At 64.2% G+C, this 230,686-nt stretch carries 203 protein-coding genes, 1 tRNA gene, 1 other RNA gene and 1 riboswitch (1 of these 206 cut by a window edge); of the genes, 83 read left to right on the forward strand and 122 right to left on the reverse strand.

Annotated features, from left to right (window positions below):
• Positions 1–95, forward strand: a 95-nt coding sequence (locus RFN30_RS19625) for a formate--tetrahydrofolate ligase (RefSeq protein WP_182576241.1), incomplete at its 5' end; no start/stop codon positions are given.
• 309 nt (positions 96–404) lie between these two features.
• Here RFN30_RS19625 and RFN30_RS19630 read toward each other — a convergent pair.
• From RFN30_RS19630 to RFN30_RS19670, 9 genes are all read right to left on the reverse strand, one after another.
• Positions 405–1,034, reverse strand: coding sequence for a sarcosine oxidase subunit gamma (locus RFN30_RS19630; RefSeq protein ID WP_320263737.1), 630 nt, complete (start codon positions 1,032–1,034; stop codon positions 405–407).
• Entirely contained in the window at positions 1,027–4,035 is a 3,009-nt protein-coding gene (locus RFN30_RS19635) for a sarcosine oxidase subunit alpha (protein ID WP_320263964.1), read from the reverse strand. Before RFN30_RS19635 ends, RFN30_RS19630 begins: the two co-directional genes overlap by 8 nt.
• 47 nt (positions 4,036–4,082) lie before the next feature.
• Positions 4,083–4,391, reverse strand: coding sequence for a sarcosine oxidase subunit delta (locus RFN30_RS19640; RefSeq protein WP_320263738.1), 309 nt, complete (start codon positions 4,389–4,391; stop codon positions 4,083–4,085).
• A 16-nt stretch (positions 4,392–4,407) separates the two neighbouring features.
• Positions 4,408–5,661, reverse strand: a complete 1,254-nt coding sequence (locus tag RFN30_RS19645; protein ID WP_320263739.1) for a sarcosine oxidase subunit beta family protein — start codon at positions 5,659–5,661, stop codon at positions 4,408–4,410.
• Positions 5,662–5,745: 84 nt separating this feature from the next.
• Positions 5,746–7,089, reverse strand: coding sequence for a type III glutamate--ammonia ligase (gene glnT, locus RFN30_RS19650; protein ID WP_320263740.1), 1,344 nt, complete (start codon positions 7,087–7,089; stop codon positions 5,746–5,748).
• Between the two features lie 32 nt (positions 7,090–7,121).
• A complete protein-coding gene (locus RFN30_RS19655; RefSeq protein WP_320263741.1) occupies positions 7,122–8,450 on the reverse strand; it encodes an FMN-binding glutamate synthase family protein in 1,329 nt (442 codons plus the stop codon).
• A gap of 8 nt (positions 8,451–8,458) precedes the next feature.
• Positions 8,459–9,196 carry a GltB/FmdC/FwdC-like GXGXG domain-containing protein gene (locus RFN30_RS19660; RefSeq protein WP_320263742.1) on the reverse strand — a complete coding sequence of 246 codons (738 nt, stop codon included), beginning with the start codon at positions 9,194–9,196 and terminating at the stop codon, positions 8,459–8,461.
• A gap of 5 nt (positions 9,197–9,201) precedes the next feature.
• The gene (locus RFN30_RS19665; protein WP_320263743.1) at positions 9,202–10,101 is read right to left on the reverse strand and encodes a class II glutamine amidotransferase; all 900 of its coding nucleotides are present in this window, start codon (positions 10,099–10,101) and stop codon (positions 9,202–9,204) included.
• 430 nt (positions 10,102–10,531) lie between these two features.
• A complete protein-coding gene (locus RFN30_RS19670; protein WP_320263744.1) occupies positions 10,532–11,257 on the reverse strand; it encodes a helix-turn-helix domain-containing protein in 726 nt (241 codons plus the stop codon).
• A gap of 380 nt (positions 11,258–11,637) precedes the next feature.
• On the opposite strand from RFN30_RS19670, the gene RFN30_RS19675 reads away from it, so the two are divergent.
• Entirely contained in the window at positions 11,638–12,651 is a 1,014-nt protein-coding gene (locus tag RFN30_RS19675; RefSeq protein ID WP_320263745.1) for a putative sugar O-methyltransferase, read from the forward strand.
• 201 nt (positions 12,652–12,852) lie between these two features.
• Here the strand turns inward: RFN30_RS19675 and RFN30_RS19680 are convergent, their stop codons facing one another.
• Positions 12,853–13,530 (reverse strand): GntR family transcriptional regulator, encoded by a 678-nt coding sequence (locus RFN30_RS19680; RefSeq protein ID WP_320263746.1) that lies wholly within the window; start codon positions 13,528–13,530, stop codon positions 12,853–12,855.
• A 139-nt stretch (positions 13,531–13,669) separates the two neighbouring features.
• Here RFN30_RS19680 and RFN30_RS19685 point away from each other — a divergent pair, with 139 nt between their 5' ends.
• The 9 genes from RFN30_RS19685 to RFN30_RS19725 all read left to right on the forward strand — a co-directional run bounded on the left by RFN30_RS19685 (position 13,670) and on the right by RFN30_RS19725 (position 22,860).
• Complete coding sequence (locus RFN30_RS19685) at positions 13,670–14,257, forward strand: amino acid synthesis family protein (RefSeq protein ID WP_320263747.1); 588 nt, start codon at positions 13,670–13,672, stop codon at positions 14,255–14,257.
• Entirely contained in the window at positions 14,250–16,049 is a 1,800-nt protein-coding gene (locus RFN30_RS19690) for an alpha/beta fold hydrolase (RefSeq protein WP_320263748.1), read from the forward strand. Before RFN30_RS19685 ends, RFN30_RS19690 begins: the two co-directional genes overlap by 8 nt.
• Entirely contained in the window at positions 16,046–17,083 is a 1,038-nt protein-coding gene (locus RFN30_RS19695) for an LLM class flavin-dependent oxidoreductase (protein ID WP_320263749.1), read from the forward strand. The genes RFN30_RS19690 and RFN30_RS19695 overlap by 4 nt, the downstream gene beginning before the upstream one ends.
• Positions 17,084–17,093: 10 nt before the next feature.
• Positions 17,094–18,569 carry an aldehyde dehydrogenase gene (locus tag RFN30_RS19700; protein WP_320263750.1) on the forward strand — a complete coding sequence of 492 codons (1,476 nt, stop codon included), beginning with the start codon at positions 17,094–17,096 and terminating at the stop codon, positions 18,567–18,569.
• 66 nt (positions 18,570–18,635) lie between these two features.
• Positions 18,636–19,640, forward strand: a complete 1,005-nt coding sequence (locus RFN30_RS19705) for an ABC transporter substrate-binding protein (protein WP_320263751.1) — start codon at positions 18,636–18,638, stop codon at positions 19,638–19,640.
• Between the two features lie 59 nt (positions 19,641–19,699).
• A complete protein-coding gene (locus tag RFN30_RS19710) occupies positions 19,700–20,560 on the forward strand; it encodes an ABC transporter permease (RefSeq protein WP_320263752.1) in 861 nt (286 codons plus the stop codon).
• 1 nt (position 20,561) lies between these two features.
• Complete coding sequence (locus RFN30_RS19715; RefSeq protein ID WP_320263753.1) at positions 20,562–21,362, forward strand: ABC transporter permease; 801 nt, start codon at positions 20,562–20,564, stop codon at positions 21,360–21,362.
• On the forward strand, positions 21,359–22,438 hold the full coding sequence (locus RFN30_RS19720; protein ID WP_320263754.1) for an ABC transporter ATP-binding protein: 1,080 nt from the start codon (positions 21,359–21,361) through the stop codon (positions 22,436–22,438). Before RFN30_RS19715 ends, RFN30_RS19720 begins: the two co-directional genes overlap by 4 nt.
• A 29-nt stretch (positions 22,439–22,467) precedes the next feature.
• Positions 22,468–22,860 carry a DAK2 domain-containing protein gene (locus RFN30_RS19725; protein ID WP_320263755.1) on the forward strand — a complete coding sequence of 131 codons (393 nt, stop codon included), beginning with the start codon at positions 22,468–22,470 and terminating at the stop codon, positions 22,858–22,860.
• A 39-nt stretch (positions 22,861–22,899) separates the two neighbouring features.
• Here the strand turns inward: RFN30_RS19725 and RFN30_RS19730 are convergent, their stop codons facing one another.
• The 6 genes from RFN30_RS19730 to RFN30_RS19755 form a co-directional block, all read right to left on the reverse strand.
• Positions 22,900–23,499, reverse strand: a complete 600-nt coding sequence (locus RFN30_RS19730) for a TetR/AcrR family transcriptional regulator (RefSeq protein ID WP_320263756.1) — start codon at positions 23,497–23,499, stop codon at positions 22,900–22,902.
• A gap of 115 nt (positions 23,500–23,614) precedes the next feature.
• Entirely contained in the window at positions 23,615–24,139 is a 525-nt protein-coding gene (locus tag RFN30_RS19735) for a hypothetical protein (RefSeq protein WP_320263757.1), read from the reverse strand.
• Positions 24,132–27,014 carry a sarcosine oxidase subunit alpha family protein gene (locus RFN30_RS19740; RefSeq protein ID WP_320263758.1) on the reverse strand — a complete coding sequence of 961 codons (2,883 nt, stop codon included), beginning with the start codon at positions 27,012–27,014 and terminating at the stop codon, positions 24,132–24,134. Before RFN30_RS19740 ends, RFN30_RS19735 begins: the two co-directional genes overlap by 8 nt.
• Entirely contained in the window at positions 27,011–27,280 is a 270-nt protein-coding gene (locus RFN30_RS19745) for a sarcosine oxidase subunit delta (protein ID WP_320263759.1), read from the reverse strand. Before RFN30_RS19745 ends, RFN30_RS19740 begins: the two co-directional genes overlap by 4 nt.
• 14 nt (positions 27,281–27,294) lie before the next feature.
• Positions 27,295–28,548 (reverse strand): sarcosine oxidase subunit beta family protein, encoded by a 1,254-nt coding sequence (locus RFN30_RS19750; RefSeq protein ID WP_320263760.1) that lies wholly within the window; start codon positions 28,546–28,548, stop codon positions 27,295–27,297.
• A gap of 296 nt (positions 28,549–28,844) precedes the next feature.
• Positions 28,845–29,924, reverse strand: a complete 1,080-nt coding sequence (locus RFN30_RS19755) for a helix-turn-helix transcriptional regulator (protein WP_320263761.1) — start codon at positions 29,922–29,924, stop codon at positions 28,845–28,847.
• Between the two features lie 199 nt (positions 29,925–30,123).
• Here RFN30_RS19755 and RFN30_RS19760 point away from each other — a divergent pair, with 199 nt between their 5' ends.
• Together RFN30_RS19760 and RFN30_RS19765 are read left to right on the forward strand one after the other, a co-directional pair.
• Positions 30,124–30,564 carry a hypothetical protein gene (locus tag RFN30_RS19760; protein WP_320263762.1) on the forward strand — a complete coding sequence of 147 codons (441 nt, stop codon included), beginning with the start codon at positions 30,124–30,126 and terminating at the stop codon, positions 30,562–30,564.
• A gap of 113 nt (positions 30,565–30,677) precedes the next feature.
• Entirely contained in the window at positions 30,678–31,163 is a 486-nt protein-coding gene (locus tag RFN30_RS19765) for a hypothetical protein (RefSeq protein WP_320263763.1), read from the forward strand.
• Between the two features lie 102 nt (positions 31,164–31,265).
• Here RFN30_RS19765 and RFN30_RS19770 read toward each other — a convergent pair whose 3' ends face one another.
• Positions 31,266–32,663 carry an iron ABC transporter permease gene (locus RFN30_RS19770; RefSeq protein WP_320263764.1) on the reverse strand — a complete coding sequence of 466 codons (1,398 nt, stop codon included), beginning with the start codon at positions 32,661–32,663 and terminating at the stop codon, positions 31,266–31,268.
• Positions 32,664–33,516: 853 nt separating this feature from the next.
• On the opposite strand from RFN30_RS19770, the gene RFN30_RS19775 reads away from it, so the two are divergent.
• From RFN30_RS19775 to RFN30_RS19785, 3 genes are all read left to right on the forward strand, one after another.
• On the forward strand, positions 33,517–34,260 hold the full coding sequence (locus RFN30_RS19775; RefSeq protein ID WP_320263765.1) for a CHAP domain-containing protein: 744 nt from the start codon (positions 33,517–33,519) through the stop codon (positions 34,258–34,260).
• Positions 34,261–34,309: 49 nt separating this feature from the next.
• Positions 34,310–35,476, forward strand: coding sequence for a caspase family protein (locus RFN30_RS19780; protein ID WP_320263766.1), 1,167 nt, complete (start codon positions 34,310–34,312; stop codon positions 35,474–35,476).
• 107 nt (positions 35,477–35,583) lie between these two features.
• The gene (locus RFN30_RS19785; protein ID WP_320263767.1) at positions 35,584–36,342 is read left to right on the forward strand and encodes a pseudouridine synthase; all 759 of its coding nucleotides are present in this window, start codon (positions 35,584–35,586) and stop codon (positions 36,340–36,342) included.
• A 266-nt stretch (positions 36,343–36,608) separates the two neighbouring features.
• Here the strand turns inward: RFN30_RS19785 and RFN30_RS19790 are convergent, their stop codons facing one another.
• Positions 36,609–37,190 carry a histidine phosphatase family protein gene (locus RFN30_RS19790; RefSeq protein ID WP_320263768.1) on the reverse strand — a complete coding sequence of 194 codons (582 nt, stop codon included), beginning with the start codon at positions 37,188–37,190 and terminating at the stop codon, positions 36,609–36,611.
• Positions 37,191–37,317: 127 nt separating this feature from the next.
• Complete coding sequence (locus tag RFN30_RS19795) at positions 37,318–38,652, reverse strand: dicarboxylate/amino acid:cation symporter (protein ID WP_320263769.1); 1,335 nt, start codon at positions 38,650–38,652, stop codon at positions 37,318–37,320.
• A 234-nt stretch (positions 38,653–38,886) separates the two neighbouring features.
• Here RFN30_RS19795 and RFN30_RS19800 point away from each other — a divergent pair, with 234 nt between their 5' ends.
• The 3 genes from RFN30_RS19800 (at position 38,887) to RFN30_RS19810 (ending at position 42,604) form a co-directional block, all read left to right on the forward strand.
• On the forward strand, positions 38,887–40,752 hold the full coding sequence (locus RFN30_RS19800; RefSeq protein ID WP_320263770.1) for a sensor histidine kinase: 1,866 nt from the start codon (positions 38,887–38,889) through the stop codon (positions 40,750–40,752).
• Entirely contained in the window at positions 40,749–42,098 is a 1,350-nt protein-coding gene (locus tag RFN30_RS19805) for a sigma-54-dependent transcriptional regulator (protein ID WP_320263771.1), read from the forward strand. The genes RFN30_RS19800 and RFN30_RS19805 overlap by 4 nt, the downstream gene beginning before the upstream one ends.
• Positions 42,099–42,256: 158 nt before the next feature.
• A complete protein-coding gene (locus RFN30_RS19810) occupies positions 42,257–42,604 on the forward strand; it encodes a hypothetical protein (RefSeq protein WP_320263772.1) in 348 nt (115 codons plus the stop codon).
• A gap of 9 nt (positions 42,605–42,613) precedes the next feature.
• Here the strand turns inward: RFN30_RS19810 and ggt are convergent, their stop codons facing one another.
• The 3 genes from ggt to RFN30_RS19825 all read right to left on the reverse strand — a co-directional run bounded on the left by ggt (position 42,614) and on the right by RFN30_RS19825 (position 48,135).
• A complete protein-coding gene (gene ggt / locus RFN30_RS19815; protein WP_320263773.1) occupies positions 42,614–44,353 on the reverse strand; it encodes a gamma-glutamyltransferase in 1,740 nt (579 codons plus the stop codon).
• Between the two features lie 293 nt (positions 44,354–44,646).
• Complete coding sequence (gene rhaI, locus RFN30_RS19820) at positions 44,647–45,939, reverse strand: L-rhamnose catabolism isomerase (protein WP_320263774.1); 1,293 nt, start codon at positions 45,937–45,939, stop codon at positions 44,647–44,649.
• Positions 45,940–46,032: 93 nt separating this feature from the next.
• Positions 46,033–48,135, reverse strand: a complete 2,103-nt coding sequence (locus RFN30_RS19825) for a bifunctional rhamnulose-1-phosphate aldolase/short-chain dehydrogenase (protein WP_320263775.1) — start codon at positions 48,133–48,135, stop codon at positions 46,033–46,035.
• Between the two features lie 188 nt (positions 48,136–48,323).
• On the opposite strand from RFN30_RS19825, the gene RFN30_RS19830 reads away from it, so the two are divergent.
• The 7 genes from RFN30_RS19830 (at position 48,324) to RFN30_RS19860 (ending at position 55,473) form a co-directional block, all read left to right on the forward strand.
• On the forward strand, positions 48,324–49,133 hold the full coding sequence (locus tag RFN30_RS19830; protein ID WP_320263776.1) for a DeoR/GlpR family DNA-binding transcription regulator: 810 nt from the start codon (positions 48,324–48,326) through the stop codon (positions 49,131–49,133).
• Positions 49,134–49,188: 55 nt separating this feature from the next.
• Positions 49,189–50,184, forward strand: a complete 996-nt coding sequence (gene rhaS, locus RFN30_RS19835; RefSeq protein WP_320263777.1) for a rhamnose ABC transporter substrate-binding protein — start codon at positions 49,189–49,191, stop codon at positions 50,182–50,184.
• Positions 50,185–50,266: 82 nt separating this feature from the next.
• A complete protein-coding gene (locus tag RFN30_RS19840) occupies positions 50,267–51,826 on the forward strand; it encodes a sugar ABC transporter ATP-binding protein (RefSeq protein WP_320263778.1) in 1,560 nt (519 codons plus the stop codon).
• A complete protein-coding gene (locus RFN30_RS19845) occupies positions 51,823–52,800 on the forward strand; it encodes an ABC transporter permease (protein WP_320263779.1) in 978 nt (325 codons plus the stop codon). The genes RFN30_RS19840 and RFN30_RS19845 overlap by 4 nt, the downstream gene beginning before the upstream one ends.
• Positions 52,797–53,798 carry an ABC transporter permease gene (locus RFN30_RS19850; RefSeq protein ID WP_320263780.1) on the forward strand — a complete coding sequence of 334 codons (1,002 nt, stop codon included), beginning with the start codon at positions 52,797–52,799 and terminating at the stop codon, positions 53,796–53,798. Before RFN30_RS19845 ends, RFN30_RS19850 begins: the two co-directional genes overlap by 4 nt.
• The gene (gene rhaM, locus RFN30_RS19855; protein WP_320263781.1) at positions 53,798–54,112 is read left to right on the forward strand and encodes an L-rhamnose mutarotase; all 315 of its coding nucleotides are present in this window, start codon (positions 53,798–53,800) and stop codon (positions 54,110–54,112) included. The genes RFN30_RS19850 and rhaM overlap by 1 nt, the downstream gene beginning before the upstream one ends.
• Positions 54,109–55,473, forward strand: coding sequence for an FGGY-family carbohydrate kinase (locus tag RFN30_RS19860; protein ID WP_320263782.1), 1,365 nt, complete (start codon positions 54,109–54,111; stop codon positions 55,471–55,473). The genes rhaM and RFN30_RS19860 overlap by 4 nt, the downstream gene beginning before the upstream one ends.
• Before the next feature lie 19 nt (positions 55,474–55,492).
• On the opposite strand, the gene RFN30_RS19865 is transcribed toward RFN30_RS19860, so the two are convergent.
• The gene (locus RFN30_RS19865; protein WP_320263783.1) at positions 55,493–56,749 is read right to left on the reverse strand and encodes a D-amino acid dehydrogenase; all 1,257 of its coding nucleotides are present in this window, start codon (positions 56,747–56,749) and stop codon (positions 55,493–55,495) included.
• Positions 56,750–56,865: 116 nt separating this feature from the next.
• Entirely contained in the window at positions 56,866–57,861 is a 996-nt protein-coding gene (gene galE, locus RFN30_RS19870; RefSeq protein WP_320263784.1) for a UDP-glucose 4-epimerase GalE, read from the reverse strand.
• Positions 57,862–58,139: 278 nt separating this feature from the next.
• On the opposite strand from galE, the gene hemA reads away from it, so the two are divergent.
• On the forward strand, positions 58,140–59,417 hold the full coding sequence (hemA, locus tag RFN30_RS19875) for a 5-aminolevulinate synthase (RefSeq protein WP_320263785.1): 1,278 nt from the start codon (positions 58,140–58,142) through the stop codon (positions 59,415–59,417).
• 11 nt (positions 59,418–59,428) lie between these two features.
• Here hemA and RFN30_RS19880 read toward each other — a convergent pair whose 3' ends face one another.
• Entirely contained in the window at positions 59,429–60,595 is a 1,167-nt protein-coding gene (locus tag RFN30_RS19880) for a pyridoxal phosphate-dependent aminotransferase (RefSeq protein WP_320263786.1), read from the reverse strand.
• Between the two features lie 112 nt (positions 60,596–60,707).
• Entirely contained in the window at positions 60,708–61,127 is a 420-nt protein-coding gene (mscL, locus tag RFN30_RS19885; protein ID WP_320263787.1) for a large conductance mechanosensitive channel protein MscL, read from the reverse strand.
• A gap of 337 nt (positions 61,128–61,464) precedes the next feature.
• Here mscL and RFN30_RS19890 point away from each other — a divergent pair, with 337 nt between their 5' ends.
• Positions 61,465–64,950, forward strand: coding sequence for a PAS domain-containing hybrid sensor histidine kinase/response regulator (locus RFN30_RS19890; protein ID WP_320263788.1), 3,486 nt, complete (start codon positions 61,465–61,467; stop codon positions 64,948–64,950).
• A 13-nt stretch (positions 64,951–64,963) separates the two neighbouring features.
• Here RFN30_RS19890 and RFN30_RS19895 read toward each other — a convergent pair whose 3' ends face one another.
• The gene (locus RFN30_RS19895; protein ID WP_320263789.1) at positions 64,964–65,599 is read right to left on the reverse strand and encodes a TetR/AcrR family transcriptional regulator; all 636 of its coding nucleotides are present in this window, start codon (positions 65,597–65,599) and stop codon (positions 64,964–64,966) included.
• A gap of 87 nt (positions 65,600–65,686) precedes the next feature.
• On the opposite strand from RFN30_RS19895, the gene RFN30_RS19900 reads away from it, so the two are divergent.
• Both RFN30_RS19900 and RFN30_RS19905 read left to right on the forward strand, forming a co-directional pair.
• The gene (locus RFN30_RS19900) at positions 65,687–66,343 is read left to right on the forward strand and encodes an O-methyltransferase (RefSeq protein ID WP_320263790.1); all 657 of its coding nucleotides are present in this window, start codon (positions 65,687–65,689) and stop codon (positions 66,341–66,343) included.
• A 129-nt stretch (positions 66,344–66,472) separates the two neighbouring features.
• Positions 66,473–66,730 (forward strand): hypothetical protein, encoded by a 258-nt coding sequence (locus tag RFN30_RS19905; protein WP_320263791.1) that lies wholly within the window; start codon positions 66,473–66,475, stop codon positions 66,728–66,730.
• Positions 66,731–66,808: 78 nt separating this feature from the next.
• Here the strand turns inward: RFN30_RS19905 and RFN30_RS19910 are convergent, their stop codons facing one another.
• Both RFN30_RS19910 and RFN30_RS19915 read right to left on the reverse strand, forming a co-directional pair.
• Entirely contained in the window at positions 66,809–67,468 is a 660-nt protein-coding gene (locus tag RFN30_RS19910) for a response regulator transcription factor (protein ID WP_320263792.1), read from the reverse strand.
• A 120-nt stretch (positions 67,469–67,588) separates the two neighbouring features.
• Positions 67,589–68,026, reverse strand: coding sequence for a hypothetical protein (locus tag RFN30_RS19915; protein WP_320263793.1), 438 nt, complete (start codon positions 68,024–68,026; stop codon positions 67,589–67,591).
• 114 nt (positions 68,027–68,140) lie between these two features.
• Between RFN30_RS19915 and RFN30_RS19920 the strand changes: the two genes are divergently transcribed.
• Positions 68,141–68,491: a DUF952 domain-containing protein gene (locus RFN30_RS19920; protein WP_320263794.1), complete on the forward strand. Its 351-nt coding sequence runs from the start codon at positions 68,141–68,143 to the stop codon at positions 68,489–68,491.
• Entirely contained in the window at positions 68,488–69,567 is a 1,080-nt protein-coding gene (locus RFN30_RS19925) for a quinone-dependent dihydroorotate dehydrogenase (protein ID WP_320263795.1), read from the forward strand. Before RFN30_RS19920 ends, RFN30_RS19925 begins: the two co-directional genes overlap by 4 nt.
• Here RFN30_RS19925 and RFN30_RS19930 read toward each other — a convergent pair.
• On the reverse strand, positions 69,564–70,901 hold the full coding sequence (locus RFN30_RS19930) for an MATE family efflux transporter (RefSeq protein ID WP_320263796.1): 1,338 nt from the start codon (positions 70,899–70,901) through the stop codon (positions 69,564–69,566). The two genes, RFN30_RS19925 and RFN30_RS19930, sit on opposite strands and share 4 nt — an antisense overlap.
• Positions 70,902–71,023: 122 nt before the next feature.
• Here RFN30_RS19930 and RFN30_RS19935 point away from each other — a divergent pair, with 122 nt between their 5' ends.
• Positions 71,024–71,926: a histone deacetylase family protein gene (locus RFN30_RS19935; RefSeq protein WP_320263797.1), complete on the forward strand. Its 903-nt coding sequence runs from the start codon at positions 71,024–71,026 to the stop codon at positions 71,924–71,926.
• An 11-nt stretch (positions 71,927–71,937) separates the two neighbouring features.
• Here RFN30_RS19935 and RFN30_RS19940 read toward each other — a convergent pair whose 3' ends face one another.
• Positions 71,938–72,201 carry a DUF6460 domain-containing protein gene (locus RFN30_RS19940; RefSeq protein WP_126085936.1) on the reverse strand — a complete coding sequence of 88 codons (264 nt, stop codon included), beginning with the start codon at positions 72,199–72,201 and terminating at the stop codon, positions 71,938–71,940.
• Between the two features lie 142 nt (positions 72,202–72,343).
• Here RFN30_RS19940 and RFN30_RS19945 point away from each other — a divergent pair.
• Positions 72,344–72,417: transfer RNA gene (locus RFN30_RS19945), tRNA-Gly, on the forward strand.
• 339 nt (positions 72,418–72,756) lie between these two features.
• Here RFN30_RS19945 and RFN30_RS19950 read toward each other — a convergent pair.
• The 4 genes from RFN30_RS19950 to RFN30_RS19965 all read right to left on the reverse strand — a co-directional run bounded on the left by RFN30_RS19950 (position 72,757) and on the right by RFN30_RS19965 (position 78,883).
• Positions 72,757–73,290 carry a hypothetical protein gene (locus RFN30_RS19950; RefSeq protein ID WP_320263798.1) on the reverse strand — a complete coding sequence of 178 codons (534 nt, stop codon included), beginning with the start codon at positions 73,288–73,290 and terminating at the stop codon, positions 72,757–72,759.
• Positions 73,291–73,521: 231 nt separating this feature from the next.
• Positions 73,522–76,980, reverse strand: a complete 3,459-nt coding sequence (locus RFN30_RS19955) for an AAA domain-containing protein (protein WP_320263799.1) — start codon at positions 76,978–76,980, stop codon at positions 73,522–73,524.
• Between the two features lie 461 nt (positions 76,981–77,441).
• The gene (locus tag RFN30_RS19960) at positions 77,442–77,786 is read right to left on the reverse strand and encodes a protamine-2 (modular protein) (protein ID WP_320263800.1); all 345 of its coding nucleotides are present in this window, start codon (positions 77,784–77,786) and stop codon (positions 77,442–77,444) included.
• Positions 77,787–77,893: 107 nt separating this feature from the next.
• On the reverse strand, positions 77,894–78,883 hold the full coding sequence (locus RFN30_RS19965) for a LysR family transcriptional regulator (protein ID WP_320263801.1): 990 nt from the start codon (positions 78,881–78,883) through the stop codon (positions 77,894–77,896).
• Positions 78,884–79,175: 292 nt separating this feature from the next.
• Between RFN30_RS19965 and chvE the strand changes: the two genes are divergently transcribed.
• From chvE to araD1, 4 genes are all read left to right on the forward strand, one after another.
• Positions 79,176–80,246 (forward strand): multiple monosaccharide ABC transporter substrate-binding protein, encoded by a 1,071-nt coding sequence (chvE, locus tag RFN30_RS19970; RefSeq protein ID WP_320263802.1) that lies wholly within the window; start codon positions 79,176–79,178, stop codon positions 80,244–80,246.
• A 190-nt stretch (positions 80,247–80,436) separates the two neighbouring features.
• Positions 80,437–81,972 carry a multiple monosaccharide ABC transporter ATP-binding protein gene (gene mmsA, locus RFN30_RS19975; RefSeq protein ID WP_320263803.1) on the forward strand — a complete coding sequence of 512 codons (1,536 nt, stop codon included), beginning with the start codon at positions 80,437–80,439 and terminating at the stop codon, positions 81,970–81,972.
• Positions 81,969–83,261 (forward strand): multiple monosaccharide ABC transporter permease, encoded by a 1,293-nt coding sequence (mmsB, locus tag RFN30_RS19980; protein ID WP_320263804.1) that lies wholly within the window; start codon positions 81,969–81,971, stop codon positions 83,259–83,261. Before mmsA ends, mmsB begins: the two co-directional genes overlap by 4 nt.
• A gap of 208 nt (positions 83,262–83,469) precedes the next feature.
• Positions 83,470–84,459, forward strand: a complete 990-nt coding sequence (araD1, locus tag RFN30_RS19985; protein WP_320263805.1) for an AraD1 family protein — start codon at positions 83,470–83,472, stop codon at positions 84,457–84,459.
• Positions 84,460–84,627: 168 nt separating this feature from the next.
• On the opposite strand, the gene RFN30_RS19990 is transcribed toward araD1, so the two are convergent.
• On the reverse strand, positions 84,628–85,395 hold the full coding sequence (locus RFN30_RS19990; protein WP_320263806.1) for an ABC transporter substrate-binding protein: 768 nt from the start codon (positions 85,393–85,395) through the stop codon (positions 84,628–84,630).
• A gap of 93 nt (positions 85,396–85,488) precedes the next feature.
• Positions 85,489–86,583 (reverse strand): 2'-deoxycytidine 5'-triphosphate deaminase, encoded by a 1,095-nt coding sequence (locus tag RFN30_RS19995; protein WP_320263807.1) that lies wholly within the window; start codon positions 86,581–86,583, stop codon positions 85,489–85,491.
• Between the two features lie 212 nt (positions 86,584–86,795).
• A riboswitch (SAM riboswitch) is annotated at positions 86,796–86,873 on the forward strand.
• Between the two features lie 55 nt (positions 86,874–86,928).
• Between RFN30_RS19995 and RFN30_RS20000 the strand changes: the two genes are divergently transcribed.
• On the forward strand, positions 86,929–88,116 hold the full coding sequence (locus tag RFN30_RS20000) for an O-succinylhomoserine sulfhydrylase (protein WP_320263808.1): 1,188 nt from the start codon (positions 86,929–86,931) through the stop codon (positions 88,114–88,116).
• Positions 88,117–88,159: 43 nt separating this feature from the next.
• Here the strand turns inward: RFN30_RS20000 and RFN30_RS20005 are convergent, their stop codons facing one another.
• Positions 88,160–89,305: a ceramide glucosyltransferase gene (locus RFN30_RS20005; protein ID WP_320263809.1), complete on the reverse strand. Its 1,146-nt coding sequence runs from the start codon at positions 89,303–89,305 to the stop codon at positions 88,160–88,162.
• 221 nt (positions 89,306–89,526) lie between these two features.
• Between RFN30_RS20005 and apaG the strand changes: the two genes are divergently transcribed.
• Positions 89,527–89,919, forward strand: coding sequence for a Co2+/Mg2+ efflux facilitator ApaG/CorD (gene apaG / locus RFN30_RS20010; RefSeq protein WP_124996092.1), 393 nt, complete (start codon positions 89,527–89,529; stop codon positions 89,917–89,919).
• A 196-nt stretch (positions 89,920–90,115) separates the two neighbouring features.
• Here apaG and RFN30_RS20015 read toward each other — a convergent pair whose 3' ends face one another.
• From RFN30_RS20015 to RFN30_RS20025, 3 genes are all read right to left on the reverse strand, one after another.
• Positions 90,116–91,147, reverse strand: coding sequence for an Hsp33 family molecular chaperone (locus RFN30_RS20015; protein ID WP_320263811.1), 1,032 nt, complete (start codon positions 91,145–91,147; stop codon positions 90,116–90,118).
• 108 nt (positions 91,148–91,255) lie between these two features.
• Entirely contained in the window at positions 91,256–92,167 is a 912-nt protein-coding gene (gene argF, locus RFN30_RS20020) for an ornithine carbamoyltransferase (RefSeq protein WP_320263812.1), read from the reverse strand.
• Positions 92,168–92,182: 15 nt separating this feature from the next.
• Positions 92,183–93,382: an aspartate aminotransferase family protein gene (locus RFN30_RS20025; RefSeq protein WP_320263813.1), complete on the reverse strand. Its 1,200-nt coding sequence runs from the start codon at positions 93,380–93,382 to the stop codon at positions 92,183–92,185.
• 356 nt (positions 93,383–93,738) lie between these two features.
• Here RFN30_RS20025 and RFN30_RS20030 point away from each other — a divergent pair, with 356 nt between their 5' ends.
• On the forward strand, positions 93,739–94,257 hold the full coding sequence (locus tag RFN30_RS20030) for a GcrA family cell cycle regulator (RefSeq protein WP_320263814.1): 519 nt from the start codon (positions 93,739–93,741) through the stop codon (positions 94,255–94,257).
• 147 nt (positions 94,258–94,404) lie between these two features.
• Here the strand turns inward: RFN30_RS20030 and RFN30_RS20035 are convergent, their stop codons facing one another.
• The 3 genes from RFN30_RS20035 to RFN30_RS20045 all read right to left on the reverse strand — a co-directional run bounded on the left by RFN30_RS20035 (position 94,405) and on the right by RFN30_RS20045 (position 97,636).
• Positions 94,405–95,415, reverse strand: coding sequence for a magnesium and cobalt transport protein CorA (locus tag RFN30_RS20035; RefSeq protein WP_320263815.1), 1,011 nt, complete (start codon positions 95,413–95,415; stop codon positions 94,405–94,407).
• Between the two features lie 121 nt (positions 95,416–95,536).
• Positions 95,537–96,262 (reverse strand): phosphate signaling complex protein PhoU, encoded by a 726-nt coding sequence (gene phoU / locus RFN30_RS20040; RefSeq protein ID WP_320263816.1) that lies wholly within the window; start codon positions 96,260–96,262, stop codon positions 95,537–95,539.
• 108 nt (positions 96,263–96,370) lie between these two features.
• Complete coding sequence (locus RFN30_RS20045) at positions 96,371–97,636, reverse strand: ATP-binding protein (protein WP_320263817.1); 1,266 nt, start codon at positions 97,634–97,636, stop codon at positions 96,371–96,373.
• 190 nt (positions 97,637–97,826) lie between these two features.
• Between RFN30_RS20045 and ppk2 the strand changes: the two genes are divergently transcribed.
• Positions 97,827–98,732: a polyphosphate kinase 2 gene (gene ppk2 / locus RFN30_RS20050; protein WP_320263818.1), complete on the forward strand. Its 906-nt coding sequence runs from the start codon at positions 97,827–97,829 to the stop codon at positions 98,730–98,732.
• A gap of 68 nt (positions 98,733–98,800) precedes the next feature.
• Here the strand turns inward: ppk2 and RFN30_RS20055 are convergent, their stop codons facing one another.
• The 3 genes from RFN30_RS20055 to RFN30_RS20065 all read right to left on the reverse strand — a co-directional run bounded on the left by RFN30_RS20055 (position 98,801) and on the right by RFN30_RS20065 (position 101,203).
• Positions 98,801–99,547 (reverse strand): enoyl-CoA hydratase-related protein, encoded by a 747-nt coding sequence (locus RFN30_RS20055; RefSeq protein WP_320263819.1) that lies wholly within the window; start codon positions 99,545–99,547, stop codon positions 98,801–98,803.
• An 11-nt stretch (positions 99,548–99,558) separates the two neighbouring features.
• Complete coding sequence (locus RFN30_RS20060; protein WP_320263820.1) at positions 99,559–100,197, reverse strand: acyl-homoserine-lactone synthase; 639 nt, start codon at positions 100,195–100,197, stop codon at positions 99,559–99,561.
• A 274-nt stretch (positions 100,198–100,471) separates the two neighbouring features.
• Complete coding sequence (locus RFN30_RS20065) at positions 100,472–101,203, reverse strand: LuxR family transcriptional regulator (protein WP_320263821.1); 732 nt, start codon at positions 101,201–101,203, stop codon at positions 100,472–100,474.
• Positions 101,204–101,448: 245 nt separating this feature from the next.
• Between RFN30_RS20065 and RFN30_RS20070 the strand changes: the two genes are divergently transcribed.
• Positions 101,449–102,294 carry an ABC transporter substrate-binding protein gene (locus tag RFN30_RS20070; RefSeq protein WP_320263822.1) on the forward strand — a complete coding sequence of 282 codons (846 nt, stop codon included), beginning with the start codon at positions 101,449–101,451 and terminating at the stop codon, positions 102,292–102,294.
• 13 nt (positions 102,295–102,307) lie between these two features.
• Here RFN30_RS20070 and RFN30_RS20075 read toward each other — a convergent pair whose 3' ends face one another.
• A complete protein-coding gene (locus RFN30_RS20075) occupies positions 102,308–102,721 on the reverse strand; it encodes a tellurite resistance TerB family protein (RefSeq protein WP_320263823.1) in 414 nt (137 codons plus the stop codon).
• Between the two features lie 201 nt (positions 102,722–102,922).
• Between RFN30_RS20075 and RFN30_RS20080 the strand changes: the two genes are divergently transcribed.
• A complete protein-coding gene (locus tag RFN30_RS20080; RefSeq protein ID WP_320263824.1) occupies positions 102,923–104,572 on the forward strand; it encodes a lysine--tRNA ligase in 1,650 nt (549 codons plus the stop codon).
• On the opposite strand, the gene RFN30_RS20085 is transcribed toward RFN30_RS20080, so the two are convergent.
• The 10 genes from RFN30_RS20085 to RFN30_RS20130 form a co-directional block, all read right to left on the reverse strand.
• The gene (locus tag RFN30_RS20085) at positions 104,535–105,419 is read right to left on the reverse strand and encodes a thermonuclease family protein (RefSeq protein ID WP_320263825.1); all 885 of its coding nucleotides are present in this window, start codon (positions 105,417–105,419) and stop codon (positions 104,535–104,537) included. The two genes, RFN30_RS20080 and RFN30_RS20085, sit on opposite strands and share 38 nt — an antisense overlap.
• Before the next feature lie 10 nt (positions 105,420–105,429).
• The gene (locus tag RFN30_RS20090) at positions 105,430–106,071 is read right to left on the reverse strand and encodes a S24 family peptidase (RefSeq protein WP_320263826.1); all 642 of its coding nucleotides are present in this window, start codon (positions 106,069–106,071) and stop codon (positions 105,430–105,432) included.
• Between the two features lie 268 nt (positions 106,072–106,339).
• On the reverse strand, positions 106,340–107,260 hold the full coding sequence (locus tag RFN30_RS20095; RefSeq protein ID WP_320263827.1) for a sterol desaturase family protein: 921 nt from the start codon (positions 107,258–107,260) through the stop codon (positions 106,340–106,342).
• A 192-nt stretch (positions 107,261–107,452) separates the two neighbouring features.
• Positions 107,453–109,672: a 3-hydroxyacyl-CoA dehydrogenase NAD-binding domain-containing protein gene (locus RFN30_RS20100; protein ID WP_320263828.1), complete on the reverse strand. Its 2,220-nt coding sequence runs from the start codon at positions 109,670–109,672 to the stop codon at positions 107,453–107,455.
• Positions 109,673–109,687: 15 nt separating this feature from the next.
• Positions 109,688–110,896 (reverse strand): acetyl-CoA C-acetyltransferase, encoded by a 1,209-nt coding sequence (locus RFN30_RS20105; protein ID WP_320263829.1) that lies wholly within the window; start codon positions 110,894–110,896, stop codon positions 109,688–109,690.
• A 33-nt stretch (positions 110,897–110,929) separates the two neighbouring features.
• Positions 110,930–112,102, reverse strand: a complete 1,173-nt coding sequence (locus tag RFN30_RS20110) for an acyl-CoA dehydrogenase family protein (protein ID WP_320263830.1) — start codon at positions 112,100–112,102, stop codon at positions 110,930–110,932.
• 52 nt (positions 112,103–112,154) lie between these two features.
• Positions 112,155–113,951, reverse strand: coding sequence for an acyl-CoA dehydrogenase (locus RFN30_RS20115; RefSeq protein WP_320263831.1), 1,797 nt, complete (start codon positions 113,949–113,951; stop codon positions 112,155–112,157).
• Between the two features lie 229 nt (positions 113,952–114,180).
• Entirely contained in the window at positions 114,181–114,642 is a 462-nt protein-coding gene (locus RFN30_RS20120; protein ID WP_320263965.1) for a MerR family transcriptional regulator, read from the reverse strand.
• Between the two features lie 252 nt (positions 114,643–114,894).
• Positions 114,895–116,034 (reverse strand): acyltransferase family protein, encoded by a 1,140-nt coding sequence (locus RFN30_RS20125; protein WP_320263832.1) that lies wholly within the window; start codon positions 116,032–116,034, stop codon positions 114,895–114,897.
• Between the two features lie 5 nt (positions 116,035–116,039).
• Positions 116,040–117,089, reverse strand: a complete 1,050-nt coding sequence (locus RFN30_RS20130; RefSeq protein WP_320263833.1) for a hypothetical protein — start codon at positions 117,087–117,089, stop codon at positions 116,040–116,042.
• A gap of 410 nt (positions 117,090–117,499) precedes the next feature.
• Here RFN30_RS20130 and RFN30_RS20135 point away from each other — a divergent pair, with 410 nt between their 5' ends.
• The 5 genes from RFN30_RS20135 to RFN30_RS20155 all read left to right on the forward strand — a co-directional run bounded on the left by RFN30_RS20135 (position 117,500) and on the right by RFN30_RS20155 (position 126,110).
• The gene (locus RFN30_RS20135) at positions 117,500–121,621 is read left to right on the forward strand and encodes a peptidoglycan-binding protein (RefSeq protein WP_320263834.1); all 4,122 of its coding nucleotides are present in this window, start codon (positions 117,500–117,502) and stop codon (positions 121,619–121,621) included.
• Positions 121,622–121,813: 192 nt separating this feature from the next.
• A complete protein-coding gene (locus tag RFN30_RS20140; RefSeq protein ID WP_095814174.1) occupies positions 121,814–122,731 on the forward strand; it encodes a sulfite exporter TauE/SafE family protein in 918 nt (305 codons plus the stop codon).
• Positions 122,731–123,525 carry a TIGR02186 family protein gene (locus tag RFN30_RS20145; protein WP_320263835.1) on the forward strand — a complete coding sequence of 265 codons (795 nt, stop codon included), beginning with the start codon at positions 122,731–122,733 and terminating at the stop codon, positions 123,523–123,525. Before RFN30_RS20140 ends, RFN30_RS20145 begins: the two co-directional genes overlap by 1 nt.
• Before the next feature lie 176 nt (positions 123,526–123,701).
• Positions 123,702–124,958, forward strand: coding sequence for an Hsp70 family protein (locus RFN30_RS20150; protein WP_320263836.1), 1,257 nt, complete (start codon positions 123,702–123,704; stop codon positions 124,956–124,958).
• 219 nt (positions 124,959–125,177) lie between these two features.
• Positions 125,178–126,110, forward strand: a complete 933-nt coding sequence (locus tag RFN30_RS20155) for a Vgb family protein (protein ID WP_320263837.1) — start codon at positions 125,178–125,180, stop codon at positions 126,108–126,110.
• Positions 126,111–126,198: 88 nt separating this feature from the next.
• Here RFN30_RS20155 and RFN30_RS20160 read toward each other — a convergent pair whose 3' ends face one another.
• Together RFN30_RS20160 and RFN30_RS20165 are read right to left on the reverse strand one after the other, a co-directional pair.
• The gene (locus RFN30_RS20160) at positions 126,199–127,107 is read right to left on the reverse strand and encodes a LysR substrate-binding domain-containing protein (protein WP_320263966.1); all 909 of its coding nucleotides are present in this window, start codon (positions 127,105–127,107) and stop codon (positions 126,199–126,201) included.
• Between the two features lie 54 nt (positions 127,108–127,161).
• Entirely contained in the window at positions 127,162–127,308 is a 147-nt protein-coding gene (locus RFN30_RS20165; RefSeq protein ID WP_320263838.1) for a hypothetical protein, read from the reverse strand.
• Between the two features lie 77 nt (positions 127,309–127,385).
• Here RFN30_RS20165 and RFN30_RS20170 point away from each other — a divergent pair, with 77 nt between their 5' ends.
• The 3 genes from RFN30_RS20170 to RFN30_RS20180 are packed head-to-tail and all read left to right on the forward strand — an operon-like array spanning position 127,386 to position 131,991.
• Complete coding sequence (locus tag RFN30_RS20170) at positions 127,386–130,316, forward strand: molybdopterin oxidoreductase family protein (RefSeq protein ID WP_320263839.1); 2,931 nt, start codon at positions 127,386–127,388, stop codon at positions 130,314–130,316.
• Positions 130,313–131,047, forward strand: a complete 735-nt coding sequence (locus RFN30_RS20175; RefSeq protein WP_320263841.1) for a 4Fe-4S dicluster domain-containing protein — start codon at positions 130,313–130,315, stop codon at positions 131,045–131,047. The genes RFN30_RS20170 and RFN30_RS20175 overlap by 4 nt, the downstream gene beginning before the upstream one ends.
• 11 nt (positions 131,048–131,058) lie before the next feature.
• Complete coding sequence (locus RFN30_RS20180; RefSeq protein WP_320263842.1) at positions 131,059–131,991, forward strand: dimethyl sulfoxide reductase anchor subunit family protein; 933 nt, start codon at positions 131,059–131,061, stop codon at positions 131,989–131,991.
• A gap of 4 nt (positions 131,992–131,995) precedes the next feature.
• On the opposite strand, the gene pdeM is transcribed toward RFN30_RS20180, so the two are convergent.
• The 5 genes from pdeM to RFN30_RS20205 all read right to left on the reverse strand — a co-directional run bounded on the left by pdeM (position 131,996) and on the right by RFN30_RS20205 (position 138,271).
• The gene (pdeM, locus tag RFN30_RS20185) at positions 131,996–132,712 is read right to left on the reverse strand and encodes a ligase-associated DNA damage response endonuclease PdeM (RefSeq protein WP_320263843.1); all 717 of its coding nucleotides are present in this window, start codon (positions 132,710–132,712) and stop codon (positions 131,996–131,998) included.
• Between the two features lie 18 nt (positions 132,713–132,730).
• Entirely contained in the window at positions 132,731–135,253 is a 2,523-nt protein-coding gene (locus RFN30_RS20190; RefSeq protein WP_320263844.1) for a ligase-associated DNA damage response DEXH box helicase, read from the reverse strand.
• A 228-nt stretch (positions 135,254–135,481) separates the two neighbouring features.
• Entirely contained in the window at positions 135,482–136,342 is an 861-nt protein-coding gene (locus RFN30_RS20195) for a C40 family peptidase (RefSeq protein WP_320263845.1), read from the reverse strand.
• Between the two features lie 30 nt (positions 136,343–136,372).
• Entirely contained in the window at positions 136,373–136,723 is a 351-nt protein-coding gene (locus RFN30_RS20200; protein WP_192250149.1) for a MarR family winged helix-turn-helix transcriptional regulator, read from the reverse strand.
• A gap of 183 nt (positions 136,724–136,906) precedes the next feature.
• Positions 136,907–138,271 (reverse strand): leucyl aminopeptidase family protein, encoded by a 1,365-nt coding sequence (locus tag RFN30_RS20205; RefSeq protein ID WP_320263846.1) that lies wholly within the window; start codon positions 138,269–138,271, stop codon positions 136,907–136,909.
• Positions 138,272–138,391: 120 nt separating this feature from the next.
• Here RFN30_RS20205 and RFN30_RS20210 point away from each other — a divergent pair, with 120 nt between their 5' ends.
• Entirely contained in the window at positions 138,392–139,219 is an 828-nt protein-coding gene (locus RFN30_RS20210; RefSeq protein WP_320263847.1) for a tetratricopeptide repeat protein, read from the forward strand.
• A gap of 198 nt (positions 139,220–139,417) precedes the next feature.
• On the opposite strand, the gene RFN30_RS20215 is transcribed toward RFN30_RS20210, so the two are convergent.
• From RFN30_RS20215 to RFN30_RS20255, 9 genes are all read right to left on the reverse strand, one after another.
• Positions 139,418–140,434 carry a type II secretion system F family protein gene (locus RFN30_RS20215; protein WP_320263848.1) on the reverse strand — a complete coding sequence of 339 codons (1,017 nt, stop codon included), beginning with the start codon at positions 140,432–140,434 and terminating at the stop codon, positions 139,418–139,420.
• 13 nt (positions 140,435–140,447) lie between these two features.
• A complete protein-coding gene (locus RFN30_RS20220) occupies positions 140,448–141,461 on the reverse strand; it encodes a type II secretion system F family protein (RefSeq protein ID WP_320263849.1) in 1,014 nt (337 codons plus the stop codon).
• A 131-nt stretch (positions 141,462–141,592) separates the two neighbouring features.
• Positions 141,593–143,092 (reverse strand): TadA family conjugal transfer-associated ATPase, encoded by a 1,500-nt coding sequence (locus tag RFN30_RS20225; protein ID WP_320263850.1) that lies wholly within the window; start codon positions 143,090–143,092, stop codon positions 141,593–141,595.
• A gap of 30 nt (positions 143,093–143,122) precedes the next feature.
• Positions 143,123–144,406: a CpaE/TadZ family protein gene (locus tag RFN30_RS20230; RefSeq protein WP_320263967.1), complete on the reverse strand. Its 1,284-nt coding sequence runs from the start codon at positions 144,404–144,406 to the stop codon at positions 143,123–143,125.
• Between the two features lie 30 nt (positions 144,407–144,436).
• Entirely contained in the window at positions 144,437–145,174 is a 738-nt protein-coding gene (locus RFN30_RS20235; protein WP_320263851.1) for a CpaD family pilus assembly protein, read from the reverse strand.
• A gap of 14 nt (positions 145,175–145,188) precedes the next feature.
• Positions 145,189–146,718: a type II and III secretion system protein family protein gene (locus RFN30_RS20240; RefSeq protein WP_320263852.1), complete on the reverse strand. Its 1,530-nt coding sequence runs from the start codon at positions 146,716–146,718 to the stop codon at positions 145,189–145,191.
• Positions 146,715–147,527 (reverse strand): Flp pilus assembly protein CpaB, encoded by an 813-nt coding sequence (gene cpaB, locus RFN30_RS20245; RefSeq protein WP_320263853.1) that lies wholly within the window; start codon positions 147,525–147,527, stop codon positions 146,715–146,717. Before cpaB ends, RFN30_RS20240 begins: the two co-directional genes overlap by 4 nt.
• 267 nt (positions 147,528–147,794) lie before the next feature.
• Entirely contained in the window at positions 147,795–148,313 is a 519-nt protein-coding gene (locus RFN30_RS20250) for an A24 family peptidase (protein ID WP_320263854.1), read from the reverse strand.
• A 158-nt stretch (positions 148,314–148,471) separates the two neighbouring features.
• Positions 148,472–148,651: a Flp family type IVb pilin gene (locus RFN30_RS20255; protein WP_126085995.1), complete on the reverse strand. Its 180-nt coding sequence runs from the start codon at positions 148,649–148,651 to the stop codon at positions 148,472–148,474.
• 355 nt (positions 148,652–149,006) lie between these two features.
• Here RFN30_RS20255 and RFN30_RS20260 point away from each other — a divergent pair, with 355 nt between their 5' ends.
• The 3 genes from RFN30_RS20260 to RFN30_RS20270 all read left to right on the forward strand — a co-directional run bounded on the left by RFN30_RS20260 (position 149,007) and on the right by RFN30_RS20270 (position 150,926).
• Positions 149,007–149,429: a pilus assembly protein N-terminal domain-containing protein gene (locus RFN30_RS20260; RefSeq protein WP_320263855.1), complete on the forward strand. Its 423-nt coding sequence runs from the start codon at positions 149,007–149,009 to the stop codon at positions 149,427–149,429.
• A gap of 138 nt (positions 149,430–149,567) precedes the next feature.
• Positions 149,568–150,173 carry a TadE/TadG family type IV pilus assembly protein gene (locus RFN30_RS20265; protein ID WP_430699067.1) on the forward strand — a complete coding sequence of 202 codons (606 nt, stop codon included), beginning with the start codon at positions 149,568–149,570 and terminating at the stop codon, positions 150,171–150,173.
• A gap of 132 nt (positions 150,174–150,305) precedes the next feature.
• Complete coding sequence (locus RFN30_RS20270) at positions 150,306–150,926, forward strand: TadE/TadG family type IV pilus assembly protein (RefSeq protein WP_320263856.1); 621 nt, start codon at positions 150,306–150,308, stop codon at positions 150,924–150,926.
• A gap of 3 nt (positions 150,927–150,929) precedes the next feature.
• Here RFN30_RS20270 and RFN30_RS20275 read toward each other — a convergent pair whose 3' ends face one another.
• Positions 150,930–151,802: a phosphate/phosphite/phosphonate ABC transporter substrate-binding protein gene (locus RFN30_RS20275; RefSeq protein ID WP_320263857.1), complete on the reverse strand. Its 873-nt coding sequence runs from the start codon at positions 151,800–151,802 to the stop codon at positions 150,930–150,932.
• 199 nt (positions 151,803–152,001) lie between these two features.
• On the opposite strand from RFN30_RS20275, the gene RFN30_RS20280 reads away from it, so the two are divergent.
• From RFN30_RS20280 to RFN30_RS20330, 11 genes are all read left to right on the forward strand, one after another.
• Complete coding sequence (locus tag RFN30_RS20280; protein ID WP_320263969.1) at positions 152,002–153,249, forward strand: phosphopentomutase; 1,248 nt, start codon at positions 152,002–152,004, stop codon at positions 153,247–153,249.
• Positions 153,233–154,123, forward strand: a complete 891-nt coding sequence (mutM, locus tag RFN30_RS20285) for a bifunctional DNA-formamidopyrimidine glycosylase/DNA-(apurinic or apyrimidinic site) lyase (protein WP_320263858.1) — start codon at positions 153,233–153,235, stop codon at positions 154,121–154,123. The genes RFN30_RS20280 and mutM overlap by 17 nt, the downstream gene beginning before the upstream one ends.
• A 40-nt stretch (positions 154,124–154,163) precedes the next feature.
• A complete protein-coding gene (locus RFN30_RS20290; protein WP_320263859.1) occupies positions 154,164–154,937 on the forward strand; it encodes an enoyl-CoA hydratase in 774 nt (257 codons plus the stop codon).
• A 172-nt stretch (positions 154,938–155,109) separates the two neighbouring features.
• On the forward strand, positions 155,110–155,376 hold the full coding sequence (gene rpsT / locus RFN30_RS20295; RefSeq protein ID WP_124996039.1) for a 30S ribosomal protein S20: 267 nt from the start codon (positions 155,110–155,112) through the stop codon (positions 155,374–155,376).
• A gap of 830 nt (positions 155,377–156,206) precedes the next feature.
• Positions 156,207–157,751: a chromosomal replication initiator protein DnaA gene (gene dnaA, locus RFN30_RS20300; RefSeq protein ID WP_430694683.1), complete on the forward strand. Its 1,545-nt coding sequence runs from the start codon at positions 156,207–156,209 to the stop codon at positions 157,749–157,751.
• A gap of 416 nt (positions 157,752–158,167) precedes the next feature.
• Positions 158,168–159,286, forward strand: a complete 1,119-nt coding sequence (gene dnaN, locus RFN30_RS20305; RefSeq protein WP_320263861.1) for a DNA polymerase III subunit beta — start codon at positions 158,168–158,170, stop codon at positions 159,284–159,286.
• A 67-nt stretch (positions 159,287–159,353) separates the two neighbouring features.
• Positions 159,354–160,526 (forward strand): DNA replication/repair protein RecF, encoded by a 1,173-nt coding sequence (gene recF, locus RFN30_RS20310; RefSeq protein ID WP_320263862.1) that lies wholly within the window; start codon positions 159,354–159,356, stop codon positions 160,524–160,526.
• Between the two features lie 92 nt (positions 160,527–160,618).
• A complete protein-coding gene (locus tag RFN30_RS20315; protein ID WP_320263863.1) occupies positions 160,619–161,371 on the forward strand; it encodes a molybdopterin-synthase adenylyltransferase MoeB in 753 nt (250 codons plus the stop codon).
• 4 nt (positions 161,372–161,375) lie between these two features.
• Positions 161,376–161,864: a GNAT family N-acetyltransferase gene (locus RFN30_RS20320; RefSeq protein ID WP_320263864.1), complete on the forward strand. Its 489-nt coding sequence runs from the start codon at positions 161,376–161,378 to the stop codon at positions 161,862–161,864.
• Positions 161,861–163,114 carry an aconitase X gene (locus RFN30_RS20325; RefSeq protein WP_320263865.1) on the forward strand — a complete coding sequence of 418 codons (1,254 nt, stop codon included), beginning with the start codon at positions 161,861–161,863 and terminating at the stop codon, positions 163,112–163,114. Before RFN30_RS20320 ends, RFN30_RS20325 begins: the two co-directional genes overlap by 4 nt.
• The gene (locus RFN30_RS20330; RefSeq protein WP_320263866.1) at positions 163,111–163,521 is read left to right on the forward strand and encodes an aconitase X swivel domain-containing protein; all 411 of its coding nucleotides are present in this window, start codon (positions 163,111–163,113) and stop codon (positions 163,519–163,521) included. The genes RFN30_RS20325 and RFN30_RS20330 overlap by 4 nt, the downstream gene beginning before the upstream one ends.
• Positions 163,522–163,523: 2 nt before the next feature.
• Here RFN30_RS20330 and RFN30_RS20335 read toward each other — a convergent pair whose 3' ends face one another.
• Positions 163,524–164,525, reverse strand: a complete 1,002-nt coding sequence (locus RFN30_RS20335; RefSeq protein WP_320263867.1) for a 2-hydroxyacid dehydrogenase — start codon at positions 164,523–164,525, stop codon at positions 163,524–163,526.
• A 169-nt stretch (positions 164,526–164,694) separates the two neighbouring features.
• Between RFN30_RS20335 and RFN30_RS20340 the strand changes: the two genes are divergently transcribed.
• Positions 164,695–165,252, forward strand: coding sequence for an SH3 domain-containing protein (locus RFN30_RS20340; RefSeq protein ID WP_320263868.1), 558 nt, complete (start codon positions 164,695–164,697; stop codon positions 165,250–165,252).
• Between the two features lie 53 nt (positions 165,253–165,305).
• On the opposite strand, the gene RFN30_RS20345 is transcribed toward RFN30_RS20340, so the two are convergent.
• The gene (locus RFN30_RS20345) at positions 165,306–165,674 is read right to left on the reverse strand and encodes a DUF4260 domain-containing protein (RefSeq protein WP_320263869.1); all 369 of its coding nucleotides are present in this window, start codon (positions 165,672–165,674) and stop codon (positions 165,306–165,308) included.
• 10 nt (positions 165,675–165,684) lie between these two features.
• A complete protein-coding gene (irrA, locus tag RFN30_RS20350) occupies positions 165,685–166,116 on the reverse strand; it encodes an iron response transcriptional regulator IrrA (RefSeq protein WP_320263870.1) in 432 nt (143 codons plus the stop codon).
• Positions 166,117–166,360: 244 nt separating this feature from the next.
• On the opposite strand from irrA, the gene fabA reads away from it, so the two are divergent.
• The 4 genes from fabA (at position 166,361) to RFN30_RS20370 (ending at position 170,704) form a co-directional block, all read left to right on the forward strand.
• Positions 166,361–166,876: a 3-hydroxyacyl-[acyl-carrier-protein] dehydratase FabA gene (fabA, locus tag RFN30_RS20355; RefSeq protein ID WP_027165888.1), complete on the forward strand. Its 516-nt coding sequence runs from the start codon at positions 166,361–166,363 to the stop codon at positions 166,874–166,876.
• 127 nt (positions 166,877–167,003) lie between these two features.
• Positions 167,004–168,224: a beta-ketoacyl-ACP synthase I gene (gene fabB / locus RFN30_RS20360; protein ID WP_320263871.1), complete on the forward strand. Its 1,221-nt coding sequence runs from the start codon at positions 167,004–167,006 to the stop codon at positions 168,222–168,224.
• Positions 168,225–168,236: 12 nt separating this feature from the next.
• Entirely contained in the window at positions 168,237–169,049 is an 813-nt protein-coding gene (fabI, locus tag RFN30_RS20365; protein WP_320263872.1) for an enoyl-ACP reductase FabI, read from the forward strand.
• Between the two features lie 101 nt (positions 169,050–169,150).
• Positions 169,151–170,704, forward strand: a complete 1,554-nt coding sequence (locus RFN30_RS20370; protein WP_320263873.1) for a putative bifunctional diguanylate cyclase/phosphodiesterase — start codon at positions 169,151–169,153, stop codon at positions 170,702–170,704.
• Between the two features lie 120 nt (positions 170,705–170,824).
• Here the strand turns inward: RFN30_RS20370 and RFN30_RS20375 are convergent, their stop codons facing one another.
• The 10 genes from RFN30_RS20375 to rimP all read right to left on the reverse strand — a co-directional run bounded on the left by RFN30_RS20375 (position 170,825) and on the right by rimP (position 183,139).
• The gene (locus RFN30_RS20375) at positions 170,825–171,835 is read right to left on the reverse strand and encodes a class I SAM-dependent methyltransferase (protein WP_320263874.1); all 1,011 of its coding nucleotides are present in this window, start codon (positions 171,833–171,835) and stop codon (positions 170,825–170,827) included.
• Positions 171,836–171,910: 75 nt separating this feature from the next.
• Positions 171,911–174,061, reverse strand: a complete 2,151-nt coding sequence (pnp, locus tag RFN30_RS20380; RefSeq protein WP_320263875.1) for a polyribonucleotide nucleotidyltransferase — start codon at positions 174,059–174,061, stop codon at positions 171,911–171,913.
• Between the two features lie 383 nt (positions 174,062–174,444).
• Positions 174,445–174,714 (reverse strand): 30S ribosomal protein S15, encoded by a 270-nt coding sequence (rpsO, locus tag RFN30_RS20385; RefSeq protein ID WP_027165894.1) that lies wholly within the window; start codon positions 174,712–174,714, stop codon positions 174,445–174,447.
• A 191-nt stretch (positions 174,715–174,905) separates the two neighbouring features.
• The gene (gene corA / locus RFN30_RS20390; protein ID WP_320263876.1) at positions 174,906–176,000 is read right to left on the reverse strand and encodes a magnesium/cobalt transporter CorA; all 1,095 of its coding nucleotides are present in this window, start codon (positions 175,998–176,000) and stop codon (positions 174,906–174,908) included.
• 104 nt (positions 176,001–176,104) lie between these two features.
• Complete coding sequence (truB, locus tag RFN30_RS20395; protein WP_320263877.1) at positions 176,105–177,064, reverse strand: tRNA pseudouridine(55) synthase TruB; 960 nt, start codon at positions 177,062–177,064, stop codon at positions 176,105–176,107.
• A complete protein-coding gene (gene rbfA / locus RFN30_RS20400; RefSeq protein ID WP_320263878.1) occupies positions 177,065–177,484 on the reverse strand; it encodes a 30S ribosome-binding factor RbfA in 420 nt (139 codons plus the stop codon). It lies immediately after the preceding gene.
• Positions 177,485–177,608: 124 nt separating this feature from the next.
• Positions 177,609–180,182, reverse strand: a complete 2,574-nt coding sequence (infB, locus tag RFN30_RS20405) for a translation initiation factor IF-2 (protein ID WP_320263879.1) — start codon at positions 180,180–180,182, stop codon at positions 177,609–177,611.
• A complete protein-coding gene (locus RFN30_RS20410; RefSeq protein WP_320263970.1) occupies positions 180,179–180,829 on the reverse strand; it encodes an RNA-binding protein in 651 nt (216 codons plus the stop codon). The genes infB and RFN30_RS20410 overlap by 4 nt, the downstream gene beginning before the upstream one ends.
• A gap of 32 nt (positions 180,830–180,861) precedes the next feature.
• Entirely contained in the window at positions 180,862–182,460 is a 1,599-nt protein-coding gene (nusA, locus tag RFN30_RS20415) for a transcription termination factor NusA (RefSeq protein WP_320263880.1), read from the reverse strand.
• Between the two features lie 46 nt (positions 182,461–182,506).
• Positions 182,507–183,139: a ribosome maturation factor RimP gene (gene rimP / locus RFN30_RS20420; RefSeq protein ID WP_320263881.1), complete on the reverse strand. Its 633-nt coding sequence runs from the start codon at positions 183,137–183,139 to the stop codon at positions 182,507–182,509.
• Positions 183,140–183,322: 183 nt separating this feature from the next.
• Between rimP and RFN30_RS20425 the strand changes: the two genes are divergently transcribed.
• Positions 183,323–183,589 carry a hypothetical protein gene (locus RFN30_RS20425; RefSeq protein ID WP_320263975.1) on the forward strand — a complete coding sequence of 89 codons (267 nt, stop codon included), beginning with the start codon at positions 183,323–183,325 and terminating at the stop codon, positions 183,587–183,589.
• Between the two features lie 113 nt (positions 183,590–183,702).
• Here RFN30_RS20425 and RFN30_RS20430 read toward each other — a convergent pair whose 3' ends face one another.
• The 20 genes from RFN30_RS20430 to RFN30_RS20525 form a co-directional block, all read right to left on the reverse strand.
• Complete coding sequence (locus RFN30_RS20430; RefSeq protein WP_320263882.1) at positions 183,703–184,212, reverse strand: GNAT family N-acetyltransferase; 510 nt, start codon at positions 184,210–184,212, stop codon at positions 183,703–183,705.
• A 3-nt stretch (positions 184,213–184,215) separates the two neighbouring features.
• Positions 184,216–184,515: a type II toxin-antitoxin system TacA family antitoxin gene (locus tag RFN30_RS20435; RefSeq protein ID WP_320263883.1), complete on the reverse strand. Its 300-nt coding sequence runs from the start codon at positions 184,513–184,515 to the stop codon at positions 184,216–184,218.
• Positions 184,516–184,647: 132 nt separating this feature from the next.
• On the reverse strand, positions 184,648–185,349 hold the full coding sequence (gene trmB, locus RFN30_RS20440) for a tRNA (guanine(46)-N(7))-methyltransferase TrmB (protein WP_320263884.1): 702 nt from the start codon (positions 185,347–185,349) through the stop codon (positions 184,648–184,650).
• Positions 185,350–185,354: 5 nt separating this feature from the next.
• The gene (metK, locus tag RFN30_RS20445) at positions 185,355–186,620 is read right to left on the reverse strand and encodes a methionine adenosyltransferase (RefSeq protein WP_320263885.1); all 1,266 of its coding nucleotides are present in this window, start codon (positions 186,618–186,620) and stop codon (positions 185,355–185,357) included.
• Between the two features lie 167 nt (positions 186,621–186,787).
• Positions 186,788–187,210 carry a helix-turn-helix domain-containing protein gene (locus tag RFN30_RS20450; protein WP_126086026.1) on the reverse strand — a complete coding sequence of 141 codons (423 nt, stop codon included), beginning with the start codon at positions 187,208–187,210 and terminating at the stop codon, positions 186,788–186,790.
• A gap of 139 nt (positions 187,211–187,349) precedes the next feature.
• Positions 187,350–188,939 (reverse strand): apolipoprotein N-acyltransferase, encoded by a 1,590-nt coding sequence (gene lnt, locus RFN30_RS20455; protein ID WP_320263886.1) that lies wholly within the window; start codon positions 188,937–188,939, stop codon positions 187,350–187,352.
• Positions 188,940–189,036: 97 nt separating this feature from the next.
• The gene (locus RFN30_RS20460; protein WP_320263887.1) at positions 189,037–189,507 is read right to left on the reverse strand and encodes a VOC family protein; all 471 of its coding nucleotides are present in this window, start codon (positions 189,505–189,507) and stop codon (positions 189,037–189,039) included.
• A 12-nt stretch (positions 189,508–189,519) separates the two neighbouring features.
• On the reverse strand, positions 189,520–190,596 hold the full coding sequence (locus tag RFN30_RS20465; RefSeq protein ID WP_320263888.1) for a hemolysin family protein: 1,077 nt from the start codon (positions 190,594–190,596) through the stop codon (positions 189,520–189,522).
• A gap of 27 nt (positions 190,597–190,623) precedes the next feature.
• On the reverse strand, positions 190,624–191,121 hold the full coding sequence (gene ybeY / locus RFN30_RS20470; RefSeq protein WP_320263889.1) for an rRNA maturation RNase YbeY: 498 nt from the start codon (positions 191,119–191,121) through the stop codon (positions 190,624–190,626).
• 11 nt (positions 191,122–191,132) lie between these two features.
• Positions 191,133–192,125 (reverse strand): PhoH family protein, encoded by a 993-nt coding sequence (locus RFN30_RS20475; protein WP_320263971.1) that lies wholly within the window; start codon positions 192,123–192,125, stop codon positions 191,133–191,135.
• 136 nt (positions 192,126–192,261) lie between these two features.
• Positions 192,262–193,671 (reverse strand): tRNA (N6-isopentenyl adenosine(37)-C2)-methylthiotransferase MiaB, encoded by a 1,410-nt coding sequence (gene miaB, locus RFN30_RS20480; protein ID WP_320263890.1) that lies wholly within the window; start codon positions 193,669–193,671, stop codon positions 192,262–192,264.
• A 154-nt stretch (positions 193,672–193,825) separates the two neighbouring features.
• Positions 193,826–194,626: a lyso-ornithine lipid O-acyltransferase gene (gene olsA, locus RFN30_RS20485; RefSeq protein WP_320263891.1), complete on the reverse strand. Its 801-nt coding sequence runs from the start codon at positions 194,624–194,626 to the stop codon at positions 193,826–193,828.
• Positions 194,627–194,653: 27 nt separating this feature from the next.
• On the reverse strand, positions 194,654–195,148 hold the full coding sequence (rimI, locus tag RFN30_RS20490) for a ribosomal protein S18-alanine N-acetyltransferase (protein WP_320263892.1): 495 nt from the start codon (positions 195,146–195,148) through the stop codon (positions 194,654–194,656).
• Positions 195,148–195,864, reverse strand: coding sequence for a tRNA (adenosine(37)-N6)-threonylcarbamoyltransferase complex dimerization subunit type 1 TsaB (tsaB, locus tag RFN30_RS20495; protein ID WP_320263893.1), 717 nt, complete (start codon positions 195,862–195,864; stop codon positions 195,148–195,150). The genes rimI and tsaB overlap by 1 nt, the downstream gene beginning before the upstream one ends.
• An 81-nt stretch (positions 195,865–195,945) precedes the next feature.
• Positions 195,946–197,064: a DUF1513 domain-containing protein gene (locus tag RFN30_RS20500; RefSeq protein ID WP_320263894.1), complete on the reverse strand. Its 1,119-nt coding sequence runs from the start codon at positions 197,062–197,064 to the stop codon at positions 195,946–195,948.
• 409 nt (positions 197,065–197,473) lie between these two features.
• On the reverse strand, positions 197,474–198,553 hold the full coding sequence (locus RFN30_RS20505) for an imelysin family protein (protein WP_320263895.1): 1,080 nt from the start codon (positions 198,551–198,553) through the stop codon (positions 197,474–197,476).
• Positions 198,553–200,148, reverse strand: coding sequence for a di-heme oxidoreductase family protein (locus RFN30_RS20510; protein WP_320263896.1), 1,596 nt, complete (start codon positions 200,146–200,148; stop codon positions 198,553–198,555). The genes RFN30_RS20505 and RFN30_RS20510 overlap by 1 nt, the downstream gene beginning before the upstream one ends.
• A gap of 12 nt (positions 200,149–200,160) precedes the next feature.
• Positions 200,161–200,646, reverse strand: a complete 486-nt coding sequence (gene bfr / locus RFN30_RS20515) for a bacterioferritin (RefSeq protein ID WP_278204948.1) — start codon at positions 200,644–200,646, stop codon at positions 200,161–200,163.
• On the reverse strand, positions 200,612–200,923 hold the full coding sequence (locus tag RFN30_RS20520; RefSeq protein ID WP_320263897.1) for a (2Fe-2S)-binding protein: 312 nt from the start codon (positions 200,921–200,923) through the stop codon (positions 200,612–200,614). The genes bfr and RFN30_RS20520 overlap by 35 nt, the downstream gene beginning before the upstream one ends.
• A 63-nt stretch (positions 200,924–200,986) precedes the next feature.
• The gene (locus RFN30_RS20525; RefSeq protein ID WP_430699069.1) at positions 200,987–202,291 is read right to left on the reverse strand and encodes an imelysin family protein; all 1,305 of its coding nucleotides are present in this window, start codon (positions 202,289–202,291) and stop codon (positions 200,987–200,989) included.
• A 443-nt stretch (positions 202,292–202,734) separates the two neighbouring features.
• Between RFN30_RS20525 and RFN30_RS20530 the strand changes: the two genes are divergently transcribed.
• Entirely contained in the window at positions 202,735–203,982 is a 1,248-nt protein-coding gene (locus RFN30_RS20530; RefSeq protein ID WP_320263899.1) for an NAD(P)/FAD-dependent oxidoreductase, read from the forward strand.
• On the opposite strand, the gene RFN30_RS20535 is transcribed toward RFN30_RS20530, so the two are convergent.
• The gene (locus RFN30_RS20535) at positions 203,979–205,256 is read right to left on the reverse strand and encodes a 4-aminobutyrate--2-oxoglutarate transaminase (protein WP_320263900.1); all 1,278 of its coding nucleotides are present in this window, start codon (positions 205,254–205,256) and stop codon (positions 203,979–203,981) included. The two genes, RFN30_RS20530 and RFN30_RS20535, sit on opposite strands and share 4 nt — an antisense overlap.
• A gap of 254 nt (positions 205,257–205,510) precedes the next feature.
• On the opposite strand from RFN30_RS20535, the gene RFN30_RS20540 reads away from it, so the two are divergent.
• Genes RFN30_RS20540 through RFN30_RS20550 form a run of 3 tightly spaced genes read left to right on the forward strand, consistent with a single transcriptional unit; the run spans position 205,511 to position 210,818 of the window.
• A complete protein-coding gene (locus RFN30_RS20540; RefSeq protein ID WP_320263902.1) occupies positions 205,511–206,647 on the forward strand; it encodes an efflux RND transporter periplasmic adaptor subunit in 1,137 nt (378 codons plus the stop codon).
• Complete coding sequence (locus RFN30_RS20545; protein WP_320263903.1) at positions 206,644–207,717, forward strand: efflux RND transporter periplasmic adaptor subunit; 1,074 nt, start codon at positions 206,644–206,646, stop codon at positions 207,715–207,717. The genes RFN30_RS20540 and RFN30_RS20545 overlap by 4 nt, the downstream gene beginning before the upstream one ends.
• Complete coding sequence (locus RFN30_RS20550; RefSeq protein ID WP_320263905.1) at positions 207,717–210,818, forward strand: efflux RND transporter permease subunit; 3,102 nt, start codon at positions 207,717–207,719, stop codon at positions 210,816–210,818. Before RFN30_RS20545 ends, RFN30_RS20550 begins: the two co-directional genes overlap by 1 nt.
• Before the next feature lie 224 nt (positions 210,819–211,042).
• Here RFN30_RS20550 and RFN30_RS20555 read toward each other — a convergent pair whose 3' ends face one another.
• The 11 genes from RFN30_RS20555 to ffs form a co-directional block, all read right to left on the reverse strand.
• Complete coding sequence (locus RFN30_RS20555; protein ID WP_320263906.1) at positions 211,043–211,789, reverse strand: ABC transporter ATP-binding protein; 747 nt, start codon at positions 211,787–211,789, stop codon at positions 211,043–211,045.
• Positions 211,786–212,646 carry an ABC transporter ATP-binding protein gene (locus RFN30_RS20560; protein WP_320263907.1) on the reverse strand — a complete coding sequence of 287 codons (861 nt, stop codon included), beginning with the start codon at positions 212,644–212,646 and terminating at the stop codon, positions 211,786–211,788. The genes RFN30_RS20555 and RFN30_RS20560 overlap by 4 nt, the downstream gene beginning before the upstream one ends.
• Positions 212,643–213,569 carry a nickel transporter permease gene (gene nikC, locus RFN30_RS20565; protein WP_320263909.1) on the reverse strand — a complete coding sequence of 309 codons (927 nt, stop codon included), beginning with the start codon at positions 213,567–213,569 and terminating at the stop codon, positions 212,643–212,645. Before nikC ends, RFN30_RS20560 begins: the two co-directional genes overlap by 4 nt.
• Before the next feature lie 193 nt (positions 213,570–213,762).
• Positions 213,763–214,830: an ABC transporter permease gene (locus RFN30_RS20570; RefSeq protein WP_320263910.1), complete on the reverse strand. Its 1,068-nt coding sequence runs from the start codon at positions 214,828–214,830 to the stop codon at positions 213,763–213,765.
• Between the two features lie 18 nt (positions 214,831–214,848).
• Positions 214,849–216,477 carry an ABC transporter substrate-binding protein gene (locus tag RFN30_RS20575; RefSeq protein ID WP_430699070.1) on the reverse strand — a complete coding sequence of 543 codons (1,629 nt, stop codon included), beginning with the start codon at positions 216,475–216,477 and terminating at the stop codon, positions 214,849–214,851.
• Positions 216,478–216,744: 267 nt separating this feature from the next.
• Positions 216,745–218,022, reverse strand: coding sequence for a lytic murein transglycosylase (locus tag RFN30_RS20580; RefSeq protein WP_320263912.1), 1,278 nt, complete (start codon positions 218,020–218,022; stop codon positions 216,745–216,747).
• A 188-nt stretch (positions 218,023–218,210) separates the two neighbouring features.
• Positions 218,211–218,816, reverse strand: coding sequence for a recombination mediator RecR (gene recR, locus RFN30_RS20585; RefSeq protein WP_320263913.1), 606 nt, complete (start codon positions 218,814–218,816; stop codon positions 218,211–218,213).
• A gap of 206 nt (positions 218,817–219,022) precedes the next feature.
• Complete coding sequence (locus tag RFN30_RS20590) at positions 219,023–220,000, reverse strand: cell wall hydrolase (protein ID WP_320263914.1); 978 nt, start codon at positions 219,998–220,000, stop codon at positions 219,023–219,025.
• 217 nt (positions 220,001–220,217) lie between these two features.
• Positions 220,218–220,541: a YbaB/EbfC family nucleoid-associated protein gene (locus RFN30_RS20595; protein ID WP_320263915.1), complete on the reverse strand. Its 324-nt coding sequence runs from the start codon at positions 220,539–220,541 to the stop codon at positions 220,218–220,220.
• A gap of 18 nt (positions 220,542–220,559) precedes the next feature.
• On the reverse strand, positions 220,560–222,377 hold the full coding sequence (locus RFN30_RS20600) for a DNA polymerase III subunit gamma/tau (RefSeq protein WP_320263916.1): 1,818 nt from the start codon (positions 222,375–222,377) through the stop codon (positions 220,560–220,562).
• Between the two features lie 106 nt (positions 222,378–222,483).
• Positions 222,484–222,580: signal recognition particle sRNA small type (gene ffs / locus RFN30_RS20605), an RNA gene on the reverse strand.
• Between the two features lie 181 nt (positions 222,581–222,761).
• Here ffs and RFN30_RS20610 point away from each other — a divergent pair.
• Genes RFN30_RS20610 through RFN30_RS20620 form a run of 3 tightly spaced genes read left to right on the forward strand, consistent with a single transcriptional unit; the run spans position 222,762 to position 224,473 of the window.
• The gene (locus RFN30_RS20610; protein ID WP_320263917.1) at positions 222,762–223,181 is read left to right on the forward strand and encodes an HIT domain-containing protein; all 420 of its coding nucleotides are present in this window, start codon (positions 222,762–222,764) and stop codon (positions 223,179–223,181) included.
• A gap of 33 nt (positions 223,182–223,214) precedes the next feature.
• Entirely contained in the window at positions 223,215–224,156 is a 942-nt protein-coding gene (gene nudC, locus RFN30_RS20615; protein ID WP_320263918.1) for an NAD(+) diphosphatase, read from the forward strand.
• A 14-nt stretch (positions 224,157–224,170) separates the two neighbouring features.
• The gene (locus RFN30_RS20620; protein ID WP_320263919.1) at positions 224,171–224,473 is read left to right on the forward strand and encodes a Dabb family protein; all 303 of its coding nucleotides are present in this window, start codon (positions 224,171–224,173) and stop codon (positions 224,471–224,473) included.
• A gap of 267 nt (positions 224,474–224,740) precedes the next feature.
• Here the strand turns inward: RFN30_RS20620 and RFN30_RS20625 are convergent, their stop codons facing one another.
• Both RFN30_RS20625 and RFN30_RS20630 read right to left on the reverse strand, forming a co-directional pair.
• Positions 224,741–225,604 (reverse strand): prephenate dehydratase, encoded by an 864-nt coding sequence (locus RFN30_RS20625; RefSeq protein WP_320263920.1) that lies wholly within the window; start codon positions 225,602–225,604, stop codon positions 224,741–224,743.
• A gap of 26 nt (positions 225,605–225,630) precedes the next feature.
• Positions 225,631–226,359 carry a 3-deoxy-manno-octulosonate cytidylyltransferase gene (locus RFN30_RS20630; RefSeq protein ID WP_320263921.1) on the reverse strand — a complete coding sequence of 243 codons (729 nt, stop codon included), beginning with the start codon at positions 226,357–226,359 and terminating at the stop codon, positions 225,631–225,633.
• Positions 226,360–226,552: 193 nt separating this feature from the next.
• Here RFN30_RS20630 and RFN30_RS20635 point away from each other — a divergent pair, with 193 nt between their 5' ends.
• The 3 genes from RFN30_RS20635 to RFN30_RS20645 all read left to right on the forward strand — a co-directional run.
• Positions 226,553–227,218, forward strand: coding sequence for a c-type cytochrome (locus RFN30_RS20635; protein ID WP_320263922.1), 666 nt, complete (start codon positions 226,553–226,555; stop codon positions 227,216–227,218).
• Positions 227,219–227,376: 158 nt separating this feature from the next.
• Positions 227,377–229,275 carry an extracellular solute-binding protein gene (locus tag RFN30_RS20640; RefSeq protein ID WP_430699068.1) on the forward strand — a complete coding sequence of 633 codons (1,899 nt, stop codon included), beginning with the start codon at positions 227,377–227,379 and terminating at the stop codon, positions 229,273–229,275.
• 14 nt (positions 229,276–229,289) lie between these two features.
• Positions 229,290–230,686, forward strand: the 5' portion of a protein-coding gene (locus tag RFN30_RS20645) for an extracellular solute-binding protein (protein WP_320263923.1). The gene runs 466 nt beyond the window's last position; the window shows 1,397 of its 1,863 coding nt (coding positions 1–1,397); its start codon is at positions 229,290–229,292; its stop codon lies beyond the right edge, outside the window.

Below are 230,686 nucleotides of genomic sequence, written 5' to 3' on the forward strand. Positions count from 1 at the left end.
GCGGCGAGATCATGACCATGCCCGGCCTGCCCAAGGCCCCGTCCTCGGAAAAGATCTTCCTCAACGAGCAGGGTCAGATCGAAGGCCTGTTCTGAGGAAATCCGTACTCCCCAAGACGCTAGACCACGGAGCGCCCTTCAAGTCTTGGCACATCGTGCCAAGACTTTCTTTTTTGAGCGGTTGCCAGGATGCCCGCTAGTCCAAAGCACGCCGCGCTGAAACGGGTTCAGGCGACGCGCTTTAAGTCTTCGTTTTTATGTATGTCGTTTTCGCAAAACCGCTGCGCAGTTTTACGCGGCATGCATGTCAAGCAGTGACAGCGCCGCTGCGCGGTCAATGCGCAGCGGCGAACAGCCACGTCGAAACGGGTTTTGTCTCGGTAAAGGTGCGATCGGCTCGGCAGACTATGCGGCGTGAGCCAACGACGCCTGAACCCCATACTCAAGGGCGGAGTCCAGGATCGTATGCCAAAGGCTGTCGGCGAAGCTGGTGAAGACAAGCATGTTGAAGATGGCGTGCCCGTCCGTGCTATCCGCCCCGCGCCATATATTCATCGCCGTGTGGTCGATCGAGGTTGTCGCTGCGGCGCCCGGAGGGAACGCCCTGTCATCCAGATCCAGCGAACAAAACTTCGCCAGCGCCTGACGGACGCGGGGTCCGCCAATCCGGATCAGGCAGCGCCCATCTGACTGGTCGGAGAGCGACGCGACGCCGGCGAAGGCCTCTGACAATTTGACAAATTGATCCTCTGCCGATCGCGCAGAAAAGGCGATGAACTGGTCCGGGCCCGACCAGATCAGCGTAGCGTGCCGGCCCACTGCGGCACTGGGAGAGGTCGGAGGCTGGATGCCGAACACCTTCTTGGCTGCCTTCGCGGTCTCGGCCGCTCTGCCACGCCGCGTCATGACCTGAACCAGGCTGATGTCGCGCACCTCCTCCAGCGTAACGCCCACTTGCGGACCGGTCACGCCGTGGTGACCAGGGACGAGCGCGCTCTCCAGCGGCGATTGGGTGTTCCAGGAAAATTCAGCCACGCTGGCGTACTCCTTCTGGATCGTAGAAGACGGGGCTGCAGATCTCGGCCTCATAGTCCTCGCTCCGCAGGGGATCATGGATGCGGACGATCTCACCAATTCGCTCGCGCCCGCGTTCGACCAGACCAAGGCCGATCCATTGGTCAAGCATCGGCGAGAAGCAGACCGATGTGACGTAGCCTTGGTCTGTTTGCGGACCTGGGATCGCCCCTTTGGGTATGACGTGTGCGCCAGAGCGCAGGCGGCGTCCTCGGTCGAGCGGCTTTATGCCGACGACAACCTGGCGGTTCGGGGCCGTCAACGCCTCGCGCCCAGCCATCACGCGACCGACAAAATCCTTCTTCTTCGACATCATCTTGCCGAGGCCGAGATCATCGGCCGTGGTTGTGCCGTTGAGCTCGGGGCCGGCGACATGCCCCTTCTCGATGCGCATGACGCCGAGCGCTTCGGTGCCGTAGGGCGTCACGCCGTAGGGCTTGCCGGCTATCATCAGGTTCTCGGCCATCGCCGCGCCGTAGCGGGCCGGCACCGAAATCTCGAAGGCCATTTCGCCGGAGAACGAGATGCGGAAAAGGCGAGCGGTCACGCCTCCCCGCAGCTTGACCTCGCGGACGCCCATGAACGGGAAGCCCTCATTGGTCAGATCCTCCGACGGGTCGACCAGAGCCTGCAGCAGTTTGCGCGTGTTCGGGCCTGCGATGGAGAATTGCGCCCACTGGTCGGTGGCACTGGTCAGCTGCACGTCGAGTTCCGGAAACAGCACCTGCCGGCAGAATTCGAGATGCTGCATGACCGGACCGGCCTTGGCCGTGGTCGTCGTCAGGAAGTAGTGGTCTTCGGCCAGACGGGAGGTCGTGCCGTCGTCCATGACGATGCCGTCTTCGCGCAGCATCAGGCCATAACGCGCCTTGCCCACCGCGAGCGACGAAAAAGCATTGATATAGACACGATCAAGGAAGACGCCGGCGTCTGCTCCGCGCACGTCGACCTTGCCGAGCGTCGAGACGTCGCAGAAACCGACACCGTTGCGCACGGCTTTGACTTCGCGGGTCACCGATTCCAGCCAGTCCTTCTCGCCGGCGCGCGGGTACCACTGCGCGCGCTTCCACAGCCCGGTGTCGACGAACACCGCGCCCTGTCTCGCGGCCCAATGGTGCGACGGCGTCAGCCGCGTGGCATGGAAATTCTCGTCGCGATGGTGGCCGGCGAACGCGCCTATGGCGACGGGCGCGTATGGTGGCCGGTAGATTGTCGTGCCGGTCTCGGGAATGGTGCGACCGCTGGCTTCCGCCATGATGGCGAGGCCATTGATGTTGGACGTCTTGCCCTGGTCGGTAGCCATGCCAAGCGTGGTGTAGCGCTTCAGATGCTCGACGCTTTCAAAGCCTTCCCGCTGGGCCAGGGTCACGTCGGACGCTGTAACGTCGTGCTGGAAGTCGACGAACGCCTTGCCCTTGCCTTTGACATGCCAGAGCGGCGCTATGGCATAGGCCTCATCTTCGGCTGTCGATGCCTCGCCCGGGTTCCCGGCGGCACCGCATTCGGACGCCGCCTTGGCGCCCGCGGCATGTCCGTCGCGAAGGCAGGCGCCGAGCGAGAAATCGCCGTTGGCGGCACCGGCCATGGTCATCCCTATTGGCGCCTCGCCCGGCACGAAGGCCGCGATATCCTCGCGCCAGACTGGCTTGCCGCGGTGGAAGCAAGACAGACCCACATTCGGGTTCCACCCTCCCGAAACGGCAAGGCAGTCCGTATCGATACGCTGCGTCCGGCCGTTCTTGTCTGTCACGGCGATGCCGCGCACGCCGTCGACACCGCCCTTGACGTCGGATACGACCCCGGCCAGCACACGCAGATCGTAAGTATCGACGAGCCTGCCGTATTGCGACGGCGCCTCGCCGCGGGGATCGACCACCGCTGCGATCTCCGCTCCGGCCCGATGGATAGCCTCGACGGTACGCCAGCCGTCATCATTGTTGGTGAACACCGCCACGCGCCTGCCCGGCAGAGCCGCGAAACGATTGACATAGGTGCGGACGGCGGATGCCATCATCACGCCCGGCCGATCGTTGCCCGGGAAGACAACCGGCCGCTCGATCGCCCCCGCAGTCACCACGGAACGCTTGGCGGCAATGCGCCAGAGCCGCTGCCGGACCTGGTGCGGACCCGGCGTCGGGACGTTGTCGCTGACGCGCTCGAGCGCGGCGTAGGTGCCGCCGTCATAGACGCCGAACAGGGCCGTCCTGGTCATCACCCGGACATTGGGCAGAGAAGCGAGTTCGCGGCTCGCGCGACGCAGCCATTCCCTGGCGTCCAGGCCATCGATCTCGCCGCCGTCGCTGAGCAAGCGACCGCCGAGCAAGGTATCTTCCTCAACGAGAATGACGCGCGACCCGGCGCGGCCCGCGGCAAGCGCCGCAGACAGGCCCGCGGGCCCACCCCCGACGACGAGCACGTCGCAATGGGCCCAGGCCTTGTCGTAATGGTCCGGATCAGGCAGTTCGGCGCTCTTGCCGAGACCAGCGGCGCGGCGAATCATCGGCTCGTAGATCGACTCCCAGAACTTCGCCGGCCACATGAATGTCTTGTAGTAGAAGCCGGCGACGAAGATCGGTGCGAACAACTGGTTGACCGACATGAAGTCTCGACGCAGCGACGGCCAGCGGTTCTGGCTGTTCGCGATCAAGCCGTCATAGAGTTCCTGCGTGGTCGCTCGCGTGTTCGGCTCGCGCCGGGCACCGGGGCGCATCTCGACGAGCGCGCTCGGCTCCTCCGACCCGGCCGTGACGATGCCGCGCGGGCGATGGTACTTGAACGAACGCCCCACCAGCTTGACGCCGTTGGCGATGAGCGCGGAAGCCAACGTGTCGCCGGCAAAACCGGTCATGGCCTTGCCGTCGAAGGAGAACCGCAGCGGTGACTGGCGGTCGATCATGCCGTCGTTGCGCAGCCGGTGCGATTGGCTGGCGGGCGTGACGCTCGCGCGGACGTTGGCCTCCATCGGCGCGGTCCTGGCGAGAGGTTCGGATTGGGAATAGCCCGACATGGTCATTCTCCTGCCCGCGCCGCCAAGGCAGCGCCCGCGCCCGGAGCCGCCGTCACGGAAATAAACTCATGGGTCACGGTATTGCGCTCGGCTACAAGCCACGAACGGCAGCCGCCGCCGTGATACCAATATTCGCGCATGACGCCCGCCAGGTTGTCGCGCAGGTAGACGTAGTCGTAGAAGGCATCCTCGACACGTTCGGGACTCTCCCCGCCATCGACGGCGAAGTTGGGCCGCTCGGGCGAGGCATCGCCAAGATAGGTGAACTCGCCATTCTCGCGTTCACCGCAGAAAGGACATGCAATACGCATTCCGCCAGTCTCGCTTTCAGTGGAGGTTCGGCTGGGCGCCCTGGCCCTTTTCGTCGATCATCGCGCCGCGGCGGAACCGGTCGAGCCGAAACAGCGCTGCTTCGGGATGTGGTTCGTCGCGCGCAAGAAGATGAGCGAAGACCAGTCCCGATGCCGGCGTCGCCTTGAAGCCGCCATAGCACCAGCCCGCGTTGAGGTAGAGGCCGTCCACCGGCGTCTTGTCGATGATCGGCGTGCCGTCCATCGACATGTCCATGATGCCGCCCCACTGCCGCAGCATGCGCACGCGGCCGATCATCGGCATGATGGCCATGCCGCCCTCGCAGACATCCTCCATGACGGGCATGTTGCCGCGCTGGGCGTAGGAATTGTAGCCGTCGAGATCGCCGCCGAAGACCAGCCCGCCTTTATCCGACTGGCTGACATAGAAGTGGCCGGCACCGAAAGTGATGACGCCCGGGATGAGCGGCTTGATAGCCTCGGAGACAAAGGCCTGCAGCACGTGGCTTTCGATCGGAAGCTTCATGCCGGCCATCGCGGCGACCCGCGACGAAGAACCGGCGACCGCCATGCCGACCTTGCCAGCGCCGATCCTGCCGCGCGAGGTCTCGACACCGGTCACCTTGCCGTTGGCGTCGCGCACGAAACCGGTGACCTCGCAATTCTGAATGATGTCGACGCCGCCTTCACTGGCGGCACGCGCATAACCCCAGACGACGGCATCATGGCGGGCGGTGCCTGCGCGCCGCTGCAAGAGACCGCCCATGATGGGGAAGCGGGCATTGTTGTAGTTCAGGAACGGCAGTTCCTTGCGGATCTGCTCGGCGTCGAGCAGCTCGGCATCGATGCCGTTGATGCGCATCGTGTTGCCGCGCCGCGCGAAGGCGTCGCGCTGCGCATCGGAGTGATAAAGGTTGATGATGCCGCGCTGGCTGACCATCGTGTTGTAGTTGAGGTCCTGCTCCATGCGCTCCCACAGCTTCATCGACAATTCGTAGAAGCCGGTATTGCCGGGAAGGCCGTAATTCGAGCGGATGATGGTGGTGTTGCGGCCGGCATTGCCGGAGCCGATCCAGCCCTTTTCCAGTACGGCGACATTGCGGATGCCGTACTCGTGAGCGAGGAAATAGGCCGTCGCCAGTCCGTGGCCGCCACCGCCGATAATGACCACGTCGTAGCGGCTCTTGGGTGCCGGGTCACGCCACGCCCGCGTCCATCCTTTGTGGCCGGACAGCGCCGCCTTGGCGAGTGAAAAGATCGAATATTTCATCGCATGTATTCCGGCGAAAAAGTCACGTCTTGCGGGTCAGCGCCCGATCGGAAAATCGGGCGCCGACCCTTAGCTGGCTACCGGTTAGACATCCAGCGTGTGATCACGCTCCCACTGGGTGAAGTGCGAGGCGTAGGAGTTCCACTCCTGGGTCTTCAGCTTGATGTAGGCAGAGGAAAACTCCTCGCCCATCGCCGCCTTCAATTCGGCGTCATCGTCATAGGCACGAAGCGCATCGAGCAGATTGAGCGGGAGCTTGGCGCCGTGCGTGACGGTATGTCCGTCCTTGTACATGTCGATGTCGCTGCGCTGGCCCGGATCCGCCTTGGTGCGGATGCCGCTGAGGCCGGCAGCGATGATGGCCGCCTGCATCAAGTAAGGGTTGGCGGCACCATCCGGAAGGCGCAATTCGAAGCGGCCGGGGCCGGGCACACGCACCATGTGGGTCCGGTTGTTGCCGGTCCAGGTCACCGTGTTCGGCGCCCAAGTCGCGCCGGAAACGGTGCGCGGTGCGTTGATGCGCTTGTAGGAATTCACCGTCGGATTGGTGATCGCCGCCAGCGCCGAGGCGTGCTTCATGATGCCGCCCAGGAAGTGCCTGCCCTTTTCCGACAGACCCAACTCCATGTCCTTGTCGGCGAAAGCATTGGTCTTGCCGCCGAGATCCCATACCGAGATGTGGGCATGGCAACCGCTGCCGGTGAGGCCCTGGAAGGGCTTCGGCATGAAGGTCGCGCGCAGGCCGTGCTTTTCGGCGATCGACTTGACCATGAACTTGAAGAAGGAATGCTTGTCGGCCGTGGCCAGAACGTCGTCGAAGGCCCAGTTCATTTCGAACTGGCCGTTCGCATCCTCATGGTCGTTCTGGTAGGGCTGCCAGCCAAGGTCGAGCATGGCGTCGCAGATTTCGGCGATGACGTCATAGCGGCGCATCACGGCCTGCTGGTCGTAGCAGGATTTGGACGCCGTATCGTATTCGTCGCTGATGTGCTTGCCGTCGGGCGTCACAAGGAAGAATTCCGGCTCGACGCCGGTCTTGACGCGCATACCCTCCTTGGCGGCTTCGGCAACGAGCCGCTTCAGGGTGTTGCGCGGCGCCTGGGCGACGCCCTTGCCTTCCATCAGGCAGTCGGAAGCAAGCCAGGCGACTTCCGGCTTCCACGGCAGCTGTATCACCGACGAAGGGTCTGGCACCGCCAGCATGTCGGGATGCGCGGGGGTCAGGTCAAGCCAGGTCGCGAAGCCGGCAAAGCCAGCACCCTCCTTCTGCATGTCTGCGATAGCCTGCGCCGGCACCAGCTTCGCGCGCTGGCCGCCGAACAGATCCGTATACGAGACCATGAAGTACTTGACGTTGCGAGCCCTTGCGAACTCCTGGAGATCAGCCCCCTCAGACTGATCGATTTTGGCTTCAAAGGCCTTGTTCATTGTCTACTGCTCCCATTCTTCCGGTTTTGTTTTTAGAAGCCGCCCTGCCCTGGTACCCAGCTCGTCCCCGCGAGCGGCACACCGGCCATGGCCGCTGCTTCGATCGAAAGGGCGCAGAGGTCTTCCGGCTCGAGATTGTGCAGGTGATTTTTGCCACAGGCGCGGGCAATCGTCTGCGCCTCGAGCGTCATCACCTTTAGGTAGTTCGCCAGTCGCCGCCCGGCGACGACCGGGTCGACGCGCTTCATCAGCTCGGGATCCTGTGTGGTGATGCCCGCCGGATCCTTGCCCTCATGCCAGTCGTCATAGGCGCCGGCGGTCGTGCCGAGCTTTTGGTATTCGTCCTCCCAGCGCGGATCATTGTCGCCGAGCGCAATCAACGCCGCGGTGCCAATCGATACGGCATCGGCGCCAAGCGCGAGCGCCTTGGCCACATCCGCGCCGTTGCGGATGCCGCCGGACACGATGAGCTGCACCTTGCGATGCATGCCGAGGTCCTGCAGGGCCTTCACCGCCGGCCTGATGCAGGCGAGCGTCGGCTGGCCGACATGTTCGATGAATACTTCCTGGGTGGCGGCCGTACCGCCTTGCATGCCATCGAGCACCACGACGTCGGCTCCGGCCTTTACTGCAAGCGCTGTGTCGTAGTAGGGCCGCGCGCCGCCGACCTTGACATAGATCGGCTTTTCCCAGTCGGTGATCTCGCGAATTTCGAGGATCTTGATCTCGAGGTCGTCGGGACCGGTCCAATCCGGGTGACGACAGGCCGAGCGCTGATCGATGCCCTTCGGCAGCGTGCGCATTTCGGCGACGCGATCGGAGATCTTCTGGCCGAGCAGCATGCCGCCACCACCCGGCTTGGCGCCCTGGCCAACGACGATCTCGATGGCGTCGGCGCGGCGAAGGTCACGCGGGTTCATCCCGTAGCGCGACGGCAGGTATTGATAGACCAGCGTTTTGGAATGGCCGCGCTCCTCTTCGGTCATGCCGCCGTCGCCGGTGGTCGTCGAGGTGCCGGCGATGGTTGCGCCACGCCCGAGCGCTTCCTTGGCGGGGCCGGAGAGCGAGCCGAAACTCATGCCCGCAATCGTGATCGGGATCTTCAGTTCGATCGGTTTTTTGGCATGGCGCGAGCCCAGCACCACGCTGGTGTCGCAGCGCTCGCGATAGCCTTCCAGCGGATAGCGCGAGATCGAGGCACCGAGGAAGAGCAGGTCGTCGAAATGCGGGACCTTGCGCTTCGCGCCGGAGCCACGAATGTCGTAAATGCCGGTTGCCGCCGCGCGTCGGATTTCCGACATCGCGTACTCATCGAAGGTCGCTGACTTGCGCGGCGTCGTCGGAGGATTGTGGTAGGTCATGTTCGCCCTCAGTATGCGTCAGCGTTGTCGATGTTGAAATTGTAGAGCGTGCGGGCCGAGCCGTAGCGGGTGAACTCTTCCGGCTTGGCATCCTTGATGCCGGCACGATCGAGCAGATCCTGCAGGAGCGCAATGTGCTCGGGACGCATCTCCTTTTTGATGCAGTCCGCGCCCAGGCTCTTGACCTTGCCACGCACGAACAGCCGCGCCTCATAGATCGAGTCGCCGAGCGCATCGCCGGCGTCGCCCAGCACCACCAGGTTGCCCGACTGGGCCATGAAGGCCGACATATGGCCGATATTGCCACGCACAACGATGTTGATGCCCTTCATCGAGATGCCGCAGCGCGACGAGGCATTGCCCTCGATGACGAGAAGGCCTCCGCGACCGGTGGCGCCGGCATACTGGCTGGCGTCGCCTTTGACCACGATCGAGCCCGACATCATGTTCTCGCCGACGCCCGGGCCTACAGAGCCGTGCACGGTGATGGCGCCGCCGGCATTCATGCCGCCGCAGTAATAGCCGACATTGCCCCGGACATCGATGGTGACCGGTTGGTCGACGCCGACGGCGACCGAATGACTGCCTTTCGGGTTGAGCACCTCCCAGGCGGTCTCATTCGAGCCCGGAGCGAGATTGTGCAGCGCATGGTTCAGCTCGCGCAGCGAATTTTCGCCGAGGTCGAAGACGCGCTGCGCGAAGTTCACTTCGCGCGATGGCGCTGTCGCAACGTTCGAAATATTCATGATCCTCAATGCTCCCAGAAATAGACAGTGGACGGCTCCGGCTCCCAGACCCTGGCTTCCTCAATGCCAGGCAGATTGGCCAAGGCGCGGTATTCCGAACCGAAAGCGACATACTGGTCGGTCTCGGCCATCACGGCGGGCTTGCATGCGATCGGATCGCGGACCACGCCGAAGCCGTTCTTGGTGCCGACCACGAAGGTGAAGAAGCCGTCGAGGTCGTCGAGGCTGCTCTGCAGCGCCTCGCCGAGATTCTGGCCGTGGGCGATCTTGGACGAGAGATAGGCGGCCGCGACTTCGGTGTCGTTCTCGGTCTCGAAACGCATGCCGTCGCGGATCAGCTCACGGCGAAGATTGTTATGGTTCGACAGCGAGCCGTTGTGCACGAGGCACTGGTCCGGGCCGGTCGAGAAGGGATGCGCGCCCAGGGTGGTTACGGCGGATTCGGTCGCCATGCGCGTGTGGCCGATGCCGTGGCTGCCGGTCATCTTGGTCAAGTCGAACCGCTTGACCACATCGGCCGGCAGGCCGACTTCCTTGTAGATTTCTATCGCCTCGCCGGCACCCATGACACGCACATTCGGGCGCAGTTCGGCGATCGCGGCGCGGGCTTCGTCGAGCTTGCCGGCGGGGATGTCGAGGACGGCGTGGGTCGACTTCACCGTCGACGAAACCATGGTTCCGATCTTCTTGCCAAGCTCGGCTTCGAGACCCGGGAAATCCGCCGCGGGAGCCGCAGACTGGATGGTGATCTTGGCACGCCCCTTTCCTGCTGCGCCGTCATAAATGGCTATGCCGGCGCTGTCGGGACCGCGGTCGGTCAATGAGACCAGCATTTCCGACAGAAGGGCGCCCAGCCGCGGCTCAAGTGATTTGTCTTTCAGAAAGAGTCCAACAATCCCACACATCCCGGTCACCTCGATTGATTGTTACCTGCTGCAATGCGTAGCAGGTTCCCAATCGCAATTCAACTGTCATGAATTTTTTTTTCCTGTAGAAAAACATTGCCGCTTCAGATGGAAGGAGGTCCGGGCAATCCTTTTCAGTGGCCGCAGGTTCGGCCGGGCACGCTCGGCATGTCGGTGCGGGGGCCGCCACGTCAGGTGTCGAGGAAGCCGCGGAAATTCAAGCGCCCGGCGGCGGTCGTCCGGATGCTCAAAGGCGTCGACTTGATGGCCAGTCGAGGCGCAACACCGCGCGTCCTCTTGGATCCGCAAGGGACGCCAAAAGTGTCTTGATTTTGCGCGTGACGTTTTCCGAACTGCCGGCTGGAGTCATTCGCCAGTCGCAGAGTTCAAGGCGAGCAATACCGCGGGAAATCGCTTCTGGCGGGCTCCATCAGCCTTTTCCGCGCCCGCGGGCATAGGAGATGATCGACAGGTATCGGATCGGCAAGTGCGTCAGTTCTTCGGGGCCGTGCGGCGCATCGGCATCGAAGAACAGACTGTCGCCCGGGGTCATGCGGTAGAGATTGCTGCCATGGCGGTAAACCACCTCGCCTTCCAGCATGTAGAGGAACTCCATGCCATCATGCTGAAAGGTCGGGAAGACGTCGGAGTCTTCAGTCAGCGTAATGAGGTAGGGTTCGACAACAACGCCGGTATCCGAACCGATATGGCCCAGCAACGTATACTGATGTCCGGCGCGCGTGCCACGCCGTTCCACGTCCACACCCGATCCGGCCTTGACGAAGACGGCCTTGCGCTCTTCCTCGAAGCTGCGGAAGAACGCGGTAAGCGGCACCCCGAGCGCGTGCGACAACAACTTCAGCGTGGTCAATGACGGCGAGGTGATGCCATTCTCGATTTTGGACAGCATGCCGAGTGAGAGGCCTGTGGTCACGGCAAGGTCGGCGACGGTAATGCCGAGCTTCTTGCGAAAGGCGCGGACCTCGTGGCCAATCGCGACCTCGAGCACGTTCTCGCGCATATCGCGAACCGCGTGGGGATCCTGAACGAAGGGGGTGCTGCTGCTGCGCGGCAACGCGCTAACTGTCGCTGCACCCGATGATTTGACGGGAGCCGGCGACCTGCCGTTTTTGCTTGCTGCTTGAGTCTTCGCCATGTCGTTTGCCGCCCGCTGATTCCATTTTATTTACTAACAGTAAACATTTTCGACACGAGGCACAACCGCGGATATTCTGGCGATAGATCGCAAGCACCCAGAATGGCCCGGCAAGCGGGTGGCTTAAGCGGGCTATCAGATCGGCGGTGTTTGTAGGTCAGCGACATTGATACACCGTGGGCCGTTTCCCGGAACGACGTCGCCAGCAGACAGGCGCACCGGCTGCGCAGCAAGCCGCCGCATGGCGGCATTGACAAGCATACGGGTAAAGCCCAGGACCAAGTCCATGGCGTTTACTTTTCCAAGGTCGCGGAAGTTGTGCTTTCTGCTCTGTTGAAGCATTGTCTTGGCTGCGCGGGGAGATTGCGCGGGGTGGGGGAATGACTGAAAGCTTCCGTGCGACGCTGCATTCGATGGTCGACGAGATGAAGGCGGCACCCGAAGTGATGCAGCCTTCGAAATTCTGGCAGGACTTGAACCGGCGGCATGCCGAGCGCACAACGTCGGCCGGAATCGCGAATTTCAAACGCACGCTGGCCAAGGACTATTTCACCTGGATGCGGGTTCTGCCTTGGGATCCTCAAATCCGTTTCCTGGTCGGCCACCTTCCGCTCGTAGCTTCAATCCGGGCCGCGCTTGGAGTCGTAACTCCGTTCAAGCACCGCCATATTCCGTTGCCCGAGGGCTTCGCCCTGAACTTTCTCACCCGACTCGTCTGGCAATATGCCCAGCAGGAATATCCGGAAGAAATTGCGGCCCTGTCGGAGCCATCAGTCGGCAATCCGCCGGAAATTCGCATCGGCGGAAGGCTCGTTTCTCAGGATCTTGCCAATTCAATCCTGGAATATAAATCGATCGAGTCGGCCGTGACGGGAACTGTCTGCGAGCTCGGTGGCGGCTACGGTCGAACAGCGTTCGTCATTGCCTCGCTGCATCCGACCGTCAGGTACATCATGGTCGACATCCCGCCTGCTCTCGGGGTCGCCCAGGAATATCTCTGCCAACTGTTTCCGGACAGGAAGCACTTCCGCTTTCGTCCCTTCGACAATTTTGAAACGGTTCGAGAGGAATTCGAGGCATCCGCGCTCGCCTTTCTGCTGCCTCATCAACTTGCGCTTCTGCCTGATTCCACCGTCGACCTGTTCATCAACATCTCATCCCTGCACGAAATGCGGCTCGACCAGATCGAATATTATCTGTCGGAGATCTACCGCCTTGTTCGTCCGGGAGGACACTTTTACCTCAAGGCCTGGAAGGTCTCGAAGATACCATTCGAAGAAATCGTCATACGGGAGAGCGACTATCCGTTGGAACGTTGGGACCGAGTATATCGCCGGTCCCCGAAGGTACAGTCGAGCTTCTTTGAAACCTTACTTCGAAAACCCAGGATTTGACGCGGGCGCTCGGTCACGAGGCCACCGCGTATTGCCTCAACATCGGCTGCAATCAGCTGGCCGCGTCGAACCTGGTGTCCCTCGGTCACCGCATCGGCTTTGAGCGCTCCTGCTTGGAGCAGGTAGCGACGGACCGCTCTAACTATTTGTTTTTACGCAATTCCGGACGGAAAACCGTTACACACTTTTCCTGGATTTGCTCTAGAGAGGGTCAAGGCGCAGTTTGTCCCGCGCGATCTTCCAGGCGGATTCGACATGCCGCCGAGCCGCGGCTTCGGCCTCCTCCGGCTTGCGCGCCCGGATCGCATCCATGATCGCGTTCATCTCGGCGATCGCCGGCTCGCGCCGGTTCGCCGAGGCGATCGTCATCGAGCGCAGCTGGTTGATGCGCACGTTGAGCCCGCTGACGATCTCCCAGGCGACGCGCTTGTCCGCGGCCTCGAACAGCGCCTCGTAGAATTTCGTCGTCGCGCGCATCACCGCCGGCGGCTTGCCCGAGGCCCAGGCTTCGAAGAGCTCTCCGAGGGCATGATCCAGTATCGCCAGTTGTCCATTGGTCGCCGTTTGCGCGCAGGCGCGCGCCGCGATCCCTTCGAGCAGGGCTCTGAGCTCATAGATCTCGTCGGTGCGGCCGAGATCCGGCTTGGCCACTGCCGGACCGTGGCCGGGGATCATCTGCACGAGACCCTCAGCCTCCAATTGCCGCAGAACCTCGCGCACAACCGAGCGGCTGACGCCGAGCTGGTCGCACAGCGGCCGCTCGACCAGCCTTTCGCCGGGCTGGAAGTGAAAATCCATGATGGCCTCGCGCATACGTTCGAGAGCCAATGTTCTCAAAGTTTTGGCGCTGCGATCGATGCGAAGCGTGTCGTCCTGCATGCCCTTGCTCCCTGCGCTGGCCACGAAAACAGATTCCATGGCCGGTTGACAAGGTATTTGGTGCTCCATAGTATGGTATACCATAATACGATATAGGAAATCGCGCGCTTTTCTCACGCGTCGCCCGAAAGAGGTTTCCATGCAGCCAGCCATTCGCAAGCTAGTCACCTACAGCGAGAACACGCTGATCGAAGGCGGCAAGGCAGCACCCAGGCCGCTGCGTCTGATCGGCGTCGCCGCGGTGCTGACGAACCCCTGGGCGGGTCTCGGCTTCACAGAGGACCTCTCGCCCGAGATCCGCGCCTGCGCGCCGGTGCTTGGAGAAATCCTGACCCGCGAGATCATCGCCGCCGCCGGTTCGGGCGAGGCGATCGAAGGCTACGGCAAGGCTGCCATCTGCGGCACGTCTGGCGAGATCGAGCACGCCTCCGCGCTGATCCACACGCTGCATTTCGGCAACCATTATCGCCGGGCCGTCGGCGCCAAGACCTATCTCGCCTTCACCAACCTGCGCGGCGGGCCGAACACGCCGATCATGATCCCGCTGATGGACAAGAACGACGAAGGCCGGCGCTCGCATTATCTGACGGTGCATTTCCAGATCGGCGACGCACCCGCACCGGACGAGCTGGTGGTGGCGCTCGGCGCCTCGATCGGCGGCCGGCCGCATCATCGCATCGGCGACCGCTACCAGGACCTCAAGGAAGTGGGCGACCTGCATGGCTGATGTCGCCGCACGTGAATGGACACGGGCCGCCGCGCCGGACGGCACCAGCTTCATCCGCGCCGGATCGGGCGCGCCGGTGCTTCTCATTCACGGCGTCGGCATGAACGCGGCGATCTGGCAGCCGCAGATCGAGCGGATGGCCGATCGCTGGCACGTCATCGCCATCGACACGCTCGGTCACGGCCGTTCGCCGCTGCCGCCGCAGGCGCCGGAACTGGCCGACTATGCCAGGCAGGCGATCCGGCTGCTCGATCATCTCGGCCTCAAAAGCGTGTCGGTCGTCGGTCACTCGATGGGCGCGCTCGTCGCGCAGGAGCTTGCGCTGCTCGCGCCGGAGCGCGTCGACCGCATCGTCTCGCTCAACGCCGTGTTTCGCCGCCCGCCTGAGCTCGCCGAAGCCGTTCGCGAGCGGGCCGCGGCGCTCACCGGTCGCGGCGACGCGGCAGGTGCCGCGCAGACCATTGCGCGCTGGTTCGGCGATCCTGTTCCGGCCGAGCTCATGGCGGCGGCTGCGAAGACGGCGGCGGCGTTGGGCGAGGTCGACCCCGAAGGCTATGCCCGCACCTACCGCCTGTTCGCCCGCGCCGACAGCGATCACGCAGACCGCCTGCAGACCTTGGCCATGCCTGCCTTGTTCATCGCAGGCTCGCAGGACAAGAATTCCTCGCCGGCAATGTCGGCCGCCATGGCCAGGCTTGCGCCGCATGGCCGCTGCACCGTGCTCTCAGGTCAGAGGCACATGATGGCGGTGGCGGCGCCCGATCTCATCACACGCCACATCGTCGATTTCCTCAACGAAGGTGAAAGCCTGGAGCAAGGCGATGGAGCCCCGGCGGATGCCGGCTTCGACAGCGGCGAGTTCCGCCGCGCGCTAGGTTCCTTCCTGACCGGCGTCACCATCGTCACCACGATCGGGCCGGAAGGCGAGCCGCGCGGCTTCACCGCCAATTCCTTCACCTCGGTGTCGCTCGATCCGCCGCTGGTGCTGGTCTGCATTGCCCACAAGGCGCTCGGGCATCCGGTGTTCGCGACATCGAAGAGCTTCGCCATCAACGTCTTGAACGAAAGCCAGAAAACAGCCTCCGGCATCTTCGCCTCGAAGGCAGCGGATAAATTCGCCTCGGTCGACTGGCGCCCGGGGCAGACCGGTAGTCCGATGCTCGACGGCTCGGTGGCAACCTTCGACTGCGACATGGAGCGGCTGGTCGAGGCGGGCGATCATTCGATCCTCATCGGCCGCGTCCGCGACTTCCAGCACAATTCCGCGCAGCCGCTCGGCTATTGCCGCGGCGCCTACATCACGCCCGGCCTCAGCCAGGAGGCACTGGCCGCCGCCCAGCCCGGCACCGATGTCGGCGCCATCCTGGAGAACGGAGGCCGTATCCTGTTCCTGGAAACGGCGGACGGCTTCCTCGAACTGCCGCGCGGCCGGGGATTGGGCTCGGCAAGCGACGGCAAGAGCCTCAACGGGCTTCTGGCCGCAAAGGCCATCGAGGCGCAGCTCGGCTTCCTCTACGCCGTCTGGGACGATGCTGGAAATCAGTCGCGCACGCATGTCTACTATCGCGGCACGTTCGACGTGCCGGCCTCCAGCGATCGCGGCATCCGGCTGATCGACATCGACGCGATCGGCGGCTTGCAGATCGCCGATCCGGCGATCCGCTCGATGCTGGCGCGCTATGTGCGCGAATGCGCCGAGGATGTGTTCGGCGTCTATGTCGGCAACGAGGTCGAAGGCCAGGTGCGGCCGCTCGCCAGGACCGCCGCCTTCAATACAGGTGACCAGGGATGAAGTTCTCGCTCTTCGTGCATATGGAACGCTCGGACCTCGCCAAGCCGCATTCGGAATTGCTGAGCGAGCTGGGTGAGCTGGTGCTGCTGGCGGAGGAGGCAGGCTTCGAGACCGCCTGGATCGGCGAGCATCATGGGATGGAATTCACCATCTCGCCCAATCCGTTCATCAACATCGCTTACCTGGCGGGCAAGACCAGCCGCATCCGCCTCGGCACGGGAACCATCATCGCGCCGTTCTGGCACCCGATCAAGCTCGCCGGCGAGGCGGCAATGACCGATGTCATCACCGGCGGCCGGCTGGATGTCGGCATCGCGCGCGGCGCCTACAGCTACGAATACCAGCGCGTCTTTCCGGGGCTCGACGCCTGGGGCGCCGGCCAGCGCATGCGCGAGATCATCCCGGCAATCCGCGGCCTCTGGGACGGCGATTTCGAGCTCGCGGGCGAATTCTGGCAGTTCCCCTCGACCACCTCCTCGCCCAAGCCGCTGCAGAAGCCCTACCCGCCGATCTGGGTGGCGGCACGCGATCCGAACTCGCACGACTTTGCGGTGGCCAACCAATGCAACGTGCAGGTCACGCCTCTGGCCTCCGGCGACGACGAGGTGGCGAGCCTGATGGAGCGCTTCAACACCGCCTGCGCCGCCCATCCCGAAATCCCGCGCCCCGAGATCATGCTTTTGATGCACACTTTCGTCGCCGAGGACGCGGCCGATGCCGACCGGCTGAGCCAGGATCTGTCGAGCTTCTACTGCCAATTCGGCGCCTGGTTCCAGAATAAGAAGCCGGTGCACCAGGGCATATTGGAGCCGCTCACCGCCGACGAGATTGCCGCCATGCCGCAATATGCGGCGGACAAGATGCGCCAGAACCTGGTGATCGGCGAAGCGGACGAAGTGATCGCGCGGCTGAAGGCCTACGAGGCGCTCGGCTACGACCAGTATTCGATCTGGATCGACAGCGGCCTTTCGCACGAACGCAAGAAGAAATCGCTGCAACTGTTCATCGACCGGGTGATGCCGGCCTTTCTCTGATCGCGAGCCCATGACCGACGCTCTCTTCAGGAATTTCATCGACGGCCGCTTCGACGAGCCGTCGGCAAGCTTCGACAGCGTCGATCCGTCGACGGGCGCGCCATGGGCGAAGATGCCGGCGGCGAGCGAAGCCGATGTCGACCGCGCCGTCGAGGCGGCGCACCGCGCGTTGCGCTCCGGCCATTGGCGGACGATGACTGCGACCGCCCGTGGAAAACTGCTGGTCAGGCTCGGCGACCTCGTCGCCGCCAATGCCGGACGCCTGGCCGAGTTGGAGACGCGCGACACCGGCAAGATCATCCGCGAGACCCGTGCGCAGATCGCCTATGTCGGCGACTACTACCGCTACTATGGCGGGCTCGCCGACAAGCACGAAGGCGCGCATGTGCCGATCGACAAGGCGGATCTCGACGTCACCATCCGTCGCGAGCCGATCGGCGTCGTTGCCGCGGTGGTGCCGTGGAACTCGCAGCTCTTCCTTTCGGCCGTCAAGCTCGGCCCGGCGCTGGCCGCGGGCTGCACGGTGGTGCTCAAGGCTTCCGAGGACGGCCCGGCGCCGCTGCTCGCCTTCGCCGAGCTGGTCAGCGAAGCCGGCTTTCCGGCCGGCGCTGTCAACATCCTCACCGGCTTCGGGCAGGAGTGCGGACGGCGCCTGACCAGCCATCCGCTGGTCTCGCGCGTCGCCTTCACCGGCGGTCCGTCGACGGCGCGCGCCATCGTCAGGAACACGGCGGAGAACCTCGCCTACACAACGCTCGAGCTTGGCGGCAAGAGCCCCGTCGTCGTCTTCGCCGATGCCGATCTCGACAGCGCCGCCAACGCGGTCGTCGCCGGCATCTTCGCGGCGACGGGACAGAGCTGTGTCGCCGGCTCGCGCCTGCTCATCGAGCGCTCGGCGAAGCAAGAATTCCTCGACCGCCTGAAGCGCAAGGCCGAAGCGATCCGCATCGGCGACCCGCAGGATCCGGCCACTGAAATGGGGCCGCTCGCGACCGCGCGCCAGCGCGATCGGATCGAAAGCATTGTTGCCGATAGCCTGGCCGACGGCGGCCGGCTGATCACCGGCGGCGCGCGCCCCAAAGACAGGACGGATGGATTCTACTACGCGCCGACGATCATTGAGGCCTCGGATCAGGCCCTAGCCTGCGTACGCGAGGAGCTGTTCGGTCCGGTGCTCAGCGTGCTTTCCTTCGACACCGAGGCCGAGGCGCTGGCTTTAGCCAACGACACGCCCTTCGGCCTCGCCTCCGGCGTCTTCACCTCAAATCTCGGCAAGGCGCACCGCATGGCGCGCGACATCCATGCCGGCGTCGTCTGGGTCAACACCTACCGCGCCGTGTCGCCGCTCGTCCCCTTTGGCGGCTACGGCCTGTCGGGCCTCGGCCGGGAGGGCGGGCTGGACGCCATCCGCGATTACACGCGCTCGAAATCGGTCTGGATCAAGACCTCGGACGAGCCGATCCCCGATCCCTTCGTCATGCGCTGAGAACGGCATGGCGAGGGTGCACTGACAAGAACAAGAAACGGAACAGAGAAATCAGAGGAGAATGACATGAAACTGATCTTAGCCGGCGTCCTCGCCGGGCTGCTTTCGGCGACCGCCGCCAAGGCCGATGAAATGGTGTTCACCAGTTGGGGCGGCACCACGCAGGAAGCGCAGACCAAGTCCTGGGCGGAGCCGTTCGCGGCAAGCTCCGGCATCAAGGTGCTGCAGGATGGCCCGACCGACTACGGCAAACTGAAGGCCATGGTCGATGCCAAGAACGTCACCTGGGACGTCGTCGACGTCGAGATGGACTTCGCCATCAAGGCCGCCAAGGACGGGCTGCTCGAGCCGATCGACTTCACGGTCGTGCCCAAAGACGGCCTAGACCCGCGCTTCAGCAACGAACAGGCCGTCGGCAGTTTCTACTATTCCTTCGTGCTGGCCTGGAACAAAGGCGCCGTCTCCGGCGAACCGGCAAGCTGGGCCGACATGTTCGACACCAAGAAGTTTCCCGGCAAACGAACCTTCTACAAATGGTCGGCACCGGGCGTGATCGAGATCGCGCTTCTGGCCGACGGCGTGCCGGCCGACAAGCTCTATCCGCTCGACCTCGACCGCGCCTTCAAGAAGCTCGACACGATCAAGTCGGACATCGTCTGGTGGGGCGGCGGCGCGGAGTCGCAGCAGCTGATCGCTTCCGGCGAGGCGGTCTTCGGCCAGCTCTGGAACGGCCGCGTCTTCGCGCTGGAAAAGGACGGCGCCGATGTCGGCGTCTCGTGGAACCAGAACCTCACCGCCGCCGACGTTCTCGTCGTGCCGAAGGGCGCCAAGAACAAGGACAGCGCCATGAAGTTCCTCGCCACTGCCAGCAGCCCGACCGGCCAGGCGAAATTCGCCGAAGCGAGCGGCTACGCGCCGATCAACACCAAGGCCAAGGCCGAGATGGCCGCGGACGTCGTCAAGGGCCTGCCCGACGCCCATGTCGACGGCCAGATCAACCTCGACATGAACTACTGGGCCGAGCATCGCGACGAGATCGCCACGCGCTGGTACGCCTGGCAGACCAAGTAGCCGCCACGACAGGAGCGGGGCGCGGGCGACCGCGTCCCGCTTGAAACACGGGTCGTTCCATGACGGGAAACGCTTTCAGACGCCAGTCCATCGCCGGCCTGCCGGCCGGCAGCGCCGGTGGCTTGCCGGCGCTCACCCTGGTCGGCCTGTTCTTCATCGTGCCGGTGGTCGCGCTCTTGCTGCGCAGCGTCACCGATCCCGAGCCCGGGCTGCAGAACTACGCCGCGCTGTTCGGCAGCGGCACCTATGTGCGGGTGTTCCTCAACACTTTCCTGGTGGCTGCCGTGGTCACCGCCGTGACCATCGTTGTGGCGTTTCCGGTCGCGTGGATGCTGGCAATCATGCCGCCGGCGCTCGGCTCGATCGTCTTCGGCATCATCATCCTGTCGATGTGGACCAACCTTCTCACCCGCACCTATGCGTGGATGGTGCTTTTGCAGCGCACCGGGGTCATCAACAGGGCGCTGATGAGGCTCGGCGTCATCCATGAGCCGCTGCCGCTCATCAACAACCTGACCGGCGTCACCATCGGCATGGTCTACATCATGCTGCCCTTCATGATCCTGCCGCTGGTCGGCACGCTGCGCGCGATCGATCCGATGACGCTGCGCGCCGCCGCCCTGTGCGGCGCGAGCCCGTTTCAAGCGTTCCGCCGCATCCTGCTGCCACTGTCGCTCCCCGGCATCGCCGCCGGCGGGTTGATGGTCTTCGTCATGTCGCTCGGCTATTTCGTGACGCCTGCCCTGCTTGGCGGCACGTCGAACATGATGCTCGCCGAGATGATCGCCCAGACCGTGCAGTCGCTGCTCAACTGGGGGCTCGGAAGTGCCGCCGCCTTCGTGCTGCTCATCGTCACCATGGCGCTCTACGCGATCCAGCTGCGCATGGTCGGCGCCAGGCGCCTCGGCGGAGGGCTCTGACATGCTGCTCGACTACGACCGGCTCGGATGGCTGCGTGCGGGGCTTGCCGGCTTCACCGCGCTGGTCGCCGCTTTCCTCCTGCTGCCGGTGGTCTTCATCATCCTTTTGTCGTTCGGCTCGTCGCGCTGGCTGGCGTTTCCGCCACCCGGCTGGACGCTGAAATGGTATCAGGAACTGCTTGCCGACCCGGCCTGGATCGACGCCGCGCTGACCAGCGCCAAGATTGCCGCCATGGCCGCCATCCTCGCAGTGCTGATCGGCCTGCTCGCCTCCTTCAGCCTGGTCAGGGGCGAGTTTCGCGGACGCCAGTTCCTACGCGGCCTGCTGCTGACGCCGATGGTGCTGCCGGTCGTGGTCTTCGCCATCGCCATCTATGCCTTCTTCCTGCGCATCGGGCTCGCCGGCACCACGGTCGGCTTCGTCATCGCTCACACCATCCTGGCGCTGCCCTTCGCCATCATTCCGATCGCCACCGCGCTCGAAGGTTTCGACAAATCCATCGAGGACGCGGCGATCGTCTGCGGCGCCAGCCCGCTGCAGGCAAGGCTCAGGATCACCCTGCCTTCGATCCGCATCGGCATCTTCTCGGCGGCGATCTTTTCCTTCCTCGCCTCGTGGGACGAGGTGGTGGTGGCGATCTTCATGGCGAGCCCGACGCTGCAGACCTTGCCGGTCAAGATCTGGGGCAGCCTGCGCGCCGATCTGAGCCCTGTCGTCGCCGCCGCCTCCAGCCTGCTCGTCGGCCTGACGCTCGCCCTGATGATCGTGACCGCACTCCTTCGCAGAAGACTGTCCAGATGACCCAGCCATTCCTGTCCATTCGCGCGGTGAGAAAGGCGTTCGGCGCCTTCGTCGCCGTCCATGACGTCACCATCGATGTGCCCAAGGGCGAATTCCTGACCTTCCTCGGCCCGTCCGGATCCGGCAAGTCGACGACGCTTTATGCGATCGCCGGTTTCCAGGACCCGACCTCCGGCGACGTGCTTTTGGAAGACAAATCGCTCCTTGCGGTGCCCTCGCACAAGCGCAACATCGGTATGGTCTTCCAGCGCTACACCCTGTTCCCACACCTGAGCGTTGCCGAGAACGTCGCCTTTCCGCTGCGCGTGCGCGGGCGACCGGACAGCGAGGTGAAGCGCAAGGTCGCCGACATGCTGGCGCTGGTGCGTCTGGAAAGCTTCGCGGGCCGCTATCCCGGCGCGCTGTCCGGCGGCCAGCAGCAGCGCGTGGCGCTTGCCCGCGCGCTTGCCTACGATCCGCCGATCCTCTTGATGGACGAGCCGCTGTCGGCGCTCGACAAGAAACTGCGCCAGGAAATCCAGGCCGAGATCCGCCGCATCCACCGCGAGACGGGCGTCACCATCCTCTACGTCACGCACGACCAGGAGGAGGCCCTCCACCTTTCCGACCGCATTGCGCTCTTCAAGGAAGGACGCATCGAGCAGGTCGGCACCGGTGAGGACCTTTATCTGAGGCCCGCAAGCGAGTTCGTGGCCGGCTTCATCGGCAATTCAAATTTCCTGCCGGCGGAGCATCTCGAAACCGAGAACGGCACGGCCAAGATACGGCTGGCAGACGGCTCGATCATCAAGGGCGTGAAAGCGACACATGCGCTTGGCCGCGGCCAGAAGGCCAGGCTGATGGTGCGGCCGGAAGCGTTCCGCCTGACGCCCATGGAGGGAAACGCATCACTTGCCGTCGAGATCGTCGACACGGCCTTCTTCGGCGACCGCCGGCGCGTCATGGCCCGCACCGGGTCGGGCGACGAGATCGACGTCAGGCCGACTTCGGATACCGCCGAACCGGGCCGCGCCGACGCCGCTGCGGGCCGGCAGATCTTCTTCGATCCCGCCACGGCATTCCTGTTCCCGGCCTAAAATCCGGTCGGGTCTTTACGACCGGGGATTTGAAAGTCCTTTTCGGTGCCTTCTCCGGACCGCTCTACGCGACCGCGCTTCTGCGCGCCGCCGGGGGTCCGCGCGCATCGATGCCGAGCGGCGAGTTGCGGACCGTCATTGCTGCGATGCGCGACGGCATCGTCCAGCCTGGCAAGGCGGAACCCGGACAGAAGACAATGCTCGATGCCTGGGCTCCGGCCGCGGACGCGGCAATCGATGGCCAGAATGCCGATGCCATAGCCGCCGCAGCCCACCAGGGCGCGGAAGCGACACGCGATATGATCGCGACCGTCGGCCGCGCCGCGCATCTCGGCGAACGCTCGCTGGGTCATCCGGACCCCGGCTCGGTTTCGGCCGCGATGCTGGTCGAAGAAATCTGCAACGCGATGAAGACCGGCTGAGCCGAGCCGTCTGCCGGCCATTGATGCGACGCGCCTTGCTCAATTGCGGGTCCGCGACAGCACCTTTTCGGCGAAGGCCTCGACCTCGCCCGCGCCAGGTTCCTTGCCGGTGTGCGTGAGCAGGTAGGCCGGCGTCAGGAAGAGACGGTTGCTCACCGGCTCGACGATCTCGAGCGAGTAGTAGCCGATCTGCGTGAAATACAGCACGCGAGCCCGCACGAAGGCTTCCGTGTCGGCGTAGCCGTGTCGCGAAAACATTGCCCGGATGGCGTCGACCCGCGCATCGTCCTCCTCGGTCACGATCCGATGCACGTCGGCTGACTGGCGCGACCAGGCGCGCACGGCGAAATCCAGGCGCGGATTGAACAGCGATTCATCCAGCCAGCACTCGAAGACATTGAGCACGGCCTCGGTTATCGACGCGGCGGGCCGGCCGGCCTGCTCGACGATGAAGCGGGTGTTGTTGTTGCGCCAATGGTCGAGAAGCTGATCCAGCAGGTCCTGGCGGCTCTTGAAATACCAGTAGAAGCTCGACCGGGAGACGTTCAGCTTCTGCCCGAGCGCTAGCACGCGCACCGCCTCGACGCCCTCGGAGATCAGCGTCTCCAGCGCGAGCCTCATCCAGTCATCGCGCGTCACCTTGGTGTTTCCGGTCAGACCGGACCGCCGCACGACGTCATCAGCACTGGAATCGGAAAGCATAGCGAACCGGCCAAGATTTAGACGCCGGCTAGATAGACGCGAAACCGCGCCACTACAATCCTGATGCGTGTTCGAGCCATTCCCACAGATAAGGCGCGAAGCCGCGATCGACATGGAGCCGGGCACGATCGGGGTTGCCAAACCGGTAGAAAAGGACATTGACGCCGGCAAAGAGGATGGAGGCCGAGCGGCTTGCCTGCCCCGGATTGAGCGCCGTGGCCCTGGCGACCAGACCGGCCAGAGCCGGCCCCTCGATCTCGAACACATGCAGCCCGGCATCCATGACCGAGACCGCGAAGCCGGCCTCGTGCCAGCCGGCCGCGATGGGAAATGGCCGTTCGCCCGCAGCAAGAATGCGATCGCGCGCGATCCGGACCATGTAGCTGTCGCCGCCGGCAACCGCGCCGGCTCCGACGCCCCCACCCGCGAGACCGGAAGCCTGCGACCAGGCCGTCAGGTCGCCGCTGACCAGAAGCTGGTTCAGCCCGCCCAACGTGCGCACGCTGATGCCGTCCTTGTTCAGGACCGCGGTGGTCCAGTCGGGCGCTGCCGGCCATTTTTCGGCAAGATTACGCATGCAGGCGGCTCCCTTCCGGATCGAAGGCGCAGGGTGCCACTATGGTGGCCTGCCGCACGGCGCCGAGATGTTGAACGTCGATCGTCTCGCCATGCCGCGTGGCGCCGCGCTCGATGAGCGCCAGGGCAACCGGGCGCCGTAGGGTCGGGCTTTGATAGCTGGAGGTGACGAAGCCGATGCTTCTGAGGCGGCCCGCGCTTTTCTCCACGCCATGCGCGCCGGTCGCCAGCGGCGCCTCGCCGTCGCGAACCGCCAGGCCGACAAGCTGATTGCGATCGGTTCGGTTCGCCGCTTCGGTGAATAGCGAGCGCCGGCCGACGAACTCACCTTTACGTTTGGTGCGCGGTCCCGCCACGCCCAGGTCGTGCGGCATGATGTTGCCGTCGGTGTCCTTGCCGATGACGATATAGCCCTTCTCGGCGCGCAGGATCATCAGGGATTCGAGCCCTAGCAGCACGGCGTCGAACGCGCGGCCCTCCCGCTGCAAGCGCTCCCACAGCGCCTCGGCCCGGTCGGCGCGGATGGAGATTTCGTAGCTTCGGTCGCCGGTGAAGGAGACCCGGACGATGCGCACCTCGTCGCCGGCAAAGCGGCCGGCGGCCACAGCCATGTGCGGCAGGCTGGCATCGTCCAGCGCGGCACCAAGGTCGAGCGCCTCCATCAGCCCGCGCGCGTTCGGACCCGAAACGGTCAAGGTGGCGCGTTGCGCGGTGGCGTTGTGGATATAGACCGCATCGCGGCCGAAACGATCCTGCCGCCACTCTTCCAACCGGGCATGGACGGCGGCGACATGCGACGACGAGCAGGAGACGATGAAGCGGTGCTCATCGAGACGAACCAGCACGCCGTCGTCGAAGACAACGCCATTTTCCGACAGCATGAAGCCGTAGCGGCAATGGCCAGGCTTCAGGGTCGACATGGTGTTGTAATAGATGAAATCGACGAATTCGGCCGCGCGCGGGCCGATGACCTCGATCTTGCCGAGCGTCGAGCCGTCGAAGAGCGCGACGGACTGCCGGGCGCGCCGCGCTTCCTCCTGGATTGCAGCCCTGGCTTCGCCGCTTCCATAGAAGGCGGGCCTCAGCCAGCCGCCATATTCCTGGAACACGCCGCCTGCTGCGCGATGGTTTGCCTCCAGCGGCAAGCGGCGGATCGGGGCGTGCATGCTGCCCCGGCGCGCTCCCGCCAGGCTGGCAAACGGCACCGGCGTGAACGGCGGCCGGTAGGTCGTGGTGCCGACCTCGGGGATGGCGCGGCCGGTGACATCGGCCAGCAGCGCCAGACCGTTCAGGTTCGACGTCTTGCCCTGGTCGGTCGCCATGCCGAGCGTGGTGTAGCGCTTCAGGTGCTCGACGGAGACAAAATTCTCCCGCGCTGCAAGCTCGACGTCCTTGGCGGTGACGTCGCTCTGGTAGTCGATCCAGACGCGGCCCTTGCCCTTGGGCTTCGGCCACAAGCCGACAACACCCAGCGTTGCTTCCGCTCCCGTGCTCTGGAGCACCGGCGAAGACGAGGAACCGAACGCATCGAGAGCCGTCACGCCGCTGGCCAGGGTCTCGGAAAGCGACACCGTGCCGGCCATGGCGCCCGCCACGCCGATCCCGCCCACAGCCTTTCCCGGAACGAAAGCCGCGAACTGATCGCTCCAGGCGAGCTTGCCCTTTGCCTGCGAGAACAGGTGCACGGTGGGTGTCCAGCCGCCGGAGACGAGCACGCAATCGGCCGCGAGACGCGTGCCGTCGTCGAGCAAGACGCCCTGGACAGCATCGTGCCCGCGCGCCGCTGCCACCAAACGCCCCGCCAGGACGCGAACACCGGTCCTTGCCTGCGCGCCGCGCTCGTGCCGGCAATCGACCACCGTTACCGAGGCGCCGGCCGCGGCGAGCGCCGAAGCCGGCTCGTAGGCGCTGTCGTTGTTTGTCGCGACCACGATCTGCCGGCCCACAAGCACGCCCTGGCGGCGCAGATAGCTAAGTGCAGCATCGGCGGAGAGTATGCCAGGAAGGTCGTTATTGGCGAACGGGACCGGCCGTTCGATCGCGCCCGTCGCCAGCACGATGCGTCGCGGCCGCACGCGCCACAGCGTGTCGGGCCGGCCGTCGCGATGCCGCTGGTTCAGCGCGATCAGGTTGTGATCGTAGAGGCCGAAGGCGGTCGTTCCCGTGAGCACGAGCTGGCCGCCGCTCTTCAGCCTGGCAACCGTTGCCTCGACCCACGCAGCCCCCTCGACACCGTCGACTTCGCCCGCGCGGTGGCGCAGCGACCCGCCGGGATGCGTCCGGTCATCGACCAGGACCACCGAGTGTCCGGCCGCCGCTGCGCCGGCAGCCGCGGCGAGGCCTGCCGGTCCGGCGCCGACCACCAGGACGTCGCAATGGTGGTTGATCTGGTCCGCGACCTGACGCGGCTTCCAATCGCGGTCGACGACACCAAGCCCGGCCATGGCGCGGATGCGCGGCTCGAACAGGTGCCAGTCCGGCCACATGAAGGTCTTGTAGTAGAAGGCGGCGGGCAGGAAGCGGGCAAAACGGTCGAGCACCGCGTTGCGGTCGGCCAGCGCCGTCGGCGACGCGTTGACGCTCTTGACTACGATGCCGTCCCTTGCTTGCACGGTCGTCGCTCGCGCATTCGGCACGCGGCCGTCGGGGCTCTCGACATCGACCAATGCGTTGGGTTCCTCCACACCGGAGCCCCAGATGCCGCGCGGCCGATGGTATTTGAAGCTGCGGCCGACAACGGCCTGGCCGCTCGCGAGCAGCGCAGAGGCGATCGTATCGCCGGCAAAGCCCTCGACGCGCCTGCCGTCGAAGGTGAAGGTCAGCGGACGGGCGCGATCGATGTCGCTGCCGCCATCGGCGAGACGGGACGCGCTCATGCGCCGTGCTCCGCTTCGCCGAGCACGGAAGAGCCCGAGACCTTGTGATTGACGCTGTCGCGGCTCATCGCGAAGAACTCACCGCAGGTCAGATGCACCCAGATCTCGCGGGTCGGCCCCTTCGGATTGTCGCGCATATGGAGATAGCCGGCCCAGCGCTCGGCCGTCACGTCGCCGCCGTCGGGCCTGAGATTGCCGGCCTCGCCGCCATAGTGAAACTCGCTTTCTTCGCGCGGCCCGCAGAACGGGCAGGGAAAGAGCTGCATCTTTTTCTACACCTTCAATGGGCAATGCCGGAGCCGGCAGCCTCGTCGATCAGCCGGCCGCGGGCGAAGCGGTCGAGATCGAAAGGCCGGCTGATGTCGTGGTGCCCGCCGGTGGCGAGCAGATGGGCAAGCAGCGTGCCGCCGGCGGGGATCGCCTTGAAGCCGCCGGTGCCCCAGCCGCAATTGAGGAAGAGGCCGGGCAGCGGCGATTCGCCGATGATGGGCGAGGAATCCGGAACCACGTCGACGATGCCGGCCCATTGCCGCATCATCTTCAGCTGGCCGAAGATCGGGTACATGTCGAGCATGCCGGCGATCACGCCTTCCAGCACCGGCAGGTTGCCGCGCTGGCCATAGGACGGGATGCGGTCGAGCGCGCCGCCGATGACCAGCTCGCCCTTGTCCGACTGGCTGACATAGACGCCCGTATCCGGCGAGATCACCACCGTGTCGAGGATCGGCTTGACCGGCTCGGACACGCAGGCCTGCAGCGCGTAGGAATTGACCGGCAGCCGGAACCCCGCCTTCGCCGCCAGCACGGACGAATGGCCGGCCACCGCCATTCCCGTGCGCTCGGCCCGGATCGCGCCGCGCGAGGTGACGACGCCGCGGCAGCGCCCGTTCTCGATGATGAAGTCGGTGATCTCGCAGTTCTGGATGATGTCGACGCCGAGACGGCTTGCCGCGCGCGCGTAGCCCCAGGCAACGGCGTCGTGGCGCGCGGTGCCGCCGCTCGGCTGCCAGGTGCCGCCATAGGCCGGGTAGCGGGCATCCGGGCTGAAATTGTAGATCGGCACGACGCGGCGCACGTCCTCGACCGAGAACAATTCGCAGTCGATGCCGTTGACCTGGATGGCGTTGACGGATCGCGCCGCGGTTTCCATTGCCGCTTCGCTGTGTGCTAGCGTGAGGATGCCGCGCGCGGAAAACATCACATTGTAGTTCAGGTCCTTCGACAGGGTCTTGTAGAGGCTGTGGGCCAGCCCGTAGATCGCCGCGCTCTCGGGATAGAAGTAGTTGGAGCGCACCACGGTGGTGTTGCGGCCGGTGTTGCCGCCGCCGATCCAGCCCTTCTCGAGCAATGCCACGTTGGTGACGCCGTGGTTCTTGGCGAGGTAATAGGCGGTGGCGAGGCCATGGCCGCCACCGCCGATGACGATGGCGTCATAGCGTGGCTTCGGCTCGGGCGAGCGCCAGGCCTTCTCCCAACCCTTCTGGCCGGCGAGGCCTTCCTTGAAGAGTGAAAGCGCCGAATAATGTCTTGTCATGAACTCAAGCCTGCATCATCCCGTGACCGACATTGCAATGGCGCGAAGGAACGTCGAGACGTCATATCGGTGGCGCAATATCGAGCTGACGCAATCGACTCGCCCCGCCCTCGAAAATCCATGATCCATTCCGTTCCGCCGCGGATCGACGAAGGCCCGTCAACCTTTCGCGCAGCGCGAACTTAGCTTGAATGGACACCTGTGTCCATTAGGTGCGGACATAATCCGCAATCTGCCCCGCGGCAAGATCTGCGGCCGCTGCGAATGAAGGGCCACTACACGCTCGACGGTGCTGATCACTGCGCCTGCGACACCAGCGGCTGCATCGTCTTCAGCATGGCGACGAGCTGGCTCTGCTGGTGAGTGCCGGTTTTCTGGAAGACGCGCTCGAGATAGGTGCGGGCGGACTTGACGGTGACGCCGTGCCGGCTTGCGGACTGAGCCAGCGTGAGACCGGCCGCCAGATCGGTCGCAAGCCGCGCTTCCGCCGGCGTCAGGTCGAACAAGGCGTTGAGAAGGCTCGCCGACGGTACGAGCGCGCTGGGTTTGACCGGCGTCGCCATCACCAGGATGTCGGCATTGCCGAAGATGTCGTGCGCGGCGCGTCGCAGCGGCAGGAGATGGATGACGAAGGGAGCCTCGTCGCCGATCTTGGGCACGGGGATGGACCCGACCGCATTGCCGGATCGGCCCACGGCCTCCTGAAACAGCCGGTTGGCGTCACGGTCGGCGATCGCCAGTCCGCCATGGGCCACAGGCAGGAACGCCGCGTCCAACCGGTCCAGGTGCGGGTTTGTCGCCACGACCCGCCCGTTCGACGAAAGCACAGCGGCCGGCAGGCCGAGCAGGTTGAGCGCCGAGGCCGTCGCTTCCGCGCGCTCAACCCTCAATCGCCCGGCAACCAGGCTGGCCCTGGCCAAATGAGGCCTAAGCCCATCGAGCCGATCGACCTCGCCATGCTCGTAGCCGCCATCCTTGATCCACTTCTGGAATACGAATGTCGCAAGCTCGCCGGTCGGCATGGGGATGGCGGTGCACAGATGGGCGCCGATGCCGAATTGCCTCAGCATGATGCGGGCCGGGTCGCGCTCGATCTCCTGCGAGCTCATGAAGTCGTCGACGCGCACGAAGCTTGCCGGCTGCAGGCTGCACATCTTCTGGACACTGTCGCAGAATTTCCAGAAATCGCCCTTGACGAACTCGTCGAACAACGCCCGCAGATTGTCCAGCGTCGTTCCGCGCGGCGGGCTGTCATCGCTGAAGAAGAAAACCTGCGCGCTGGCCGAGTTCGACAGCTCGCTCGCCTTGTGGAGCACGTGGTTCCACCGCTCCGGAACGAAGGCAGCCTCGTAGACGAGTTCAATCAGGTCGATCATGATTGCCGTGCGGATCGATATGAGCGCGAAGGTGCAGACAGCGGCCAGTATCTGTCGCCGGCGTCCCGATCTCAAGCCGGAGCGGGACAGGCCCTCGAGATGAAATGCATTTGCGTGTATCGGGCCGATGGCGGATTTCATTTGCTTGGTGATCCCCCATCGATAGGGCAAACTGCCTGCCGGGCTGTCAGGAGGAGAAATGAGAGCACGCGCAGCGACGGTCGGAGACCTCGAGGATGTTTTCCGTGGCCTGTCCAAGCGAATGTCGGACGAGTACCTGGCGGCCGGCAAGGACAGCAAGGCCGCTTACGACAATCTGATGATGAACCTGAAGGAAGGCCGGGCGCATGCGCTGATCGAGGGCGACAAGGCCGTCGCCATCATCGCCTGGCATGAGCACGGCGACGCGGCCGACACGCTGTTTGCCGCACAGGAAGACTTCTTCAGAGCGACAACCGTTCGCTTCTGCAGGCGTCACATCCGCCACATCCAGGCGCTGGCCGGCAACCTGCCCATACACTCGCGCAGCTGGCTCCATGAACCGGATGTCGCGAAATGGTTCCGGGTCATCGGCTATGTCGAGCGCGGACAGGAGAACGGCGCTACCCTGTTCGAGCTGCCGCCCTCTCCCAACGGCTGAGGCGTTCCGGTTATCTCTTGCGCCAGCTTGCACCGCGCGGCAATTGGCGGGATGGTATGGAAGGCAGCCGGGGGCGCTGGCACGCCGGAGATGCATGGCTGCTGGAAATCGAAATGGTGCGCGCTTGTCTGGCCTTTGTCGCCCTTGTTGCCCTGGTGAGGCCAACAGAAGCCGGCGAGCGCCTGGCTCATCTGCTCGACCACGCCGATCTGGCATCCTCTTATTCGGGTGAGTCCGACCTTGTGACCGCCTATGCGACCGGAATGGCCCGCTACCGTCTTCAGCTCATGGCGCGTACCGGCACGGCCAACCTCGCCACTCCTCTCGAACCTTCGGCCTTGCGGCCGGAGTTTCGCCAGCGGACGTGGCGCTCGGCCGATGGCAGCCTGCTGCAGGGCTTCGCCGGCAAGGGCGGCTTTCGGCTGACCATCGGCAACTGTCTTGCCCGCATCTGCGCGGCCAGCGAATGCAGCGAGGCCGGCTGGCCGGTCTATGCCTGCAGCGACGGCCGCAAGCGCAAGATGTCGGTCAAGAGTTTCGTGACGGCAACCTTCGACGGCGTCCCTTACCGGCGGCTGAGCGCTCCGCCGGAGCCGTGACTTCCCCGCGCTGCTCGCGCCTGCAAAGGCCAGCAGCCCACTTCATCCAAAACCCTGCCGGCATGGCGCGCTGACACGACCGTCTCTGTTGGAGACGAGCGATCAGCGGCGGCGCAATAGCCACATCAGCACCGGACCGCCGATGAGCGTGGCGACGAGACCGGCCGGGATCTGGCGCGGGAAGATCAAGCTGCGGCCGATCCAGTCGGCCAGGACCATGATCAGCGCCCCGGCAAGCACGGCGCCGACGGCCCGCGGCAAGGCGCGGGCAAGGCCGAGGCGCGGTGCCAGATGCGGCGCCATCAGACCGATGAAGGTCAGCGGCCCGACGATCAGGGTAGCGGCGGCGGTGAGCGCGGCGACCATAAGCAGCATCAGCAGCCGGGTGCGGGCCACATCGACGCCGAGCGAGCGCAGCGCCGGCGCACCCAGCGGCAGCATGTCGAGCCAGCGGACGAACAGCGGCGTCGTCAGCAAAAGGCAAAGCGCGACCGACGCGGTCAGCACGGCCGAGCCTTGATCGACGCCATAGGTCGAGCCGGTCAGCCAGTTGATGAGCAGCATGGCGCGCGGGTCGCCGGTGGCGGTGAGCACCAGGATCAGCGCGTCGAACAGCGCCGTCAGCGCGACGCCGGCAAGCAGCAGCCGCTCCGGCGCGTAGGCGGCACGGCGGCCGATGGCGAGAACGGCAAGCAAGGTGGCGAAGGCGCCTATGGCGGCAGCCGCGGTCTGCGCGGGACGACCCGGGTCGGAGACGGCAAACATCGCCACCACCATGCCGAGCGCGGCACCGGCGCTGATGCCCAGCACCTCCGGGCTCGCCATCGGATTGCCGGTCAGACGCTGCATTATCAGCCCGGCAAGCGCCAGCATGGCGCCGGCGGAAAGCGCCGCAAGCACGCGCGGCCAGCGCCAGGACAGCAAGGGCCGCAATTGATCACCGAAGGAAAAGCTCCACCCGCCCGGCCCGGGTCCGCAAAACAGGGCAAGCACCAGAACCACAAACAAGGCAAGGCCGATCGCCGCCAGCAGGGTGCCAGGGCGCCGTATCCTGGGCAGGCGCTCCGCGGCGAGCAGCGGAAATTCGGCGCCGAGGCTGAGGCGCGGCAGCAGCCACAGCAGCAGCGGCGCGCCGAGCAGCGCTGTCATGGCGCCGGTCGGCAACAGGTCGCCCTGCGGGCCGGTCGCCAGTTGCACCGCCTGATCGGCGGCCCATAGCAGCCCAGCGCCGAGCAGCGGCGCCATGACCAGCCGCTGACCAAGCCGGCGCGCGCCGCCGATACGGGCGAGCGCGGCGGCCGCAAGGCCGACGAAACCGATGACGCCGACGGCCGCGATGACGAAGGCAATGAGAGCCACGGCCATGCCGAGCCCGGCGAAGCGGTAGATGCCAATTGGCACGCCAAGGCTGCGCGCACCGTCGTCCTCGAGGCCGAGCAAGGTCAGCGGCCGCGTCATCAGGCCGATCGCCAGGGAGGCAATGCCCAGACGCGGAAGCATCGTGCTGGCCGAGCGAGCCGGCGCCCCAGATGCGCGAAGCCCGTGCAGCCTCCTAGTCTAAAATCTCGCCAGCTCGCTTGAGGTGTTATATTCCTCCGAGCGGATTGCCTCTGACAACCTTGCAAATTTGGTGAGCGCTGTCTGTACTAAACCGGGAGTGGACTATCGACATCCTACAACTAAAGCTCCCGTTCGACTGTGCAATTTCAATCGTCTGGTGGATTGATCCGCCGTGGTGATCATCCCATTCTCGCTCCAATCCATTTCTAGTCCATTTGAATGGAGTAGACCCACCAGAATTATCTGATCCAGGTGTTATGTCGATGTGTTCGTGACGCGGCCCGCGAGGCGTGTTCCCATCGAGGCTAGAGTGAGCAAAAAGCCTACCTTGTGATGATACGTATATCGCCTGCGTCCAAACCAACACTATTGTATGCCGTCCCTTATAAATCTTCTCGGTATACTGCACAACAATGGAATGCCCTCGCATTTTACTTTGCAACGTTTCCTGAGCGGATACAGGAACGAGCATCGCAAGAAATAGGGCCGCAACTGCATACAACTTAAACCGAGGCATGGAAAACTCCGATAACCCCTCTATGTGAGATATACACCGGTAGTTCGCTCATCACAACGAATGGCAAATGTGCGGCCTAGACACCGGACACCGGCGAAGTGCTCAGCACCTAGTCGACCGACGCCAACACAAGACAGACCTCGTGCGGTCAACTCGATTTTCTAAAGTTGTGAAATGCCATATAGTACCGCTTGGCGCTGCTCGCGCCAGATAGCGATCTCTTTCGCGTGCAACTACCGCTTTGATTTGCCCCTGCAGTTGTGTCGGAGGACAACCATGTGGACACGTCGCTCGTTTATCGCGCAATCCGGGTTAGCCTTGGCAGCGATCGCATCCGCTCGCGCGGACGATGAGACCTGGTCGTCTGTGCTCGCCAAAACTATCAATACTCGAAACCCGATCACGCTTGGCCGAATTCTTCTGCCACCTTCCTCCCCTCTTTGGCAGGAAGCGCACCAGCAACTTGATCAAGCATCCAAAGCTCGAAATCCATACAGTATCGCAAAATATTTTGTTACCTCACTTCCGGCGAAATTTCAAACCGCCTGGCCAGAGCCAAACCCCGCACATCCTACTGTTGCGAACCCGTTGATTGTTCTTTTCTTTCTATCAACCAATACTCAACCGGTTGGCGACAAGACACCCTGGTGCTCTGCATTTGTGAACTGGTGTCTGCAGAATGCCTCCCCAAAGTTCGCAGGCACAAACGACTCAGGTTCTCAATCATTTGTTAGAAATGGGGGATGGGGTACGGAAGTTTGGAACAAAGCAGACGTTTGGCCGCCCACTGAGGCGCGCCGTGGCGACGTAGCCGTTTTTACCGACAAGTCGGATCCAGCCCATGGACACGTTGCTTTCTTCGATGGCGCGACTCCTCACCAACCGAATCACGTTGATGTCCTTGGCGGAAATCAATTCAACCAGGCAGGCCTGCATACCTTCAGTTTGAAATCCTTGGGTATCCACAATAACTTAGAACTCGTATCCATTCGCACGGAGAAAGGTCTCCGTGATGTATAAATCCAGATCCTATGGGTCTGTAATTATATTGTCATTACTGTTCATAATTATGAACACGCGCTATACTACTGGCGCAGGTGACACTGAGGCGAAATGGAGCACCGCTCCTACATATGAGACCAAGAGCAATCGGTCGACATCGTTAATTATCAGGGATTCGTCCGGAGTTGACCGAAAGATATATGATGAGAGTTACGCCGTTCTTTTTGTAGAAGAGCATTATTCCAATGGTTGGTCACCGCCAATCACGCAAGGAGAGCGAAGCACTGCCCTCATCAAGAGAGCTCTCGAATTACGGGGCTATCACGTTTTGGTTTGGCGCGACCTGAAGGGCGAGCAATTCCAAACTACGCTGAACGAAATACTTTCAAATATCGGCTACAGAAATGGAGCGCGTCTCTTTTTTTACTATTTCGGCCACGGAACCGCGTTAGGGACGGTCGACGATGACGAGGGACCTCGGACTTTTTTGGTGCCCATTGACGCGGCAGACCCTAACGTCGATCAACAGGCATTTTACAGGTCAGCAATTCCAATTTCCCGGTTAACTGAAATTGCTTCGGCAATGACCCTTAAACATGCCTTCTTTGCCCTTGAAGCTTGTAATGCCGGCGGCATCATCTCGACTCTTGGTTTACCACCACCACCGAACGCTATGGGCTATATCTTTGGCGAGACCGTAAAGAAGCATGTTCGACAATTTCTCACAGCTGGCAACGAGCGGGAGGAGGTCCCATCCGGAATATTCAGCGCTCTGCTGGTGGGGGCGTTTGACGAAGGCAGTCGAAACGGCGATGGCTATGTTACCGGATATGATGTGATCTCCTACGTCACCCGCCATACGCCGCAATATACTAAGGATTTTCCCCTAAATCCCGCGTATGGATCTCTTCCTCCAACAGGGGGAGGGGATATGATAATTGGCCCGTCGATAGCCAAACTCGAACCTTCTGTGGAAACAGACGTCCGACCAGACAAATCGGGGGTTACTTTGCCGTCCACAAGCCAGAAATTGTTGCAACCGCTGCGCACTTCTAAGCCGGCTCCAGCTACGAGGCAGCATCTGAGCCCTCAGTTGAGTCATCGGACTAAGCACAAAGAACGAGCAGCTACTCGAACTATACCGTCTAAGCCAGCCTCGTCGGCGACAAATGTCACGAAGTCAAAATCCTCTGGGAATTGCTTTAGGTTTAATGGTCAGAACTTTTGTGAGTAGGCTGAGCTCTCATAAGTCGATGTAGTTTTCCGAATCCACCTCCGCGCACCATTTTCTTTCCGTCCAATTTACTTCGGTGGATCGCTCTGGCAAGAGAGCGCAAGGTCATGGCACTACGACAATCATCAGAGACCGGTAGGCGACAAACGGGTAAACCCAAAGTCAGCCTCAACCGCGCGCTGTCGAAGCTCGGATTCTGCTCGCGCAAGCAAGGCGAACTGATGATCGCCGAGGGGCGCGTGCGCGTTGCCGGCAAGGTGGCGCGCGACCCGTCGCTGCGCGTCGATCCGGATCGCGATCGCATCACGGTCGATGGCGTGCAGATCGCCGCGGAACGAAAAGTCTATCTGATGGTCAACAAGCCGCGCGGGCTGGTCACCACGCGCGACGATCCCGAAGGGCGAGGCACCGTCTATGACTGCCTCACCGATTTAGAGCTGCCGTTCGTCTCGCCGGTCGGCCGCCTCGACAAGGCGAGCGAAGGCCTGCTTTTGATGACCAATGACACGCGCTGGGCGAACGCACTGCTCGATCCCGCCTCGCATGTCGCCAAGACCTATCACGTGCAGATCGCCTCCATGCCGGACGAGGCGATGCTTGAGCGGTTTCGCCAAGGCGCTGTCGTCGATGGCGAACTACTGACCGCAAGCTCGATCGCGCTCCTACGTAGAGGCGGACGCACGTCATGGCTGGAGATCGTGCTCGACGAGGGCCGCAACCGTCAGATCCGCCGCCTGCTCGGCGCCTTCGACATCGAGGTGCTCAGGCTGGTGCGGGTGGCGATCGGGGATCTGCAGCTCGGCGATCTGGCGAAAGGCAAGGCGCGGCATTTGACGGCGGAAGAGCTGGCGATGCTGGCAGCCTAACAGCGGTTCCCGTGACGTCCTATGAGCGTTGCCGGCGGAGGAGCCTTGAAACGCACAGCGCCCCCCTCTGTCCTGCCGGACATCTCCCCCACTTGGGGGGAGATCGGACGTCGCCGCGGCTTTCGCCAATCGCCAACGTCACAGGATCGAGCGGGGCGCCAAAGCTGCCAATCTCCCCCCTTGTGGGGGAGATGTCCGGCAGGACAGAGGGGGGCGCGAAGGATCACGACAGATCTCCCCTTGCGCCGCCGCGTTCCTCGCCGGCGCTACCTCTGGTTCCACCGCCGGATGACGGGCTCAGTCAGGTCGTGCTCGTAGCCGAGGATGCTGAGGCTCGCGGTATCGAGCACGAAATGCTCGGCGCCCTGCGGCGGCAAGCCGATCCAGCGCGCCGCAAGCACGCGAAGGAAGTGCGAACTCGAAAAGATGAGCACATTGCCGGCCACCGGTCGGAGTTCGCCGATGATCGCATCGGCCCTGGCGCCGACGTCGGCGGCCGTCTCGCCATTCGGGCAGCCGTCGCGGAACAATTGCCAGCCGGGGCGCACGGCAAGGATTTCCTTGGTCGCGACGCCTTCATAGGCGCCGTAGTCCCATTCCTGCAGGTCGGCCTTCTTGACCGCATTCGCGCCGAAGCCGGCGAGGCGGCAGGTGTCGAAGGCGCGCTGCGACGGGCTCGACCAGACCGCCTGGAAGGTCACGCCTTTGAGACAATCGGCGACGCCGCGCGCGGCCTCTTCGCCCTTCGCGGTCAGCGGAATGTCGGTGCGGCCGGTGTGCCTGCCCGAGGCGCTCCATTCGGTCTCGCCATGGCGGACAAGATAGATTTCGGGAAACGCGCTGCTCATCCGCCGCCCTCACGCTTGAATGCGCCGGCAAGGATGCCGGCAGGCGCCACCCTAGGCGGCGTCCGGCAAAAAGAACAGGCCGCGGCGAAGCCACGGCCTGCACAGGCTTGGGAGGATGGGTTGTCTGTCAGGCTGGCTGCAAACCGCCTGAGAGCGAGAGATCGGCTTCTTCCGGCAGCTGGCCGGCCATGGCGGCGGCGAACTGCTTCTGGTCGAGCTCGCCTTCCCAGCGCGCCACGACGATGGTCGCAACCGCGTTGCCGACGAAGTTGGTAAGCGCGCGGCACTCCGACATGAAGCGGTCGACGCCGAGGATCAGCGCCATGCCGGCGACCGGCACCGAAGGCACGACCGACAGCGTTGCGGCCAAAGTGATGAAGCCGGCGCCGGTGATGCCGGCCGCACCCTTGGAGCTCAGCATGGCGACCAGCAGCAACAGGATCTGGTCGCCGAAGGTGAGCGGCGTGTCGGTCGCCTGCGCGATGAAGAGCGCTGCCAGGGTCATGTAGATGTTGGTGCCGTCGAGATTGAAGGAATAGCCGGTCGGGATGACGAGGCCGACTACCGAGCGGTTGCAGCCGGCGCGCTCCATCTTGGCCATCAGGCCGGGAAGCGCTGCCTCCGACGACGAAGTGCCGAGCACGAGCAGCAGCTCTTCCTTGATGTAGCGGATGAGCGCCAGGATCGAGAAGCCGTTGTACCATGCGACGGCACCCAGCACGACCAGCACGAAAAGCAGCGACGTCAGATAGAAGGTGCCGATGAGGAAGGCGAGGTTGGCGATCGTGCCGATGCCGTACTTGCCGACGGTGAAGGCCATGGCGCCGAATGCGCCAATGGGGGCCGCCTTCATCAGGATGGCGACGAGGCGGAAGATCGGCGACGTCAGCGCCTGCAGGAAGTCGACCACCGGGCGGCCGCGTTCGCCGACGAGCGCCAGCGCCACGCCGAACAGCACCGAGAAGAACAGCACCTGCAGGATATCGCCCTGGGCGAAGGCGCCGGTGATGGTGTCGGGGATGATGTTCATCAGGAAGCCGACGATCGTCGTGTCATGCGCCTTCTCGGTGAAGGTCGAAACCTTCGAGGCGTCGAGCGTGGCGGGATTGATGTGCATGCCGGCGCCGGGCTGGACGACGTTGGAGACGATGAGGCCGACGATGAGCGCCAGCGTCGAGAAGACGAGGAAATAGATCATCGCCTTGCCGGCGACGCGGCCAACCTTTTGCAGGTCGGAGACGCCGGCGATGCCGGTCGCGACCGTGAGGAAAATCACCGGCGCGATCACCATCTTGACCAGCTTGATGAAGGCGTCGCCAAGCGGCTTCAGCGAGGCGCCGATATCGGGATAGAAATGGCCGAGCAGGATGCCGGCGGCGATCGCAGCCAGGACCTGCACATAGAGATGCCGGTAAAAGGGAATTTTGCCGCGCGGTTCCGCGGCAGCGATTGCCGTCTGCATGATGTCCTCCGTTCGGCCCCGATCGAGAAGCTCGACCTCCCGGGGCGTTTGACCTCCACAGCCTCGCGGCTGCTGCGGAAGCACTTGCAACGCGCGTGCCAGATTCCGCTTCGAAGTGCGGGGCGTTGATTCTGTTTGGTTTTTTGACCGAACGATCTATCACTTTCGAGAGCGCAGTGCGGCAATCCGCATAGGTCGAATTGTGCTTTGTGCGAAATCATGCACAAATGCGCCATGCTGCAACGCTCCGCCGCTGCCCTCGCCTCGACGCCCGAACTGCTCGCCGGGCGGGCGCGGCGCGCCTGGCTGCTGTTTGCGGGAATAGCGCTCTTGATTGTGCTGGCAGCGCTGTACGGCGCCGGCCTCTACGGCCGCTCGACCGAGATCGAGGCGCTCTCCGCGCAAGGCCGCACCGATGCCAATCTCAAGGTCGCGCTGCTGCGCGCGGTGCTGGAAAATCCGCGCGCGCTGCCGCTGCTTCTGTCCGAAGACCAGCAGGTGCATGACGCGCTCGTCCAACGTAGCCCCGCTTCGATCGACGTGCTCAACCGCAAGCTTGAAGGGCTGGTATCCGGCACCAAGGCTTCGGTACTCTATGTCACCGGCACGGATGGCTTTGCGATCGCCTCCAGCAACTGGCGCGAGCCGGTCAGCTTCGTCGGCAACGACTACGGTTTTCGCGCCTATTTCTCGGGCGCGATGCAATCCGGCACGGCCGAATATTTCGCGCTCGGCAATGTCAGCAAGCGCCCGGGCCTCTACATCTCGCGCCGCGTCGATGGCGCTTCGGGACCGCTCGGCGTCGTCGTGGTCAAGATGGAGTTCGACCAGCTCGAGGCCGACTGGCACGAGGCGAACCGCCCGGCTTATGTCAGCGACGAGCATGGGGTGGTGCTGATCACCAGCGTGCCTTCCTGGCGCTTCATGACGACGGCGCCGTTGGCCGCTCCGGTCACGGCCGACATCCGCGCCAGCCAGCAGTTCGGCGAGGCGCCTCTGGTGCCCTTGCCGATCACGAGGCCGCAAACGCTCAGTGCCGATATCGCGCTCGTCCACACCATCACACCTGGCGGCAGCGACGCGGAGTATTTGCGGCTGTCGACGGCCGTGCCCTCGACGCCGTGGCGGCTCGACTATCTCGTCCCAGCGGAGGCGCCTATCGCCTCGGCCCAGCGCGAAATGCGGCTCCTGGCGCTCGGCGTCCTCGTCCCGCTCCTTGCGTTTGCCGCCTATCTGTTGTGGCGCCGGCAATCCGCGCAGATGCGGATCGCCGCCGAGCAGGCGGCGCGCGCCGAGCTCGAGCGCCGCGTCGTCGAGCGCACCCAGGATCTGAGCCTCGCGCGCGACCGTCTGCAGGCCGAGATCGCCGACCATCGCAGCACCGAGGCGAAGCTGCAGATCATGCAGCAGGAGCTGGTGCAAGCGAACCGCCTTGCGACCCTCGGCCAGGTTGCCGCCGGCGTCGCGCACGAGATCAACCAGCCGGTGGCGACCATCCGCGCCTATGCCGACAACGCGCGCGTCTTCCTGGAGCGCAAGCAGAGCGCGCCGGCAGAAGAGAATCTCGGCGCGATCGCGGCGCTGACCGAACGTATCGGCTCGATCACCGAGGAGCTGAAAGCCTTTGCCCGCAAGGGCCGCACCGCGGCCGAGCCGGTCGAATTGCGGGGTGTCATCGAAGGCGCCGTCGTGCTGCTCAGGAGCCGCTTTGCCGGCAGGCTGGACGCGCTGGCGATCACGCTGCCGCCGCCGAGCCTCAAGGTGATGGGCAACCGGCTGCGGCTGGAGCAGGTCCTGATCAACCTGTTCCAGAACGCGCTGGAAGCGCTCGAAGGCCGCGACGGCGCGCGGGTCGAGGTCTCCGCCGCGGAAACCGCCGATGGCGTTGCGCTGATCGTGTCCGACAACGGGCCGGGCATCCCGCCGGGAATCCTTAAATCGCTGTTCACGCCCTTCAACACCTCGAAGGAAAAGGGCCTCGGGCTTGGGCTCGTCATCTCCAAGGACATAGTCGCCGACTATGGCGGACGCATCGAGGTAGCGAGCAGCGGCACCGGCACCCGCTTCACCATCCATCTCTCCAGGACTGACACGGCATGACCAACGACAATCCGGTCATCCTGATCGATGACGACAGCGACCTGCTCAAGGCGACAAAACAGACGCTGGAACTCGCCGGTTTTGCCGTGTCTGCCTTTTCCTCGCCAAGCGAGGCCCTCGCCGGCCTCGATGCCGCTTTCGCCGGTGTCGTGGTGTCGGACATCCGCATGCCCGAAATGGATGGCCTGCAGCTCTTCGACCACGTGGTCGATCTCGACCCGGATATCCCCGTCATCCTCGTCACCGGGCATGGCGACATCGCCATGGCGGTCAAGGCGATCAAGGATGGCGCCTATGATTTCATCACCAAGCCTTTTGCCGCCGATCGGCTGGCGCAAAGTGTATGGCGCGCGGCGGAGAAACGTCGGCTGGTGATGGAGAACCGCGCCCTACGAGAAGCGGCCGAGCAGGCGCAGGAGAGCTTGCCGCTGATCGGCCAGACACCGGCGATGGAGCGGCTGCGCCGTACGCTCAGGCAGATCGCCGACACCGATGTCGACGTGCTGGTGACCGGCGAGACCGGCTCGGGCAAGGAAGTGGTGGCAAGCCTGCTGCACCGCTGGAGCCGCCGCGCCAAGGGCAATTTCGTGGCGCTCAATTGCGGCACGCTGCCGGAGACGGTGATCGAAAGCGAATTGTTCGGCCATGAGGCCGGCGCCTTCACCGGCGCGCAGAAGAAGCGCGTCGGCCGCATCGAGCATTCGAGCGGCGGCACGCTGTTCCTCGACGAGATCGAAAGCATGCCGCCTTCGACGCAGGTGCAGATGCTGCGGGTGCTGGAAATGCGCGAGGTGATGCCGCTCGGCACCAACGAGGTTCGGCCGGTCGACCTGCGTGTCGTTGCCGCCGCCAAGGTCGATCTCGGCGACGCGAGCCAGCGCGGCAATTTCCGCGAGGACCTCTATTACCGGCTGAATGTGGTGACGCTGTCGATACCGCCGCTGCGCGAGCGGCGGGATGACGTGCCGCTGCTGTTCGGCTATTTCGCCGAGCGCGCCGCCGCCCGCTTCCATCGCCCGGTGCCCGCGGCGCCGGCCGCCGTCCAGCGTCATCTGAGGGAACATGACTGGCCCGGCAACGTCCGCGAGCTCGCCCATTTCGCCGAGCGCCTCGTGCTCGGACTGGAGGAGATCGGCGGCAGCCCTTCCCCTCAGCCGGCCGAATCGGACGCCGCCATGCCCTTGCCGGAACGGCTGGAGCGCTACGAGGCCGAGATCATCCGCGAGACACTTGGTCGCAACGACGGCGACGTCCGGCGCACCATCGAGGCGCTCGGCATCCCGCGCAAGACCTTCTACGACAAGCTGCAGCGGCACGGCATCGTGCGCAGCGATTTTTCCAGATAGATCAAGCTTGTGGAACCCGATCCGACCCCAGACCGTTGAGGCTGTCCAGGAAACCGTGGCACGTTGGCACCAGCCGTGCGGCGAACGCAGGACCGCGATGGCGTTGCCGGTTGCCATTGGCAAGCGTTGATGGTTTGTTGCCGCTCAGCGGAGAACGAATGATGCGCGAATCCCTCGGTCAAGACGAATACGGCTCGGCCAGCCCCTTCGATCCGGACGATCTGCCGAATCTTAATGCCATGGGGCCGGCGATGGGTAGCGGCAATGATTTCGAGAAATACGCCGTCGCCGTCATCATCGTGTTCGGCGCGCTGATCATCGGCGGCCTGATGGCTGCCTCCATGACCTTCGGCCACCGCAACGGCTTCCTGTTCGCGTTAGGTGGCGCCACCGCCGCCTGGATTTCGGGCAATGCGCTGCTGCTCGACCGGCCGCGCATCTATGCACTGTTCGTCGGTATCGCCGCCGTGCTGCTGATCGCCTCGACCATCACCCTGGTGGTTTAAGAAGCCAATCTAATAGCCCAGCGCCTCGCCGGATGCGGCACGGCTGTCGATGGCGCCGTTGTAACGCGCGCCACCACCCTTCTCGATTTCACCCAGACTCTTGCCGCCGACCACGATGCCGGCGGCCTGGCCCCAGGTCCGGTCGCTGAGATCGAGGTGATAGCCCATGCCGGCCAGCAGCCTCTCGGTGTCGGGCGACAGCCCGAAGGGCTCGACATAGACGACGTCCGGCAGCCACTGGTGATGGATGCGCGGCGCGTCGATCGCTTCCTGGATGTTCATGCCGTGATCGATGACGTTGACGATCGCCTCCAGCGTGATGGTGATGATGCGCGACCCGCCCGGGCTGCCGATGACCATGAACGGCTTGCCGTCCTTGGTGACCACGGTGGGGCTCATCGAGGAAAGCGGCGTCTTCTTCGGCTGGATTGCGTTGGCCTCGCCCTGGACCAGCCCGTAGAGGTTGGGCATGCCGGGCTTCTGGGTAAAGTCGTCCATCTCGTTGTTGAGCAGGATGCCGGTGCCGTCGGCGACCACGCCGGCGCCGAAGGAGTCGTTGAGCGTATAGGTCACCGCGACCGCGTTGCCGTCCTTGTCGATGATCGAATAGTGGGTGGTTTCATTGCTCTCGCCGAAACCCTTGGGCATCAGATCCTTCGACACGCCGGCGCTGAACGGATCGATCTTGTCGCGGATGTCCTTGGCGTAGCCTTTGTCGAGCAGTTTTGAGACCGGATTGTCGACGAAATCCGGATCGCCCAGCGCCAAGTTGCGGTCGACATAGGCATGGCGCATCGCCTCCACCATGACATGGATCGTCTCGGCCGAGCCGGCGCCGAGATAAGACAGCGGGTAGCCTTCGAGCACGTTGAGGATTTCGCAGATGATGACGCCCCCCGAGCTCGGCGGCGGCGAGGAGATGATCTCGTAGCCGCGATAGGAACAGGTCACGGGCTTCAGCTCGCGGAGCGCATATTGCTCGAAATCGAGTTTGGCAAGGATGCCACCCTTGGCGCCGCTCGCCTTGACGATGGCGTCGGCGATGGCGCCCTTGTAGAAAGCGTCCGGACCTTTCTCCGAGATCGCCGATAGCGCGGCGGCGAGGTCGGACTGGGTGAGCCGCTCGCCGATGCCGTAAGGCTTGCCGTCCTTTTTCAGGAAGATGGCTGCGGCGGCCGGATCCTTCGCCAACCGGTCGGCGTTGTCCGCGAACGAAGCTGCGTCGCCCTGATCGAGGACAAAGCCGTCCTTGGCAAAGGCAATCGCCGGCGCGATTAGGTCCTGCCTGGAGAGCGTGCCGTATTTCTCGCGCGCCATCTCGAAGCCCGCCACCGAGCCTGGCACGCCGACGGCGAGGTAACCGTCGAGGCTGGCGCCCTTGATCGGCTTGCCGTCCTTGTCGAGATACATGGTCTTGGTCGCGGCAAGCGGCGCGCGCTCGCGAAAATCGAAGAAGGTCGAGCGGCCGTCTTTCAAGCGGATGGTCATGAAACCGCCGCCACCGATATTGCCGGCATTGGGGTAGACGACGGCCAGCGCATAACCGACCGCGACAGCCGCATCGACCGCATTGCCGCCCTTCTTCAGGACATCGACGCCGACCTCTGTGGCGAGATGCTGGGCGGTCACCACCATGCCGTGCTCACCCTTGGCGGGAGCAGGCGAAGCGGCGAAGACGGCTGTCGATGGCGGGAAGGCAAAAGCGAACGAAAGGCTGACGGCGATCAGCGTCCGGCGGGTGAGATGCATGGCGGGGCTCCGGGCGGGGGGACGCCTAGGAAAGACCGATGAGGTGGGTGAGTCCAGCCAATAGTGACGGTTGGCGATCCTTCACACCCCCCTCTGTCCTGCCGGACATCTCCCCCGCAAGGGGGGAGATTGGCAGCTCCGGCTGCCGCACTCTTCCTGCCACGTTGGCGGTTGGCGAAAGCGGAAATGACATCTGATCTCCCCCCTTGTGGGGGAGATGTCCGGCAGGACAAAGGGGGTGCTCAAGCGCCGCCCTCGCCGGTGGTCGATCTACGGAAACGCCTAATTAGGATCTACACAATCCCGCCGCCACCGCCGGCAACGGCGGGCCGCTCCGCCGCGACCTTCGCCCGGTAGCCGGCCTCGCGATAGGCGGCGACCGGATCGATGGCGCCGCCGGTTCTGAGCCGCGCCATGGCAAGGATTGGCTCGACATCGGTGCGGTAGGCCGCCTTCAAGGTCTGCGTCGCCATCAGCGCGTCGTTCGCTTCCTGGAAATCTTCCAGCGCCCTCCGATCCACCAGCAGCGCCTGCGCATAGGTGCGCTGCACCTCGACGGCCGACAGCATCAGGCTTTCGATCGGATCGGTGACGTTGTGACTCTGGTCGAGCATATGAGCGGGATTAAAGCCCTTGGCGCCGGAAAGCTCGGCATCGACCAGCTCGTTGAAGACCAGGAACAGCCGGTAGGGATCGATCGACCCGGCATCGAGGTCGTCGTCGCCATATTTGGAATCGTTGAAGTGGAAGCCGCCCAGCTTGCCGAACTGGATAAGCCGCGACACGATCATCTCGATGTTGACGTTGGGCGCGTGATGGCCGAGGTCGACAAGGCAGAAAGCCTTGTCGCCAAGCTCCTTGGCGATGATGTAATTGGTGCCCCAGTCCTGCACCACCGTGGAATAGAAGGCCGGCTCGTACATCTTGTGCTCGGTGAACAGCCGCCAGTCGTCCGGCAAGCCGGCGTAGATTTCGCGCATGGCGTCGAGATAGCGCTCGAAGGCCTTGGCGAAGTTGACCTGGCCGGGGAAGTTCGAGCCGTCGCCAATCCACACCGTCAGCGCCTTCGAGCCGAGCGTCCTGCCGATCTCGATGCATTCGAGATTGTGCTCGACCGCCTGCCGGCGCGTCCCGGCATCTGAATGCGACAGCGAGCCGAACTTGTAGGAAAGCTTCTGATCCTTGGCGTCGGAGAAGGTGTTCGAGTTCATGGCGTCGAAGCCGAGGCCGAAGCGCGAGGCCGCCTGCTTCAGACGGTTCGGATCGGCCTTGTCCCACGGGATGTGCAGCGAGACGGTCGGCGTCGCCTGCGTCAGCTGGCTTATGACGGCACAGTCCTCGATCTTGTCGAAGATGTCGCGCGGCTCGCCGGCGCCGGGGAAACGGGCAAAACGCGTGCCGCCGGTGCCGACGCCCCAGGACGGGATCGCCACGCCGAATTTTTCGACCTTGTCGCGGATCGCGTCGATAGCGATGCCGCGCCGGTCGAGACGCTCGCCGAGCGAGGCGTAGTCGCGTTCGAGATCGGTCTTGCGCGCCGCGTTGTGCCTGGCGACGAGGTCGGCGGAGATGATGGTTTCGGACACTGCACTTCCTCCCTGTACTCGTTCGGCTGGCGCCGCCCCTCATCCGCCCTTCGGGCACCTTCTCCCCGTGGAACGGGGAGAAGGGAAGCACCTCTAGCGCGTAAAGCTCTGCGCGTTGCCGGCGTCGACATTGATGATGTTGCCGGTCGACTTGGCCGACATGTCGGAGGCGAAGAAATAGATCGCTTCCGCAATGTCTTCCGGGAACACCGAGCGCTTCAGCATCGAGCGCGAGCGGTAGTGCTCCTCAAGGTCGTCGGTCGACATCTTGTAGGCGGCGGCGCGCTGTTCCTTCCACTCGCCGCTCCAGATCTTGGAGCCGCGCAGCACGGCGTCCGGATTGACGACATTGACCCTGATCTGCGCTTCCGCGCCTTCCAGCGCCAGGCAGCGCGCCAGATGGATTTCCGCGGCCTTGGCGGTGCAATAGGCAGCTGCTTTGGGCGAAGCGGCGAGGCCATTCTTGGAGGCGACGAAGACGACGTTGCCGCCGATCTTCTGGGCGCGGAACAGCCGGAAGGCCTCGCGTGACACCAGGAAATAGCCGGTCGACAGGATGTCCATATTCTTGTTCCACAGCGCCAGCGTCGTCTCCTCGATCGGCGCCGAGGAGGCCAGACCCGCATTGGAAACCAGAATGTCGATGCCGCCGAATTCGACCGCGGTCTCAGCGAAACCAGCGGTCACCTGGTCCTCCAATGTCACGTCGATCCGCACCGGCCGGACGAAATCCTTGCCGTAGGCTTTCGCCAGCTCTTCATGGGCGCCGGCGAGCGCGGCCTCATCGATATCGGCGAGCACCACGCAGGCGCCTTCGCGCAAAAGCCGGTTGGCGGTGGCGCGGCCGATGCCGCCGGCGCCGCCGGTCACCAGCGCAATCTGGCCGGCCAGCGCCTTCGGCCTCGGCAGGCGCTGGAGCTTCGCTTCCTCGAGCTGCCAATATTCGATGTCGAAGGCCTCCTGCGCGGGCAGGCCGACATAGGACGAGACCGTCGAGGCGCCGCGCATGACGTTGATGGCGTTGACGTAGAACTCGCCGGAGATGCGCGCCGTCGCCTTGTCGCCGGCGAAGGTGAACATGCCGACGCCGGGCATCAGGTAGACCACGGCGTTGGGATCGCGGATGGCGGGCGAGTCCGGATGCTTGCAGCCGTCGTAGTAAGCCTGGTAGCCGACGCGATAGGCGGCGATGTCGTCGCCGAGGCGCGCGATGACGGCATCGACATCCGGCTTTGCCGGATCGAACTCGATCACCAGCGGGCGGATCTTGGTGCGCAGGAAATGATCGGGGCAGGACGTGCCAAGCGCCGCCAGCGGCCGCAGGTCCTTCGAATTGACGAATTCGAGCACCGCCGGCTGGTCGTCGAAATGGCCGAGCTTGTGGCTCTTTTCGGAGATCAGGCCGCGAATCCGCGGCATCAGCTTCGCGGCAATGGCGCGGCGCGTCGGCGCATCGAGCGACTTCACCGCCTCGCCGCCGAAGATCGCCTTGCCCTCAGCCTTGCGCTCGAACCAGTCGATCGCCTGGTTGATCACCGAGATCGTGGTTTCGTAGCACTCCTTCGGCGTGTCGCCCCAGGTGAACAGACCATGGCTCTCCAGAACCACGCCCTTTGCCTCTGGGTTTTCAAGGCAGAATTTCTCCAGCCACAGGCCGAGCTCGAAGCCCGGCCGCTTCCAGGGCAGCCAGCCGATGGCTTCGCCGAAGACCTCTTTCGTGATCGCCTTGGAATCCTTGGCGGCCGCGATGGCGATGATGGCATCGGGATGCATGTGGTCGACGCAAGCCTTCGGCACGAAGGCATGCAGCGGCGTGTCGATCGAGGCCGCGCGCGGGTTGAGGTTGAAGGTGCAGTGGGGCAGATAGCCCACCATCTCGTCTTCGTGTTCGACACCGCGATAGAGGCCCTTCAGCGCGCGCAGCTTGTCCATGTAGAGCGTGGCGAAGCCGTCGAGCTTGATCGAGGCGCTGTCGCCGCCTGAGCCCTTGACCCAAAGCACCTCGACATCCTCGCCGGTCAGCGGGTCCTTCTGGCGGACCTTGGACGAGGTGTTGCCGCCGCCGTAATTGGTGACGTGCTTGTCGGAACCCAGCGTGTTCGAGCGATAGACCAGCAGTTCGGGACCACTCATCCCTTCGGCTTTTGCATCGTCCCACAGATTGGCGAGGCGCGAGCCGGAGCGCTTGTCGAGCATAGGTATCCTCCCTTGGAGCGCGGATAATGCGCTCCTCTTTTCTCGCAGGGAATGTCTACGCAAGCAGCCTTCTTGTCAATCACAAACGATCAATATCGATCATATTGCATTGCACAATGAAAATATGTGATCGGAAATGATTGACACTGCGCGTTTTCTGGTGCCTGATGGTCTGGCAGGGAGGAACCATGCACGAAAAAGAACGCCACAGGATCATTCTGTCCGCCGTCCAGGAAAAACCTGTGGTGACGGTGCAGGAGATGGTCGACCTGACGGACTCCTCCGAGGCGACGATCCGGCGCGACATTGCGGCCCTCCACGTGCAGAAGCGTCTGCGCCGGGTGCGCGGCGGCGCCGAGGCGATCTCGCCGCCGCAATTCATCGGCTTGGCCGGCCGGCCCTTCTCGGTCAACGAGACGCTCAACGCCGCGCAAAAGCGGGCGATCGCGCGGGAAGCGGTGAACCTGTGCAAGGACGGCGAGCCGATCATCATCAACGGCGGCACCACCACCTTCCAGATGGTGCATTTCCTGACCGGCCGCCGCATGCCGATCTTCACCAACTCGTTCCCGATCGCCGAGCATCTGCTCAAGCATTCGAAGAACACGGTGATGCTGTCCGGCGGCACGATCTACCGCGAGCAGAACATCATCCTGTCGCCCTTCGACAATGACGTGACGCGCAATTTCTATGCGCGGCGCATGTTCATGGGCGCGCAAGGCTTGGGACCGCTCGGGCTGATGGAAGGCGATCCGTTGCTGATCCAGGCCGAGCAGAAGCTGATCGACCAGGCCGACGAGCTGGTGGTGCTGGTCGACTCGTCGAAATTCCGCATGCGCTCCAGCCTGATCTTGTGCGGGCTGTCGCGCATCGCGACCGTGATCACCGACGACGGCATCGAGGACCGCGAGGCCAAGATGCTGGAGACAGCGGGCGTGGCGCTGGTCGTCGCCCGCAAACAGTCAAGCGACAAGGAAGAATCTTCACTGCAGGCCTGAGGAGAACTCGCGCCCGCAGCGGCGATGGAATGCAACGCTCAAGGGAGGATATTCGATGAGCTTTTTGAAGAAACTGCTGGTCACGGCGGCCTTTTCCGCCGCCATGTTCGTGAATGCCGCCTACGCCGAGAACGTCAAGATCGCGCTGGTGGTGAAGTCGCTCGGCAACGGCTTCTTCGACGCCGCCAACAAGGGCGCCGAGGAAGCGGCCAAGGAACTGGGCGATGTCGACGTCATCTACACCGGCCCGACCAAGGCGACCGCCGAAGCGCAGATCGAGGTGATCAACTCGCTGATCGCCCAGAAGGTCAACGCGATCGCCGTTTCGGCCAATGACGCCGACGCGCTGGTGCCGGTGCTGAAGAAGGCGATGGATCGCGGCATCACCGTGATCTCGTGGGACTCCGGCGTCGCCAAGGAAGGCCGCCAGGTCCACCTCAACCCGTCCGACACCAACCTGATCGGAGAGACGATTATCAAGCTCGCCGCCGACTACCTGCCGGAAGGCGGCGACGTCGCAATCCTGTCGGCCTCCTCGACCGCAACCAATCAGAACGCCTGGATCGAAGCGGCCAAGAAGGTGCTGCCGGAGAAGTTCCCGAAGATCAAGCTGGTCGCCACCGTCTATGGCGATGACGATTCGGCGAAAAGCACCGACGAAGCCAAGGGCCTGCTGAAGTCCTATCCGAACCTCAAGGCGATCATCGCACCGACCACCGTCGGCGTCGTTGCCGCCGCGCAGGTGGTGACCGACGAGAACCTGATCGGCAAGGTCAACGTCACCGGCCTGGCGCTGCCGTCGGAGTTCAAGAAGTTCATCGACAACGGCGCATCCCAAGCGGTTGCGCTGTGGAACCCGATCGACCTCGGCTACTCGGCGATCTATCTCGCCCATGATCTCGCGGTGAAGAAGGAAGAGGCCAAGCCCGGCGCCACGCTGTCGATCGGCCGCGTCGGCAAGGTGACGCTCGACGACACCAACTCGGCTGCGATGGCTCCGCCCTTCCAGTTCGACAAGACCAACATCGAGAAGTTCTCCAAGATCTATTGATACTGGTCGACTTCAAGCTCATGTGGCGGGACAATTGTCCCGCCACATCTTCAAACGGACCTTCTTAGGGCCTGATACGGATATGGACACGACAGCCCAGCGCAAAGTGGAGACGGAGCGGCCCGAGCCTTCGGTTCCGGCCCAGAGCGTCAGCCCCCGCCTGACGCTTTCCGGCATCTCCAAGAGTTTCCCTGGTGTGCGTGCCCTGCACAATGTCAGCCTGTCGCTCTATCCGGGCCAGGTGACGGCGCTGATCGGCGAGAACGGCGCCGGCAAGTCGACGCTGGTCAAGATCATGACCGGCATCTACCAGCCCGATTCAGGCGAGATCAGCATCGACGGGCAGGCAACGACGCTGCCCAGCGCCCATGCCGCCTTCGGCCACGGCATCACCGCCATCCATCAGGAGACGGTGCTGTTCGACGACCTGTCGGTCGCCGAAAACATCTTCCTCGGCCACGCGCCGCGCACCCGCTTCGGCACCATCGATTGGCGCACGATGCGCAAAAATGCGCGCGAGGTGCTGGAGACGATGCGCGCCGGCCATATCGACGCCGACGCGCGGTTGAAGGACCTCGGCATCGCCAACAAGCATCTGGTGGCGGTGGCGCGCGCCATGTCGATCGATGCGCGTATCGTCATCATGGACGAGCCGACCGCCGCACTTTCGATGAAGGAGATCGAGGAACTCTTTCTGCTCATCGAATTCCTGAAGAGCGAAGGCAAGGCCGTGCTCTTCATCAGCCACAAGTTCGATGAGATCTACCGCATCGCCGACCGCTACACCGTCTTCCGCGACGGCGAGATGGTCGGCGAAGGCCTGCTCAAGAACACCGGCCAGAACGAGATCGTGCGCATGATGATCGGCCGCAACGTCGACCACATTTTTCCGCGGCGCGAGCCGAGGATCGGCGCGCCGGTGCTTTCCGTTTCCGGTCTGTCGCACCCGACCGAGTTCGACGACATCGGCTTCGAATTGCGCAAGGGCGAGATCCTCGGCTTCTACGGCCTTGTCGGCGCCGGGCGCAGCGAGGTGATGCAGGCGATTGCCGGCATCACCCACACCAGCCGCGGAACCATTTCCCTGGACGGCCAGACGATCGCGCCGAAATCGGCAGCGGATTCGATCGAGGCCGGCATCGTCTATGTGCCCGAAGAGCGCGGCAAGCAGGGCGTGGTGATCGGCCTGCCGATCTTCCAGAACGTGTCGCTGCCTTCCCTTGCGCGCACCTCGAAGTCCGGCGTGCTCAGGCTGGCGGAAGAGTTCTCGCTCGCCCGCTCCTACACCGAGCGGCTCGACCTCCGCGCTTCCTCGCTCAGCCAGGATGTCGGCACGCTTTCCGGCGGCAACCAGCAGAAGGTCGTCATCGCCAAATGGCTGGCGACGGCGCCCAAGGTGATCATCCTCGACGAGCCGACCAAGGGCATCGACATCGGCTCCAAGGCCGCCGTGCACGGCTTCATGGCCGAGCTGGTCGCGCAAGGCCTCTCGGTGATCATGGTGTCGTCGGAACTGCCGGAAATTCTCGGCATGTCGGATCGGGTCGTGGTCATGCGCGAAGGCCGGATTGCGGCGACGTACGACAACAAGGACCTCGACGCCGAGACGCTGGTGCGGACCGCAGCGGGGATCGCCGCATGAAGAACTTCCTCAAATATCGCGAAATCTGGCTGCTCGCCGGCATCGTCGTGCTGATCGGGCTGATCTCGACGCGCTTCCCGGGCTTTGCCGATCCGGCCAACCTGCGCCAGGTGTTCAACGACACCTCGATCCTGATGATCCTGGCGCTCGGCCAGATGGTGGTGATCCTGACACGCTCGATCGACCTGTCGATGGCGTCCAACCTTTGCTTCACCGGTATGGTGGTGGCGATGCTCAACGCCGCCCATCCGGCAATCCCGATCCCGGTGCTGATCGTCATCGCTTTAGCCATCGGGCTGGTGCTCGGGGCGATCAACGGCCTGCTGGTCTGGCGGCTGAACATCCCCTCGATCGTGGTGACGCTCGGCACGCTCACCATCTATCGCGGCGCGACCTTCGTCGTCTCCGGCGGCGCCTGGGTCAATGCCGACCAGATGAGCCCGGACTTCATCAATTTCCAGCGCGCCGCCTTCCTCGGCCTGCCGGTGCTGTCGTGGATCGCGCTTCTGGTCATCGCGCTGTTCTTCCTGGCGATGACGCGCACGGCGATCGGCCGCTCGATCCATGCCATCGGCGTCAACCCGACCGCTTCGGTCTATGCCGGCATCGATGTCGGCCGCACCAAATTCATCGTCTTTTGCATTTCGGGCATGATCGGCGGGCTCGCCGGCTACTTATGGATCTCGCGCTACGTGATCGCCTCGGTCGAGGTCGCCAACGGCTATGAGCTCAACATCATCGCCGCCTGCGTCATCGGCGGCATCTCGATCGCCGGCGGCATCGGCTCGGTCGGGGGCGCGGTGCTCGGCGCGCTGTTCCTCGGCATCATCTCCAACGCGCTGCCGGTCATCAACATCTCGCCCTTCTGGCAGATGGCGATCTCGGGCAGCGCCATCATACTGGCCGTGGTGCTCAACGCGCGCGGCGAGCGCCGGCAGGGCCGCATCATCCTCAGAAAGGCGGAAGCGGCATGACCGACACCCCTGCCCCGCGCCATATTCCCGACCGGCTCGACAAGCCGCTCTCGTCAGCGATCTTTTCCTGGGAGGCGCTGCTCGTCGTCATCGCGGTTCTCATCTTCGCGGTGAACAGCTTCGCCTCGCCCTATTTCCTCGACCCGTGGTCGCTGTCGGACCTCACCTTCAACTTCACCGAAAAGGGTCTGATCGCGCTCGCCATGGCGCTGTTGATCATTTCCGGCGAGATCGACCTGTCGGTTGCCGCGATCGTCGCGCTCGCCTCGACGATGATGGGCATGGCGGTGCAGGCCGGCGCCGGGACGCCGGTGCTGGTAGCGATCGGCATCGCCGTCGGGCTCGGCTGCGGCGCCTTCAACGGGCTGCTGGTCACAAGGCTCGGCCTGCCTTCCATCGTCGTCACCATCGGCACGATGAGCCTGTTCCGCGGCATCGCCTTCATCATCCTCGGCGACCAGGCCTACAAAGGCTATCCGGAGAGCTTCGCCTTTTTCGGCCAGGGCTATGTCTGGTGGGTTTTCTCGTTCGAGCTGGCGCTGTTCCTTATAGCGGCGCTGATCTACTGGTTCGTGCTCCACCGCACGAGTTTTGGGCGCAAGGTCTTCGCCATCGGCAACAATCCCGTCGCCTGCCAGTTTTCCGGTGTGCGGGTTGGCCGCATTAAATTCATCCTGTTCTGCCTGACCGGGCTGATGTCCGGCACCGCCTCGGTGCTGATCACCTCGCGGCTCGGCTCGACCCGGCCGTCGATCGCGCAGGGCTATGAGCTCGAAGCGATCACCATGGTGGTGCTCGGGGGTGTGTCGATCCTCGGCGGCGCCGGCAGCATCCTCGGCGTCGTGCTCGCCGCCTTCATCATGGGGCTGGTGACCTTCGGCCTCGGCCTGCTCAACGTGCCCGGCATCGTCATGTCGATCTTCATCGGCCTGCTCCTGATCATCGTGATTGCGCTGCCGATCATCTGGCGGCGGCTGCGCGAAGGACGTTTCGTCTGATGGAAAAATACGCCTTCAAGATGAAGCTCAATCCCGGCATGAAGGCCGAGTACAAGCGCCGCCATGACGAGATCTGGCCGTCGCTGGTCGCGCTGCTGAAAGACGCCGGCATTTCCGACTATTCGATCCACCTCGACGAGGAGACCAATATCCTGTTCGGGGTGCTGTGGCGGCGTGACGACCACGGTATGGCGGATCTGCCCAAGCACCCGGTGATGCAGCGCTGGTGGGCGCATATGGCCGACGTCATGGAAACCAAGCCCGACAACGAGCCGGTGGCGGTGCCGCTGGAAACGATGTTCCATATGGCATGATTGGCCACGTCGCCGTCATCGATATCGGCAAAACCAACGCCAAGGTGGCGCTGGTCGATCTCGAGCGCATGGCCGAGACGGCGCTGCGCCGCACGGCCAACGCCGTCGCTAAGGACGGCCCCTACCCGCATCATGACGTCGAACGCCTGTGGGCTTTCATCATGGATAGCCTCGCGGAGCTAAACCGCGAGCAGCGCATCGATGCCGTCTCGATCACCACGCATGGCGCGACTGCGGTGCTGGTCGATGCCGAAGGCGGGCTTGCGCTACCGGTGATCGACTACGAGTTTGCAGGTGTCGACGAACTTGCGCAGGACTATGACGCCGTCCGTCCGCCCTTTGCCGAGACAGGCACGCCGCGCCTGCCGGCTGGACTGAACATCGGTGCACAACTCTTCTTTCAGCAAAGGCGCTTTTCGTCAGAATTCGGCAGTGCGGCTGCGATCCTGATGTATCCACAGTACTGGGCGCTACGACTGACTGGCGTCGCCGCCAACGAAGTGACCTCGCTCGGCTGCCACACCGATCTCTGGAACCCCTGGCGAGCCGATTATACGTCGCTGGTCGAGAAGATGGGCTGGCGCCGGCTGATGGCGCCGGTGCGGCCGGCGAAGGAACGGCTCGGACCAATCCTGCCGGCGATCGCGCAACGGACCGGGCTCGATCCGCAAACGCCGGTGTTCTGCGGCCTGCACGATTCCAACGCCTCGCTTCTACCGCATCTGTTGTCCGACGCGCCGCCCTTCTGCGTCGTTTCGACCGGCACATGGGTGGTGTCGATGGCGGTCGGCGGAAGGAAGGTCGAGCTCGACGCGGCGCGCGACACGCTGGTCAATGTCAACGCGCTCGGCGATCCGGTCCCCTCGGCGCGCTTCATGGGCGGGCGCGAGTTCTCGCTGCTGACCGATGGTCAGCCAGTGGATTGGAACGAGGAAGATGTCGCGGCCGTGCTAGCGCAAAAAGGCTTGCTATTGCCTTCCACTCAGCAGGGTTCTGGCCCGTTCCCGCACCGCGCCGCGCGATGGGTTAACGCCGAAGCTTTGCCTCCCAGCCAACGCTTCGTCGCCATCTCGTTCTATCTGGCGCTGATGACCGCGACCTGTCTCGAATTGATCGGCGGTGACGGGCCGACGACCGTCGAAGGGCCCTTCGCGCAGAGCCGGCTTTTCATCCGCATGCTGGCGGCCGCGACAGGCAGGCGGGTGATTGCGTCGGAGACCTCCACGGGCACCAGCATCGGCGCGGCGCTGCTGGCATCAGACGGCGCTACCGTGATGAGCAAGGGCGAGCGGACCGAACCGCCGACGGATCCTGCCTGGAGCGACTATGCAAGGGCGTGGCGGCAGGCGGTCGACGCTTAAGCCAGCCGTACAACCCGGGTCAGCGCGCCGCCCCGTAAAGCAACCCCTTCGGATCGATCTCCGGTTTGCGGCCGGCGACGATGTCGGAGAGGAATTTGCCGGAGCCGCAGGCCATGGTCCAGCCGACATGGCCGTGGCCGGTGTCGAGATAGAGGTTGCGGTATTTCGCCTGGCCTATGACCGGCACGGAGTTCGGCATCATCGGCCTCAAGCCGGCCCACAGCACCGCCTTCTTCTCGTCGAAGGCGCCCGGGAAAAGGTCCTTGCCGGTTTCAAGGATGGTTCTGAAATCGCGCGGCTTGAACGAACGGTCGAAGCCGGTGAACTCGGCCGTCGAGGACATGCGCAGGCGGTTGCCGAGCCTGGAATAGCCGATCAGCCGGTCCTCGTCGGCGCCGCCCATGGTCGGCCCCTTGCTCTCGTCCTCCAGCGGAATGGTCGCGGTGTAGCCCTTCACCGGATAGACAGGCAGGTCGATGCCGTAGCGGCGGCCGAGCAGCCCGCTTTCCGGTCCCATGGAGATGACGATGGCGTCACCCGTCACCGGGCCGGCCGAGGTCATCACCGCGCGCACCCGGTCGCCCTCGATGTCGAGGCCCTCGACCGTCGTGCCGAACAGGAATTTGACGCCGAGCTTGTCGGCCGCATAGGCGGCGAGATTGTCGGTAAACTGCTTGGAGTCGCCGGTCTGGTCGATCGGCGAATAGACGCCGCCGGCGATCTTTTCCTTAACGCCGGCGAGCCCAGGCTCCAGCTCGACCAGACGGTCGCGGCCGACGATCTCGATCGGCAGGCCGTGCTCGCCGAGATAGCGGTAGTTGTCGGTGCCGGCGTCCAGGCTTTTCTGGGAGCGGAAGAAGTAGAGGATGCCTCGCTTGCGCTCGTCGTAATGGATGCCTGTCGTCTCCGAGATCGCATTGATGCAGTCGCGCGAATAGAGCGCGAGTCTCAGTTTGACGTCGGTGTTGGCGCGCAGCCGCCGCACCGTGCATTCACGCAGGAAGCGCAGGCTCCAGGTATAAAAATAAGGATCGAGGCGCAGCCTGACCTTGATGCCGAGATCGTGGTTCCACAGCCCGCGCAGGAAGGTCTTCAGCGCCGCCGGCGAGGCCCAGGCGGTGGCGTCGCCCGGCGAGACCAGGCCGGCGTTGGACTGGCTGGTGCCGCGCGCCGCCGCCTCATGGCGCTCGATGACCGTCACCTCATGACCGTCACTGGCCAGACAATAGGCGGCCGCCGTGCCAACGACACCGGCCCCAAGCACCACAACCTTCAAAGCGGCCCCCCTCAAGGATCGAAATCAGGCGACGCGGCACCGCGCGCCGCCTTTTAGACCCTCAATAGCGCGTCCCGACACGCGGGACGAGCCCTTGGCCCAACAGCTAGCTGTGCCTAGCTCCGTGCTGAGTTCTTGCCGGTCAGGATGCGTTCCCAGGCCAGCGCATCCTTCACGATCTGGTCGAGATCGTCGCGCTGCGGCGTCCAGCCGAACTCCTTGCGGGCAAGGTCGGAATTGGCGACCACGGCGGCGGCATCGCCGGGCCGACGCTTGCCCATGCGGACGTCGAAATCATGGCCGAAGGCGCGGCGCACGCTGTCGATCACTTCCAGCACCGAATAGCCGTGGCTGTAGCCGCAATTGGCGATCAGGCTCTCGCCGCCATCGCGCAGCCGCTGCAACGCCAGCCGGTGCGCCGCCGCGAGATCGCTGACATGGATATAGTCGCGGATGCAGGTGCCGTCCGGCGTCGGATAGTCCTTGCCGAAAACCTGCATGAAGGGCCGCTTGCCGAGCGCGGTTTCGCAGGCGACCTTGATGAGATGCGTGGCGCCGGGCGTCGACTGGCCGGTACGGCCCTTTGGATCGGCGCCGGCGACGTTGAAATAACGCAGCGCCGTGTAGCGGATGTCATGTGCGAGGCCTGCGTCGCGCAGCATCCATTCGCTCATCAGCTTGGAGAGGCCGTAAGGCGATTCCGGCGCCAGCCGCGCGTCCTCGCGCACCGGCTCCAGTCCGGCGCCACCGTAGACGGCGGCCGTTGAAGAGAAGATGAAATGCGGCACGCCCTCGCGAATTGCGGTTTCGATCAGGGTGCGGGTCTTGCAGGTGTTGTTCTCGTAGTAGCCGAGTGGATCGGAGACCGATTCCGGCACGACGATCGAGCCGGCAAAGTGGATGATGGCGTCGACCTTGTTCTCGCGGATGATCCGGCCGACCAGCTCACGGTCGGCGACGTCACCGACGACAAGCTTTGCCTCGGGCGCCACCGCCCATTCGAAGCCGGTAGAAAGCCGGTCGAGCACGACGACGCTTTCGCCGGCGTCGAGAAGCTCCCAGACCATGTGGCTGCCGATATAGCCGGCGCCGCCTGTCACCAAAACCGTCATCTGATACCTCGCTGATCAAGATTTATCGGAAACTGTCTCAACAGCCACCGTGCTGGAAACCCCGCCGCAAGCCCATTAGCCTCCCTTTTGTGTTAAGTCTGTAACAGTTCCTCCTGCCCGAGGCATTGTACCGAAACAAAACTGGTTCACATCCCGGGAATAGGCCACGATCCGGCATCGTTAGGAACAGGCCCGGGGCGTGGCATTTTGACCGGTGCGGCGCGGTGGACGTGGCATAGGCCTGTGACTATGATCCGGCGCAAAATTGGGAAGCCGACATGAACTACCAGCGGTTCTTCGAAGACGCGATCGACCAGCTCCATGCGGAACGGCGCTACCGCGTTTTTGCCGACCTCGAGCGCATGGTGGGCAAGTTTCCGCGCGCCATCTGGCGCTCGAACGGTCGCGCCCAGGAAATCACCGTCTGGTGCTCGAACGACTATCTCGGCATGGGCCAGAACCCGGATGTGATCGCCGCCTTCCAGAGCGCGGCCGGCAAGATGGGCTCGGGCGCCGGCGGCACCCGCAACATTTCCGGCACGTCCAATCCGCTGGTCGAGCTCGAGCATGAGCTCGCCGATCTGCACGACAAGGAAGCCGCGCTTGTCTTCACCTCCGGCTTCGTCTCCAACGAGGCCTCGATCTCGACCATCGCCAGGCTGCTGCCAAACTGCCTGGTGCTCTCGGACGAGCTGAACCACGCCTCGATGATCGAGGGCGTGCGCCGCTCCGGCGCCGAGAAGAAGATCTTCCGCCACAACGACGTCGCGCATCTGGAAAGCCTCTTACAGGCAGCCGGCCGCGAGCGCGCCAAGCTCATCGTCTTCGAAAGCGTCTATTCGATGGACGGCGACATCGCGCCGATCAAGCAGATCGTCGAGCTCGCCGAGCGCTACAACGCCATGACCTATATCGACGAGGTGCATGCGGTGGGCATGTACGGCGCGCGCGGCGGCGGCATCACCGAGCGCGAGGGCCTGGCCGACCGCATCGACATCATCGAGGGCACCTTGGCCAAGGCCTTCGGCACGCTGGGCGGCTATATCACCGGCGCAAGCGCGGTGATCGACGCGGTGCGCTCCTATGCGCCGGGCTTCATCTTCACCACCGCGCTGCCGCCGGCGATCGCCGCCGCCGCCACCACTTCGATCCGGCATCTCAAGCGCTCGCAGGCCGAGCGCGACGCGCAGCAGCGCCAGGCGGCGCGAACCAAGCAGGTGCTTGCCGCGGCCGGGCTGCCGGTCATGGAATCCTCCACCCATATCGTGCCGGTGCTGGTCGGCGATCCGGAGCTCTGCAAGATGGCGAGCGACCGCCTGCTCGGCGTCCACGGCATCTACATCCAGCCGATCAACTACCCGACGGTGCCGCGCGGCACCGAGCGGCTGCGCATCACGCCGACACCGTTCCATTCGGACGCGCTGATCGCCGAGCTGCAGGACGCGCTGGTCGAGACCTGGGATGCGCTCGGCATCCCCTATGCCGCCTCCGGCCGCCCGGCCGTCGCGAAAACCGACCGGATCATTCCGCTGTTGGTGCCGAAGTCAGGCGGCTGAAGCCGCCTGTCTCACACCGTCTTCATCCATTTCGCCAGGCGATGCGCCGCTTCCTCGAGCTGATCGAGGCGGCGGTGGAAGCAAAGCCTGAGGAAGGCCTCGCCGCCGGGGCCAAAGGCCGTGCCGGGCGCCAGGCCGACATTGGCGTTGTCGACGATGTCGAAGGCCGCCGTGCGGGAATCGGTGATGCCGTCGACGGTGAAGAACAGGTAGAACGCGCCCTGCGGCACGGTGAAGCGCGCCTTGCCGGTGGCACCCAGGATATCGCACACGAGGTCGCGCGCGGCGCGTGCCCGCTCGACCTGTTCGACGATGAAGCCGTCGCCCTCGTCGAGGGCGGCAACCGCGCCGCGCTGCATGAACTGCGCGACGCCCGAGGTCGAATACTGGATCAGGTTCTCGAACACCTGCTGTAGCGCCGGATGGGTCTTGATCCAGCCGACGCGCCAGCCGGTCATCGCCCAGTTCTTCGAAAAGCTGTTGACGAACAGGATGCGGTCCTCGTCCGTGGCGATGTCGAGGAAGGACGGCGCGCGACCATGGCCGTAGTGGAACAGCGAATAGATCTCGTCGGCTATGATCCAGAGATTGCGGGCGCGGGCCAGATCGAGGATCGCTTTCAGCGTATCCTTGTCTGCGGTCCAGCCGGTCGGGTTCGACGGCGTGTTGATGAACAGCGCCTTCGTCCGCGGCGTGATGGCGGACGCTATCTTGTCGACGTCGCAGGACCAGCCATTGCCGGACTGGTCGAGCGTGACCGCAACCGGAACAGCGCCCGCAACACCGGCGGCGGCGGCGAAATTCGGCCAGGCCGGCGAGAGATAGACGACCTCGTCGCCGCTGCCGGCAATCGCGTCGATCGCCAACTGGATCGCATGCATGCCGGAAGCGGTGACGATGAACTCTTCATCGGCGAAGCGTTTGCCGAAATGCCTGGCGTAATAGCGGGCGAGCGCCTGTCTGAGCTCGGGAATGCCCTTCTGCCAGGTGTAGAAGGTCTCGCCATTGGCGAGCCCGCGGGCGGCGGCATCGCTGATGAAGGAAGGCGTCGGCAGGTCGCCCTCGCCGGCCCAGAGCGGGATCAGGCCTTCGCGCAAACGGCCGTGATTGACGACGGCGACAATGCCGCTTTCGGGGGCGGCACGAGCCTCAGTGCGCAAGGTCTGGATCAGGGTCATGCAGGAATCCGTCCGGTTTTCCACGACTGCTAACGCCTTTTGCGGCAGCCGGAAACAGAAAACCCCGGCCGCGAACGGTCGGGGTTTTGGTCCAGCGTGTCCGTCTTTGAGATTATCTCTTGGCGAGCAGGTCGCGGATTTCGGTCAGAAGTTGGACATCGGCCGGCGGCGGCGCGGCAGCGGCGGCGGGCTTCTCGCGCTCCAGCCGCTTGCGCAGATTGTTCACCGCCTTGACCATCAGGAAGATGATGAAGGCCATGATCAGGAAATTGATGACCTGGGTGACGAAGCTGCCATAGGCGAAAACCGCCCCCTGCTTACGGGCATCCACCAGGTTGGTGGCAGTCACGTTGTGCGACAGGCCGATGAAGTAGTTGGAGAAATCAACGCCACCGAGCGCGCCGATGAAGGGCATGATGATATCGTCGACCAGTGAGGTGACGATCTTGCCAAAGGCAGCGCCGATGATGACACCGACGGCCAAATCCATCACATTGCCTTTGGAAATGAATTCCTGGAATTCTTTCAGCATTCGGACCCTCCTTGCCATGACCGGCCGTGCCGCCGCCCCGGCTCTCCGGCGCCGACCGAAGCCACAATAACAAAAACCCCCAGTTGCAAAATCGGAAAAAGGGCGAAGCCACCGGTTTGTGTTTATGCTCAGCCGTCAGGCACATATGCACCGAAAGCCGCGATGGACTCGGGCTTTAAGCTGTGGTTGCGTTAAGAGCGATCCAGCGTTTAATGGAAACGCTGGATCGCTCTAAGTATTTGTTCTTACGCAATTCCGGAGGGAAAACCGCGACGCACTTTTCCCGGAATTGCTTGGGCAGACCGGGTGAGGGCCGGTCAGGGAGGAAGTTCGAACCGTGCAAGGCTGGTTCGTCGTCATCATCGCGATCGCCTATGTGACGCTGCTTTTTGCCATTGCCAGCGTCGGCGACCGGCGCTCGGTGGCTGCCGGGCTCGGCCGGGCGCGGCCCTTCATCTACGCGCTCAGCCTCGCCATTTACTGCACCTCCTGGACCTTCTTCGGCTCGGTCGGCCTTTCCTCTGAACGCGGCCTCGAATTCCTCGGCATCTATACCGGCCCGGTGCTGGTCTTCGTGTTCGGCTTCCCGCTGCTCAACCGCATCGTGCGGCTGGCCAAAAGCGAGAAGATCACCTCGATCGCCGACTTCCTCGGCGCCCGCTACGGCAAGAGTTTTACCGTCGCGGCGATCGCGACGCTGATCGCCACGATCGGCGCCGTGCCCTATATCGCGCTGCAGCTGAAGGCTATCTCCGGCTCGGTCAGCCTGATGATCGAGCACTATACCGGCTCGCCGCCTTCCTTCGATCCGTTCGTGAGCGACATCTCGCTGGTGGTGGCGATGCTGCTGGCGCTGTTCGCCGTGCTGTTCGGCACCCGCCACGCCGACGCCACCGAGCACCAGGACGGGCTGGTGCTGGCGGTCGCGGTCGAAACCGTGGTCAAGCTCGCCGCGTTCCTCGCCATCGGCCTGATGGTGACCTTCCTCATCTTCGGCGGCCCCGGCGACATGCTGGCGACGCTCGCCGCAAATGCCGAGGTGCGCCAGGCCATGGGCTACAACACCTCCCTGGCCACGTGGCTGGTGCTGACGACCCTGAGCGGCTTCGCAATCCTGATGCTGCCGCGCCAGTTCTACGTCACCATCGTCGAGAATCGCAGCGAGGCGGAGCTGCGCACCGCGACCTGGGTGTTCCCGCTCTATCTTGTGGCGATCAACCTGTTCGTGCTGCCGATCGCCTTTGCCGGCCTGTCGCTGGTCGGCACCAGGACCAGCAGCGACCTTTACGTGCTGTCGCTGCCGTTATTCAGCGGCCACGACGTGCTCGCCATGGCCGCCTTCATCGGCGGTCTGTCGGCGGCGACCGCCATGGTCATCGTCGAGAGCGTGGCGCTGTCGATCATGATCTCAAACGACCTTGTCATCCCGCTGTTCGTGCGCCGACTGCTCAAGACCCCTTCTTCGCAGAATGAGGACTGGTCGACGCTGATCCTCAACGTCAGGCGGGCGTCGATCTTCATCATGCTGTTCATCGCCTTCCTCTATTACCGCGAGAGCACCAACAGCGCGCGGCTGTCCTCGATCGGGCTGATGTCGTTTGCCGCGATCGCCCAATTCGCGCCGGCTCTGATCGGCGGGCTGATCTGGCGCCGCGCCAATGGCCGCGGCGCCGCGCTCGGCATGGTCGCCGGCATCGCGGTCTGGGGCTACACGCTGCTTCTTCCCTCGCTTGCGGGCTACAAGGCCGACATTGTTGTCCACGGCCTGTTCGGTTTCGAGGCGCTCAGGCCGCAAGCGCTGTTCGGCACCGTCGGCGAGCCGCTGAACCATGGCGTGATGTGGAGCCTGTCGGTCAACGCGCTGTTCTTCGTGCTGGGCTCGCTCTCCCGCGCATCCGTGCCGCTGGAGCGCATCCAGGCGGCGATCTTCGTGCCGCGCGAGGCGGGCCCGATGCCGAGCCTGCGGCGCTTCCGCACCGCCGTCACCGTCAACGACCTCAAGGACACGATCTCCCGCTATCTCGGCGTCGAGCGCACCGAACGCTCTTTCCAGTCCTTCGAGAAGAACGCGAACGTCTCGCTGCACGGCAAGGAACAGGCCAGCATGGACGTCATCCGCTTCTCGGAGCAGTTGCTGGCGAGCGCCGTCGGCTCGTCCTCTGCACGGCTGATCCTGTCGTTGCTCTTCCGCCGCAACGACCGCGACTCCAAGGACGCATTCCGGCTGCTCGACGACGCCACCGAGGCGCTGCAGCACAACCGCGACCTGTTGCAGATCGCGCTCGACCAGATGGAGCAGGGCATCACCGTCTTCGACCGCGATTTCCGGCTGATCTGCTGGAACCGGCAATACCGGGCGCTGTTCGACCTGCCGGACGAGATGGGCCAGGTGGGCGTCTCGCTCGACCAGATTCTCCACCATCTTGCCGAGCGCGGCGACATTCCCGCCGACCAGCGGGTGACGATGCTCAACCGGCTGACCAGTTTCGTCAGCCCGTGGCAGATGGAACTCAGGACCAGCGGCCGCATCCTGGAGCTGCGCTCCAACCCGATGCCGGATGGCGGCATCGTCGCCACCTATGCCGACATTTCCGGCCGCGTCGAACAGGACCTGGCGCTGAAGCGGGCCAATGAATCGCTGGAGCAGCGGGTCAGGAGCCGCACCGCCGAGCTTACCCGCGTCAACGAGGAGCTGGCGCAGGCGCAGATGCTGGCCGAGGAAGCCAACCTCAGCAAGACGCGCTTCCTCGCCGCCGCCGGCCACGACATCCTGCAGCCGCTGAACGCCGCCCGGCTCTATTGCTCCTCGCTGATCGAGAAGGCCGGCAAGGGGCCGGCCGGCAAGGCGGCGGTCAACATCGAATCCTCGCTGGAATCGGTCGAGACCATCCTCGGCGCGGTGCTCGACATCTCGCGACTCGACGCCGGCGCGTTGAAGCCCGAGGACACCGCCTTCAGCCTTGGCGGGCTGCTTGGCCAGATCGGCAACGATTTTCGCCCGCTCGCCGCCGAAAAGAAGCTCGGCCTGAAAATCATGCCGTCCTCGCTCGGCGTCATGACCGACCGCAACCTGCTTCGCCGGCTGATCCAGAACCTCGTTTCCAACGCGATCAAATACACGCGCGACGGCCGCATCCTGGTCGGTGTCAGGCGGCGCGGGGAGTTAGCCGAGATCCAGGTGATCGACACCGGCATCGGCATTGCCGGTGACAAATTGAACACCGTCTTCCATGAATTCACACGGCTGGACGAAGGCGCGCGCGAGGCCGAAGGCCTCGGCCTCGGCCTTTCCATCGTCGACCGCATCGCCAGGGTTCTCAGGCTCGAAATCCGCATCTATTCCAATCCGGGCAAGGGCACGCGCTTTTCCGTCATCCTGCCGGTCGCGGTGGTCGCGACGCCGCCGCGCGAGATCGGCAAGGCCCCCGCACGCGCGGCATCCTCGCTTGCCGGACTCAATGTGCTCTGCATCGACAATGACGCGCGCATCCTCGACGGCATGCGGCTGCTGCTCGAAGGCTGGGGCTGCAGCGTCGAGACCGCCTCGGGATCGGCAGACCTCATGCGCCCCGGCGCGATGAGGCCGGATGTCGTGCTTGCCGACTACCATCTCGACGGCAGCACCGGGCTCGACGCGATCGGCAGGCTGCGCGCCGCCTACGGCCAGGACCTGCCTTGCGTGCTGGTTACCGCCGACCGTTCCAGCGAGGTGCGCGCTGCCGCGGGCAAGCTCGATATTCCTGTGGTCAACAAGCCGCTGAAACCGGCCGTGCTCCGCTCGATGATGGCGCGCGTCAGGGCGCTGGCGCCGGCGGCGGAGTGATCCCCCGTCCCACCTACCCTTGGTGTCCCAGGCTTCTGAGATAGGCACAAAACATGTCGGCGAGCGCGTCGGAATAGGTTTCGATCTCGGCTGACGTGCGCGGGTTTGCCGAAAAATCCGCTCCCACCGCGCTGAGCGTCTTGATGATCAGCTCTCCGGCGAGGTCGCGAACAAGATCCGAAGCCTCGGGCAGCGTCTCTTGCATGAAGATCTCGACGGTGCGGTTCGCCATGGCCCTTGCCTCCTGGGCCTCCGGCGCGTCGCGATAGAGCGGGGCTGCGTCGTTCAGCGCGCCGCGCACCGCCGCCTCTTCGCATTCGGAGCGGATGAACGCATGTACCAGCGTGCGTATCCGTTCGAGCGGCGGTTTTCCGACGTCCTCGAGAATGCCGCATAAGAGGTCGGTCGTCTGGCGCCACTCGTCGCTTTGCAAGCGAAACAGCAACGCCGCCTTGTTCGGGAAATATTGATAGAGCGAGCCGACGCTGACACCCGCCTTCTCGGCAACGCGCGTGGTGGTGAAACGCTGCGCGCCTTCATTCGCCAAAACCTGAGCAGCCGCCTGCAAAATCGCCGCGACCAGCTCCGTCGCGCGCGCCTGTTTGGGCTGTTTTCGGGTGGAAATTGAAGGGCTTGGGCGTTGGACCATGGCGACGCGCGGGAATGCGAATTGGAAACCTGAAGGATTATTCGTATTTTTCGAGCAACACAAGAACGCACTCGATCGGAGCCCATCATGACCACCCTGACCGCAACCCCGCTGGCGCCCCTGCTCGCCCGCCTGTTCGAGGAAGCCAATGCTGCGACCAGCCCGGCGATGGCCCAGTACTCGAGCGAGGAACAAGCGCGCCTGCTCGGCAGCGAGACCGAATACCTCGATTTCTACGGCAGCCTGAAGGATCTCTGGCTCGCGGTTTCGCCGCAAACCGGCACGCTGCTCTACATGCTGGCGCGCAGCACCGGCGCGCGTATCATCGTCGAGTTCGGCACTTCTTTCGGCATCTCGACGCTCTATCTTGCAGCTGCGCTGCGCGACAATGGCGGCGGCCGCCTGATCACGACGGAATTCGAGCCATCCAAGGTGACACGTGCCAAGGCCAATCTGACGGAAGGCGGCCTTATCGACCTGGTGGAAGTCCGCGAGGGCGATGCGCTGGAGACGCTCGCCGCCGACTTGCCCGACCGGATAGACCTTCTGCTGCTCGATGGCGCCAAGGCGCTCTACCCGGAAATCCTCAACCTGGTCGAGAGCCGGCTCAGGCCCGGCGCGCTGGTCATCGCCGACAATGCCGACTTCTCGCCCGAATATCTGGAGCGCGTGCGCTCGCCGGCGGGCGGCTACATGTCGACGCCGTTCGGCGACGACGTCGAGCTGTCGATGCGGCTCGGCTGAAAAGGCCCGGCACAAGCAGATCAACAACTCACGCCGCTCTTCAAGCGGCCGTAGGCGTTCACGTCAGCCAACGCGCCATCCCCGGCCCTCGGGCCCCGAGCCCCGGGCCTTCGACGCGTAGGTGACATCATGACCACAATTTCATCCTCCTGGCGCGGACTGCCGCGCCCGGCGCTGCTCGGCCAGTTGCTGTTCTTCTGCGCAGGTTTCGCGATCGGCAGCGCGCTGCATGCGCTCGCGCCACGGCTGCCCTGGGTTGCCGGCATTCCGCTGGTGGCCATCGCGTGCCTCGGCTTCGGAACCGTGATTGGAAAAACGCGAGACCCGTCGGCTTCGCCCGAGGACAATACCGTGCTACAGGCAAGTTCGGTCGAAAACTATCGCTGACCTGGTGTAAAGGTCTGCAGCGCTGGACCGTTGCGGCAGGCCGAAGCTCAATGTTGCGACTGAAGCGGGTGCCTGCGATCAGCTCACCGGCTGCAGCGGGTCGCCGCCGATCTTGGAAAGCTGAATGACCGCCTGGGTGCGGCTGTCGACGCCGAGCTTTTGCAATATGGCCGAGACATGCGCCTTGATGGTGGCCTCGGAGACGCCAAGCTCATAGGCGATCTGCTTGTTGAGCAGGCCTTCGGCCAGCATGCCGAGCACGCGCGTCTGCTGCGGCGTCAGCGCCTGCAGCCGCTTGATCAGGTCCGAAATCTCGGGATCGCGCTCGACGCCGAGCTCGATGCCTGCGGGCGCGGCGATATCGCCGGCAAGCACGGCCTGCACGGCGGCGCGGATCTCCTCCATGCTTGCCGATTTGGAGATGAAGCCGGAAGCGCCGAGATCGAGCGCGCGGCGGATGGTGACCGGATCATCATGCGCCGACACCACCACCAGCGGCACCGAGGAATGGATGCCGCGCAGCGAGATCAGGCCCGACAGGCCGCTGGCGCCCGGCATCGACAGGTCGAGCAGCACCATGTCGATGTCCTCATTGGCAACGACCAGCGCCTTGGCGCTTTCGAAATCGCCGGCCTCGTGGATGGCGGCGACATCGCCGATGCCGGCAAGCGCCTCCTTCAGCGCGCCGCGAAACAGCGGATGGTCGTCGGCGATGACGAAGGTGTAGCCTGACGGCAAATATTCCTCCCCGATCCCATCGCTGATTTATGTGCTTCTTGCGGGATCGGAACGATTATGCGGCGGCGCGGCCGGTTTTCAAGCGGCAAAGGGCAGGAGACGAGCTTTCTCCAGAGCGGATCAGGTCTTTTGCGGAGTGGGCTTCGCGCCGCCGTCGCCTTCTTCCCTGTCCATGTCCTTGACGATGTCCATGAAGCTGCGGAAGAAGCGCTCCATGTAACTCAACGTCTTGTTGAAATCCTCCTCGCTCGGCAACTGGGATTCGAGCCGAGCGGAGGGCGAGTTCTCGAGCTTGGCGACGCGTTCGTCGAGCGCCTTCACCGAACTCTGCAGCCGGTCGATCTCATCTTGGAAGGCGGCGCGCTCGTCGGCCGCCATCTTGCAGACGAGTTGGCCGGAGTGCTCCTCGCAGATCGACATCGCCCCGGTCTGGGTATCCATGCGGACATAGCCGTTAGCCGACTTTTCCAGCCGATAGCGGTCGGTCTCCTCGGAATAGGCCGATGCGGCGACCAGCGAGCAAAGCGCCGCCGGGACTAGGATGTGCTGCAGACGCATGTTGTTTATCCTCCATGAGCCGTTGAGCCAAGAATATCACAGGTTTGCGCCTGAAATGGGGAAGAGTTCGCAAGCACCCTTTCCCCCATGGTTCGTTCGGACTATAGCGCGACAATGTCTCAGATTATCTACAAGATCGCGCCTGAAACCATGTGGCGCGAAGCGGAACGCAACGGCCGCTTCGCCGGGGCGCCGATCGACATCGCCGACGGCTTCATCCATTTTTCCACCGCTGCCCAGGTGCGTGAGACGGCGGCCAAGCATTTCGCTGGTCAGACGGACCTGCTTCTGGTTGCTGTCGACGGAGCGCGGCTTGGCGAGGCGCTGAAATACGAGATCTCGCGCGGTGGCGCCTTGTTCCCGCATCTCTACGCCCCGCTCGATCTCGATGCCGTTCTTTGGGTAAAGCCGCTGCCGCTTGGCGCGGATGGCTCGCATCAGTTTCCGACGCTGGAGGGCGAATGAGCGTGCTCGACCAGATCGGCCAGAAACTGCTTTTCTCCTTCGATCCGGAAACAGCGCATGGACTATCGATCGCGGCGCTGCGATGCGGCCTGCCGGTCGCCTCGCCTTCCCCGCGCGACGCGCTGCTCAGGGTCAACGTCTGCGGCCTCGATTTCCCCAACCCGCTCGGCATGGCGGCCGGCTACGACAAGAACGCCGAGGTGCCGGATGCGCTGCTCAAGCTTGGCTTCGGCTTCGCCGAGGTCGGCACGATCACACCGCTGCCGCAGCCGGGCAACCCGAAGCCCCGCATCTTCCGGCTGACGGCCGACGAGGCCGTGATCAATCGGCTCGGCTTCAACAATGAAGGTCATGACGCCGCCGAAAGGCGCCTTGCGGCGCGCAAGGGCCGCGCCGGCATTGTCGGCGTCAACATCGGCGCCAACAAGGACAGCGCCGACCGCATCGCTGACTATGAGCGCGGCGTCGCCCGCTTCGCGCCCTATGCCAGCTATCTTACCGTCAACATCTCCTCGCCCAACACGCCAGGCCTGCGCAACATGCAGGCGCGCGAGCAGCTCGGCGAGCTTCTGTCGCGCGTGATGGCGGCGCGCGCAAAGGCGCCAGCGCAGCCGCCCGTCTTCCTCAAGATCGCGCCGGACCTCGTCGAGGCGGAACTCGAAGACATCGCCGCCGAAGTCATCGAGAAGAAGATCGACGGCGTCATCGTTTCCAACACGACGCTGTCGCGGGCCGGGTTGCGCAGCGCAAGCCTCGCCGGCGAAGCCGGCGGGCTGTCGGGCAAGCCGCTTTTCGAGCGCTCGACGGCGGTGCTCGCCCGGATGCGCAAGCTGCTCGGCCCAAAAATGGCGATCATCGGGGTCGGCGGAGTCGACTCAGCAGAAACCGCGCTGGAAAAAATCCGCGCCGGCGCCGATCTCGTCCAGCTCTATACCGGCATGATCTATGCGGGACCGGGGCTGCCCGCGCGCATCGTTGCCGGCATGGCGCGGTTCGCGGATCGGGAGCGGCTCAAATCCATCCGGGAATTGCGCGACACGGCCTGCGAGCGCTGGGCCGCCAGACCGCTCAGCTAAAACGCTGTCCGCACCCTGAGCCTGAGCACCGTAAGCAGGCTCAGCCCGCGCACCAGCAGGAAGACGTGCAGCGCCGCCCAGAGGCCGTTGTTGCCGAAAGCCGGCGCCAATGTAATGAGCGCGGCGCAGAAGGCGAGGAACGACACGAGCATCATGTTGCGCATGTCGCGCGACCAGGTGGCGCCGATGAAGACGCCGTCCATCTGGAAGGCGAGCACGCCGCTCAGCGCCGTGAAGGCGGCCCAGGGCAGATAGGCGTCGGCGGCCTGGCGGACATCCGCCGAGGTCGTCACCAGCGCTACAAGGTTGGCGCCGGCCGACAACAACACCAGGGTCGCAATACCGGCGAGGCCGAAACCCCAGATCAGCGTCAGCCGCACGGCCTGCCGGAACGGCGTTGCCGCATTCGCGCCGATGGCGCGGCCGGCGAGTTGCTCGGCAGCGGTCGCAAAACCGTCGAGGAAGTAGCCGGCGACGAGGAAGAAGTTCATCAGCACGGCGTTGGCGGCGAGCGTCACCGTGCCGAACTGCGCGCCCTGCCTGGTGAACAGAGCAAAGGCGGCAAGCAGCGAGAAGGAGCGGATCATGATGTCGCGGTTGAGCGACAGCATGCGCCGGTAGGCCGGCAGGTCGAGGATGCGACGGCGCGACGGCCGCTCCAATTTGCGGAAGCGGCTGAGCACGATGGCGAGGCCGAGCAGCATCGCCAGGAACTCGCCGGTGACGGTCGCCCAGGCAACGCCGGCAACACCCCAGCCGAGTTCGAGGCCGAGCAGGAAGCAGAGCACGATGTTGATGCCGTTGAGCACCGCCTGCAGCATCAGGCCGAGCCCGCCTTCGCCTCGCCCCAGCACGTAGCCCAATACGGCGTAGTTGATGAGCGAGAAGGGCGCGGCGAGCAGCCTGATGCGGATATAGACCGACATCGCCGCGCTGACGCGCGGCTCGGCGCCCATGAACCACTGGCCGGCCACGACAAAGAGCGGGGCAAATGCCGCAAGCACCACTCCGGCGACGACCGCGATCAGCACTGCCCGCCAGAAAACGGCCTGTTCCTCTAGCGGATCGCCGCGCCCGAAAGCCTGGGCGACGAGGCCGGTGGTGCCGGAGCGCAGGAAGTTGAATGTGGTGAAGACGACGTCGAACACCAGCGCGCCGGCGGCCAGGCCGCCGAGAAGAGCGGCATCGCCGAACTGTCCGACAACCGCCGTGTCGACGATGCCGAGCAGCGGCGTCGTCAGATAGGCGAGCGTCATCGGCACGGCAATCGCCAGCACCGAGCGGTTGCTGACGTTGAAGGATCTGGCGTTGATCTGGGTCGCACCCTTGTCCAAGGCCCGCTGCCTTAATTGTTGCGGCTTGATCGAAGAGCCGATGTGCCCCAGTTTGCCGCTGCCGCGCAATCGCCATCCGGTGACGGCCAACCGAATTCCAGCTCTGGCGCAGGCCGCCTGTCATGGCTTTGCAGATCGTCCACCATCCCGACTACGACGCCGGCTTTGCCGTCAACCACCGCTTTCCGATGAGCAAGTATCCCCTGCTGATGGCGGCCTTGCGCGCCCGCGGCCTGGCCGTTTCGGAGGCGCTTTCGATGCCGGAACCGGCGCCGGCGGCATGGCTGAAGCTCGCGCATGCGGCCGACTATGTCGACCATGTGCTGGCCTGCGAGGTGCCGGCGAGGATCGAGCGCGAGATCGGTTTTCCGGTCGGCCAGCGCGTATCGCTGAGAGCGCAGCTTGCCACCGCGGGCACAGTGCTGGCGGCGCGGCTGGCGCTGAAACACGGCATTGCCTGCAACGCCGCCGGCGGCAGCCACCACGCCAGGCGCGCGCAAGGCGCGGGCTTCTGCACCTTCAACGACGTGGCCGTGGCGTCGCTGGCGCTGCTGGCCGAGCGCGCCGTCGAACACATCCTGGTCGTCGATCTCGACGTGCACCAAGGCGACGGCACGGCGGACATCCTGAAGGATGAGCCCCGTGCCTTCACCTTCTCCATGCATGGCGAGCGCAACTATCCGGCGCGCAAGATCGCCTCCGATCTCGATATCGCGCTGCTGGACGGCACCGGCGACGCCGCCTATCTCGACCGGCTCCGCGCCATTCTTCCAGAGCTTTCCGCAAGACGGCGCTGGGATATCGTCTTCTACAATGCCGGGGTGGATGTCCATGTCGAGGACCGACTCGGCCGGCTGGCGCTCTCCGATGACGGCCTGCGCGCCCGCGACAAAATGGTGATCAGCCATTTCCGCGCTCGCGGCATTCCGCTGTGCGGCGTCATCGGCGGCGGTTATTCGACCGACGTGCCGGCGCTTGCCCAGCGCCACGCCATCCTGTTCGAGGCGGCAGCCGCCTACGCCTGACGCTCGCCAGGCTACTTCCTGTAGCTGGCGATCCTAAGCAGGATGAAGGCCGGCACGACGATCGCCGCACCGAGCAGGATATAGCCCAGGAAGCGGTCGATGGCGTGGAAGCCGAGGTTCCACAAATCGATGAAGAACTGGCGGATGCCATAGAAAACGTCCATCGGCGACCAGCCGAAAGCGTGCATGACGAGACCGACGAGGAAGGAAACCACCAGCAGCTTCACGAGCACCCTGAGTGGCGTGTCGCCGAGGAAGCGTGTCAGTGCGGACAAGGCCGTTCTCCGGTTCAAGCTGCCCGATTCGGCAGCGCAACTTCAGAAATACGCACTCGGTTGTTCAGCATCAAGCAGTGTGGCGCCGATGCAGCTTTGCCGATTGCTAGATGCGGGGCCCTCATGGTAACGAGGCTGCTGCGCGGGTATGATGTAATGGTAGCTTGTCAGCTTCCCAAGCTGAACGCGCGGGTTCGATTCCCGCTACCCGCTCCATCGTGCGCCAACACGCCGCAGCCAAAGAGGTGGTAGGCAATGGCTGATTTTATGCAGTTGGTCTCTCTTCTGCGTGAGCAGATGAATGCCACCCTGTCTCGGTCCGAGGTCCTCAAACCTCTTGCATGGCTAATTGCTCTTTTGCTCGGAATGGCCGCGGAAGCGTGAAATCGCAAGGCAGAAAGTCGGCCGGCGAGCCGGATAATCAGTTTCAACTTTCGCTGTTTTTGCCGGCAATTCGAGGGCGGCAGGAGTCAAAACACTCGATTGAAGCCGTTCGGCTTTTCACTGGCCTGTCACGCCGGCAGCCAACGTCTTGAGCAGGGTCAGGTCGTAGGTTTATTTCTTCGAAGTCAGATAGTCCCAGTACTCTCTCATTGCCGTCGGTGCGATCATAACCAGATTTCCGAAGTTCGGATTTGACTCTATCGGCACGTAAAGCCAACGCTGCCCCTCCTGCCGGAACCGAAGCATTTTGCCGCCGTGCAAGACAAACGAGATAGTCGTGTTTTTACGGTCGAGGGTTTCGACGTATCGTGCACCAATGTAGCAACCCGTCTCAATGAATGCGCTGTCAGTGGCGATCATTCTTATACGCAGGTGCGACAATGGACCGGTTAAAGAGATGGTCGCGATGGTCGCGAGCGCCGCTATCCCACTGACGACCAGGATTGGTCTCACGGTCGGATCAGCTTTCATAGCCTCCAAATTCCATCTGAAGCCACCTGGTGCTGTCAGTCCGTTGAAACAGACTCCCGCAATCCAAATGGCGACAAAAACGATGATGAGGCCAAACACCTTGAAGCAGGCGATCAGCGCCAACTGCAAGCACGTCGGCGTGGCATATGAACCGTCGAGCAGCAGGTCAGGCATGCTGACAAAATGGCCGGAGCTTACGCCCAACGCAAGCCTCGCCTTTTCACCGGCCTGTCATGCCGGCGCTACGGTCCGGACGTTTTACAATCGGAATCTAACCCTTTGTTTTCAAATAAGCGGCTTTTGCCTTGTTTTACAACCAACCCATTGAGATGACGGCGAAAAGGGCTAGCTTCCCAAGCTGAACGCGCGGGTTCGATTCCCGCTACCCGCTCCAAGCGCTCAAATTTATTCCCGCGATCCCTCGCGCTCGGGCTTCCTGCGAAGGGCCTCCACTTCCTTCCAGGCGTTGCCCACATGGATCGCGGCATCCTTGCCGCGATAGAGGAAGGAGACCTCGTGCCGCTGGAAGTCGCTGTCGCGATCCCGAAGGGCAGACAGCCAGTTGAAGGAGCCCTCGACGATCCAGCTTTCGTCGACCGTCAAGGTCTTGTTGTGGGCGCCGTCCAGGGACCATACTTCGGCTCCGCTCGCGCGCAGGATGTCGATTGCCATGACGGTCCTGGGCAACAGACGACGATCATCGCCGCAGTTGAGATAGTGGTCATAGGCGACGACGATGCGGGGCCCGCCTCGACGCGATAGCAGCAGGGACGCCAGGTTGTCCGCCTCGATGGCCTTGTTCGACAAATAGGGCGACACGATAAGGACGCGCTCGTTGGCTTCGCCGACGGCCCGGCGCAGAACGTCGCGATGGGCTGCGAGATCGTTGAGACGTTCCAGCTCCGAGCGTCCTTCCTTCAGCACGATCGGGCTGATCGGCTCGATATCGGTGATCTCGTTCTCCGGGGCGGCGAACAGGTAGGCTCCTAGCAGGCCGGACGGCAGCGCCCTCTGTTCCGGCCGGAACAGCCTGATGTCGCCGAAGACCAGGAAGCTTTCTTTCGCGCGGGATACGGCGACATTGAGCATCGAAACGCCGCGGTCGAAGAACATGCCACCGGAATGGCCGGCACTGTAGACGGGCGAGAACAGGACCACGTCCTTTTCCGCGCCCTGCAATGTGTGGACCGTGCCCACGGTGATGTTCTCGTCGCCAAGACCGGCTTTCTTCAGCTCTCGGCGCAACACTGCGATCTGGGCTCGGAAGGGCGTCACGATGGCGACCACATCGCCCAGCTTTTTGGCTCGGTGACGGCCGACGAGTTCCGCCCTCCGGTGGCCCAGCCAGTCGGCGATGACGCCCGCCTCGTCGGCATTAGTCCAGCTCAGGCCTGCGCGCGTGGCGACGCCGGGCACATGGGCGTAACCCAGCGGCGGCAGGGGGTGCTCGCCGTCGGGACGCATCGGCTTGAGGGCGCCGCGATAGGCAAGCTCGTTGCAGTAGGCGATGACGGAGGCGCGACACCGCCAATGCTCCTCGAGGAACAGTCCCCGGTGCGGCGGTGCGGCGAAGGCTGTTGCCGCTTGCGCCATCGCCATCACGGAGCCTTCCGAGGCCAGCATGCCGTCGCGCTCCAACAGAGGCTTGTCCCTGTCCAGGCCCCACTTGGCAAGATTGCCGAAATCGGTATCCGTATCGATGCCCCAGACGGGTTCGAGCTGCTGTGTGTCCCCGACCACCAACGCCCTGCGGGCGAAGGCGAACAGCGCGCCGCCGACCTGCGGCGACACCTGCCCCGCCTCGTCGACGATCAGCAGGTCGATGAAGCCGATCAGCGGCTGGTTGGCGCCGTCGAAGTAGTCGAACAGGCGCGGCGCGGTGTAAGCGGTCGACACCAGGCAGGGCGTCAGCTTGGCGAACCGCCGCCAGCGCCGCTCGCACATATCCCGACTGCGGCCGGTGAAGGTCTTGTCGTTGCGGGCGAGCGCCTCCGCCGTTTCGATCAGCCAGCGGCCCTCCCAGTAGCGCGCGGCGAGATGGAACAGCTCGGGACGGACAATCGTATCGAGCCGGGCCTCGGCGCGCTCCGGCGCCTCGGCGATCTCGTCGAGGGCGGCCGCCGGCAGAAGGGACTTCAGCGAGCTCATCCACCCTTCCCAGCCGGCGACGACGTTCTGCTTGACGGCGATGGCAGCTTCGCCCGCCCTGACGGTGTCATCCAGCCAATGGCGCAAGGCCGGCGCGTTCAGAACCGTCTTCCAGCTCCAGGCCGGATCGGCCAATCCCTTGGAGTCCAGGAAGGAATACGCGTGCGCCCACAGCCGCCTCTTCACCGGCGGCAGCCAGGACAGGAGCGACTCGATGAGAGAACCCTGAATCAGCCGCAGAGCCTCATGGCCGTGACGTTTGAACTCCTCCAACCACTCCCGTTCCCTTCCGGCTTCTGCCTTTAGCCGCTCGATGTCGTGCCAGCTCGGAAGCGCGCCGTCGGGCGAACGCGCGAGAAGGTCGCGATACCGGCCGCACGCGGCTCTCAGAGTTTCGACCTTGGCCGACAGGGCTCCCCGCAGAGCCTCGACCGCCTGCCCCATTTCGTCAGGCTGGCTCCCCGCCCAGAGGGCGAACCGGGATTGCCAGTAAGACATGGCGCGGCTGACATAGGCTGCATTCTCCATGCGCCCCGGCAGCCCCTTCCAGGGCTGCCCATGCGTCTTGCACCACGCGAAGGCAAGCTCGTCCTTGATGCCCTTCCCGGCCTCCGAGATCGAAGGCAGATAGAGCCCGTACTGGCTGAAGTCAGGTAGCCAGCGCTCGGCCAGCGGCAATCCGGCCAGGGGATGCGTCTTCGGCAGCGTCGCGCGTGCGAACGTGTCGAGGATGTTGGTGATGGCCTTGTTGTTGGTGGAGCTGGCCAGGATGACGGGCGGCTCGCCATTGCGTTCCAGCGCGCGCTCCACCCACAAGGACGCGACGAGGCTCTGGATGAAGGTGGTCTTTCCCGTGCCGGGTGGACCGTTGACGGCCACGATCTCGCCGTCGACGGCCGCCAGCACCGCGCCCAGCGACTGGCGCTGGCTGCGATTGAGAGGGAAGCCGCCGCCCATCTGTCCGAGATGCCGGCGCGCCGCAGCATTGTCATCCTCGACGGTGGCGGTCACGTCGCGCGCCGGCGGCGGTGCTGCGAAGCGGGCAAGCAATGGCGGAGCGTCATCGTCCCCGCGGTTGATCAGAACCTCGTAGATATTTCGGATTGGCCCGCTCGTATCGGGAGGCGGGGAACCATGGGCGATGAATGCGCCCAGGTCGACATGCCGCTCCGGCACCCAACTGCCGGGATCACCGCCAAAAAGGCGGGAGAACATCTCGGTGACATAGGCCCAGAATTCCGGCCAGCCGGCATCTCTCGGCGGGAGAGGATTGCGAGTGCGGTATTCGTCTTCCGCCGCAACGGAGGAGAATGTCTGCGTTCCGGACGCCAGCGGCGCGAGCACCGCCCGGTCCGTGATGACCGGATCCGTCTGCTCGCCGGGAAGAGAGAGCACGCCGTGCCGGTCGACGTTGACGCACAGCCACAACGGCACCCGAGTCCGCCTCGCGGCCATGAAGGCAGCCGAGTGCTCGCGCTCCGGCTCAAGCACCACCACGGCGACGAGCACTTCGATGGATGTCAGTTCCTCGCGCTCCCTGGTGGAAAGGCCGGCCTCCGCGTCCCGCCACACCGCCTCGAGCGTTTCCGGTCCAAGCCGACCTGCAGCCAATTCGGCGCGCGGGCATGGATGGAGTGCAAGGGATTCGGGATCGACATGCCGGACGCCATCGAGAAGGGCGGAGCGCCAGTATCGTAACAGAGCGCGCAAGGACATGGCGATGGCGAATCCCCCGATGACGGGAACCGAACAACTGGCACTCCTGATAGCCCGTGTCCGGCAGCAGTCTCAAGCAATGACCGGATCGCCGAGGATTTCGACGTATCCCTTCCAGGAGACCAGCTGCTCGTGTCGACCCTATAGCGCGGAAATACAAATGCGCGTGACTTGGCGCAAGTTCAGGCCGCAGTGCAGTCCTCTGCTTCCAGTCCTTCGGCACAAGAGAACTCGGAAGACTGTTGGTGACAAGGGTCAGGTTGCGCGTTTTCACCTAGCCTGCGATCGGCGCACATAGGGTCCGACCAAGACAAAGCATCTTCCGGATGCGGTCCAGCATCCGAAGGCGAGCGCCCTGGTCGCGCCGGCCACACCCTGCCGGCAAGGCGGGTCTTGCCCAGATGGCAGACCCAAATCCAGCAATCCACGCAGCGAACGCAGGTCGTCGACAGTTTGTCGCCTCAGAGCCAGAAACTGATCCAGACGCGGCGGCGCCAGCAGCGGACGTGACGCCGACCATAGCGCCAGTAGCGGCGGCAGACCCTTCTCCAAACCCGCCGGCGGCGGCGACGGCGGTAGTACCGATCGCGATAGTAGCGACGGCGGCGGTAATAGTACTGAGCCGGCTGCAGCAGATCGGCCTGCTCGTCCTCCTCATAGATGGCCGGATCCGGCTTATCCAATTCATCGAGGATTCCGTTGCCTTTGGGGATGCCGGCAACCGCCTTGCCAGGTCCGGCCAGGCCTGCAAGTGCCGCTGCCCCCGCAACGCCAAGCATTCCAGTCAGAAACAACCGACGTTCCATCGAAACCTCCCGAGCTGTTGAGCATCGGCGGCTCGTCCCTCACCCGGAAAAACAGGCTCCGGCGCGCCGCCGATCGGTTTGAACGTGCGGGTGCTATTGTCGTTCCATCACCCCACTTCACGTAAGATGAAGTCGTGCAGCATCTTGGCGGCGGGCGAGAGCACGCGGTTCTTGACCGTGATCAGGCTGTAAGGCCGGACCTCGATGTCGAACTCGGTCTGCACGACATCGATCGCTCCGGACAGCCCGTCGGCGCCCTGGATGAACTTGGCCACCTGGACCGAAACGGGGGCGATGGCGTCGGATTGCGCCACCATCACCAGCGTCAAGAGCAGCGAAGAGGTGTTGAGGATGCGGTCGGGAAGCGGGATGTTGCGGTTCAGGAAATTGCTTTCCATCGCCTGGCGCAGCGGCGAGCCGCCGGACTGGAAGACCCAGTCATAGGCGGCCGTCTCCTCCAGGCCGACCATCCTGCCGCTGGCAAGCGGATGGCCGCGGCGCACGATCAGGCAGGCCTTCTCGATGCCGATGACGCGCGATTCGAACAGCCGCGGATTGAGGTCGTCGGGAATGCGGGCGATGATGAAATCGTGGCGGGACGCGATAAGCTCGCGGGCGAGCACGTTCGACGTCTCGACCTGCATGGTGATCTCGATGCGCGGATAGATGCGGCGGATCTCGCGGATCGCCGGCACCGCCAGCTCGATCGCCGGCGCGGTCACGGCGCCGAGGAACACCGAGCCGCCCTTGCCGGCCTTGAGCTCGGAAATCTCGCGGTCGGCCTCGCGCATCTCGAGCAGGATCGAGCGCGCGCGCCTGGCTAGCGCCTGGCCGTAAGGGGTCAGCGTCACGCCGCGCGGCAGCCGCTCGCACAACTTCACGTCGAGCACCGCCTCCATCTCGGCGATCATGCGCGAGGCGGCCGGCTGGGAGATGTTCATGACCTGGGCGGCGGCGCTCACCCGTCCGTGATCGTCGAGGGCGGCGATCATGCGCATATGGCGCAGGCTCAAACCGCTGCGCAGGAGCGTTTCCCCGTCGCCCGGGAGCTTCTCGTAACCACCTGAAATCGCATCAGGATCGCGCAATGCCGCCATGATTTCCCAGCCTCTCCGCCAGTTCTTTGCCGTACGCTAAACCATACCGGTTTCGGTATAGCAACCACCAAAGATCGCATTTGACAGTTATGTCAAAGGAACACACCCTTCGCGCGTTCCGAGGCGCAACGATCGGCAACGAGCAAAATCGTATCGATTGAAACTGCGTCACGGGGCCGATTGGGAGGATACCGGAGATCGATAAAGCCGACAGAGGCGCGACCGCGCTCCTGCTCGACTGCGCGGCCCGCGAAGCCCCGAGGTGTCGCGTCCATCAACCAGGGAGAGTAATGTGAAGATCATCAAGACACTGGCCGCCGTCGCGGCTCTTGGCGTCGCCGCCATGACCTATTCGGCGCACGCAGCCGACAAGGGTCTCGTCGGCGTGCTGATGCCGACCAAGACCTCGCAGCGCTGGATCAACGACGGCGACGCCGTCAAGTCCCAGCTCGAGGCCCTCGGCTACACGGTCGACCTGCAATATGCGCAGGACGATATCCCGAACCAGCTCAGCCAGCTGGAAAACGAAATCACCAAGGGCCCGAAGGCGCTGATCATCGCCTCGATCGACGGCACCACCATGGCCGATGCGCTGCAGAAGGCCAATGATGCGGGCGTCGTCACCATCGCCTATGACCGCCTGATCAAGAAGACCGGCAATGTCGACTACTACACCACCTTCGACAATTTCGGCGTCGGCGTCATCCAGGCGAATTCCCTGGTCAAGGGTCTCAAGGAGCGCTTCCCGAACACCAAGCCGTGGAACGTCGAGCTGTTCGGCGGCTCGCCCGACGACAACAACGCCTTCTTCTTCTACAACGGCGCCATGTCCGTCCTGCAGCCGCTGATCGATGACGGCTCGATCAAGATCAAGTCCGGCCAGATGGGCATGGACAAGGTCGGCACGCTGCGCTGGCTGGCCGCCACCGCCCAGGCGCGCATGGACAACCTGCTCTCGGCCAACTATTCGGACGGCAGCCGCGTCGATGGCGTCCTGTCGCCCTATGACGGCTTGTCGCGCGGCATCACCGCCTCGCTGCGCGCCGTCGGTTACGGCACGGACGCCCAGCCCTGGCCGATCGTGACCGGCCAGGACGCCGAGACCGCCTCGGTAAAGCTGATCATCTCGGGCGAGCAGTATTCGACCGTGTTCAAGGACACTCGCGAGCTGGCCAAGGCCACCGTGCAGCTGGTCGACAAGGTGCTTTCCGGCGGCAAGCCCGACGGCCTCGACGACAAGACCTACAACAACGACGTCAAGGTCGTTCCCTCGATCCTGTTGACGCCGCATGAGGTCGACAAGTCGAACTACCAGGCGCAGGTCGTCGACTCCGGCTACATCAAGGCCGACGAGCTGAAGTAATCTTGCCTCAAAGGAAGGGGTCCTGCGCGACGCAGGGCCCCTTTTCGTTCAGAAGCGAGCCCGGTATTGTTTTTGCCGGCTTCTGCAGCGCCATGCGCCGTCGCGGCGCGGGCAAGACTGCAGTATGTTGATTTCGCGCATGACATTTTCCGCAACAAATGGAATGCATGCGCCAGGGAGTGGATTCCTGATGAGCTCGACGATTTTGGAGATGCGCGACATCACCAAGACGTTCCCCGGCGTCAAGGCGCTGTCGAACGTCAACCTGAGCGTCGAGGAAGGCGAAATTCATGCCATCGTCGGCGAGAATGGCGCCGGCAAATCGACGCTGATGAAGGTGCTGTCGGGCGTCTATCCAACCGGCACCTATGAAGGCGAGATCGTCTTTCGCGGCCAGGAATGCCACTTCAAGGGCATCCATGACAGCGAGCATATCGGCATCGTCATCATCCATCAGGAACTTGCCCTGGTGCCGATGCTGTCGATCGCGGAAAACATCTTCCTCGGCAACGAGCACGCTACCTATGGCGTCATCGACTGGAACGCCAACGAGAAGCGCACCAAGGCCCTGCTCGACAAGGTCGGCTTGAAGGAAGACCCCAAGACGCTGATCACCAATATCGGCGTCGGCAAGCAGCAGCTGGTCGAGATCGCCAAGGCGCTGAGCAAGGAAGTCAAGCTGTTGATCCTCGACGAGCCGACCGCCTCGCTCAGCGAGAAGGACAGCCAGGCGCTGCTCGATCTCCTGCTCGAATTCAAACGCCAGGGCATGACCTCGATCCTGATCTCGCACAAGCTCAACGAGGTGAACCGTGTCGCCGACAAGGTGACGGTGATCCGCGACGGGCGCACCATCGAGACCCTGCCCAGGAAGGACATCAGCGAGGACCGCATCATCACCTCGATGGTCGGCCGCTCGCTCGACGACCGCTATCCGCCGCGCGAGCCGCAGATCGGCGACGTCATCTTCGAGGTCAAGGATTGGTCGGTGTACCATCCGATCCACGCCGAACGGCAGGTCATCAAGAACATCAGCCTCAATGTGCGCAAGGGCGAGGTGGTCGGCATCGCCGGGCTGATGGGCGCCGGCCGCACCGAATTCGCGATGAGCCTGTTCGGCCGATCCTACGGCCGGCACATCACCGGCGAGGTTTTGCTCCGCGGCAAGCCGATCGACCTCTCTTCGGTGAGCAAGGCCGTGGCAAGCGGCATCGCCTATGTCACGGAAGACCGCAAGACCTTTGGCCTCAACCTCATCGACCATATCAAGCACAATGTGACTTTAGCCAACCTCGGCGGCGTCTCCAGCCGCGGCGTCATCGACGACATGCGCGAGATGAGCGTCGCCAACGACTATCGCAAAAAGACCAACATCCGCGCCTCCAGCGTCTATCAGCTGACCGGCAATCTTTCGGGCGGCAACCAGCAGAAGGTGGTGCTGTCGAAATGGCTTTTCGCCGACCCTGAATTGCTGATCCTCGATGAACCGACGCGCGGCATTGATGTCGGCGCCAAATACGAAATCTATACGATCATCGCCCGCCTCGCCGCCGAGGGTAAGGCGATCGTCGTCATCTCGTCGGAAATGCCGGAGCTGCTCGGCATCACCGACCGCATCTATGTCATGAACGAAGGTCGTATCGTCGGCGAAATGGCGGCAAGCGACGCCAGCCAGGAAAAAATCATGCGCGCCATCGTTCGGGGAGAAGGAAAAAAAGCATCATGAGCACAGAAAGCGCTCCCGCGCCGCAGAGCGGCGTCGCCGAAGACGTCAAGCATGGTCCGCGCATCGCCGTCTCGGCGCTGACGACCAATCTGCGCGAATATGGACTGATCATCGCGCTGATCGTCATCATGCTGTTCTTCCAGTACACGACGTCGGGAACGCTGTTCAAACCGGTCAACCTCAGCAACCTGGTGCAGCAGAACTCGTTCATCATCGTGATGGCGCTCGGCATGCTCTTGGTGATCGTCGCCGGCTATATCGATCTCAGCGTGGGCTCGGTCGCCGGCTTCATCGGCGCGCTCGCCGCGATGATGATGGTCATCTGGCCGCTCGGGATATTCAGCAATCCGCTGGTGGTCTCGATCGTGTGCCTGATCGTGGGCGCCCTCATCGGCGCCGCGCAAGGCTACTGGATCGCCTATCACCGGATACCGAGCTTCATCGTGACGCTGGCGGGCATGCTGATCTTCCGCGGCATCTGCCAGGCGCTGCTTGGCGGCGGCTCCTCGGTCGGCCCGCTCCCCGACAGCTTCAAGGCGCTGAGCTCCGGCTTCATCCCGGACGTCATCGGCCCGCTGACGCTGATCCCGCCGACGGTGAACGCCGCCGGCAAGACCATCGTCGGCAGCGGGCTCACGCTGCACATGACGACGATCGTGCTCGGCCTGATCGCGGTGGTGGCCTATGCCTATTTCGGCCTGAGAGCCCGCCGCAAGCGTGAGCGCCACGGCTACGAGGCCGAGCCCTTCCCGCTGTTCGTCATCAAGACGCTGGTCGGCAGCGCGCTGGCGCTGTTCCTGGTGTTCCAGTTCGCAAGCTACCGGGGCCTGCCGGTGGTGCTTCTGGTGATGGGCGTGCTGATCTCGCTGTTCGTCTTCGTCACCAAGCGCATGACCATCGGCCGCCGCATCTATGCGATGGGCGGCAATGCCAAGGCAGCGCAGCTGTCGGGCATCAACACCGAAAGGCTGACGCTGCTCGTCTTCATCAACATGGGCGTGCTGTCGGCGCTCGGCGGCCTGATCATCGCGGCGCGCCTCGGCCAGGCCGTCCCGGCCGCCGGTCTTGGCAGCGAGCTCGACGTGATCGCGGCCGTCTTCATCGGCGGCGCCTCGGCGATGGGCGGCGTCGGACAGGTCATCGGCGCCGTGGTCGGCGGCTTCATCATGGGCGTCATGAACAACGGCATGTCGATCATGGGCGTCAATGTCGACTGGCAGCAGGTGGTCAAGGGCCTGGTGCTGCTCGGCGCCGTCATCTTCGACGTCTACAACAAGAACAAGGCTTAACGGCCGGAGGCAAGGACTAAGGAGGCATACGGGTTCTAGATCGCGGAGCTGCCGGCAACCCGTCGGCGCGAAGAAGTCCCGGAAGGACCAGGCTCGCGAGCGCAATCCGGACGAAGAGTTTCAACCGTGGCGCGGATCGGTTCCGGGCTGCGCCGGTCAGGGGTTGCCCATCGGCAGCCGGGCCAAGGCAAAAGAGAGAGGGTTCATCATGCTGATTTCCCAGATCCTCGACGACGCGGAGACGATCCGCGTCGTTGCCCGCAGCGGCGGCAAGACCCGGATCATCAACGGCGCGCGCAGCGTCTATTCGCTGGCGATGGAGGCGGCCCGCACCGGCACCGGCCTCGAAGCGCTGATCGAGCGCAAAGGCTATGGCGAGACGGTCGATCTCGACGCCGCCTACAAGAAGGGCCGCCTGGTGTCGCCGATCAACCATCCGGACCCGGCGCATCTCCACCTCACCGGCACAGGGCTTACGCATCTCGGTTCCGCCGCGACGCGCGATTCCATGCATAAGAAGCTCAGCGACGGCGAAGAACAGCTCACCGATTCCATGAAGATGTTCCGCATGGGGCTGGAAGGCGGCAAGCCGCCAAAGGGCCAGATCGGCGTGCAGCCGGAATGGTTCTACAAGGGCAACGGCACCATGGCGGTGGCGCCGGGTGCGGCGTTGATGTCGCCAGCCTTCGCGCAGGACGCCGGCGAGGAGCCGGAGATCGCCGGCATCTATGTCATCGGCGACGACGGCGCGCCGTTCCGTGTCGGCTTCACGCTGTCCAACGAGTTTTCCGACCATGTGACCGAGCGTGTCAACTACCTGTTCCTCGCTCACTCCAAGCTGCGCAACGCTTCGTTCGGACCGGAGATCCTGATCGGCGACCTGCCCGCCGACATCAGGGGCTCATCGCGCATCTGGCGCGACGGCAAGGTGCTTTGGGAAAAGCCGTTCCTGTCGGGCGAGGCGAACATGTCGCACACCATCGCCAATCTCGAGCATCACCATTTCAAATACTCGGCCTTCCGCCAGCCGGGCGACGTGCATGTGCACATGTTCGGCACCGCGACGCTGTCCTTCGCCGACGGCGTCAGGACCGAGGCCGGCGATACCTTCGAGATCGAGGCCAAGGATTTCGGCCTGCCGCTGCGCAACCCGCTGGAGATCGAAAAGCCGGTGAAGGTGGCGGTGAAGGCGCTGTAGCACCGACCTTCCCTTCTCCCCTTGTGGGAGAAGGTGGATTGGCGCGTCAGCGCCAAGACGGATGAGGGGTGCTGGAAGAAATGAGGCGCCTCACTCCGTCCAGCACCCGTCATCCGTCGCCTTCGGCGACACCTTCTCCCACAAGGGAGAAGGGGAAGAGGCTCAACCTCAATAGATATCGAAGTCGAAATACTTGGCCTGAATCTTCTTGTAGGTGCCGTCGGCGACGATAGCGTCGATGGCCGCGTTCAGCCTGTCGCGCAGCGCGGTGTCCTCCAGGCGCACGGCAATGCCGGCTTCGGTCTCGGTGCCCTTGACGTCGCCGACCAGCTTGCAGCAGCCGTCGCTCGCCTTCTTCATCCAGTCGACCAGCACGAACTTGTCCGAGATGACGGCGTCGAGCCGGCCGTTGAGAAGATCGGTGACCGCCTCTTCCTGGGTCGGATAGAGCTTCGCCTCGGCGCCGGCCTTGGCGTAGACGTCCTGAGCGTAGTTGGCCTGGGTGGTCGAGGCCTGGGCGCCGACGGTCTTGCCGGCGAGCGCCGCCGGCTCGGTGGAAGCGATGTCGCTATCCTTGAGCGCGACCAGCGAAAGCGGCGTGGTGTAGTATTTGTGGGTGAAGGCGACCTGCTTCTTGCGTTCTTCGGTGATGCTCATCGAGGCGATGATGGCGTCGAACTTCTTGGCCTGAAGGGCCGGAATGATGCCGTCCCAGTCCTGGGTGACGATCTCGCATTCGACCTTCATCTGGGCGCAGAGCGCGTTGGCGATATCGATGTCGAAGCCCTCGACCTTGCCGTCCGGCGTGATGGTGTTGAAGGGCGGATAGGCGCCCTCGGTGCCGATCTTGATCTTTTCCGCCGCGATGGCGGAACCGGCGCCAAGCGCCAGCATGGCGGCCGCCGCTGCCGATACGATCCATCTGGATATCTGCATTTTCGTCTCCCTCAGTCAGGTTTCTGGATAAGTGAAGCGCAGCCAAGCATGGCGAGCCAGGCCAGGCAAGTGCCGTCAGGCTGTGCAGATGGATCAGCGCGCGGCGCGGAAATGCTTGGAGAGCTTGAGCCCCTGCGCCTGATAGTTGGAGCCGAGGTCGCTGCCGTAAAGCGCCCGCGGGCGCTTGAGCATATGCTCGTAGACCAGGCGGCCGACGATCTGGCCGTGGTCGAGGATGAACGGCACCTCGTGGCTGCGCACTTCGAGCACCGCGCGGCTGCCGCTGCCGCCGGCGGCGGAATGGCCGAAGCCCGGGTCGAAGAAGCCGGCATAGTGGACGCGGAACTCGCCGACCAGTGGGTCGAAGGGCGTCATCTCGGCAGCATAGAGCGGCGGCACATGCACGGCTTCGCGAGAGACCAGGATGTAGAACTCGTCCGGGTCGAGCACCAGTTCGCCGGCGCCGCTCTTGTAGAGCGGCTCCCAGAAGTCGACGACATCCTGCGCGGCGCGCTTGTCGACGTCGACGAGGCCGGTGTGGTGCTTGCCGCGATAGCCGACAAGACCGTCCTTGTCGCCGTCGAGATCGATGGAGAGCGCTATGCCGCCGCCAGAGATGTTGGGCGGCTCGGTGGCGACCAGCATCTCGGCGCGGTGGAGGTCGCGCAATTCACTCTCCGAAAGCACCGCATTGCCGGTGCGGAAGCGGATCTGCGACAGGCGCGAGCCGGTGCGCACGACGATCGGGAAAGTGCGCGGGCTGACCTCCAGGTAGAGCGGACCACGATAGCCGGCAGCGATCTTGTCGAACTCGTGGCCGCGGTCGGTCATGACGCGCGTGAAGATGTCCAGCCGCCCGGTCGAGCTCTTCGGGTTGGCGGAGGCCGAGACTTGCGCCGGCAGCGCCAGGCTCTCGAGCAGCGGCACGATATAGACGCAGCCCGTCTCCAGCACCGCGCCTTCGGTGAGGTTGATCTCGTGCAGCTTCAGCCGGTCGAGCTTGTCGGAAACCAAGTGATCGGGACCGGGCAGGAAGGAGGCGCGGACGCGGAAGGCCTTGTCGCCCAGCCTCAGATCGAGGCTGGCCGGCTGAATCTGGTTGGTATCGAGCGCGCGCGGCGATTTCAGCGCGCCCGCCTCGAACAGCGCCGCGATGTCCTGATCCGGAAGAATGCCTGTCTGCCGCAAGGGTCTGGCTCCGCTAGAGCAATTCGCCGTTTCACGAAAACGGCGAACCGCTCTACCTCTTTGTTTTGACGCAATTCCGGACGGAAATCCGTTTCACACTTTTCCTGGAATTGCTCCAAAGGCCGGGCAGGCGCATGGTCGCACGCTCCAGCCTGGTACAAACCTCTTAATCAAGCCGGCAATTGACGCAAGCGCGGGCGAGGTCTAAAGGGTCGTTATCCCGTGGTGATTTGGCCGGTCGGCTTGCAGCCACGTTAAACAAGTCGCTAAAGGACCGCTGGCCGCAAGGCCGTATGGACCGGTTGCGACGTCGCGGCCGGTTTTTTTGTGTTTGGAAATAGGGCGATGAGCAAGACGCGTAACTGGAAGCCTCAGACCGCACTCGTGCATGGCGGGACATTGCGTTCCGGCTTCGGCGAGACCGCCGAGGCGATGTATCTCACCCAGGGCTATGTCTACGAAACGGCGCAAGCGGCGGAAGCCCGTTTCAAGGGCGAGGAGCCGGGCTTCATCTATTCGCGCTACGCCAACCCGACGGTCGACATGTTCGAAAAGCGCATGTGCGCGCTGGAAGGCGCGGAAGATGCCCGGGCCACCGCTTCCGGCATGGCGGCGGTGTCCGCGGCACTTCTCTGCAGCGTCAAGGCCGGCGACCATATCGTCGCGGCCCGGGCGCTGTTCGGCTCCTGCCGCTGGGTGGTCGAGACGCTGGCGCCGCGCTACGGCATCGAAGCGACGCTGGTCGACGGCACCGACATCGCCAATTGGGAAAAGGCGGTCAGGCCCAACACCAAGCTGTTCTTCCTGGAAAGCCCGACCAACCCGACGCTGGAAGTGGTCGACATTGCCGCCGTCGCCGCTTTAGCCAACTCGATCGGCGCGCGCGTGATCGTCGACAATGTGTTTGCCACGCCGCTCCAGCAAAAGCCCCTGCAGCTCGGCGCCCATATCGTGGTCTATTCGGCGACCAAGCATATCGACGGACAGGGCCGCTGCCTCGGCGGCGTCATCCTGTCGGACAAGAAGTGGATCGACGAGAACCTGCACGACTATTTCCGCCACACCGGCCCGAGCCTGTCGCCCTTCAACGCCTGGACGCTGCTCAAGGGCCTGGAGACGCTGCCGCTGCGCGTGCGCCAGCAGACCGAAAGCGCCGGCAAGATCGCCGACTTCCTGGCTGGACGGCCGCAGATCGCCCGCGTCATCTATCCGGGCCGTGCCGACCATCCGCAGGCGGATGTCGTCAGGAAGCAGATGTCGGGCGGCTCGACGCTGATCTGCCTCGACGTCAAGGGCGGCAAGCAGGCGGCCTTCGCCTTCCAGAACGCGCTCGACATCGTGCTGATCTCCAACAATCTCGGCGACGCCAAGAGCCTGATCACCCATCCGGCGACCACCACGCACAAGAATCTGAGCGACGAGGCGCGCGCCGAACTCGGCATCGGGCCCGGCACGCTGCGCTTGTCTGTGGGGCTTGAGGATGCCGACGACCTGCTCTCCGACGTCGAACAGGCACTCAAGGCGGCGAAATAACAGGCCCCGACGGCGACAAAAGATTGTTTGAGCCACAGCCGGCTCAAGCAATCTCTTCGAGTTCAGTCATCCCGCTGTTGCTGATGGTCATTGCGTTGCCGCGCCATTCGACGGCCCCGCCCAGCCAGCCGCGCGCCCATATGGTGGGAAGCATCGCGTCGCGGACGACCATCGCGGTGACGCTGCGCGGCGACAGGTACCAGCCCTTGGACCAGGCAAGCAGGCACTCCGGTACATAGGCGATCGCCAGCACGCAAAGCGCAGTCGTGGGCAGGCTGACGCCGGCGCTTGCCGCCGCGACGAGTGCCAAAATCAGCGGCATAACCACACCGGTCAGGATCTCGGGCGCGAAGAACAATGGGAAGGTAACGCGGCGCAGCCGCGCCCAGCGCGCCTGGCGCGACCAGATTTCGGCGAGCGTGCGCTGGCCGAGCGGCTGCTCAAAGGGCGAGGCCACGAGATTGACCCGGAGGCCCAGGCTGTTGACCAGCTTGGTGGCCGCCGCATCCTCGGCGATCTCGGCGGCTAAAGCCTGGATGCCGCCATGAGCGTCGAGCATCGGCTTGTTCCACAACATGCTCTTGCCCTGGGCGAAGCCAAGGCCGAGCGCCTCGCCCGCATATTGCCAGCGCGCCTGCAGCGTGTTGAGGAAGGCGCATTCGACCTCGGCCCAAAAACCGTCTGGCCGCGAGCCGATCGGTGTCGAGCAGACGAGGCCGGTGTCCGGCCGCCAGGCCGCCATCAGATGCTGGACATAGTCCTTGGGCATCAGCACGTTGGAATCGGCAAGGATCACCCAATCGTGCCGGGCCGCCTGCCAGCCCTTGACGCAGTTGTTAAGCTTGGGATTGGCGCTGATCCTGTCATCGCCGACGAGCAACCGCGCCGGAATCCCGGGGAAGCGCGCGATCGCGGCATTGATCAGCCCGACCACGGGATCCTGGGCATGAGCGACGCAGAAGATCAGCTCGTAGCGCGGCCAGTCTAGCGAGAGAGCGCGCTCGAGCGTCTCTTCGGTGAACGGCTCCACGCCCCGCGACGGAACGACGATGGAGACCGGCAGCTGCTTGCCGGAGGGTGCGGGAATGACGCGACGCGCCTTCAGCCGCGATGAAGCGAGCATGATGCTGGCGAGATTGGAAAGAAGAAGGGCTGACGAGGCAAAGGCGGCTGCGAGGGTCAGTTCCATCGAGATCTGGTCACTCCGGAAAGGCCGCCCGCGGCCGTTTCATCAGTCGACAGAGCGCCCGAGTCGCCCGCACGGTTTGTGCACACCAACATTGTCATGTGTCACTTAAATGACATTGTTTGTCGGCACGTGCGGTGGAAAGCCGGCAGGACGGATGGCGCCTAGCGTAACAACCGCGAAGCGCGATAAATGTTCCCTGAGCCGGCAAACCGGAGTGGCTCATGTATCGCGCCGTCACGCGCAACATCGAAGTGCAGGTCAGGCCGTTCTACCTGGAGGACCGTTCCGATCCGTCCGAGAACCGCTATGTTTGGGGTTACCAGGTGACGATCGACAACCGGTCGGACGAGTTCGTGCAGCTTCTGTCGCGCTATTGGCACATCACCGACGGACGCGGCCGCGTCGAGGAAGTGCGCGGCGCCGGCGTCGTCGGCGACCAGCCGGAGCTCAACCCCGGCGACAGCTATCAGTATACATCGGGATGCCCGCTCTCGACGCCGTCCGGGATTATGGTCGGCCACTACACGATGCGCAACGGGCGCGGCGAGACGTTCGACGTCGCCATCCCCGCCTTCTCCCTTGACATGCCGGGAACACGACGGACGGTGAATTAAGGGCGAAACCCTACGCGGCAGCCTCTTTCTCCCCGTTTACGGGGAGAAATGCCCGGCAGGGCAATGAGCGGCAGCGCCAGGTTTTGGGATTTTCTTTCGGACGGAGCGAGGGGCGCTTGCAAGGCCAACGCCGGCGCTGCCCCTCATCCGCCCTTCGGAGACCTTCTCCCCGTGGAACGGGGAGAAGGCAGGAGCCTTATTCTGCAGCGAATTCAGCCGGATCGAAGTCGTACTGCGTCGAGCAGAACTCGCAAGCGACATGGATGCCGCCGTCCTCGGTCGAGTCCTTGATCTCCGAGGCCGAAAAGCCCTCGAGGATGCCGCGGATCTTCTCGCGCGAGCAGGAGCACTGGTCGGCAACCGGCACGTTGCGGAAAACGCGCACGCCGTGCTCGTGGAACAGCCGGTAGAGCAGCCGCTCGGCGCCCACCGTCGGATCGATCAGCTCGGTCGGCTCGATGGTGCCCAGCAGCGCCAGCAATTCCCGCCAGGAATTGTCGGCCGGTTCGTGCGCCACGTCCCGCGGATCGCCGTCGCCGCCCGAAATGTCGGGCACGTGCATGCGTTCGGGCGCCTGCGGCAGGAACTGCGCCAGAATGCCGCCGGCGCGCCACTGCTCGCGAGCGCCGCCGGGACCCGGTGTCACCAGCTTGGCGACCGACATCCTGATTTCGGTCGGAATCTGCTCCGACTGGCGGAAATAGGTGCGCGCGGCCTCCTCCAGCGACGTGCCGTCGAGCTGGACGATACCCTGATAACGCTGGGTGTGCGCGCCCTGATCGATGGTCAGCGCCAGGACGCCGGTGCCGAGCAGTTTCTGCTGCGAGGTCTCCCCGGCGGCAATCGCAGCCTGCAGCCGATCGGCGTCGAAGCGCGCATAGGCGCGCAGCGCATGCGGCGTGGTGAAGTCCGCCACCAGCATGTCGACCGGCCCGTCCGTGCGGGTCTGCAGAATGAACTTGCCCTCGAACTTCAGCGACGTGCCGAGCAGCACGGTAAGCACGCAGGCCTCGGCCAGCAGGCGCGCGACTGGTTCGGGATAATCATGGCGGCTGAGGATGGCGTCGAGCATCGACCCGAGCTGCACGGTGCGGCCGCGCACGTCGAGCGGCGCGACCTCGTAAGGCACGACATGGTCGTCGCCGGCGAAGCCGAATTCACCGAGTTTGGGTTGATGTTCAGCCAAGGTATGGGTTTCCAACATGACAAAGCTCCAGGGCGCGGCCATGCCGCCCTTTGGGCCGCATGCGTGGAAGCGCGTTCGATTTACGTGATGGCCCGCAAATAGGCATCACCCCGCTCTGGATCAAGTTGGTCCGGATAAGCACAGCGCCAGTCAAGCGCGCAGGCACCAGGCCAGCACCGCCTTCTGGGCGTGCAGCCGGTTCTCGGCCTCGTCGAACACCACCGAATGCGGCCCGTCGATCACCTCGTCGGTAACCTCCTCGCCGCGATGCGCCGGCAGGCAGTGCATGAACAGCGCGTCGGACTTAGCCCTGGCCATCAGCGCGGCATTGACCTGGTAGGGCAGGAAGACGTTGTGGCCGCGGGCGCGATGCTCCTGGCCCATCGACACCCAGCTATCGGTGACGACGCAATCCGCCTGGTCGACCGCCTCCTCGGCCGAGCGGGCAAACCTCACCTTGCCGCCATTGGCCTTCGACCAATCGACATATTTCTCGAACGGCTCGCTGCCTTCCGGCACCGCGACATTGAGATTGAAGCGGAAGCGCGCCGAGGCTTCGAGCAGCGAGTGCAGCACATTGTTGCCGTCGCCGGTCCAGGCAAAGGTCTTGCCGGCCACCGGACCGCGATGCTCCTCGTAGGTCATGATATCCGCCATCAGCTGGCAGGGATGGGTATCGTCGGTCAGCCCGTTGATGACCGGCACGGTGGCGTTCTCGGTGAGCTCCAGCAGCCGGTCATGCGAGGTGGTGCGGATCATGATGGCGTCGACATAGCGCGACAGCACCTTCGCGGTGTCGGCGATGGTTTCGGAACGGCCGAGCTGCATCTCGGTGCCGGTCAACATGATGGTCTCGCCGCCGAGTTGGCGCATGCCGACGTCGAAGGAAACGCGCGTGCGCGTCGACGGCTTGTCGAAGATCATCGCCAGTACCTTGCCGTCGAGCGGCTTCGAGCGCTCGCCGGCCTTGAGCCTGGTCTTTCGCGCCACCGCATCGTCCAGCATCGAGCGCAGGTCTCCCGCGGAAACGGCGGACAGGTCGGTGAAGTGGCGAACGCTCATCGGCAAATTCCAGAATTACTTCGCGGCTTCGGCCGCAATCGCGTCGGTCAGGTCCTTGGCGCCCGAACGAATACGCTTCAGCGCCTCGCCGATCTCCTCGTCGGTGACGGTGAGCGGCGGCAAGAGACGGATGACGTTGTCGCCAGCCGGCACGGCAAGCAGGTGCTGGTCGCGCAGCGCCATGTTCACCTTGGCGTTGGGCATGGCGCATTTCAGGCCGAGCATCAGACCGGTTCCCCTGATGCCCTCGATGACATCGGGAAATTCGTCGGCAACCGCCGCAAGGCCTTGCTTCAGCAGCAACGCTTTGCGCTGAACATCCTCGAGGAAGCCGTCGGCCAGCACGACGTCAAGCACGGCGTTGCCCACGGCCATCGCCAGCGGATTGCCGCCGAAAGTGGTGCCGTGCACGCCGGCCGTCATGCCTGTCGCCGCCTCGTCGGTGGCGAGGCAGGCACCCATCGGGAAGCCGCCGCCTATGCCCTTGGCGATCGCCATCAGGTCAGGCGTGACGCCCGCCCATTCATGCGCGAACAGCTTGCCGGTGCGGCCGATGCCGCACTGGACCTCATCGAAGATCAGAAGCAGGCCATGCTGGTCGCAGAGTTGGCGCAGGCGCTTCAGCGACTGCGTCGGCACCGGGCGGATGCCGCCCTCGCCCTGCACCGGCTCGATCAGGATAGCCGCGGTATCCGGCGTGATCGCCTTCTCGGCGGCCTCGATATCGTCGAACGCGACCTGGTCGAAGCCCTCGACCTTCGGACCGAAACCCTCGAGATATTTGTACTGGCCGCCGGCGGCGATCGTCGCCAGCGTGCGGCCGTGGAAGGCGCCCTCGAAGGTGATGATGCGGAAACGCTCCGGATGGCCCTTGACGAACTGGTAGCGCCGCGCCGTCTTGATGGCGCATTCCAGCGCCTCGGCGCCGGAATTGGTGAAGAACACCTTGTCGGCGAAGGTCGCGTCGACCAGCCGTTCGCCCAGCCGGCGCTGCTCCGGGATCTCGTAGAGGTTGGAGACGTGCCAGAGCTTGGCGGCCTGCTCAGTCAGCGCCGCAACCAGATGCGGATGGCCGTGGCCCAGCGAGTTCACGGCGATGCCGCCGGCGAAATCGAGATATCGCTCGCCCTTGTCGGTGACCAGCCAGGTCCCCTCCCCGCGATCGAAGGCCAGGGGTGCGCGAGCAAAGGTCTCGTAAAGCGCCGAACCGCTCATTATATGCGTCTCCGGAACCGGAAATCAAAAAAGCCGCCAATGCGGCGGCCTTTGCGGCTTATCATGTTTTTCGGCCATGAAGTCAACGAAAACGTCGCGCAGAAGCGCGCGGCAAGGCTCCAGCGCCGCGATGGCTCATGAGCGGTCAGGCAAGTTGGGGAAAACCGAAAAAACCGAATCGTGTTGCCCTGGGGACTCTTGTCACCGAGTCAGCGCATGAGGTAATTGTAGTTGAGAAATAACTAGATTTCGTGCGGCGGATCTAATCACCCGGTACATGTGGTGTTGTTTGCCCGGCGGGAGCCGGGGCGGGAAAGGATTCTGACTGCCGTACGCCTCAGCAGGAGCGCGGTCTCATGAACTGGACTGACGAGCGGGTCGAACTTCTCAGGAAATTGTGGTCGGAGGGTCTCAGCGCCAGCCAGATCGCCGCGCAGCTCGGCGGCGTGAGCCGCAATGCCGTCATCGGCAAGGTGCATCGCCTGAAACTGTCGGGCCGCGGCCGCGCGACCGCCGCGCCGGCGCGGCAGAAGAAGACGACGCAAGGAGCCTCGATGCAGAAAACGGTGGCCCGTGCCGCAAGCGCTGCGCGTCACGTGACGGCTTCCATCGGCGCGACCGCGCTGCAGGTGCAGTTCGACGCCGAACCGGTGGCGCGCCACTATATCCGCCCGGTCGAGAATGTCGTAGTGCCGATCTCGCGCAACCTGCAGCTCGTCGAGCTGACCGAGCGCACCTGCAAGTGGCCGAACGGCGATCCGCTGTCGGAAGACTTCAGCTTCTGCGGCAACGACGCGGGCGAGACCGGACCGTACTGCAAATATCACGCAAGGGTGGCGTTCCAGCCGGCGGCGGAAAGACGGCGCGCTCGCTGATAGCGAATAGCGAATAGCGAATAGCGAATAGCGAATAGCGAATAGCGAATAGCGAATAGCGAATAGCGAATAGAACAGTGTCGGCATCCGAGTGCGGCGCAAGCTTCTTTCGCCCTATTGGCTACTCCCTATTCGCTATTCGCTTTTTCACAGCCATCCATTCTTCTTGAACCGCCAGTACAGGAACGCGCAGATCAGCGCGATCGCCGTCAGCACGGTCGGGTAGCCGTATTCCATCTTCAGCTCCGGCATGTCGGCGAAGTTCATGCCGTAGATGCCGGCAAAGGCCGTCGGGACCGCCAGGATGGCCGCCCATGAGGCAAGCTTCTTGGAAATCGCCGTTTCCTGGCTCTGCCCGACCAGAAGGCTGGCCTCGAAGGCGAAGGCCAGGACCTCACGCAGGCTGTCGATCTTTTCCTGCACAGTGCGGATATGGTCGGTCACGTCGCGAAACAGCGGATGCATGGCGGCATGGATCTGCGGCAGCTCGGCGCTGGTCAGCCGCCGGCAGACCTCGACCAGAGGCAGCGCCGCGTTGCGCAGGCGCAGGAGATCGCGGCGCAACATGTAGAGCCGCTCGATGTCGGCGCCGGTCATCGGCTTCAGCAGCACCTTGTCCTCGATCTGCTCGACCTCGTCCTCGATCTGCTCGAGCACGGGCATGTAGTTGTCGACGATGAAGTCGAGAATGGCATAGAGGACGAAATCCTCACCCTTGGCGAGCGAAGACGGGCAGCTTTCCCAGTGCTGGCGCACCGCGGCGTAGGAAGTCGACGGGCCATGCCTGACACTGACGATATAGCCGGTGCCGACAAAGAGATGCGTCTCGCCGAAAGTGACGCGGCCATCGATCAGTTGCGCCGTGCGGGCGACGATGAACAAGGCATCGCCATATTGCTCGATCTTCGGCCGCTGATGCGGATGCTCGGCGTCCTCGATCGCCAGATCATGCAGGTGGAACTGCCCCTGCACCCTGAGCAGCAGGTTACGGTCCGGCTCGAGCAGGCCGATCCAGACGACATGCTCGGGCTTTGCGGCCCACACGCCTGCCTCTTCGATTGAAATGTCGGCGACGCGCTTGCCGGCGGTATAGACGCTGGACGCAATGATGCCGGATGTCGGCTGCGGGGCCGGGGTCAGGTTTCGAACTTGTTCCATCGCAAACCTCCCGAGACAGCGACTGACAAAATCGCTGCACCTGGAGGAGCCTAGCCTAAATTAGAAAGCCGTTCGAGAGGCCGTCCGTTCACTTAGCCGATATCGGGTCGCCGATATCGGGTCACTTGGCCGATGCCGGACCAGGAAACACCACCTGGTCGGTCTTGTCGCCCTTCGGCCGGTCGGCCGGCATCTGGTCGCCGGTGACGATGTAATAGATGGTTTCGGCGATGTTGGTGGCGTGGTCGCCGATCCGCTCGATGTTCTTGGCGCAGAAGAGCAGGTGGGTGCAGGGCGTGATGTTGCGCGGATCCTCCATCATATAGGTCAGGAGCTCGCGAAACAGCGAGGTGTACATGGCGTCGATCTGGTCGTCACGGTCGCGCACGAAGCCGATCTTCTCGACCGAGCGCGAGGCATAGATGTCGAGCACTTCCTTGAGCTGCGTCAGCGCCAGATTGGCCAGCGCCTCGAGGCCGCGGAAGAGACTGCTCGGCTGGCGGCCGTCGATGACCGCCGCGACGCGCTTGGCGACGTTCTTGCCGAGATCGCCGACGCGCTCGATGTCGGCCGAGATGCGGATGGCACCGACGATCTCACGCAGGTCCGTCGCCATCGGCTGGCGCCTTGCGATGATGACGATCGCCTTGTCGTCGATCTCGCGCTGCCCCTCGTCGAGGACAAGATCGTCCTGAATAACCTTCTGCGCCAGGCCCGGATCGGCGTTCACCAGGGCCGCGATCGCTTGCTCGACCATGCGCTCGGCATGCCCGCCCATGGCGGCAATGCGCTTCGACAGGAATTTCAGTTCTTCGTCATAGGCACTCATAGTATGGACGGACTGCATGGTTATGCCTTCCCGGTTTCTGCCGGCTGGTGCGTTCCCTCAATCTGTCGCTGATACGCGAACCGGATGACAGAAAGAAGAAATTGCCGGTTGGCAACCAATACTCGATCAGCTAGCCGGCAAATGAACCGTGAACGCCGCACCCTTGCCGACTTCCGACTTGATCGACAGCCTCGCATTGTGACGAGTCAATATATGCTTGACGATGGAAAGGCCAAGGCCGGTGCCTTTCTGGGTCCGGCTGTTTTCAACATCGACGCGGTAGAAACGCTCCGTGATGCGGGGAATGTGTTCCTCGGCTATGCCGGGGCCATAGTCTCTTATGGTGACGTCGATGCCCGCTTCCTGGCCGTCCTCGCTGCCGGCGATGGATACGGTGACGCGTCCGCCTGACTGGCCGTATTTGCAGGCATTCTCCAGGAGATTCTCGAAAACCTGGAAAAGCTCGTCGCGGTCGCCGGGCACGGAAAGCGGGCCATCGATGAAGTCCCGTTCGATGACCACGCCGTTCTCGCTGGCCAGCGGCCCGAGGGAATCGATGACGCTGTCGATTGTCTGGCGAAGATCGACCTCGGTTCCCGGCCGCAGATAGGGCTTCATCTCCAGCCGCGACAGCGACAAAAGATCGTCGATCAGGCGCGCCATGCGGCCGGTCTGGTTCTGCATGATCTGCAGAAACTGGTCGCGTGCCGCCGGATCGCCGCGCGCCGGGCCGCGCAACGTCTCGATGAAGCCGGCGATCGAGGCGAGCGGCGTGCGCAGTTCATGGCTGGCATTGGCGATGAAATCGGCGCGCATGCGGTCGATGCGGCGCGCCTCGCTCTGATCCTTGAACACCAGCACATAGAGATCGGTGGCATGGCCGACCGAGGACGCGCTCACCCGGTATGTGCGCTCCACGGGGAGCTTTTCCGTATAGTCGACGACATCGGACGCCACGGTGCCCGAGACGATGCCGTCAAGCAAGGCCTGCATTTCCGGGGCGCGGAATTTGAGAGACAGCGACATGCCGGGCGCCAGTCCGCCGAAGGCGGCGAAGGCGGCGGCGTTGGCGTGGACGATTGTGGCTGTGCGGTCGAAGATGATCAGCGGATCGGCAACGGCGGCCGCCAGATATTCGCCGGACAGCCGCTCCAGGCCGTCGGCCTCGATCGCCGCCGCGTCGTCGGCTGACTGCCGCTCGACGTGGGCGGGCAGCATCGCGGCTGCGACCAGCAACGCTAGCGCCAGCAGCGGCACATAGATCGAAAAGCCGCCGAAAGCGTAAACGGCGAGGACCGCGACAACGGCCGCGGCCAGCAACCAACGGCTGCGCCGCAGCCGGGCCACGGCTGCTTGCGTTGCGCCTTTCTGGTCTGCGCCCTCATCGACCATGCGCTGCCCCGTATCTCCGCCGGTGAAAGTTCCGCCGACCGGACCGGCGCATGACCCACAAAAATCGGAATCGATTTTCTGGAAGGTTCATGCGCAAAATCAAAGTGCTACGGCACCCCTGCGCCCAGACGGACGCAGCGCCTTAGAGGCTCCCATAGCACGAGTCCGCAAGCTGGAAAGGTTCGTCTCGATGAAAAAAGCCGAGGAAAACGCCGACGCGGCGCCCGCCGCAGGACCGATCAAGATCAGGATCGGCGGCAAGGAACGCGAGTTCGACATCGACAATCCGGAGCTTCCGGGCTGGATCGATGACAACAAGCTGACTGCCGGCGGTTATCCTTACGACAAGAAGATGAAGAGTGAGGAGTACGACAAGGAACTCGAGCGGCTGCAGATCGAGCTGGTCAAGGCGCAGGCCTGGTTGCAGGCGACCGGCAAGCGGGTGATGGCGCTGTTCGAAGGGCGCGACGCGGCCGGCAAAGGCGGCACGATCTTCGTGCTGCGGCAGTACATGAACCCGCGCACGGCGCGCAACGTGGCGCTGACCAAGCCGACGCCGACTGAGCTTGGGCAATGGTACTATCAGCGCTATGTCGACCATTTCCCGACCTCAGGCGAGTTCGTCACCTTCGACCGCTCCTGGTACAACCGCGCCGGCGTCGAGCCGGTCATGGGTTTCTGCACGCCGGAGCAGCACGAGAAATTCCTCGACGAGACGCCGCATTTCGAACGCATGATCTGCAACGAGGGTATCCACTTCTTCAAATTCTGGCTGAACATCGGCCGCGAGACGCAGCTCGAACGCTTCCACGACCGCCGCTGGTCGCCGCTGAAGAACTGGAAGTTCTCGCCGATCGACATCGCCGGCATCAACAAATGGGACGACTACACCAAGGCGCGTGATCTGATGGTCGAACGCACCCACAAGGAGTTCGCACCCTGGATCATTGTGCGCGCCAACGACAAGCGCCGCGCGCGGCTCGCCGTCATCCAGCGGATCCTGTTGTCGCTGCCTTATGGCGGGCGCGATCTCGACGCCGTCGGCAAGGAAGACAGGAAGATCATCGGCGAAGGGCCGTCGTTCCTGGAGAAATAGTTTTTCCCGAAACCGACGTTTACAGCGCCGCGTGCCCAAGAAGGCACGCGGCGCTGAGACTTTCAGGTTCAAGCGGCCAAGCGGGCGATCCGCTGCAGCCGCTTCAGCGTGGCGTCGTCCTGAAGCGCCTGCTGGAACAGCGAAATCTCATGGTCGATGCGGTCGCACAGAACGTCCGTATCGCCCTTGAGCAGGCCGCGCGTCTGCAACAGCGCGGCAACCGGCTTCTTGGCGAGCTGCCTTGCCCGCGCCAAAGCCATCTCCTCGGCGCTGCCTTCCACGATCTCGCCGACCAGGCCGAGCGCCTTGGCGTCATCGACGCCCAGCGTGTCGCCGAGGCAGAAGAAGCGGAAGGCACCGGCGTAGCCGAGCTTCTGCGGCGCCAGGATGCTGGTCGCGGCGTCCGGCACAAGGCCGAAATCGACGAACGGCACCCTGAAGGTGCTTCCCCTGGAAGCGATCACCATGTCGCAGTGGAACAGGATGGTGCAGCCGACGCCGACGGCATCCCCGTCCACGCAGGCAAGGACCGGCTTGGGGAAGGTCGCAAGCATGCGGAACATATCGGTGACGGCGGCAATCAGCTGCTGGTGCTTGGTGGCGTCGAGGAACTCCGAGAAGTCGCCGCCGAGGCAGAAGCAGCCGGCGAGGCCGCGCAGTACGACCACGCGGACGTCGTCATTGACGGCGGCTTCGTGGAAGGTCCTGGCGAGGCTCGCATAGGCGTGCCTGTCCAGCACAGGCCGGCCGTCATGCGACGACACCGTGATGACCAGCGTGTGGCCGCGCAGTTCCGGTTCGGGATGGAAGCTCATGACCACCTCCATCACGAAGCCTGCCTCAGGCCGAGCTGGCCGGGATAGCCTCGGTTGAGTACCGGCAGGAAGTGGTTGCGGCGCTGGCGCACCACCTCCAGCGTATGCTCGGTGAAGGTGAGCAGCGTCGCCACGACCTGCTGGTTGCCATAAGTGCGCTGATAGCCGAGCGGCTTGGCCAGGAAGTGCAGCTGCAACGCCCGCAGCACCCACATCGGTTCGAACTCGATGATGACCTGGTTGACGTTGCGCTTGAGGCCCCATTCGACAAAACCGGCGATCAGCTCGGTGCCGACCGTCGAAACGCCGCGCTTGCCGTCCCGGAAGCCCGGCGCCACCGCATAACGGGTCAGTTCCCAGACATTCGGCCCCGAGGGGGACCTCCCCTCGCAGAGGTCCGACAGCACGTCGGTCAGGAGATGCGGCCGCGTCGTCGGCAGCATGCGTTGGTAACCGGCGAGCTCGCCATTGCGGATGACGAGGTGATGTTCGGCCTCCTCATGGTCGAACTGATCGATCTCGAGGCCGTCCGGGCGATCGAGATCGGCCCATCCCATCTCCTCGACGAAGATTCTGTGACGCAGACGATGGACCGCTTCCCAGAGGTCGGGACGTTCCATCAATTCCTGAGTGGTAAGGGAAAATAGCATTAGCCGTCTCCTAGGCTTAAGAGGAAGATACGGCCGGGCTTTCCCGAAAATATTACGCGAACGCGTAGGCAAGAATTTCTAGGCCCGCACGGCCGACCTGGCTAATATAGCCGCGCCTAATCGCCGCCGCGACCGCTGCACACGATTGGCGGCGCCCTGTTTGCTCTTGGCGTTAAGAAAGCATTAGCCGTCTCCTGAGAGGAGATACGGCCCGACTTTCCTTAAAATATTACTCAATTGCGCAGGCAAGAATTTCCAGGCCGGCACAGCCGGCCTAGCTGATATAGCCGCGCCTAATCGCCTCGGCGACTGCCTGCACACGATTGGCGGCGCCCAGTTTGCTCTTGGCGTTAAGAAGGTGTTTCTCGGAAGTGTGCTCCGAAATGCCGAGAATCTGCGAAATCTCCCATTCGGACTTGCCGACAGCCGCCCATTGCAGGCATTCACGCTCGCGCGGCGTCAATTCAATGTGATCGATGACCTTGCCGGCCATTGTGTGAAGCTGCATGGCGCGGCCGATGGCGTAGGTGGAGGCCAGCGAAACCATCCCGAACTCGGCCTCCGATAGCTCGACGGACTCGCCGCCCAGCGAGACCATGACGATCTGGCCGTCGAGCGTGACCAGCGGAAAGGCGAGGCCGTCGCGCAGCTTGAACTCGCGGGCGTCGCCCATGACCTCGTCGCTGCTCTTGTCGATGACGATGGCCTGCGAGGCCTCCCGCCACTGGAACGGGGCCTGCAACTGCTTCATGTGGCTGACGACCGGATCATGGTCGACATAATTGCGCGCCACGTAGCGCTCCAGCCACTCGCCCGGCCAGTCGCAGAGCAGCACATGGTCTTTCTGCCGGCCGCGCGGCGTGCCGGGTTGCGGCACGGTTCCGGCCATCAGCGCTGTTAGCCCGAAATTCGAGGTGATGCCGAGCAAGCTCTCGCATACCGCCGCAGCCGTGTTGGCATGCTGCAGCTGGTCTATGTATTCCAGAGTTCTATCAAACATGCTCATCGCAACATCTACCCCATGTTGCTTCCGATTTCTTGATTGACGGTAGATGCCCGAACCGCCCCTTGCCATCAACCCCGGATCGCAAGCAACTTCGTGCCGCCGGTGACCTCCCCTTGCCGACGCGCACGCTGCCACTTGCAAACGTGCTAAACCATACGCCTAATTCGCCAGTTTGAAATCAAAAACGTTGTGCCCGAGTAATTTTCGTACGAAAAGCCGGGGACATGACTGGGCGGAACCTTATCGTGACTTTCCGGTGGATATCTCTGGCTCTGCTGTCGGCGCTGCTCGGGGCGTTGCCGGACGCGACTCAGGCCGCGGAGCCGCAGGTTCCGGTACTGTGGGATGCCAAGGAACGGCTGCCGAAGCCCGATCTTTCCGCGCTGCCGAGGCTGAGGTTCCTCACCACCACCGATTTTCCGCCTTTCAATTTCCTCGACGGCTCGGGCCGGCTGTCGGGTTTCCACATCGACCTGGCGCGGGCGATCTGCGCCGAACTCGGCATCGTCGAGAAATGCCAGATCCAGGCGCTGCCCTGGAACGAGCTCGACGACGCGCTGCAGAAAGGCGAGGGGGAGGCGATCATCGCCGGCATCGCGGCGACGCCGGAAAGCCGCGAGAAATACGCGTTTTCGCGTTCCTACCTGCAGTTCCCGGCGCGCTTCATCATGCCGAAGGCCAAGGCCCTCACCGAGCCGATCCTCGACAAGCTGCGCAGCAAGCGGGTGGGCGTCATCGCCGGCTCGGCGCATGAGAAGATGCTGCGCGACTATTTCGGTACGGTGCAGGTCGTGCCGTTCGAAAAGCCCGAGGACCTCTACGCCGACCTCAAGGCCGGCAAGATCGACGCCGCCTTCGGCGACGGCATGCGTTTTGCCTTCTGGCTCGGCGGCTCGGACGCCGCCGGCTGCTGCCGCTTCGCAGGCGGCCCGTATCTGGCGCCGGAATATCTGGGCTCGGGCATGGCGATCGCCACCAGGGCGGGCGACCCGGCGCTGGCCGCCGCCTTCGACTACGCGCTGCAGGAAATCTCGATCAAGGGCACCTTCGCCGAGTTCTATCTGCGCTATTTTCCGGTGAGTTTCTTCTGAGGGCTGTCGAGAATCACGTCAGCGTGCGCAGGCGCGCCTTGGCCGCACGCGCGATCGCGGCGACGGTCAGCGTATCGAGATCGAGCTTGAGCCGGATGAGCTGCAGCACCCGCACCTCCTCCATGCGCATTTCAAGGTCGACGGCCGCGACCTCGAAGGCGGCCGCGTAGGCCGTGTCGCGCAGCCGCTCCGGCAGCGCCTTCGCGACACGCGCGAGGACGCCTTCCAGACCGTCCTTGTCCTGCAGCGCCTTCTGGCATTCCTGCGACACCGCAATCAGCCTGTCCTGGTTGAAATCGACGAACACCGGCCAGGAGCGGACGACGTCGCCGATCCGCGCCAGCTCGACGTCGGTCATGTCGCGGTCGGAAGCCGAGGTGATGACCATCAGGTAGATCAGGGCTTCGTGCGGCGTCAGCGAAGGCATTCAAAACTCCTTTGTCGTCGTGCCGGAACCGCCGCACACTTTTAAGCCAAGGCAGCGGAAAAGGTGCCCCAACGTAGGAGCGCCATTGTGGCGCTGCAAGGAAAACCGCCGCAAATCGTTGACGCTCCGGCGAGTCGCGCCTAGAGACCCGGTGAAAATCTTACCTTGCGGCGAAAGCCGGCACATGACTGGAATTTTGACATGACGGGATCAAACCTCATCGATCTCAATCCCGAGATGCTTGCGGCGACCGCCGAAAGCAAGGCGTGGCCGTTCGAGGAAGCCAAGAAGATCATTGCCCGCTACAAGGACAAGGATTTTCCCGAGACCGTTCTGTTCGAGACCGGCTACGGTCCGTCCGGCCTGCCGCATATCGGCACGTTCGGCGAAGTGGCGCGCACCACCATGGTGCGGCACGCATTCCGGGTGCTGACCGGAGACAAGATCAAGACCAAGCTGCTGTGCTTCTCCGACGACATGGACGGCATGCGCAAGATCCCGGACAACGTGCCGGATCGCGCGGCGCTCGAGCCCTATCTGCACAAGCCGCTGACGGCGGTGCCCAATCCCTTCGGCGGCGACTATGCGAGCTTTGCCGACCACAACAACGCGATGCTCTGCCGCTTCCTCGACACGTTCGGCTTCGACTACGAATTCGCCAGCGCGACAAAGTACTACAAGTCTGGCCGCTTCGACGAAGTGCTGCTGCGCGCCGCCGAGCGCTACGACGAGATCATGGCGGTGATGCTGCCGACCCTCGGCGAAGAACGCCAGGCGACCTACAGCCCGTTCCTGCCGATCTCACCGAAGAGCGGCCGGGTGCTCTACGTGCCGATGAAGCATGTCGACGCCAAGGCCGGCACCATCACCTTCGACGACGAAGGCACCGAGACCACGCTGCCCGTCACCGGCGGCAAGGTGAAGCTGCAGTGGAAGCCGGATTTCGGCATGCGCTGGGCGGCGCTCGGCGTCGATTTCGAGATGTTCGGCAAGGACCACCAGACCAATGCGGCGATCTACGACCGCATCTGCAACATCCTCGGCGGCCGCGCGCCGGAGCATTTCGTCTACGAGCTGTTCCTCGACGAGAACGGCCAGAAGATCTCGAAGTCGAAGGGCAATGGGCTCACCATCGACGAGTGGCTGACCTATGCGCCGACCGAGAGCCTCGGCCTCTACATGTACCAGCGGCCGCGGCAGGCCAAGAAGCTCTATTTCGATGTCATCCCGAAGGCGGTCGACGAATACTACGCTTTCCTCGGCGCCTATCCGCGCCAGGACTGGAAGGAGCGGCTCGGCAACCCGGTCTGGCACATGCATGACGGCAACCCGCCGGCCATCGACCTGCCGGTGCCGTTCGCGCTGCTGCTCAATCTGGTCAGCGCCTCCAACGCGCATGACAAGGCGGTGCTGTGGGGCTTCATCTCGCGCCATGCGCCGGGCGTGACGCCGAAGACGCATCCGGAGCTCGACCGGCTGACCGGCTATGCCATCCGCTATTTCGACGACTTCGTGAAGCCGACCAAGGTCTATCGCGCCGCCGACGAGGTGGAGCGCGAGGCGCTGGCGAAGCTTTCGGAAGCGCTTGGCGGCCTGCCGCAAGGCGCGGATGGCGAGGCGATCCAGAACGCCGCGCTCAACGTCGCGCGGCGGATCGAGCGCTACCAGGACCATTCCAAGCAGAGCCCGGAAGGCGGACCCGGCGTGTCGGTCGCCTTCTTCCAGATGATCTACCAGGTGCTGATCGGGCAGGAACGCGGACCGCGCTTCGGCTCCTTCGCCGCGCTTTACGGCATCACGGAGACGCGCGCGCTCATTGAGCGGGCGCTGGCTGGTCAGTTGGCGGCATAACGGCGCTGTCCTCCGCCGGCAGGATGGAGCTCGGCGCGGCGGGCGCCGGGCCGGTGGCTGCCGGCAATGCCGGCAGGCCGCCAAGGTTCGGCGCCATGCCGAAAATGCCTTTCTTCGCCGCGCGCGCCTTCTCGCCCGCCTCGACATAGGGGCCGCCTTGCGCGGCGCGCGCCCAGCCGTTTTCCGCCAGCCACTCGCCGACATCCTTGTTGCCGACCCAGCACTTGGCCGCGATGGCGGCCTGCCCGCCTTGCGGCGGCACGGCGCAGACCACGGTCCGGCCACGCAGGAAAGCGCGGAATGCCGTCCTGGCGCGAACACCGCAGTCCCAGGGCTTGCCCCCATCGCTGCAGGTCTCGCTCTCTTTGACGATCTCGATGCCCGAGACGGCGATAGCGTAATCCTTGGCCTTGATCATGCCGGCGGCGGTGGCGATGGGCTGGAACAGCTTGGTGCCGTCCCCGCCATCCGGCATTTTCGTTTTTCGCGGCTTGGGCGGACCGGCCAGCGCCAGATCGCTGAGCGGCGCGCGCGGCTCGACCCGTTCCAGCTCGTCCTCGGAAAGTTCGGGCGGCGCCACCACTTCGGGATCGATCGCCCGCGAATGCGCCGCCGGCTTCGGTGGCTCAGGAGCAGCCGGCGCCAGGATGGCGGAGGTCGCCGGTTCCGCAGTCGTCGGTTCCTGAGGCGCAGCATCGGTGTCTTGCCCCGGAAGCGTATCGGCCGGATCGATCTGGTCGACAGCGACGACACTTTCGCTGCCCTTCAGCGAACGGCCACCGGCGACGACCAACGCCGCCATCGCCGGAACCGCGAGAAGCGCGAGGGCAAGATGAAGGACCCGCACCGGGCTGGACCTACTGGCTTGCCCAGACGATCCGCGCCACCCATTCGACATCGCGCATCGGGATGTCGCGGTCCGGGTGAGCGGGATTGAGCGAGACCAGCACGACCGACTTCGCCGTCTGCCGATCGAGCACCTTGGCCATGACCTCGCCGGCAGTGGTCTTGACGACGACGCGGTCGCCCTTGCGCGTCGGCGCGCCCGGCTCGACGATCAGCACGTCGCCGTTGCGGTAGAGCGGCAGCATGGAATCGCCCTGAACCTTCAGCGCGTAGGAGGTTTCAGCCGCGCGCGTCGGAAGCTCGACCAGATCCCAGCCCTGCCCCGAGGGATAGCCGGCATCGTCGAAGAACCCGCCGGCGCCGGCCTGGGCAAAGCCGAGCAGAGGCACGGCCATGCGCGGCTGTGGCGGCGCAGCGCCGCCGCGACCTTCGACCAGCACGGTGAATTCTTCCAGCGAGGCGCCGGTGGCCTCGATGATCTTGGCCAGCGATTCGGTCGAGGGCCAGCGCGGCCGGCCATCGGAGGACAGGCGCTTGGACTTGTTGAAGGCGGTCGAATCGAGGCCCGCGCGCCTGGCGAGGCCGGAAGCCGACAGCGAATAGCGCTCGGCAAGAGCGTCGATTGCGGCCCATACGCGATCGTGCGAGAGCAAGTCCGCGCTCCTTCGAAACAGGAAAAAATGCCTCAACGCTGTCTAGCGCGCGGCCATGTGATTGTCCACCGGCGCAAACCGCAGATTGAAGAGAAAGTCGTCCGCTCCCGCAGGATTGATCGGGTTCGATCCTGTTACCGGCGTCTCGCCGGCATGACGGGGCCCGGCAGCCGCAGCGAATGACGCGATGAGAGCTCGATAGCGGCCCATACGCGAGCGTGGGCCGGCGGGCTGGCTTGCCGGCGCGCCGACCGGCGGTGTTTCCGTGTCAGTCCGCATTGGTGTCGAGAGTGCCGACCTTGCCCAGGCTGGCGTCGCGCGCCAGCCCGCCGATCGAAGTGCGCAGCCCTTTCAGCTGTTGTCTTCCCAGCCGCGCCCATTCCAGCAGCGGCCACAACGTCAGCCGCACGACGTCGTTGGACGGTACCCCGGTCGCCCCCATGGCGACGCGGCACGGTCCCGGCACGCGATAGGTGCCGAATATCCAGTCGAAGAAGGGGAACACGTTGGCGAGGTTTTTGCCGTACGCCGCCGGCTCGTCGGCGTGGTGCCAGCGATGGAAGCGCGGCGAGGCGATGAGCATCCCCAGCGGGCCATGGCCCCAGTCGACATCGACGTGGACATAGACGTTGTGAAGCACGAGGATCAGCGCGCCAATGCCCATGGCGTCGGCGGGCAGTCCAAGCCAGGTCAGCAGGATTGTATAGGAACCCCACATCACCAGCATTTCGAGCGCGTGGACGCGGTAGGTCGTCAATCCGTTGACCACCGGATCGGAATGGTGGATCGCGTGCACCGGCCAGAGCCATTTCATGTGCATGACGCGATGGTTCCAGTAATTGGCGAAGTCGTGCGCCAGTATGGCGAAGAGGCTGAGCATCCAGACCGGCAGACCAGCCCAGACCGTGCTCGGCACACTCGGAATGCCGAGCAGGCCGTAAAGTGCCTTGAGCTGTTCCGACAACAGCCAGACCGCGGGGACAAGCACGACGTTGATGTGGAAAATGGCCAGCGTCGCCGCGACGCTTTCGACGGCGCGACGCGACCAGGAAAGCCGCCAACCCTTGCGAGCGATGTCGAGGGCCAGAAGCAGGAGCAGAAACGCAAAAACGCACTGCTTGTCAGGATCGCTCACCTGGCCGCGCCAGACCTCGAATAGGCCGGTGATGAAATCGACGATGTTGCCCACGCCCCTGCCCCTAAGCCACGCCGGCGAGCGGGCGCGACCGATTTGCGAGCCCAGCCCGGCATTTTTGCCTTAGCCGGATTTGCTTAAGGTCGGCTGAACGCGGGCTTGCGCCGGCGACACGCCGTCGAAGCATGTCGGCCACGGCGAGACGCCGTGGCCATCATGCGCGCCCAAAAGTAGCTGGCTGGGGCGTTAGGCCGCCTTCCTGACCTCGCCCTTCTGGTAAGGGTCGAAGCGCTGGTAGAAGGCCTCGCCCTTCTCGGCCATGTCGAGCAAAAGCTTGGGCGCCTTGAACTCGGCCCCGTATTTCTTGTGCAGGCCCTTGGCGATCTTGACGAAGCGCTTGGCGCCGATGCCGTCGATGTAAGAGAGCGCGCCGCCGGTGAAGGGGGCGAAGCCGAAGGCGAGGATCGAGCCGACATCCGCCTCGCGCGGGTCGGTAACGATGCCCTCCTCCATGACGCGCACGGCCTCCAGGGCGATGGTGACCAGCAGACGCTCCTTCAGCTCCTCATAGTCGACCTTCTCGGGCTTGAGCTGCGGATAGAGATCCTTGAGACCCGGCCACAGCTTCTTCTTCGCCGGCTTGGCGGGATAGTCGTAAAAGCCCTTGCCGTTCTTGCGGCCGAAGCGGCCATGCGTGTCGACCATGGTGTTGATTAGCGCCATCTGCTTCGGGTCGACGGCCTTCTCGCCGAGATCCTTGATGGTCTGCTTCATGATCTTCTGGGCAAGGTCGATCGCCGTCTCGTCGGTCAGCGCCAGCGGGCCGACCGGCATGCCGGCGGCCTTGGCGGCGTTTTCGATCATCGCCGCCGGAACGCCTTCGATCAGCATCTTGTAAGCTTCCGACATGTAGCGGAGCACGCAGCGATTGACGTAGAAGCCGCGCGTGTCGTTGACAACGATCGGCGTCTTCTTGATGGCGCGGACGAAGTCGATGGCGACCGCGAGCGCCTTGTCGCCCGTCTTCTTGCCGAGGATGATCTCGACCAGCATCATCTTGTCGACCGGCGAGAAGAAGTGGATGCCGACAAAATTCTTCGGTCGCGCCGAGTTCTTCGCCAGCGAGGTGATCGGGATCGTCGAGGTGTTGGAGGCGAAGATCGCCGACGACTTCAGCACGGCCTCCGCCTTTTCGGTGGCGAGCTTCTTGACCGCCGAATCCTCGAACACGGCCTCGACGACGAGGTCGCAGCCGGCGAGGTCGGCATAGTCGGCCGTCGGCGTGATCAGCGACAAAAGCTTGTCCTTCTCCTCGGGCTTGGCGCGGCCCTTCTTCACCTGATCGGCCATCAGGCTGTCGGAATGCGCCTTGCCTTTCTCGGCCGACTCCATGTCGCGGTCGAGCAGCACGACCGGAATGCCGGCCTTGGCCGTGACATAGGCGATGCCGGCACCCATGAAGCCGGCGCCGAGGATGCCGATCTTCTTGAACCTGGTGTCCGACACGCCGGCCGGACGGCGCGCGCCCTTGTTCAGCTCCTGCAGCGACACGAAGAGCGAGCGGATCATCGCCGCCGCTTCCTTGGTCTGCATGATCTCGGTGAAGTAGCGCTGCTCGATCCTGAGCGCGGTGTCGAAAGGAACCAGCAGGCCTTCATAGACGCATTTCAGGATCGCGGCTGCGGCCGGATAATTGCCATAGGTCTCGCGGCGCAGGATGGCGATGGCCGGCGGCCAGAGATTGGCGCCGGCCGCCGAATAGATCGGACCGCCGGGCAGCTTGAAGCCCTTTTCGTCCCAGGGCGCAACCGGCTTCAGGCCGTTTTTGATCATCGCCTTGGCGGTCTCGACAAGCTTCTTCGGTTCGGCGATCTCGTGGATCAGGCCCATCGACTTCGCCTTCTGCGGCGTAAGATTCTGGCCGGTGGTCAGCATCTGCAGTGCCTGCTGCTGATCGGTCAGCCGCGGCACGCGCTGGGTGCCGCCGGCGCCCGGAAAGATGCCGATCTTCACTTCGGGAAGCGCCATCTTCACCTTGTCGGAATCGGCGGCGACGCGGCCATGGCAAGCGAGCGACATCTCGAAGGCGCCGCCCATGCAGGTGCCGTTGATCGCCGACACCCACGGCTTGCCGCAGGTTTCGATCTTACGGAACAGGCCGGTCATGTAGCCGGCATTGTCGAACAGCGCCCTGGTTGCCTTTTCGAGGTCCTTCTCCTTTTCGACGGCAAAGGCGGCGAGCATCTTCTGCAGCATGGTGATGTCGGCGCCGCCGGAGAATGTGTCCTTGCCGGAGGTGATCACCGCGCCCTTGATGGCGGCGTCGCCGGCGACCTTGTCAACGATGGCGCTGAGCTCGAGCATCGCCTCTTCGGTGAAGACGTTCATCGAGCGTCCCGGCATGTCCCAGGTGACCAGTGCGATGCCGTCGGCGTCCACGTCGAGGGTGAAATTGGTGTAGCTCATCTTTTTCTCTCCCCGTCAGACGCGTTCGATGATGGTGGCGGTGCCCATGCCGGCGCCGATGCAGAGCGTGACCAGGGCGGTGTTCAGGTCGCGGCGCTCCAGCTCGTCCAGCACCGTGCCGAAGATCATGGCGCCGGTGGCGCCGAGCGGATGGCCCATGGCGATCGCTCCGCCATTGACGTTGATCTGGTCGTGCGGGATGTCGAAGGCCTGCATGTAGCGCAGCACGACGGAAGCGAAGGCCTCGTTGAGCTCGAACAGGTCGATATCCGACAGCTTCATCTTGGCGCGCTTCAGAAGCTTCTCGGTGACGTCGACCGGACCGGTCAGCATCAGCACCGGCTCGGAGCCGATATTGGCGAAGGCGCGGATGCGCGCGCGGGGTTTGATGCCCATGGTTTTCCCGGCCTTCTTCGAGCCGAGCAGCACGGCGGCGGCGCCGTCGACGATGCCGGAGGAGTTGCCGGCGTGATGGACGTGGTTGACCTCCTCGACCTCCGGATGCTTCTGCACGGCGACGGCATCGAAGCCGCCCATCTCGCCCGGCATGACGAAGGACGGGTTGAGCGAGGCCAGCGACTGCATATCGGTCGAGGGCCGCATGTGCTCGTCACGGTCGAGGATGGTCAGGCCGTTCTGGTCCTTGATCGGGATCACCGAATTCTTGAAGCGGCCCTCTTCCCAGGCCTTGGCGGCACGCTTCTGGCTCTCGACCGCGTAGGCATCGACGTCGTCGCGGCTGAAGCCGTATTTCGTCGCGATCAGGTCGGCCGAGATGCCCTGCGGCACGAACCAGCCGGGCAGGCCGACGGACGGATCCATGAACCAGGAGCCGCCGGACATGCCCATGCCGACGCGCGACATGGATTCGACGCCCCCGGCAATGACGATCTCGTCCGCCCCTTGCGCGATCTTGGCGGCGCCGAAATTGATGGCGTCGAGACCGGAGGCGCAGAAGCGCGATATCTGCATGCCGGGCGCCTTGGTGTCGTAGCCGGCCTCGAAGGCGGCGGCGCGCGGAATGACCGAGCCCGCCTCGCCGACGGGATCGACGCAGCCGAAGATGATGTCGTCGACATTGCCGGTGTCGAGCTCGTTGCGGTCGCGAAGCGCCTCCAGCGTCTTCGCCGCGAGCCGCACCGCCGGCACCTCGTGCAGCGAGCCATCCTTCTTGCCCCTGCCGCGCGGCGTGCGCACGGCGTCATAGACGTAAGCTTCGGCCATTTTTCTGCTCCTTGGGTTTGCCGGTCGCAGCGCTCAGAGAGAGCGCCCGATCAGCAATTTCATGATCTCGTTTGTGCCGCCGTAAATGCGCTGGACGCGGGCGTCGCGGTACATGCGGGCGATCGGATATTCGTTCATGTAGCCATAGCCGCCATGCAGTTGAAGGCATTCGTCGACGACTTTGCCCTGCAGGTCGGACAGCCAGTATTTGGCCATCGAGGCGGTCACCGGGTCGAGGCCGCCATCAATGTGTCGCGCGACGCAGTCGTTGTAGAAGACGCGGCCGATCGTGGCTTCGGTCTTCAGCTCCGCCAGCTTGAACTGGGTGTTCTGGAAATCGATGATCGCCTTGCCGAAGGCCTTGCGCTCCTTGACGTAGTCGATGGTGATCGCCAGCGCCCGCTCGATCATGGCGATGGCCCCGGTGCCAATCTGCAGCCGCTCCTGCGGCAATTGCTGCATTAGCTGGACAAAGCCCTTGCCTTCCTCGTGGCCAAGCAGGTTCGAGGTCGGCACGCGCACGTCGTTGAAGAACAGCTCGGACGTGTCGTTGGCCTTCAACCCTATTTTGTCGAGGTTGCGGCCGCGCTGAAAACCTTCGACCTCGTCGGTCTCGACGACGATCAGCGAGGTGCCCTTGGCGCCCTTTTCCGGATCGGTCTTGGTGACGACGATGATCAGGTTGGCGAGCTGGCCGTTGGTGATGAAGGTCTTGGAGCCGCTGATCTTGTAGTGGTTGCCGTCCTTCTCGGCGCGGGTCTTGACGCCCTGCAGGTCGGAGCCGGCGCCAGGCTCGGTCATGGCGATGGCGCCGATCAGCTCGCCGGTCGCCAGTTTCGGCAGCCACTTCTGTTTCTGCTCCTCGGAACCGTAATGCAGGATGTAAGGCGCCACGATCGAGTTGTGCAGGCCGATGCCGAAACCGTCGACGCCGACATGGCCGATCGCCTCGATGATGGCGCTCTCATGGGCGAAGGTGCCGCCGGAGCCGCCGTATTTTTCCGGCATCGAGGCGCAGAGCAGGCCGGCGGCGCCCGCCTTCAGCCAGCTTTCGCGGTCGAATATCTCGTTCTTCTCGAACTCGTCGTAACGCGGCGCGATCTCCTCCGACATGAAGCGGACCGCCATGTCGTAGAGCATGCCGACTTCGTCCGCCGCCCAGGCGGGCTTCGGCAAGCCAAGAACTTCGGCTGGATTTGTCGCCACGATTTCCTCCGCGTTCCGACAAGTGTGGGCCGGCTTTGCCGGCCCGCCAAACCTAGAACGCTTCCGCCGGCAGCGCCATTAGCGCGTCCGCGCCACTGGAAATGCGGGCGAGACGCGTCGCCGTTTCCGGCATGATCCGCTCCATGAAGAAGCGCGCCGTCACGAGCTTGTTGTCGTAGAACGACGCGGCGCCATTGGCGCCTTCGGCGAGCTTGTTTTGGGCGGCCTTGGCCATCTGCCCCCACATGTAGCCAAGCGCGACCAGGCCGAAGAGATGCATGTAGTCGGTCGAGGCAGCACCCGCATTGTCCGGCTTGGCCATGCCGTTCTGCACCAGCCACATGGTCGCTGCCTGCAGGTCGTTGAGGCCCTTCTTCAGCGCCTTGGTGAAGGGCGCCATCTTCTCGTCGGCGCGGTTTTCCTCGCAGAACTCGCCGACTTCCTTGAAAAAGGCCTGCACGGCGCGGCCGCCATTCTGCGCCAGCTTGCGGCCGACGAGGTCGAGCGCCTGGATGCCGTTGGCGCCCTCATAGATCATGGCGATGCGGGCATCGCGCACGAACTGGCTCATGCCGTGCTCTTCGATATAGCCGTGGCCACCGAACACCTGCTGCGCCATCACGGCGTGGTCGAAGCCCTTGTCGGTGAGCACGCCCTTGACCACCGGCGTCAGCAGGCCGGTGTAGTCGTCGGCCGCCTGGCGATCCTTGTCGTCACCGGCGCGATGGGCGACGTCGGACTTGATCGCCGTCCACAGCGCCAGCGCTCGGCCGGCCTCATTGAAGGCCCTCATGGTCATCAGCGAGCGGCGGATGTCGGGATGTACGATGATCGGATCGGCCTTCTTGTCCGGCGCCTTGACGCCCGACAGCGAACGGCCCTGGAGGCGATCCTTGGCGTAGGAGACCGCGTTCTGGTAGGCGACCTCCGAGACCGAGAGCCCTTGCAGCCCGACGCCGAGGCGGGCCTCGTTCATCATTGTGAACATGGCCTTCAGGCCGCCGTTCAACTCGCCGAGCAGGGCGCCTTCTGCCTCGTCGTAATTCATGACGCAGGTCGAATTGCCGTGGATGCCCATCTTCTCCTCGATCGAGCCGCAGGAGAGCGTATTGCGCTCGCCGGGATTGCCCGACGCGTCGAGCTTGAACTTCGGCACGATGAACAGCGAGATGCCCTTGACGCCTTCCGGCGCGCCCTCGACGCGGGCCAGCACCAGGTGGACGATGTTGTCCGCCATGTCATGCTCGCCGGCGGAGATGAATATCTTCTGGCCGGAAATCCTGTAGGTGCCGTCGCCGTTCGGCACCGCCTTGGTGCGCAATAGGCCAAGATCCGTGCCGCAATGCGGCTCGGTGAGGTTCATGGTGCCGGTCCAGGCGCCCTCGACCATCTTCGGCAGCCAAGTCGTCTTCTGCTCGTCGGTGCCGTGGGTGATGATGGCGGCGATCGCCCCTTGCGTCAGGCCCGGATACATCATCAGCGCCATGTTGGCCGACACCATGTATTCCGACACCGCCTGATGGACCGTATAGGGAAGGCCTTGGCCACCGAACTCGGCGGGCGCGGCCAACCCCATCCAGCCACCCTCGCGGTACTGGTCGAAAGCCTCCTTGAAGCCCTTGGGCGTGGTCACCGATCCGTCTTCATGGCGCACGCAGCCTTCCATGTCGCCGATCCGGTTCAGCGGATGCATGACGTTCTCGGCAAGCTTGGCGCCTTCGGCGAGGATCGCCTCGACGACGTCGGGCGTGGCGTCCGAGAAGCCCGGAAGATTGGAATAGCGCTGATAGCCGAGCACGTCGTTGAGCACGAAAAGCGTGTCCTGGACTGGCGCCCTGTAGATCGTCATGCCTTCCTCCACCCTTGCGGTCCTGGCCAGCCAGCAAGTTCCCGATCCAGGTCCGGATGGGAGGCCTAGCCAATGTCGATGTCCCGATAGCAAATATTGACGTTTGCGTAAACGTCAACTTCGTCGCAGCCGGAAAAATTTTGGTGAGCGTGAAGGAAGGCAACAAAAAAGCCGCGCGGCCATGGCCGCGCGGCTTTCTATCCTGGGCTGCCGTTAAGCGCGAGAGCAATCAGCCGGCGGCGCTGGCCTGCGGCGCGGCCCGCTCGGTCAGCATCCGGCGAACGACCGTCATCGAATTGCTCAGCTCGTTGATGGCGTCCTCGATCAGCGCCCGCTGCTTCTGCAGGCGGGCAAGCTGCTTCTCCGACTTGTCGAGCGCCAGCCGCAACTGCTTGGTGTTGGAGCCGGTCGGATCGTAGAGATCCATCATCTGCTTGACGTCGCGCAGCGAGAACCCGACCTTGCGGCCGAGCAGGATCAGCTTCAGCCGGGCCTTGTCGCGGCGCGTGTAGAGACGGGTCGAGCCGTCGCGCTTCGGATTGAGCAGGCCCTTGTCCTCATAGAAACGCAGCGTGCGCAAGGTCACGCCGTATTTCTTGGCCATCTCGCCGATGCGGACGAATTCTTCGCCGGCCTCGGCCGGTATGTCATTGCTATTGGCCGCGGCTTCGCCGGGCGAAACAAGTTTCATGGTCACTGGCTTTCCCCTGATGGCGTCGCGGTCACGGACCAAGCGTCGCCTGAGTGGAAGCGGGGGCGTGCTTCCAATCGTGGTTTCGACAAATCAATCGCAAGAGGCACGGCTTCGCACCTTTTACGTTTACGTCAATTCTATACCGATAGCGGCGAGGTGACGCAAGGGCGTTGTCGGAACGGAACTTTATGCCGCACCCGAGCTCTCCTGGCAGATCAAAGCAGTTGCGCCGTCCGGCCGAGCACCGCCTTATGCGACGGCAATGCCGGGCTGAACTGTCTGTCCGCCCCGGCGGGCGAGCCGGTCCTTCCAGCGCAGGAACGGCTTCTCGATCGCCAGATGAAGGACACCGGCAACGGCGGCGCTCACGAAGAAATAAGCCGCCCAGAAGGCCAGCGCTCCGTGCGGGAGAGCGAGGGCCAGGACCAAGGGGATCAATGGGTAATGGACCAGATAAAGGCTATAGCTGAGCCGGGATAGAAGCTGGAAAAACGGCGTGAACGGCAAAGGCGTGCCGATGAGTTGCACCGCGCCTGCGGCCACAACGCCAGCAAGGATCGCAATCAGCGCTGGCTCAAGACTGGCATCGAAAAAGTCAATCGACGACATGAAATCGTGGCTTGCGAGCCAGACGCCGAAAACAAGGAGGCCGGCACCCAACAGGCAAGTTCCGCTCCGGAGAGACGGGACGATGAGCCCGCGTTGCTGCGCCAGCGCGATGCCGACGCCGGTGACCAGACCCTCCAGGGTCATATGAAAAGGGCTTCGGAAGATCGGCCAGAACTGGAGATAGTCCAGCGTCTCGTGAAGATTGAGATAGGTTGCCGTCCGGAACGCGACGGGGAACGCAAAACACAGCAGCAACAGGACCGCCTGAAGCCAGCCGGCCCTCAAGCGCAGCAGGAGAAAGATCAGCAGCGGAGCCAGGAGATAGAATTTCTCCTCGACGCCCAACGACCAGAAGACGACGTTGATGTCGGACGGCAGATAATCCTGCAGGAAGACCAGGTGGTAGACGACGCGAAAGGCAAGCCGCTCGGGTGCCACGCCGAAGAGGGGGAAGGCTCCGGCCACGACCAGCGCAAGCACGGCGAAATACGCGGGTACGATGCGCAGCGCGCGCATTGCCAGATAGCGTCCAATTCGGAAATCGGGGGAGCCCACCCCGGCGCGCAGCAGATGGCGGGCGATCAAATAACCCGAAAGCACGAAGAACAGGTCGACCCCAACCCAGCCGTTCATGAAGATGGTTTGCAATGCGCCGAGGTCGGCGTCACTGGCGGCGGGATGGAGCGCTCGCTCGCCATGGCGCAGCATGACGAGCAAAATCGCGACGGATCGAACCAGGTCGAGCCAGGGATTGTTCCGGCCGGAAGCGACGTCGGCCATAGGCGCTACGCCTGCAATCCGAGCGTCCTGCGGATCGGCTCCTTGCGCACCTTCCAGATTCGGGAATCGACGACGTAGTGGTGGAAGTTCACGATCTGGTAGAGCACGACCGTCGTGGACAGCCCGGCGAAGAAAAACGCCTCAAGCGTTCCCAGGATTGCCCAGTAGATAACGCCGGTGATCAGGATGCATGTCACAAGGTAGAGCCAGAGGCGTTGCGGCTGACTGATATAGGAGAGAAAACGGGCATCGGGGTCGATGCCGTCCTTGAAGCGGCGCGAATTGAACATCCAGACGAAGAGGACGTACTGGGCGTTGTGCCATATGTTGATCACCAGCCAGCCTATCGTGATATCCCGAATGACCAGGTATGCGACGGCAAAGATCAAAAAGTGGGTCAGCATGTACATCGTATGGACATGCGCCAGGCGGCCCTGACGCGCGGCCTGGAAGCGACGCCAAACCCAGATCGCCAGCAGTATCGCAGTTGCGACGACGGCAACGCCAAGCACGGCCGCCGGCACCGGCACGACACGCAACTCCATTCCGATGAACAGGCCCGGATCCTGGTACGACCTGAACAGGATTCCGAGAACCGGAACGGCATAGAAGACGGCCTGATCGAGCCAGCCGTCCTCATACAGAGCGTTTCTTTCCTTGCCCCGGTAAGCTCGGGAAATTCCCCAGCTCTGCCTGGTGTAGTGGAACCACTGCCAGTAGAAATAGACCGATACGACGGTCCAAAGACCGACGAAATAGACGATCGCCAGCGTGACGATGGCGACCGCCGGGAGCAGCACCACAAGGAGCGGCCAGTGCTCCGAGAAACTCTTCCGATCAAAGCACAGGCGCGTGTAGGTCGCGATGACGTGGTGATAGCCGAGGAACCAGAGGTCGAAGACCAGGATCGGCGTGAAGAGTTGCGGCTGCCAGAGAATGACCGCTCCCGTCAGCAAGGCGACGGCGGGAATGCCCAGGATGAATGAAAGATCGAATCGGGCTCCGCGAAGCCAAGCCCGGTTGGACTGCCTCAAAGGCATGGCAATGTCGGACATCTGCCCATTCCCCGCCGCCGTGGAATCACACCCAAGTCGAAATTACGGCACGGTGACAGGATCGTCCACATCCAGAAAAAATGACGCTTAAGCCATCCTAAACGCGCAATCTGCCGGCGGCCCGGCACCGGGCGCATGGCCCGGTTGAGCCTTGCTGCGCAAGCATTCGCCATCGACAAAGTTTCAGCTTCTTAAGCTTGGTTAACGCGTTGTTTACCACGTTGGGCGAAATGTGTGCATGTCGGTCACCCGTGTTTATCCTGTAGCGAATTTTTCACGGTCTTTCGAAGCGTGGGTGAAGAACCCGGGAAGCCCGTCTTCCTCCGCAGCAAAACCGCGCGGACGTCTTCGTTCCCGGCAGGACTTTGGGAAACCGGCCCCGGCCGGTCATTCTGAACACGGGCGCATCGATGAACAGCAAGCGGTCCTATCTCGATACACTCAACGCCGGCAGGCAACGCCGGCCGCACACCTCGCTGGAGGAGCTGAACCGCTCGCTCGAAACGCTGGAGCAGCGGCTGGAACGGACCCGCAGCGATGTGCCCGAGCGCCCCGATCCGCGGCGACCGGCCGCCGAGCCACGCTATGCCGCCGCGCAACCTTATGGTTCGCCCCGCTGGTATGAGGACCCCTACACCACGCAGAGCGAAAATCGGGGAGCGCAAAACTTAGCGTCGCCAAATCGGGGGCCGCAAAATCCGGCGCCCGCCGCTTCCGACTTCGGCCCCAACTATCAGGCCATCGCCCGCGACATCGACCGGGTGCGCGGACAGGAGGACGGCGTCGCGATGGTCGGCAAGATCGCCGTCGAATTGCGCGGACTGCGCGAGGAGTTGCGGCATCAGATGACCCCCGGCCTGCAGCGCGAATTCGACGCGCTGCGCCAGGATATCGATCGCGCCATGCAGGCGGCGAGCCAGCATGGCGCCCCCGCCGACAAGAGCAGCGCCGAGCTCGGCCTCGAGTTCGAACGGCTTTCCGGCGCCATCCACACGCTTGCCGAAAAGAGCGACGACCGCAGCGTCAACCTGCTGCGGCTCGAGCTGGAACAGGTCAAGGCGGCGCTCGACACACTGGCGCGCGAGGAAAGCGTGCAGGCCGTCGATCGCCGGTGGGACGATTTCGACCGCCGCTGGAGCGCCTTCGAGGATCGCGTCGACGCCGATCAGCGCCAGCGCGCCGAGGGTCCCGACCTTTCGGTCCTCACCGAGCGGCTCGAACAGATCAGCAGCGCGGTCAACAACCTGCCGCAGTCGCTGTCGCTCGCTTCGCTGGAGGAAAAAGTACGCACCCTTGCCGGCGCGGTCGACCGTTTCGCCAGCCAGCAGACGATGCGCGGCGGCGAGACGCTTGCCATGATCGACGAGCGGCTCGACGAGATCTCGCGCGCCATCGTCGCCTCGACAGTGGCCGCGCAGGCCAATTCCTTCGATCCGGAAACCCTCGGCCGCATCGAGAAGCGGATCGCCTCGCTGGCGCAGCAGATCGAGGAGGTCGCGCAGTCGCGCCCCGGCGCCGAGGTCATCGACCGCCTCAACCTTCTGTCCAGCCGGGTGGACGAGCTCGCCGGACGCACCAACCTGCCCGAGCAGGCGATGGAGCGTCTGGGCAAGCAGATCGCTTTGATCACCGACAGAATAGACCGCGCGCCGGCGATGCCCGACGCCGACCATATCTTCCAAGGCCTGGAGCAGCGCTTCGATGCGCTGTCCAGCCTGCTCGAGCGCCGCCAGGGCGATGCGATCGAACAGGGCAACATGCTGTTCCGCGACCTCGAGCGGCGGCTGGACGAAGTCGCAGACAGGCTCGACCAGCGCATGCGACAGGACGACGGCGCCGGCATCATGGAGGCGATCGACGCCCGCTTCACCGCGCTTGCCAGTCGCATCGAGACGCGCGCCCCCGATCCCGCCAACGAGATAGCGATCCGCGGCCTGGAAAGCCGGCTCGAGGACATCTCCAGCCGGCTGGAATCGTCCGCGGCGCAGGTCGCAGGCATCGATCCGGCTCTGATCCGCAGCCTGGAGTCGCAGGTGACCGCCCTTTCGGCGCACCTGTCGAAGCCGAGCGTGCCGCTGCCCGACTTCGAGGACATCAGCCCGCGCCTCAACGAGATCGAGAAGTCGCTCGCGGGCACACGCGATTCCATCCTCAGCGTGGCGCGCGAGGCGGCGGAGAACGCCGTCAGGTCGCTGGCCGAGTCGAGTTCCGGCACTGCTGCTTCCAACGCGGCCGCCGTGAGCGGCCTCGCGCAGGACCTGAAGACGCTCGAAGCGCTCACCCGCCGTTCCGACGAACGCAATTCGCGGACCTTCGAGGCGATCCACGACACGCTGCTCAAGATCGTCGACCGGCTGGGCTCGCTCGAAGCCAGCGAACCGAGCGAAGCGATCAGCGAACTGATCGACCCGCAGCCTGGCAACAGGCGGGCCGCCCGCTCCGGCAAGATCGCCGTGCAGGACGCGCCGTCGATGGATATCGACCAGCCGCTGCCGCTCACCGGAGACATCGCCGATCTCGACGCCCGGGCCGCCTCCATCCTGCGCAACGAGCCGGCGACGCGAAGCGAGCCGGATGCACGAGGCGAACCGCGTGGCGAACCTGTTACGCGCAGCGAACCTGCCGCTCGCACGCCCGCCGAGGCCGCGGCGGCGGCCGCCATGGCCGCACTCGGATCGGACGCGATCGGCGAGAAGGCTGAGAAGACCGGCCGCAAGAAGTCGATGTTCAGCGGGCTGGCGCGCGCCTTCAAGGGCAAAAAGGACGAGGACACGCCACCGCTCGGCGGCTCGGAGCCGGCCGGCGACGTTCCGACCGTCGATATCGACGAACCGCTCGACCCCAGAGCGGCCAACCGGCCGCTGGAGCCGGGTTCCGGCGCGCCGGACCTCAACGCCATCATGAAGCGTGTGCGCGACGAGCGCGGCGGCCAGCCGGCCAAGCGCAGCGAGACGGACGCCGCCAAATCCGATTTCATCGCAGCCGCCCGCCGCGCGGCGCAGGCCGCCGCCGCGGAAGCCGACGCGCTGAAGCGGCAGTCGACCATGACAGGGCCGGTGAAGGCGCTCAGAATCGGCGACCTGCTCAAGGCACGGCGCAAGCCGATCCTGATGGCGGCGGCCGCGATCATGATGGCGTTGGCCGGCCTGCAGCTCGGCAAGGCCTTCTTCTCCGATCCCGCGCCGGTCGCCAGCAACGACGTCGCGCCGATCGTCTCCATGCAGGCGATCGATACCGCGTCGCTCAATGCCAGCGCGCCCAAAGCCGACGCGGACGCCGCCACGCCCGACAGCGCGCCGGAGCGTGTCGTCAGGCAGGCCGAGCCAGCGAAGGACGATCCGACGCCACAGGCCGCCGCTCAGCCGTCCGGTCCAGAGATGCCCGCGCCGGCCGAACCGACGCCTGCTCCGACAGTTCTGTCGGCGCCAGCCCAGCCGGCACCGGCCCCGCTGGCTTCAACCATGCCGTCCGAGCCGACAGGTCCGGCAGCGAACGCGCCGGCCATGGACACGGATGCGGATGCGCAGCCCATCACCGGCGCGCCAGCGCCCAGCGCCCCAGCGGCCAGCGCTCCGGCCGCCGGCGCTTCTTCGGCCAGCGTGCCGGCAACCACGTCCGCCGACACCACGGGCACCGTCCCGCCGGCAGGCGGCCAGCCCGCAAATTCGGTCGCCAAGATCGATATCCCGACCGACATCGGCCCGGTGGCGCTGCGCGACGCTGCCGCCGGCGGCGACGCCAAGGCGCTGTTCGAGATCGGCTCGCGCTACGCGGAATCGCGCGGCGTCAAGGAAGACATGGCGGCTGCCGCCAAATGGTACGAGAAATCCGCCGAACTGGGCTTCGCGCCGGCCGAATACCGCATCGGCAATTTCTACGAGAAGGGCATCGGCGTCGCGCGCGACATCAAGAAGGCCAAGACCTACTACCAGCTCGCGGCAGAACAGGGCAACGCCAGCGCCATGCACAATCTGGCGGTGCTGTTCGCGATGGCAGCGGACGGCGTGACCGACAATGAATCGGCGGCGCACTGGTTCCAGGAGGCGGCCAATCTCGGCGTCAAGGACAGCCAGTTCAATCTCGGCATCCTGTCGGCCAAGGGCGTCGGCATGAAGCAGAACCTGGAGGAATCCTACAAATGGTTCGCCCTCGTCGCCAAGACCGGCGACAAGGACGCCGCGGCCAAGCGCGACGAGATCGCCAATGCGCTCAGGCCCGAGCAACTCGAGCGCGCCCGCGCCGCCACTGAACTGTGGAAGGCAAAGCCGCTCAACGCGGCCACCAACTCGGCCGACATACCGGAATCCTGGCAGGACAGCACGCCGCAGACCACCGCCAGCATCGACATGAAGAAGGCGGTGAAGAACATCCAGCTGATCCTCAACAAGAACGGCTATGATGCCGGCGGCGCCGACGGCGTGATGGGCGACAAGACCAAGAACGCCATCATTGCCTTCCAGACCGACAACAAGATGAAGCCGACCGGCGAGATCGACGCGCCGCTCGTCAAGGCGCTGCTGGCGCACAAATAACGGCAGGCGCGTCGCTTCCGCGACGGCTTGCCACAGATTTGCCTGTTAACTGACTGAGATGGTTTCTGTTTCGGCGCGGCGGCGGGGTTTGACCCCCGTCGCCGCGTTGACGCAAGAAAAAATTGGCTTTTCGATGCGAGACTGCTGGGGACGGCGGCATTCGCCGAGAGGCAAACTGATCGAGACAGCCGGGTGGGCATCTATCTCCCGATCGCGGAAATTTCCGTCAATGTCTTCGTGCTGCTGGCGATGGGCGCGGCGGTAGGTTTCCTGTCGGGCATGTTCGGGGTCGGCGGCGGTTTCCTGATCACGCCGCTATTGATCTTCTACAACATCCCGCCGGCGATCGCGGTGGCCACCGGCGCCAACCAGGTGATTGCCTCCTCCTTCTCCGGCGCGCTGTCGCACTTCAAGCGCGGCACGCTCGACTTCAAGCTCGGCGGCGTGCTTCTGGCCGGCGGCATCGTCGGCTCGACCGCCGGCATCTACGTCTTCGCGCTGCTGCGCCGGCTCGGCCAGTTGGACCTGTTCATCTCGCTGCTCTATGTGGCGCTGCTCGGCACCGTCGGCGGGCTGATGCTGGTCGAGAGCGTCAATGCGCTGCGCGCCAGCCGCAGCGGCGCGGCACCAGTGCTGAAGAAATCCGGCCAGCACAACTGGATCCACCGGCTGCCGTTCAAGATGCGCTTTCGCGCCTCGAAGCTGTTCGTCAGCGTCATCCCGGTGCTCGGCCTCGGCGCGGCCATCGGCTTCCTGTCCTCGATCATGGGCGTCGGCGGCGGCTTCATCATGGTGCCGGCGCTGATCTACCTGCTCAAGGTGCCGACCAATGTCGTCATCGGCACCTCGCTGTTCCAGATCATCTTCACCTCGGCCTACACCACGCTGGTGCATGCCACGACCAACCAGACGGTCGACGTGATCCTGGCCTTCCTGCTGATGGCTGGCGGCGTTGCCGGCGCGCAATATGGCGCCAAGGCCGGCCAGCGGTTGCGCGGCGAGCAGCTGCGGGCGCTTCTGGCGTTGCTGGTGCTCGCCGTCGCCATCCGCCTGGCCATCGACCTTTTCGTCACCCCGCCCAATCGCTATTCGCTTGCGGGCCTGACCTGATGGCGGGATTGAGAGCGTTCGCAGTCGCCTCCTTCCTGTCGCTCGCCGCCACAGCACTGCCGGCGGCAGCACAGGCGCCGCCGTCGTCCGAAAGCATTCAGATCGGCCTGTCGACCGACGCCATTTCGATCACTGCCGGTTTTTCCGGCGCCGACCTCACCATTTTCGGCTCGCTGGAAAATCCCGATCCGCTGGTTGCGCGCCAGGGGCGCTACGATGTCATCGTCGTGCTGGAAGGTCCTGCCCGCCCCGTCGTCGTGCGCCGCAAGGACAGGGTGCTCGGCGTCTGGATCAATCTGGAATCGGAGACTTTCGAGAACGTGCCGGTGTCCTATTCGGTGGCGACGACCCGCCCGCTGCAGGACATCACCGAGCCGAACAGCTACAAGCAGCTGTCGCTCGGCGCTTCCAACCTCTACATGCAACCGGCCGAGCCCAGCGACAACCCGATGACAATCGAGGAATTCACCTCGGCGCTTCGCGAGCGCAAGGCAGCAACCGGTCTTTACAGCGAGAATGTCGGCGGCGTGCAGTTCCTGTCGCAGAACCTGTTCCGCGCCACCGTCCGGCTCGCGCCCAACATCCCGGTCGGCACGCACAAGGCGCGCGCCTTCCTGTTCAAGAGCGGCATGTTCGTGAAGGAAAGCTCGGCCCAGCTCGAAATCCGCAAGTCCGGTTTCGAACAGTCGATCTTCCGCGTCGCGCACGACTATTCCTTCCTCTACGGCGTGTTCGCCGTGTCGCTCGCCATGCTCACCGGTTGGCTCGGCCGCATCGTCTTCCGCAAGGATTGACGTTTTTCCCGGAACGAGGGTTCCCCTTTTCCCGGTTTTGCGATAAATCGCCGCCTCCCGGTTCAGGGGCAAGCACACACATTCAATTTTCGGCACAGCGGTCCGGCCATCCGGATGACGGCGCGTTTTTCGACGCCGGCGATGCGCTGCGACGTAACCAATGACAGGAGGCTGCGATGCAATCAGCATTCGGCGGCATCGATTTCGGCACGTCCAATTCCACTGTGGGCGTGATCCGCAACGGCCGCGCTCGACTGGTGGCGCTGGAGGGCGAACAGCCCACTTTGCCAAGCGCTGTCTTCTTCAACTTCGAGGACGGCCACACCTATTTCGGCAGACGCGCGATCGCCGACTACACCGACAGTATCGAGGGGCGGCTGATGCGCTCGCTGAAAAGCGTGCTCGGCAGCTCGCTCGCCAATGAGAAGACGCGCATCAAGGCGCGCCTGATCGGCTTCACCGACATCATCGGGTTCTTCATCAGCCATCTGAAGAAGCGGCTGGAAGAGGATGCCGGCGGCCCGGTCGAGCGCGTCGTGCTTGGCCGCCCGGTGCAGTTCGTCGACGATGATGCCGAAGCCGACGCGAAGGCGCAGGGCGAGCTCGAAAAGGCGGCGCGCGCGCAAGGCTTCAAGCACATCGCCTTCCAGTTCGAGCCGATCGCGGCGGCGCTCGACTACGAACAGAACGTCGCCCGCGAAGAGCTGGCGCTGATCGTCGATATGGGTGGCGGCACCTCCGACTTCTCGGTCGTGCGCGTCTCGCCGGAGCGCGCCCGCTCGGACGACCGCAAGGGCGACATTCTCGCCAATCGCGGCATCCACATCGGCGGCACGGATTTCGACCGGCTGCTCAGCATCGCCCATGTGATGCCCGAGCTCGGCTATCTGACGCCGACCAAGGACGGCAAGCGCAATCTGCCGGCAAGCTATTTCGTCGACCTCGCGACCTGGCAGCGCATCAACCTCGTCTACACCGCCAAGGCGATGTCGGATCTGAAGCAGGTCCGCTTCGAGGCCGAGCGCGCCGACCTGGTCGACCGCTTCATCCATATTGTCGAGCACCGTTACGGGCATGCGATGGCCGGCCTGGTCGAGCGGGCCAAGATCCAGCTTACCGACCAGTCCTCGGCCGAGGTGAAGGTGTCGCTGCCCGGCGCGCGCTTCGCGGCCGAAATCACGCGCGCCGGTCTGGAGGAGACCATCGACGCAGATATCGAACGGGTGACCGCGACGGTCAAGCAAACGATCGCCGACGCCGGCGTTCCCGCTTCCGCCATCACCGCCGTGTTCCTCACCGGCGGTTCGACCGCTATCCCACTGGCGAAGCGAGAGATCCTTTCACTGGTGCCACAGGCCTCCGTCATCGAAGGCGACATGTTCGGCTCGGTGGGGCTGGGTCTGGCGCTGGATGCGCGGCGCAAATTCGCCTGAGGTTTCATTTCTCTAGTGGTGAAAGTCTGGCCCTTGGTACCCGACACAGACTTCCGTTTTGGGTGGTGAGCTGACCCTCGGATGGGCGCGCCCGAATGGCACGGACATTTAGGGCGGAACCCAATATAATGATCTGCCTAAGCTCGCAGGCAATCACCTGTGTTCTCGACGCCCAATTTGGCCGCAGAGCCGATGAGCCTCAATGTCGGGAGGACGAAAATGCGCCTGATCAAGTCCCTGATCCTACTGTCAATTCTTTCGCTAGTGCCAGGGTTGAGCATCGCGGCGGAAGAACTTCCTGCCGATACGCTTGTGATCCAGGCGGAAATCCAGAGAGGCGGCGATTTTATAGGATTCGGGTTCAATTCCCTTTGGATGATGAGCGGTAACCTCCTTGAACGCGTCAATGCAGCGGATAACAGCGTCATCGATATCGACGTCAACGGCCGCGGTGGATCTCAAGCCCCCGGAATCGGCGAAGGTGCTGTCTGGGTGCCCGCGACGAGCAAGAAGATGATCCTCAAAGTCGACCCGATCGCCAACAAGCTGGTTCAGGAGATACCCGCCCAGATACTCAGCAACGAGGGGAGCATCGGCGTCGGCGAAGGCGGGGTTTGGGTCGTCACAGGGAAGGGCATCGGCAACACGAGGCTGACTCGGTTCAATGCCCGCAGTGGCGCTGTCGATGCGAATATTCATTTGCCAGCATTGAGCGCTGGCGTCGTCGTTGACTTTGGTTCCGTGTGGGTGACCGGTTTCGGCAACAGTGAGCTCTACAGGATCGATCCAAAAACCAACACTGTGGTCTCGACCATCAAGCTTCACTCGTCGCCGCGCTTTATCGCTTCGGGCGAAGGCTCGATCTGGGTCCTCAATCAAGGCGACGGCTCGGTTCAGCGAATCGATGGAAAGACCGGCGAGCTGCTGGCGACGATTGAAACAGGCCTATCGGGCAATGGCGGCGATATCGTTTGCGGTGGCGGCTATGTGTGGGTCTCGACGCCGGGAACGCCGGTCGCCCAGATCGATCCCAAAGCCAATAAACTTGTCCGCAAGTTCAAAGGTAACTCGTTCGGCGACGCTATTCGTTACGGTGCCGGTTCGCTCTGGGTATCGGGATCGACCATCCACCGGATAGAGCCCCCAAAATAGAGCGCATCAGCGCCTGGCGAGCAGCAGACCGAAGTTTCCGCTTCGGGTTGGTATTTCAATCCCGCTATCAAGCGTCAGATTTCCAGCACTAGCCCCTGCCCGTTGACGACGCATCGGCCTTGCCGGTCAGATGCGCCTTCAGCGCCATCTGGGCGAGGCTCGGCTGCCGGTCGCGGTGGGTGATCATGGCGAAATCGCGCTTCGGCAGATCGACCGGCACGGACCTGAGACTCCCCTCCGCCAGGGAGCGCGCGACGACGAGCTCGGAGATGATGGCGGCGCCGGCACCGGCCTCCACCGCCTGGCGCACGGCCTCGTTGCTGGGCAAGACCAGGAAAATCTGCAGCTCAGCCGGCGAGACGCCTTCGCTCCTCGCAAAATCCTCCAGCGCCTCGCGCGTGCCCGACCCGCCTTCCCTGATGATCCAGCGCAATGCCCTGATGTCGAGGTTTTCCGCCGGCGTCGTCGGAATTTCGGGGTGCGAGCGCGCCACCACCAGCATCATGCGATCCTCGTCAACCGTGGCGCGCCGCAGAATGTCGGACTCGGTGCGCCCCTCGACCAGCCCGAAATCGGCCCGGCCGTCCAGCACATTGGTCTCCACCTGCCTTGTGTTGCCGATCGTCACGCTGAGCCGCACCGCCGGATAGGCTTCGTGGAACGAAGCCAGGCGCCGCGGCAGCCAATAGCTGGCGATGGTCTGGCTCGCCGATATCGACAGGCTGCCGGTGACGGTCTGCGAGACATGTTCCAGCACGTTGTGAGCGGCCGCTGCCCGCTCCAGAACAGCCTTGGCTTCGGGCAGGAAGCGGTGGCCGGTCTGCGCGAGCTCGATGTTGCGGCCGACCCGATTGAACAGGCGCACACCATGCTGGCTTTCGAGCGCACGAATGGCCGCCGAGGCGGCGGATTGCGAGATGCCGAGCAGCTCGGCGGCCTTGGTCATGTGGCCATGCTCGGCGACGGTCACGAATATGCGCAACTGATCGAGGGTCATGGCCAACTAAGAAGCAAAATCGATCGGAATTACAAGTGCTGCTTGTTAGACAGATCAATTGCTTTGTTCTAACTTTTTGCTCAGGCTTGGAAAAAAATGGCTGTCCTGCCGCCAAGGTTGGAAATGATCGGGCGCTTCAAATCCCTTTTCGCGCATTGGAGCCGCCGGCTGAGGCGGCAGTTGGCCGGCGAGCGCTACCATCCAGAACTCCACTATATGCGCGGCCCGGGGCCGAAGACGAAGGCCAAGATGGCGGGTGGCAAGGGCGTTCGCGGATCATGACCAGCAACGCGCCGCGCGGCGCCAACTCCGCACCCTCGCAGCAGCCGCTGGCCGACAGCCAGGCGCCTGACGAAGGCGACGGCGTCGACACCTCGCCAAGCGTCTCCGACCGCATCGCCAAGACCACCTGCTATATGTGCGCCTGCCGCTGCGGCATCGACGTCCATATCAAGGACGGCAAGGTGCGCTACATCAACGGCAACAAGGACCACCCGGTGAACCGGGGCGTGATCTGCGGCAAGGGCGGCGCCGGCATCATGCAGCATTACAGCCCGGCGCGGCTGAAGAAGCCCTTGCTGCGTACGGGCCCGCGCGGCTCCGGCGAATTCCGCGAGATCGAATGGGACGAGGCGTTCGCCATCGCCACCGAGCGGCTGTCGGCGATCCGCCGGACCGATCCGAAGAAACTCGCCTTCTTCACCGGGCGCGACCAGTCTCAGTCGCTGACCGGCTGGTGGGCGAGCCAGTTCGGCACGCCGAACTTCGCCGCCCATGGCGGCTTCTGTTCGGTCAACATGGCGGCCGGCGGGCTTTACACGATCGGCGGCTCGTTCTGGGAGTTCGGCGAGCCCGACTGGGACAACACCAAATACTTCATGCTGTTCGGCGTCGCCGAGGACCATGATTCCAATCCGATCAAGATCGGCCTCGGCAAGCTCAAGGCGCGTGGCGCCAAAGTGGTGTCGGTCAACCCATGCCGCACGGGCTACAATGCAATTGCCGACGACTGGATCGGCATCCGCCCGGGCACGGACGGATTGTTCGTGCTCGCCCTCGTCCACGAACTGCTCAAGGCTGGCCGCATCGATCTCGACTATCTGCAGCGTTACACCAACGCACCGGTGCTGGTCGTGCAGGCGCCTAGGTCCGCCGATGAGGGACTGTTCGTTCGCGATGATGATGGCAACCTGCTGGCTTGGAACAGGGTGGCGAAGCAGCCAGTCAACGCAGCCGACCCCGAAGCAAAGCCGGCGCTGACCGGCAGCTACACGGTCAATGGCCGCCGCTGCGTACCGGTGTTCCAGCTGATCGCCGACCGCTACCTGGACGACAGCTATTCGCCCGATGCCGTGGCCGCGCGCTGCGGCGTCAGCGCCGAGACGATCCGCCGGATCGCGGCGGAGCTGGCGCATGTCGCCTTCGAGCAGGCGATCGAACTGCCGGTCGCCTGGACCGACTGGGCGGGCCGCCGGCACGAGACGATCAAGGGGCGGCCGATTTCGATGCATGCCATGCGCGGCATCTCGGCCCATTCCAACGGTTTTCACACCTGCCGCGCCATCCACCTGCTGCAGGTTCTGCTGGGCACGGTGGACGTGCCCGGCGGCTTCCGCTTCAAGCCGCCCTACCCCCGCTGCGCGCCGCCGGGACCGAAGCCCGCCGGCAAGACCATCCGGCCGATGACGCCTCTGGAAGGCATGCCGCTCGGATTCGTCTGCGGGCCAGACGATCTGCTGGTCGACGAGGCCGGCCGGCCGACCCGCATCGACAAAGCCTATTCCTGGGAAGCGCCGCTCGCGGCGCACGGGCTGATGCACAGCGTCATCCGCAATGCCTGGGCCGGCGATCCTTATCCGATCGACACGCTATTAATGTACATGTCGAACATGGCGTGGAACTCCTCGATGAACACGATCGAGACCATTGCCATGCTGACCGGCAAGGATGCGTCGGGCGCCTACAAGATCCCCTTCATCATCTATTCCGACGCCTACTATTCCGAGACGGTGGCGTTTGCCGACCTGGTGCTGCCCGACACCACCTATCTCGAGCGGCATGACTGCATCAGCCTGCTCGACCGGCCGACCAGCCATGCCGACGGCCCGGGCGATGCCATCCGGCATCCGGTGGTGCAGCCGGACCGGGACGTGCGGCCGTTCCAGTCGGTGCTGATCGAGCTCGGCGCGCGGCTCGGCCTGCCCGGCTTCGTCACCGAGGACGGTTCGGCGAAATACCGCGACTATGCCGACTACATCGTCAATCATGAGCGCACGCCGGGTATCGGCCCGCTCGCCGGGTGGCGCGGCAAGGATGGCGGCTCGATCGGCAGAGGCGAGGCCAATCCCGACCAGCTCAAGCGCTACGTCGACAATGGCGGCTTCTGGCATCACAAGCTCGCCGACGACCAGCGCTATTACAAGATGGGCAACCGCGCCTATCTGGACTTCGCGGTGCGGATGGGATTCATCCCCAAGGCCGAGCCAATCGTCTTCCAGCTCTATTCGGAGCCGATACAACGGTTCAGGCTCGCCGCGCGCGGCCACGGCAAGGCGCAACCGCCAGAGGCCGAGCGCGGCCGCATCGAGACCTATATGGACCCGCTGCCCTTCTGGTACGCGCCCTTCGAGGACGAGACCGTCGATCTCCAAAAATACCCACTGCATGCGCTGACCCAGCGGCCGATGCACATGTACCATTCGTGGGGCTCGCAGAATGCGTGGCTGAGGCAGATCACCAGCCAGAACCGGCTGTTCGTGCATAGTGAGACAGCCGGCAAGCTTGGCCTTGCCGATGACGACTGGGTTTGGATCGAAAGCATCAACGGCAAGGTGAAGGGGCAGATCAAGCTCATCGACGGCGTGAACCCGGACACGGTGTGGACCTGGAATGCCATCGGCAAGCGACGCGGCAGCTGGGGGCTGAAGGACGACGCCGCGGAGAGCAACCGCGGCTTCCTGCTCAACCACATCATCGGAGACCAGACCGCGCCCGACGCCAGCGGCAAGCGTTATTCGAACTCCGACCCGGTCACCGGACAGGCGGCGTGGTTCGACGTGCGCGTGCGTATCGCTAAATGCGCGCCGGAAGAGGCAGGCTTCACCGAGCCGCAGTTCGAGCGTTTTCGCCAGCTGCCAAATGTGGAACCGTCGCCGGATGTGCTTCGCTTCGGCGCAGCGTTCCGCATGAAGAGGGAAGCCGCCGAATGACCTGCCTTCCCGCCCGGACCGAGAAAAAGCTCGGACTCGTCATCGACCTCGACACCTGCGTCGGCTGCCAGGCCTGTGTCACCGCTTGCAAGGAATGGAACACCGGCGGCCATATGGCGCCGCTGACCGATATCGACCCCTATGGCAGGCATGTCGACGGCGTCTGGTTCAACCGCGTGCATGCTTACGAGCACACTACGGAATTGGGCGGCCGCACGGTGAATTTTCCGCGCTCGTGCCTGCATTGCGAGCAGCCGGCCTGCGTCACCGTCTGCCCGACCGGCGCCTCCTACAAGCGCGCCTCGGACGGCATCGTGCTGGTCGACGAGGACAAGTGCATCGGCTGCAAGCTGTGCAGCTGGGCCTGCCCCTATGGCGCGCGCGAGTTCGACACGGATGTCGGCGTGATGAAGAAATGCACGCTCTGCGTCGACCGCATCTACAACGACAATCTGGCGGCAGAAGACCGCGTGCCGGCCTGCGTAGCCGCCTGCCCGACCAGCGCCCGGCATTTCGGCGATCTCGGCGATCCGGCCTCGGCAATCTCGCAACTGGTCGAGGAGCGCGGCGGCGTCGAACTGATGCCGGAGCTCGGCTACAAGCCGACCAACAAGTATCTGCCGCCGCGTGCCCACAGCGAACGCGCGGCGAAGGTCGACGCGCCGGCGCTGGAGCCGATCAAAGTCGAGGGCGGTTTCCTCGGCTGGATCGACCGCATGCTTTCGAATTAGCTTCGCCCATCATGCACCCTGCTTTTTCGGTCGTCTTCTTCACCACCGCTACCGGGGCCGGCTATGGCTTGCTGGCGCTGCTCGGCGTGCTTGGCGGGCTGGGCTTCATCCAGCCCGATTTCTGGCTTGGCCTTTTCGGCATGGCGCTGGCGCTCGGCCTGATCATAGCCGGTCTGCTCTCCTCTACCGGCCATCTCGGCCGCCCGGAGCGCGCCTGGCGCGCCTTCTCGCAATGGCGCAGCTCCTGGCTGTCGCGCGAAGGCGTGGCGTCGGTCGCGACCTTCATCCCGGCCGGGCTGTTCGGCATCGGCTGGGTGCTGATGGGCAAAAGTGACGGTTGGGTGGCGGTTACCGGACTGCTGGCGGCGGCCGGCGCGGTCGCAACTGTCTGCACGACAGGCATGATCTATGCTTCGCTGAAGCCGATCGCGCAGTGGCACAGCCGCTACACTTTGCCGGCTTACCTTATTTTCGCCGGCATGACAGGCAGCGTGCTTCTGAACACCCTTCTCCAGGGCTTCGCCGTGGGCTCAGCGGCGGTGCTGACCGGCGCGCTGCTTGCCACGCTCGCCGGCTGGGCCTGGAAGCTCGCGACCTGGCGGTACAACGACCGGCTGGAAATCCCGACCACCGCCAACACGGCGACGGGCCTGGCCGGCGGCACGGTGCGGTCGATCGAATGGCCGCACACCGAAGAGAACTACCTGCTCAAGAAGATGGGTTTTCGCATCGCGCGCAAGCACAGCGCGAAGCTGAGACGGATCACGCAGGTGCTGGCCTTCGCCGCGCCGGTCATCTTGCTCGCCATCGCGTTCGTCTCACCGTGGCCAGTCGCGGCCACTGCGTCGGTGCTCGCGGCCATCGCCCAACTTATCGGCATGCTGGTCGAGCGCTGGCTGTTCTTCGCCGAGGCGAAGCACACGGTCACGCTCTACTATGAATAGCACCTCAGCCCGGCCGCAGCATCGAGCCGGAGATCGCAAAGATGCGCTCGGCGCCGAGCATATAGGCAACAAGCGTTTCCAGCCGGAACAGGCCGGCATAGGCGCGGTCGAGCACGTTGAGCGAGCCGGTATAGGCGCCAAAGGCCGGCATGATCATGCGGCCGCCGTCGCCGGCAAAGCAGCGCCGCCGAACCGAACGGCCGCGCTGGACGATGCGCGCGCAGGGATGGAGATGGCCGGCAATCTCGCCTTCCACCCGCAGCTTCGACGGTTCGTGGCGGAAGACGAGCGAGCCGACGGCGAGTTCCTTCACCGTCTCGCCGGGCAAGTCGGCGGGCGCCTCGGGATCGTGGTTGCCGGCGACCCAGAACCAGTCGCGGCCGGCCATCATCGCCTCCAGCCGCTCGCGGAAACTCAGATGCATGCGCTCGGCGCCGCCGCCATCGTGGAAGGAGTCGCCAAGGCTGACGACGATCCGCGGCTGATAGTCGGCGATCACCGCCTGCAGTTGGAGCAAGGTAGCACCGGTGTCGTACGGCGGGATCAGCGCGCCGCGCCTGGCGAAGGAAGAGCCTTTTTCGAGATGCAGGTCGGAGACGGCGAGCAGCCTAAGATCGGGGAAATAAAGAACGCCGCGCCGGTCGCAGACCGCGCGCTCGCCGGCGATGCCGACAAGGTCGGCCTCGGCGATCAGCGTTGCGCGCGACAGCGAAAAATTCATCCCCTCTCCGTCCTCGACCTAGTGCCCTGAGCCCATCGCCTCTTCGACCAGGTCGGCGGCTTCCATCAACAGCGTGTCGTTGGCGCCGCCATTGACCGATTCCTTGCCGATCTCCAGCATCACCGGCACCGCCAGCGGCGAGATCTGGTCGAGATGCTTATGCACGATTCGACCGCGCACGCGCGAGAGCATCTCGCCAAGTCTGCTGACATCGAGCAATCCCGCCGAGGCATCGGTGCGCGTCGCCTGCAGCAGGATATGGTCGGGCTCGTGGCTGCGCAGCACGTCATAGATGAGGTCCGCCGAGACCGTCACCTGGCGCCCGCTCTTTTCCTGGCCAGGATAGCGCTTTTCGATCAGCCCGGCGATGACGGCGCAGGTGCGGAAGGTGCGCTTCAGCATCCAGCTGTCGTTCAGCCAGGCCTCCAGATCGTCGCCCAGCATGTCCTCGTCGAAAAGTGCGGCCAACGACGGCTTCTTCGCCTTGAACAGCGCCGCCATATCGTCGAGCGCCCAGACAGCCAGCGAATAGTCTGTGGCGACGAAGCCGAGCGGCCTGGCATGCGCGCGCTCCAGCCGGCGCGTCAACAGCATGCCGAGCGTCTGGTGCGCCAGCCGGCCCTCGAAAGGATAGGCGACCATATAATGGCGGTTACCGCGCGGGAAGGTCTCGACCAGAAGGTCGCCGCGTTTCGGCAGCACCGATTTCTCCTTCTGCAGCCGCAGCCAGTCGGCGACCTGTTCCGGCAAGACTTTCCAGCGGTCGCTATCGGCCAGCATGCCGCGCACCTGCTCGGCGAGATAGGTCGAGAGCGGGAATTTGCCGCCGGCATAGGACGGCACGATGATGTTGGCGCCGGCGCCGTTAGAGACGATGCATTCGTTCTCGCGAATGCCTTCAAAGCGCAGCACCTTGCCGGCGAAGAGAAAATTGTCGCCGGGCCGCAGCGTCTCGGCGAAATATTCCTCGATCTTGCCGAGCACCGGCCCGCCGCGGCCGGCCATGCCCCTGCCCTGCCGGACATAGCGGATGTTAAGTTCCGGCATCTCGACGATGGTGCCGACATTCAGCCGGTATTGCTGCGCGACGCTCGGATGCGAGATGCGCCACAGCCCGTCCTTGTTCCGGCGGATGCGGGCATAGCGCTCGTAGTTCTTCAGCGCGTAGCCGCCGGTGGCTACGAAGTCGATGACGCGGTCAAAGGTCTCGCGCTCAAGGGCCGCATAAGGCGCTGCGCTTCGAACTTCCTCGAACAGTTGGTCGGCGTCGAAGGGCCCGCCGCAGGCGACGCCGAGCACATGCTGCGACAGCACGTCGAGCGCGCCCTTGACCAGCGGCGGCGTGTCCTGCGCGCCGAGATAGTTGGCGTCGAGCGCTGCGCGGCATTCCAGCACCTCGAAGCGATTGGCCGGAATCAGGATCGCCTTCGACGGTTCGTCCATGCGGTGGTTGGCGCGGCCGATGCGCTGCGCCAGGCGGCTGGCGCCCTTCGGCGCGCCGACATGCACGACCAGATCGACATCGCCCCAGTCGATGCCGAGGTCGAGGGTGGAGGTGGCGACGATGGCGCGCAGCGCATTGTCGGCCATCGCCTTTTCGACGCGGCGGCGCTGGCCGACATCGAGCGAGCCGTGGTGCAGGGCGATCGGCAAAGAATCCTCGTTCGCCCGCCAAAGCTCCTGGAACAGAAGCTCGGCCTGGCTGCGGGTGTTGACGAAGAGGAGCGTCGTGCGGTGCTCTTTGATCGCCTCGTAGATCTCGGGAATGGCGTAGCGGGCCGAGTGCCCCGACCAGGGCACGCGCTCGCGCGAGTCGAGGATGGAGATGTCAGGCTTGGCGCCGCCGGCAACCGTGATCAGCCCGGCCATGTCGCCTCCAGGATTTTGGCCAACCAGCCAGCGCCGCAATTCGTCCGGCTCGGCGACGGTTGCCGACAGGCCGATGGTCTGAAGTTCGGGAACAAAGGTGCGCAATCGCGCAAGGCCGAGCGCCAGCAGGTGCCCACGCTTCGAGGTGACCAACGAATGCAATTCGTCGAGCACGACATAACGCAGATCCTCGAAAAAGCGCTTCGCGTCGTTCGAGGCGATCAGCAGCGCGAGCTGCTCGGGCGTGGTGAGCAGGATATCGGGCGGCACCAGCTTCTGGCGCTGACGCTTGTGCGAAGGCGTATCGCCGGTGCGCGTCTCGATGGTGACCGGCAGTCCGATCTCCTCGACCGGCTTGCCGAGATTGCGCTCGATGTCGACGGCCAGTGCCTTGAGCGGCGAGATGTAGAGCGTATGGATGCCGCGATGCGCTTCGCCGGGCTTCCGGCGCGGCCGCTTGGCGAGCTCGGTGAGCGACGGCAGGAAGCCGGCGAGCGTCTTGCCGGCGCCGGTCGGCGCGATCAGCAGCACCGATTGTCCACCCTGAGCCTTCGCCAGCAGCTCGAGCTGATGGACGCGCGGCGACCAGCCTTTTGCGCCGAACCATCTGACGAATGGCTCGGGCAGGAGAACGGCGGCATTCTGTTCGGTAAGGCGCGGCTGCTCTGTCACGCGCCAGAGGTAGCGCGAGCGCGCGCGATCGCCAAGGAAAATCGGAACAAAAGGGGATCATGACGCCCTTTTCCTTCTCCCCTTGTGGGAGAAGGTGGATTGCCGCGGAGCGGCAAGACGGATGAGGGGTGTTGGAAGAAATGAGGCGTCGGCGTTCTCTGGAACACCCCTCATCCGTCGCCTTCGGCGACACCTTCTCCCACAAGGGGAGAAGGACAGGCGCTTTCTCTACGGCCTCCTGAACCCCGTCGGGCCGCCGTAGAGATAGCCGATGCGCTCGACCGCCTCCTTCAGCCCTTCGCGCGAAACGAGCATGGTGTGGCCGTTGGCGTGGATCATCTCTTTCGCATCGGTCATGATCGCGACATGGCCCTTCCAGAAGACGAGATCGCCGCGCTGCAGCCCGGAAAAATCAGGGCCCGGCTCGAGCGGCGTGCCGATCGACGCCGCCTGCATGTCGGAATCGCGCAGCACATCCTTGCCCGTCATGCGCATCGACAGTTGCACGAGGCCGGAGCAGTCGATGCCGAAACCGGAAACGCCGCCCCACAGATAGGGCGTGCCGAGGAAGCTTTCCGCCACGGTGACATAGTCATCCGCCGCATCGGCGAGCGGCCGCAGATGGCGGGCGATGATCGCCTGGCCGGAAGGCAGCAGCGCGTAATGCGTACCGCGCGTTTCTGCCGAGCCTGTCACTGTGACTGTCGAGCCCATCGATAATTGTCCGTCTATCGGGAAGCGCAGGTCCGGTCCTGGGTAGAGGAAGGTGCGCGGCACGGAAATGATATGCGTCGGTGCTTGTTCGCGCTGACCAAGAAAATTGTCGGCGACATAACCGACATAGCCGTCGCGCTCGGCCTGCACCCAGGCCCAGCCATCAGCGTCCTCGAAGACCAGCACGTCGTCGCCATACAGGGCTTGGGTGTTGACGCCGGCATCGGGGCGCGGCGCCTTGCGCAGGTCGGCAATGGCGGCCGTGATCCGCGCCGGCCGGCCGGCGACAAAGCGGTCGGCAGCGACCTCTCCTCTCAGCCTGGCATCGGCAAGGTCGGAACGGAAGGCGTGAAGGCGGGCATCCCTGGAAGTCAAATCGGCAATCCAGTCAACTTTGGTGATCAGTCAGATGGGCAGTTCATGCGCCCGGGCGACGATACCATCGCCGAAGCGCTCGACAAAGAGCGCGCCTTCGACCGTGCGCCGGATCAGCACGTTGCGCTTGTCGAGCTCGTCGCGGTGACGCGAGACCAGCTTCAGCGCGCCCATCGTATCAAGCGCCCGGGTGATGACCGGCTTGGTGACGTTGAGCCTGGCGGCCAGCCCGCGCACCGTATGCGGCGGCGGGTCGAGGTAGATGGTGAGCAGGATCGCCGTCTGGCGCATGGTGAGGTCGGGCGCGCCCTCGCGCACCTGCGACAGCAACACCTGCTGCCACAGTCGCAAGGCCTGGCTCGGGCGCATCGAGATCGACATCCGTCCAGCATGACGGCAAATTGTTTCGCTTCCGTTTCAGTCCGCAGCGTTTTGCCGGCTTTTGCCAAGTATCGTTCTTACGCAATTCCGGACGGAAAACCGCTGCGCACTTTTCCTGGAATTGCGCTCCTTGTTTTACGCAATTCCGGACGGAAAACCGCTGCGCACTTTTCCTGGAATTGCTCACCCGAACCGCTTCGAGATGATCCGCTCCAGCGCGCGAATGCCTTGTGCCTCGCCGCCTGTCAGCCCGTGCGGACGATCACTCGGGTTCCAGGCAAAAATGTCGAAATGCGCCCAGCAGGGCGTTTTCTCGACGAAGCGCTTGAGGAAGAGAGCCGCGGTGACCGAGCCGGCAAAACCGTCCATTGTGACGTTGTTTATATCGGCTACCTTGGAGGAAAGCTTGGCGTCGTAGGGACGCCACAAGGGCATGCGCCACAGCGGATCCTCGACAGCGAGCGAAGCCGCGGCCAGGTCCGCCACCAGCGCCTCGTCGCCGGTGTAGAAGGGCGGCAGGTCGGGGCCGAGCGCGACACGGGCTGCTCCGGTCAGCGTCGCCATGTCGATCAGCAGGGCCGGCCTCTCCTCGTCGGCAAGCGCCAGCGCGTCGGCGAGGACCAGCCTGCCTTCGGCATCGGTGTTGCCGATCTCGACGGTGATGCCCTTGCGGCTCCTCAGCACATCGCCGGGCCGGAAAGCGTTGCCAGCGATCGAATTTTCGACGGCGGGGATCAGCACCCGCAACCGCACATTCAGTTTCGCCGCCATGATGATTGAGGCGAGACCCAGCACGTTGGCGGCGCCGCCCATGTCCTTCTTCATCAACAGCATGCCCGACGACGGCTTGATGTCGAGGCCGCCGGTGTCGAAGCAGACGCCCTTGCCGACCAGCGTAACCTTCGGCGCGTCGCTCGACCCCCAGGTCATGTCGATCAACCGCGGCGCGCCGGCCGAGGCGCGGCCGACGGCGTGGATCATCGGGAAATTCCGGACCAGGAGATCGTCGCCCTTGACGACGGAGAGGTCGGCGCCATGCGCGGCTGCCAATACTTGGACGGCCTCCTCCAGGTCAGCCGGCCCCATGTCGCTGGTCGGCGTGTTGACGAGGTCGCGCGTCAGGAAAATACCCTCGGCGATGCGGCGCACATGCGCGCCGTCGGCGGCGGACGGCAACGCGAAGCGCAACGCCTTGCCGGGCTTCTTGCCGTAGCGGGTGAAGACGTAGCCGCCGAGGACGACGGCCAGCGCCGCCAGATCCGGCGCAGGCAAATCCTGGGCGAAATGCCATTCGCCCTCGGGCAGCGATCTCGCCAAAGTACCGACGGCAAGCTGGCTCTCGCCGTCGCCGGTGCCGAATAGCGCGCCGGCGACCGCGCCACCGTCGCCCGGCAGCACGAGCGTGCGACCTGCCTCGCCGGAAAAGCCGTTGGCCCGTGCCCAGGCAATGACCGGTGGCGGGAGGCCCGAGGCGTCGAGGCCGTCCTTTCCCACCAAATAAACTGGCAAAGCGGCTTCCGGTTTCTGGTCAATGAGTTCGACAGGCATTCGATGGTCTCCGGCCGGCACGGCGAGTCGGCTTTTTAACGATCCGTTAGGGTTAACAGAATATTTCTGTGGGAGGGAAGACGGCCAGCTGAATGGCCGCGCAGGAATGGAGACGGCGTGATGCCGATCAAAGCGTTGACCTTCACGAGCAAGCGTCTGATCGCCACGGCATTCATGGCAGCGCTGGCGGCCAGCGTGGCAGGCTGCGGCAGCACCAGCAAGTTCACGACGGGCTCCATTTCCCGCTCCGACAACAGGCCGCTGGAAACGATGTCGGCCAGCGAACTGCACAGCGCCACGACCAGGCTTGGCGAATCCTACGCCAGGAACCCGAACGACAAACGCATCGCCACGAATTACGCCGCGGCGCTGCAGATGGATGGCGACGCCGACCAGTCGCTGGCGGTGATGCGCAAGCTCGCAATCGCCTACCCCAAGGACCGGGACGTGCTCGCTGCCTACGGCAAGGCGCTTGCCGCCAACGGGCAGTTCGAGCAGGCGCTCGACGCCGTGCGCCGCGCGCAGACGCCGGAATATCCTGACTGGAGGCTGGTGTCGGCGGAAGCCGCCATCCTCGACCAGATGGGGCAGCGGGACGAGGCACGTCAGGATTACCGGAAGGCGCTCGAGCTCAAGCCGAACGAACCTTCGATCCTCTCCAATCTCGGCATGTCCTATGTGCTGGAGGGGGATCTGCGCACCGCCGAGACCTATATGTGCTCGGCCGCGCAGCAGCCGAACGCCGACAGCCGCGTGCGGCAGAACCTGGCGCTGGTGGTCGGCCTACAGGGCCGCTTCGACGAGGCCGAAAAGATCGCCTCGCAGGAGCTCTCGCCGGAGCAGGCGCAGGCCAACATCGCCTATCTGCGCCAGATGCTGGCCCAGCAGAATGCCTGGAGCCAACTCAAGGATCAGGACAAGGGCAAGGCGAAAGTCGCGACGAACTGATCGAGCGGCTGCGCGGCGCCCAAAGTTATGCCTGACAAGGAAAAGCCGCGCGGCACCCGCCACGCGGCTTTGTCATGACCTAAGGCGCGTCGCGATCTTTCAGATTCGCTCCATGCGCTTTAGGTTTTTTGATTTTACGCATGTCTTTGTCCCGAAAACCGGTCCCACTTTCGGGAGACATGCTTTAGACAGCTCCGCCTATTGGCTGCTGGAATTGTGCTGATCGCCGAAGATGCCGCGCTGGCTGACCTGGATGCCGGCCGGTCCAAGAATGATGGCGAACAGGACCGGCAGGAAGAACAGGATCATCGGCACGGTGAGCTTCGGCGGCAGGGCCGCGGCCTTCTTCTCGGCCGCGTTCATGCGCATGTCGCGGCTTTCCGAGGCTAGCACGCGCAGCGCATGCGCCACCGGCGTGCCGTAACGCTCCGCCTGGACCAGGGCCTGGGACACGGCCTTCACCGAATCCAGGCCGGTGCGGCTTGCCAGGTTCTCATAAGCGACCCTGCGGTCCTGCAGATACGAGAGCTCGGCATTGGTGAGCACGAATTCCTCGGCGAGCGCCACGGACTGGGTACCGATCTCGTCGGCGACCTTGCGAAGCGCTGCTTCCACCGACATGCCGGATTCAACGCAGATCAGCATCAGGTCGAGCGCGTCCGGCCATGCCAGTTGGATCGACTGCTTGCGTTTGGTCGCGCGGTTGTTGACGTAGAGGATCGGCGCATAGAAGCCGCCATAGGCAACAAGAATGCAGACGAACAGCTTGATGAAGGCCGGCTGTTGCGCCAGACCACCCAGAACGAACAGGTAGATCGCCGCGAGCGCGAATCCGATGAAGGGCAGGATCAGGCGGAAGAACAGGAAGCGCGTCAGCGGATTCTGGCCGCGGAAGCCCGCCACCTTGAGCTTCTGCAACGTGCCTTCGTCGGCAAGCGCGCGCTTCAGGTCCAGCCGTTCGACGATGTTGCGCATGCCGATCGACTGTTCCTCGCGTAAGCCCTTGCGGCGGCGGTCGGCTTCGTTGGCAAGCCGCTGACGCTGCCTGGCGCGCAGTTCGTCGCGCTCGAGCGCCACGGTTTTCATGCGCGCCTTGAGCTGATCGCCGCCAAGCGCAGGCATGAGCGTGAAGACGGTCGCAAAAACCGCGATCCCGACCAGGAGCGCGATAAGAAAGGAAGGATCGGTTAGCGTCTTGACGACCTGGTCTGTCATTGGATCCGCGTCCCTACACTTCGAAATTCATCATCTTGCGCATCACCAGGATGCCGATCGACATCCAGACGCCGGAGCAGCCGAGGATCAGATTGCCGACGCTGGTCGTGAACAGCGGCATGATGTAGTTCGGGCTGGACAGATAAACGAGAAAGGCGACGACGAACGGCAAGGCGCCGATGATGATGGCGGATGCCTTTGCTTCCATCGACAGGGCCTGCACCTTGGCCTTCATCTTCTTGCGGTCGCGCAGCACGCGCGAAAGGTTGCCAAGCGCTTCGGAGAGATTGCCGCCGGCCTGCGACTGGATCTGGATGACGATGCCGAAGAAGCCGGCCTCGGTGCATGGCATGGTCTCGGACATGCGCAGCGTCGCATCGGGGATCGACATGCCCATCTGCTGGGAATCGACGATGCGGCGGAACTCGGAGCGGACCGGCTCGGGAGATTCGTTGGCGATCAGGCGGATCGCATCGTTCAGCGGCAGGCCGGACTTGACCGCGCGCACGATAATATCGAGGGCGTTCGGGAACTCCTCCAGGAAAGCCTTCACCCGGCGCGTGCGGCGAAACGACACGAACCAGCGCGGCAGGCCGAGGGCTCCGGCCAGGAGAGCGCCGGGCAGGACCAGCAACGGCGCGCCGGCAAAATAGGCGAGAAACGTAAGCACGACGCCGCAGATCGCCGAGTAGATGTAGAAGCGCTCGATGGAGACCGTCATGCCGGCCTGGCGGATCTGGGCCTTCAGCGGCGGCTTCTTGACGTTGCGCTCGTTGGTCTTCTGCTTCTCATCGAGCTGCTTGAGCGAATCCTGGAGGGTCTTGCGCCGCCTGACCGCTTCCGCGGCGCGGTCGCGCGAGGCCTTCACCACCGACCGGTCGGTCTCGGCCGTCTTGATTGTTTCAAGCCGCTTGCCGGCCTGCTTTTCGTTGTCGATGCGCTTGAACAGGAAAGCATAGGCTATCGCGCCGGCGCTGAGGCCCGCAAGCACGACGAAAGCCAGAACCGTGGTGTCAATTCCGAACATCGACCGGGATCCCCAGGGCATTTCGCCGTTTCAAAGAAACGGCGAACCGACCTATTTCTTTGTTTAGACGCAATTCCGGACGGAAAACCGCTTCACACTTTTCCCGGAATTGCTTCAGACCTCCAGATGCATCAGTCAGCGCGTTTCTCCATGGCCTCGAGCGCGTTGGCGAGGCGCTGCTCCTCGCCATAGTAGCGGGCACGATCCCAGAAATGCGGCCGGCCGATGCCGGTGGAAACATGCTCGCCAATCAGACGGCCGCTCGAGTCTTCGCCCTTGATGTTGTAGAGGACGATATCCTGGGTGATGATGACGTCGCCTTCCATGCCGATCACCTCGGTGATGTGGGTGATGCGGCGCGAGCCGTCGCGCAGACGAGCCGCCTGGATGATCACGTCGACCGAGCCGACGACGATCTCGCGCACCGTTCTCTGCGGCAGCGAATAGCCGCCCATGGCGATCATCGATTCAATACGGTTCAGGCATTCGCGCGGGCTGTTGGAGTGGATCGTTCCCATCGAGCCGTCATGGCCGGTGTTCATCGCCTGCAGAAGATCGAACACTTCCGGCCCGCGCACCTCGCCGACGATGATCCGTTCGGGCCGCATGCGCAGGCAGTTCTTGACGAGGTCGCGCATGGTTACCTCGCCCTCGCCTTCGAGATTGGGCGGCCTGGTTTCGAGACGCACCACATGCGGCTGCTGCAGTTGCAGCTCGGCCGAGTCCTCACAGGTGATGACTCGTTCCTCGCGATCGATGTAGTTGGTCAGGCAGTTGAGGAGCGTCGTCTTGCCCGAGCCGGTACCGCCCGAGATGACGACATTGCAGCGGACGCGGCCGATGATCTTGAGGATCTCCGCGCCTTGCGGCGAGATGGCGCCGAACTTGACCAGCTGGTCGAGCGTCAGCTTGTCCTTCTTGAACTTGCGGATGGTGAGCGCGGTGCCATCGAGGGAGAGCGGCGGCGCGATCACGTTGACGCGCGAACCGTCGGGAAGACGCGCGTCGCAGATCGGGCTCGATTCGTCGACGCGGCGGCCAACCTGGCTGACGATGCGCTGGCAGATGTTGAGCAGCTGCTGGTTGTCGCGGAAGCGAATGCTGGTCGGTTCGACCTTGCCGTTGACCTCGATGTAGACGTTCTTGGAACCGTTGACCATGATGTCGGCGATGTCGTCGCGCGCGAGCAGCGGCTCCAGCGGCCCATAGCCGAGCACGTCGTTGCAGATGTCCTCGAGCAGCTCCTCCTGCTCGGAGATCGACATCACGAAATTCTTGATCGCGATGATGTCGTTGACGATGTCGCGGATTTCCTCGCGCGCGCTTTCCGGATCGAGCTTGGCGAGCTGCGACAGATCGATCGTGTCGATCAGCGCCGAAAACACCTGGCTCTTGGTGTCGTAATAGGTTTCGCTGCGCTCGCGCTGGGCCCTTCTCGGCGGCTCGGGCGCCATCGGCGGCGCCTCTACCGGGCGGCGAGCGGGCTGTGAGGCGGGTATGCTCGGCGCCGACGCGGCCGGCCGATCGACAGCCACCGTCCCGGCCGGAGCGGGAGCGGCCGGAGGAGGTGCCGGCGGACGGAATTCGGGAGCTGCCCGGCTGCCGTCGTCTTTGCCTCTTTTACCAAACATGATCGACTACCCGATGCCGCTCCGCGAGCGTCACTTCCTGTTGCGCGAAAGCTTGCCGAGGATGGAGCCCAGGCCTGCCTTCTTCTTCGCCTTGATTTCGCTGCGCCCGGTCAGCACATGCGCGATTTCGTTGATCGTGCCGACAATCGGACTCTTGGCGTCCATCTCGCCAAGCATGCGGCCATTGTTGGCCGCATTGCCGAACAGCAGCGGCTCGAAATTGATCACCGCCATGGGCGTGATGCCGAGCGGCTCGGCAAAATCCGATGCCGCGATCTCCGGCCGTTTCGGAACGCCGGCCTGGTTGATGATCAGCTTCGGCGGCGGGTCGTTCGGACGCAGCCGCTTCAGCATGTCCACCATGTTCTTGGTGTTGCGCAGATTGGCGAGTTCGGGCGTGGCCGTGATGACGATGTCATCGGCCTTGATCAGCGTGCTCTTGGTCCAACCGCTCCAGACGTGAGGAAGGTCGAGCACGAGCAAGGGCGCGCTGCGCTGGGCCGTTTCGATAACCTGGGAGAAGGCGTCGGGATCGAAATCATAGACGCGCTCGAGCGTGGAAGGTGCCGCCAGCAGCGACAAATGCTCGGCGCACTGCGCGAGCAGCCGGTCGAGATAGACCTCGTCGACGCGCTCGGGCGAAAACACCGCCTCGGCGATACCCTGCGCGGGGTCCTGGTCGAAGTTGATGTTGGCCGTGCCGAAAGCGAGATCGAGATCGGCAACGACGACTTCGGACTTGAACAAGGACGACATCGCCCAGGCGACGTTATGGGCGATCGTCGAGGAGCCGACACCGCCCTTGGCGCCGATGAAGGCGATGGAGCGGCCGATCGGATCGGACTCGGGATCGACGAAGATCGACGACACGACGCTGACGATATCGGTCATCGAGACCGGCGCGATGACATATTCGGAAATGCCCGAACGGATAAGCTCGCGGTAGAGGCCGACATCGTTGTAGTGGCCGACGACCACGACCTTCGAGGTCGGATCACAAAATTCGGCGAGCTGAGTGAGCTGCTCCAGCAGCTGTTTCGGCTCGCTGCGCGATTCCAGCAGGATCAGGTTGGGTGTCGGCGCCGACCGATAGAATTCGATCGCGGTGGCGATGCCGCCCATGTGGACCTTGAGATGGGCCTTGGCCATGCGGCGGTCCTCGCCGGCGCGCTCGATCGGATTGGCGACGCCCTCGGTCTCGCAGAATGCCTGGATCGAGATGCGCGGCACCGGGCGCAGCGCCTGCATGGCGGCGGCGTCCTGTTGCGAGAGATCGCCGGTATCCGTGGGCGTGTCGTAGGCGAGATTGCTCATCGTCATGCTCTTTCCGTCATCCGGCGCGGCTCAGTAGGTCACTTCCGAATTGCCGAGGAACTCGTCCGAAACACCTCGGGCGCGATAGAGATCGATCACCTTGCCGCGATTTTCGGCGTCGATGTCGGACTGCTTGCGCGGCCCGAGCAGGTCGTTGGGATTGGCCATCTGGGCGGCAAGGTTGTTCTGATAGGAGCACCCGAAATCGGCGTAGTGCCTGTTTTCCGATGTCTGCAGCAGATCTTCCGGCCAGCGCCCGCATTTGTCGGTCTGGGCCTTCACGGCGACGAAGGCGACGCGGACCGGCGCCGAAGCTTCCGGCACGACCGACTGGTAAGACGTCATGACGATCCGGTCGCGCTTGACGCCGGCCGCAATGGCAAGCCTGGCGAAATCACGGCTGGCGGCCTGGGCGGCGGCCTGGTTCGCGGAGCCGACCGGGGCCGCGATCGTCAGCGCCGGCGCGGCGCTCCTGTCGTAGCCGTCGAGGAAGCCGAGCAGCGTGTCGCGCTGCGAAACGGTCATGCCGCGATCGCCGGCGCCGACCGGAAGGTCGATCTTCTGGTTCTTCTCGGCGATGACGATCGGATGATTGGTGCGGTAGTCGTCCGGAATGGCGCCCACCGTCAAACTGTCGCGATGGAAGTTGGCGCAACCGGCGAGCGACGCCGCAAGGGCGATCGCCAGGACCGGAGACGACCCGCGGAAACGTCCGCGGCAGGATTTTGCCGCCGCGATCGTCATGGCCTTCGATGCTGAGTTGGACATGTCCGCTTTCCCGCTCACTTGTAGATGAAGCCGACGACGCCGTGGTAACGGCCAGGTGGCCTGTCGGTCTGCATGGTGCCGTAGACGCGATTGACGCGGCCAAGGAACATGCCGGCGCCATCGCTCGGCGCGTTGAAATTGTCGTCGGGCTTGGCCAATTCGTTGCGCGCCACGGGCCGCGCCAGATAGGGCGTGATGATGATGACGAGCTCGCTCTCGTTGCGCACGAAGTCGCGGCTGCGGAAGAGCGCGCCGAGCACGGGGATCTTGGTCAGCCCGGGCAATCCGTTGACGGCCTGCCTGACGTCGTCGCGCACGAGGCCCGCGATCATCATCGAACCACCGGAAGGCAGTTCCACCGTCGTATCGGCCAGGCGCTTGCGCAGCGACAAAGCGTTCATGCCGGGGCTCCTGCCGCCATCGGAAAGCGAAACCGATCCCTCGGTTGTCGGCTCGGAAACGGCGGTCCGCACCTTCAGGCTGATGCGGCCGGGTGACAGCACCACCGGCTGGAACTCCAAACCGATGCCGTATTCGATCTTCTCGATCGAATAGGTCTTCAGACCCGTCTGGTTGTCGTTGGAGACGTTGGCGGAAACGCTGTTCACCATGTTGTATTCGCCGCCGACCCTGAAGGTCGCCTTCTCGCCGGACACCGCGGTCAGCGTCGGTTCTGCCAGCGTCTTCATGACGCCGGCCGATTCCATGGCGTTGATGTAGGCCTGGATCGAGGACGTCCCGACGTTGAAGCCCGAATTGGACAGCTGCTTGCCGAGGCCGGTGAAGTTGTCGCTGAGCGCGCCCCAGGAAATGCCGTTGCTGCCGCCGTTGCCAACCATGTTGACGCCGAGCTGCTTCATCACCGAGCGGCTGACTTCGGCCACCGTCACCTTCAGCGTCACCTGATCGTCGCCGATGATCTGCAGCAGATTGACGATCTTGGAGACCCTGCGTTCGGCGTCGGGATTGTTGATGTCGACGCCGCCATTGGCCGAGCCGCCGGCGGCTGTCTGCGAATATTGGCCGGTTGTCGCCTCACCGCCCGAGACGAAGATGGTAGCCAGGTCGACGGCGCGCTTGGCATCGAGCGGCGTGTCCACGTTGCCGGTCAGGATCACGTTGTCGTTCAGCAGCTCGACCTTGATCTGCGACGACGGGAGGAAGCGCTTGAGATAGTCTTCCAGTCCGGCGACGTCGCGTTCGACCGCCAGGTCGAGGCTGGCGATCTGTTCGCCATTGGGGCCGAAGACGAAGATGTTGGTTTCGCCGACCGCCTTGCCGAACAGATAGATGCGGCGCGCCGTACGCGTCACCGCGTCGGCGACCGCCGGATTGGCGACGAGGATGTCGTAGGCGTCGCTCGGCAGATCGATGACCACCGACTTGTTGAGGCCGAGCTTGACGCGTTGCGAGGCAACCGAGGCCGTCACGCCCGCTGCCCTGTTCGCGGCCTTGGCCTCGACGAGGCCGGGCGCATTGGTGCCGATCAGGAACAGGCCGATTGCCGCCGCCGCGATGACGGGCAGTTTGCCGCTTAGCCTCATTTCCTTGCTCCCACTTCGGAAACTTCGCCCGACTTGATCAACCGCACCGTGCCGCGCCGGCCATTGCCGTTCACCAGATAGTCGGCCTCGCCCAGGTTCTTCTCATTCGTGTCGGTGATCGGACGCAGCGCCAGGGTCAGACGGTCCGCCATCTGCTGCGCCACCGTGATGATCTCCGCCTGCTGCGGCGTCAGCTCCAACGTCGCGGTCTGGCCGACCCTGGTCTTCTTGCCTTCCTCGTCCTCCTGGATTGTCTGGTCGATGGCCAGGACGCGGATGTTCTTGAGGATGGTCTCGGTGTTGAAGCCGCTGCCGCCATTGCTGGCGTCGGCGCGCCGGGTCATGATGACGTCGACGAAGTCGTTGGGCAGGATGAAGCCGCCCGCCGATGTGTCGGCCGATATGGCGGTGGCGACCGCGCGCATGCCGGACGGCAGGATCGACGACATGAAGCTCTTCCCCTCGCCGACCAGCTTGGAGCGCCGCAGCGGCTCACCGGTATACATGGCCACGCGCGCCACCGAGCCCTTGAGCTTTTCGACCGCGTCCGGTTCGGCCGCACGGGTGATGAAATTGGCGTTGATGCCGCTGGCCGGCCACCGCTCCCAGCTGATGTTGTCACCGAGCTGGCTACCCATCGCGACATCGCCGGAAAGCACCAGCACATCCTGCAGCGCGATCGCCGGCTCTTTGGGAGCGTCGAGGATGACCTGGGGCGGCGGCGCCACCACCATATTCTTCGCGACATAACCCGCGCCACCCGCCGCGGCCACAGCCACGCCCAGAATAATCAGTCGGGATGCTGGCATTCGTCCGAACCCTTCGCCTCAAGGCAAACCACCTTAGCCAGGCCGGACTTTGCAGCCGCAATCGTCAAAACAAGGTTAATGCAATGCTTACGATCGTGATTAATTTAAGGTTTACTCAAATTAGACGGAACGGCTTGCCGTTAACGAAAAAAGGCGGCCAAGCCTGGAACTGAGCCTTCCGAAAGTGGGAACCGGGTTCGGAAAAAAGAGAAGCGTAAGGTCGACAATCCAAAGCGCGCCGAGCGTATCTGAAGATGGCGATGTGGTTTAGGCGGTGAGCCTGTCCAGCGCCCAGATCATCAGCGGAGAATCCGGAAAGGTGAGAAGCCCGCCGAGACCAAGCGCGACGCCATAAGGAATGCCTGCGCTCTCGTCGGCGAAATGGCGTAAAAAACGGTTGTGGCCGGTGTAGACCGCAAATGGCGATTTCCGGTAGGCCAGAATGGCAACCGTCAGCAGACCGCCGATCAATGTCGAGGTTACCAGATAGCCGACGAGATTGATGTTGAGCCCCATCCATACCGCGGTTGCCGCCAGGAGCTTGGCGTCGCCGCCGCCCATGCCGCCGAGCGCGAACAGGCCGAATGTCACCGCCAGCACCAGGGCACCGGCCGCGAAATGCCCGCCATAGGTTGCCCAGTCCATTCCGGTCAACGGAGCCACCAGAGCGAACGTCGCCAACAGCAGCACCGGCACGCGGTTGGCGATCGTCATCGACAGCGTGTCGGAGATCGCCGCGAACAGCATGCAGAAAGGAAAGACGACGAAGATCGCGGCTTCGAGCATGGCGCGGTGCCTATGGCGCAATTTACCAGCTGCAGTCTAGGCATGCCGGAATTAACGATTGATGAGGTCGGATCGTCGAAATCAACCGGCCGCATGAAATAAGGGCCGCCAGTGGGCGACCCTTCTTTCTCAAAGCAAATACTGGCTTCCGTGCCCTATCACGGGGCCTTGCCGGTCTTGACGGCGCTGGCGATCGCCACGAACTTGCTGTTCAGGGCGGTGCCGAGCTGGCTGGCGCCGACCATGATGGCGAGCGCGATGAGGGCGGCGATCAGACCGTATTCGATGGCGGTCGCGCCGGATTCGTCCTTCACGAAACGTGCGATGAGGTTAGACATTCGAGAGCTCCTACTCCACGTGTTACAGCACTTCCGTCAACTTCTCTTGCCGGTTGATCGGATGTTGCAAATCTAGGGAGAAGCCCTTTCAATCGGCTTAATAAATACCCTTACCGATTCCTTTCCTGTGGCGAACCCTTTGCTTGGTTAACCGTGGCCTAAACGCCTCAAGGCGGGCCGACGGCCAGGAAAAGCGCGGAGATCCGGCCCACCTACGATTTTGCTAAAACAGCGCATGCTGCTGGTTCCTGACCCTCAAAGCGGCAATGCTTGTCGCGGCCACGCGGCGTTTAACCGTCGGTTCACCAATTTCGTTCATGTTCCGTTGAACAGTCCGCCGCTCCGGAGCGCTTCAATGACCTTGTCGAGATCGCCATTTCCAGTCGTCGCGCTGCTGGCAGTTGCCGCTTTCGTCATGCCCGCCAGCGCCGGCGCCGGCATCGAGGTCACCATGAACCAGGCAAAGATCGTCAAGTTGTCGCGTGCCGCCGATACGATCGTCATCGGCAATCCGGCAATCGCCGACGCCGCCGTGCAGGATTCCTCGACGGTCGTTCTCACCGGCAAGGGTTTCGGCGTCACCAATCTGGTCGTGCTCGATTCCGATGGCAGCCCGATCGTCGATGAGCAGGTGACGGTGGTCCGGCAAGCCGCGTCTTCGGTGCGCATCTACCGGCGCGCCGACGTCCAGACCATGTCCTGCACGCCCTATTGCGAAAGCTCGTACAAGAGCGAAGCGGAGAGAACTTCCGAAACCGAAATGAATGCCAGCCGCTGAGGCTGGCGCCGGCAAGCGCCTGCGACGTTAATGGCGGGTTAAAACTCGTCCGGCGAATTTAACGCTCATCCAAACCCGACCTCAATGGGTTTTTGCTAGGTTGCCGCCCGACATTGCAAGGGATCGGCAGGAACGGACATGAGCAAGGATCCGGCATCCGAGGGTGGCATGGACGACAAGGCACGGGCAAAGCCCCGTCATGGCTTCTTCAGCGACAGGCGCGGCAGCACGGCGTTGGAATTCGCGATGCTGGCCATACCGTTCGCCTTGCTCGTGTTCGCCATCCTGGAGAGCTGCATCTCGTTCGCCGGCCAGGAAGTGATGGCCAATGGCACCGACGATATCGCGCGCCAGCTCAGGACCGGTCAACTCAAGAAGGCCAACGTCACCGAAGACTCGATCAAGAAGCTGATCTGCGACAGGCTGGCGATCATGGTTGCCACCAACTGCCCCGGGTCCGGGTCAAATGCTTCGCTGCTGGTGGACCTGCGCGAATATCCGACCTTCGCCGACGCCGCGGCGGCGGGCTTCAATATCCAGAACGGCGACATCGTGTTGACAGGCACGAGCTCGACGACCTTCACGGTGTCTCCCGGGCTGGCGGAATCGAGGAACATGCTGCGGGTTTTCTACAAATGGCCGGTGATCACCGATTTCCTCGCCAAACAAATGGCCAATCTGAATGGCGGCAAGACGCTGCACTTCGCATCGGTGACCTGGCAGAACGAACCTTTCGACGACTAACGCAGGTCGCGTGATGCGACCTGCTTCAGCTTTTTGATTTTAAGCATGTCTTTATCCCGAAACCGGCTCACTTTCGGGAGTCATGCTTCAAGATTGCGGCCGGCCAAGACTACGGCGGCGTGGGGGTAGGATATGTACCGTGCGGGGGCACACCGGGGAATTTCGGCCATTCTGGCGAAGGCGGCACGGTTTTGCCGCGATCGCCGCGGCGTCGCGGCAATCGAGTTCGCGTTCATCGTGCCGGTGCTGCTCATCATGTACTTCATCACGATGGAAGCCTCGCAGGCGATCGAGACCAGCAAGAAGGTCAGCCGCATCGGCAGCATGGTGGCGGATCTCGTCACGCAGCAGCCGAGCGTCAAGAAGGCCGATCTCGACGCGATCATGAAGATCGGCACCTCGACGCTGCAGCCCTACAACCGCTCCACGCCGACGATCATCATCACCGGGATCCAGATCACCGATGAGGCGTCGCCCAAGGTCAAGGTGGCATGGTCGCGCAAGCTGGTGGGCACCACCTACAGCGCCGACGCGGTGAAGGACAGCATCACCACCGTTCCGTCGACGCTGAATATCCGCAACACCTTCCTTGTCCGGGTGGAAAGCGACCTCGGCTACAAGCCGATCATCACCTGGTCGGCCGGCGAGTCGAAGGCGCTTGGCCTGACCTCGGCCTTCAACAACATAGCCATGGGCGAAACATACTATCTGAGGCCTCGCCGCGGCCCCACGGTCCCCTGCAGCGACTGCTGAAAGCTATTCCTTGCCGGCCGATTGCCATCGCACGACCGCCAGGGCCGTCATGTAGTCTTTGGCCACAGCGAGCTCGAATCCGCCGGAATGCCTCGATTCCAGAAGGTCGTAGACGTCCGGGGTCAGCGACTTGAGATTGGTCAGGAAGACGGCCAGGCGACGCTTCGCTTCGGCATCGAGATCGCTACGCACGGCATGAGGCCCGTATCGCAGCTGAGCCGAGGTCCATAACACCCGAAGCGACGTCTTCGGGATGCCAGCGGCCTCGAGCCGCATGACCGTGCCGCCCGTATCGGTGGACTGGCCGTCGGCGCCGACAGGCTCCCAGCCGAACAAGCCGTCGGCTTCGCCGTCGCCGAGCATCGTTTCGGCCGCGGTGGCCGACGGGGCATGTGCCAGGAAAGGCGAATCCTCCGCGATCTTCACGCCTTCGCCAGCCAGGCCGGTCAGCGGCAGCAGGAAACCGGCGACATTGTCGGCGGGCGCGATCGCGATCCGATGCGAGGCCATTGCGGCGAGGTCCGGCACTTTGCCGTCGCGCGTCACCAGCACGGAACGGATGCCGGCGGCTCCATCGGCATCGATCGGCGCCACCAGCGGCTCGACACAGCCGCAGCGCTCCGAAGCCGTAGCATAAGCAAGCGCCGAATAGACTGCGTACTGGACACGGCCGCTTGCCTGCGCCTCGATCAACGCCGCATAGTCGCGGGCAACCACGAACTCCACCTTCATGCCGAGCGCGTTCGTATAGGCATCCGTCAGGCGGGCCAGGCCGGGTACCGTGTTGCCGCCTCCGGGCTCGGCGACGATGCCTATGCGAAACGTGCCGATGTCGTCGCGCCAATCGGCGCGCGCCGGCAAGGCCGCGGAAAGCATCGCGAGAGCCGCCGCGCACGTCTCCAAAACCCGGCTTGCCGCGGATCCCGCGCCCCTGCCCATCTCCTGCCGCGCTCCCGCCGACACCGCGCCCGATCGCGCCACTATGACGCCATGCCGGTTTCGGTTTGGTTTCCGATTTGCCAACGCCACCGCGGAACCTTATGTCTGGCTGCCTGGACTGGCAACAATGGCACCTATGGCGCGGGTTTTCCTATTCGTTCTCGATTCCTTCGGCGTCGGCGGAGCGGCCGATGCCGAACGCTATGGCGATGCCGGCGCCGACACGTTCGGGCATATCGCGCAGGCCTGCGCCGACGGCCGCGCGGACCGTGAAGGCTTGCGCAGCGGCCCGCTCGCCGTGCCCAACATGATCTCGCTCGGGCTTGCCCGCGCGGCACGGACGGCGACCGGGCTGAAGCTCGACGTCGACACGCCGCTGCTTGCCGCTTCTTTCCATGGCGCCGCCCAGGAGGTCTCAAGCGGCAAGGACACGCCGTCGGGCCACTGGGAGATTGCCGGCCTGCCCGTGCGTTTCGACTGGGGCTACTTTCCCGACACCGTGCCGGCCTTCCCGGCCGAGCTGACCGGCGCGATCATCCGCGAAGGCAAGGTCCCGGGTATCCTCGGCGATTGCCATGCGCCCGGAACCGAGATCATCGAGCGTTTCGGTGAGGAGCACATCCGCACCGGCAAGCCGATCTGCTACACCTCGGCCGACTCCGTATTGCAGATCGCCGCGCACGAAACGCATTTCGGCCTTGAAAGATTGTATGAGCTCTGCCTGACGGTGCGCCGGCTGGTCGATCCGCTCAAGATCGGGCGGGTGATCGCGCGGCCCTTCGTCGGCGAGACGAAAGCCACCTTCCAGCGCACCCACAACCGCCGCGACTATGCCGTGCCGCCACCGGAGCCAACTTTGCTCGACCGGCTGACGGCGCGCGGCAGCACGGTCATCGCCGTCGGCAAGATCGGCGACATCTTCGCCCATCGCGGCATCTCGGAGGTGCGCAAGGCGGGCGGTAACATGGCGATGTTCGACAAGGCGCTCTCCGCCATGGACGACGCCGGCGAAGGCGATCTGGTCTTTGCCAATTTCGTCGATTTCGACACCGAGTTCGGCCATCGGCGCGATGCCGCCGGCTATGCCGGAGCGCTCGAGGCCTTCGACCGCCGGCTGCCCGAAGCGCTGTCGCGCATCAAGCCGGACGACCTGCTCATCCTCACCGCCGACCATGGCAACGACCCGACCTGGCGCGGCACGGACCATACGCGCGAACGCGTTCCGGTGATCGGCATCGGGCCGGGGTTGAAGGGCGGCGACATCGGGCTCCGGCCGACCTTCGCCGATATCGGCGAAACCGTCGCGGATCACCTCGGCCTCGCGCCCGGCCGCCACGGCACATCTTTCCTTGCAACGATAGGCGGCCATGCCAGAACTGCCTGAGGTCGAGACGGTGCGGCGCGGGCTGCAGCCGGTTCTGGAAGGGGCGCGGCTCGTCAACGTCGAGGCGCGCAGGCCCGACCTTCGCTTTCCCTTTCCCGAACGCTTTTCGGAGCGGCTTACCGGCAAGACCGTGACGGTGCTTGGCAGGCGCGCCAAATATCTGACGATGCATATCGAAGACGGTCCGGTGCTGATCTGCCATCTCGGCATGTCGGGATCGTTCCGCGTCGAAACCGCCGGGGACAGCGACATCCCCGGCACCTTCCATCACGAGCGCTCGAAGAGCGCGGCGCACGACCACGTCGTGTTCGACGTCGCCTCGCCGAAGGGCGAGCGGTCCCGCGTCATCTTCAACGACCCGCGCCGTTTCGGCTTCATGCTGTTTGCCGAAGGGGCGCCGGACACGCACCCGATGCTGGCGGGGCTGGGCATCGAGCCGACCGGCAACGCGCTTGACGGCCCCCTGCTCGCCGCGCTCCTCGAAGGCCGCAGGTCGCCGCTCAAGGCGGCGTTGCTCGACCAGCGGCTGATCGCCGGGCTCGGCAATATATATGTGTCGGAGGCGCTGTGGCGCGCCGGCCTGTCGCCGCTGCGCGAAGCCGGCACCATCGCCGGCCCCGGTAAGAAAGCGAAACAGCAATGCGAACGCCTGGCCGAGGCGATCCGCTCGGTCATCGCCGACGCGATCGCCGCCGGCGGATCCTCGTTGCGCGACTACGTCCAGACGGACGGTTCGCTCGGCTACTTCCAGCATTCCTTCGCGGTCTACGACCGCGAAGGCGAGCCGTGTCCGAAACCGGGCTGCAGCGGCCATATCGAGCGCATCGTGCAGAGCGGCCGCTCGACCTTCTATTGCCGGACCTGTCAGCGGTGAGCTAGACCCGTCTCCTCAACCCAAGCGAGGAGACGACGCCATGGCCTATGAAACCATTCTCGTGGAAACGCGCGGCAAGGTCGGGCTGATCACGCTGAACCGGCCGAAGGCGCTCAATGCGCTGAATTCGCACGTGCTGAGGGACGTCGTGGCGGCGGTGAACGCGTTCGGCGCCGATGCCGGCATCGGCGCCATTGTCCTTACAGGCTCTGAAAAAGCGTTCGCGGCCGGCGCCGACATCAAGGAAATGCAGGATATCTCCTTCGTCGACGCCTATACCCAGGACTTCTTCGTCGGCTGGGAGGACCTGACGCGCGCGCGCAAGCCGATCATCGCGGCGGTCGCCGGCTATGCGCTTGGCGGCGGCTGCGAGCTCGCCATGATGTGCGATTTCATCATTGCCGCCGACAACGCAAAATTTGGCCAGCCCGAGATCACGCTCGGCGTCATGCCGGGTATGGGCGGATCGCAGCGATTGACCCGTTTCGTCGGCAAGTCGAAGGCGATGGACATGTGCCTGACCGGGCGGATGATGGACGCCGCCGAAGCCGAGCGCTGCGGACTGGTGTCGCGGGTGGTGCCGGCCGGCGAGCTGGTCGAGGAGGCGCTGAAGGCGGCGGCGAAGATCGCCGAGTTTTCCCTGCCGTCGGTGATGATGACCAAGGAAGCCGTCAACCGGGCCTATGAGACGACGCTTGCCGAAGGACTGCGCTTCGAGCGCCGGCTGTTCCATTCGCTGTTTGCGCTCGACGACCAGAAGGAAGGCATGGCCGCCTTCGTGGAGAAGCGGAAGCCGAATTTCAACAACCGCTGAAGCGCGTCGCGCAGAAAGGAGCGGCGCCGCCAAAAACACCGCGAAGCGGCGTTGACGCGCCGGAAAAGCTGAACTATAAGCCGCACCAACCGAGGCGGCCCCGTGGCTGCCCGTTTGTTTTTTGCGCCCTGCGGCACCCCGCTGGCGCCCACCAGATCAGAAGAGAGGCATCATGGCCAATACATCTTCGGCCAAAAAGGCAACGCGCAAGATCGCCCGCCGCGCGGCGATCAACAAGAACCGCCGGTCGCGCGTCCGCACTTATGTTCGCCAGGTCGAAGAGGCGCTCGCCGCCGGCGACAAGGCTGCTGCGCTGGAAGCGTTCAAGGCCGCGGAGCCGGAATTGATGCGCGCCGCAACCAAGGGTGTCATCCACAAGAACACGGCTTCCCGCAAGGTTTCGCGGTTGGCTCAGCGGGTCAAGGTGCTGTCGGCCTGACCGACTTGCCTTTAGAACCGTTATCCTTGAACCCGGCCGCACAGGCCGGGTTTTTTCGTTTGCCGGCAAGTACTTAAAAAGAACGCTCGCATAACGGCATTCCGGCCGAATTTCAAAGTTGCGAATGTTTTGCCGGCATATACATAATCGCTGATGTTGATGACCGCCGGATGCGGCGATGGCCACAAATTAGCCTGTCACAATTTACATATATTTTTCAAACACTTACAGGCGGTCATCCACAGCTTGTTCAACTCGCGGAGGAGCGGCGGGGGACAAGTAGCTGTCAAGAGAATTATTTCAGAAAATTTCCAAAGGTGTGGCCGTTTTCACATTCGCCGGAAAAGGGTTTGAATCACAATGGCTTTGTCAAAACGTGCCCTGACGGCACCTGCTTCGAACACGCCTCCGCTAACCAGATTCGTTAAAAATCGGTTAGACGTGGCCTTGCCCTATCCACAGCGATTTCGGTAATGTCCATCCATCGAAGGGACGGGCTTTAGCCCCTGACCCAGCCTGAATCGGCCAGCAAAAAATGGCGGAATTCATGACGTGGAGCAATTCCGCGTGCGGCTTGGTTTGTCTCTTCGGTGCGGGTAGGGGACTGGCGTAATTGTACATGGCAGTCGACGTTGGGCCGGCGTTTTCGCCGGACGGTGTCGTATTGTCTTGGCATGATCAAGCCGGCTTGCAGGAGCCGGCATCGGTCCCTTGCGCAACGTTGTGAGGATATCGCCGGCGGCGGCGATTGGCGCAGCGAGGAACTCGCCGGACCCAGGGTGCAGGAGGCGCACTCCCGGCGGAAAAGGGTACGAGAAAGGAAGTTGATCATGCAGAGCGGCATCGAACGGGAGATAGCGGGCGAGCTCCCATTCCCAGCAACTATCGTCGGAGGGGACGGCATGGCGGCATCCAGCGACGCCGAACAGAAGTTCGAGCGGGTCAAGGCCCAGTTGAAGGCGCGTCTGGGAGCCGAGGTCTATTCGAGCTGGTTTGGCCGCATGAAGGTTGCCGAGGCGTCGCGCGGCATTGTTCGCATCTCCGTGCCCACGGCCTTCCTGCGGTCGTGGATCAACGGCCACTATCTCGATCTTATCGCCGAACTGTGGAGACATGAGGATCCCGATCTTCTCAAGATCGAGATCATCGTGCGGACCGCCACGCGGCAGGGCCGCAACAATGTCGAGCCGGAGATCGCACCGGCGCGCAAGATGACCAAGCAGGCGCAGACCGCGCTCGCTGCCGGGACCGCAAGCGCCGGCCGGGTGGAACGGGCGCCGGCGCCTCGCCAGGGCGCGCCGGCGGAGACCGAGTTCCGCCACAATGTGCTGGGGTCGCCGCTCGACCCGCGCTACACGTTCGCTTCCTTCATCGAAGGGCCCTCGAACCGGGTGGCCTTCGCCGCGGCCAAGGCGGTGGCGGAATCGCAGTCGAGCGCGGTGCGCTTCAACCCGCTCTTCCTTCATGCGACCGTCGGACTGGGCAAGACGCATCTGTTGCAGGCGATCGCCGCGGAATCGCTGCGCCATAATCCGAAATCGCGCGTGGTCTATCTGACGGCGGAATATTTCATGTGGCGCTTCGCCACCGCGATCCGCGACAACAATGCGCTCACCCTCAAGGAGCAGCTGCGCGACATCGATCTTCTGATCATCGACGACATGCAGTTCCTGCAGGGCAAGTCGATCCAGCACGAGTTCTGCCATCTCATCAACATGCTGCTCGACAGCGCCAAGCAGGTGGTGGTCGCCGCCGACCGGCCGCCGTCGGAGCTGGAATCGCTGGAGCCGCGCGTGCGTTCGCGCCTCAATGGCGGCGTGGCGCTCGAAATGTCGGCGCCGGATTTCGCCATGCGCCTCGGCATGCTGAAGCTGCGCCTTGCCACCGCCAAGGTCGACGATGCCTCGCTCGACATTTCGGACGAGATACTCGACCACGTCGCCCGCACGGTGACGGGCAGCGGGCGCGAGCTCGAAGGCGCCTTCAACCAGCTTCTGTTCCGCCAGTCGTTCGAGCCGCAGATCACCATCGACCGCATCGACGAGATCCTCGGCCACATCTACCGCTCGGGCGAGCCGAAGCGGGTGCGCATCGAGGACATCCAGCGCATAGTGGCGCGCCACTACAACGTGTCGAAGACGGAGCTGCTCTCCAACCGGCGCACGCGCACCATCGTCAAGCCGCGGCAGGTGGCGATGTATCTGTCGAAGGTGATGACGCCGCGCTCGCTGCCGGAGATCGGCCGGCGTTTCGGCGGCCGCGACCACACGACGGTTCTGCATGCCGTGCGCAAGATCGAGGACCTTTCCGGTGCCGACAACACGCTGGCGCAGGAACTCGAGCTGCTCAGAAGGCTGATCAACGAGCAGGCCTGAGCGGTCTGAAAACGCTAAAGCGCGTCGCGTCGAAACGGCTCCGAGCGACGCGCTTTAAGCCTCTGTTTTGACGCATGCCGTTCTCCCAAAACCGCTGCGCACTTTTGGGCGGCATGCGCTTGTTTCCATGCATGCCGTTCTCCCAAAACCGCTACGCACTTTTGGGCGGTATGCATTTGTTTTCATGCATGCCGTTCTCCCAAAACCGCTACGCACTTTTGGGCGGCATGCGTAAGCCGACGCGCTTCGCCGGCTTTATCCCCAGAAAGCCCGCGCAACCGGCCGGAACCGGTGCCGCGGGCTTGCGTTTGCAGGGTTTTTACTGTCAGCTTACATAGATTCTGAGCTTTTCGGAGCTTTCGCGGGACGCCGCTCCCCGGTGACCCGCTCATTCATTGAAGCGAGCCTGTTTGGTCATGCGTGTTATCCTGGAACGGTCCAATCTCCTGAAGTCCCTCAACCACGTCCATCGCGTGGTGGAGCGGCGCAACACCATACCGATTCTGTCGAATGTGCTGCTCAGCGCCGAAGGCGCCAGCCTGGAAATGAAAGCGACCGACCTCGACCTGGAGGTAACGGAAGCCACGCCGGCCAAGGTCGAGCGCGGCGGGGCGACGACGGTTCCGGCGCATCTGCTCTACGACATTGTGCGCAAGCTCTCCGACGGCGCCGAGGTGATGCTGAAGACCGACGAGGATGGCAATGCGATGACCGTCACGTCCGGCCGCTCCAGCTTCCGCCTGCAGTGCCTGCCGCAGTCGGATTTCCCGGAGCTTTCGGCAGGCTCCTTCTCGCACATCTTCCGGCTCGACTCGGTGGCGCTCAAAGGGCTGATCGAGAAGACGCAGTTCGCCATCTCGACCGAAGAGACGCGCTACTATCTCAACGGCATCTTCCTGCACACGCATGAGGCGGGCGGCAAGCTGAAGCTGCGTTCGGTCGCAACCGACGGCCACCGCCTGGCGCGCGCCGAGATCGACGCGCCGGCGGGCTCCGAGGGCATGCCCGGCATCATCATCCCGCGCAAGACGGTGAGCGAGCTGCAGAAGCTCGTCGACGACCCGGATGTGGCGGTGACCACCGAACTGTCGGACACCAAGATCCGCTTCACCATCGGCAGCGTCATCCTGACCTCGAAGCTGATCGACGGCACCTTCCCCGACTATCAGCGCGTCATCCCGACCGGCAACGACAAGAAGCTGATCATCGACCGCCAGAGCTTCGCCGCCGCGGTCGACCGCGTCTCGACGATTTCGTCCGAGCGCGGCCGGGCGGTGAAAATGTCGATCAATGACGGCCAGCTCACGCTCGCCGTCAACAATCCGGATTCGGGCAGCGCCACCGAGGAACTGGCGGCAGACTACTCGTCCGATCCGATCGAGATCGGCTTCAATGCCAAATATCTGCTCGATGTCGCGGCCCAGCTCACCGGCTCGGAGGCCAAGTTCATGCTGGCGGATGCCGGGTCCCCGACGCTGATCCACGACATGGCCGACGAGACCGCGCTCTACGTGCTGATGCCGATGCGGGTGTAGGCTTCGTCTCTTTGTTGACGCAATTCCGGACGGAAAACCGCTATGCACTTTTCCTGGAATTGCTCTGATGGCCTCACATGTTGCCGTGACCGACGATAGCAAGCAGCTTCGGCAGCAAAGCTATATAAGTAAGTTAACGCTTACCAATTTCCGCAACTATGCGGGGCTTTCGCTCGAGCTCGAACCTGGTGCCGTGGTGCTGTCAGGCGACAACGGCGCCGGCAAGACCAATTTGCTCGAAGCCATCTCGCTGCTGACGCCCGGACGCGGGTTGCGCCGCGCGCCCTATGCCGACGTGGCGCGCGAGGGCGGCGACGGCGGCTTTGCCTTGCACGCCCGCATCGAAGGACCGGAGGGCCAGGTCGAAATCGGCACCGGCATTTCCGGCGGCGACGGAGAAGGCGGCAGGCGCGTTCGCATCAACGGCGCGCCGGCGAAGTCGGCCGAAGACATGCTGGAATGGCTGCGGGTCGTCTGGCTGACGCCGGCGATGGACGGGCTGTTTCCAGGGCCTGCCGCCGACCGGCGCCGCTTCCTCGACCGGCTGGTGCTGGCGATCGATCCCGGCCATGGGCAGCGCGCGCTCGACTACGAGAAGGCGATGCGCGGCCGTAACCGTTTGCTTACGGAAGGTTCCCGCGACAGCGGCTGGTTCGACGCGATCGAGACGCAGATGGCCGAAACCGGCGTGGCGATCGCGGCGGCGCGGGCGGAACTGGTGCGGCTGCTTGCCGCCATGATCGACAAGCTGCCCGGCAGCGGCCCGTTTCCGCAGGCCGACATCAGCCTCGCCGGCGAACTGGAGACGGAGATCGCTGCCGCGCCGGCCGTCGATGTCGAGGAGCGGTTCCGCGCCGCGCTCGCCAATGGCCGCGAGCGCGACCGCGCCGCCGGCCGCACGCTCGACGGTCCGCACCGATCGGACCTCGTGGTCCGGCACCGGCCGAAGTCGATGCCGGCGGAATTGTGCTCGACCGGCGAGCAAAAGGCACTGCTGGTCGGCATCGTCTTGTCGCATGCAAGGCTGACCGGCGAGATGTCGGGGTTGACGCCGATCCTGCTGCTCGACGAGATTGCCGCGCATCTCGATGCAGGCCGGCGCGCGGCACTGTTTTCCATCCTTGAGGAGCTGAACTGCCAGGCCTTCATGACCGGCACGGATGCGGCGCTGTTTTCCAGCCTTGCCGGGCGGGCGCAGTTCCTGACGGTCGATCACGGCAGCGTCGGGCCGACCGGCTAACCTCTTGAAGCGACTTCGGCGCTTGCCGTGCATAACAAGGCGCTGCCTTGCATGTGCATGACAAGGTTTCCTGCCCGCTATATGGTCCGGCCATGACCAATGCCCTGACCGACGAAGAGCTCGAACGCTATGCCCGCCACATCGTGCTGCCCGAAATCGGCGGCCCCGGCCAGCAGAAGCTGAAGCGGGCGCGGGTGCTGGTGATCGGCGCCGGCGGGCTGGGGGCGCCGGCGCTTGAATATCTTGCCGCGGCCGGCGTCGGCACGCTCGGCATCGTCGACGACGATGACGTTTCCTTGTCCAACCTGCAGCGGCAGGTGATCCATGGGACAGACACGATCGGCATGGCGAAGACCGACAGCGCGTCGGCGGCGATCATGCGCATCAATCCAAATGTCACAGTGGAATTGCATCGCCTCAGGCTGACCGAGCAAAACGCCCCTGCCCTCGTCGCCCGCTACGATGTCGTCGTCGACGGTTCCGACAATTTCGAGACGCGCTATGCGCTGGCCGATGCGTGCGCCCAGGAAAAGAAACCGCTGGTCACCGCCGCCGTCGGCCGCTTCGACGGATCGGTGACGGTGCTGAAGCCGTACGAAACCGGTGCCGACGGCAAGCGCAATCCAGGCTACCGCGACCTTTTCCCGGAAGCGCCGCCCGAAGGGCTGGTGCCATCCTGCGCCGTTGCCGGCATCGTCGGCGCGCTGACGGGCGTCATCGGCACGCTGGAGGCGATGGAAACGATCAAGCTGATCGCCGGCATCGGCGAGCCGCTGGTCGGCCGGCTGCTGCTTTACGACGGGCTCACCGCCCGCTTCGACACCGTCCGCTACAAGGCAGTCTGAACCCATGGACCAGACGGCCATTCTCCTCGTCACCGAGCTTCCGCCGGACTTCGCGCGGTGGGACGAAGTGCTGGCGCTGATCCTGCGCGCCTTCGCCTATATGGACGGCGTCATCGACCCGCCATCCTCGGCGCATCGGCTGACGCCCGAAAACCTCAAAAGCAAGGCGGGGCAAGAGACGGCCTTCCTGGCCTTGGAGAACGGCCGGATCGTGGGCTGTATCTTCGCGCTGGAGAGGGCGAAGGATTTCTATGTCGGCAAGCTTGCCGTCGAGCCCGGCCTTCAGGGGCGAGGCATAGGCGGACGGCTGATGCAGGCCGTGGAGGACTTTGCCCGCCGGCGCGGCAAAAACGCCATCGAGCTGCAGACGCGCATCGAACTGACCGCAAACCACGCGGCGTTCGCCCGGCTCGGCTTCCGCGAGACCGGCCGCACGGCGCATGAAGGCTATGACCGGCCGACCTCGATCACCATGCGCAAGGTGCTGTCTTGAGTCTCGCGCTCAGCCAAGAAGAACAGGCGATCGCCGCCGGCAAGGACGGCGCGGGTATGGCGATGCGCATCGTCGCCGAGAGCGCGCGGCTGCTTGGGGCCGAGCGGCTGATCAGAATCGCTTCGGCGCATATCGACGGCGCGCTCTACCACGGCGATTCCGGCACGCTGTTCGCCGAGCGGCTGGTCGAGGGCGGCGCCAGGGTGGCGGTGCGCTCGACGCTCAACGTCGGGGCCCTCGACCTGACGGGCTGCTCGCGCATCCGTCTGGAAGAGCCGCAGCGCGGCATGGCGCGACGGATGATGGAGGCCTATCGCAAGCTCGGCTGCGAGCAGAGCTGGACCTGCGCGCCCTATCAGGCCGGACACAGGCCAACGCTTGGGAGCGATGTCGCCTGGGGCGAATCCAATGCGGTGGTGTTCTGCAACTCGGTGCTGGGCGCCCGCACGAACCGCTACGGCGACTTCCTCGACATCGCCTGCGCTATCACCGGACGCGCGCCGGACTATGGCCTGCATCGCCCGGAGAACCGCCGGGCGAGGCTGGTGTTCGACGTCTCCGGCCTTTCTTCCTCCCTCCTCGCCTCCGAGATCGCCTGGCCGGTGCTGGGCAGCCTCTATGGCCGCGAGGTCGGCAATGCGATCGGCGTCGTCACCGGCGTCGTCAATCACCCCGGCGAGGATGCGCTGAAGGCTTTCGGCGCCGCGGCTGCTTCAGCCGGTGCGGTCGGCCTGTTCCACATCGCCGGGGTGACGCCCGAGGCGCCTGATGTCGAGACCATTCTGGCCGGGCCCGAACCGGACGCGGCTATCCGCGTCACGCCTGAGATGGCGGCGAAGGCCCGCGCCGGCCTGTCGACGGCGGCTGCGCCGAAAACCGTCGATGCGGTCGCGATCGGCAGTCCGCATCTGTCGCAAGCCGAGTTCGACATGCTGGAGCGATTGATCGCCGGACGACGACTCGCCGTGCCGATCTATGCCTGCACCGGCCGCCATGTGCTTTCCTCGCTGGAACGGAACGGCCAGCGCAAGATCCTGGAAGCGAGCGGTGTCACGATCGTCGCCGACACTTGCGTGGTGGTGACGCCGATCATGCCGGAGCTTGCCGGTGGCATCTTGATGACCAATTCGGGGAAGTTCGCGCATTACGCGCCGGGCAACACCGGCTATGCGGTGCTCTATGCCTCGCTCGCCGATTGCGTCGAAAGCGCGGTCGCCGGCAAGCCGCGCTTCACGGATATCGCCGCATGAGCGCCGCCGAAATCCTGGTGCCGGGCAAGGCCGGCGAAGGGGAGGCTTTGGTGCTGACGGCGCCGATCAGCTTCTGGGGCGGCGTCGATCCTAAGACAGGACGCATCGCCGATGTCCGCCATCCGCAGCATGGCGAGATCATTTCCGGCCGGGTGCTGTTCCTGCCGGGTACGATCGGTTCATCGTCGGCTTCCGCCGTGCTGATGGAGCTGGTCCACAACGGGCGCGCACCGGCCGCCCTGGTGCTGCACGAGCCGGACGCCATCCTGCTGCTCGGCCTGATCGTCGCCCGGGAAATGGGCTGGGAAACGCCGACGGCGGTAAGGCTCGAACGCGGCGCGTTCGATACCTACCGCGGAACCATTGTAAGGGTCGACGGAGACGGCGCGATTAGCGTCGCAGCCTGAACTCACGTCCTCAGCGGCAGCACGCGGTCCGGCGGCCGGTGGCCGTCGAAGAAGGCGCGGATGTTGATGATCACCTTCTCGCCCATGTCGATACGGCCTTCGAGCGTCGCCGAGCCCATATGCGGCAAAAGCACGACCTTGCCCTTGTGGGCGAGCTTCAACAGCTTGCTGTTCAGCGCCGGCTCATGCTCGTAGACGTCGAGGCCGGCGCCGGCGATCTTGCCGTCCTGGATAAGCTTGATCAGCGATTCCTCGTCGATGATGTCGCCGCGCGCGGTGTTGACGATGTAGGCCGTCGGCTGCATCAGCGCCAGCCGCCGGGCGGACAGGAGATGGAAGGTCGCCGGCGTCGACGGACAGTTAACCGAGATGATGTCCATGCGGGCGAGCATCTGGTCGAGGCTTTCCCAATAGGTCGCTTCCAATTCGTCCTCGACCGCCGGCAGCACGCGGTGGCGGTTGTGGTAGTGGATGGACAGGCCGAACGCCTTGGCGCGCCTGGCGACCGCCGTGCCGATACGGCCCATGCCGACGACGCCGAGGCGCTTGCCCCAGATGCGGCGGCCGAGCATCCAGGTCGGCGACCAACCGGCCCATTTCTTCTCGCCGGTGAGCACGTTGGCGCCTTCGGCGAGCCTGCGCGGCACGGCGAGCATCAGCGCCATGGTCATGTCGGCGGTGTCTTCGGTCAGCACGTTCGGCGTGTTGGTGACGGTGATGCCCTTCTTGGCGGCCGCGGCGACATCGATCTTGTCGACGCCGTTGCCGAAATTGGCGATCAGCTTCAGGTTCTCGCCGGCTTGGGCGATCAGCGCGGCATCGATGTGGTCGGTGATGGTCGGGACCAGCACGTCGGCTTCCTTGACGGCGGCGACCAGCTCCGGCTGGGTCATCGGCCGGTCCTCGACATTGAGGCGCGCGTCGAACAGCTCGCGCATGCGGGTCTCCACCGGGTCGGGCAGCTTGCGCGTGATGACGACGAGGGGCCGTTTTTTGCCTGCCATTTTATCCCCGAAGCTTCCTCGAAACCGATCTCGTTGAGACCTCTTTAACCAAGACAGGCGAAACTTGTAGCCAGTCGCGGCATCAGCTCACTCCTGTAACAAGCGGTGCCGCCGAAGACAAAGAAAAAGGGGCGCTCATCCCGACGGACCGGCGCCGAAAGGAACGAAAGTGTCTGGTTTCGCGTCGCTTCGCCTGGCTCTCAGCGCAGCCGTTCTCGGCACTCTGCTTTGCGCGCCGCAGGTGTCCGCCCAGAGCGCGGCGGCACCGGCGCAAACGGTAACGCTCGGGCCGAGCGGCCTGCCGCTGCCGCGCTTCGTCAGCCTCAAGCCGGCTCGCGTCAACTCGCGCGTCGGCCCGGGCGCCAATTATTCCGTCGACTGGATGTACATGAAGGCCGGCCTGCCTATGGAAGTCATCCAGGAATTCGACACCTGGCGCCGCGTGCGCGATGCCGACGGCTCGGAGGGCTGGATCAACCAATCGCTGCTCTCGGGCCGCCGCACGGCGATCGTCGCGCCCTGGCAGCGCGGCAAGGGCGGGCGAATCAATCTGCTCGACGATCCCGACAAGGACGCCAACATCGTCGCCATCATCGAGCCGGGGGTGATCGGCTCGATCAAGAAATGCGATGGTCAATGGTGCGAAATGACCTTTGACGGCCATACCGGCTGGATGGCCCAGTCGCAGGTCTGGGGCGCCTATCCGGGCGAGAAGTTCAAGAACTGACTATTTCGTCTGGACCATGATCTAGCCCGAAAACCGGCTCCCACTTTTCGGGATCATGGTCGATCGCGTCCGATGCGACCGAGATGCGTATCCTGAAAACCGGTGGGCAGTTTCAGCCCATAGCCGAGAGCGCGGTCGATGGCTATGTGAGCGGCCCAGACGAGCGCCACAGCGGTCAGCATTGAACCGGAAAGCAGGACGCCAGCAAGACCGAGAACGAGCGGGGCAATCAGGATGTGCAGCGCATTGTAGGCCATCGCGCCGATACGCGGCCCTGCGAGATAGCCCAGCATCGACAGGTCCGGCGCCAGGATGAGCAGCGCAAACAGCCACCAGGATACACCGGTCAATTTGTAGAGGACGACGGCCACCACGGCAGCGACGACCCATTCCAGCCGGATCACGAGATCGACGGGCCGCATCGCCGAAGGATCAATCAACGCGCTTGGGGCGCAGCCTCACCACGATGTCGACATTGGCGATCTCCATGCCCTCAGGTGGTTCCGGCAGGTTGGAGACGCTCACCGGGCCGCTGGCGATGTCGAAGATGCGGTTCTCGCCCTCGACATAAAAGTGGTGGTGATCGGAAGTGTTGGTGTCGAAATAGGTCTTCGACCCTTCGACCGCGAGGATGCGCAGCAGGCCGGCCTGGGTGAACTGATGGAGCGCGTTGTAGACGGTCGCCAGCGAAACCGGCACGCCGGCGGCGATCGCCTCCTCGTGCAGTTCCTCGGCCGAGAGGTGGCGGTCGCCCTTGGCGAAAAGCAGATCGGCCAGCGCAATGCGCTGACGCGTCGGCCTCAGGCCGGCTTCGCGAACCCGCTTGTCCACAGCGACATTTTCCTTCCGGCAGCCCGAATCCATCTATCCCGTCGACGCTTGCAGCCAGCCCCATAGACCGGTCCAGAATGGCAAAAAGACGTCAATGCCAAAAACTGGACATCACCCGAGATATATTCTGTCGCCCAAATGCGATCAATAGCGCGCATTGACCCAGGCAGGCGCACGGGTTAAGCGCAAACGCCGGTTTCCGGCCGCAAACAGAGTGTGTTAGGAAACCAACGACAAGGGCGCCCTGCCGCCCGGAAGGAAAACGGGGACGGAGTTAATGGCGGGTCAAAAGTCCAGCTACGATTACGAGGAACTGCTTGCCTGCGCCCGCGGCGAGCTGTTCGGACCGGGAAACGCCCAGCTGCCCTACCCGCCGATGCTGATGTTCGACCGCATCACCGAGATCAGCGAAACCGGTGGCGCCTTCGACAAGGGCTTCATCCGCGCCGAATTCGACATCAAGCCGGATCTTTGGTTCTTCGCCTGCCATTTCATCGGCAATCCGATCATGCCGGGCTGCCTCGGCCTCGACGCCATGTGGCAATTGACCGGCTTCTATCTCGGCTGGCTCGGCGAGCCCGGCAAGGGCATGGCGCTGTCGACCGGCGAGGTGAAGTTCAAGGGCATGGTGACGCCGTCGGTCAAGAAGGTCGAATATGGCGTCGACTTCAAGCGCGTGATGCGCGGCCGCCTCGTGCTCGGCATAGCCGATGGCTGGCTCAAGGCGGATGGCGAACCCATATACGCGGCAACGGATCTGAAGGTGGGTCTGTCCAAGCAGTCCGCCGCCTGATCGCTTTTCGCCACGGGGCCTGGCGTATCCGCCGGATGCGCAAGGGCGCCGCGGCAGTTTATTTTGCGTATGATCGAAAGCGAAAACCGAATAGGTTTTCGCCAAACTACGCCGGAAGGAGTTGCGAATGAGACGCGTCGTAGTGACAGGCCTCGGCATTGTGTCGTCGATCGGCAACAACGCCAATGAGGTGCAGTCCTCGCTTTACGATGCCAAGTCCGGCATCAGCTTTTCCAATTCCTTCGCCGAGCACGGCTTCCGCTGCCAGGTGTGGGGCGCGCCGACGCTCGACCCTTCGGCGATGATCGACCGCCGCGCCATGCGTTTCCTGAGCCAAGGTGCCGCCTGGAACCATGTCGCCATGGATCAGGCGATCGCGGACGCCGGCTTAGGCGAAAGCGACATCACCAACGAGCGCACCGGCATCGTCATGGGCTCCGGCGGACCGTCGACAAGGACCATCGTGGAAGCCGCCGAAACGACGCTCAAGAACGGCAGCCCGAAGCGCATCGGTCCGTTCGCGGTGCCGAAGGCGATGTCGTCGACCGCTTCGGCCACTTTGGCCACCTGGTTCAAGATCCACGGCGTCAATTACTCGATCTCGTCGGCCTGCTCGACCTCGGCGCATTGCATCGGCAATGCCTATGAGCTGATCCAGTGGGGCAAGCAGGACATGATGTTCGCCGGCGGCCACGAGGATCTCGACTGGACGATGTCGGACCTGTTCGACGCCATGGGCGCCATGTCGTCGAAATTCAACGATCGGGCCTCGTCTGCATCCCGCGCGTATGACGTCAACCGCGACGGCTTCGTCATCGCCGGCGGGGCGGGCGTGCTGGTGCTGGAAGAGCTTGAGCACGCCAAGGCGCGCGGCGCCAAGATCTATGCCGAGATCGTCGGCTATGGCGCGACCTCCGACGGCTACGACATGGTTGCTCCTTCGGGAGAAGGCGCGATGCGCTGCATGCGGCAGGCGCTTGCAACCGTCTCAACACCGGTCGACTACATCAACACGCACGGCACCTCGACGCCGGTCGGCGATTCCAAGGAAATGGGCGCCATCCGCGAGGTGTTCGGCGACACGATGCCGTTCATCACCTCGACCAAGTCGCTGACCGGCCATTCGCTCGGCGCCGCCGGGGTCCAGGAATCGATCTACTCGATCCTGATGATGCAGGGCGGCTTCATCGGCGAGAGCGCCCATATCGAGGAGCTCGATCCGGAATTCGAGGGGATGCCGATCGTGCGCAAGCGCATCGACAACGCCAAGATCGACACCGTTTTGTCCAATTCCTTCGGTTTCGGTGGCACCAACGCAACGCTGATTTTCCAGCGCTATTCCGCATAAGGATCGCCTTTTATGGAAGGGTTGATGAAGGGCAAGCGCGGGCTTGTCATGGGGGTCGCCAACGACCATTCGATCGCCTGGGGCATCGCCAGGAAATTGTCCGAACACGGGGCGGAACTTGCCTTCACCTATCAGGGCGACGCCTTCGGGCGCCGGGTCAAGCCGCTTGCCGAGAAGCTCGGCGCCTCGCTGGTCGTGCCTTGCGACGTCGAGGACAGCGCCTCGGTCACCGCTACCTTCGAGACGCTCGGCGAGGCCTGGGGCGGACTGGATTTCATTGTCCACGCCATCGGCTTCTCCGACAAGAACGAGCTCAAGGGCCTCTACGCCGACACCAGCCGCGACAACTTCGTCCGCACCATGGTGATCTCCTGCTATTCCTTCACCGAGATCGCCCGCAATGCCGCGGCGCTGATGACGAACGGCGGCTCGATGATCACGCTGACCTATGCCGGATCGGTCCGGGTCATGCCCAACTACAACGTCATGGGCGTCGCCAAGGCCGGGCTGGAGGCGAGCGTGCGCTATCTCGCCAATGATTACGGTCCGCGCGGCATCAGGGTGAACGGCATCTCGGCGGGACCGGTGCGGACGCTCGCCGGCTCCGGCGTGTCCGACGCCCGCCACATGTTCTCCTATCAGCAGCGTAATTCGCCGCTTCGCCGCACAGTGACCATCGACGAGGTCGGCGGCTCGGCGCTCTACCTGCTCTCGGACCTTTCTTCGGGGGTCACAGGCGAGATCCACTATGTCGATTCCGGCTACCACATCGTCTCCATGCCGACGCTCGAGGAACTGAAGCAGAACGACGGCGGCCGCGAATAATTCGCTAACGCAAAAAATACTTCCAGTAAAATTGGATGCATTGGCGGAAACCCATTTTAAGGAGGTATCCGCTAAAAGGCCCTGCAGTTTAGGGACCTTGCATGTCTGCAGTCAGCAACCCGAAGCGAACACCGCTGTTCCGGCTGATCACCATCGCCAGCTCGGGCATGGGCAGTTTCATCCTCGGGCTCTGGGGACTGCGGTTCGGTTTTGGCGACGGGCTGGCCGGCATGCCGGCGGAGACGATGGCGGGCATCATCGCCGCGCTTTGCGCGCTTTCCGCCGGCGGCGCCGCGATGTCCTTCTTCGCGGGTGTCGATGAATCGGCCGAATATGTCTTCAAGGAAACGCATTTCGACAAGATGACCGGCCTGCTGACGCGCCAGGCGATCGTCGGAAAGGTCGCCGCGGCGGCAACAGAAACCATCGAGACCGGCGAACCGGTCTATTTGATCGATATCGACATCGACCGCTTCAAGCAGATCAACGATGCCATCGGCTACAGCCATGGCGACGAGCTGATCCGCGCCTTCACCAAACGGCTGAAGGAGAGCATGCCGGAGGATGCCGTGATCGGACGGCTCGGCGCCGGCGAATTCGCCGTGCTGCTGCCGGATCGCGAGATCCGTGGATCGCTCGAACGGTTCCTCGAAAACCTCATCAACCGGATGATGGAGCCCTACCAACTCCAGACGCATCTGCAGTCCGTCAGCATGTCCGTCGGTATCGTGGCGATGCCGAAGGACGGCGTCGACCCGGTGCTCATCCTTCGCCGCTCCAACCTGGCGCTGCAGAATGCGCGCGCGAGCGGCATCGGCAACTGGTCGGTCTTCCACGCCGATATGGGACGGGTGGCGGACTACCGGCAATGGATCGAATCCGAGTTGAAAACCGCCTTCGACCGCGGCGACTTCAGCCTCCACTACCAGCCGCAATTCGACCTGCAGGGCGGCCGTGTCGTCGGCTATGAAGCGCTGATCCGGTGGAAGCATCCGGAACGCGGCATGATCCCGCCGATGGAATTCATTCCGATCGCCGAGGAAACCGGCATGATCAACCCGATCGGCGAGTGGGTGCTGCGCAAGGCCTGCAGCGACGCCCAGTACCTGCCGGAGGATTGCTTCGTCGCCGTCAACATCTCGCCGGTCCAGTTCATGACCAAGGACTTCGTCGGCATCGTGCGCGAGACCATGGCATCGACCGGCATCAAGCCGTCGCGGCTCGAGCTCGAAGTCACCGAAACGGCGATGATGCAGGACCGCGACCGCGCGGCCGTCATCCTGCGGCAGCTCGCCGAGATGGGCATCTCGGTCGCCGTCGACGATTTCGGTACCGGCTACTCGAACCTGAGCTACTTGATCGACTTCTCGTTCGGCAAGCTGAAGATAGACCGCTCCTTCGTCAGCCGCATCGATACCGATTCCAGCTCGGGCGCCGTCGTCTCGACCATCGTCGGGCTGTCGCGTGCGCTTGGCGTCGGCATCATCGCCGAGGGCGTCGAGACCGAGAACCAGGCGACGCTGCTGAGAGCCGCCGGCTGCGAGGTGGTGCAGGGCTATCTGTTCGGGCGTCCCGCGCCGCTCAAGGTCGAGCTCGGCGAGGCGCGCCCCGTTCATGCCACGCGCGAGCCGGCGCGCCTGGTCAGCCTGCAGTAGGGCACTCGCTCTTTTTCTGGCGCAATTCCGGACGGAAAACCGCTCGACACTTTTCCTGGAATTGCCTTTTCTGGCGCAATTCCAGACGGAAAACCGCTCGACACTTTCCTGGAATTGCTTTTAGCGGCGCGCCGAGAACACCTTGAACATGCCGTCGCGGGCGACCTCGGCGTGGCTGGAGAAGGCGGCCGCCAGCACCTGCTCGTAAGGCAACTGCCGGTTCGCCACCATGAACAGGCGTCCACCTGGTTTCAGCGCCTTCGACGCCGCGCGGATCATGCCGGCGCCGATGCCCGGCTCGGCAGCCCGGCCGCTGTGGAAGGGCGGGTTCATGACGATCGCATCGTAGCGTCGCTCGACCGTTTCGCTGAGCAGATCGGTCCAGAAGAAGCGCGGCTCGACAGCGGTTGCCCGGACATTGACCTTCGCCGCCTCCAGGGCCTCGAAATCCGCTTCGTAGAGATCGAGACCGGAGAGGTCCGGCGAGCGTTCCGAGACTTCCGCCGCCAGGTAACCCCAGCCGGCGCAGAAATCGGCGACGTTGCCCGCAAGGCCCTCCGGCAGGCTGTCCAGCAGAAGCTTCGAACCGGCATCGACACGATCGAAGGAGAACATGCCGGGCGCGGTGCGGAAGCGGCCTTCGACGACCAGATCGGGGTTGGCGGCGCGAAGCGCCCGGGCCGCATCCATGCCGGCCTGGCGGAACCAGAAGGCGACGCCGTGATGTTTTGGCAGGTGCGCCTCGAGTGGCGCCAGCGCATCGATGCGTTTGCGCAGGCTGTCGATGCCGTCGTCCTTGCCGCCGGCGACGACGATCAGTCCTCCCGGCGCCACGCGCTCGATCGCTTCGGCGATCCGCAGCTCATTCTGGCCGCGATGCCGGCCGGCTAGCACAAGGGCAATGTCGAATGCCGAGCCTTGCGCCTGCGGCGTGACCGCGTAGCCGGCCGCCTGCAGGGGGCGGTAATGCGGCCGAAAGCCTTGCACCAGATGCAGCGCCGCATCGAAGCCGTCGGGCAGCCGGAAGCCCGGCTCGGCGCCCAGAAACAGGACGCTGCCGTCCTTCGGCGGCAGAGGGATCGCCTCGGCCTCAAAGGGATGAAACAGGGTTTTCAGCGGCTCCGCGGCCATTGCTTTCAAACTCTTCAAACAAAAACGGGCGCGACCTTGCGGCGCGCCCGTCTCGATTTTACCCGGTCAGGCCGATCAGGCGGCGTCTTCCTCGCCTTCCGGCTTCTTCTTCTCCTGAACGATCTCCTTGCCGGTCGCCTGGTCGACGACCTTCATCGACAGGCGAACCTTGCCGCGCTCGTCGAAGCCCATCAGCTTGACCCAAACCTTGTCGCCTTCCTTGACGACGTCGGAGGTCTTGGCGACGCGCTCATTGGCGAGCTGCGAGATGTGGACGAGGCCGTCGCGCGGGCCGAAGAAGTTGACGAAGGCGCCGAAGTCGGCCGTCTTGACGACGGTGCCTTCGTAGATCTCGCCGACTTCCGGCTCGGCAACGATGGTGTGGATCCACTTCTTCGCCGCCTCGATCTCCTTGGCGTTGGCCGAAGCGATCTTAACCGTGCCGTCGTCCTCGATGTTGATCTTGGCGCCGGTCTTCTCGACGATCTCGCGGATCACCTTGCCGCCGGAGCCGATGACGTCGCGGATCTTGTCTGTCGGGATATGCATGACCTCGATGCGCGGCGCGAACTCGCCGAGCTCGGCGCGCGAGGAAGAGATCGCATGCGCCATCTCGCCGAGGATATGCAGGCGGCCGTCCTTGGCCTGGCCGAGCGCGATCCCCATGATCTCCTCGGTGATGCCATCGATCTTGATGTCCATCTGCAGCGAGGTGACGCCGTTGGCGGTGCCGGCGACCTTGAAGTCCATGTCGCCGAGGTGATCCTCGTCGCCGAGGATGTCGGAGAGCACGGCGAAGCGTTCGCCTTCCTTGATCAGGCCCATGGCGATGCCGGCCACCGGCTTGGCGATCGGCACGCCAGCATCCATCAGCGCCAGCGAGGTACCGCAGACGGTCGCCATCGAGGACGAGCCGTTGGACTCGGTGATCTCCGAGACGACGCGCAGCGTGTAGGGGAACTGGTCGGCGGAAGGCAGCATCGGGCGGATCGCGCGCCAGGCGAGCTTGCCGTGACCGATTTCACGACGGCCCGGCGAGCCCATGCGGCCGGTCTCACCGACCGAGTAGGGAGGGAAGTTGTAGTGGAGGAGGAATTTCTCCTTGTACATGCCGGTCAGCGAATCGACGAACTGCTCGTCCTCGCCGGTGCCGAGCGTGGCGACGACCAGCGCCTGGGTCTCGCCGCGGGTAAAGAGCGCCGAACCATGGGTACGCGGCAGGACGCCGACCTCGGAGACGATCTTGCGGACGGTCTTCAGGTCACGGCCGTCGATGCGCGAGCCGGTGTCGAGGATGTTCCAGCGCACCACCTTGGCCTGGAGCTCCTTGAAGACGCTGCCGATCTGTTCGGGGGCGTACTTTGCTTCCTCGCCTTCGGCCGGCGCGAACGCTGCCTTGACCTTCGCCTTGACGGCGTCGACGGCGGCGTAGCGCGACTGCTTGTCGGTGATCTTGTAGGCCTCGCGCAGTTCGTCGCCGACGATCTTCAGCATCTCGCCTTCGAGCTCGGAATAGTCCGGAGCGGTGAAGTCACGCGGCTCCTTGGCGGCGACCTCGGCCAGCTTGATGATCGCGTCGATCACCGGCTGGAAGCTCTTGTGGCCGAACACAACGGCGCCGAGCATCAGGTCCTCCGAGAGCTCCTTGGCCTCGGATTCGACCATCAGCACGGCGTCGGCGGTGCCGGCGACGACGAGGTCGAGCTTCGATTCCTCCATCTCGTCGATATGCGGATTGAGCACATATTCGCCATTGATGTAGCCGACGCGGGCGCCGCCGATCGGGCCCATGAAGGGCACGCCGGAGAGCGTGAGCGCGGCCGAGGTGGCGACGATCGACAGGATGTCCGGATCGTTCTCGAGATCGTGCTGGACGACGGTGACCACGATCTGGGTGTCGTTCTTGTAGCCGTCAGCAAACAGCGGACGGATCGGGCGGTCGATCAGGCGGGAAACCAGCGTTTCCTTCTCGCTCGGACGGCCCTCGCGCTTGAAATAGCCGCCCGGGATCTTGCCGGCGGCATAGGTCTTTTCCTGGTAGTTGACGGTGAGCGGGAAGAAATCGAGGCCGGGCTTCGGCTCCTTCATCGAAACGACGGTGGCGAGAACCACGGTCTCGCCGTAGGTGGCAAGCACGGCGCCGTCAGCCTGACGGGCGATCTTGCCGGTCTCCAAGATGAGCGGACGGCCGCCCCATTCGATTTCCACTTTGTGTTGATTGAACATATCTTGTCCTTCATATGCGGAAAGGGCCGCGTCTTAACGGCCGCGGGGCATCCCTTCCCTGGCTTCCTTCGGGCAGCCACGGGCAAGACAACGGGAAGCTCGATATATCCGGCCTACTTGCCGAGCGAGCATCCTGCAATCCTGCCCCATGACCGTCCACGGGCGGTTCCGAATGGCCCTCTGCACTTTCGGAACCAGGTCTGGCCGACCGGTCGGCCGGCCTTGCGCATGACGCCGAAAACCCCTGTTTCCGGAACGCGCCCTGCGCGAATGCGAATTTCGAGAGCGCTTCGCGCTCCATTCTCAGCATCGAGACACCGGACCAGCCGATGTGCCAATGCGCGACCGGCGGACCCTCCGCAGAGAGCCCGCCGGTCAATTCGTCAGCGACGGAGACCGAGCTTGTCGATCAGCGTCTGATAGCGCGCGTCATCCTTGCGCTTGAGGTAGTCAAGCAGGCTGCGGCGCTGGGAAACGAGAGCAAGCAGGCCACGGCGGGAATGGTTATCCTTCTTGTGGTCCTTGAAGTGCTCCGTCAGGTTCTTGATGCGCTCGGAAAGGATGGCAACCTGGACTTCCGGGGACCCGGTATCGCCCTTGGCGGTTGCGAATTCAGTCATCAATTCCTTCTTGCGATCGGCAGTAATCGACATCGTGTTTTTCCTTATCTGTTCGAGGAAACGGGACGCCCACAGCCGGGATGTCGTCCAGCAGGGGCCGGTGCAAGCAACGCGTCAGGGCGCGAAGCTGCGGCGCATATAGTGCAATTTCGGGCAAAACACCAGCCCAATTGTCAAGCCGGCTTGTCGCAGGTTCTTGCCGCAAAAACAGAGGGTTCCCGCCGCTACAGCCACTTCTTCCATTTGAAGAAGGCGACGAGCCCGACAGCGACGACCAGCATGAACAGCAATGCTACCGGGTAGCCATAATAAGCCTTCAGCTCCGGCATGTTCCAGGGCGAGCTTTCCGGCTCGAAGTTCATGCCCCAGACACCGACAAGGAAGGTGAGCGGCATGAAGATCACCGAGACGATCGTCAGATAGGAGATGACGTCGTTGGTGCGGGCCTGGGTCAGCGACAGATGCATCTCGATCAGGCCGGTCAGCATGTCGCGCTGGTTCTCGACCAGCTCGATCAGCCGCAGCGAATGGTCGAGCGTGTCGTTGAAGAAGATCTTGGTCTCGGCCTTCACGAAGGGCACGTCGTTGCGGATCAGCGTCGCCAGCGCGTCGCGCATCGGCCACAGCACGCCCTTCAGCACATTGGCGTCGCGCCGCAATTCGTGCAACTGCCGCATCTGATGCTTGTGCGGCGTGTTGAGCATCTGGTCTTCGATGCCGTCGACCAGCTCGCTCGCCGCCTCGATCGGCGGGAAATAGCTGTCGACGATGGCGTCGATCAGCGCGTAGGCGAGATAGTCGGCGCCGCGCGAGCGCAGCCGGTTGGGCATGGCTGCCGCGATGCGCTTGCGCACGGGATCGAACGGGTCGCCCTCGCGCTCCTGGAAGGTGACGACGAAATTCCTGCCGAAGAACAGTGCGATCTGCTCGTAGCGGTGCGCGGTGACATCGTCGATCATGCGCATGACGACGAAGGCATGGTCCTCGAAGAAATCCACCTTCGGCCGCTGGCCGGTGTTGACGACATCCTCCAGCGCCAGCGGGTGCAGGTTGAAGATGCGGCCGATCTCTTCGATCAGCGGGATGTTGGCAAGTCCGGTGCAATCCAGCCACACAATCGGCCATTGGTCGCAATGCGTGTAGAGCTCGTCGATGCTGGCGTTGTCGATGGTTTTGTATTTCTCAGGCGAGATCAGCGTCAGCCGAAGTTCGCTGCGCCGCGCCGCGGGATCGGCAATGAGGGTGCCGGGCGAAGCGCCGACCGGCGGCCGCCTTGTTCGCAGCGGCACCCGCTGCTTGCCTATATCAGCCTTTGCCATGAGATCCTCAGGCGCAAACTTGAACCGAATTGGTCCTGTTTCTTAGCAATTCCGGGCGGAAAGCCGCTATGCACTTTTCCTGGAGTTGCAGTGGCCGAGTGTCGTCAACCGACAAAGACCCGCTTGGGCTTGAACATGCCCTGCTCGATGGCGCCGATGGCGACGAGCTTGCCACGCGCGGTGGCGCAAGCCTCCTCGGCCTCGACCGGCGCATCGCGACCGCGAATGATAACGGGGTTGCCGAGGCGGATCTTGGTCGCCGCGTCGTCGCTGACGGCGACCTGCGGCAGGCAGTCGAGCGCTGCGGCGGTATCGACCAGCAGGGCATCGATGGCGCCGAAATCGGCCGGCGCCTCGGCCTCGACCGCGCCTTCATCGGTCTTGCCGCCGAAGCGCGCGGCTTCGAGCTCGGCAACGGTGACGAAATCGTCCGCCGTGAACGGCTCGACCTCGACGCGGCGCAGTTCGGCGATATGACCGAAGCAGCCCAGATCGCGGCCCATATCGCGCGCCAGCGAACGCACATAGGTGCCCTTGCCGCATTCGACCTCGAAGACGGTTTTGTCGGCACCATGCTCGACGATGTCCAAACGGCCGATTTCGATCTCGCGGGCGGGAATGTCGACCGTCTCGCCGTCGCGCGCAAGGTCATAGGCGCGTTCGCCGGCGATCTTGATGGCCGAGAATTGCGGCGGCGTCTGCATGATGACGCCGGTGTATTTCGGCAGCAGCGCGCTCACCTCGGCCTCGGCCGGGCGCCGGTCGGAGCTGTTCGTCACCGGGCCTTCGAGGTCGTCGGTCGAGCGCTCTTCGCCCCAGGCGACGGTGAAGCGGTAGACCTTGGCGCCGTCCTGCACGTAAGGCACGGTCTTGGTCGCCTCGCCGAGCGCGATAGGCAGCATGCCGGAGGCGAGCGGATCAAGCGTGCCGGCATGGCCGGCCTTCTCCGCCTGGAACAGCCATTTGATCTTGGAGACCGCTTCGGTCGAGCCCATGCCGACCGGCTTGTCCAGCACCACCCAGCCGGAAACCGGCCGGCCCTTCTTCTTGCCGCGACGCGCCACTTATTCCTCGTCCTTGTTGTTGTTCTTATTCTGGTCGTCGAGATCGCGCGCGACTTCGGGCGACTTCAGCAATTCGTTGATCCTGGCGAAATTGTCGAAGGAGGTATCGAGCCGAAAGCGGATCTCCGGCATGTATTTCATCTGCCGCAGCGCGCCGGTAATGCGGCCGCGGATGAATTTCGCATGCTTGTTGAGGGCGCCGACCACGGCATCGGTGTCGCCGGCGCCAAGCGGCGAGACGAACGCGGTGGCGATCTTGAGGTCGGGCGACATGCGCACCTCGGAGACCGAGACGACGCTGTTCTCGATCACCGGATCGATAATCTCGCCGCGCTGCAGGGTTTCGGACAGCGCGTGGCGCACCTGCTCGCCGACGCGCAGCATGCGCTGGGAGGGGCCTGATGTTGTCGGACGGGACATCTCTTCAATCCTGAAATCGTGAAGCGCGGGATAGGACCGCGCCACATGTCTCAAATACAAAATAAGACTCTAGGCGGCAGCCTTTCGGCCGCCGCCCGGATCATTCCGGCAAGTATATCCGAATTTAGAGCGTCCTGCTCACCATCTCGACGCGGAAGCACTCGATGACATCGCCGACACGCATGTCCTCGTAGTTCTGGAAGGCCATGCCGCATTCCTGGCCGCCCGGCACTTCAGAGACTTCGTCCTTGAAGCGCTTCAGCGTCTTCAGCGTGCCTTCGTGCACGACGACATTGTCGCGGATCAGGCGCACGCCTGCGCCACGCTCGACCTTGCCTTCGGTAACGCGGCAGCCGGCGATCTTGCCGACCTTGGAGATGTCGAAGATCTCGAGGATCTCGGCATTGCCGATGAAGGTCTCGCGCCGCTCCGGCGAGAGCATGCCGGAAAGCGCCGCCTTCACGTCATCGACGAGGTTGTAAATGATCGAGTAGTAGCGGATCTCGATACCGGCAGCGGCAGCGGCCGTACGCGCCTGCGCGTTGGCGCGGACATTGAAGCCGATGATCGCGGCACCCGAGGTCTCGGCAAGCGACACGTCGCTTTCGGTGATGCCGCCGGCGCCCGAATGGACGATGCGCGCCCGCACCTCGTCGTTGCCGAGCTTTTCGAGCGCGGCATTGATCGCCTCGATCGAGCCCTGCACGTCGCCCTTGATGACCAGCGGGAATTCCTTGAGCCCGCTCGTCTGCAATTGCGACATCATCTGCTCGAGCGAGCCGCGCTGGCCGGCATGCTTGGCCACCGCCTTCTCGCGCGCCAGACGCTGGCGGTACTCGGTGATCTCGCGGGCCCGGGCCTCGTTGTTGACGACGGCGAAACGGTCGCCCGCCTGCGGCGTGCCCTGGAGGCCAAGCACCTCGACCGGCATTGCCGGCGGGGCTTCCGGCACATGCTCGCCGCGATCGTTGACGAGCGCGCGGACGCGGCCCCACTCGTTGCCGGCGACCAGGATGTCGCCCGGCATCAGCGTGCCGGTCTGCACCAGAACGGTGGCGACCGGACCACGACCCTTGTCGAGCTTGGCCTCGATGACCGCGCCTTCGGCGGTACGGTCGGGGTTGGCCTTGAGGTCGAGGATTTCGGCCTGCAGCAGGATCGCCTCGAGCAGCTTGTCGATATTGGTGCCCTTGGTCGCCGACACCTCGACGTCCAGCACCTCGCCGCCCATCGATTCGACGAACACCTCATGGCGCAGGAGTTCCGCGCGCACCTTCTGCGGGTCGGCGTCGCGCTTGTCGATCTTGTTGATCGCCACGATGATCGGCACGCCGGCCGCCTTGGCGTGATTGATCGATTCGATCGTCTGCGGCATCACGCTGTCGTCGGCCGCCACCACCAGCACGGCGATGTCGGTCACCTGGGCGCCGCGGGCGCGCATGGCCGTGAAGGCGGCGTGGCCGGGCGTGTCGATGAAGGTGATCTTCTGGCCGTTCTTCTCGACCTGGTAGGCACCGATGTGCTGGGTGATGCCGCCGGCCTCGCCGGAGACGACATTGGCGTTGCGGATGGCGTCGAGCAGCGAGGTCTTGCCGTGGTCGACATGGCCCATGATGGTCACCACGGGCGGACGCGACACCAGGTCTTCCGGACGGTCGGCGATATTGAACAGGCCTTCCTCGATGTCGGACTCGGCGACGCGGCGAACCGTGTGGCCGAACTCCGAAGCGACCAGTTCAGCCGTGTCGGCGTCGATGACGTCGCCCGGCTTCAGGATCTGGCCCTGCTTCATGAAGAACTTGACCACATCGACTGCCCGTTCGGACATGCGCTGCGCCAGTTCCTGGATGGTGATGGTTTCGGGCAGGATCACTTCACGCATGACTTTCTCGCGCGGCTCGTTGTGCATCGCGCGTTTGAACTTCTCCTGACGGCGGCGCATCGACGACAGCGAACGACCACGGGCGTCCTCATCCGACAGCGCCGAATTCAGCGTCAGCTTGCCGCGGCGGCGATCTTCCTCACCCTTGGTGGGCTTGGCCGGACGCGCCACTTCGGGCGTGACGAGACGGCGGGCCGGCGCACTGGCGCCGCCACCACCGGTCCCGGTACGCCTCGGCTTGACCTCCTCGTCTTCGTCGGCCGTGGCGATATCCGCGGCCTGCGGCGCGCGGCGGCGAGCCTCTTCCTCGGCACGGCGACGCGACTCGGCCTCGGCCTGAAGGCGCGCCTCTTCCTCGGCTTGGCGGCGCGCGGATTCCTCGCGCTCGCGCTTGCGGCGCTCTTCTTCCTCGGCGCGGCGCTTGGCCTCTTCCTGGGCGCGCTGACGGTCCTCGATCTCACGTGCCTTGGAGCCTTCGAGCGCCCTGCGGCGCGCTTCCATCTCACCGCGCGACAGTTCGTTCAGCACCATGCCGGAGCGCTCCGGCGGCGGAGGCGCCTTCGGCGCTTCCTGCACGGCAGGCGCGGGCGCCGCGGCTGCGGGCTTCGGCGTGAAGACGGACGGCGCCACCGGCTCCGGCTTGTCGCCGGGCAGCGAGAACTTGCGCTTCTTGGTCTCGACGACGACCGACTTGGTGCGTCCGTGCGAAAAATTCTGGCGCACGGTGCCCTGCTCCAGGCCGGGACGCTTCAGCGTCAAGGTCTTCTTCGGCGTAACGCTCAACGTCTTGTCGTCGCCCGATTTAGTATCGCTCATTCCATATCCTCTGCGGCATCATCTTCGTCAGCAACGGCCGCAAGCATTGCCAAATCGTCCGGGGTTCCGCCCCGATACCGGTCGAGCGCGACCATGCGCTTCTCAACCGCCTTTCCCGCGTCCTGCGCGAGGACGGCAGCATGTATCACATTTGTACCCCCCAATGCCAAGCTCAACTCGGCCTCGGGGAAAAGTTTGTAGGCAAGGATGGCGGGGCCGCCGAGATGGACGGTTGCCCGCCGCGCCTGACTGATCTTGCGGACGCCGTCGTCCGAGGCTTCGGTCGCGTGCAGCACGAAGAGCGCCTGCCCGTCGCGCACGACAGCCTCCACCTTGGCGGCGCCGAGAACGACCGCTCCGGCCTTGCGAGCAAGACCCAACATACCCAGAGCGGATCTGGAAAGCAGCCCGTCGACCATGCCGCCGAGATCGGCGGGAACATCGACCTGCGCCTTGAAGGCGCGGGCAAACAAATTCTTCGCCGCAGCCTTGTCGATATGTAGGCGATCGGCGGTGACCCAGCAACCGCGACCGGGCAGATTTCTCTTGATGTCCGGAACGACGGCCGAATCCGGGCCGACGACGAAGCGGATCAGCTCATCCGCGTCGGCCTGCCTGCGCGTAACGATGCAGGTGCGATCGTTCATCTCGTCCACGGGCTTTGCGATGCGCGTTCACCTCACGCACCGACGGTTTCGCCGGCAGCCGCTTCTTCCTCAGCGGCCGATTCTTCCTCGGAGATCCAGCCGGCCTTCTTGCGAGCGGCCAGCACCATCTCTTCGGCTTCGGCGCGCGAGACGCCGTGATCGGCGAGCACACCCGGAAACACCTTGGTCTCGCCGTCCTTGCGTTCCTTCCAGCCGATCAGGTCGTCGGCGGCATAGCCGGCGAAGTCCTCGATCGTCTTCACGCCGTCCTCGCCGAGCGTCACCATCATGGCCGTGGTGATGCCGGGGATCTCGCGCAGCTCGTCCTGGACGCCGAGCGCCTTGCGCTTCTCGTCGTGCTCGGCCTCGATCTTCTCGAGATATTCGCGGGCGCGCGACTGGATTTCGGACGCGGTGTCCTCGTCGAAGCCGTCGATCGAGGAGATTTCGCCGGAGTCGACGTAGGCGACTTCCTCGACGCTGGTGAAGCCTTCGGAGGCAAGCACCTGGCCGACCATCTCGTCGACGTCGAGGGCTTCCATGAACAAAGCCGAACGTTCGACGAATTCCTTCTGGCGACGCTCGCTTTCCTCCTGCTCGGTCAGGATGTCGATGTCCCAGCCGGTGAGCTGCGAGGCAAGGCGAACATTCTGGCCGCGGCGGCCGATGGCCAGCGACAGCTGGTCGTCCGGCACCACCACCTCGATGCGCTCGGCATCCTCGTCGAGCACCACCTTGGCGACTTCGGCCGGCTGCAGCGCGTTGACGATGAAGGAGGCGGCCGAAGGCGACCACGGAATGATGTCGATCTTCTCGCCCTGCAGCTCGCCGACCACCGCCTGGACGCGGCTGCCGCGCATACCGACGCAGGCGCCGACCGGATCGATCGAGGAATCGCGCGAGATGACGGCGATCTTGGCGCGCGAGCCCGGGTCGCGAGCGACCGACTTGATCTCGATGATGCCGTCGTAGATCTCCGGCACTTCCATGGTGAAGAGCTTGGCCATGAACTGCGGATGCGTGCGCGACAGGAAGATCTGCGGGCCGCGCTGCTCGCGGCGCACGTCATAGACATAGGCGCGGACGCGGTCGCCATATTTGTAATTCTCGCGCGGAATCAGCTCGTCGCGGCGGATGATCGCCTCGCCGCGGCCCAGATCGACGATGACGTTGCCGTATTCGACGCGCTTGACGGTGCCGTTGACGATCTCGCCGATGCGGTCCTTGTACTCGTCATACTGACGATCGCGCTCGGCCTCGCGCACCTTCTGGACGATGACCTGCTTGGCCGACTGGGCGGCGATGCGGCCGAAATCCATCGGCGGCAGCTGTTCGGCGATGAAGTCGCCGAGCTGGGCGTCGGGGTTGCGCTCACGCGCCGTGGAAAGGGCGATCTGCGTGGCGTAATCCTCAACCTTCTCGACCACTTCCATCAGCCGCTGCAGCTTCATCTCGCCCGTGTTGGGATTGATGTCCGCGCGGATATTGGTTTCCTGACCGTAACGCGAACGCGCCGCCTTCTGGATCGCATCGGCCATGGCGGCGATGACGATCGACTTGTCGATCGACTTTTCACGCGCGACCGCATCGGCGATCTGCAGCAGTTCGAGCCTGTTGGCGCTTACAACCATTGTCTTTCTCCCGACTTCGCTCCGGGCTCGCGGCCCGAAAACTCAATCAACTTTCCTGTTCTGTTTCGTTTCCTTCGTCGGCGGCGGCGTCTTCCGCTTCGCCCCGGCGTTTTTTTGCTTCCTTGCGGGCTCTGTTGTCCTTCGACAGGGCCTCGCGGATAAGATCGTCGGTCAGCACCAGCCGCGCCTCGGCGATCGCGTCATAGGGCAAGCGCACAGTCGGCTCCTCGCCATAGGCCGCCTTGTCACGCTCCAGCAGGATGCCGTCGGCGTCCGCTTCGGCGATCTTGCCCTTGAAGCGCTTGCGGTCGCCGATGAGGACCGACGTCTCCATCTTGACCAGGTGGCCGGTCCAGGTGGTGAAATCCGATTTGCGCACCAGCGGCCGGTCGATGCCCGGCGACGACACTTCGAGATGATACGCCTTTTCGATCGGATCTTCGACATCGAGCGCCGGCGACACGGCGCGGCTGACCTCTTCGCAATCCTCGACGGTCATGGTGCCGTCGTCGCGCTCGGCCATGATCTGCAGCGTCAGCCCGTTCTGCCCGGTCAGTTGCACCCGCACGAGGCGGAAGCCGATGGCCTTCAGCACTGGCTGCACGATCAGCGCAATGCGCGCATCGATGCCGCTTTCGCGGATGATACGATCGTCGGCTTCATTTGCCGCTGCGGTCATAAGTTTCCTGTCGTTTTGTCGCTCCGGCCGGCAGGTAACAAAAAAGAGCGGGACCGGGTGGACCCACTCTTCGTCATACCGACCAAGAATTTGAGGCTGATATAAACGATCCCGGCCGGCGTTTCAAGCCTGACGGTGACACCGGCCAAAGCCCACGGGAGGTAGCAGCGTTGCGTGCCGAGCATGGCGGCCATGCGCCGGCACCTCTGTGATCTCAGTTTGCCAGCACCTATCTATGTTGCAACGCAAAAGAAAGGTCGCGCGCAGTGGCGCGTGAAGGAATTTGTCATGGACCGTGGATTGTTTTTCGTAATCGGTGATTTTCTGACCACGTTCGGCAGCGCCGCTGCCGCGTCGCGAGCCGTCGAGGCCGGCCGCAAGCCGCGCCGCAGCGACCTGAAGAAACTTGGCATCGAGCCGGCCGCCTTCGACAAGCTCGGCCGCTTCTGAGCCGGCCACGGACGGAACCGGCAATAACCGAGTCTCGAGCTACGGGTGGGGATACGGCTCGGGGCGCAGGGTCCTTGACCCCTCGCGGCTTCACCAAAGGGCAGTCCTCACCCTTACTTCTGGGCTTCCACGAGCGACGCGGCGATTGTTGCGATCGAACGGAACAAGACAAGCGGATCGTCCTTCGTCGGCAGAAATCCCCGCCGTTGCCAGAATAGTACCGCGTCTTCATCGATCGCATTGACCATGAGCGCGCGCCCTCCAATCAGCTCCGCAGCCTGAACGCAGCGCTGAAGGGCATGCTTAACCAGGCCAGTACCGATGCCGCGCCCAGCCCATTCAGTATCGGTCGCAAGCTGGCCGAGAAGGAGACAGGGCACCGGGTCGGGCGGTTGCCCCGTGCGAATCGAACGGGGTAAGATCGAGGGCACAACAGCCGTCGGCGCCAGACCATAATATCCGACCACGCGATTGGCTTCATGGACAACGAGAACGACCGTAAAGCCCTTCTCCTGATTGGAGAGGGCGCGCGTTTTCAGCCAGTGATCAAGCGCAGGTTTCCCGCAGGAAAATCCGGAAACATCGTGGGCCTCTGTCAGCGGTTCGGGCGCCGATAAGGCCACGGCTCAGCGCTTCGCTGTGTAGCCAGCTTCCCAGGGCGCGCGCCGCTTTGCCAATTCCACCATGTCCGGAACCGGAGCGGCAGGGGCCGACAGAACCTCAATAAATTCCGCGAACCCTTGCGGACTCATGCGGATAAGGCGGTTGTCCATCAACACATCCTCGGCCGCACGCACGGCGGCATCGCGCACGAAGTCCGTGCGGGACCGGCCGCGGAGGGCGGCGGCGCGATCGATCATCGCCACGTCCGCTTCCGGCAGGCGCATCGAGATCGGGTATTCCTTGCGTTCAACCGTGGCGGCCATAAACGTCTCCTTGCCGGCAATATGGCAGCATGTAGCGCAAAATGCAATACACCACGATTCGTCGAGGCAGGCCGAGCGACCGAGACCCGAGGGCCATTTTGACAGGATCGCCGCTTCTGGGCGGCTTCCGGCTTACTTCCGGACAAAGGTCAGATAGGCGGGCCGCCTGCCCTCGCGGATGGCCTTGGCCTCATAACGCGTGCCGGGCCAGCCTTGATAGGGCGTGTGCCAGTCGGCGGCCTCGTTCGCCTGCCAGGCAAAGCCGCCACTGGCGCGGCAAGCGAGCAGCGTCCAGTTCACGTAACTGTCGATGTCGGAGGCAAAGCGGAACTTGCCGCCCGCCTTCAGCACCCGCGCGAACCGATCGAGATTGGCGGAGCTTACGAAGCGCCGCTTCCAATGCTTCTTCTTCGGCCAGGGATCGGGATAGAGCAGATCGATGCCGTCGAGCGAGGCCGGCGGCAGCCAGTCGAGCAGGCGCGTGGCGTCGTCGTCATAGACCCTGAGATTGGCGAGCGGCGCCTTGGCGAGCGCCGTCATCATCTTGGCCATCCCGTTGACGAAGGGCTCGACGCCGATAAAGCCCGTCGCCGGCGCTTCCGTCGCGCGATGCAACAGATGCTCGCCGCCGCCGAAGCCGATCTCGAGCCGAATAGCTGAAACCTTTGCCTTGAACAGCGTTCCAAGGTCTGCCGGCGGCTCAGCCGTCAGGTCGAGCCTGTAGGCGCGCAGGCCGCTCTCCAGCGCCGCAGCCTGCTGCGGACGAATGGTCTTGCCGTGCCGGCGGCCGAAAAATGCTTCGGTCGCGCGGCTCGGCCGGTCCTTCGGATCCACTGGCGTCAGGCGGCGACCGCGTCCTTGAGCGCCTTGGCGAGGTCCGTCTTCTCCCAGGAGAAGGAACCGTCGCGGCCGGCCTTGCGGCCGAAATGGCCATAGGACGAGGTCTTGGCATAGATCGGCTTGTTGAGGTCGAGATGACGGCGGATGCCGGAAGGCGACAGATCCATCACCTTGCGCAGAGCGCCCTCGAGCTTGGCCTCGTCGACCTTGCCGGTGCCGTGCAGGTCGACATAGACCGACAGCGGCTGGGCGACGCCGATAGCGTAGGAGAGCTGGATGGTGCAGCGGTCGGCGAGCTTGGCCGCCACCACGTTCTTGGCGAGATAACGCGCCGCATAGGCGGCCGAACGGTCGACCTTGGTGGTGTCCTTGCCGGAGAAGGCGCCGCCGCCATGGGGGGCCGCGCCGCCATAGGTGTCGACGATGATCTTGCGGCCGGTAAGGCCGGCATCGCCGTCGGGACCGCCGATCACGAACTTGCCGGTCGGGTTGATATACCAGTTGCAGTCCTCGGCGACCTTGAGATCGCCAAGCGCCTCGCGGATGTAGGGCTCGACGACCTTGCGGACCTTCTTGGAATCCCAGCTCGAATCGAGGTGCTGGGTGGAAAGCACGATCTGCGTCACTTCCGCGGCCTTGCCGTCGGCGTAGCGCACGGTAACCTGGCTCTTGGCATCCGGGCCGAGCTTGCCGGCCTCGCCATTGCCTTCGTGGCGCGCGCTGGCCAGCAATTCGAGGATCTTGTGGCTGTAATAGATCGGCGCCGGCATCAGGTCGGGCGTCTCGCGGCAGGCATAGCCGAACATGATGCCCTGGTCGCCGGCACCTTCCTCGCCTTGGCGGTCGGCGGCATTGTCGACGCCCTGGCCGATGTCGGGCGACTGGCCGTGCAGCAGCACCTCGATCTTGGCCGTCTTCCAGTGGAAGCCTGCCTGCTCGTAGCCGATCTCGCGGATCGCCTTGCGGGCAACGGACTTGAACTTGGCCGGATTGACGACCGGGTGGCCCGCCGCATCCATGAGGATGTTGCCGGCCTTGTCCTTCTTCAGGAGCGTTTCGGGAACCCTGACTTCGCCGGCGATGACGACGCGGTTGGTGGTGGCCAGCGTCTCGCAGGCGACGCGCACCTTCCAGGGGTCCATGCCCGTTTTCCTGGCTTCGCGATAGACGAGATCGACGATTTCGTCGGAGATACGGTCACAGACTTTGTCGGGATGGCCCTCGGAGACGGATTCCGAAGTGAAGAGATAGTTCTGCCGCGTCACGGGTGTCCCCTCTTGAAAAAGATCGGCAGGGCTGCCGATTTTGGCGCGCCACGTGTTAGCGGTGCCGGGCGCCGCTCGTCAAGCGGCGCGACGGATCTGGCATGACTTTCGGCACAATCAGCTTGTGCCACCGGCGGCAGGGCACCGCCGGCGACATGAGCCTGGAATTACTCGGCGTCGTCCGGCGAAAGGGACTTCACAAGATCGATGATCCGGCGCCGCACCTTGACGTCGGGAATCTTGACGAAGGCACGATTGAGCTGGAGCCCCTCCGGGCTGCCGCAGAATTCGATGGCGAAGGCCATCGATGCATCCTCGGCGAATCCCCGATTGCCGGCCCCGGCCTCCTGACCCGGGGCGTCCTCGAAGAAGAAGGCGACGGGAACACTCAGAATGGAGGCGATGGCCTGCAAACGGCTGGCGCCGACCCTGTTCGTCCCCTTTTCGTACTTCTGTATCTGCTGAAACGTGATGCCGAGATTTTCACCCAGCTTTTCCTGGCTCATTCCAAGCATATTGCGACGCAGCCGAATACGACTCCCGACATGAATGTCGATCGGATTCGGCTTCTTCTTGTTCTCTTCTGTCATTTTTTCCTCGCCGAATTTTTCCGGCTTTTTCTATTTTTCCCGCCCAAACGAAGCCGGAGCCACCTGCCCCAACAGACCCCTCCAGCCGACTTCGAGAAAATTTTAGGCGTTACAGTATGAGTTTCTAATGTGCCGACTGTCAATTCACCCGTAGCCGCTGCCTTACATTCAATGTGAAGGCCGCAAGGGCAAACAGCAACATGATCAGCAATCCGTTAATGCGCCGCTGTTCGGCGGACAGCAGGGCGTGCCCGGAAATCGGCACATGCGCGTCGATGGCGCCGCGCGCGTCGACCGCCAGGGCATCGACGATGCGCCCGCGCGAATCAACAATTGCGGAGATGCCGTTGTTGGCCGCACGCAACAAAGGCATTCCATTCTCCACCGCGCGAATCTGCGCCTGCCTGAAGTGCTGGTACGGGCCGGGCGTGTCGCCAAACCAGGCGTCATTGGTGACGTTCACAACAAGTTCAGATGACGCAGCGTCAGCCGCCACGAGGTCAGGAAAGATGACCTCGTAACAGATGAAAGGAACCGCCCGCAGGCCGTTCGGCAGCGCGAGCGGATGCCGGTCGTTGCCGGCGGCGAAATTCATCGGTCCGGCAACGAGCTGACCGATGCCGAAACGTTCGAACAGGCCCTCGAAAGGCAGATATTCGCCGAAGGGCACCAGATGCACTTTGTCGACGGCGTCGACGATCTCGCCCTTGTCATCGATCGCCACCACGGAATTGTAATAGCGACTGCCGGCACCCCCAGCGCCGCCCTCCTCGCGCACGACGCCGGCAACAAGCATCTGGCCCTCGCTCAGCATGTCGCCCAGCGCCGTCAGCGCGTCCGGACGCTCCGTGAACAGGAATGGCACCGACGTTTCCGGCCAAAGAATCAGTTGCGGCTTGGCGTGGCCCTGTTCCGGTGCCTTCGCCGATATCCCCATCAGCGTGGCGAAGATGCGGTCGCGCACCGAGGCATCCCATTTCTCGCTGAGATCGACCGCGGGCTGGACGATGCGAACGTCGATCGCGCGGGTGGCCGGCTCGGCCGGGGCGGCGAGCCTGAAATAGCCGAAGCCGACGTGAGCGGCGACGAGGACAACGAACAAGACCGAGCCCAGCTTGAGATGGCGGCGCGCGGCGACAAGCGCGGGGAGCGAAAAGACGAAGACCGCGAGTGCGTTCATGCCGACCATGCCCGTCACCGACACGCTCTGCATCAGGAGCGGCAGCGGCATCGCGGCATAGCCGACGGCATTCCAGGGAAAGCCGGTGAAGAGAAAATCGCGCAGCCATTCTGCAAGGCCGAAGCCGAAGGCGAGCGCTGCTATGCGGCCGATGTCGCTGCTCCAGAAAAGCCGCGCCACGACCGCCGCAAAACCGTAGAAAAAGGCGAGCGCGAGGGGGATGCCGACGACAGCGAAGGGCAAGGCCCAGGCGAAGGTGTCGGCCTCGACCAGAAGTGCCTGGCCGATCCACCAGAGGCCGGCGAGGAAATAGCCGAAGCCGAACGACCAGCCGATGGCGAAGGCCGGCCGCAGGCGCTTGAGCCAGCCATCGGAAGCTTCGCCAGTGGCGCCGTCGAGCAGCCAGACAAGCGCCGGAAACGAGACGAAGCAGACGGCGAAGAAGTCGTAGGGCGCCTGGGCGAGAACCGCGAGCGCTCCCGCGACAAACGCCACCAGCGACCGCCGCCATCCCCACAGCAGAATTATCCGGCCGGCAAAGCGCTGCATCTAGCTTCCCAAGTCGCGCGAATCAGGGAGCCAGAGATTTAACAGGCCGAGCCGGATGCTCCAAACGCGGATAAGCGCAACCAAATTCACGGTCGCGCTACCGGTGCCACCCTTCGATGCTGAGGCCGCTCAGTCGTTCGGCCTCCTCCTTGGGCACAACGCGCACGGTCTGCGTGAAGGTCCAGACATGGCCTTCGGGATCGCAGGCCCGGTATTGCCGTTCGCCGTAGAAATGATCGATGGGCTCCTCGACGATTTCGGCCCCCGCGGCGCGCGCTTTCTCGCAATGGGCGTCGAGGTCTTCCCTCAAACGGATATAAACCGATTGCGTGTTCTTGCCGCCGATGGAAGCCGGGCTGGCAATGTGCGCGGCCCATTCGGAATCGACGATGATGTAGCCGTCGCCGAAGCGCATTTCGGCATGGACAAGTCGCCCATCGCTGTCGCTCACCAGCATGCTCGGCTCGAAGCCGAACGCCGCCTGAAGCCAGGCCAGGGCCGCGCGCGGATCTCGATAGAAGACGCCGGAACCGAGGACTGCATGCTTGAACGGGTCGTCGACCGACATGGCGTGACGATATCAGGCCTGCTCGGTGCGCGCCGCGCGGCGGCGCTGCCGTTCGCCCTTCGGGCTCTGCACGATGCGCACCCGCTTGACGCGGCGCGGATCTGCGTCGAGCACATGGAATTCGAAGCCCGGTATGGCCTGCACCACTTCGCCCCTCGCCGGGACGCGGCCAAGCGTGTTGAAGATCATGCCGCCGATGGTGTCGACATATTCGCCATGCTCGCCGGCGGCGAAATCCTCGCCGATCATCTTGGCGACCTCGTCGATCTCGGCCTTGCCGTCGACCACGAACACGCCGTCGCCGGCCTGGGTGATCATCGGCTCGTCGTCGTCATGCTCGTCCTCGATGTCGCCGACGACCATCTCGACGATGTCCTCCAGCGAGGCGAGACCGTCGGTGCCGCCATATTCGTCGATGACCAGCGCCATCTGGGTGCGCGTCGTCTGCATGCGCCCCATCAGGTCGGAAGCAAGCATGGAGGGCGGCACGAACAGAACCGGGCGGATCAGGTCGAGATCGCCGATGGTGCGCGCGAGGTCGACCTGGGCGAGATCGAGAACGGTCGGCGCCGGGATCTTCCTGTTCGCGCGGCCCTTCTTGACGCGGGCGAGCTTGGTGATGTGAGCAAGAACGTCGCGTATGTGGACCATGCCGCGCGGGTCGTCGAGCGTCTCGGAATAGACCGGCATGCGGGAATGGCCGGATTGTTCGAAGAGGCTAAGCAGATCGCCAAGCGACGTGGTGATCTCGACCGCCTCGATGTCGGCGCGCGGCACCATGACGTCCTCGACGCGCACTTCACGCAGCCGCAGGATGTTGTTGAGCATGGCGCGTTCGCCGGGCGAGAAGGATTCGGCATCGGTGGCCGTCTCGGCCAGCGCGTCGGCGATCTCCTCGCGCAGGCTGGTGCCGTTGCGGTGCCTGAACAGGCCGAGCACGCGATCGAAGAGCGAAGGACCGGCATGCGAAGGCTCAGCGGCCACGCTGCCGGTCGGAATACTCGGACTGGAGCCCTCTTCCGACTTCTCGGAAGGCTTGGCAGCACTGCCGGCGTCCGGACGGGCGGCAGTTTCTGGTTTGTCGTTCATGGCCATCAGGTCAATTGGTCTTTTTTGTTACGCGTAGGGATCAGGAATGGCAAGCCTCGCAAGCGCGGCGCGCTCGATCGCTTCCATCTCCTCGGCCTCGGCGTCGGTCTCGTGATCATGGCCCAGAAGATGCAGCAGGCCATGGATGACGAGATGGGTGATATGGTTCGCCAGCGGCTTGTCTTCCAGGGCGGCTTCACGCGCGACCGTCTCTGAGGCCAGCACGATGTCGCCCAGCATCGGCGGCAGCTTGCCGCCTTTAGGGAACGAAAAAGCCGGGAAAGACAAGACGTTGGTCGGCTTGTCCTTGCCGCGCCATTCGGCGTTGAGGGCCTGGATGTGAGCGTCGTCGGAAAAAACGACGCTGAGCTCAGAAGCACCCTTCACGCCGATCTCGGCAAAGGCGGCCGTGACAGCGCTATGGACCAGACGCGCCAGCTCTGCCTCCGCGGGCCAGTCGCCGGCCTCGACGAAAATATCGATGTCGACCGGCATCTCGCCGCTGGATCCCGGATTTTCAGCCATGGAGCCTTTGATCAGCTTTCGGCGCCGAGGCCCCTGGCCAGCTTGCCGTCGCGATCATAGGCCTTGACGATCTCGGCAACCAGCGGATGGCGCACGACGTCGCCCTCGTTGAAGCGGACCGTGACGATGCCCGGCACGCCGTCGAGGATGCGCAGCGCCTCGACCAGGCCCGACTTGGTGTTGGGCGGCAGGTCGATCTGGGTCGGATCGCCGGTGACGATCATGCGCGAGTTCTCGCCGAGACGGGTGAGGAACATCTTCATCTGCATCGGCGTGGTGTTCTGCGCCTCGTCGAGGATCACCGCCGCATGCGCCAGGGTGCGGCCGCGCATGAAGGCCAAGGGCGCGATCTCGATAACCTCGGCTGCGATCGCCCGCTCGACCTTGTCGGCCGGCATCATGTCGTAGAGCGCGTCATAAAGCGGCCGCAGATACGGATCGACCTTCTCCTTCATGTCGCCGGGCAGGAAACCCAGCCGCTCGCCGGCTTCGACCGCCGGGCGCGACAAGACGATGCGCTCGACCATGCCGCGCTCCAGGAGCATCGCCGCATGGGCCACAGCGAGATAGGTCTTGCCGGTGCCGGCCGGGCCGATGCCGAACACCATTTCGGAGCGCTCCAGCGCGCGCATATAGGCGTCCTGGTTGAGCGAGCGGGCATAGATCGTGCGCTTGCGCGTCGCGATCTGGGCGGCCGAAACCTTGCCCTTGCGCTCCATGGTCGGCAGCGTCAGCTGGTCGTCGGCGGCGATCGCCATGCGCACGGCGCCGTCGACGTCGGACTGGCCGATATCGACGCCTTTCTGCAGAATGCCGTAGAGCGTATCCAGCGCGCGGCGCGCCTGCTCGGCCGCCGATGCCGACCCTTTGATCGCAAGCTGGTTGCCGCGCGAGCGGATATCGACGCCGAGCTTCTGCTCGAGCCGGGCCAGGTTCTCGTCGAACTGGCCGTAAAGGGCGCTGGCAAGCTTGTTGTTGTCGAAGGTCAGTACGATGTGCGCCATGTCGGAGGCCCCGGATGCCTGGTTCTGGGGCGGATTCTTCAGTTCAGCAGCGCTCAACCGTCTCTCCTCATCTGCCAAGGCTTGTGGCTATGCATGTCGTTGTCCCAAAACCGCGGGCACTTTTGGGCGACATGCATCATGCCAACTCGGCGAACAGGCTGTTGGGACCTGTCTTCGTGATTCGTACGTCAATAATGTCACCGATTCCACCGGCCTTGTCGTCAACAATAACCGGCTGCAGCCAGGGCGAGCGGCCGACGATCTGGCCCGGACGGCGGCCGGGCTTCTCGATCAGCGTGCCGACGGTGCGGCCAACCAGGCTGGCGATGAACGCCTGCTGCTGCTCGTTGATCAGCGCCTGCAGGCGCTGCAGCCGCTCGTCCTTCACGGCTTCCGACACATGGCCGTCCATGTCGGCGCCCGGCGTGCCGGGGCGCGGCGAATATTTGAACGTGAAGGCCGAGGCGTAATTCACCTCGCGCACCAGCTTCAGCGTCGCCTCGAAATCTGCTTCCGTCTCGCCGGGAAAGCCGACGATGAAGTCGCCGGACATCGCGATGTCGCCGCGCGCGGCGCGGATGCGATCGATGAGGGCCAGATAGTCGCGTGCCGTATGCCTGCGATTCATCGCCTTCAGTATCCGGTCGGAGCCAGACTGCACTGGTAGATGCAGATAGGGCATCAAGGCCGGCAGGTCACGGTGTGCAACGATCAATTCGTCATCCATGTCGCGCGGATGGCTGGTCGTGTAGCGCAGCCGCGCCAGGCCGGGGATCTCCGCCAGGCGGAAAAGCAGGCGGCCAAGGCCCCATTCCTCGCCATTTTCGCCTTCGCCGTGCCACGCGTTGACATTCTGGCCGAGCAGCGTCACCTCGCGCACGCCGGCCTCGGCCAGGCGCTCGGCCTCGGCGACGATCTGCGCGACCGGTCGCGAGACCTCCGAGCCGCGCGTATAGGGCACGACGCAGAAGGTGCAGAACTTGTCGCAGCCCTCCTGCACGGTGAGGAAAGCGGTGACGCCGCGCTTTGCTACCTCGGCCCGCTTCGGCTGCGGCAGGTGCTCGAACTTGTCCTCGATGGCGTAGTCGGTCTCGACGATCTTCTCGCCGCCGCGGACCCTCGCCAGCACATCGGGCAGACGGTGATAGGTCTGCGGGCCGATGACGAGATCGACCGCAGGCGCGCGGCGGATGATCTCCCCACCTTCGGCCTGCGCCACACAGCCGGCGACGCCGATCAAAAGCTCGCGACCGGCCTCGGCGCGCTCCGCCTTCATGTCGCGGATGCGGCCAAGCTCGGAATAGACCTTTTCGGCCGCCTTCTCACGGATATGGCACGTGTTGAGCAGCACCAGATCGGCGTCCTCGACGGCGTCGGTCGCGACATAGCCGTCGGCGGCCAGCGCATCGGTCATGCGCTGGGAATCATAGACATTCATCTGGCAGCCATAGGTCTTGACGAAGACCTTTTTCGCCGCCGGGGCAGGGCTGGCCGCATGCTCGGCAGCCGTGCCGATGTCGTGGCTTTCGATCGTGTTCAATTCCATCGGGCGGCTTCTAACGCCTTTCCGTGACAAAAAACAGACGATTCTGGCTGAAGCGCGTCGTGCTGCATGGATTCAGCCGGCGCGCTTCAGGCTTTGTTTTGTGCATGTCGTTGCCCCAAAAACCGCTACACACTTTTGGGCGACATGCATCGAGCTAGCGACTTGGGCGGGGATCGGCGAGCGCGGCCTGCATCATCTCGCGCACCTTGGCTTCCATCAATCTTGCCGTTTCCTTGCGGTTCGAGCCCTTGGCGAACGGCACTGGATCGCCGAAATGCACCTCGGCGTCGACCGCGCCTTCGGCCAGCAGGACTTTCAGATGCGGCATCAGATCCTGATCGCCGATCCAGGCGGCCATCGCCCGGTGGCGGCGGCCCATCGGCACGCCATGCACCCTTGTATAGGCGATCGCCACCGGCTGGATGAAAACCTGGTCCGCGGCCCCTTCGGAAATCGCCATCGAGGCCGCGCCGAACAAGGTGCTCTTGAACGGCAGCACCAGATTGCCGTCGCCGGTGGAACCTTCGGCGAACAGCACCATGGCGTCGCCCTTGGCCATGCGCCTGGCGATCTCGCTCGCCTGGTCGCCGGAGGTGCGCTTGCGCTCGCGCTCGATGAAGACGGTGCGCTGCAGCTTGGACAGCATGCCGATCAGCGGCCAGCCCTCCATGTCGGCCCTGGCGATGAACTTCACATCGACAAAGGAGCCGAGCACCATGATGTCGGTCCAGGAAATGTGGTTGGCCGCGATGAGCAAGGGGCGCTGCTTGGACAGCGCGCCCTTGACGTGCACGCGAATGCCCAGCGCCTTGAGGATCATGCCGTGCCAGATTCTGAGGACGACCGTCTCCGGCCAGAGCCTTGTCTTCATCGACAGGAGCTGCAGCGGCACCAGCACCACCGTGCCGGCGACGACAAGGGCGAACGCCAGGAAAATCCGCAATTTCTTGATCATTCGCTCCGGCCCTATCGCGCCGTCTGGCTAGCGAAGATCGCGGCGCATGACAAGCGCTCCGGTCGGGCCATGCTCGGTCGAGCGGTAGTAGTTCGGGCGCTGGCCGACCTGGCGGAAGCCGAGCCGCCGGTAAAGCGCTATCGCAGGCGCATTGGTCTCGTCGACTTCGAGGAACAGCGCCTCGGCACGCTGCGCATGCAATTCGCGCAGCACCGCATCCATCAATTGCCAGCCGAGCCCCTGGCGGCGATGCGCGCGGGCGACGGCGACGGTCAGGATCTCGCCCTCGCCCGCCGCCAGACGCGCCAGAACGAAACCGACCGGGGGTTTCGATCCCTGTCCCCTCTCGCGCGCGGCGTAACCGAACACGGTGTCCTGTTCGAGCAACGCCGCGAACTCGCCATCGGTCCAGGGCCGGACAAAATCCTCGCGATGCAACACCGAGACGGCGGCGCTGTCGGCAACCGTCAGCGGCTCCAGCGCATAGTCCCTGCGGCGCGGCTGAAAGAAAGGTATGCGCATCAGGACTTTTTTCCCTTTGGACCCCGCTGCCGGGGACCATTGTTCTGTCTTGGCAGAATGAAACCGGCCTGCGGCTTGGCGTCGGCGCCGCGCAGATAAAGCGGCTTCGGCTTTTCGCCGGGCTCCTTGGCGGCGGCCAGCCGGGCATAGGTGGCGATGTCGGCCGTGGCAACATCCGGCCCGATGTCGAAAGCATGTCCGGCGGCCGCGGCAATCAGCGGCGCGGCGGTGCCGGCGAGAACCGCGGTCGCGTTGACTGCCATCCCGGTCGCTTCGGAAAGCGTGGCCACCGCAGGACCGTAAGTCAAAACTAACGCTTCGTCGAAAAGAGCCGCGTGGAGTTCCTCGCGGCCGGCGTCGAGCGCGGCGAGCACGGCGCGGCCAGGAAAAGCATTTGCGGCCTCCGCCGCCAGCGCTTCCAGCGTCGTCACCCCGACGGCCGGGATTTTCAGGGCCAGCGCCAGGCCGCGCGCGGTCGAGACGCCGACCCGCAGGCCGGTGAAGGAACCCGGCCCGATCGAGACGGCGACGGCATCCAGCTCCTGGTAGCCGATCCCGCCCGCTTTCAGGGCGGCTTCAACGACAGCCATCAGATGCTCGGCATGCCCCTTGCCGAGGTCGAGCACATGGCGGCCAAGCTCGATGCCCGCGCCCGCGTCATAGACGCAGGCGGCGCAGAGATTGGCGGCGCAGTCGATGGCGAGCAACTTCTTCATATGGCCGGTTAACGATAGGATCGAACACAATTTCCTCTGCCCGGCATGGCCCGCCGCCGCAAGTGCCAGGCCGCATAAATGTTAAGCGGCTTTGCTTCCGCCAGCAGCGATGCGCAGCATGTGATTGTCCCAGACATAGTCGGGCTCCGAACGCGAAGCACCGGCACCGCCGACGATTTCGCCGGCGCCGGTCGTCGCCATGAAGCCGGCGTCATCCGGGGCGAGGCCGCAAACCTCGACGAGCGATTTGGTCGCGACAATCCGCCCGCTGGCAGCGTCGATGATGGCGAGCGAATTGCCTTCCGGTGAGGTGACGGCGACCGTTCCGGCGGCAGGATTGGCGGCGACCGAGCCGATATAGTTGCGGAAGCCAGCGAGCACGTCCTGCGGCATCTCCAGCAGCTCGAGCTCCTTGCCGCGCGCGGCGCGCCCGACCAGCCCCGGACGGTCGGTCGCCGGTCCCCGATACTGGCAGCCGAACCAGACGGTGCCTGCCCGGTCGCGGTCCATATGGCGGATCGAGAGCTGGTGCAGCGCCTGCGGCAGTTGGTGCTTTTCGATCAGGTCGCCGGTGACGCGGTCGACCAGCGTGTAGGAGGGCTTCATCGTTGCGATATTGAGTTCGGCGCGGCCGAAGTCGGGATGCGTCTCGATGCCGCCATTGGCAATGGCGAGCGTCCTGCCGTCGCCGAGCAGCAGCAACTCGTGCGGACCCATGCCGTAGGTCGGGAACTCGCCGATGCGGCTGAACTTCGCCCGCGCATCATAGACGCCAACGACACCGGCGGCGTTGTCGAAATCATTCTCGGTCGCATAGAGCAGCGCGCCATCCGGCGAGAACACGCCATGGCCGAAGAAATGCCGGCCGGTGATGCTGGCGATGGTCAATGGCTTCTCGCGGCCGGCATGGTCGAAGACCACCGCGAAGGTGCCGGGCTGGCGGGCGAAGACGACCGAGCGTTTCGACACCGGGTCGAAGGCGACATCGTGGCCACGGTCGGGCAGATCGAGGGTGTGCAGGATCTTGCCGGCCTCGGAGAGCACGGCGGCGCCGAAGCCGCCGTCGCGTTTGACGAAGGCCGTGGCAAAGACGGCATCCGCCGCCAGCGTGTCCGCCCAGGCGTTCGGCGCCATGGCGGCGACGAAGCTGGCGCCGGCGGCGCGCAGGAAATCCCGGCGGTCGATGAGCGCGGTTCTCATGAGAGGGCCCTCAAGGGCATCGACTCGTTCCGCGACACGGCAAGTGCCGGTCGGGCACAGTGATGATCGCAGACGTTGGAGGTCAGCCGAAGCCTCCGGAACTTCGTCATCCTTGGGCGAAGCAGGAGCGCAGCTCCGTCGCGAAGACCCAAGGATCCATGCCGTGACCTTGGCCGAAGGGTGCAGCGGAGCAGAGCTCTGCAGCGTCGCAACGCCTTAAGGTCACGGCATGGATCCTCGGGTCTGCGCTGCGTCGCTCCGCTCCTTGCTCCGCCCGTGGATGACGAAGTTCCGGAGGCTTCGGCCAATCTCGAAAGCATGCGGCCCGCCGAAGCAGATGCCTCTGGACCGCCAAAACCTCCGACCCGAGAGCTGTCGTCAAAAATCCGCGTCGTTCCCATAATCATGCTCAATCCCCATCGAGCGAGGAAAAGCCGGCGGTCAGGCCGAACTCGGCGGTCATCCTGGTGCCGATCAGCGTCGAAAGGCTGGAGGTGATCAGCGCGAAATGCTCGAGCTTGTCGCGCAGGGCCGGATCGGCCAGCGCCTTGTCGATCGGGCCAGCGACCGATTTTGCGGTCGCCACGCCGTTGGCGAGCTGGATGTGGATGGACCCGGCCATCCATTGCGCATCGGCGGGCAGCGCGTCGCCAAGTTTCGAGGCCTGGAACAACTGGTCTATGCCGGTGAGATTCCCGGCCAGCGAAGCCGCCGTGTTCTGCGAGCGCCAGTAGATCGCCTGCTTCGGCTTGTCGGCGTCCGGCTTCGCGCCAAGGAAACCCTTGAGCCGAACGTCGCGGATCATTTCCAGCTCGTTGATGAAAACGCCGACCAGCTCCGTCACCGCTTCGGTGCCATCGCGATAGAGCGGGTTCTTCGGCCCCGGATTGGCCCAGAGCGAAGCAAAACCGTCGGGCTTGTTCCAGGCGTCGCGTACCTCAGCGGCAATCGCCTCGATGTTGCCGGCGACCGCCGCGCCATAGGCGCAACGATAGGGTTCATCCTTCTTGGCGAGCGTCTCGGCGCCATCGCCGAACAGCACATATTCAAGCGCGCCGAGGCCCTGCATGGCGACGCTCTTTCCCGCCAGCTGCGCCGAATCGGCGGCGGAAGGGTCTTTCGCGGCGAGCGTAGCCTGCACCTGCCTCAAGCCGATGCTCTTGCGGTCCGGCCAGTAGAGCATGCGCTCCAGCCGGTTGTTCTCCTTGATCGGCCCGAAGGCGATGATCTCGGCCACCGACCAGGCCTCGACGGTGGCCGAAAAATCCGCGCGCGCCGCTTCGAGATTTCGCTTGGACGGCGTCGCGCAAAGCTGGTGCATCGCCTTGGTCAGGCTCGTTGCATGATCGTCGAGGCTGGCATAAGCCGGGCGGACGAAGCCATCGATCGCGCGTCCGATGACATCGGAGGCTTTGAACGCGGCCGAGGCCGGCAGGGTGACGACCAGAAAGAGCGGGAGGGCAAGCGCGGCTGCCAGGCGTTTCGACATCAGAGCGACTCCAGGAATTTGATCAACGCAGCGCGGTTCGCGGCATCGGCGGCGGCGAAGCGGTCGCGCGCCTTCCGGCCCTCGCCGCCATGCCAGAGGATCGCCTCCTCGAGCGTGCGCGCGCGGCCGTCGTGCAAATAGAAACTGTTGCCGTTGACCGTCGCGGTCAGGCCGATACCCCAGAGCGGCGGCGTGCGCCATTCGCTGCCGCTTGCTTCCCCGACGCGCTGCCCGTCGGCAGGGCCCTCGCCCATGTCGTGCAACAGGAAATCGGAATAAGGCCAGATCAGCTGGAAGGCCTGAGCCTTGTTGGGCGTGCCGCGCATGGTGACGAATTTCGGCGTGTGGCAGGAAATGCAGCCCATCTCGTAGAACTGCTTCTTGCCGGCAAGGACCTCCGGCTTGCCGATGTCGCGCCGCGCCGGCACGGCTAGGTTCTGCGAGTAGAACGTGACGAGATCCATCACCGGCGGCGGTGCCTCCGTCGTGCCCAGGCGCTGTTGCACGCCGTTCGGCAGGGCAAGGCAATCCTTCTCGGCTTCGGTGCAGTCGCCCCAATGTCGCGGCACCTCCGGCGTCGAGATGCCGACGTCGCCGGCAAAGGCGTCGGCCGCCTGCCGGCGGATCGATGCGGCTTGCGCCTTCCAGCCGAAACGGCCCAACGTTGTCTCTCCGCCATCGCGAACGATGTTCGGCCGGCCGGAGATGCCGTCGCCGTCGCTGTCGTCCGGATCGGCATGGGCGAGGATGTCGGTAGGCGCAATCTGCTCGATCAGGCCGAGCCCGATCATCGGCGGCGTCAGGCGCGGCGAGAGCGTGGTGCGTGGGTCGAGGGGACCATAGCCAAGGCCTTCGACCGAATAGCTGGGCTTGCGCAGCGAAATGACGGTGCCGTCGGCGAGCTTCGCCTTTTCCTCGGTATAGACGATGCGCATGCGGCCTTCGCCCTTGAGGCCCGGAACCGCCAGATCCTGCAATTGCGAGCCATAGACCGGATCGGGGAAATTCAGCGCCTGGTGGTCGGCAAGCGCCGCCTTTTCTTCCGCGCTGCTTGCATCGCGCGCCAGCCGCAGGAACATCGAGGTCGAGCTGGTCGAGCCTTCCGGCGGGCGACCCCGGCCGTCCTTCAGATGGCAGTTCTGGCAGGCGCGTTCGTTGAACAGCGGACCGAGCCCGTCGGAGGCTTGGGTCGACGACGGCGACGAGACCCAGTTCTTGCGGAAAAGCGCATTGCCGAGCTTGAAGGTTCCCTCTTCCTCGAAGGTGATATTGGAGGAAGATTGGGAGAAGGCATCGCGGTTGACGTCCTTCTCCGACGTGCCGGCGCCGCCTTGCATCAGCTCGAAGGGCTCGGGTTTGGTGAAGTCGCTGGTTGGCTTGGTGACGGCCAGGACCCGGGCCTGGTCTTTCGGGGTCAGGTCAATGCGGCTCGTCGGCAGACCGGCCGGCTCGCCAGCCGAGGCGGATGCGACGAGCGTGACTGCCAGCAAAAGCGGACCCGTGCGCCAATTCCGGTATCGCGGGTTCTTCGGAAGCGGCAGGCCAACAGATTTGACCCGCCACGAGCGGCGCGAAAAATCTATGGGGCGCCGCATTCCCGCATGTCCTTACTCCGCCTCGTTGGCCGAGTCGGCGTTGAGCTGGCCGTATTTTTCCTCACCGATCGAGGCGAGCAGGTCGAGCTGCGTCTCGAGGAAGTCGATATGGCTTTCCTCGTCGGCCAGCAGGTCCTCGAACAGCTTCATCGACACGTAGTCGCCCTCATCCTGGCAGATCTCGCGCGAGCGCTTGTAGGATGTGCGCGCGTCATATTCGCCGGCGAGATCGGATTCGAGCACTTCCTTCACGTTCTGGCCGATGCGCAGCGGCGCCACCGACTGCAGGTTCGGATGGCCTTCAAGGAAGATGATGCGGGCCACCAGCCGGTCGGCATGGTGCATTTCCTCGATCGATTCCGCCCGCTCTTTCTTAGCCAGCCTTGTGTATCCCCAGTCCTCGAGCAGACGATAGTGGACCCAGTACTGATTGACGGCTCCAAGCTCCAGAAACAGGGCTTCGTTAAGCCGCTCGATGATCTGCGGTTCGCCTTTCATGGAATCTGCTCCCGTATTGGACGCGCAAGCCTCTCACGCGGTCCAGGTGTGAAACGATGTCCGCGCCGCTCCCCTCTGAACGGGCGTGGTAGTTCTCGGTGACCCGAATGATCGTTTCCACCACATTTGGGAAGCAGCCGCAACAGCGGCCGCGCTTGCGCATGGCATGATAGACCTTGGCCGGCACAATAAGCTGCCAGGGATCTTCATCCAGCAGATTGATGATCGTCTGCTCGATCTCCTTTTCGGTGATGATGTTGCAATGGCAGATCAGCATTTACTTGGCCCTGGCTGACGGCGCCTTTCCCGGCGCCGCTTGGCTGTTACCGGCCCGACAATCTTACTTGAACACCTTGTCCGGCGCATCGAGGCTGTCGGAACCCTCGAAGGCGATGGCGTTGAGCTTGAGCGAGCCGACGGCGCGTTCGATCGACTTGGTCTGGTCGATCAGCGCGTCGATCGCCGCCTGCACGGTGGCGTTGCCTTCCGCGTTGCCCTCGGCGATCTGCTGGTCATAGGCCTCGCCGGCCAGCGCACGGGCCTTGATCGCTTCCATCTTGGCGACCGTCACGTCCAGCTTGTCGGACAGTTCCTTGTCGATCGCCGGATCGGCAGCCTTCACCATGTCGGAGACCGACGGGCCGGAAACCACTGTGCCGTCGAGACGCGTATAGCTGGCGTGGTAGACGTCGCGGATGCCGACGGCGTCGTAGAGATGGGAAATGTAGGTGTTGTCGGAGAAGCAGTCGTGCTCCTCCTCCGGATCGTGCAGCAGCAGGCCGAGCTTCATGCGCTCGCCGGCCAGCTCTCCATAAGAGAGCGAGCCCATGCCGGTGAAGATGGTGGAGATGGCGGCATTCGGCTCGCCGTCGGTCAGGGCCTTGCGCGCGGCGCCGTCTTCCTTCCAGTTGTTGACCATCTCCTGCAAGTCGGACACCAGCAAGTCGCTTGCCGACTTCAGATATTCGGCGCGGCGGTCGCAGTTGCCGCCGGTGCAATTCTTGAGATCGTAGTCGGTGTAGGGCCGCTCGCCGGCGCCGGGACCGGTGCCGTGCAGGTCCTGGCCCCACAGCAGGAATTCAATGGCGTGATAGCCGGTCGCAACATTGGCCTCGACACCGCCGGCTTCCTGCAGCGTGCCGGAGAGGAATTCGGGCGTCAGCTTCGAGGCGTCGACCTTCTTGCCGTTGATCTCGATTTCCTGGTTGGCGATGACATTGGCCGTATAGAGCGCGTTCTCGTCCGACTCGGTGCCGTAGCTCTTGGCGACATAGTCGATCAGGCCTTCGTCGAGCGGCCAGGAATTCACCTTGCCTTCCCAGTCGTCGACGATCTTGTTGCCGAAGCGATAGACCTCGGTCTGCTGGTAAGGAATGCGAGCGGCCTTCCAGGCATCGCGGGCGGTGTTGAGCGTGTCGGCCGAGGGCCTGGCGATGAGCGCGTCGACGGCCTTGTCGAGCGCCTGCGCTGTGGTCAGCGAATCCTCGTATTTTGCCAGCGCGATGTCGGCATAAGTCTTGATCACCGCCTTCGCATCGGTTTCGGCTTTCGCCGGCAGCACGAATACGGCCGCCGTCAGCGCCGCTGTGGCGCCGATCGCGGCGAGCCGGCTGCCCCAACGTGGCGCAATAATTCGCGGCGTCATTGTCGCTTTCATCAATCCCATCTCCTCAGAAATTCAATGACATAGGCATGCGGCCGCAGGCGCGCGGCGCCAGCGCAGGCACGAATGACCGGAAAGGCAAAATTGCCGCGCAATGGCGCGGCCAATCAGCAAAAGACACCGAAATGCCTCCAATCGAAAGGGTTCAAGGCCCAGACATCAAAGGAATGCGCCAGGAGCGCGGCCCTCCATAAAGCGGCGGAAAGGCCGGAAGTCAACTGGCGAGACAGAGAAAATACAATTGAAACAACAGTTTAGAATTATTCTAAACTGCAATTATCAACTTTAAACCCAACGATGCCGCCGAACATCCGGATTGACAGGCGGCCATTCTGGGTGCGACCCGGACCTGTGCTCTTGCGGCGGCGGCAGACAATCGCCACTTGGCGGAAGATCTTAGATTTCAAAGGCAAAAAAGGGCTGCGATGAAGAACGGGGTGGTCATTGTCGGTGCGGGTCATGCTGGCGTGCAGGCGGCGGCCAGCCTGCGCGAGGAAGGCTATGACGGACCGGTCGTCCTGATCGGCGACGAGAACGAGCTGCCCTATCACAAGCCGCCGCTGTCCAAGACTTTCATCAAGGATGCCGAGGCGAAACCGCAGCCCTTGCGTGGCGAAGCCTTCTATTCCGGCAACGCCATCGATTACCGGCCGGGCGTTTGGATCGACGGGATCGATATCGGCGCGCGCAGGCTCGACGTTTCCGGCGGCGGCGCAATTCCCTTCGACCGGCTGGTGCTTGCGACCGGATCGCGGCCGCGCCTCCTCAAGCTCGACGGCGGCGAGCTCGCCGGCGTGGTGTCGCTGCGCTCGCTGGCCGACGCGCGGCTGATCCGCGAATTGAGCGCTCAAAGCGAAGACGTCGTCATCCTGGGCGGCGGCTTCATCGGCCTGGAGATCGCGGCGACGTTGCGGGCGGCTGGCCGCAAGGTCACCGTTGTCGAAGCGATGGACAGGCTGCTCGGCCGGGCCGTGGCGCCGGCGATCGCCGCCCATGTGCGCCAGCGCATCGAGGCGATGGGCGTGCGCGTGCTTACCGGCACCACTGTTGCCCGCCTCGAAGGCGAAGGCGGCCGCGTCTCGGCCGCGATCACGTCGGGCGGCGAGCGCCTGCCGGCGCAAATGGTGATCATCGGCATCGGTGTGGTGCCCAATGTCGAGCTGGCGGAAGCCGCCGGCTTAGCGACCGGCAACGGCATCCGCGTCGACCAGCATATGCGGAGCTCGATCCCGGAAATCCTCGCCGTCGGCGATGCCGCCTCCTACCGGCACTGGTTCACCGGCGGCGACGTGCGGCTGGAATCGGTGCAGAACGCCACCGACCAGGCGCGGCTCGCCGCCCGCACCATCCTCGGCCATGCCGAACCCTTCTCCGCCGTGCCCTGGTTCTGGTCGGATATCGGCGACATGAAGCTGCAGATGGTCGGCCTGACGCAAGGTGGCGACAGCCATGTCGGGCTGGGCGAGCCGGCCGAGAACAAATTCTCGATCTACCACTATGCAGGCAACCGGCTGCTCGGCATCGAATCCATCAACCGTCCGGCCGACCATATGCTCGGCCGCAAGATGCTCGGCGCCGGCTTCTCGCCCGCGCCGCAGACGGTCGCGGCCGGGCCGGATGCGCTGAAGGCAGCGCTTGCGGCCTTCAGCGAACCAGTAAGAGCCGCGGGTTAGGCCGCGCGGACCTCGCGGATCGAGCTCTCAAGAATATCCAACGCCTCGGTCATCACGCCGTCCTGGATGGTGATCGGCGACAGGAAGCGGATGACGTTGCCGTAGACGCCGCAGGTGAGAAGGATGAGGCCCTTATCGAGCGCCTTCAGCCGCACCGCATTGGCGAATTCGGCCGATGGCAGGCCCTTCTTCACATCGTTGAATTCGACCGCGTTCATGAAGCCAGGGCCGCGGATGTCGACGATCTCCGGCACATCCTCGCGGATCGATTCCAGCCGCTGCTTCAGCCTGGCGCCCAGCGCATTGGCGCGGTCGCAGAGCTTTTCCTCCTCGATGACATCGAGCACGGCGTGCGCCGCGGCGACGCCGATCGGGCTGCCGCCATAGGTGCCACCAAGGCCGCCGGGGCCGGGCGCGTCCATGATCTCGGCCCGGCCGGTGACCGCCGATAGCGGGAAACCGCCGGCGAGACTCTTCGCCATGGTGGTAAGATCGGGCGCCACGTCATGATACTCCATGGCGAACATCTTGCCGGTGCGGGCAAAGCCGGTCTGCACCTCATCGGCGACGAGCAGGATGCCGTGCTGGTCGCAGATCTTGCGAAGCGCCGTCATGAAGTCGCGCGGCGCCTCGTAGAAGCCGCCCTCGCCCTGCACCGGCTCGACGATGATGGCGGCGACCCTGGTCGGATCGACGTCGGCCTTGAACAGCTTGTCCAACGCGGCAAGCGAATCAGCGACTGAAACGCCATGCAGAGCGACCGGGAACGGCGCGTGGAAAACATCGGCCGGCATGGCGCCGAAGCCGACCTTGTAGGGCACGACCTTGCCGGTCAGCGCCATGCCCATGAAAGTGCGGCCGTGGAAGCCGCCGGAAAAGGCGATGACCGCCTGGCGGCCGGTGGCGTTGCGCGCGATCTTTATCGCGTTTTCGACCGCCTCGGCGCCGGTGGTGACGAAGACGGTCTTCTTGTCGAACTTGCCGGGCAACATGCCGTTCAGCCGCTCGGCCAGCCGCACATAGCTCTCATAGGGCACGACCTGGTGGCAGGTGTGGGTGAAGCGGTCGAGCTGGGCCTTGACCGCCTCGATCACCTTCGGATGGCGGTGGCCGGTGTTGACGACCGCGATGCCCGACGAGAAGTCGATGTAGCGGCGGCCCTCGACGTCCCAGATTTCCGAATTTTCGGCGCGGTCGGCATAGATCTGCGTGGTCATGCCGACGCCGCGCGAGATCGACTGGTTCTTGCGTTCGGAAATGGCTGAATTCTTCATCTCGTCCCTCATCGGGCCATCCCTCATCGAGACTGGGCCCGTTCCGTTGTTTGGAGCTCTTCTCGCCTTATTTCACGTTTTCCTCAAGTTGGCACCATGGCCCAGTCGATTGGTCCTGCCCAAGGCCGAAATCGATCTCAACCAGCCGGTCGATCGCCAGGCGGAAACAGTTTCCTTTTCCTTCCGATCGACTATCCTGATTTCATCCGCGACGTGCCGCCGTCAGGAGCGGTTCCCGCGGGCCGAGGGGAACCATGAGCAGGATCGCGACACCGTCCGCCTTGCCGTCTTCGCCGCTCCGCGCCTTGTCTTGTCCGTCCACCGTTTTGCTGCTCGCCTGCGCCGCCGCCACGCTTTCGGTCGCCGGCTGCCAGAAGCAGCAGGCGGCGGACAAGAAGCTGCCGGTGTTGGTCACAACGCAGACGGTCGCCCTTGCCGACTATGCGCCAAGGACTTCGCTGACCGGCGTGATCGCGGCGCGCACGCTCAACAATCTGTCGTTCCGCGTCGGCGGCCGGGTCGCCGAACGGCTGGTCGAGGTCGGCCAGCATGTCGACCAGGGCGCACTGCTCGCCCGCATCGATCCGCAGGAGCAGGAATCGGACCTGCGGTCGGCGCAGGCCGACCTCGACGCCGCGCAGGCGCAGCTCACCCAGGCCACGGCCACCTACCAGCGGCAAAAGACGCTGCTTTCGCAGGGTTTTACCACCAGGCGCGACTTCGACAGCGCCGATCAGACAATGAAAGTGGCGCAAGGCAGCGTCGAGGCCGCGCAAAGCGCTCTGGCCAACGCCAAGGAGAACCTTTCCTACACCGAGCTCAAGGCGGGTGCGGCCGGCGTGATCACCGCGCGCCAGGTCGAGGCCGGACAGGTGGTGCAGGCGGCGCAGACCGTCTTCACCATCGCCGAGGACGGCGACCGCGATGCCGTCTTCAACGTGCATGAGACGCTGGTCGCCCAGGCGCCTTCGGCGCCGGCGGTGACGATCACGCTGCTCTCCGACCCGCAGGTCAAGGCGGCGGGCAAGGTGCGGGAAATCTCGCCGGCGGTCGACACCGCTTCGGGATCGATCCGGGTCAAGGTCGGCATACCCGACACGCCCGCCGGCATGCCGCTGGGTGCGGCTGTCATCGGCACCGTCAGCGCCAAGGCGGTGAAAGCCGTGCTGCTGCCTTGGCAGGCACTGACGTCCACCGCCGGAAAGCCGGCCGTCTGGATTGTCGACCCGTCGACCAAGGCGGTGACGACGGCGCCGATCGAGGTGCTTGCCTTCGAATCCGGCGTGGTTGTCGTCGACAAGGGGCTCGAGGCCGGCCAGAACGTTGTCACGGCAGGCGGGCAACTGCTCAGCCCCGGACAGACGATCGAGGTTGCGGGGGCGGGCCAATGAGCCGGTTGCAACGCCTCGCTCCCCTGCTGATCCTTGCAGCGCTTGCCGCCTGCTCGCGCTCGGAAGAGAAGCCGCCTGAGATCATCCGCCCGGTGCTGTCGGTGATCGTCGAACCGAAGTCGGTCGAGACCCTCGGTTTCGCCGGCTCGGTCGAGCCGCAATACAGCGCCGACCTTGCCTTCCGCCTGCTCGGCCGCGTCGTGTCGCGCGACGTCAAGGTCGGCGACATCGTCAGCAAGGGCACGACGATCGCAGCGCTCGATCCGACGGCGCTGGAGCTCGCCGTCCAGGCATCGAAAGCGGATTTGTCGAATGCCCAGGCGCAATTCGCCAATGCCGCGGCCAGCGAGGAGCGGCAGCGCGCCCTGCTTGCCTCGGCCAACACCTCGCAGGCCGTCTTCGACGCCGCGCAACAGGCCCGGCAAGCCGCGGCGGCCGGCGTCGAGCGAGCCAATGCCGCGTTGGCCAAGTCGCAGGAGCAGCTTGGCTATGCCCGGCTGTTCTCCGACTTCGACGGCGTCGTCACGGCGATAGGCGCCGAGGTCGGCCAGACGGTATCGCCGGGTCAGACGGTCGTCACCGTGGCGCGCACCGATCCGCGCGAGGCGGTGGTCGACATTCCCGACCAACTGACCGGCGATCTCACCGTCGGCACACCGTTCAAGATCATCCTGCAGTCGCTGCCCTCGATCACGACCGAGGCCAAGCTGCGCGAGATCGCGCCGCAAGCGGAAGGGTCGACCCGCACCCGCCGCGTGCGGCTGACGCTCACCGATCCGCCGCCGGCGTTCCGGCTGGGCTCGACGATCACGGCGACCCGCATGACGAAAGTGGCGCCCACGATAGAACTACCGATCTCGGCACTGCTCCAGAAGGACGGCGCCGACAAGGTATGGATCGTCGACCAGCAATCCTCGAGCGTGAGCGCGCGTGAGATCAAGATCGCTTCGAAGAACGGCGGCAGCTTCACGGTGGCCGAGGGGCTTGAAGCCGGCATGCGCGTCGTCACCGCCGGCGTCCACAGCCTCAGCGAAGGCCAGAAAGTCAAAGTGCCGGAGGGAGGGGTCTGATGAAAGGCTTCAATCTCTCCGACTGGGCGCTCAGCCACCGTTCGCTGGTCTGGTATTTCATGCTGGTCTTCGTCGTGGCCGGCATCTTCTCCTACCTGCATCTCGGGCGCGAGGAAGACCCGGCCTTCACCATCAAGACAATGCTGATCCAGGCCAACTGGCCGGGCGCCTCGGTCAATGAGACGGTGCGTCAGGTGACTGACCGGATCGAGAAGAAGCTCGAGGAGCTAGACAGCCTGGACTACACCAGGTCCGTCACCACCGCTGGCAAGACCGTCATCTTCGTCAACCTGAAGGACACTACCAAGGCGCGCGATGTCGTGCCGACCTGGTTGCAGGTGCGCAACATGGTCAACGACATCTGGGCGCAGTTCCCGCAAGGCGTGCAGGGGCCGTTCTTCAACGACCGCTTCGGCGACGTCTTCGGCAATATCTACGCCTTCACCGCCGACGGACTGACGCCGCGCCAGCTGCGCGACTATGTCGAGGATGTCCGCACCAAGATCCTGACCGTGCCGAACGCCGGCAAGGTGGATCTCGTCGGCGCGCAGGACGAAGCGATCTACCTCGAATTCTCGAGCCGCCAGATCGCCGCGCTCGGCCTCAACCAGCAGCAAATCGTCGCTAGCCTGCAGGCGCAGAACGCGATCACGCCGTCGGGCGTCATCCAGTCCGGACCGGAGCGCGTCAGCGTGCGCGTCGGCGGCCAGTTCACCTCCGAGGAAAGCCTGCGCGCCATCAACCTGCGCGTCAACGACCGCTTCTTCCGGCTGAGCGACGTGGCGACGATCACGCGCGGCTATGTCGATCCGCCGACGTCGCTCTTCCGCTTCAACGGCCAGGACGCGATCGGGCTCGCCATCGGCATGAAGCCCAACGCCAACCTGCTCGAATTCGGCGAGGCGCTGCACAAGGAGATGCAGACGGTGCTGGCGGACCTGCCGGTCGGCGTCGGCGTGCATCTGGTGGCTGACCAGCCTGTCATCGTCGAGGAAGCGGTTTCGGGCTTCACGCGGGCGCTGTTCGAGGCGGTGGCGATCGTGCTTGCCGTTTCCTTCATCAGCCTCGGCCTGCGCGCCGGCTTCGTGGTGGCGCTGTCGATCCCGCTGGTTTTGGCCATCACCTTCACGGTCATGGCCTATCTCGGCATCTCGCTGCAGCGCATTTCGCTCGGCGCCCTGATCATCGCGCTCGGCCTGCTCGTCGACGATGCGATGATCGCGGTGGAGATGATGGTGGCGCGGCTGGAGGTGGGCGACAACCTGCGCAAGGCGGCGACCTATGTCTACATCTCGACCGCCTTCCCAATGCTGACCGGCACGCTGGTGACCGTCGCCGGCTTCATCCCGATCGGCCTCAACAACAGCGCCGCCGGCGAATACACCTTCACGCTGTTCGTCGTGATCGCGGTGTCGCTTTTGGTGTCATGGATCGTGGCGGTGCTGTTCGCGCCGCTGCTCGGCGTCACCATCCTGCCGGCCACGATGAAGGCGAAGCATCACGACCAGCCTGGACGCTTCACCTCGATGTTCCGGCGCGTGCTCGTCTTTTCGGTGCGCCGCCATTGGCTGACCATCATCGCGACCGTGCTTTTGTTCGCGGCCTCCATCGCCGGCTTTGGCCTCGTCCAGCAGCAGTTCTTCCCGCCCTCGGATCGGCCGGAGCTGGTCGTCGACTGGAACCTGCCGCAGAACTCCTCGATCGCCGAGACGCGAGACCAGATGGAGCGCTTCGAGCAGCGCGCGCTGGTCGGCAATCCCGACATCGACCACTTCTCATCCTATATCGGCCAGGGCGCGGTGCGCTTCCTGCTCGCCTTCGACGTGCAGCCGGCCAACCCGTATTTCGGCCAGACGGTCATCGTCACCAAGAGCATCGAGGCGCGCAACCGCGTCAAGCCGGCGCTGGAGAAGCTGCTGCGCGAGGAATTCGTCGGCACCGATGCCTTCGTCAAGCCGCTCGAGCTCGGGCCGCCGGTCGGACGCCCCGTGCAGTACCGCGTCGGCGGCCCGGATATCCAGACCGTGCGCGAGCTGGCGCAGCAATTCGCCGGCATCATTTCCGCCAATTCGAAGCTGGCGGCGCCGACCTTCGACTGGAACGAGCCGCAGCGCGTGCTGAGGGTCGACGTGCTGCAGGACAAGGCGCGCCAGCTCGGCATCACCTCATCCGACATCGCCAGCGCGCTGAACAGCACGGTAGGCGGCGCGACGATCACCCAGGTGCGCGACGCCACTTACCTGATCAATGTCGTGGCGCGCTCGCGCGAGGCGGACCGCAGCTCGATATCGACGCTGCAGAACATGCAGCTGCCGACCGGCAATGGCGACGCGATCCCGCTCGCTGCGGTCGCCAACATCCGCTACGACCTGGAGCAGCCGACGGTGTGGCGGCGCAACCGCACGCCGACGATCACCGTGCGCGCCGGATTGGTGGGCGACGTGCTGCCTGCGACCGTCGTCAATGAGCTGAAGCCGTTGGTCGACGCCTTCATCGCCAAGCTGCCGCCGGGCTATTCGGTGCAGACCGCCGGCTCAGTGGAAGAGAGCGCAAAAAGCCAGGGGCCGATCGCCGCGGTGGTGCCGTTGATGCTGTTCATCATGGCGACCATCCTGATGGTGCAACTGCAGAGCTTCCAGCGCCTGTTCCTGGTGGTGGCGGTGGCGCCGCTCGGTCTCATCGGCGTGGTGGCGGCCCTTGTGCCCAGCGGCGCGCCGCTCGGCTTCGTCGCCATCCTCGGCGTGCTGGCGCTGATCGGCATCCTGATCCGCAACTCGGTTATCCTGATCGTGCAGATCGAGGACCTTGTCGCCGAAGGTAAAGAGCGCTGGGCGGCCGTCATCGAGGCGACCGAGCACCGCATGCGGCCGATCGCGCTGACCGCGGCGGCAGCAAGTCTCGCGCTGATCCCGATCGCGCGTGAAGTGTTCTGGGGACCGATGGCCTATGCGATGATGGGCGGCATCATCGCGGGCACGGCGATCACCCTGCTCTTCCTGCCGGCGCTCTATGTGACGTGGTTCCGGATCAAGGAGCCGAAGCAGGGGCGGGAGGGCGAGACTGGGCACAACGAAGCGGTAGCGGAAGGCGCGACGGTCTGAGGCGGTCGTCTAGGCAAAGCTTTTGAAAGTTGGCGGGACAGCACCCCCCTCTGGCCTGCCGGCCATCTCCCCCTCAAGGGGGGAGATCGATGTCACCCCGACTTTCGCCTCTCATCAGCGTTGTAGATTTGGTGCGGCAGCCGAAGCTGCCAATCTCCCCCCTTAAGGGGGGAGATGTCCGGCAGGACAGAGGGGGGGTGCGTGAAGGAACGAGGCGTAGAAAACTACACCCGCACAAACCCCTCGGAGGCCCTCAAGAGGTTGCGCGTGTAATCCTCGCTGACGCGGTGCCCGATCAGTTGGCTTGCGGTCAGCGTTTCCACCGCCTCGCCGTTCTGCATCACCATCAGCCGCTCGCACATATGGGTGATGATGGCGAGGTCGTGGCTGACCATCAGGAAGGTGAGTTTGCGACGCCGCCGCACCTCTTCGAGCAGGTTCAGCACCTCCGCCTGCACCGAGGCATCGAGGGCCGAGGTCGGCTCGTCGAGCAAGAGGATCGAGGGTTCGAGGATGAGCGCGCGGGCAATCGCCACGCGTTGGCGCTGGCCGCCGGAAAGCTGGTGCGCGTAGCGGAAGCGGAAGCCCTTGCCGAGGCCGACCTCGTCCAGCGCGCGCTCGATGCGCTTCTCGCCGTCGGCAATGTCGTGGATGGCTAACGGCTCCTGCAGCAGCCGGTCGACGGTCTGGCGCGGATGCAGCGAGCCGTAAGGATCCTGGAAGACCATCTGCACGTCGCGGTAAAAGGCCTTGTCGCGCGTTCTGCCGAGCGCCTTGCCGTTGACCGTGATGATGCCTGAAGTGACAGGCGCCAGGCCGGTGATCGCTTTCAGCAGCGTCGATTTGCCGGAGCCACTCTCGCCGACCAGGCCGTAGGACTCGCCTTCCCTCACTTCGAGGCTGACGCCCTTCAGCGCACGGAAGCGATCGAAGACAACCTCCAGCCCATCGATGGCAATCGCGGCCGTCATGCCGCCCACTCCGGCTTGCGGTCGAGCACCGGCAGCGGATGCCGCTCGAAGCCGATCCTCGGCATGCAGTTGAGCAGGCCGCGCGTATAGGGATGCCGGGCATCGCGCAGCTCGGACGCCTTGAGCTGCTCGACCACCTTGCCGGCATACATGACGACGACGCGGTCGCAGAAGGACGACACCAAGCGCAGATCATGCGAGATGAAGATCAGCCCCATGCCGCGCTCGGCGACCAGCTTGTCGAGGATGTTGAGCACATCGAGTTGAACGGTAACGTCGAGTGCTGAGGTCGGCTCGTCGGCGATCATCAGCTCCGGCCCGGCGATCAGCATCATGGCGATCATCGCGCGCTGGCCCATGCCGCCCGAGACTTCATGCGGGTGGAGGTCGAAGACACGGGCCGGATCGCGTATCTGCACCGCCTGCAGCATCTCCAGCGCGCGCTCGCGCGCCTCGGCCTTTCCGACCTTCTCATGCGTGCGCAGCGTCTCGACGATCTGGCGGCCGATGGTCATCACCGGATCGAGCGAATATTTCGGATCCTGCAGGATCATGGCGATGCGATTGCCGCGCAGCGCGCGGCGCTGGCTGGATGACACGGAGAGCAGATCGATGCCGTCGAAGCGGAGCTTTTTCGCCGACACCTCAGCCTGCGGCGGGGTCAGGCCCATGATGGCGCGGCCGGTCTGCGACTTGCCGGAGCCGCTCTCGCCGACGATGCCCAGCCGCTCGCGGCCGAGCGAGAAGGAGACGCCGCGCACCGCTTGCACAGCGCCTGTGCGCGTCGGGAAGGTGACGCGCAGGTCGTCGACCTCGAGCAGCGCCCCTTTTTTCTGCTTGTCCGGATTGCCGCTCACTGGTCGCCGCTCCGTGGGTCGAGCGCGTCGCGCAGGCCGTCGCCGAGCAGGTTGAAGCCGAGGCTGACGATGAGGATGGCAGCACCCGGTGCCGCCGCCACCCACCACTGGTCGAGGATGAAGCGGCGGCCCGAAGCGATCATCGCGCCCCATTCGGGCAGCGGCGGCTGCGCGCCGAGGCCGAGGAAGCCGAGGCCGGCGGCGGTGAGGATGATGCCGGCCATGTCGAGCGTCACCCGGATGATCAGCGAGGAGATGCAGAGCGGCATGATGTGGCGCAGCACGATGCGGAAGGGCGAGGCACCCATCAGCTGCACCGCTTTGATGTAGTCGGAGTTGCGCACCGTCAGCGTCTCAGCGCGGGCGATGCGCGCATAGGGCGGCCAGGAGGTGATGGCGATCGCCAGCACCGCGTTTTCGATGCCGGGCCCGAGCGCCGCGACGAAGGCCAGCGCCAGCACCAGTTTGGGGAAGGCGAGGAAGATGTCGGTGATGCGCATCAGGATCGCATCGGTCCAGCCGCCGGCATAGCCGGCGACGGTGCCGACCAGGAGGCCGATGGGAGCAGCGATGATGGCGACGAGGATGACGACATAGAGCGTCCAGCGCGAGCCGTAGACGATGCGGGAATAGATGTCGCGGCCGAGGTCGTCGGTGCCGAACCAGTGCGCGGCGCTCGGCGCCAGCAGGCGGGCGTTCTTCAGGTCACCCACGGTCGGCGAGTAGGGCGCCAGCACGCCGGCAAGGGCGGCGATCACCACCAACGCGAGGATGATGAGCAAACCAATGAAGGCCAGACGGTTGGCTGTGAAGCGCCGCCACGCGACATAGGCGCGGCCGAGCCTTGCCTGCATGCGCGAGGCCGGCCGCTCGCTGAGCAGCCATTCGCGGCGGGAGAGGGCGCCGGCGTCGGAGGCGGTCATGACGATGCCTCTTGAAGCTGTCGACCCCCACTCCGGTCTGCTTCGCAGACCACTCTCCCGTTCGCCGGGGGAGAGGAAAGGCGCCAAGCGTGCGACAAGCTTTTCCTCTCCCCCCGGCAGGGGGAGAGGTGGCCCGAAGGGCCGGAGTGGGGGTGATTGGCCGCAGCCAAGCCCGAAAATGCGATACCTCTGCTCATCCTGCCTTGGTCCTTGGATCGAGAAGCCGGTAGAGCAGGTCGGACACAAGGTTGATGCCGATGAACACCGAGCCGATGATGATGGTGCCGCCGAGCACCGCATTCATGTCGGCATTCTGCAGCGAATCGGTGATGTAAAGGCCGATGCCCGGCCAGGAGAAGACGGTTTCGGTCAGAACGGAACCTTCGAGCAGGCTGGCGTAGGAGAGCGCGATCACCGTGACCATCGGCACCGCGGCGTTGCGCAGCGCATGGCCCCAGATGATGCGCGTTTCCGACAGGCCTTTGGCGCGGGCGGCGACGATGTATTCCTGTGCCAATTCGTTCAGCATGAAGGAGCGCGTCATGCGGCTGATATAGGCGAGCGCGAAATAGCCGAGCAGCGAGGCCGGCAGGATGATGTGGCGGTAGGCGTCATAGAAGACATCCCACTGGCCCTGCATCGCCGCGTCGAGGAGGTAGAAGCCGGTGATCGGCGTGAAGGTGTATTCGTAAACGACGTCGAGCCGCGCCGGAAAGGCGACCCATTGCAGCTTGGCGTAGAACAGGACGAGGCCGAGCAGCCCCAGCCAGAAGATCGGCACGGAGTACCCGATCAGGCCGATGATGCGCACGATCTGGTCGATGACGCTGCCGCGCCGCACCGCCGCCAGCACCCCGAGCGGCACGCCTATGACGGAGCCGATGATGGTGCCCAGCGTGGCAAGCTCGATCGTCGCCGGAAAGACGCGGCGGATGTCGGACATCACCGGATTGGTGGTCAGTACCGAGGTGCCGAAATCGCCATTGAGGGCGCTTTTCACATAGATGTAAAACTGCTCGATCAGCGGCAGGTCGAGACCCATCTCGCGGCGCGTGCGCTCGACAACATTGGCCGGCGCGCGGTCGCCGAGCACGGCCAGCACCGGATCGATCGGGATGACGCGGCCGATGAAGAAGGTCACGGCCAGAAGGCCGAGATAGGTCGTCACCGCGATGACCAGGAAGCGGCCCAGCGATGATAATATGGCGACGGCACGGGCCCTGCCGCGCCCCGCCGCCGCCTGGTTTTCAGCTACGCTCACGCGCTGCGTCCGACGACGCTATTGCTTCGAAACCGACCAGACGAAGTTGGTGTCGAAGCTTGGGCCGAGCGCGAAGCCCTTCAGGTTCTTGCGCAGCCCCGCCACTTCCAATTGCTGATGGATGATGACGAACGGGCTGGTGTCGAGGATTTTCTTTTGCAGATCCTTGTACATGTCGGCTCGCTTCGCCGAATCCTTCTCGAGCAGCGCCGCCTCGGTTTGCTTGGTCAGGTCCGGAATGTCCCAGGCGTTGCGCCAGGCGAGCGTGTGGGACTTGCCGGCATCCGAATTGTCGGGGTTCGAGGCAAAGGTCTGGGCGTTGGAGTTCGGATCGAAATAATCCTGGCCCCAGTTGCCGATATAGATGTCATGGTTGCGGGCGCGGTACTTGGTCAGCGTCTGCTTGCCGTCGCCCGGGATGATCTCCAGCTTGATGCCGGCCTGGCCGAGCGTCTGCTGGATCGATTCCGCCATGCCGGTGGTCGGCTGGCCACTGCGCACGTCCATCGTCACCTTGAAGCCGTCCGGCAGGCCGGCCTTGGCGAGTAGATCCTTGGCCTTGGCGACGTCGAGCTTGAAGGGATTGTCGTCGATGGCGCCGAGGTCGCCCTTGGGCAGGAAGGACTGGTGGATCTCGCCAATGCCCTTGAGGATGGTCGAGGCCATCGCGTCGTAGTCGATCAGGTATTTGAACGCCTGGCGCACTTCCGGCTTGGCCAGGTTCGGGTTCTTCTGGTTGAGGCTGATGTAATAGACCGTGGCCTTCGGCGCGCTGGTGGTGGTGAGATCAGCGTTCTTGGCGATGGCATCGAGGTCGTTCGGCTCAAGGTTGCGGGCGACGTCGATGTCGCCGGCCTCAAGCGCCAGGCGCTGCGCCGAGCTTTCCTTCATGTAGCGATAGATGACGCGAGCGAGCTTGGCCTTCTCGCCGTTGTAATTGTCGTTGCGCTCGAGCACGACGGCCTCGTTGGCGCGCCATTCGCGCAGCTTGTAAGCGCCGGAGCCGGCATAGCCGGTTTTCAGCCAGGCATTGCCGAAGTCGTTGTCCCATTTGTAGTCGGCACTCGGCGTGACGGCAGCGACATGCTCCTTGACCAGCTTGCTGTCGACGACCGAAGCGACGGTGGCCGACAGGCAGTTGAGCACGAAGCTCGGCGCATAGGCCTTGTCGACGACGAACTGGAAGGTGGTGTCGTCGACCGCCTTGGCCTTTTCGGCGACGTTGTCGCCGCTGATGCCGAACTGGCCGATGATGAAAGCCGGGCTTTTGTCCAGCTTGACGGCGCGCTCGAAGGAATAGGCGACGTCGGCGGCCGTGATGGGATTACCGGAAGCGAACTTCATGCCGGGCTTGAGCTTGAAGGTGTAGGTCAGGCCGTCGTCGGAAACGGTCCAGCTTTCGGCGAGGTCGCCCTTGACCTTGGACGTATCGCTAAGGTCGAGGCGGACCAGGAGATCATAAGTGTTGCCGGTGACTTCCGCGGTCGAAAACTCGAACGCCTCGCCCGGATCCATCGAGATGATGTCGTCGAAGGCAAAGCCTTCGACCAGCGTGTCGGCAGGCGTGACCGCGAAAGCGGGCGCCGCGAGCAGCGCAGACATAGCCACACCCGCAAGCAAGCTACGGAGAGCAAACTTTTCCAGCATCATAATGATCGTTCCCTGTTTTGTTGACCTGAGTTCCCGGCTCAGCGGCATTGTTCTTCTCGAAGCCGACGGCGGCTTGGACCACTTACCGTCGTGGTTTTTGTCCAGTTGGTCAACACCCTATTCGGCAGCGTTCGAACCCGCAACGCGCATTTTGCGAAACAGCTTATTGGGCCAGAATGGGCCGCTACGAGTCGACCCGTGCGCCGGCTAATCGAAGCCGCCAATCGGGAAAAATCCGCTGCGGTTTGTGGTCCGGATGCACCGCTATTTCAGTTGCGCAACCAGGCCCGCGTCAGGAAAACAGGTCGCGGGCTTGCCGTTCTTCGCCTGCCAGACGCCGATCGAGCGGCGCGTCTTGAAGCCGGGCAGGCCATCGGCGCTGCCGACGTCGTAGCCCTTCGCCTCCAGCGCCTGCTGCAGTGCTGCGATATCGGAGCGATGGAGATCGCCGACCGGCCCCCAGGTGCCGGCGAAGGTGGCGTCGCCCTTGGCGATGCGATCGGCGGCATGGCCGATGAACAGCGCATAGAGGTCGCTGGTGTTGTATTCCTTCAGCACATAGAAGTTCGGCGTGACGATGAAGGCAGGACCGCTGCGCCCGGCCGGCATCAGCAGGAAGCCCTCGGCCTTGAGCTCGCTCGCCTGGAACGCCTTGCCGTCGACGCGCCTGATGCCCATCGCCACCCAGTCGGAAATCTTCTTGCCCTGGTCGGGTCCTTCGAGCGAACATGAGACGTTTGCCGGCGCGATCACCTCAGTGCCCCAGCCGCGTCCCCTCACCCAGCCATAGTGGACAAGATAGTTGGCGATCGAGGCAAGCACGTCCGGCGTCGAATTCCAGATGTCGGGGCGGCCGTCGCCGTCGAAATCGACGGCGTGCTTCAGGAAGGACGTCGGCATGAATTGCGGCTGCCCGAGTGCGCCGGCCCAGGACGACTTCATCGCATTGACCGGTGCCAGCCCACGCTCGACGAGCTCGAGCGCGGCCAGCACCTCGGTGCGGAAAAAGTCCTTCTTGGTTGACATGAAAGCCTTGGTGCCCAACACCTCGAAGGCATCGTAAGGCATCTTGGCGGCGCCGAATCCGGTCTCACGGCCCCAGATGGCCAGGACGATGTCCCCGGGTACGCCGTAGCGCTTCTCGATCAGTCCGAGCACGCGGGCGTTGGCGCTCTCGCGCGACCGTCCGCCGGTGGTGACGGCGCGGATGATCTTCTCGGCGAAATAATTGGCCGGCGGGCCGAACTCGGCCTGGTGCTGCTTCTCAGGCGTCGTCGGCTTCTCGCCGGGCATGACGAGGTCCGGCAATTTCAGGTTCGGCTTCACACCGATGAAGGCGGCGTCGAAGGTTTTCTTGGAGATGCCTTTGGCCTTGGCTTCCGGCCAGAGGTCGTTTTGCAGCCAGGCCTGGAACTGGTCGTCGATGGGCGCGGCGAGGGAGGGGAGAGTGAGGAGGAGAGCGAGAAGCGTCGCGAGGAAGGAAAGTACAGCCAATCTGAGAAGCTTGCGTTCCTTCGCACCCCCCTCTGTCCTGCCGGACATCTCCCCCGCAAGGGGGGGAGATCGGATGTCTCGATCGCTTTCGCCAATCACCGACGTCGAAAGAAGAGAGCCGGCGGCGAAGCTGCCAATCTCCCCCCTTGCGGGGGAGATGTCCGGCAGGACAGAGGGGGGTGGGACGGAGTGCAGTCGCTTCAGAAGAAGAACCTTTCACAAGCCCCCTCCACCCCTCAAAACGCCGTCCTCGATCGCAGCGCCGCGGCAAGCGTGCCTTCGTCGAGATAGTCGAGCTCGCCGCCGACCGGCACGCCATGCGCGAGCCGCGTCACCTTGATGTCGAGGCCCGACAGCTGGTCGGTGAGGTAATGCGCCGTCGTTTGGCCCTCGACGGTGGCGTTGACGGCAAGGATCACCTCCTTGACCTCGCCACTTGCCACGCGGTCGACCAAGGAGCGGATGTTGAGCTGGTCCGGGCCGATACCGTCGAGCGGCGACAGCGTGCCGCCAAGCACGTGGTAGCGCACGTTCATGGCGGCGGCGCGTTCCAGCGCCCAGAGGTCGGAGACATCCTCGACGACGATCAGCGTGCCGGCGTCGCGGCGCGGATCGGTGCAGATCATGCAGGGGTCGGAGGTGTCGACATTGCCGCAGGTCGAGCAGATGCGCACCTTGTCGACCGCCTCGCCCATGGCGGCGGCTAAAGGCTGAAGCAGCTGCTCCTTCTTCTTGATGAGATGGAGCGCCGCACGGCGCGCCGAACGCGGCCCGAGCCCCGGTACCTTGGCCAGGAGCTGGATCAGGCGTTCGATCTCTGGACCGGCGATTCGTTTCGACATCGCTTTGATCTAGAGCAATTCCAGGAAAAGTGCGAAGCGGTTTTCCGTCCGGAATTGCGTCACAACGAAAAGGTGGGGCATTCGCCGTTTCCGCGAAACGGTGAACGGCTTCAGGATTTCTCAGAGCGCTTTGGAACAATTCGCAACGACACACGGCCCGCCTTGCTGCCGAGGCGGGCCGTGCATCGAGGGTCGACTTAGCAGGTCTAGAGAGGCCGATTCTGGCTGACGATCAGCGCGCCGATGGCGTCGGTGTTCTCAGGCGTCGGCTGGAATCCCATCGCGGCTTCCTGCGGGGCGCTCGGAACGGAGGTGATATACCGGCCTTTCAACGTGCCGCCGAAGCGGGACGCGTCAGGCTCTTCCATCGGCTCCTGCATCGCCACCACCACCGGCTTCGCCGTGACGCGGCCGGCCTTCTGCGCCGGCGCGACAGACGCCGTCATAAAGGTCTGCTCGGCCGGAACGGTCGCGGCCTTGGCCGGAAGCGCCGAAGCCGCCGCGGTCATGGCCGCCTGCTTGGCCGGATCGGCATGGACGATGGTCTTGACCACCGGCTCGGCGGAAGCGACGAGCACCGGAGCGGCAGGATCGACCTTCTGCGACTTGTCGGAGGCCATGGCGACCATAGGCTCATCCGGCAGCGGCTGCCAGTTGCGGCCGCGCTTCTCGTAGAAGGCATTGCCGCCGGCCACCATCGTGTAGTGCATGTTGTTGTATGGGAACCGCAGGCCGGCGGTGTGGAAATACATCGTGTTCTTGAGCTTGGCCTTGCGCTCGCCTTTCAGCACTGCTTCGGCCGCCAGTTCGACATCGGGCAGCGCCTTCGAATTCATCGGCCGCGTCAGCACGCCGGGGGCGAACTGGCCCCTCTCGCCGACGACCTCGCAGATGGTGCTGCCGTGCTGGCCCGAGCGCAGCCGGTTCATCACGACCGTGCCGACGGCGATCATGCCGTCGCGGCTCGACCGGTTCGACTCGAAGAACATCGCCCTTTGCAGGCACTCCTTGTCCTTCATCGAGTATTTGTAGGAACGCGAGCTGAGGAAGCTCGGCGTGACGGCGTCGGTCAGGCTCGCCACCGACATGCCATGTGAAGCGGTCTGGCTGCAGCCGGCCAGGAACAAGGGGGAAGCGGCGATGCCGATAAGCAGCAGCGGCGTCTTCCATCGCGTCGCGATCAACAAAAAAGCCTCATTTCCAGATGCCAGCCCGCCCCGAGATGTGGCAAGAATGAGACTCTTTCAGGCAAAAAGATGGCTAGATGGTTAGCAACCTCTGGACTTGGGTAAAACTTTATGAATGTCGCGAAATGAACCCGTGAGCAACGCCGGCAAAATGGTTAATATTGCGGCTCGGGCTCAATTTTCGTTCATAATCAATTAACTGGCGGCAGCCGTCTCAGAACGGCAATTTCATTCCGGGGGGAATCGGCAGACCCGCGGTCAACGCCTTGGTCTTTTCCTGCATGACCTGCTCGACCTTATTTTTGGCGTCATTGTGAGCGGCCAGAATAAGGTCCTCGAGGATCTCGGCTTCATCCGCCTTGATGAGCGACGGATCGATCTTCAGCGCCTTCATTTCGAACTTGCCGGTCAGCGTCACGCTGACCAGGCCGCCGCCCGCCTGTCCGGTGGCTTCCAGCGTGGCGATCTCGTCCTGCATGGCCTGGAACTTGGCCTGCATTTCCTTCGCCTTGCCCATCAGGCCGAGAAGATCTTTCATCCCAATATCCTCGTTTCTTCAAATCTCTTCATCATCGGCCGCCGGCTCGACCGGCAGGTCCGCATCGGTCTCTTCCACCTCCGGCAGATCCGGAATGCGCACGTCGATGATCTTGGCGCCGGGAAAACGGGCGAGAATGGCTGCGACCGTCGGATCGCTCCTGGCGTCCGAGAAGGCGTTCTCGCGCTTCGTCGTCTCCATCTCGGCCAGCGTCCGGCCGCCCTCCTCCTTCGACAGCGAGACCAGCCAGTTGCGGCCGGTCCAGGCGCGCAGCTTGGCGGTCAGGTCGTTGAGCAGCATCTTGGGCGCATCGTCGGTCAGGCTGACATCGATACGGCCGGGCTCGATACGCACCGGCCGCACGCAGCGCTTCAAAATCACCTTGAAGGCGATGTCGCGGTTGGCATCGGCAAGGGCCGCGATGTCGGCCAGCGACTTCACCGGAACGGCGGGCGTTTCGACGACCGGCTCGGGCGCCGGAACGAAGGCGGCGGGCACGGGCTGCGCCTCGACCAGCCGCATGGTCTGCGCGCCGCCGGTGGAGGCCGGCATCCGCGCCTGCGCCACAGCACTTGCGCCGCCGCCGTTGCTCGGGCTCGCGGGCGCTCCGTTGCCGCGCGGCGCACCATTCGGCACAGGGGCGGCGCCTTCCAGCGATTTCAGCGCCTCGTCCAGCGTCGGCAGGTCGGCGGCATGGGCCAGCCGGATCAGCACCATCTCGCCGGCGCTGACCGGACGGTTGGAGGACTGTACCTCGGGAATGCCTTTCAAGAGCATCTGCCAGGTTCGCGACAGCACGCGCACCGACAGCGTGCTCGCGAATTCAGCGCCGCGCCGGCGCTCGTCCTCGGAGAGCGAAGCGTCATCGGCCGCGGCCGGCACGAAACGCAGCCGGGTGACGAGGTGGTTGAATTCCGCCAGATCGGTGAGCACCGCGGCCGGATCGGCGCCGGTATCGTATTGCGCACGGAATTCGGCCAAGGCCGCCGCCACGTCGCCCTTCATGACATGCTCGAACAGGTCGATGATGCGGGCGCGATCGGCCAAGCCCAACATGGCGCGCACCGCCTCGGCGCTGACCGCGCCGCTGCCATGGGCGATCGCCTGGTCGAGGATGGAGAGCGAATCGCGCGCCGAGCCTTCGGCAGCCCGCGCAATCATCGCCAGCGCCTCGTCGTCGACGGAAATGCCTTCCTTGGCGGCGATCGAGGAAAGATGCGCGACGAGCGCGCCAGCGTCGATGCGCCTCAGATCGAAGCGCTGGCAGCGCGACAGCACCGTGATCGGCACCTTGCGGATCTCGGTGGTGGCGAAGATGAATTTGACGTGCGGCGGCGGCTCTTCCAGCGTCTTCAGCAGGCCGTTGAAGGCCTGGGTGGAGAGCATGTGCACTTCGTCGATGATGTAGACCTTGTAGCGGGCCGAGACCGGCGCGTAGCGGACGCGGTCGATGATGTCCCTGATGTCGTCGATGCCGGTGTGGGAGGCGGCGTCCATCTCGATGACATCGACATGGCGGCCTTCCATGATCGCCTGGCAATGCTCGCCGGGAATGGAAAGATCGACGGAAGGCTGGTCGACGGTCGCGGTCTTGTAGTTGAGCGCCCGCGCCAGGATGCGTGCCGTCGTCGTCTTGCCGACACCGCGCACGCCGGTCAGCATCCAGGCCTGGGCGATCCGGCCGGTGGCGAACGCATTGGTCAGCGTGCGGACCATCGGCTCCTGGCCGATCAGCTCGGAAAAATTCGAGGGGCGATATTTGCGCGCCAGCACGCGATAGGCGCCGGCCTTTCCTGTCTCCAGGCTTTCTGGCCCCGAATTTCCGGCTTCGCTCATTCGCCGTCAAAAGCTCCAAGGGCCGCGACGGAAGGCGGCCGGTTCCTGCGCATAGTCTCGCCCGCACTGCTCGGCGCCGTCAATGTCGCGGGAGAAAGGCGAAGAGGCGGGAGGCTGGAACAATGACCCGTTCCGGGCTCGTTAGGGCTGCTTCCTTCCGGACCTGACCCGGTTGGCGAGTGGATCGTCCACCACCAACCTCCCGCGCTCCATATCGGCAATTCAGCGGCGAAATGCAAGGGTAGAGGTGAATGACCGGCCAGGCCATGCAACAGACATGGCCTTCAAATCCGCAGTAGCGGCCAATGATTCGCTTGCAGCCATCCTGCCGCCGCTCTAGCGTTCTCCGGTTTGAAAAATATTACAAAAGCGAAGGAAACGCCCATGCTGCCTGGCCTCAAGGCCGGTTTCACACTGGACGCCCGACTGGAGGCGGACAGCGAGCAGCTCATGTGGCTCGGCCTGTGCGAGCTCAGGCTCATGAACGATCGCCGCTGGCCATGGCTGGTCCTGGTGCCGCAGCGGCCGGGGATCGAGGAACTGCACGACATGACGCCGCTCGACCAGGCGATGCTGACCTTCGAGACCAACATGGTGGCGCAGGCGCTAAAAAGGGTGACCGGCTGCACCAAGATCAACACCGGCGCGCTCGGCAATATCGTGCGCCAGCTGCATGTCCACGTCATTGCGCGCAGCGAAGGCGATCCCGGCTGGCCGGGGCCTGTCTGGGGGCATGGCATGCGCGAGCCCTATCAACGTCCCGAACTCCACCGGTTTGCCGAAACGATCAAGGCAGCGCTATAAGCCGACCAGCGTCCACCTGCACTTTGAGTCCCCATGAGCTTTCGCCTGTTTGACGCGCCCTTGCGCGAGCCGAGCCAGTTCGTCGGTTTCGCCGGCAACCAGATCGACCGGCAATCGGAAAACCGCGCCGACGACGCGGTCGAAAAGGCGCTCGCCGAGCGATCGGCGCGGCTGATGCTGATGCATGCCGGCAGGCTTTATCTGAAGCTCGACGACGGCAGGTTCGACCCGTGGTTCGAGGTGGCGGAAAGCCAGGCGTTCGAGATTTCGCTCGACCGCGGCGTGCTGCTCGGCTTTTCCGAGGACGGTCCGGTGCTTGCCGTGCCCGCCGGCATCGAACCGGAAAAGCTCCCCGAGACCGTCAAGGCGATCGACTATCGCTCCGTCTATATGCAGGGGCTGATCGACGAGGCGGCGGCCGGCGCGCTGGCGCAGGGTGCTGCGCTGCTCGCCTGGCATGCCAGCCACGGCTTCTGCAGCAAATGCGGCAGTCCTTCGGAAATGCGCGCCGGCGGCTACAGGCGGCATTGCCCGGCCTGCGGCACCGACCATTTCCCGCGCACCGATCCGGTGGCGATCATGCTGACGGTAACGCGCGACAAATGCCTGCTCGGGCGCGGCCGGCATTTCGGGCCGGGCATGTATTCGGCGCTTGCCGGTTTCATCGAGCCCGGCGAGACGATCGAGGCGGCGGTGCGCCGCGAGACGCTGGAAGAGGCCGGCATAAAGCTGGGCCGGGTCGTCTACCACGCCAGCCAGCCCTGGCCGTTTCCCTATTCGCTGATGATCGGCTGCTTCGGCGAGCCGCTAAACGAGGATATCCAGGCAGACCTCAACGAGCTGGAAGACTGCCGCTGGTTTTTCCGCGACGAGGTGCGCGCGATGTTGGAGAGAACGCATGCCGGCGGCCTGGTCACGCCGCCGAAAGGGGCGATCGCGCACCACCTCATCCGCGCCTGGGTGGACAGCGAATAGGAGCAGGAAGCAAAATGATCCGTCATACCGTCGCGTTCACGCTGAAGCACCCGCCGCATTCGCTGGAGACGAAGCGGTTCCTCCATGATGCCAAGAAGATCCTCACCGGGATCAAGGGTGTGACGCATTTCGAGCAGCTGCGCCAGGTCAGCCCCAAGAACGACTATCACTTCGGCTTCTCGATGGAGTTCGCCGATCAGGCCGCCTACACCCGCTACAACGAGCATCCCGACCACGTAGCATTCGTGCGCGACCGCTGGGTGCCGGAGGTCGAGAAATTTCTCGAAATCGACTATGTCCCGCTCGGCTTTGGCTGAGCTTGGGTCGAGCGCCAACGTCTGAGATTAACGCGGACCTCCATGAGGTCGTCATCCCTGGGCGGAGCGACGCGAAGCGGAGCGCAGACCCTGGGATCCATGCCGTTACCTCAGCCGAGAGACGCCACGGAGCAGAATTCTGGACCGTCGCGGCGCGTCGAAGTCACGGCATGGATCCTCGGGTCTGCGCGCGTCGCTTCGCTCCTTGCTTCGCCCGTGGATGACGAAGCATGAGCGTCTCGGCTAACCTCGCAGGTGCAGCCAGCCCTAATCCGCGACCTTCCACTGCTCGCGCGACGCGCTCGCCGGGTAGACCCCGAGGATGCGCATCTCGCGCGAGAAGAAGCGAAGTTCGTCCAGCGCCAGCTTGACCAGCGGATCGTCGGGGTGACCCTCGATGTCGGCATAGAACAGCGTCGCGGTGAAGGCGCCGAGCTGGTAGCTCTCGAGCTTGGTCATATTGATGCCGTTGGTGGCGAAGCCGCCCATGGCCTTGTAGAGCGCGGCCGGCACGTTGCGGACGCGGAAGATGAAGGTGGTCATCATCCTGGCGTCCGGCGACGGCCGTTCGGCCCATTGCTTGTTCTTGGTCAGGACGACGAAGCGGGTGACGTTGGAGTCGGTGTCCTCGACGTTCTTCTCGATGATGTCGAGGCCGTAAAGCTCGGCGGCGAGCGCAGGGGCGAGGGCCGCCATGGTGCGGTCCTTGACCTCGGAAACCATCTTGGCCGAACCCGCCGTGTCGCCCGCGACGACCGGCTTCCAGCCATTCTTGCGGATGTATTTGCGGCATTGGCCGAGCGCATGGATGTGGCTGTGCACGGTCTTGATCTCTTCGCGCTTGACGCCCGGCAGCACCATCAGCTGGAAATGGATCGGCAGGAAATATTCGCCGACGATATGCAGCCTCGATTCCGGCAGCAGGTGATGGATGTCGGCCACGCGCCCGGCGATCGTGTTCTCGATCGGGATCATGGCGAGCTCGGCCTTGCCGGTCTCGACCGCGTTGAAGGCGTCCTCGAAAGTCGGGCAGGGCAACGGCTCCATCGACGGGAACATGTTGCGGCAGGCGGTATCGGAATTGGCCCCTGGCTCGCCCTGGAAGGATATTCTGTTGGTCTTTTCAGGCATGCGCCGATGTCTCTTCTACGGATGTCTCAGTTTGAAAGGATTTGCCTGGCGCGCTCGAGATCGCCGGGCGTATCGACGCCAAGCGGCAGCGACTGGACAATCTCGGCATCGATGCGCATGCCGGCTTCCAATGCCCGCAGTTGCTCCAGCCGCTCGCGGCGCTCGAGCGGCGACGGCTTCAGCGCGACGAAGCGTTCGAGCGCAGCGCGGCGATAGGCATAAAGGCCGATGTGATGATAGAGCGGCCCCTCCCCCCACGGCGCAGTGGCGCGGGTGAAATAGAGCGCCCTCAGCCTTGTCGCCGAAAGCGGCGAGCCGACGATCTTGACCACGTTCGGATTGGTCCTTTCCTCGTCGCGCACGATCTCGACGCCGAGCGTGGCGATGTCGACCGACGGGTCGGCGAAGGGCCGCAGCGATGCGCCGATGATCTCTGGGTTGATGGTCGGCAGATCGCCCTGCACGTTGACGATGGTTTCGACTTTTTTCTCCGGGTCCAGCGCGGTGAGGGCCTCGAAGATGCGGTCGGATCCCGATTCGTGGTCCGCGCGCGTCATCACCGCCTCGAAACCATGCTCGCGGACCGCCGCGGCAACAGCATCGGTGTCGGTCGCCACCACCACGCGGCCGAGCCCCGCCTCGGCGCCGCGGCGGGCGACATGGACGATCATCGGCGCGCCGCCGATGTCGGCCAGCGGCTTGCCCGGCAGGCGCGTCGAGGCCATGCGGGCGGGGATCAGGATCAATGTCGACATGGGACTTTTAGGGCGGCCGGGAAAGCGGATGGAAAAGTGGCAAAACGTCTCACTGGAAGCGCCCTTATAGGTGTTGCAACGCCGAAGCAAAAGACCTAGTTTCCGCGCGATTTAACTGGCCCGTTCGGGCCTTTCGCTATACCGACGGACGGAGTGGACGGGACGGTCCGCCGGAAAAGGGAGCAAGGGGCGTATGGATTCCAACGAAGTCAACAAGCTGCTCGGCGGATTCCTCGGGACCTGCTTCGTCGTTTTTTCCGTAGGCATCGTTTCCGACGCGCTGTTCGCTTCGCCTGCGCCCGAAAAGCCCGGCTTCGCCATCGAGGCTCAGGAGCCGACCGAGGGCGGTGGCGCGGCTGCCCCAGCCGCCGAGGCCAAGCCGATCGCCGATCTGCTCGCTACCGCCAATGCCGAGGCGGGCGCTGCCATCTTCAAGAAGTGCCAGGCCTGCCATTCCGGTGAGAAGGGCGGCCCGAACAAGGTCGGTCCGGATCTGTGGGACATCGTCGACCGCCCCGTCGCCGAGCACGAAGGCTTCGCCTATTCGGCCGGCATGAAGGATTTCTCCAAGGGCGGCGCCGAGAAGTGGACCTACGACAACCTCAACCACTTCATCACTTCGCCGAAGAAGTTCGTGAAGGGCACGGCGATGGGTTTCGCCGGCCTGCCCAAGGACGAGGACCGCGCCAACGTGATCGCCTATCTGCGCACGCTGTCGGATAATCCGAAGCCGCTGCCGCAGCCGGGTGCTTCAGCCGAAGCCAAGCCTGCCGAAGGCGGCAAGCCCGCGGAAGGCGCGGCACCGGCAAAGCCGGCCGAAGGCGCCGCTCCCGCCAAGCCGGCCGCGCCCGCTCAATAAACAATTTGTAATACAGACCTCCTCAGAAAAGCCGGGTTCGTCCCGGCTTTTCTGTTAGGAAAACCGCATATGCGGCGACAAAAGCCGGCGCTTGCGGTTTTCACCGGCGTCAAATGATCTAGATTGCCGGTGGGTACTGCTCGCGACGAGGAGAACGCATGACGGCTGGCCGCTCCCGGACATCTTTCCTGTCGATGACACTTTTCGCATCGACGCTGGCGCTCGCCTTCGCCGCCGGCCTGCAGGCCAGCGCGGCCGACGAATGGCACACCACCTCCTCGCTGATCGGCCCTTCCAAATACGGCGAGAATTTCCAGCGCTACGACTACGTCAATCCGGATGCCCCGAAGGGCGGCACCTACAACTCCGTCGTTGTCGGCACCTTCGACAGCTTCAACCCATACATCGTGCAGGGAGCGCCGGCCGCCGGCTTCGCAGAGTTCGGCGGCGGCCTGCTTTACGATACGCTGATGGACCAGGCGACCGACGAAGGCAGCGTCAGCCACCCGTTGATTGCCGAGGCCTACAAATACCCGTCGGATTATTCTTCCGCGACCTACCGGCTTGACCCGCGCGCCAAATGGCATGACGGCCAGCCGATCACCGTCGACGATGTGATCTGGTCGTTCCAGGTGCTGAAGGCCAACAGCCCGATGTATAGTCGTTACTTCGAGAACGTGACCGAAGCGGTCGCTGTCTCCGACCGCGAGGTCGAGTTCCATTTCAACCAGAAGGGCAACCGGGAACTACCCAAGATCCTCGGCGATCTCGTCGTGTTGCCGAAACACTGGTGGGAAGGTACCGACGCCAGCGGCAAGAAGCGCGACGTCACCAGGCCGACGCTCGAGCCGCCGCTGGGCTCCGCCGCCTACAAGATCGCCAGCTTCAAGCCGGGCTCGGAAATCGTCTGGCAGCGCGTGCCCGACTATTGGGGCGCCAAGCTGCCAGTGAAGATCGGCCGCGAGAATTTCGATACGCAGCGCTTCACCTACATCCTCGACGACAATGCCGCCTGGCAGGCCTTCACCAAGGGCGGACTTCAGGATCTCAGACCGGAGAACAGCTCGAGGCGCTGGGCGACGTTCTACAATTTCCCGGCGACCAAAGCCGGCGACGTGATCAAGAAGGAGTTCAAGACCACTTCGCCCGAGCCGATGCAGGCTTTCATGCTCAACCAGCGGCGGCCGCTGTTCCAGGATCGGCTGGTGCGCGCCGCGCTGACCTATCCGTTCGACTTCGAAACGATGAACCGCACGCTGTTCTACAATTCGAACACGCGCACTCACAGCTATTTCGAGGGCACGGAGCTGGCGTCGAGCGGACTGCCGCAAGGCAAGGAACTCGAAATTCTCGAAAAGTATCGCGACAAGCTGCCGCCGGAGCTGTTCACGCAGGAATTCAAGCTGCCGGTCTATGACTCGCCGCAGTCGGAACGGAAATATCTGAAGCAGGCGGTCGATCTCTTCGCCAAGGCTGGCTGGGTGATCAAGGGCGGCAAGATGGTGAACGCCAAGACCGGCCAGCCATTCAAGCTCGAGATACTTGGTTCGTCCGACACCGACCAGGTTATCTCCAGTCCCTACATCACCAATCTGCGCAAGATCGGCGTCGACGCCACGCTGCGGATCATCGATCCGACTCAGTACATCAACCGCCGTAATAATTTCGACTACGACGTCATCATCGGCATACTCGGCCAGTCGGAATCGCCCGGCAACGAGCAGCGCGACTTCTGGAGCTCGAAGGCAGCAGACACGCCGGGATCGCGCAACTATTCGGGGATCAAGGACCCGGTCGTCGATGCGCTCGTCGACCACATCATCTTCGCCACCGATCGCGACGATCTCGTCGCCGCCACCCATGCGCTCGATCGGGTGCTGCTGTGGAACTACTATACCGTACCGCAATACTACCGTGCGGTGGTTTGGCTTGCTTATTGGAACAAGTTCGGCATGCCGGAAAAGCAGCCAAGCTATCGTGGCGCCGACATCGATTCCTGGTGGATCGATCCTGCGAAGGAAAAGGCGCTGGCCGCCAAATACGAGGGCCTCAATTGATGGGGCGGCAGGCGATGCTTCCTCGTCGTGACTTCCTGGCGCTCGGCGCCGCCGCGGCAGCCTCGGCGCTGCTTCCCGGCCGGGCTTTCGCCGCCATTCCGGCCGGCGTGAAGGTGCACGGCCTGTCCGCCTTCGGCGACTTGAAATACAAGCCCGACTTCACGCATTTCGACTATGTCAATGTCGATGCGCCGCAAGGCGGCACCTTCAACTTCTCGCCGCCCAATTGGGGCCAGAACCAGAGCCCTTTGACGTTCAACACGCTGAACTCCTTCGTGCCCAAGGGCGACGCGCCGCAGCGCATGGAAATGTGCTTCGATTCGCTGATGGTGCGGGCGATCGACGAGCCCGACGCGGTCTACGGGTTGATCGCCGACGGCGTCACGATTTCAAACGACCGCAACGGCTTCACCTTCTCGCTGCGGCCGCAGGCGCGTTTCCATGACGGCACGCCTCTCACCGCCGACGATGTCGCCTTCACCTTCAAGCTGCTGAAGGACAAGGGGCATCCGGACTATGCGCTGTCGCTGACGCACCTGGATGGTGCGGTGGCGAAGGACACCCGCACGGTCGAGCTCAAATTCTCGGGCAAGCAGTCGGCCCGCACCATCCTCAACGTCGTCGGGTTTCCGATCCTGTCCAAGGCCTTCTTTACGGCCAACCCCTTCGATTCCTCGCAGCTCAATCCGCCGCTCGGCTCGAGCGCCTACAAGGTCGGGCGCTGGTCGGCGGGCGCCTGGATCGAATATGAACGGGTGGCCGACTATTGGGGCAACGACCTGCCGGTCAATCGCGGCCAGAACAATTTCCAGCGTATCCGCATCGAGTTCTACCAGGACCGCACGGCCGGCTTCGAAGCCTTCAAGAAAGGCGAAATCCTCTATCGCGAGGAGTTCACCTCGCGCGTCTGGGCGACGGCCTACGACTTCCCGGCCTTCACCGCCGGCAAGGTGGTCAAGCATGAATTCCCGGCCGAAACGGTGCCCTCGATGCAGGCCACGGCCGTCAACCAGAGGCGGCAGCAATTCCAGGACCCGCGCGTGCGGCAGGCGATCGCGCTCTGCTTCGACTTCGAATGGACACGGCGTAATTTCTTCTACGGCTCCTACCAGCGCTCGCAATCCTGCTTCGAGAAGTCCGACTTTCGCACTGAAGGCGTGCCGTCCCCGGCAGAGCTCGCGCTCTTGGAACCGCTGCGCGATAAGCTGCCGCCGGAAGCCTTCGGCGAGGCGGTGACGCAGCCGGCCTCGGACGGTTCGGGGCGCGACCGGAAGCTGCTCGGCAAGGCGGCGAAGCTGCTTGCCGAGGCCGGCTGGAAACGCTCCGGCGATTTCGTCGTCAACGACAAGGGCGCTCGGCTGCCCGCCGAGTTCCTCGTCGAAGACGAGACCTTCGTGCAAGTCTATTCGCC

The organism is Mesorhizobium dulcispinae, from assembly GCF_033977345.1.
GTDB lineage: Bacteria > Pseudomonadota > Alphaproteobacteria > Rhizobiales > Rhizobiaceae > Mesorhizobium > Mesorhizobium dulcispinae.

Coding starts and splice junctions, on each gene's coding strand:
- RFN30_RS19645 (WP_320263739.1), bottom strand. CDS start 5,661: ATGAAATATTCGATCTTTTCACTCGCCAAGGCGGCGCTGTCCGGCCAC.
- RFN30_RS20155 (WP_320263837.1), top strand. CDS start 125,178: ATGCGCCTGATCAAGTCCCTGATCCTACTGTCAATTCTTTCGCTAGTG.
- galE (WP_320263784.1), bottom strand. CDS start 57,861: ATGACGGTTTTGGTGACAGGCGGCGCCGGCTATATCGGCAGCCACATG.
- RFN30_RS20015 (WP_320263811.1), bottom strand. CDS start 91,147: ATGGCCGCGCCCTGGAGCTTTGTCATGTTGGAAACCCATACCTTGGCT.
- RFN30_RS20320 (WP_320263864.1), top strand. CDS start 161,376: ATGGACCAGACGGCCATTCTCCTCGTCACCGAGCTTCCGCCGGACTTC.
- RFN30_RS20060 (WP_320263820.1), bottom strand. CDS start 100,197: ATGCTATTTTCCCTTACCACTCAGGAATTGATGGAACGTCCCGACCTC.
- RFN30_RS19810 (WP_320263772.1), top strand. CDS start 42,257: ATGATGCGCGAATCCCTCGGTCAAGACGAATACGGCTCGGCCAGCCCC.
- RFN30_RS20165 (WP_320263838.1), bottom strand. CDS start 127,308: ATGGTAGCGCTCGCCGGCCAACTGCCGCCTCAGCCGGCGGCTCCAATG.
- RFN30_RS19900 (WP_320263790.1), top strand. CDS start 65,687: ATGACCACCCTGACCGCAACCCCGCTGGCGCCCCTGCTCGCCCGCCTG.
- RFN30_RS20030 (WP_320263814.1), top strand. CDS start 93,739: ATGAACTGGACTGACGAGCGGGTCGAACTTCTCAGGAAATTGTGGTCG.
- RFN30_RS20370 (WP_320263873.1), top strand. CDS start 169,151: ATGTCTGCAGTCAGCAACCCGAAGCGAACACCGCTGTTCCGGCTGATC.
- argF (WP_320263812.1), bottom strand. CDS start 92,167: ATGAGCGTTCGCCACTTCACCGACCTGTCCGCCGTTTCCGCGGGAGAC.
- glnT (WP_320263740.1), bottom strand. CDS start 7,089: ATGAACAAGGCCTTTGAAGCCAAAATCGATCAGTCTGAGGGGGCTGAT.
- RFN30_RS19785 (WP_320263767.1), top strand. CDS start 35,584: ATGGCACTACGACAATCATCAGAGACCGGTAGGCGACAAACGGGTAAA.
- RFN30_RS20145 (WP_320263835.1), top strand. CDS start 122,731: ATGGCGGGATTGAGAGCGTTCGCAGTCGCCTCCTTCCTGTCGCTCGCC.
- recR (WP_320263913.1), bottom strand. CDS start 218,816: ATGTCGAAACGAATCGCCGGTCCAGAGATCGAACGCCTGATCCAGCTC.
- RFN30_RS19705 (WP_320263751.1), top strand. CDS start 18,636: ATGAAACTGATCTTAGCCGGCGTCCTCGCCGGGCTGCTTTCGGCGACC.
- RFN30_RS20130 (WP_320263833.1), bottom strand. CDS start 117,089: ATGTCCGACATTGCCATGCCTTTGAGGCAGTCCAACCGGGCTTGGCTT.
- araD1 (WP_320263805.1), top strand. CDS start 83,470: ATGCTGATTTCCCAGATCCTCGACGACGCGGAGACGATCCGCGTCGTT.
- RFN30_RS20475 (WP_320263971.1), bottom strand. CDS start 192,125: ATGGCGCACATCGTACTGACCTTCGACAACAACAAGCTTGCCAGCGCC.
- RFN30_RS19960 (WP_320263800.1), bottom strand. CDS start 77,786: ATGGAACGTCGGTTGTTTCTGACTGGAATGCTTGGCGTTGCGGGGGCA.
- RFN30_RS20120 (WP_320263965.1), bottom strand. CDS start 114,642: ATGAAACTTGTTTCGCCCGGCGAAGCCGCGGCCAATAGCAATGACATA.
- RFN30_RS20600 (WP_320263916.1), bottom strand. CDS start 222,377: ATGAGCGAAGCCGGAAATTCGGGGCCAGAAAGCCTGGAGACAGGAAAG.
- RFN30_RS20330 (WP_320263866.1), top strand. CDS start 163,111: ATGAGCGCCGCCGAAATCCTGGTGCCGGGCAAGGCCGGCGAAGGGGAG.
- RFN30_RS19685 (WP_320263747.1), top strand. CDS start 13,670: ATGCAGCCAGCCATTCGCAAGCTAGTCACCTACAGCGAGAACACGCTG.
- RFN30_RS20205 (WP_320263846.1), bottom strand. CDS start 138,271: ATGCCTGTCGAACTCATTGACCAGAAACCGGAAGCCGCTTTGCCAGTT.
- RFN30_RS20575 (WP_430699070.1), bottom strand. CDS start 216,477: ATGCTGGAAAAGTTTGCTCTCCGTAGCTTGCTTGCGGGTGTGGCTATG.
- irrA (WP_320263870.1), bottom strand. CDS start 166,116: ATGGATTCGGGCTGCCGGAAGGAAAATGTCGCTGTGGACAAGCGGGTT.
- RFN30_RS20550 (WP_320263905.1), top strand. CDS start 207,717: ATGAAAGGCTTCAATCTCTCCGACTGGGCGCTCAGCCACCGTTCGCTG.
- RFN30_RS20280 (WP_320263969.1), top strand. CDS start 152,002: ATGGCGCGGGTTTTCCTATTCGTTCTCGATTCCTTCGGCGTCGGCGGA.
- RFN30_RS19640 (WP_320263738.1), bottom strand. CDS start 4,391: ATGCGTATTGCATGTCCTTTCTGCGGTGAACGCGAGAATGGCGAGTTC.
- RFN30_RS20555 (WP_320263906.1), bottom strand. CDS start 211,789: ATGACGGCCGCGATTGCCATCGATGGGCTGGAGGTTGTCTTCGATCGC.
- RFN30_RS20345 (WP_320263869.1), bottom strand. CDS start 165,674: ATGCGGCCCGTCGATCTCGTGATCCGGCTGGAATGGGTCGTCGCTGCC.
- RFN30_RS20425 (WP_320263975.1), top strand. CDS start 183,323: ATGGCGGCCATGCGCCGGCACCTCTGTGATCTCAGTTTGCCAGCACCT.
- RFN30_RS20450 (WP_126086026.1), bottom strand. CDS start 187,210: ATGACAGAAGAGAACAAGAAGAAGCCGAATCCGATCGACATTCATGTC.
- rhaS (WP_320263777.1), top strand. CDS start 49,189: ATGAGCTTTTTGAAGAAACTGCTGGTCACGGCGGCCTTTTCCGCCGCC.
- RFN30_RS20540 (WP_320263902.1), top strand. CDS start 205,511: ATGAGCAGGATCGCGACACCGTCCGCCTTGCCGTCTTCGCCGCTCCGC.
- RFN30_RS19950 (WP_320263798.1), bottom strand. CDS start 73,290: ATGCCTGACCTGCTGCTCGACGGTTCATATGCCACGCCGACGTGCTTG.
- RFN30_RS20535 (WP_320263900.1), bottom strand. CDS start 205,256: ATGAAGAATTCAGCCATTTCCGAACGCAAGAACCAGTCGATCTCGCGC.
- RFN30_RS20115 (WP_320263831.1), bottom strand. CDS start 113,951: ATGACGATCTACAGGGCGCCAGTCCAGGACACGCTTTTCGTGCTCAAC.
- RFN30_RS20290 (WP_320263859.1), top strand. CDS start 154,164: ATGGCCTATGAAACCATTCTCGTGGAAACGCGCGGCAAGGTCGGGCTG.
- recF (WP_320263862.1), top strand. CDS start 159,354: ATGGCCTCACATGTTGCCGTGACCGACGATAGCAAGCAGCTTCGGCAG.
- RFN30_RS19955 (WP_320263799.1), bottom strand. CDS start 76,980: ATGTCCTTGCGCGCTCTGTTACGATACTGGCGCTCCGCCCTTCTCGAT.
- RFN30_RS20465 (WP_320263888.1), bottom strand. CDS start 190,596: ATGAACGACAAACCAGAAACTGCCGCCCGTCCGGACGCCGGCAGTGCT.
- RFN30_RS20520 (WP_320263897.1), bottom strand. CDS start 200,923: ATGCTGATCTGCCATTGCAACATCATCACCGAAAAGGAGATCGAGCAG.
- RFN30_RS19795 (WP_320263769.1), bottom strand. CDS start 38,652: ATGCAGACGGCAATCGCTGCCGCGGAACCGCGCGGCAAAATTCCCTTT.
- fabI (WP_320263872.1), top strand. CDS start 168,237: ATGGAAGGGTTGATGAAGGGCAAGCGCGGGCTTGTCATGGGGGTCGCC.
- nudC (WP_320263918.1), top strand. CDS start 223,215: ATGAGCTTTCGCCTGTTTGACGCGCCCTTGCGCGAGCCGAGCCAGTTC.
- RFN30_RS20315 (WP_320263863.1), top strand. CDS start 160,619: ATGACCAATGCCCTGACCGACGAAGAGCTCGAACGCTATGCCCGCCAC.
- RFN30_RS20505 (WP_320263895.1), bottom strand. CDS start 198,553: ATGTCGAAACGCCTGGCAGCCGCGCTTGCCCTCCCGCTCTTTCTGGTC.
- lnt (WP_320263886.1), bottom strand. CDS start 188,939: ATGCAGCGCTTTGCCGGCCGGATAATTCTGCTGTGGGGATGGCGGCGG.
- mmsA (WP_320263803.1), top strand. CDS start 80,437: ATGAGCTCGACGATTTTGGAGATGCGCGACATCACCAAGACGTTCCCC.
- RFN30_RS20080 (WP_320263824.1), top strand. CDS start 102,923: ATGACGGGATCAAACCTCATCGATCTCAATCCCGAGATGCTTGCGGCG.
- RFN30_RS20100 (WP_320263828.1), bottom strand. CDS start 109,672: ATGAGCTACACCAATTTCACCCTCGACGTGGACGCCGACGGCATCGCA.
- RFN30_RS20260 (WP_320263855.1), top strand. CDS start 149,007: ATGACCTTGTCGAGATCGCCATTTCCAGTCGTCGCGCTGCTGGCAGTT.
- RFN30_RS20510 (WP_320263896.1), bottom strand. CDS start 200,148: ATGCGGCGCCCCATAGATTTTTCGCGCCGCTCGTGGCGGGTCAAATCT.
- RFN30_RS19765 (WP_320263763.1), top strand. CDS start 30,678: ATGGTGCGCGCTTGTCTGGCCTTTGTCGCCCTTGTTGCCCTGGTGAGG.
- RFN30_RS20065 (WP_320263821.1), bottom strand. CDS start 101,203: ATGAGCATGTTTGATAGAACTCTGGAATACATAGACCAGCTGCAGCAT.
- RFN30_RS20525 (WP_430699069.1), bottom strand. CDS start 202,291: ATGACGCCGCGAATTATTGCGCCACGTTGGGGCAGCCGGCTCGCCGCG.
- RFN30_RS19680 (WP_320263746.1), bottom strand. CDS start 13,530: ATGCAGGACGACACGCTTCGCATCGATCGCAGCGCCAAAACTTTGAGA.
- RFN30_RS20175 (WP_320263841.1), top strand. CDS start 130,313: ATGACCTGCCTTCCCGCCCGGACCGAGAAAAAGCTCGGACTCGTCATC.
- rpsO (WP_027165894.1), bottom strand. CDS start 174,714: ATGTCGATTACTGCCGATCGCAAGAAGGAATTGATGACTGAATTCGCA.
- RFN30_RS20075 (WP_320263823.1), bottom strand. CDS start 102,721: ATGCCTTCGCTGACGCCGCACGAAGCCCTGATCTACCTGATGGTCATC.
- RFN30_RS20215 (WP_320263848.1), bottom strand. CDS start 140,434: ATGACAGACCAGGTCGTCAAGACGCTAACCGATCCTTCCTTTCTTATC.
- RFN30_RS19665 (WP_320263743.1), bottom strand. CDS start 10,101: ATGTGTGGGATTGTTGGACTCTTTCTGAAAGACAAATCACTTGAGCCG.
- nusA (WP_320263880.1), bottom strand. CDS start 182,460: ATGGTTGTAAGCGCCAACAGGCTCGAACTGCTGCAGATCGCCGATGCG.
- RFN30_RS20275 (WP_320263857.1), bottom strand. CDS start 151,802: ATGCTTTCCGCGGCCTTGCCGGCGCGCGCCGATTGGCGCGACGACATC.
- RFN30_RS20580 (WP_320263912.1), bottom strand. CDS start 218,022: ATGTCCGGCAGGACAGAGGGGGGTGCGAAGGAACGCAAGCTTCTCAGA.
- RFN30_RS19790 (WP_320263768.1), bottom strand. CDS start 37,190: ATGAGCAGCGCGTTTCCCGAAATCTATCTTGTCCGCCATGGCGAGACC.
- apaG (WP_124996092.1), top strand. CDS start 89,527: ATGTATCGCGCCGTCACGCGCAACATCGAAGTGCAGGTCAGGCCGTTC.
- miaB (WP_320263890.1), bottom strand. CDS start 193,671: ATGGAATTGAACACGATCGAAAGCCACGACATCGGCACGGCTGCCGAG.
- RFN30_RS20170 (WP_320263839.1), top strand. CDS start 127,386: ATGACCAGCAACGCGCCGCGCGGCGCCAACTCCGCACCCTCGCAGCAG.
- RFN30_RS20595 (WP_320263915.1), bottom strand. CDS start 220,541: ATGAAAGATCTTCTCGGCCTGATGGGCAAGGCGAAGGAAATGCAGGCC.
- RFN30_RS20460 (WP_320263887.1), bottom strand. CDS start 189,507: ATGTCGGTCGACGACCCGTTCAAGCATGCAGTCCTCGGTTCCGGCGTC.
- fabA (WP_027165888.1), top strand. CDS start 166,361: ATGGCGGGTCAAAAGTCCAGCTACGATTACGAGGAACTGCTTGCCTGC.
- RFN30_RS20640 (WP_430699068.1), top strand. CDS start 227,377: ATGACGGCTGGCCGCTCCCGGACATCTTTCCTGTCGATGACACTTTTC.
- RFN30_RS20005 (WP_320263809.1), bottom strand. CDS start 89,305: ATGGAACTGACCCTCGCAGCCGCCTTTGCCTCGTCAGCCCTTCTTCTT.
- RFN30_RS20620 (WP_320263919.1), top strand. CDS start 224,171: ATGATCCGTCATACCGTCGCGTTCACGCTGAAGCACCCGCCGCATTCG.
- RFN30_RS19745 (WP_320263759.1), bottom strand. CDS start 27,280: ATGCAGCTCTTTCCCTGCCCGTTCTGCGGGCCGCGCGAAGAAAGCGAG.
- RFN30_RS19895 (WP_320263789.1), bottom strand. CDS start 65,599: ATGGTCCAACGCCCAAGCCCTTCAATTTCCACCCGAAAACAGCCCAAA.
- RFN30_RS20180 (WP_320263842.1), top strand. CDS start 131,059: ATGCACCCTGCTTTTTCGGTCGTCTTCTTCACCACCGCTACCGGGGCC.
- RFN30_RS19755 (WP_320263761.1), bottom strand. CDS start 29,924: ATGATCGACCTGATTGAACTCGTCTACGAGGCTGCCTTCGTTCCGGAG.
- RFN30_RS19830 (WP_320263776.1), top strand. CDS start 48,324: ATGCACGAAAAAGAACGCCACAGGATCATTCTGTCCGCCGTCCAGGAA.
- RFN30_RS20045 (WP_320263817.1), bottom strand. CDS start 97,636: ATGGTCGATGAGGGCGCAGACCAGAAAGGCGCAACGCAAGCAGCCGTG.
- dnaA (WP_430694683.1), top strand. CDS start 156,207: ATGCAGAGCGGCATCGAACGGGAGATAGCGGGCGAGCTCCCATTCCCA.
- RFN30_RS19925 (WP_320263795.1), top strand. CDS start 68,488: ATGAGCGTGCTCGACCAGATCGGCCAGAAACTGCTTTTCTCCTTCGAT.
- RFN30_RS19845 (WP_320263779.1), top strand. CDS start 51,823: ATGAAGAACTTCCTCAAATATCGCGAAATCTGGCTGCTCGCCGGCATC.
- RFN30_RS20530 (WP_320263899.1), top strand. CDS start 202,735: ATGAAGAACGGGGTGGTCATTGTCGGTGCGGGTCATGCTGGCGTGCAG.
- RFN30_RS20035 (WP_320263815.1), bottom strand. CDS start 95,415: ATGGAACAAGTTCGAAACCTGACCCCGGCCCCGCAGCCGACATCCGGC.
- olsA (WP_320263891.1), bottom strand. CDS start 194,626: ATGATCAAGAAATTGCGGATTTTCCTGGCGTTCGCCCTTGTCGTCGCC.
- RFN30_RS19715 (WP_320263753.1), top strand. CDS start 20,562: ATGCTGCTCGACTACGACCGGCTCGGATGGCTGCGTGCGGGGCTTGCC.
- nikC (WP_320263909.1), bottom strand. CDS start 213,569: ATGACCGCCTCCGACGCCGGCGCCCTCTCCCGCCGCGAATGGCTGCTC.
- RFN30_RS20000 (WP_320263808.1), top strand. CDS start 86,929: ATGAGCAAGACGCGTAACTGGAAGCCTCAGACCGCACTCGTGCATGGC.
- RFN30_RS20625 (WP_320263920.1), bottom strand. CDS start 225,604: ATGCCTGAAAAGACCAACAGAATATCCTTCCAGGGCGAGCCAGGGGCC.
- RFN30_RS19635 (WP_320263964.1), bottom strand. CDS start 4,035: ATGGAGGCCAACGTCCGCGCGAGCGTCACGCCCGCCAGCCAATCGCAC.
- pnp (WP_320263875.1), bottom strand. CDS start 174,061: ATGTTCAATCAACACAAAGTGGAAATCGAATGGGGCGGCCGTCCGCTC.
- RFN30_RS20160 (WP_320263966.1), bottom strand. CDS start 127,107: ATGACCCTCGATCAGTTGCGCATATTCGTGACCGTCGCCGAGCATGGC.
- phoU (WP_320263816.1), bottom strand. CDS start 96,262: ATGCAGTCCGTCCATACTATGAGTGCCTATGACGAAGAACTGAAATTC.
- RFN30_RS19780 (WP_320263766.1), top strand. CDS start 34,310: ATGAACACGCGCTATACTACTGGCGCAGGTGACACTGAGGCGAAATGG.
- corA (WP_320263876.1), bottom strand. CDS start 176,000: ATGGCAAAGGCTGATATAGGCAAGCAGCGGGTGCCGCTGCGAACAAGG.
- RFN30_RS20220 (WP_320263849.1), bottom strand. CDS start 141,461: ATGTTCGGAATTGACACCACGGTTCTGGCTTTCGTCGTGCTTGCGGGC.
- RFN30_RS19750 (WP_320263760.1), bottom strand. CDS start 28,548: ATGACAAGACATTATTCGGCGCTTTCACTCTTCAAGGAAGGCCTCGCC.
- hemA (WP_320263785.1), top strand. CDS start 58,140: ATGAACTACCAGCGGTTCTTCGAAGACGCGATCGACCAGCTCCATGCG.
- RFN30_RS20210 (WP_320263847.1), top strand. CDS start 138,392: ATGCCGATCAAAGCGTTGACCTTCACGAGCAAGCGTCTGATCGCCACG.
- RFN30_RS20255 (WP_126085995.1), bottom strand. CDS start 148,651: ATGTCTAACCTCATCGCACGTTTCGTGAAGGACGAATCCGGCGCGACC.
- ybeY (WP_320263889.1), bottom strand. CDS start 191,121: ATGGCTGAAAATCCGGGATCCAGCGGCGAGATGCCGGTCGACATCGAT.
- RFN30_RS20335 (WP_320263867.1), bottom strand. CDS start 164,525: ATGGCAGGCAAAAAACGGCCCCTCGTCGTCATCACGCGCAAGCTGCCC.
- rbfA (WP_320263878.1), bottom strand. CDS start 177,484: ATGTCCCGTCCGACAACATCAGGCCCCTCCCAGCGCATGCTGCGCGTC.
- fabB (WP_320263871.1), top strand. CDS start 167,004: ATGAGACGCGTCGTAGTGACAGGCCTCGGCATTGTGTCGTCGATCGGC.
- RFN30_RS20630 (WP_320263921.1), bottom strand. CDS start 226,359: ATGTCGACATTGATCCTGATCCCCGCCCGCATGGCCTCGACGCGCCTG.
- RFN30_RS19800 (WP_320263770.1), top strand. CDS start 38,887: ATGCTGCAACGCTCCGCCGCTGCCCTCGCCTCGACGCCCGAACTGCTC.
- RFN30_RS20435 (WP_320263883.1), bottom strand. CDS start 184,515: ATGGCCGCCACGGTTGAACGCAAGGAATACCCGATCTCGATGCGCCTG.
- dnaN (WP_320263861.1), top strand. CDS start 158,168: ATGCGTGTTATCCTGGAACGGTCCAATCTCCTGAAGTCCCTCAACCAC.
- pdeM (WP_320263843.1), bottom strand. CDS start 132,712: ATGAATTTTTCGCTGTCGCGCGCAACGCTGATCGCCGAGGCCGACCTT.
- RFN30_RS19720 (WP_320263754.1), top strand. CDS start 21,359: ATGACCCAGCCATTCCTGTCCATTCGCGCGGTGAGAAAGGCGTTCGGC.
- RFN30_RS20055 (WP_320263819.1), bottom strand. CDS start 99,547: ATGAGCTTCCATCCCGAACCGGAACTGCGCGGCCACACGCTGGTCATC.
- RFN30_RS20265 (WP_430699067.1), top strand. CDS start 149,568: ATGAGCAAGGATCCGGCATCCGAGGGTGGCATGGACGACAAGGCACGG.
- mscL (WP_320263787.1), bottom strand. CDS start 61,127: ATGCTGAAAGAATTCCAGGAATTCATTTCCAAAGGCAATGTGATGGAT.
- RFN30_RS19670 (WP_320263744.1), bottom strand. CDS start 11,257: ATGGCGAAGACTCAAGCAGCAAGCAAAAACGGCAGGTCGCCGGCTCCC.
- RFN30_RS19805 (WP_320263771.1), top strand. CDS start 40,749: ATGACCAACGACAATCCGGTCATCCTGATCGATGACGACAGCGACCTG.
- RFN30_RS19905 (WP_320263791.1), top strand. CDS start 66,473: ATGACCACAATTTCATCCTCCTGGCGCGGACTGCCGCGCCCGGCGCTG.
- RFN30_RS20200 (WP_192250149.1), bottom strand. CDS start 136,723: ATGTCGATCTCGATGCGCCCGAGCCAGGCCTTGCGACTGTGGCAGCAG.
- ppk2 (WP_320263818.1), top strand. CDS start 97,827: ATGAAAAAAGCCGAGGAAAACGCCGACGCGGCGCCCGCCGCAGGACCG.
- RFN30_RS19850 (WP_320263780.1), top strand. CDS start 52,797: ATGACCGACACCCCTGCCCCGCGCCATATTCCCGACCGGCTCGACAAG.
- RFN30_RS19660 (WP_320263742.1), bottom strand. CDS start 9,196: ATGAATATTTCGAACGTTGCGACAGCGCCATCGCGCGAAGTGAACTTC.
- RFN30_RS20230 (WP_320263967.1), bottom strand. CDS start 144,406: ATGAGCAATCTCGCCTACGACACGCCCACGGATACCGGCGATCTCTCG.
- RFN30_RS20250 (WP_320263854.1), bottom strand. CDS start 148,313: ATGCTCGAAGCCGCGATCTTCGTCGTCTTTCCTTTCTGCATGCTGTTC.
- RFN30_RS19775 (WP_320263765.1), top strand. CDS start 33,517: ATGTGGACACGTCGCTCGTTTATCGCGCAATCCGGGTTAGCCTTGGCA.
- RFN30_RS20270 (WP_320263856.1), top strand. CDS start 150,306: ATGTACCGTGCGGGGGCACACCGGGGAATTTCGGCCATTCTGGCGAAG.
- infB (WP_320263879.1), bottom strand. CDS start 180,182: ATGAGCGATACTAAATCGGGCGACGACAAGACGTTGAGCGTTACGCCG.
- RFN30_RS20635 (WP_320263922.1), top strand. CDS start 226,553: ATGGATTCCAACGAAGTCAACAAGCTGCTCGGCGGATTCCTCGGGACC.
- RFN30_RS19710 (WP_320263752.1), top strand. CDS start 19,700: ATGACGGGAAACGCTTTCAGACGCCAGTCCATCGCCGGCCTGCCGGCC.
- RFN30_RS19695 (WP_320263749.1), top strand. CDS start 16,046: ATGAAGTTCTCGCTCTTCGTGCATATGGAACGCTCGGACCTCGCCAAG.
- RFN30_RS20025 (WP_320263813.1), bottom strand. CDS start 93,382: ATGAGCGGTTCGGCGCTTTACGAGACCTTTGCTCGCGCACCCCTGGCC.
- RFN30_RS19840 (WP_320263778.1), top strand. CDS start 50,267: ATGGACACGACAGCCCAGCGCAAAGTGGAGACGGAGCGGCCCGAGCCT.
- RFN30_RS20610 (WP_320263917.1), top strand. CDS start 222,762: ATGCTGCCTGGCCTCAAGGCCGGTTTCACACTGGACGCCCGACTGGAG.
- RFN30_RS19920 (WP_320263794.1), top strand. CDS start 68,141: ATGTCTCAGATTATCTACAAGATCGCGCCTGAAACCATGTGGCGCGAA.
- tsaB (WP_320263893.1), bottom strand. CDS start 195,864: ATGAAGAAGTTGCTCGCCATCGACTGCGCCGCCAATCTCTGCGCCGCC.
- bfr (WP_278204948.1), bottom strand. CDS start 200,646: ATGAAAGGCGAACCGCAGATCATCGAGCGGCTTAACGAAGCCCTGTTT.
- mmsB (WP_320263804.1), top strand. CDS start 81,969: ATGAGCACAGAAAGCGCTCCCGCGCCGCAGAGCGGCGTCGCCGAAGAC.
- RFN30_RS20105 (WP_320263829.1), bottom strand. CDS start 110,896: ATGGCCGAAGCTTACGTCTATGACGCCGTGCGCACGCCGCGCGGCAGG.
- rimP (WP_320263881.1), bottom strand. CDS start 183,139: ATGACCGCAGCGGCAAATGAAGCCGACGATCGTATCATCCGCGAAAGC.
- RFN30_RS19880 (WP_320263786.1), bottom strand. CDS start 60,595: ATGACCCTGATCCAGACCTTGCGCACTGAGGCTCGTGCCGCCCCCGAA.
- RFN30_RS19675 (WP_320263745.1), top strand. CDS start 11,638: ATGACTGAAAGCTTCCGTGCGACGCTGCATTCGATGGTCGACGAGATG.
- rimI (WP_320263892.1), bottom strand. CDS start 195,148: ATGCGCATACCTTTCTTTCAGCCGCGCCGCAGGGACTATGCGCTGGAG.
- RFN30_RS19735 (WP_320263757.1), bottom strand. CDS start 24,139: ATGCGTAATCTTGCCGAAAAATGGCCGGCAGCGCCCGACTGGACCACC.
- RFN30_RS19860 (WP_320263782.1), top strand. CDS start 54,109: ATGATTGGCCACGTCGCCGTCATCGATATCGGCAAAACCAACGCCAAG.
- RFN30_RS20235 (WP_320263851.1), bottom strand. CDS start 145,174: ATGTCCAACTCAGCATCGAAGGCCATGACGATCGCGGCGGCAAAATCC.
- RFN30_RS20375 (WP_320263874.1), bottom strand. CDS start 171,835: ATGGCCGCGGAGCCGCTGAAAACCCTGTTTCATCCCTTTGAGGCCGAG.
- RFN30_RS20135 (WP_320263834.1), top strand. CDS start 117,500: ATGAACAGCAAGCGGTCCTATCTCGATACACTCAACGCCGGCAGGCAA.
- RFN30_RS20240 (WP_320263852.1), bottom strand. CDS start 146,718: ATGAGGCTAAGCGGCAAACTGCCCGTCATCGCGGCGGCGGCAATCGGC.
- RFN30_RS19935 (WP_320263797.1), top strand. CDS start 71,024: ATGGCTTTGCAGATCGTCCACCATCCCGACTACGACGCCGGCTTTGCC.
- RFN30_RS19740 (WP_320263758.1), bottom strand. CDS start 27,014: ATGAGCGCGTCCCGTCTCGCCGATGGCGGCAGCGACATCGATCGCGCC.
- RFN30_RS20225 (WP_320263850.1), bottom strand. CDS start 143,092: ATGTTTGGTAAAAGAGGCAAAGACGACGGCAGCCGGGCAGCTCCCGAA.
- RFN30_RS20500 (WP_320263894.1), bottom strand. CDS start 197,064: ATGAGAACCGCGCTCATCGACCGCCGGGATTTCCTGCGCGCCGCCGGC.
- ggt (WP_320263773.1), bottom strand. CDS start 44,353: ATGCATCTCACCCGCCGGACGCTGATCGCCGTCAGCCTTTCGTTCGCT.
- rhaM (WP_320263781.1), top strand. CDS start 53,798: ATGGAAAAATACGCCTTCAAGATGAAGCTCAATCCCGGCATGAAGGCC.
- RFN30_RS19825 (WP_320263775.1), bottom strand. CDS start 48,135: ATGCTCGACAAGCGCTCCGGCTCGCGCCTCGCCAATCTGTGGGACGAT.
- cpaB (WP_320263853.1), bottom strand. CDS start 147,527: ATGCCAGCATCCCGACTGATTATTCTGGGCGTGGCTGTGGCCGCGGCG.
- rpsT (WP_124996039.1), top strand. CDS start 155,110: ATGGCCAATACATCTTCGGCCAAAAAGGCAACGCGCAAGATCGCCCGC.
- RFN30_RS19965 (WP_320263801.1), bottom strand. CDS start 78,883: ATGGCGGCATTGCGCGATCCTGATGCGATTTCAGGTGGTTACGAGAAG.
- RFN30_RS19760 (WP_320263762.1), top strand. CDS start 30,124: ATGAGAGCACGCGCAGCGACGGTCGGAGACCTCGAGGATGTTTTCCGT.
- RFN30_RS20150 (WP_320263836.1), top strand. CDS start 123,702: ATGCAATCAGCATTCGGCGGCATCGATTTCGGCACGTCCAATTCCACT.
- mutM (WP_320263858.1), top strand. CDS start 153,233: ATGCCAGAACTGCCTGAGGTCGAGACGGTGCGGCGCGGGCTGCAGCCG.
- RFN30_RS20410 (WP_320263970.1), bottom strand. CDS start 180,829: ATGAACGATCGCACCTGCATCGTTACGCGCAGGCAGGCCGACGCGGAT.
- RFN30_RS19655 (WP_320263741.1), bottom strand. CDS start 8,450: ATGACCTACCACAATCCTCCGACGACGCCGCGCAAGTCAGCGACCTTC.
- RFN30_RS19990 (WP_320263806.1), bottom strand. CDS start 85,395: ATGCAGATATCCAGATGGATCGTATCGGCAGCGGCGGCCGCCATGCTG.
- RFN30_RS20125 (WP_320263832.1), bottom strand. CDS start 116,034: ATGGCCGACGTCGCTTCCGGCCGGAACAATCCCTGGCTCGACCTGGTT.
- RFN30_RS20545 (WP_320263903.1), top strand. CDS start 206,644: ATGAGCCGGTTGCAACGCCTCGCTCCCCTGCTGATCCTTGCAGCGCTT.
- RFN30_RS19690 (WP_320263748.1), top strand. CDS start 14,250: ATGGCTGATGTCGCCGCACGTGAATGGACACGGGCCGCCGCGCCGGAC.
- RFN30_RS19700 (WP_320263750.1), top strand. CDS start 17,094: ATGACCGACGCTCTCTTCAGGAATTTCATCGACGGCCGCTTCGACGAG.
- RFN30_RS19770 (WP_320263764.1), bottom strand. CDS start 32,663: ATGCTTCCGCGTCTGGGCATTGCCTCCCTGGCGATCGGCCTGATGACG.
- RFN30_RS19915 (WP_320263793.1), bottom strand. CDS start 68,026: ATGCGTCTGCAGCACATCCTAGTCCCGGCGGCGCTTTGCTCGCTGGTC.